This is a genomic window from Reichenbachiella sp. MSK19-1 (genome assembly GCF_003590315.1).
Taxonomy (GTDB): domain Bacteria; phylum Bacteroidota; class Bacteroidia; order Cytophagales; family Cyclobacteriaceae; genus Reichenbachiella; species Reichenbachiella agariperforans.
Map to the genome: position 1 here is coordinate 1,268,772 of NZ_MIER01000002.1, position 230,686 is coordinate 1,499,457.

A 230,686-nucleotide genomic window follows, 5' to 3' on the forward strand; every position below is an offset into this window, starting at 1 on the left:
CTCAACTTTAAGGTACTGCCTTGTGCCGTAGGAATGTAACTTTCATTTGGATCATAAATTATCCATCTGAACCTAACCCTTTCATTATAAGTACCTGCTGGACTATTATAAGTCCCATCAATGAAGTAGTTCAAGTTGGGAGAATAACTACTAGTATTTGGTCCATTAAAATAAGTGTACGTAGACCATGAATTACCTCCATCTTTAGAATACTGGAAAGCCATTCTTTCGTTACTTGAACTACTTGCTGCAGTTACAGGATCAAATTCATAGTTCCAAGAAAATGTTCTATTAGTGTTATACGAGAAGTTAGACTCATAGAAATCTCTTGTTTCTATGACTGTTTGAAAGTTTCCACTATTATAATAGTCTCCACCAATAGACATAGGGTCAGCTGCGTCATCAAAATTAGCTAAGTCCCCTGCTTCTCCAAATGAAGCACCCTCAGTGAGCATAACTTGAAATTCATAGTTGCCACCACGTAAGTAAGGAGGGAGGTCAACAGTAATGTTATCTACCCCTTCTTGAGTGGCTAATAATAGATCATCATTTCCATCATAATCAATAACCAATAGGTTGGCGAATAATCCGTCTATGCCTGCAGTATTACTTTCATCGTTTTCGATTTCAATGCTGAATGTCGCAGAGTTACCTGCATAGAATACGTCGTTTTCGTCAAAAACAAAAGTAGTTCTAACAGCTCTTAAGAAGACTTCAAGGCTTCCTACAGTTTCGTCTTCGTAGAGGTAATAGTCTACTCCATCCACTGTAACCATCGCAGACATGTATACATCATAGTTGCCATTTTCAACATAACTAGGCACTGTTCCTGAGGAAGTTCCTAATGAGGTAGTAGAGCCTAAGACTATGTTTTCGTTCGTTTCTGGGTCTGTTTCATCCATGGTGAAGATGAAGGTCGTACCACTTGGGAACAATTCTGGCTCAGTGATGTTCTCATTGGTGTCCCAGTTATAATCAAAATCCTCTCCATTAAAAACCGCATCATCTAAGTCTGTCAACGACCAAGTGTATTGCGTCAAATTAGGTCCATCCAGATCAATATCGATAGGATTGTTTACCGTAGTGTAGAGGTAGTCATCAAGTGCATTGCCTAAATCTAGTTTAATAGCTAGGTTTGAAATTTCCCATCCATTCTGATTAGTACCTAGATTCAAGGGTTGCACAAATCGGAAGCTCGTAGAAGTTGTTAAAAATGCTGAAGGAATTTCCACAGCATAACCTTGTGACAAGTACAGTAAACCGTCATCATAGATTTGATCTTCTCCGTCTTCTAGTTCATAGACAGGGATCACTTGGAAAGTAGATCCATCAGTAGATGCTTCTAGCCTTGGTACTACGTTTTTGTTTGTATGAATATCTAGACCTGTATAGCTACTAAAGTTAAATGATAAGGTAGCCGATTCTCCTCCTGATAGATCGAATGCTTCAGTGACGACAAAACGCTCACCAGAGCTAGTGAATTCTATATCTTGATAATCTACAGTACCATTTACTCCCATTACCGATACGAACTGATTCATTTCTTCCAAAGTGATTGTTTCTCCTTTTAAGAAGTCTCCTCCAGCAGTAGTAGGGGAGTATGGGTAAACCACAATGTCATAATCAGGTGTTGCTTCTTCTGGGTCTAATGGAATCAGACTAGGCATGACAGCATTAATGCTTGAAGCATTTTGTCCATTGCTAGTTCCGAGTACATAGTATGCATCTCCTTGTTCTAAAACTGCAGCATACTCAGTTCCTGTTGGGAAATTCTGTGCGTTGTAGTTGATTGTTATTGTTTCCCCTAAAGAGAACGAGGAGTGGTCCAACTCTTCCACATCCAGTGATGGTCTTAGTAGGTTGAATACAGAAGTAGTATTAGAAGTTTCCATAAAGGTTGCCGAGTATACAAGCGCATAGTAAACTTCAACTATGTTCTCCTGATATCCAGACTCTCCATTCTTGTTGTACACAAACCTTAAGGAAGTAGTCTCTGACCAAAGGTGATTTGGTAAGGTGATCAAGCCAGTATTGTCGTAACCACTAGCGCTAATCGCTTTAGATTCAATTTCTTCCCAGTTGCTTCCATCGGTAGAGGCTTCTATCATTACATCAAAAGGGGATGTAAATACAGAATTTGTAAAATAGAATTGAAGCGAACCTCCATACCTCATATCAAAAGCTTCGGTAGTTATACTTCTTTGGCTACTTGATACCATGGATGTTTCGGCATTATTATACGTTTCGATACCCTCGAATGTTAAACTTGAAGGACCTTCACTGCCAGACCAGCTTTCATTTAGCAGTGTTTGGCTTGTAGAAGAGTTATTGAAAACCCCTGTAGTAATACTGATTTCAAGTGACGGTGTAGTGCCATAGTCAAAATCTTGAGGTAGGGTTGCGGTAATAGTTCCTGCACCTTCTACCACGGTAGAGTTAGCACCTATCATGTAATACTCCATCTCATCATTGTCATAGACGCTTAGCATGAGCTCTGCACCTGCACCCGGTACACCTGATACAGTGAAATCTACCGTTACACTACTTCCAGGAAAACCATAATCAGCACCTGCTATCGTAATCGGGTCAGTAAAGTTGATGTCATCTATCGTAAGTCCTAAACCGTCCATAGTGAGCGAAGAATTGTACTTTTCACCATTTACAGCAATGTAGGTACCATAAAAGCCTGCTTGCAGTATCGGTGCTTCGAAGGTCACAGTGCCAGAAGTAATATCTGTAATGTCTGCTAGGACTAAATCATATTCCTCATCTCCGGTTCTTGAAAGCATTAATTTTGCTTCTGTAGCTGCTGGGAATGCTCCATTATCAATAGTCCAAGTCTGAGTCAGTTCAGTCATCGGATAGATTGGTGTAGTAGCTATAGCATCAATCGTGATGTTAGGTCTTGGTATATTTAAAGTCTGAGGATCGAGATTAAATCTACTCTGGCTAATTATATTAGACTCAATTGAGATATTCATGTCTACTAAGTACCATGTATCAAGGTTGAGACCATTGTTGCCCTCTTGTCTGACTCTAAACTGTGTAGTGTTGCTAGCAATCCCAGCTGGCAAAGAAGTTAATTCTACTGTCGTATGACCACTACCGATAGCTGTCAACTCGTTCATCGTGATACTAGAAAGCTCACTATAGGTTGATCCATTGGTACTATACTCGATCACCAAATCGGTCCCTGCTGGACTGATAAGGTTTTGACCTCTAGCTAAACTCAACGTAATAGTGCCGTTTTCGGAATCTATATACATAGCTTCTGATGTGATGCTTCTTTCTTCGTCTTTATCAAAAAGAACTCCTGTAGCGACATCTTCTTCCCCACCTTCTACATCAAAATCATCAGTAGATCCAGAAAGTGAAAAATCGTTAGATAGATTCAAGCCTAACAGTGGTGCGGTAGCACTCTTTTCATAAGCATAGAGCGTTACTTCATCTAAATCATATTCAATACCTGTAGGGATATTGCCTGTGACTTCAAAAGTTTTGACTCCAGCGGTATTGTCAATGTCGTCAGTGTTTAGGTTTTCGAGCAAATACTCGTTGGTACCATCACCTACTGATACCGCATAGTTGTAGTTACTAAGGTCAATATTCAATAGTGTGCCATTTACCTTGATTTCGTCCCCAGGATATGCAGTAGATATTGACCCTCCGAGATCGTCTTCTACATCTGTTATATCGAGTGTTGACTTGTCAATATCGAACAATGACGATGACCCTGCTACGATTTCAGTATATGGATCCGCATCAAAGTCACTACCAGAGAATGCGCCGATTGACACGTTGATATTCATGTCACCATCAGGCCAGTTAAACACTATGTCAGTATCAGCGTCTTGCGTTGTACTGGTACCCAAGACAGTGTTTTCACTAAGCGTTCCATGATATACTATAAATGTAGTACCTGGATCAAAGCCAGTTCCTTGATAGGTATAGGTGTCGGATTCTCCGGCATATTTCACTTCCACTGTGGGAGGCGTATCTGTCGTAAAAGTCTGGGCTATTGTTGCATTGATACTGAGCATAGTTATGCCAAAGACCAACAACCTAAGCCCGAACTCTCTAAGCTTAAAGTTTAATTTTTTCATCGATTAGGAATTTTAGGTTATAATAGAATAAAGCCAAATCGCAGTGAGTTGCTAATGAGCAAATCTCCGCTGTTGTAGGTGATGCCGTCTTGGTAGGGCGCTCCATCTACTTGAATCTCGTCATACATGGTAGTCTTGACCGTAAATCCAGCCTCCATACCTACATAAAAACGAGAACCAAAATGGTAGTCAGCACCTACAGATAAAGCAGCACCTGCTTCGAAGTAGCCACGCGAACCTTGACTGAAAGAGTAGTTGTTACCGTTAGGGATTTGCGTTGTGCCTGTTACAGAGGAGCCAGTCGTTGTTTTTACATTGGCAAATTTTTGCCCAACGATAGCATCTATTGCAACATAAGAACGAAACCCACCAGTGCTACTGAGCTGAATCTCCACACCAGGTGTAACCCTGTAGGTGCTGTAGTCAGTGACATAGTCGGGTTTTGTCTGATTGTTGTTCAGATCCATATACATGCCCACTCGGACAATGATTTGATCTGAGACAACATACTTGGCTCTGAATTCGCCAAAACTCAATAAGGAACTGCTAGCGAATGGCGTTCCTGTGATTTCTATCAATAGATTTCCTGAGCTAATACCAGATGACTCACTACTACCCAGATCTAATTCTTGAGCATAGCCAACCTGCTTGGTCAGAAAACATACCAATAGAACCATGAAAAGTTGCTTCATAGTTAAAAGGGGTTAGGTTAAAAAAATAGGTTAAATGATCTCCCTTCTGGAAATCGAAATTAAAGTTATTCACTTTCTTTTACTCTGAAAAAAAGTTCAATCCAAAAATCGTAAAGTGATACTTCAAATCTCTGTCAAATTACTTAATTATTAAGCCATTATATTTTAACAGTAAGATTGTTAGATGTTTATGATAATTGACTTGTGAAAGCGTGTAAGATATATATAGTCAACGTACGAGTTGCTTTTTTATGAGGTGATGAGGTGAAAAAAGTCTATAAACTTCAGAAATGGTAGAGGATAGGGCTTAGAAATGGGGAGAGATTAAATAATAGTTAAAAAACTTAAGGTTTATAAAATCCAATGAGGTTGGTGGGTTCGTAAATGGTAAAAGTATGAATAAATAGAGTCGTACTATTACCTTGAACTTTTCCATGCGATGAAACAAATGAAACTTCCGATCCTCTTGATGCTAGCCAATATAATGATATGTCTTTCTGCTATTTTTTTGTTAGAAGACGATAACGATAAGTCTGCAGATTTGGCTCCTTCAAAGGTTAATATCTCTCTTCCTAAAACAGATGTTATTCTGAATATTGGTGGGATTTAAGCCTGTTTATAGACTTGATTGGAGCTCTGAAAAATAGGCTTAAATCGTTTTGCGCTCAATTTCTTTTAGGTTTTCGATTTTCTTGTTTCTCAAAAAGCCATTGATGTCTTCGAAGTGTTCTTTGACTCTCTGATTTCCAAATTCAAAAACCTTGGATGCGAGACCGTCTAAGAAATCTCTGTCGTGAGATACTAAAATAATAGTTCCTTCAAAGGCCTTGAGCGCATCTTTGAGAATATCCTTGGTTTTGATATCGAGGTGGTTGGTCGGCTCATCAAGTATGAGGAGATTGACGGGTTGGAGGAGTAGTTTGATCATGGCCAGTCGTGTACGTTCTCCTCCAGAGAGTACTTTGACTTTTTTGTCTATGGCTTCACCACTGAACATAAAAGCGCCTAGGATGTCTTTGATCTTGGAACGTACATCACCTTTCGCGATTTCATCTATGGTCTCGAATATCGATAGTTTCTCATCCAGTAGTGCGGCCTGATTCTGTGCAAAGTAGCCTACGAGGCTGTTGTGCCCAAGTTGGAGGTCTCCCTCATGTTTGATTTCGCCCATGATGGCTTTGATCAGTGTAGATTTACCTTGTCCGTTTTTTCCAACGAAGGCTACTTTTTCGCCTCGGGCTATGGTCAGAGACACATCTTTGAATACCGTATGGGCTCCGTAGCTTTTGCTAAGTTCATCGACTATGACTGGATAGTTACCTGATCTAGGCGCAGGAGGGAACTTAAGGTTGAGTGCTGAGGTGTCTACTTCATCTACTTCTACGATCTCCATCTTTTCGAGCATCTTGACGCGTGACTGGACAGACAGTGTCTTAGAATATGTGCCTTTGAATCGGTCTATAAATTGCTGGATGTCGGCAATTTGTTTCGCCTGATCATCGAATTGCTTTTGCTGTTGTTCGCGGCGTTCTTGGCGTAGTTCTAGATAGTGGGAGTAATTGGTTTTGTAGTCATAGATACGCCCACCCGTTAGCTCTATAGTGCGGTTGGTCAGATTGTCCACGAAGGTCTTGTCGTGACTGATCACCATGACAGCATTTGACCCGTTTTTGAGGAAGTCTTCGAGCCATTGTACAGATTCAATATCGAGGTGATTGGTCGGCTCATCGAGTAAGATGAGGTCTGGTTTTTTGAGGAGTATCTTGGCGAGTTCAATACGCATACGCCACCCTCCACTAAACTCGCTGGCTGGTCGGGTAAAATCTGCTCTTTCGAACCCTAGTCCGAGTAGGGTTAGTTCTACTTCAGCATCTACATTGACTTCTTCTATGCTGTAGTATTTTTCACTGAGCTCGGAGACTTTTTCTATGATTTTGCTGTATGCTTCTGATTCATAATCAGTACGTGTCTCCAGTTGTAGCGAGTAGTCGTCGAGTTGTTTTTTCATCTCCACGATCTCAGAGAATGCTTTGGTTGCCTCTTCGAATACCGTACAGTCATCTTCTATCAATAGGTGCTGTGGGAGGTAGGCTATGATGGCTTCTTTGGGGGCAGAGATTTTGCCATGGGTGGGTTTGTCTTTGCCAGCAATAATTTTGAGAAGGGTAGACTTGCCTGCTCCATTTTTGCCCATGAGGGCAATGCGGTCGTCGGGGTTGATGTTGAAATTGATGTTGTTAAATAGGGTGGTGCCACTGAACTCAACCCCAACTGCGTCTACTGAAATCATATCGTGTATTAACTAAGTCGCGAAGGTAGGAAACCCTGAAAGGAAAATCTATGGAAGTGGTGTAATACGACTCTGTTTTTTTGACTAGGGCAAAGTTGTATTCCTAAATCGAAAATATAGTAGTTGTTTGACTTCTAAGTATCTGTATTGTATTTGTGTTATTGTATGATTAGCTATCAATATATGATGATAATTCACTGAGTTAACATTATATCCTAGGGTATGGCTTGTCCTACGGTTGATTAGGAGTAGCTTGCCGTGCTACGTATGTAGTAACCTTCCTATAAAGTAGTTAATATTTAATCATGATGGCATCTTTAAAAGCACGCTAATGAGCGGTAGATATCGTCCTAAATAACAAGTATATCAAGCATCTTAAGTTTTCCAAAACCACCTCGCACGCTGACTTCTCTAATGAGCTCAGAAGTAAAATCAGGGAATATTTCTCAGATCAAGATACTAGTAGATATGCCAATCGCAAGATGGTATTCAAGACGGTATTTATGATTTCTTTATTCTTTATCCCATTAATCATCATGAACGTAGGTTTGGTCACTACTCCATGGATGCTATTCGGGATGTATATGATTAGTGGACTCGGGATGACCGGTATAGGTATGGGGGTCATGCACGATGCGCTCCATGGTTCATACTCTAACAAAAACAGTATCAATAAGTGGATCGGATATTCTATCAATCTCATAGGAGCCAATGCGGCCGTATGGAAGATTCAGCACAATGTGCTTCACCACACTTATACGAATATAGAAGGCGCAGATGACGACATCAACATGCCTTTCTTTCTAAGGTTTTCACCTAATACAAAATATCATTCCGTTCATAAGTTCCAGCATATTTATGTTTGGTTTTTTTATGGATTTTTGACTTTGATCTGGGTGACGGTTAAGGATTTTGTTCGTATCCCTCGTTATAAGAAAATGGGCTTTTTTACTGAAAAACACGAGGCTAAAAAGCAGTTGTTTAAAACAGTATTACTTAAGGTGATGTATTATTCCTATTCATTGATTATTCCATTGATTGTAGTGCCATTGGCACCATGGTTGATTATCGTAGCATTTTTAGCGATGCACTTTATGACGGGGTTGTTTATTTCTATCGTGTTTCAGACTGCTCATGTGATGCCGAGTTCGGATTTTCCTATGCCTGACGAAGAGGGAATGATTCATGATGACTGGTCTGTACATCAGTTGGCAACTACTAGTAACTATGCACCGAATAGCCGATTGTTTTCATGGTTTATTGGTGGGTTAAACTATCAAGTCGAGCACCATCTGTTGCCTAATGTCTGCCATATACACTATAAGAAGCTGTCAGTCATCGTCTCAGATACAGCCGAAAAATATGGTATTCCATATCATACTAAGAGGACTTTCGTAGCTGCGATCTTAGATCATTTTAGGATGATGCGATCGCTGGGCGTAAAGACCGTTACTGCCTAGACTATTTATCTAAGCTTATGTTGGTGGCATGGGGGAGTAGCTCCTCGATGCACAGCGTGAGCTGAACTGATTCGTTACATACGCAGATCACTTTCGTCGCAGACGTACTGAATTCGTGGATGACCTGACGACAGTTTCCGCATGGTGAAGTGATCGAAGCGGTCGGCGTATAGATCACTAGTGTGTCTATTTTCATTGCTGATCCAGTACTCGATACGGCCTGAGCGATAGCACTCGTCTCTGCACAAACTCCACAGGGGAATGAAACATTCTCGACATTGCACCCACTGTATATATTGCCGTACTGGTCCATCAACGCCGCGCCCACTTTGAAGCGGCTATAAGGAGAGTAGGCGTGACGAGCCACTTGCTTGGCTTGCTCTATCAGTTGCTCTGTTTTTTTGTCGGACATGGATTGCATATTTATATCCCAATATATAGGGTATTTTTAAATAATGGAGTGAGGCTTACAACAATATCGAAAGACAAGGTGTTCTTTTCAGGTCTGAAATATGATTTTTTTAAAGATTGAGAAGGTGCTTTTAATTTGAACGTAACTAGTAGGCCTGTTAAATTTACTTATTGTAGTAGTTGTGATCTGGAAGATATCTTAGATGGTATCTCTATCGATGTGTCTTATGAGCAGACCGTAGCTTTTGAGTTTGATCAAGATAACGAAGCAGTACTGGAGAAGATCTGGATGAATAGATCACTGATAACAGTTTTGGAGACCTGAAGTATTATATATAGAGTGATGAGCTGGGTCTTGCCTCTTCTTCCGAACTAAAAGATGAGTTGGACGACAAAGAAGTAGAAGATGTGACACTGACCTAATACTACTTACTATCTGAGCTTATTCTTCTCGTAGTGCAGCGATGAGCTGCTGTTTGTTCATTTTGGATCGTCCCTCGATTCCTATTTTCTTGGCTTGGTCGTAGAGTTCTTTCTTTGTTCGTTTTTCGTATTTGGAGGCATGTCCTCCTTTTGTACCGCTGTCGGGTGTGTTGGCGATGCGAGCTGCCTTTTCTTTACTCATTCCTTTGTCTCGGAGTGCCTCATACTGTTCGTTGTTCATGATAGATGATCCGTGATGCTTAGCCATGGTTGTATTGTTTAGATGAAACATAAAAGTCATGGTAGAGCGTCAAATAATCATGCCGCTTTGGTTAGTCTATGGTTTGTCTGTCTCAGTCTTTGTTTGGTCATTGTTTTTGGGGAGATTGAAAAAGGAGGTGTGAATAAATGTCTACAATTAGAGGTGCGAATTGTGGAGAATCTGACTCGGTATGCTACGCATAGATGGTTAGAAGTAGCCAGAGGAGCTCATGTTGGCATAGGCATGCTTATTGGCATACAGACTAGTAGGTGCAACGAGCACCTTTATTTGTATCACCAAAAGATTATTCATATATGAAAGCGCTAACACCTGAATTGCAAAACTTGATCGATAAACTCTTGCTTGCCAAGGAGATTTATGAAAAGGCTTCTTCACGCATACACAATGAGCCGATGACCAACCAAATGAAAGTATTGGCTGAGCGTAAGTCCAAGTTCCTAACGGATATTGGCAAGCTCGTAGATGTAGATTTTGAGGAGCATACCATGGGTGTCAAAGATAGATTGAAGGCTGCTTGGGAGAAAATAGCGATAGAAGTTGAACATATCTTTTTGCAACGAGACGAGGGTGAAATTCTTGGTTTTTGTATCCAAAGAGAAGATGAACTCATCGAGATGTATCAGGAAGTCTTACAGTCCAAAGATAACGAGTTAGATGTGTTTATCAAGTTTCTGTTCGAGAGTCAGCTGGCTGAGTCGCGCATACTGATCAACGAACTGCAAGAGACGCGAGAGGCTTACAATTTTCTGGAGAAGTAACCTTCACCAATGTCATTTCACTAATCCTATCACTACATAACACACAAAAGCATGAACATATTAGTTCCGATTGATTTTACACCTGAGTCCAAAGCTGGCCTGTTGGTAGCTCTGGATATAGCGAGCCGCACTGGAGCACACATTAGTCTTTTGCATGTCATCCATGAACCCGCCCCGGTAGGGGTGTTGCCCAAGGCAGACTTAGTTGCCAAACAACAAGAGATTAATGAAGAAGAGCACTTCATGTCTGAGTTGATCCGGAAAATGAAAGGAGAGCTCAAGCTGTTGACCGAGCAGCTTGATACAGCATCAGTAGAGGTGAAATCTTTTCTCGCTTTTGGAAGCTATAATGAAGGGCTAGAGGAACATCTCGAAGAACACCCAGCTGATTTGATCGTCATGGGGAGTAGTGGAGAAACCTCCATAGCGGAGTGGTTCAAAGGAAACCATGCTACCCGAACTATGCGGATTGCAGATATTCCCACTTTGGTCATCAAAGACAATCAGAAGATTTCGCTTGGCGGTGAATTGCTGGTCTTGGTAGGGATCAGAGATTATCGTACAGAGAGTATTGCGCGCATTCGGGAGTTTGCAGAGGCCATGCGTATGAATGTGCACATCGCGCATGTCACTGAACCGCATGACTTGCTTCATAAAAGTATCTCGGATAGATTAGAGGATTTTGCACGGGCTCATGGCTTTACAGACTACAAAGTTCATGTAATAGAAAGTGGCCAGAAAGTAGAGCAAGTTCAGGCTTTTGTCGAAGCGTGGCATATCGATGTGGTGGCTAGTATTTCTGAAGGAGATTCGGGAATTGCTCGGTTGATATACGGTAGTGATACTGAAGATTTTATCAATCACGTAGATAAACCTGTATTAGCTGTGACGATGTAATGAACTGCTACTTTCAATCCAGCCATGTTGATAAATCCATGAACTAACTGTACGAACGATGTCTCTAATAGGTACCCTAATCAAGAATGGAATAGAACTGAATCAGAAGTTGACTTTTCAGACTGGAAAGTCAGCCGCTGAACTGCAGGAAGAAGAACTGCGAAAACTCATGCACAAGGCTAAGGATACGGCTTTTGGTAAGTATTATGGATTCACCACCTTGCTAGAAGCGGAAGATCTCATAGCAGTCTATCAGCAGACTGTACCTATCTACGACTATCATCAGATGCACGAGGACTGGTGGGGCCAGCAGCAGAAGTACCCAGATATCACCTGGCCGGGAAAACCAGACTTCTTTGCACTAAGTAGCGGTACGACAGGCAAGTCCAGCAAACGTATCCCGATTACATCTGATTTTATACAGAGTATGAGAGATGTAGGTACGAGCATGGTCAAAGCGATTCCTAATTTTGATTTTCCAGAACATCTCTTTGAGAGTGAAATACTGATGCTGAGTAGTAGTGCGGATTTAAAACGGCACGAAGAAGGGTATCTGGAAGGTGAAATCAGCGGAATCAATGTGAGCAATTTTCCAGATTGGTATGGGATGTTTTACCGTCCAGGCAAAGAGATCGCAGCGATCAGTGACTGGGATGAGCGCATCGGGCGCATCGCCGAAGAGGCGCCCAATTGGAATATCGGCGTGATCGCAGGTATCCCGTCATGGGTGCTTCTCATGTTGCAAACCGTGATCCGAAAGCATGGACTGAAGAATATCCACGAGATATGGCCCAACTTGACGGTGTATGCAAGTGGTGGTGTGGCTTTTGAGACCTACAGAAAGGATTTCGAAGCAATATCTGGCCAGCCGATAACTATCATGGATACCTATTTGGCTTCTGAGGGTTTTTTCTCCTATACTGCCAGACCTGGTGCGATGGATATGGAGTTAGCACTATCACACGGCTACTTCTATGAGTTCGTACCTTTCGGTACAGGTGGTGTCGATGAGTATGGTGAACTACTAGAAAAACCTGTGTCTCACACCTTAGATGAGGTAGAGCTAGATCAAGACTATGTATTGATCGTGAGTAGCTGTGCAGGTGCATGGCGCTATGTGATAGGAGACACGATTAAATTTACCAGCTTAGACCCCATAGAAATCAAGATTACGGGGCGTACCAAGTTCTTTCTCAATGTCGTAGGTTCTCAGCTCTCGGAGGAGAAAATGGACGAAGCGATTCTTTCTGTTTCTTCCTCAATGAACGTCCGCGTCAACGAGTATGCTGTAGGAGCCATCAAGAATGAAAGTGGAGATTATATTCATCAGTGGGTGATCGTCACAGATCAAAACGTAGAGGCGCTTCAATTTGCTAATCAGTTAGATGAGAAACTAAAAGATGCCAACAAGAATTATGCTGTCGCTCGATCCAAAGCCCTCTCAGGGATCAATGTGAAAGTAATCAATAAAGAGTTGTATTACGATTACTTAGAAATCACCAAGCAAAAAGGAGGGCAACTGAAGACACCAAAAGTAATGTCTGAGGAAAAAATGCAGTCTATGATTCAGTTCGTCGAGTCAAAACTGACTGTGCCCTCATTATAACTCTACCGTTGGTTCGATCGGTGTTTTGTTCTCTACACACATTCTGACCTCCTCGATGGACATGTAGTAGGTACTGATTTTGTCCTTGTAGTCGTCTTCCAACATGTCATTGTTTAGAATGAAACGCTTGGACGCTACGATCTCTTTGTGAAAACCATAATCGATCGCGATGTAGTCTGCTTTGTATTCTACCTGCTTTCTGAATTTTTTAGAGAAGACGTACTTAAATCCATACCCAATCATCTGCCAGTTGGAGTAGGGGGCATAGTCCATGACGTGACCTAGCTCATGGGCAAACCAGCCTGTAAGAACATCATCGGGCAATTCGGATACTTTGATGTTTTCGCTATCACGTACATAGTAGGCCAGTTTGATGCGGTAGCGCTTCACTCCCGTGAACAACCCTCCAAAAGTAATGACTGGCTGAGCCTGCATCGTAGAGGTTTTGATGGGCTTTTGCTTTAGCGTGACCTCATAGGTGTGTAATGGAAAGTATTTTTCCATTACCTTCATGAAACTGTCTTTGATACGGGGATCGCTAATGTTCTCTAGGTTTACTTTCATAGGACGGGGAGTCTGTGCATAGCTTGCCTGAGTGAAGCATATGCAGCAAACAAGGGGAATAATGAGGGTGGAGATTACGTGTTTGAATCTTCTAATCATTGGGACACTTTTCTATTCAACGCAAAAATGCTGGGTTTAATCTGTATTGCCTCCTGATTATTAGAAACTTAAATGATGATAGCTGACTAAAGGTCAAATAGTTAATCTGTGTCGGATTTTTTAAACTGCTCGTTGATGATGTAGTCTATGTCTTTTCGGGTAAGGTTGCTGCCGTCTTCGAGGGTTGCACTGATTTTTCGAACGATCTCATCCAAGTTTTTTGTAGATTGATAGAGGGCATGTATAAGCTCAGGGTCTTTAGAAAAGGCGGGGTTTAATTTGATGAGATTAGATAGACCCAGTATGTTGGACAGTGGAGCGCGGAGCATATGAGAGTTGACAAAGGCATACTCTTTTAGTTGATTATTTTGAGTAATTAATTCTTGTGTTCTTTGTGTGACGGTAGACTCTAAGGAACCATTCGTTTCGATTAGTTTTTGGTTCAGGGTGTGTAGCTCTTTGTTCATACTAGAGATTTCATCCCGTTGCTCATGTAATGCTATGTTTTGTGTTTTGAGCTGATTCATGAGTTGAAGTATTTGCTCGTTTTTGTATTGAGTTGATAAATAATCCCCGAGTGATTGTACGATCAGGGCATCTTCTGCACTCCAATTTCTTACATACTTTTTGTTTTCACAGCAGATCACACCTATGACCGATCTGTCCTCATAGATCGGGCAGTCTAGCATGGATTTTATATTGTGAGGTTTGAGGTACCCTTTGGTTAACTCAGATGTGTCTTCATGGGTTTGTGCTAGTGGGGCTGTGATGAATGGCTTATGCTCTAGTGCATAAAAGTATTTTGGAGAGTCAATGACAGCTAAACTGACTTCTTCTCGATACACTTTTCCATTGTCTAATAGAAACTGCCTCTGAAGCTTTGTTTTGTCTAGATTGTAGAACCAAATACTTACTCGACTCAAATTCAATAATCGGTTAAGCACTTGACAAACTTCTTCGATCATAACGGTGTTGCCCTTTTTTTCTAAGTTTTTTCTTGTCAAATCCATCATCGCTGCGTGATAGTCCTCCAAAATAGTAGTCTTAGCTTGAAGATTATTTTTGAGAGCTATGAGCTCTTCATTTTTTTCGACGGAGGATTTATACGCATAACCTAACAAATTGTATAGCACATATATGGAGATTAATAGTCCAGAGAAAAATATGATTCCTCCAATAGCAGTGGGTATGATATACACCTCTATCGCATAAGCCTCACCTGCGATCCAATGGATGTAAAATGAGTTACCCACATAACTCAAGAATACGATAACAACCCATAATTGTGAGGCACGAATACCTTGTGCAATAAGCGCTACCAAAGGAACAAAACACATCCAAAAGACGATTGTGTTATAAGAAGCAGGATAATTAAAAAATGTAAGTTCGATCATCACCAGTATAAGAAATGGCGTCAAGGCTCTAGTTGACTTGATTTGCTCATCACTACGATAGCCATGTATTGTAGCGCTACAGCATAGGACAAAGTAACCTGAGTAGAGCCATAGTGGCCCTGATTTAAGATCGACGAAAATATCTGTGAGCAACAATAAAAATGCAATGGCTGTATGACCAAGTAGGAGGGAACGGTATACCGCTTTTGACTGTATTTTATAGTCGGTTAAATGTAACCCTCTCATTTCCATCTGGTTTTGTTTTTTCTCGAATCAACAACAATACTGAACGTTTAATCTACCAAAAAAACACGAAACAAAATCAGAGTGAAACTAATTATGTGATAAATATCGGTGTTCTATAAATAATAGGTTATCAATAAAATAACTTGCCTCTATTGAAGTTTTTTATCGTTGATTTATTCCACTTTTGGGATGCTCATAGAATACCCTCTTCTTATTCGAAGAGCTGTACAGGTTCATGAGATTTTATGAATGGGGTTCAGTGACAGAGAGTTGTATATAACTAGCAGATAGTTAGATTACTAGCGCTATATTTTGTACCTTTGCGCCTCATTTAACAAATACATATTGAATACTTTCAAGGAATTAGGTCTTGATGAAAAAATTCTTCAAGCACTAACTGAATTAGGAATTAGCACTCCTACCGAGATTCAGCAAGAAGCCATCCCATTTTTACTTTCATCACAGGCGGATTTTATAGGTCTGGCACAGACAGGTACAGGTAAAACTGCTGCCTTTGGACTGCCATTATTAGAATTGACAGAGGAGGATACCAACGTTTGTCAGGGTATCGTTTTGTCTCCAACAAGAGAACTAGCACAGCAAATCGCAGAAGGACTCAAGTCTTTCGCAAAATATAGCAAGAAACTGAAGGTAGCGTGTGTCTATGGTGGCGCACCTATCATGAATCAAATCAAGGAACTTAAGAGCAAACCACAGATTGTGGTAGCGACTCCAGGTCGCTTGGTAGACTTGATCAATAGAAAAGTACTGGACGTAAAGCACCTCCGCTACCTCGTTTTGGATGAGGCAGATGAGATGCTCAACATGGGGTTCAAAGAGGAACTTGATGTGATCCTCAAATCAACGCCAGACGAGAAGACGACTTGGTTGTTTTCGGCTACTATGCCCAAAGCCATTCGCACGATGGTCAAAAACTACATGCACGAGCCACATGAGATATCAGTAAAGAGTGGTGTAGAGGTAAATAAAAATATCGAGCACCAGTATATGGTGGTAAGACAGTCGGATAAAGTCGAGGCAATCAAAAGATTGGTAGACATGGAACCGGATATCTTTGGTGTATTGTTTTGTAGGACTAAAATTGATACCCAAAAAATGGCTGATGAACTGAGTAGAGTGGGCTATAGGGCAGAAGCATTGCACGGAGATCTAAGTCAGAACCAGCGCGACATGGTGATGAAGAAGTTCAAAGAGCGCAGAGTAAAACTTTTGATCGCAACAGATGTAGCGGCGAGAGGGATAGATGTGAATGATGTCACGCACGTGATTCATCACAAACTACCAGACGAAACAGAGTTTTATACACACAGGAGTGGTCGTACAGCGAGAGCAGGCAAGAAGGGGATATCTATTGCCATCGTATCTAAAGGAGAAAAGCGCAGACTTGATCAGATTCAGAAATCCCTAGGTATTGAATTCGAAAGAGTTATGGTGCCTTCAGGTAGTGAAATCGCTAACATGCGCGTAGATTTATGGGCGCAAAAGCTCGTGGAACAAAATGTAGACCATACGGTCACCGAAGAACTCAAGGCAATTGTAAACAAGAATTTAGAGGGACTATCTAAAGAGGACTTGATCGACAAATTGTTGACGATGGAGTTGAAAAACATGCATCTCAACGACAACAGTGATCTCAATGACATGAGTGTTTCTAAGTCGGACGATAGAGGAGAAAGCACGGGTGGTAGAGCTAGATCAGGTTTCAACAACTTTACGATTAACATTGGTAAGATTGACAATATCGGTAAAATGGATATCATGAACATCATCATCGAGGTGACGGGCATGCAAAAAGGTGAGGTTGGAAACATCGATCTTCAGAAGAAAAAGACAATCGTAGAAATTGGAAAATCAGAGTCTTCTAGCTTTACAGATAAGTTTAAGGGTTTTGAGTTTGACGACAGAGCCATTAGTGTGACTGAAGGAGGAGTCGCTGAGTCTAGCGGTCAACGCAGACGTCCAGGAGGTGGTAGACGTGACTTCCGTGGTGGCGGAGGTGGATTCAAAGGCGGTGGAGGCCATTCTCGTGGTGGGCACGGTGGTGGAGGATCCCGTGGTAGAGGCAGTAGAGAACGCCGTAAATAAGGTTCTAAGATTGATGAAATTGAAAAGCTTGAGTAACACTCAAGCTTTTTTTATGTCTCTTGAGTGTTGAAATCTACTATATGTTCAATTTCAGGTTGTTAAGCGTATTACTGTGCTATTACTAGGTACAAAATACTTGTCTTAGAGAGATTGCCGGATGCAAAATGTATGGGATGTCCCTTTCTTGATTTTAGTAATATTGAATAGTGCCTTTGTTTCTTACTCTGAATCAATTTAAGTTTATCCTAAAATAGAAACAAACAAACCTGATAAGAAGCTAACATGCATTAAATCAATGAGTTTTGTTGAAGAGACCATTGCGTAGATTTTAACTTACTACTATAACTAATATGAAGAAAACCATACTAACTCTACTTGCTATTACACTTTGGACGGGCCTAGTACAGGCACAAAACAATATCGTTGCTACAGTCGATAGCCTCACCATCATTTGGGACAAGGAAGCCATTGTTTTAGAAACTTATGAAGGCATGCGTGAATACTGTCACAATGGTCAGCACCGTCGCAACACCATCAAACTAGTCAAAACCATACATCACTACGATTCGGTATTACACAAGACCGTTCGTGACAAATATGATGCTAACCAAGATGATGAAGCGAAAGCGACATTGTCAGATATCGAAAAACTGGAAAAAGACTACACAACGAAGGAGTTTTTGGCTTTCATCCATGAAGAGTGTGCAGAGTTCAATGAGATAGAAAAGAACTACGGAAGTGCCAAAGGAAAGACTTACAAAAAGGAAGTTGAAAAAATGGAGAAACAATTGGTGAAGTACGTGGAACAAATCACTTATCAGATCGACATCATCGACGAACATATACATCACCTCAAAGCACTAGAGGAGGTTACACTCGATTAGTGAGTGGTATATATCTAATATTAGCTTTGGGGTATTTTCGGAGTTATTTAATGCCCTTTTGGGAGTAAAGTCTAGCAGCACATCATGAGTGATATATTTATCAGCCATTCGCGTGAAGATAAGTTACTGGCACGCCGACTAGGGCAGGCGATTCGTTCTGTGGGGTGGTCAGTGTGGTATGAGCAAGTCATGGATGGTGAGAGTCGAGACGAAGCACGAAAGTACGCCAAAGCGCAAATAGTGATCTGGTCGGAAGCCTCTGTGTCTGATGACGTTGTTCATCGAGAGGTGCAAGAAGCCTATGATCGTAAGCAACTGCTAGCCGTGGCATTTGATGCTGCAACACCGCCTGATTCCTTGATTACAAGGCATTTGTTTCATTTAGGTGACTGGACAGATGACAATGATAAGGCATTTCAAATACTCGTTCGTGAATTAGAGGAATTGGCAGGACCACCGCATAAAACCATTCGGTGGAAACCTTATTTGATAGCTGCTGCGAGTATCATTGGTTTGGCTCTACTGATCACAGGCGTGGTTCTTGTCAAACGAATGAATGACGAAAACATGGCTGATCATTTGGCTTGGCAGCAGGCATACCGTAAGCACAGCTACGAGTATTTTCTTCAATATAAAAAAGACTACCCACAGGGACTACACAAAATAGAAGCGGCACACTTTATCGATAGTCTCAGTGATCAGCTGATGTGGGATAGTGTACGTGTGCAACGTGATGCCGCTATGGTCATGATCTATCTAAATGCGCACCCAACTGGGCAATATGTCAAACAGGCTCAGCAGATTCAAGATAGTGTCAAAGATGAGCAAGCTTGGAAGAAAGCGACTACAGACGGCTCTTTGGTGGGTTACAAAGTGTATTACGAACTGTATCCTAATGGACTTTACCAGTCTGAAGTCCTACAACGTATCGACGCAATCGAGAACCCCAAAGTCGCACCTACGGTTAGACGAAAGACACCACATCTAGTACACAAATACAGTACACCTAAGGAGGTCGAATGTGTGGCAGTATCACCTGATGGACGAAAAATAATGACTCGTGCTTGGCAAACAAGTGCTTGGCTATGGGATATAAATGGAGAGGTGATCCATGAGTTCAAAGGGCACGACGACTGGATTACCTGCGTGGCGATAGCTCCCAACAACCGCCATTTTCTCACTGGATCGTGGGACAAGACTGCCAAACTTTGGGATCTGAATGGCAAAGTACTCAGTGAATTCAAAGGGCATACCGATCATGTGAGTACCGCAGCCTTTTCCCCAGACGGTACGATGATTGCTACAGGGTCATTCGATCATAAAATCCGATTATTTGATATCAAAGGGAAATTGCTGCAAGTATTTGAGGGGCATAGGGGGGTAATTACCTCACTGGCTTTTTCACCCAAAGGAGATCGTATCATCTCCGGATCAGCGGATCAGTCTGCTAAGCTCTGGGACTTGACAGGGCATGAAAAACTATCTTTGGATTCGCATATCAACTGGGTTACGGATGTGGCGTTCTCACCGAATGGTAAATTCGTTGCGACAAGCTCCAGAGACAAAACAGTGCGTGTATGGAGGCTGTCTGATCAAAAACATGTAAAATACAAGGGACACGAATCAGCAGTGAATACGGTTTCATTTTCCCCGGATGGGAAACACATCATCACAGGTTCATCTGATCAGACTGTCAGGATATGGTCTCTTGAAGGACAGCAAGAACATATCGTCAAGGAACTCGGTAATATTAACGATGTGAGTTTCGTAAACAACAGTGACCACTTTATTGTAGGGTCTAGTGCCAACAATGCCAGTCTGTGGGAGATTAGCTATTGATGATGGTTATTACCTCCTTGGCTCAGCCTATCTACCAGATCATGAATCGTAGATTGCTTGCTTTTAGACTGTACGTTTCGGATCAAGGATTTCTTTTCCTTTTCGGTCAGGTGCCAGTTGAGTGAGGGACGTTTGGCTTTGGTCGAGTCCTTTGTAGACACGCCTTTGTGATCATTTTCTTCTCTATAGTCCTCGTACATATCATACTCTAGTACGAATTGATGAATGCTGTCAGGATACCATGATTTCATGTATTCTAGTTTGTAGGCATTGTTGACGTCCTGAAAGTTCGCCAAGTTGTTGTAGACACTGCTGATGGGGTTACTGACCTTATCAAAGATGGATTGATGAGGCTGTGGTTCGATGACTTGTACACGCTTGGTATCCCTGATGGTAATCAATACCACGGATGAAGTGTTCTCCGCCAACCAATCTTTGAAGGCATAGATGAAACGCACTGCATCCGTCACGCCAAAGTTGTCCGTGACACCCGCATCCATGACTTTGATAGTAGGATCGGAGGGGAGAGAGATGCTGGGGGTGATGTAAGGGAACGATGCATTCATGCGCAGTGCACTCGTATATCGGATGTCTTTAGCACCCTGATTCTGGAAGAAGCGCTGAAAATCTATCACATCTATGATCGGTTCGTTGATGCCTGTTTTGCGCCTCGGGCTGGTGTTCATAAAGGCGGTGTTGAAATCTGAGATGTATAGTTTTCGCCCATCGTTCATGACCGTAGAACCGAATAGTATCATGGGGATTTTGGCTTGAGCTTCTAGTGCGCCATAGTCGCTAAGTTTTTTATCCATCACGAAATTCGTATTGGTATGGAGCTGTTGCTCAAAAGCGAAACCTCTGTCCTTAGAATATGTGTGTCTAGCATACTCAAATCGAGGATTGTGGAGAAAAAGGTCATTGACGACCAAGTTGAAAATCATAGGGTTGAGGTTGTCACGGGCGATCTGATCCAGATAGATGTCGCTGTTGGGATCTGAGATGAGACCTAGTTGACGCTGATAGGAGAGCTCTCGGTAGAAAGATGCACCCACCATACCGCCTGATGCACCCGTGATCAGTACGGTCTGATCCATGAGGGGTTCTTTCATCCGCTGGTCGATCTGCCCTAGTACTGCATGTGCCCATAGTGCAGACCGCGAACCGCCACCGCTCACGCATACGAACACCGCTACCGGGTCGTCTGTTTTTTGTTTCTGCTTCCATTGATTCAATACCTGAATCATTTTACGCTTGTCGTGCGCGATGATGCTGTCGGTAGATTGTTGGTAAAGCTTAGAGATGGTGTAGTTCGCAGGCACCGTGTCATAGTTGAGCCCAAACGCTTCATGATAGTCTAGAATGATCCCTGTAGTAAAGAGAATATTAAATATGATATATACCCCGAAAAATGCAGCTACGAGCCACTCCTTAGTCCAGTAGGCGAGTGCCCCCACTGCCATGGTGATCATCCCGAAGAGTACCATCAGACTAGCTGCAGCTGGCAACTGAAAAATACTATAATCTATACCACGTCCCATCAGAAGAATAAGGCCCGTCAGGATGACTACCAATATAACTGAGTTGAGGTGGTTTTGATCAAATACCCGAGTGATGATCTTTTTGTTGGGGAATTGATACAGCTCCTTGGTATCGTGTATCCTGAGGTTTAGCCCGATGAAGGAGGTGACTTTGCGCTTTTTTCGGTTGGATAGTCGGTCGAGTATATTGATACGGCTCAGCTTGATTAGCTTCAGCCTTGCATTTAGCTTTCGAGTGATGTAGGCGTAGATGTTCTTATTGGTCAGCCTAAAGTACCCATAGAGTAGCGCAGTGATGAGAATCAACCCTAGATAGAATCCCGCCAAAAAGGTGAAAATGGTAAACCCTGTATTGTGTTCGTCTTTTGACTGAAAAATACAGATCGCAACCGTGTACAGTATCAAAATACAGAGTGGAATGACACTGTTGTTGACTGAAAAATTGCTAAAGGGTTTTTTGAGCAAACCGACAAAACGGTACTTGTTGGCATGAAGAATATAGCCTGTAATGTGAAAAGAAACTGTCAATATGCCAAACCCAATACCAACGATGAAGAAACTCCAAAAACTGACTTCATGGAGGTATTCAGGGTCTAAAAAAACATAGGGAATGCCCATGACATTGCCAGAGGAGCCTGTGATAAATAGAAATAACAGTACCCATGCAATGAGGAGAATTTGATGCGATTTGAAATATTGGGCAAATAGTTGGACGGGAAATGAAAAAATGAAATTGTCAAGCATGCTCCGTTTCATAGAATTTCCCCTCTGTTTATTAGGTTAATTTGGATGATGGTAATCCTTATTTAATTTAGAAATACCTGTTTGATATTTGGTCACGATACCACATTTTTTTCATCAAGTGGGAATAGAAATAACACTCACGTCACATACATACTTTAATAGCCTCTTCAGTTGTACAGTTTTTAAGGCTTTATCTACTTTTCGTTCTAACTCAGGGTATTTTGTAATCTTCCCTAACAACATGAACAATGCTTTCTTCATCCCGAATGATGCATAGCTTCATCGGAGTTAATAGCCAGTCTGATTCGGTAGATCGGAAAAAAGAAGAATAGTTAGTAGGCTTGGGTTTTCTTTGGAACTGAGCGTCAGATACTATTTACCTATTAACTATCCTTCTTTTAACATTTAACTACTGAATTGCATAATTCAGGTTAATGGTGATGTCCAGACTCAGTATTTTTCGATTTGGCCAGTAAGGTGAAGGCTCCCTGCTTAACTAGCGTTAGCGCACTGATCTCTTGGGTATCATCTATCAGTGTCACATGGCTATAGCCATCTTCTGTTTCGCCTTTTTCGACCTCTAGCATCTCATACTGGTGGACTGTTTGCCCATTCTCTTGCTTTTCGCCGAGTGCTGCAAAGACGAAGTGTTGGCCACCAAAGCGTACAATCGCTTCTTCAGGCAAAGCCCACACTTCATGCATAGCCGTCTCGATACGCGCGGAGATATACATGCCAGGCACGAGACCTGCCTGATCCACAGTGTCGGTATCGTGGTATTGGAGGTGCCCATGTACGGTGACGGAGCGATTTTCTCGGACACTCGTCCCCACGAGGAAGACCTCTGCTTCGCGCCAATTGGTGGGGTCATTACTGAGTGCAAAACGGATACGCTGTCCTGTTTTGATTTTGGGAATGTCATTTTCGTAGACGGTGAGCTCGACGTGCAGATCGTCAGAGTTGGTGATGTCCATGATTACGTCCTGCGGACCGATGTATTTGCCTATATTGGTGTAGACCTCTCGTATAGATCCACTGACTGGTGCATAGAGATTAACGGCCTCAGAGATTTTACCGCCTTCTACTTTTTTAGGGTTGATGCCTATCATTTTCAATCTAGCTTCCATGGTTTTAAGCTTTGCCTCGTTGGCGAGGTATAGGCTTTTGGCTTGCTGATAGCTTTTGGCGGATGCCACTTTCTCGTTGTAGAGCTGCTCTTGGCGTTTGTATTCTTCGTCGAGGTACGCACGATTGGCCAGGCTTTCCAGATATTCCTGCTGAAACTGGATGAACTCTGGGTTCTCTATGGATACCAAAAACTGTCCTTTCTTGACGGCAGTACCCGGTAGCATGTCGGTGTATTTGACGAAACCGCCATAGGGCATATTGATCGAGATATTGGACTGTGGGGGTACATCGATGATTCCATTGACTTTTAGTTCCGAACCGATGTTGCGCTTTTCGATTTTTCCCGTGACGATATGGGCACGTTCGAACTGCGCTGTGGTGAGCTCTATGGCTTCTTCGTGTTCATCATGTCCATGTTCTTCTTCCTGAGAATTCGGTACAGTGCAGCCATATTGTAGGGCTGATAGGAGGAAGAGTATGGCGGATATTGTTTTTATGAATGTGTTTTTCATGATCTGTATGTTATTGTACGCCTGAGATCCATTCGATTTGAATCAAGGTCTGGTTGTATAGATTCAGCGTTTCTAGATAATTAAACTTGATATTGAGGGCGGTATTGAGGCCCTGTATGTACTCGATGTAGCCTATGCTGCCACTCTCGAATCCTTTTTGGGCTTGCGCCAAAATAAGATCAGACTGCGGTAGTGCGTTCTGGCCATAGTAGTCGAGACTAGCGCGGTACTTTTGGTACTGCTGTAGGAGTGCTTCCAGCCGCCCTTGCAGCGCATGGGTCTGTGCCTCTAGCTGGGCAGCAGTAGTCTGTTGCTTCATTTCGGCTGCTTTGACCTGCGCGATTTGGGATTTGGAACTGAATATAGGGATGGCCAAACCTACACTGAACCCATCGAAGCGATCACTTGCTGTATAGTTGGTCTGACCACCCTGCAACGTGCGCCCCGTACCTATCAGTGACTGATTGAAATAGCCCAGTGTGATATCAGGCAGCAGTTGTGCTTTCTGCACGGACTTCTCACGGGCAGCGATTTGCATCTGCTGCTTGAACCAGGCGAGGGTAGGGTTCTGTGTGATGTCGCTGGACTCGGGTGTGATCTTGTTTGCGCGACGTTCTAACTTGCCCAGCGGCCGTATAGTAGCATCCTGTATATTGAGCAGTGTCCGGAGTTGGGTCTGCAAAATCGAAATGTCCGATTGGTTCTGGTCTATCATGACATGGATCTCCGCTACTTGGGATTCGGCGGTAGCTTGTTCGAGCAGGTTGCTTTCTCCCGTTTCGTATCGCAGTGTAGCAGCGTGTACATAGCGCTGATAGATGCTGTCCTGCTGATGCAGTAGTTCCGCTTTGCTCATCGCCAGCCACAGTGCATACCAATTGGACTTGACCTGCTGTATCAGCTCGTTTTGCGTAGCGATTCGCATCTGTTCGCGTCCCTCTACCTGCGCCATGGCCAGCTTATTTTGGTGCGCATATACACTCGGGAATTCTATCCGCTGACTCACGTTGAACTGATTGTCATCGCTTTGGATGCTGTTGTACTGTCCATGGGTCCACGATACCTCCGTTTTGGGTATATCCCAACTGCTATTTTGTAAAGCCCGCTGTTGTTCGATCTGTAGATCAGCCGCTTTGAGCGTAGGGTTGTTGGCTATGGCGGTTTGTACCGCTTCGTCCAACTGGTGGTAGGTATTCGCCTCCGTTGTCTGCGCCCAAGTCACGGTTTGGCTCATCCATAACGTAATGACAATCAGCACAGTATGTGCGCTAGGGATAAGAATCCATTTTATATCTTTTTCTTTATGCATCATGCTCAGATTTAGAATTCAAAGTTTTGCGTTCGAAGTAGTAGTAGAGTATCGGCAGCACCACGAGTGTCAATAGTGTAGCAGTGATGAGACCACCGATAACTACCGTAGCGAGAGGCTTTTGCACCTCAGCCCCTGAGGACTGGGATAGTGCCATCGGCAGGAAGCCGAGTGACGCCACTGCTGCGGTCAGTAGGACTGGTCTTAGACGGACTTTTGTCCCTCGATACACCCGCTCAAAGAGGTCTATAACTCCCCTGTTTTTCAATTGATTAAACTCAGCGATGAGAACAATCCCATTGAGTACTGCCACACCGAATAGTGCAATAAAACCCACGCCGGCAGAGATACTGAAAGGCATATCGCGCAGATAGAGAGCGAATATCCCTCCAATAGCCGATAGTGGAATGGCTGTGAAAATCAACAAGCCTTGTTTGACCGATCGGAAGGTGAAGTATAACAGGACAAAAATGAGCAGTAGTGCAAGAGGTACAGCTACGAGAAGTCGCTGGCGTGCCTCTACCAAGTTCTCGAACTGTCCCCCATAGGTGACAGTATAACCTGGCGCAAGGACGACCTGTTCTTCGATCTTTTGTTTGATCTCTGTCACGATACTTTCCACGTCACGATTTCGGACGTTGAATGCGACGATGATCCTCCGTCGGGTGTTGTCTCGCTGTATTTGGTAGGGGCCATCTTGGATCGATACGTTGGCGACTTGCCGCAGTGGGATTTGATGCCCATCGTTGCGAGAGATGTAGAGGTTTTGGACATCTTGCAAATCCTCACGGTTGGTTTTGTCTAGTCGTACTACCAGCTCGAACCGTTTCTCTCCCTCATACACCATACCTGCCCCTGCACCTGCAAAAGCCGCCTGCACGGTTCGGTTGACCTCCTGAATGCTCATGCCATATTTGGCCAGCTGATCTCGTTTGTAATCAATGACGATTTGAGGAACACCTGTGACTTCTTCTATGTACAAATCTACCGCACCTTCTACCTCTGTAGCCAGCTGACCGATCTGGTTAGCATAGTCAGAGAGGTCATCGAGATTTTCGCCGTAGATTTTGATCGCGACATCTTGACGTACACCTGTCATTAGTTCATTGAACCGCATCTGTATGGGTTGCTGAAAACCAAAGTTGACACCCGGGATCACCTCTAGCGCTTCAGACATGAGGTTGGCGAGCTCTTCGCGGTTGTCCGCTGAGACCCATTCACTTTTGTCCTTGAGTATGATCATCAGATCGGCAGCTTCTACAGGCATAGGGTCTGTAGGGATTTCTCCTGCGCCGATTTTAGCGACCACTTGTTCTACTTCGGGGAACTGATCTAATAGGATCGTCTCGGCCTGAGTCGTGGCATCTATGGTGTTCTGTAGCGAACTTCCCGTGACGACCCGAGTCTCGACTGCAAAATCCCCTTCTTCTAGGGTAGGGATGAATTCTCCTCCCATTCGGGAAAAAGTAAATAAAGCAACCAGAAATAGCACCAGTGTCATACTGAGGATAATGATTCGATGCGTCATGCACCATCGAATCATGGGATCGTAGAGGTTTTGAATCTTCTCAATGATCTTATCGGATATGTTGCGTTTGTGACGGGTGTCTTTGTTGAGGAAGAGGGCAGACGCCATCGGTACATAGGTGAGCGAAAGGATGAAGGCACCTAAGATGGCAAAACTGACTGTCTGTGCCATGGGACCAAACATTTTCCCTTCTGTACCGACTAGTGCGAGTATAGGTAGATATACGATCAGAATGATGATCTCACCGAAAGCGGCCGAACTTCTGATTTTGCTGGCGGACTGGTAGACCTCTTCGTCCATTTCCTTTTGCGTCAAGCGGCGAGACCATTTGAGGAGACCCAAATGATGCAGTGTTGCCTCTATGATGATGACTGCTCCATCTACGATCAGCCCAAAATCTATCGCACCCAGACTCATCAGGTTTCCCGATACGCCAAAGACATGCATCATGCTAAAAGCGAATAGCAAAGCGAGCGGTATGACCGATGCGACTATGAGTCCCGCACGTAGGTTTCCGAGTAAAAGTAGTAATACGAAAATGACAATGAGGGCACCCTCTGTCAAGTTTTTGGTGACGGTACCGATGGCATTTTCTACTAGTTTGGTTCGATCCAAGAAAGGTTCGATGGTGACGCCTTCGGGTAGTGATTTTCGGATTTGATTGATCTTTGTTTTGACGTTCTTGATCACCTCTGCTGAGTTTTCGCCTTTGAGCATCATGACGATGGCACTGACGACTTCTCCTTTACCGTTTCGGGTGGTAGCGCCGTAGCGTACGGCACTGCCTAACTGTGCCGTACCGACATCCCTGATCAGTACAGGGATGCCGTCAGCATTGTTCTTGATGAGGATGTTGTTGATGTCTTCTAAGTTACCGACGAGCCCTTCGCTTCGGATAAAAAGTGCTTTATTGTTCTTCTCGATATATGCCCCGCCTGTATTTTCGTTGTTGGCAGATAGTGCCTCGAATATTTCTGCCACTGATACCTTCATGGCATGAAGGCGGTCCGGGTCTATGGCGATTTCATATTGTTTGAGGTAGCCACCGAAACTGCTGACATCTGCCACACCTGGGGTGCCCAACAACTGCCGGCGTATAATCCAGTCTTGGATACTGCGAAGTTCGCGTGCATCATATTGGTTTTCATAGCCTGGTGCTGTACCTACGACATATTGGTAGATTTCGCCTAGTCCCGTGGTGATAGGGCCGAGGTGCGGCCTGCCGACCCCTGGCGGGATTTGCGACTCCACTTCGGACATGCGTTCGCTGACCTGTTGTCTTGCCCAGTAGACGTCTATGTCTTCTTTGAACACGATGGTCACTACAGACAGTCCAAAACGTGAGAAAGAGCGTATCTCCTCGATCTCGGGAATAGTCGCCATGGTAATTTCAATCGGAAAGGTGATCAAACGCTCCACTTCCTCTGCGGCGAGGGAAGGGGACGCGGTGATGACCTGTACTTGGTTATTGGTGATGTCGGGGACTGCGTCTATCGGTAACTGGCTGAGCGAGTAGCCCCCCCAGATGACCAGGCCTAGCGTCAGTAGCCCTATGATCAGCTTGTTGTCGATCGAAAATCGAATGATTTTATCAAGCATATTGATTCATGTTTATTCCGAGATGAATGTGAATCCACCCGGATTTTTTTAAGAAATATGTTATGGAGTAATAGTCCAGTGACCGGTGGAATACAATATGCATATATGTATGGCCAAAAGGTCAAATATAACTATTGATGATTGAGGTGATAGAGTTTCTCTATTCAGCTCAAGGTGTGATGCTGTGGATAAAGTAGAAGGAGACTAACAGGTACGTGATAGCACCATGGAAAAAGCCATAGTCTTGTCCCATGAGCTGCACGCTGACTTTATGTCAAAATCAAATCACACAGCGCTTGCTTAGCCGAGCTTAGGCGGTTGAAAGGGTGCTTCGCTGTATTCAGAAGCGATATTTTGATCGTAGGAAGTGTATTGTGTGCGTTCAAAAGCACTCAGCTCGCTCATGCTAAACTGCTGCTCGATGGTGCAGAACAGTGGAGCGTGTTGACATTGGTGCTGCCCATGAAAGGGAAGGTCATTGTCCTGTGCTTCATCGTGATGTCCTTCTTCCTCGTCGCTGAGGTAGTCTTCGATCAGAAATGCTACAAAGGAATCTCCGTCATAGGCTTTGTGTTCTTGATAGTGACTGATGAGTGCTGGTAATTTTTCCAACTCACAGCATATATCCATATTGGGCACGAGTGCCTGTGTAATGAATATGAAGGTGAGTAGTATACCAATCGGGTTTCTCATAAGTAGCACAAAGCTAGTTAAAATTCTGGATGGACCTTTTGCTATGCCAAGATTCATTGTCAATTGATAGGTTACTCTCCATCCTCTAGTAGTTTTCGGATGTCGGACATATTGCCATATAGTACGAGTATGTCATGTTTGTTTAGGATGGTATTGGCGTTAGCGACCTTGTTGATCTCTCCAGTTTTTTTAATACTTCCTAAGTCATTTTTCTCTTCTGTCACACGCATAGTGGTCAGTACGACCACATTGTACTTTTCTTGTAGGTTGAGTTCTTGAAGGCTTTTGCTAACATACTGAGTAGGTACAGTTGCCTCAATGATGTTGTGATCCCCTGTGAGCTGAAACGAATCTACAACTCCCGTAATGTTCAGTTTTTTGGACCACCGGTTGGCTGTTTCTTCTTCAGGGTGTACAATCTCATCCACCCCCATGGCTTCTAGTACTGTCTCGTGTAGCAGAGAGACCGCACGGCTAATGAGGCGTTTGGCTTTCATTTTCTTCATCAGTGCAGTCGTCATGATGTTGGCCCCTTCGTTTTCTCCGATGCATACGATGACGACATCAGTGTCTGCGAGCGGTAGATTGGTGACGGCTTGTGGGTCAGTACTATCCAGGCAGATGGTGTGGGTGATCGCTTCGCGCAGTGCATCGACCTTGCTCATGACATTGTCCACACCGATGACTTCATTGCCTGATTCGGTGAGTTTTTTGGCTAGGGATGCCCCAAATACGCCTAAACCGATAATTACATATTTCATAATTGGTGTTGATTAGTTGATCAGAATTTCCTCTGTAGGATAGCGGTAGTTCAAATGTTTGATTTTTCTCATGATAGCGATGAGTAGCGTCAGCATACTGACTCTGCCGATGAACATCGTCGCGATCAGCACAAATTTACTTGCCGTAGACAAACTCGCCGTGATCCCAAGACTAAGGCCGACTGTACTATAGGCTGAGAAACACTCAAACCCGAGCCCTAGCAAATGCTGGTCGGGATCAAAAGCAGCCATCAGTACGATGGCTGTACCTATTACGACTAGTGAGAGAGAGATCAGGGCAAATGCTCTACGTACCGAAATCTCCGCGATCTCTCGGTTGAATAGTTCAATTCTGTTTTTTCCTTTGGCTATACTAAGGTAGTTGAGTGTAGCGATGGCGATGGTACTGGTTTTGATGCCGCCACCCGTAGAGCCAGGTGATGCACCTATCCACATCAGCATGAAGGTAAATAAGATCGTAGAGAAGTGCATGGCCGTCATGTCTACGGAGTTGAAACCTGCCGTTCGTGGTGTCACTGCGCCAAAGAAAGCAGTGACTAATTTTCCCAGCCCTTGGTGTTCCTTCAGCGTGTTGTTGTATTCAAATCCATAGAAAACAATCGTACCCGTCACGATTAGCAATAAGGTCGTGATGACAACTATTCGTGTATTGAGATTGATCATCCATGGATTAAAGATCATTTTTTCTTTATCTCCTAGATGCATTAGGCGATGGATGACTAGATGCTTGAGGTATTTATACAGGTTGAATATAATAGGAAAACCAATTCCACCTAGAATGAACAACATGGCAATAGACAGATGCATGGGGTAGTTGTATCGATAGTCTATGTCGTAGAGGCTACTGGCTAGTGTAGAGAACCCCGCATTGCAGAAGGCTGATATAGAGTGAAAAACCGAGAAGAAAATCTGCTGTGATAGTGAAGGGATCACTGTACTATCCAAACTGATGAATATAAACACTGCTCCAAGTAGTTCGATAAGGACGGTGATGAGAATAATTTTTTTCAAGGTGTTAAATACCTCAGCGATTTTCTCCGAATTGGTCATGTCTCGAAGCAGGAGTTGGGTTTCGTAACTAGAGCTGCCCCTAAAGAAGTAACTGAAGTAACTCGTGAATGTCATGATACCCAGCCCGCCGATCTGTATCAGACCGATGATGACGAACTGTCCAAAATGCGTGAAATAGCTTCCCGTATCTACAACAATCAGGCCTGTCACACAGACTGCACTGGTCGCAGTGAACAGTGCATCGATAACGGATATGCCATTATGGGTAGCGTTGGGCAACAAGAGCATAACCACTCCCAGCAGTACAATTACCACGAAACTGATGATAAATAACTGCGCTGGGTTGAAGTGTTGTACCTTGAAATCAATTCTCAGGGCGGAAAACTCTCGAACTAGGGACACCAAAATAGAGAGTACAAACCATTCTACGGTATTGAGACCTATCATGTGTAAACCCAAAAGAAAGTTGGCTAAGATGGTAAGCAAGAAGGCTATGAGAACTCCGTCATAAGGCCATACTTTGGCTGGAGGTCGATCAGTAGCTGAGATATAGCGATAGACCATAGATGCTACTGTTATTATTAGTGTAAAGGTATAGAACCACAATAAATCCGCAGCGATCTCGGAGGATTGGTCAAACCCAAAATCAAATATCAAAAGGACTGTGGCAATCAGGGATAGGATGAATGGAACTCGCTTCACTAAGCGAGAACGAGTTGCCCGTGGTGAACCAAAATTTTGATTGTTGAACTTCAATAGGGGGAGTTAAAATGTCTGGAATAAATATCCAACAAAAACCCCAGTACTAAAAGGGATACGCAAAAAATGCTAGTGTATTTTCTGAATGAAAAGAGTTTGCCCCGGTTTCGTTTGAAGTCTCTATTGGGAGTGAAGCTGTGTTTATACCTGATCAAGGATTTAGTATAAGTATTGGAGGAAAACTAAAATAACTAAGAAACAGAGGGGGATAAACTTGTATCTCAAAACCATTCGAGATTATATTCACGGGTTGGGAGTTAGACTAATATGAATGATATGGCATTTGACTTGTCGTGTTTGGACACGGATAGCTTAGAGGGATTTAGGTCTCATACGGATCCTCTAGCAGACAATACGGTACGAGAGATTATAGATTCTGGGTATGAAGCTCAGATCAATCAGATATTTGCGTTGCTTGTGCAGAATGACAGTTTTGATGCGCATACCTTTTGTGATTTGGATGGGGATCTGGCAGATACTTTGACTCGTTATTTTGAAAAGAGTAGTGTTTTGCCCGAATGGGCAGATATGCAACAGGTCCTGATCGGAGAGGAGCTATTCGCTACTTACGGCCCGGAGGTGTTCATGTTGCTCAATGTGAGCTCTCTGCCGATGTGCTATACCTGTGCCAATGGTGCGCAAGTACTCTTCGATACGGGGAGACTGCTCACGCACAACGGAGATGTAGATCCGCTAGCCAGACGGCTGATGGAGACGGCTCAGATGGTGGTCAATGTGCTTTCGCCTGGAGGGCTGTTGCCTGATGGCAAAGGACTAGTGACCATACAAAAGGTAAGACTGATTCATGCAGCGATTCGCTATTTCATTAAGAGACGCGGTTGGGATACAGAAACTTTGGGCGAGCCTATCAATCAAGAAGATCTAGCAGGAACGCTCATGTCCTTTGGACCTGTGATATTGTCTGGACTCAAACACCTCAATGCAGACCTAACACCCGTCCAGTGTAATGCCTATATGCATACTTGGAAGGTCGTAGGATACCTGATGGGTATAGACGAGCAGTTACTGCCCGATACCTACGAACAGGGATTTGGGTTGGCGACTAAGATACTTGAACATCAGGCCTGTGAGTCCGAAGCGGGCAAGGCTCTTAACAATGCCTGCACCTTGTTCATGCACGAAATGATCCCGATGAAACTCTTCGATGATGTACCTGCGTATCTGACCGAATATTTTCTGGCAGATTTCTCCAAAGCATCGGGGATTGATCTAGGAGAGTGTATCGGAGTAAAAAATGAAATTGATCTCCGTGACAAACTGGTACTCAGACTGACGCAGTTCATTGTAGGGCATTTGAGCAATGTCGCTAACATAGAGGTCGTCCAACGTATATCTGCTCCTTTTAATAGGTTACTATTGGAGGGGATTATCAAGTATTATAACAAGGGGAAGAAGGTTCATTTTTTCATCCCTCCGAGTCTTAAGAAAAACTGGAAACTTGAAGACTAAAATAGACCTAACCAAAACACTAATTAATTTAACTGACTAAGAATGAGTATTAACATGAAAGCAAACAACTATCCGGGCTTAGATGCTAAGACTACTTTTTTGATTATTTCATCCTCGATCATTTTACTTGTATGGTCTTATGGGAGTTCGTGGGTGGATTTGGGGCCTGTGACGGCTAGTATTATCACCTATGGTCTATACATGTTCTACTGGGGCTATGCCTTGCTCACCAAAAACTACCTCATCAAGCGGTTGATTATACTAGGAACCATCGCTGGGGTATTGGAACTGGTGACGGATGATTATTTGGTACATACGATTCACAGTTTGGTGTATCCTAAGGGAGAGTGGATGATATGGAGTTCGCCGGCCTACATGCCTTTTGCTTGGGCTAATGTATTGGTACAACTGAGTTTTATTGGTGTGTTACTCACACAGAAATATAATATATGGATAGCGTCTATTGTACTCTGTATCGCTGGAGGAATGTACATTCCGCTATATGAGCACCTCGCTAGCGGCGCAGGATGGTGGTGGTATAATAACAATACGGCCATGATTCTTAATGCTCCGATCTATGTGATTGTTTGCGAGGCACTGATTTCACTTTCACTTCCCTTGATCGTCTGGTATGCAGAGCAGCACATATTGAGAAGGACGGTATATCTGGGGATAGGATTGGGTGTTTGGATATACGTGAGTGCTATTGTTTCTTACATGATAGCGAGGTAGTTAGCTAGTTTGTCCTTGGATTGTATTTCAAAAGTGACTTTTAGGTTAATAATTATGGATATATTCGGGACGAGAAAACTAAATAAAGTAATGAAGATCGAATCAGCAATTGATTTCTTCATCCACCCTGTACATTTTGAGAATCCTAACGTTTTGCGAAGAGCTCGCCTGTTTGTGCGCGCCTGTTTGTTGACGAGTTTTTTTTCGTCTTCGTATATCTGGATGAGTGTCATCTTTGGTTATGAGCGTGGTGTCTACTTGATGTTGTTCAATGTCATTGGTTTTTTGTTACTGCCGTTGTACGCTAAAACCAAGGTGTCTATCGTATTATTAGGTAATGTTTATGTACTTATTGGTGCAGTAGCTATTGTGATTCTAACCTACTATTCTGGTGGTGTTTGGTCAGCGATATATCCATGGATCATATCCATACCTGTATTGGCTCTTTTAGTAGTCAACAAGTCCTCAGGGATTATATGGGGTGCAATATCGTTTCTAGCCATGCTTTGGTTTGGCTATAAGGCTTATATAGGAGTGGAACTGCCTGTAGAATACAATCCAGAACTCCGTGTAGTGTGGTATATCTCTGTTCTTCCAGGTTTATTATTGATCGTACTATTCATTGCATTTGTGTTTGAATCTATCCAAGCCAAGGCGCTGGGAGTACTAGAACGAAACAATAAGGAGCTTAAAGAACAGAAGGAAACTATTTTGCTACAATCGATTGAATTGGAAAAAGTGGTCGGAGAGAAGGATAATATCATTCGTGTACTAGCGCATGATCTAAAAAGTCCATTGTCAAACATTCAGAGTCTGGCCAAGTTTATCAATCAAGACATAGATCTTGAACAGAAAAAGCTGTTTGTACAGCTTATAGAGCGGTCATCTGTCAACGCACAAAACCTTGTAAACCGTGTCTTAGAGATGGACGCAGCGGGTCAAAGTGATTTGAATATTCAATTGGTACCTGTCAATACAGTATCGATTATCCGTAATATTATTCAACCAATCAAGGAAGGGGCTAAGGCCAAGAACATCGTGTTGTTATTTGAAGACCATACGGAGAACGCTTTATGTGATTTGGATGAAATTTATTTGACGCTAATATTGGAGAATTTGATTTCTAATGCGATTAAGTTCTCTCCTGAGAACAAGAAAATACAAGTGGTATCTACCAACGAAGACAATATGTTGGTAATCAGTGTGATCGATGAAGGGCCAGGGATTGTTGAAGAGGATGTGAATATGCTTTTTAAAAAATTCACCAAGCTAAGGTCAAGACCTACGGCTGGAGAGAGTTCGGCTGGTCTAGGTCTGTCACTGGTGAAACGCTACGTAGAGATGATGGGCGGACGTGTGTGGTATGAAGATGCCAAGACAGGCGGGGCTAACTTTAGAGTTGCTTTTCAGTTGTCACCATCAAAGGTGATAGATTAGATTTTAGGCTACATGTTTTTTACTGACTGATCAGTTTTAGGACTTTTTTTCCTCTCGACTGAATGGCTGCCGAGCCGAACCGCATCAAATCCTCAACAACCAAACGCAATTCGTTTTTGAGATCAGGATATATCACACACAGATTAGCCAAGACCGTCATTGCAAAAGCATGTACGGCGATGGCTTGTTTTTGATCCGTGAGGTAGTGAAAACAGTGATCGACAAGTTTTCCTTGATACTCCTCTGGGATGTCTTGAAACTGTAAAACCCGGAGTGTGTTTCGTTTGACTGCATCTATAGGAGACGTATCTAGGTGATCGATAAAGGTACCCAGATAGGGAAGTGTCAGGTTAGAATCCATATCGTTGAGAGTAGATAGTACCCAGGCTGCATTTTGACATGCTCTAGCATTCTTGCCCAGAAAATGCTTAGTCAACGTAGACATTTGATCTGGATGAGCCAAGATGTACTGTGCGATCTCCTTACCTGTAGATTTATTAAAGCGAGCTTGAAATAACTGATCTATATCCATGGACATATCATTTAGATATTGAATACGGTCAAGAGTAGCTCCGTTAGACTCGCGAACACCAGAATGAATAAGTATATGAGTCCAATTGATAGATACTTGATCAGTGTACGTATCCATCCTTCTGCATAGACTTTCCTAAAAGATAGTGTAGCATAGATTGTCACCAGAATGAAACATATTGGCCATATTTTAGCATAGGAGAACTGCAAAGTGTCATGGTTTAGTACCAAAATAGCTCCAATGCCAAAGACGAAATAGGTAAAGCTATGTAAGTGAATCAAATGAATCAAATGTGAAAAATAGTAGATGTCTTTTTTGAGGTAAAACAACTTTAGTATTAAGGCCAATAGGGGAAGTAAGACCATCATCATGATGGGGAGGTTTTGCAAGATTTGACTCATGAGCATGTCCTTAGGCATCTGATCCGTTTTGATAGCCTGTAGTACAAGTTTTCTCTCAAATGCTGATAACCCATGGGTATCTAGCGAGTCCATGATTTGTAAGGCAGAGAGGTTGCGATCTTTTCGTAGCGAAATGTAGATTTGTCCATTGGAGGCGGAGAGAAAGTCGTCTGGTACACTGATATCTTTTGGGTTCAGAGTGGTGTCTTGCGCCATCATGTGTGCAATAGAATCTTTTCTGGCATGCTCTATCGAATCCCATTTGATACTAATGATCTGACTAAGATCCATCGATACTGAGTCTATCGTGGTTTGATTGGTTTCGTCTAGTCGTTTTTGTGCCTTGGAGATGAATCCACGTCCCATCATGCTAAACACAAAGAAAAACAACAAACTCACGATCAGGTAAAGCCGAATCGGATTGATGTAGGCTGCTCGTTTGCCTTCTGTATAGTAGTTGGTAAGTGCGCCAGGGTTGAAGAAAAAGGGAAGTAGACTATGGCCAAATCGAGAATCAAACGAAAAATAATTGTGTAGGAAGTCTGTGATGATCCTCCAAAACGAGAGTTTGCTATGGTTGTTTTCCTGACCACAGCGAGGGCAGTAGTTGGTCTCAATATCAAATGCCAACTGGCAGTTGAGACACTGAGTGGCGGGGTGTCTTTTGCGCTTGAGTGATGGCAAGGACACGTTTAGTTTTTGCACCTCTTGAAAAGCAGATTTGGATCTGCCGATGAGGTGTTTGATGTGCTTGTTCTTGCCTGCCACAGTTTATATTGTTAATCTTCGATTTCCAATACCTCCAAAATATCCGCTAGTTCATCATAGTCTTTGAAACCTGGCTTTTCTTCATGGCTTCCAGAGAGAGCTATGCCATGATAGAATGCCGGTTTGGCCAAAACATTGTCTGCTGTGACGTCAAAGGCTTTGAGGGTAGGGATGGTCAGCTCTAGTTCTGATATGGCTTGATCGATATCCAAGTATAAAGACTCATCTTGACAATCGATGAGTAAGTAGGCAATGTCCTCAGGAAGACCGTCTGCTTCGGAAGTAAAGGCTGTTAGATCATTAGCATCGTCGATATGAATTTTTAGGATGACTTTGGTGTCCGTGGCGAGCGCTTGTGCGACTTCTACCGAGTTGACCTGTAGGTAGCCTGTGCCTATATTTTGATGTGTTTCACGAATCTGAGCCAAAGGTAGGTTGCCATATTCCATCACTAAATCTACACCCGCGACCCAGCCCATGATTTCTTGTGCGGTCTCTAATGCTACAGGGTTATCATTTTGAGGATCCAAATTGAAACCGATCATGTCCACACCAAAACCCGCACAGTAGCGTGCATCACTGAGATTAGATATATTTCCTACCTTAACAAAGCTTTTCAAATTCATATCAATACTGTCAATTGGACAATCAAATTATTTTATGCAAATCAAAACCATTCGCTGGAACATTGCCGTAAAATTGCAATGAAATTAATAATTGAAATACGAAACAATAATAGACATGGAAGTAATAGAAGTAACAGATCAGGAATTAGCACAACAACTCGCATCGAATCCTAAAGTTGTGATCAAGTACTATGCGGATTGGTGTGGCTCTTGTAAGCTTTTCAACCCAAAGTACAAAAGATTAGCCAAAGACGAGAGGTTCCAAGATGTGACATTCTTGAATATCAATGCAGAGAACAATCCTGACGCAAGAGCAAAAGGAAGTGTAGCCAACCTACCGTCTTTCGCGATCGTAGAGAACGGTGAGTTCAAAGAGACCGTAGCGACTAGCAAAGAGGATGCAGTAGTTGCTTTGATAGAAAAATTGAAATAAGTATGCAGCTTTTAGTAAGTAAACAGTCAGTTGGGCAATATGATATCGCTCAACTGACTGATGCAGAGGTGATATTGCTATGAAAGACAGGACATAGCCTGTTGGATTTACATTGCTGCGAAGATCATTTATAGGTTTGACGAATAGGTTCAAACCTTTGGACTTTTAGCGCAGAAATTTAGTGTTAAGAAAAATCTATTGGTTCTACTCATTGACTGTCATAGAATCCATTTCGGTTTGCATCTCCATGTCCGATTCTTCATTGATGTCTGGCATGTTTTCTACCATAGTTTTGAGATCTTGTAGTCCTTGCTCATAGTATGGACCGAGCATGCCATCCATCATTAGAGTCATGTAGTGGTAGAAAGGGTTTACTCCAACATCTCCTTCGTAGTTCCATTCTACCTGGCTTTGTCCGCCTGATTCTACTATGATAAATGAGGCATAGCTTGGTTTTTCAAATCCTTCAAATGTCATTTCATATTTAACAAGCGTAGGTTTGTTGCTTTCTATGATTTTTTGTGAGCCATTACCTATTTCTGGGTTGTTGCTGGTCCAACTCATTTTTGCTCCGATACCACTTTCAGGACCTTCGAAAATATAAACGGTACTGTCTGGATCGATTTTGTACCATGGAGACCATTCCTGAGAGACTTTTAGATTGTTGACGACTTCATATATTTGTGAGGCAGGGGCATCTATGTTGGTTTTTCTAGAGATGGCCATTTCGCTAGGGAGTAGCCAACCGACAAGAGCTACAAGTAGCAATAGTATCACTACCGTTTGAATGAGGATTTTTACGATTTTCATGCTTTGTTCAGTTTGTTTATAGGAAAGATAGAGAATAAGCAGACTCTATTCAAGTAAATTTGTCTCTCTAGTATGGGGTTAAACCTTGTTTTTGAATCTCTAATTAATTCTATGCCAAACCTTTCAGCTAATTTTTCTCAGAGACTATTTGCCTATAATATTGATCTTACCGTGTTAGTGTTGCTACTATGGCCGATGTCTTTGTGGATCGCTAATAATACTATTTTCTATTGGAGTTCTTTTGGGGTGATATGTCTATACCATGCGGTCATGGAGAGCAGTGTATGGCAAGGGACGTTAGGCAAACGCTACAGTAAACTAATTGTAGAGACTGATTCTGAGGAAAGGTTAAATCTTTTTCAAGCGATTTATAGGGTATTGATGAAGTTCCTGTCACTTGCTTTGTTATTTGGGGGTTTCTTTATGATCTATTTCCGAAAGGATAAAAAAGGATTACATGATTTGATTGTCGGGACAAAAGTGGTTTGTAGAGACTAGTATTTTGTTCTGGGATGGGGAATTGAAATCTAAGATAAATTAAGTCCGTCTTTTGTTGAAAAAGGGAAATTAGTCTTTATTTTAGCCTTATATTGAAAACAGATAATCAACAATAAGAAACTATGGCACGAAAGATTAAAGCTTTTGGTTGGTTCGAAAACACATTTGAAGGGATTATATTTTGGAGTAGATGGGTGCAAGCCCCGCTTTATGGTGGTCTGATCATCGGTGCAGTACTTTACCTTTTTACTTTTTTTACAGAACTCGCTCACTTGTATCATCAGGTATTAGGAGGGGAAACAGAGACTAAAGTAATGCTGAGCGTATTAAGTTTGGTAGATATCTCAATGGTGATGAATTTGGTTATCATGGTTTCAATTGGTGGATACTCGATCTTTACAAGTAAGATCGATGTGGAAATGCATGAGGATAAACCGCTCTGGCTGGAAGGTCTCGATGCAGGTATGTTGAAGATTAAATTAGCTACTTCGTTGGCTTCTATTTCTGGAGTTCAGCTTTTGAAGAAGTTTGTGGATTATAGGGATATTGCAGCAGTAGAAGGTAATGAAGGTATATATGTGGAGATTGTGATTCACATGGTTTTTATCGCTTCAGCCTTATTGCTTTCTGTGACAGAAAAGACCATCCACTCTTATGCACACCCAGCGGCTGGAGATGCTCACGGAGATACGGAACAACACTGATAGTAAAAATATTTTAATTCAAAAGGCGCTTAAAAGGCGCCTTTTTTTATGACTATGAAAAATCCCTGGACAACATTAAGTGAAAAGGAGGTCTATAACAATCCTTGGATCACTGTAGAAGAGCATCAAGTTTTGAACCCCAATGGTGGAGAAGGAATTTATGGTAAAGTACATTTTAAAAATCGTGCCATAGCCATCGTGCCAATTGATGATGAGGGGAATACATGGCTGGTAGGACAGTATAGATATACATTGGGTGAATACTCTTGGGAGATCCCAATGGGGGGAGGGCATTTGGATGAGGGTATTTTAGATAGTGCCAAGCGTGAGCTTAAGGAAGAAACAGGTTTGACAGCTAGTGATTGGCAGAGCATATCTCGAATTCATACCTCCAATTCTGTGACAGACGAGGAGGGGTTTATATTTCTTGCCAGAGGGTTGGAGTTAGGCGAAACAGCTTTTGATGATACGGAAGACTTAGCGATTAAGAAGGTGTCATTGGCTGAGGCAGTCGGTATGGTGATGTCAGGTGAGATTACGGACAGCCTCAGTATGGCAGGGTTACTGAAAGTCCACATGATATTAAACTCATGATGAGAAGCCAATGACCCTAAAAGAACACTATCAGAAGAATTTTTCTCTAGCATACCCCGTAGTACTAAGTCAGCTCGGACACATCATGGTCTCCGTAGCGGATAGTGTGATGGTGGGGCAGCTGGGAGCTGTACCCTTGGCGTCAGTGTCGTTGGCAATTAGTGTCTTTACGTTATTCATGCTTTTCGGGATAGGTGCATCTTACGGTATGACTCCTTTGGTGGCGACAGCAGATGGAGCGAATGACAAGCGAGCTGCGAGTGGCTATTTGAAAAACGGCTTGGTCGTGAGTGTGTTCATAGGAGTGGTTTTGGTACTACTCTGTTTAGGAGCTGTGATCATTTTTCCCTATCTGGGGCAAGAAGAGGGGGTACTGGAAGGGGCTATTCCATTTTTTAAAGTACTTGCATTGGGGCTATTGCCTTTGATGCTCTTTCAAGCATTTCGACAATTCGCAGAGGGACTTTCCATGACCAAGCAAGCGATGTATATCTCTGTCGCCAGTAACGTACTCAACGTACTGCTCAACTGGGTATTGATTTTCGGACACTGGGGCTTTGAACCTATGGGGATGCTGGGAGCGGCTGTGTCCACATTGATTTCACGCGTGATCATGGTGTTTGCGATGGGAGGTTTTGTGCTGTTGTATCCAAAGTTCGTTCGTTATAGAGCGGTGTATGGTCAGGTGACTATAGCGTGGGGTACTATCAAGAAAATTCTAAAGATAGGCGTGCCAACAGGTCTGCAATTTGTGTTTGAGATCGGGGCATTTAGCGCCTCGGCGATTATGATTGGGTGGTTAGGGGCGATTCCCTTGGCGGCTCATCAGATAGCGATGAATTTGTCAGCGATCACCTATATGACTGCTACAGGTATAGCAGCAGCAGCCTCTATTCGTGTAGGGAATCAGTTGGGAAGAAAGGATTATCTTAACCTTCGTACTGCTGGTGTGACGTGTTTTGTGATGACGATAGTACTGATGGCTGTCTATTCGTTCACTTTCGTGGTGGGTAGATTTGCATTGCCGGAGTTGTATGTTGATAATGAAGAAGTAATCGCTTTGGCTTCTGGGTTACTCGTGGTGGTAGCGTTCTATCAGATATCAGACGGGATACAAACAGTGGGCTTGGGAGTGCTTCGTGGTTTAGGAGATGTGAAAATACCCACTATTGTTACGCTGATTGCTTACTGGGGGATTGCCATTCCGTTTGGATATGTATGTGCTTTTGTCCTGGGGATGAAAAGTACTGGAGTGTGGGTCGGGTTATCCGTAGGGTTGACTTTGGCGGCAGTGGCACATGTGATGCGCTTTAGAAAGTTGACCAAAAGACTAACGGACCAGACTCAGTAAATCCTAGCGAGATATTGATCATTTTCGTCTGTCAATAGTATTTCTATTTCCATCCCGAGAGAAGCTACCACCTCTTTGAGTTTCTCTTGATCTACATATACCCAATCAAACCAATCGCCTAATTTTCCATCGTACTCATATTGGTAGCGGATATTACCATAGTACCCTTCAGGTTTAGGCAAGCCATCTTCATATAGATAGGAAATGTCTGACGAGTCTATAAGAATCTGTCCATTCTCATTTAATAGTGATTTGCAGTGGAGTAGAAATGCATCCAAGCCTTCTAAAGTTCCTGCCAAACCTAGCCCGTTCATGAGGATGAACAATGTGTCGTACTTTTGTTTATGTTTCCAGAAGTCTTCTTTGATGAGTTTTTTCATCCCCGACATGTGCATGGTGTCTATGCAACCGGGAGAGTTGTCAATCGCTGTGACATCTATGTCGAGTGCTTGCATGAATAGCGCATGCGCACCAGCTGCAGCTCCTACGTCGAGAATACTACCTCGGCAGTGTGTGATAGCAAGGTTTTCTAATTCACTAAAGTCTTCGTTCTCTCTGAAGAACACCTCTACAGGCATTTCTTCTGGTTCTCCGTAGGAATTGTGTAGCATTAGAGGCTTTTCAGGAGCTTTTTTGTAAAAGTCCAATATCGCCTGTCCGTGGAGGTCTTTCACTTATTTTCCGAACATATTCATTCCAGACATCATACGCTTGGCTCCACCCATTTTGTTCATGGTCTTCATCATTTTACGCATCTGGTCAAACTGCTTTAGGAGTTGGTTGACCTCTTGGATGGAGGTCCCACTACCGTTAGCAATTCGCTTTTTACGGCTACCATTGATCACGTCTGGGTTTTCTCTTTCGTTGATAGTCATTGATTTGATGATTGCTTCTATAGGTTTGAGCGAATCGTCATCAATGTCTACATCTTTGATGGCTTTGCCTACTCCAGGGATCATACCCATAAGGTCTTTGAGGTTACCCATCTTTTTGATTTGCTCTAGTTGAGAGAGGAAATCATCAAACCCGAAGTTGTTTTTTCGGATCTTCTTTTGAATTCTTTTGGCCTCCTCTTCGTCGAAATTTTGCTGTGCCTTTTCTACCAAGGACACAACATCACCCATACCGAGGATTCTACTTGCCATACGTTCTGGATGGAATATGTCAAGTGCTTCCATCTTTTCACCATGAGAGATGAACTTGATAGGCTTATCTACCACAGTACGGATCGACAGGGCTGCCCCCCCACGTGTGTCACCATCCATTTTGGTAAGGACAACTCCATCGAAATTCAATCTTTCGTTGAAGGTCTTAGCGGTATTAACGGCATCCTGACCTGTCATGGCATCCACGACGAAAAGTGTTTCTGCAGGGTTGAGGTTCTTTTTGAGAGACTCGATTTCTTGCATCATCTGCTCATCTACTGCTAGGCGACCAGCGGTATCGACGATGATGGTTTTTTTGTTGTTTTCTTTGGCGTACTTGATCGCATTTTTAGCGATTTTGAGTGCGTCTTTATTTTCAGGTTCTGCGTAGACATCTACACCGATTTGTTCACCGAGTACTTTGAGCTGATCGATTGCCGCGGGGCGATAGATGTCACAGGCGACTAGAAGTATGTTGCGTTGGCTTTTGAGGTGGTTGGCGAGCTTTCCAGTAAAAGTAGTTTTACCAGATCCCTGTAGACCAGAAATGAGTATGATGTTTGGCTCACCTTTGAGATTGATGTCCTCTTTAGATCCTCCCATGAGGAGTGTGAGTTCGTCAGATACGATCTTGGTGAGTAACTGGCCAGGAGAAACTGCAGTGAGAACGTCTTGTCCTAAAGCTTTTTCTTTGATCGTGTCAGTTACATTTTTAGCTACCTTAAAATTAACATCGGCATCTATAAGTGCACGTCTAATTTCTTTGACGGTAGTTGCAACGTTGATCTCAGAGATCTGTCCTTGTCCTTTGAGGTTTTTGAATGCTTTATCTAACTTCCCGCTTAAATTATCAAACATAGTCTTGTGCGCTTTTGAATTTCGGCAAAGCTAATCATTCGCTAACCAAAAGTCTAGTGTTGAGATTTGGAAATAGCCTAAAATGTAAATGGAGGATAAGGAATTATTCTTGACTCATAGGGATTTGCTTGATCAGTTCTTCGTTTTGATCACTTTCTGCACTATAGCTCAGTGTGAGCGTACCTTTGGACTGATCGTCGGCAATGATCGCATATAGATTGGCTTGATCCGATGGGTTGGTCATACCTTCAAACCGGAAGGATTTGATGATCTTGAGTTGTGAAGGGTGATATTCATTTTTAGAGTATAATCCTACTATATGTTCTTTGCCAGCTTTGAAGTCTTCGGTGAACCCATCTTTTGTCAATGCATTCATGGCTTCTGATAGTGTATCGAAATTATTCGTTTCCATAGGGGATTGATTTAATTAAAGTATGCTTAGCCATACTTACGTGATGACAAGCATCAAGTTGTGACGGGGTGGAATGAAAAAGGAAATAACTATTTAAAGACAGTAGGTGTTTTTACTACTTATCTAAGGATATACATTTTGCCAAAACCATTCTTGAAGCCTTTGTCTCCTGCGGTATCACGGTGTTTGAACTCTTCTCCAGGGTTTTTGATCATGACGCGATAGAGATAGACTCCATTGGCAAGTTGGTCGCCATAGTTATCTCTACCATCCCATGCATACTCAGACAAGTTGTTGCCTATTCTAATACTACCGAGTTCGTCCATAAAGATTTCCCTGACTATACGTCCACTTACGGTCATGATTTGAATTTTGAGATCCTCAGGTATTTTAGACCCAGTTAGTGTAAAGACAAATCGGGTCTGGGTAGAGAATGGGTTTGGATAGGGGTAGAAGTTGGTGATGCTTGATTCGTTAATAACCTCAAAATTGATTTCATAGGGTGCTACACCTGATTCGTTACCTGATGCATCGGTGACTTGTACGCGGAGACTGTGCATGCCATCTTCTAACGTGTTTGGGCTGTAGTCTATGGAGAAGTCTGTGTCTTCTGAGGCCGCCTGCCAGGTGACCTGTGGGTTGCTAAAGGGGATGCGTACATAGTCACAGTCCTCGCAGGGTTGTTTGAGGTAGAAGTTCATCCCTAGCGTGTCTTCCTTGAGTAAGTATTCGTTTTCGTCAGTCATCGTGATATTGATTCTGGCTGTGGGAGAAACTATGTCTCCATCCATTATTTTGATGCCATCAAAAAGAACGTTTAAGATAGGGTTGTATTCATCTCCACTTACTGCCATGAACTCGGCGATTCTCAAACTATTGTTAGTAGTGTATTGCTCGTATTGATCTGCTTTGTTGACTTCTAATACTAGGTCACTGGTTCCGGTATTGTCTAGTGTTTTGAGCGGAATATCGAACTGTACTGAGTCGCCAGTATTAAGAGCTGCGATACGTATTGTGTCTTCAAAAGCCCTATTAAGTGTGCTGTTCAAAAATTTATAATTGACCAGTAGGGAGTCTATATAGTTCTTGGAAGAGATGTTCCAAAAAGTGTAGGAAGAGGTTTGTTCCTGCCCCTCTTGTAACTCTATTTCTTGATTGATAGGGTTGTGGGTTAGGAGTACGCCTTCTGGCACGCTTTCGTAGTTTACTTGCCAGGCTTGTAGTTGGGCAGGAGAGAACATGACAGGGTCAGATAATGCTAACGAAAGTCGAATGTAAGGGTAGGTAGACGCATCTATGAAACTTAAATCATAGGTCATATCTGTTTGGTTTCCCCCCAGTCGAACTTCATTACCTATAGCATCTATTCCAATGATATTGACCTGGGTGATGTCGTCACTTGGGTTGCTCGAAGGGGCAACTTGTAGTGAAGCATTTTGCCAAGTACGTGCTGGACCGATTTTATTGGTAGAGATTTCTCCTGAGTCATAGCTGCCGATTACATCCTCGTTTAAGAACAGAGTTGTTTCGTTCGTCGGGGTAGAACTAGCAACTACTTCAGTCGCTGGTGTACCTGTGTTTTTACTTCCGAGAAAGATAAATGGATCACCCATGACGAGGTTGTCCATCGTGGCACGCTGGATGCCGAATGCTTCCAAAGCAGTTTTGAATTCGTCTGTCCAGATCGAGTAGTCAAAATCTCCCAATGAGAAGATCAAAATTTTATCTCCCGTACTGAGTTCGTTGAGATAATCGATGGGTGTGATTGAGCCACTACTAAAATTGCCTGCATTGAAATTAAAAATATACTGGGGTAATAGTCCACAGATCAGAGGGTTTAGCTCAGCGGGGGTCGTGAAGGTGTATGGACTAAAAGGTGCACTAGACTGACGCTGAAAAGCTAGAAAGTTGATCGTGTTGTTTTGGCAATGTCCGTTGGTTAAGGTAGAGTTGGATACAAAATAGTTTCGCCCAGAAAGCAGGACTTTGGTGTCAGAGTAGGTCTCCGTGGGATGGTTGGAGCCGTAGGTCTGCACATCTAAGTCTAGGGAGGTCGTGATAAAATCCCAGATGCCATTGCTGGTGTCCAGCGTAAGCCCAGTGCTGTTTGATTCTTCCAGTTGGTCATGGCTATGTTGTGCCCAGCCTTCTTGTGTGGATGATGCATCGTAGCTAAATGAGGATACGACCCACTCATCGTTTTCGTCTGGCAATGGGTCTGTATAGCGTGTTCGCCAATAGAATACCGTTTTGTCTGGAATGACTCCTTTGCTGTTCAGGTCAAAGTTAAGTTGTGCGATGACTTTAGCATTTAGCGACTGACTACTTAGATATGGGCTATTGAACGTTTTGACAGTATCGATCTGAAAGTCATAAGAGCGCGCTGTAGAAAAGAGGTTGCTTGACTGGAAGAAAAAATGAGTGTTTGCTTCTGATTGTATGCTGTAATCTGAGGGTAGTAGGTTGAGTGTGCTGCCATTGGTGAGAAATAGATCTACGGTAGCGGAATTGTTGGTTTCATCGAGTTCTGCTACTGCATTGAATGGGTCTACTACCACACGCAAAGAGTTTTGTCCCGAAGCATTGGTGATCTGATTATCTATCACAAAAGAAATCACTTCCTCTCTTAAGACAGGATCGAAAACGAGCGGTCCATAGGTGATCGTGGAACCGTCTGCTAATGTACGGACGACTTGTATAGCCATGGGGGTGTTGTCATAGATACCGAAATTCTTGATGTTGATATCCATTTTAAATGAGTCTACTGTAGCGATCAGTTGTTCGTTGTTAAATGAACTGATTTCGATCAGATCTTCGGATACTGAATAGTCAGCTTTGTCTGCGCCAAAAACCTTTACAGCTGGATCGCCTTGTAGGTTTTCTAATTGCACCTGAGCAATGTTGCTATTGGAATTGCCGTATTGGCTGATGAAAGCTTTGGCAGCTGCTTGTTTGATTTGCCCTACGCCGAGACTATTAGTCGTCTCATCGTTGAATGCATAGGTGTAGAATAGCTCAGTAAAGCGTTTAAGGTCTGAGGGGAATGCGTTGTAACTATGAGCAATGAAGGCTGTCGCGCCTAGATCAGGTGTGAGTATCCAGTCTACACCGAAAGATTCACTTTGCCCCAAAAAATCTCCTGCAAGACAACCATTGACTAGCATGGTAGGGTATTTCCCCTTATTGGCATAGCCAAATGATGGGTCAGAGACTAGCCCAATCTCTATATCGGTGATGGTGCCACTGGAGTGACCAAAGAAAGTAATCATCGATACGCCATCGTTGACTTCATCGGAGATATTAATGAGTTCGACGCTGGTGTTGCTGTTTTTGGAAATCTGAGAAGACTCTCCACCTAGGATGACGTCTGCTGCTTGACTGGCAAAGCCATCAATGTAGTTCTTGAAGGTGTTTAGCTCTTGCTCCGAGTTGCCACCACTGAGATGAACCAAATTTTTCAGTCTCAGCGTGTTGAAAGGTGTCGCATCTTTTTCGATGACTTTGTTGAGGTAGTCTCGAATGTGGTCTGGTTCGGTCGCATTGATACGGCCAGTCGCTAGTGTAGAGTACCCTGTCCCTCCATCAAAGCCAGAAGAAAATTCATCATCTCCTCCTGGATAGCCGAAGGTGGGAACGAAATGTTTAATAGTCGTTGTATTTGGGTTTTGTCGGTAGTATTTGGATGTGATACTAGTACTTTTTCCGATTAGGAAGAGGAATTCTGGCGAGCCATTGTCATACATGTATTGGCAGAAACGTTTGATACCTAGTGGAGAAGGGTTGCCATAGTTGAATTGGTTGTATACTTGATCGATATCAATAGTCAAGACTGTGTGCCCTCCGCCAGCTGTAGACGAGCGGTAGTTGGCGTATGCTTCGACTTGATCTCCAGCATTGTCGGAGGTGTTGGCACGTAGGTCTGGGTGACTCACGATGAGATAGTTGTAGCTGGACGGTGTGATCTGCTGAAAATTCACCGTTTTGATTTCGGAGATGGATTTGTATCCAGACTGTGTGTAGAGTGTGCGGCTTGTATTGGTATTGTCTACGATCGCGTTGAACTCTGATACGAATTCATTGATACCAATGCGGGTTGGCGTAGCGGTGTCAGTGATGTCATACAGTAGGTTGTTGCTAGGGGTGTTTTGTAGGCTGATGTAGGACTTTTCACCTGTACTGGTTTTTAGATTCAAGTAGTGGTCTGAGCTGCCACCTAAGTTAAATGCTTTGCTATATTTTACTTTGATGTAAGCGATAGAGACTCGGTCACTATTGCCATTGACTCCACGGGGTATGGCCTGTACCATGAGTTCGCCGGTAGAGGATATATCTGTCCATTGGAGGTCTTCTTGGATAGTGAAATTTTCGTCATGGTTGAACACTGCTGTTTCGATGAGACGAAGTGAGCTGGCACTTGAGCCTACATAGATTTCTACACTGTGTGAGTTGTTGTTGCCAGCGGTGAGTTGTAGCTCGATGTTAGGAGTGTAGTCGGATTGTACTGTGTTGGTCAGACCTGTGAGTGTACGACTGGTTGTTTGGTTGGTAGAGACAAATGGCCCTGTCCAACCTTCATAATAGTCATAACTTCCTCGCAATGTTTTGTTTGAAAAACCGTAACTGATGCCTTCAAAGTAATTGCTACCGTACACTTCGAGTAGTTCTGCTACGTAGTAGTTTTCGGCGGTGAGTCCATCGATGTTGTTTTCGGAGAAAGAGGTCATTCGTTTTCCAAAATTGAGATCCAAACGGTAGGTGAGGAAATAGGCAGAACTATCACTATACAGGTTATAGTACGTGTGTGGTTGAGCATCTGGAGCTACGTATAGTGGTGTGTCTGTAGTGCCATCATTTTTTTCTGCATAGAATGCCACGAAATCGTTGGAGTTCAGTACGCCATCATTTTCTCCCGAGACATAGATGGCGATTTCCTGTCCTTGGTGAAAAATCTGAAGTTTTCTAGGGTCGAGGCTTCCTACTGGAACCCCCGCAGCAGATAATTCGGTTCTTGTGATTTGATAGATGCCATTTTCGGCGATGGGTATCCTAAAATAGCTCTGGTTAAAATTGATCCATTCATTGCCATAGGGCTGTGCCAGTGCCGTAATAGAACAGATCCAAAGGAGAAGAGAGGGTATGGCGTGTTTACTTCTTATCATTGAAACTCGCTTTTAGGGATAATACATGGGAATAGGGGGACTCTGCCTGATCTCCAATGTCTGTCAGTGCATAGTCGATACTGAACTGGCTGAGCTTGACTCCCACACCGAAGTTGGGCTGGAAGACGGTCTGATAGCTACGGTCAAAATCCTGTATTTCCTGAAATTGCCCAGCACCTACGCGTAGGAAGAACTTATCGACATACCCGATTTCTAGTCCAGCCCGAGGGTCAAGTGAAACCTGGTCTGATTTGATGAGTGTGTTTCGCTTGCCATCGAGTGTGGCTTCTACATCTATAGACATCAAAATACTGAAGCGCTCAATAATACTCACGTGATAACTGCCACCGAGGATCATGCGGGGTAGTGTGATCTCAATAGAGTTTTCTGGGATAGCATTGCCTGTTTGGGTGTAGATATCGGCGATTAGAGAGGTGTTGTGACTCCAAGTATTATAAGTGCCTGTGATGTCACGGAGCATCAGACCGATTTTGAGCTTGTTGATTGTTTTTTGGAATCCAATATCAAGGCCATAGCCCCACGCTGTAGCAAAGCTCCCTGCACTGCGGTAGATGATTTTGGCATTAATCCCGCTCTCTAGCCCGCCGAGGATTTTTAGTTTTCTCGCATAGGAGAACAAAAATGCATAGTCGGCAGAGGAAAAGAATTTGATGTTGTCATAGTTGAGAGCACCATTGGCATCATAGAGGTAGCGCGTGTCAGGGATGTCATCTATTCCGAGGCGGATGGCAGAGATACCGAGGACACTGACATCATCTATGCGCGTCGAAAAGGCCGCATAGTCATAGTTAGCGATCCCAGCGAAATATTGGGCATGCATCAGTGATGCGCTGTATTTGTCCACTTGGTGGTTGAGCCCTGATGGGTTCCAGTAGCCTGATGATACATCGTCGGTTACACTGGTGAAAGCACCACTCATCGCTAAGGCACGAGCATCTACACCAATCGCCAAAAACTCATTACTGTATTTGGGCGTGTTGGTCTGAGCACAGACGCTGAAGTAAAAGAGCCAAAACGTAATGGCGAGTATTAAATATTTCAAATTCGGACTTTAAGAAATAACCTTACAAAGGTAAAAACATTGCCTTGATCCGTGATACGATTGGTCATTTGAAATTCTATTTTGGAAAGAAAAAGTTAATAATCTGACCGAACACTTTTGATTTTTCTTTAGATAACGTGGGATTATTTGTAGAAAAGTGAATAAAAATAGAAAATTACCACCTAGTACTTGGCTATGCAAGGTACTTTTCCGTAACCATTAACTAACTAAACTAAATCTGCCATCTCGTAGGGCGGAGTTGAAAAGTAGAAATTATGATTTCATTGGTAATTGTTCTGTTCATGATCGTCGCTTTTGTGGTGATGGATTTACTCGGATAGAAGTTAACTATAGGCATATGAAAATTGAAAATACACAAGTCCAAATGAGAAAGGGTATCCTCGAGTATTGCGTGCTGAAGATTATTTCGCGCGGAGAGGTATACGCTTCGGATATGTTGGAAGAATTGACTTCTGCTAAGATCATGGTGGTGGAAGGGACTTTGTACCCGTTGCTGACACGGCTCAGAAAGGCGGGATTGGTTGAGTACAAATGGGTGGAGTCCAAGTCAGGGCCGCCTCGGAAATATTATACGATTACCACGGTAGGAGAGGATTTTGCAAAAACTCTCGACGCTACCTGGAAGCAGCTCGTGGCTTCTACCAAGAAGATTTCCAGTCAAGCATCATGAGCATATCTATCAAACATAACCTGAATATCATGACTGTCGGTCGGATAAAATAATATGGCAATGAAAAAAAATATCAGTATAAACATCAGTGGAATTATATTTCACATCGAAGAGGATGGCTACCTCAACCTGAAAACCTATTTGGAATCAATCAATCGGTACTTTTCTACCTACGATGATAGTTCGGAGATCATCTCTGATATCGAGAGTCGTATTGCGGAGATATTTTTGAGCAAACTCAGTGATGGCAAACAGGTCATCACACTGGAAGATGTCAGTGGTTTGATACAGACCATGGGTACAATTGCAGATTTCGATGCGGTTGAGTACGGAGATGAGGAAGCTACTGACAAGCAAGAGGCAGCAGAAGAAACTGAATCTGCATCAAAGACTGGCTCTAAGGAAAAAACTGACGATTTTGGGAAGAAAACGCTCTACCGTGATGACAGACGCAAAGTACTCGGCGGTGTAGCAGCAGGAATTGCTTATTATTTCTCGATTGACCCTTTATGGATTCGTTTAGTGATGCTTGCCATGCTACTTAATGTCTTCATTTTAGGATTTAGTGGAGCAGTGTTTTTGGCTTACATCGTCCTATGGATGGTGATACCTGTCTCTACTGATTTAGGCGACCAAGAGAGTGTCAAGAAGATGTTTAGGGATCCAGAAAACCAAGTTTTGGGAGGGATCGCATCGGGTATAGCGGCTTACTTTGGGATAGATGTGACAGTGGTTCGTCTGTTATTTGTCGTTTCAATATTTCTCGGAGGGTCAGGCTTAGTGCTTTATATCATTCTGTGGATGATCACGCCAGTCGCTAAGACGATCACCGAAAAGATGCAAATGCAAGGAGAGCCAGTCACTTTGTCGAATATTCAGCAAAGTGTAACGAGAGGTTTGAAAACCAAAGAGGGCGAAGAAAGTACAGTTGCCAAGATACTGCTTTTTCCGTTTCGTGTTATCGCAGAGGTTTTTAGGATGCTAGGTAAGTTGATAGGGCCTATTTCAAAGTTGCTTGTTGATATCGTACGAATCGCTGTAGGTATACTGATCACACTTGTAGGTATGGTGACGATCATAGCTTTGTTCGCTACCATCGGGATAGCTTTAGGTTTGATTAGTTCTCAGGTAGAGTTCTTGTCATTGGGGGCTATTCCTGTCGAGATTATACCTCAGAGCTTTTCTCTGTGGGCTTTTGTATCAATGTTTATTCTGGCTATAGTTCCCGTGCTAATGATTACGCTTTTGGGCATATCTCTGATTGTGAAACGCCTCGTGATTAGTTCAGCGATTGGGTGGTCTGCGTTGGGCGTGTGGTTCATAGGCTTGATAGTGGCTATTGTGACTGTGCCTAATGTCATTGCTAGTTTCCATAGCGAAGGACAGTACAAAGAGACACGTGAATATAAGTTGACTGATGATGAGCCTTTGATCTTAAAGTTAGGACTCGATGATATGAAGGAGATGAAAAAACCTGATCTCGTATTGAGAGGAGGAGAAGATTCGCTAGTGCAGCTTATTGTAATCAAAGAGTCTCGTGGAAGCAGCAGAAGCAATGCGATCGAAAATGCACAAATGGTAGCTTACGAGGTAAGTCAGTTTGGGAACAACCTGATTTTTGATGCAAATTTTCAATTCAAAGAGGGAGCTAAATTTAGAGGGCAGACCGTGGACTTGATTCTTTACATTCCAGAAGGGAAAGCTTTCGTGATGGAGCGTTATATGAGGGAAATTCTCCCATTTCGTCTGGGTAGATCGGATTACAACCGGTACCATATCGACGATGATACTCAGTGGATGTTTACCGATGAGGGACTAACCTGTATCACTTGTGAAAAAGAGAAAGTAGAGGAGGAAGAAATGGATGAAAGCGACTCTTCGGAGGAGAGACTAGAATCTGTAACTCCAATCGGCGAGGATGAAGAATCCTTGGTGTTTGATCTTAAAGATTTTAATGAAATAGAGATCGATGGGATTTACAGGGTGTTTATCGAAGAGAATGATACCTACAAAGTCGTAATCAAAGGATCAGATCAGTTGAAAAAGCAGGTGCAGGTCAAGCAGTTTGATCAAGTACTGGAAGTGGGGTTGGATAACAAGGATTGGAGCTTGATGCAGGACTTGAAAGATGATGATAGACTGGAATTGTACATCACCATGCCGAACATAAACAGACTCGAGGTTGGTGGACTGTGTAAAGTTCAGGTAGATAATTTTGAACTGAACGAATTTGAAGTAGATGTGTCGGGAGCTTCTAGTTGTGATCTTCGGGTGCAGGTTAAAGAATTGGAAGCGGATATGTCTGGTGCAGCTGTATTGGAGCTGTCAGGCACTGCAGATTATTTGGGAGTAGATTTGTCGGGAGCGTCTAACCTGAGGGCGTATAATTTCCGAGCCAAAGAGGTAAATGTTGAAGCAGGAGGTGCTTCATCGGCCAAAGTTTATGCACGCGAAAGCATCGAAGCAAGTGCGTCGGGGATTAGTAATATTCGCTACAAAGGTTCACCTGAGTCAATCGATATTCACGAAAGTGGAGTGAGTAAAATCCGTGATGCAGATGACGACTAATCTAGGATAACAAAAGGTAGACAACCCGAATCATATATGGTTCGGGTTTTTTATTGATTAATTTTCAAGCTCAATGCAACCCTTTTTTATAGATCTCCATCTTGTATATGATTGATAAGATCATGAGAAGCGAAACCAAATCAACATATAGTGACTTAGAGCTAGTAAAACGGTGTAAAAGACGTGATGCCAAAGCGCAACGGTATCTCTATGAGAAAGAGTCGAGTGTAATGCTGACCGTCTGTAGAAGGTATCTCGCGGATGATAGCACAGCAGAAGAGCTCATGTTGATCGGGTTTATGAAGGTGTTTGAGAAAATAGATCAGTTCAAGTTGTCGGGTAGTTTGCAGGGCTGGATACGTCGAATCATGGTCAACACTTGCCTAGAATGGATTCGCAAAAATAAGGCACTCTATATGGAGGTAGATATAGTAGATGCCGAGCATGAGATAGATCATCTGACTGTCTCAGATGCTCTGGAGTCAGATGACCTACTTGCGATGGTTCAGGAGTTGCCTCAGGGGTATAGAACGGTGTTCAACATGTATGCCATCGAGGGCTATACGCATCAAGATATATCAGCTCTACTTGGGATATCAGTCAATACCTCTAAGTCTCAACTGAGCCGCGCCAGAAAATGGCTTCAGGCTAAGATAGAAGACCATGAGAAGTATGTAGCATTTAAACGACAAGACAATGGGAGTTAACAAGATAGATGATATATTCAAGTCGAGATTGTCTACCAAAGCGTCATTGCCAAGTGACGATAATTGGTCCAAACTGGAAATGATGTTAGACCACCCGTCTGCCACACCAAAACGAGGGATAGTGATATGGCGCGTGGCAGTAGCAGTATTGGTGATCGGTAGCTTATGGGGTTATGGTGTTTGGGAATCCCAAAACTATATTGCTTTTGAGCATAATCTGGAGCAGGTGACGCCAAAGAAAGTATCCATGACTCAGTATATACCGCAGCCCACCACGATCCAACCTAGATTAGTAAAAATAAGAAGATGGGCTGCTCAAATAACGACCCCTGCTATGGCGGCCAAGGGGGCAACAGCAGCATCGCCAGAAGCCTTGCTAGCGGAAGAGGCTTTAGAAATTCCGGTAGTACTACCAGCATTAGATATAGAAGAGAAAGAGCCAGTCGCAGTGAAGGTAGTCTATAAGAGAGGACCAGCGACTCAAACACTGGTAGCTCATGTGGTAGATACTACACATACACCCAAGATCAAAAAAATATTGGATCAAGCCAGAACATTTGATCCATCGGATGTCTGGGCAGATATCCGAGATGCTAAGGATCGTGTTCTCAACGACCCCTTCGCTTCACAACGAGAACAACGTCAAAAACTTAAATAGTTAGAAGTATGAAAACAATTACAAACATAATCGTCATGGGATTGCTATGTCTTGTGCAGACAGTTTATGCGACGGATAGTAGCACGTCAAAGGATACGGTGGTAGTGGAGTTCGGTAAGAACAGCAGGATGATTATAATCGCGCAGAGTCAGGAGGATTTGAAACGCTTGGAGAAACTTGATATCAATCAGATTATCCGTGACTTGAACCTAAATTTAGATAGTACTGCCACGGGAGTGGAAGAGATTGTTATGATAGATTCTGTAGGCACACACTACACACAAGACACTGTTTCGACGAATAGTGATGGTGGATTGGTCTACTACGGAGAGGGTAGTTCGTCCGACTCAGATGAAGACTGGCAGGAAACCGAATGGGACGATGACGATGACGATGACAATGATTTTGATTTCGACTTTTGGAATGGTGAAAAGGATGACCGACGAACCAAAGGAAGTTTTGAGATCGAGTTCGGGATGAACAACTGGATCGAAAAAGGGAAGTTTCCAGATGCCAATGGTGCTTTGTACACCGTCAAGCCTTGGGGCTCGTGGTATGTGGCTTTGGGACATACTAACACCACGCATATTAGTGGGCCACTGATGCTTAATTGGGGAGGGAATATCTCGTGGTACAACTGGAAGTTGGACAATACCAACGTTCGAATTTCTAAGGGACCTGAAGAAACGATGTTCGTGGAAGATAATACCGTGGTTGGCCGAAAGAGTAAGTTAGCAGCGACCTTTATCAATCTAAATCTCGTGCCAATGTTGGATTTCGGACATGAAGACAACAGTCTAAACACCGGCCCGTTTAAACGCTACGGGCAAAGCGGTTTTAGAATAGGAGCAGGGGGCTATGTAGGATATCGCATCGATAGCTGGACGAAGTTCATTTATGAAGAGAACGGAGACAAGCAAAAGGATAAGCAAAAGAGTAATTACTACCTCAACAACTTCCGCTATGGTGTTCGCGTACGCGCTGGGTTCAGAGGGATGGACGTGTTTATGAACTATGACTTGAACAATGTCTTTGCAGAGAATAGAGGACCCGAACTGAATGGTTTTAGCTTTGGTATCATCCTGTAGTGATAATAAGCCAAGACTGTGGGAGAGAACTCTCCCACAGTCTTGGCTTATTCAATTCAAAATTTTAGAGGCACTTCGATCAGTAAAATTCGAGCGTCAGTTTTGGCTGTTACTTCAAAATCAGCTGCTTCCCAAATTCCAATAGCATCTTTAGTACCTAGCTTTTGATCATTGATCTCCACTTCACCTTCTAGGATCATTGTATATACGCCATTATTTTGGCTGTCTTTCAATGAATAGTCTACGCTGTGTCCTTGATCTATTCGACCGAGATGAAACCACGCATTTTGATGAATCCATACCCCATCGTCATCTGAGCTAGGAGATAGAATCTGGTGTAGTTCGTTGTGTGTTTGCTTACCCAATGTAATCTGCTGATACCGAGGTGTGACATTCTTTTTATTAGGGAAGACCCAAATTTGGAGCAAATTGACTTCATCTGCTTCACTAGGGTTGTATTCGCTATGGTACACACCTGTACCTGCACTCATGACTTGCACGTCTCCCGATTTGATGACAGACTGGTTTCCCATGTTGTCTTTATGTTCTAACTCTCCCGTGAGCGGTATCGTGATGATTTCCATGTTGTCGTGCGGGTGAGAGCCAAATCCCTTACTTGCTGCCACTATATCATCATTGAGCACCCGCAGTGCGCCGAAGTTGGTGCGCTCAGGGTTGTAGAATCCTGCAAAACTAAATGAATGATGCGCATCCAACCATCCATGATTAGCATGTCCTCTGTCATCTGCTGCGTGAAATATCGTTTTCATAATTTTTCTGTTTTAGTTCGGCCTATCTTTTTGATTACCTGATTAAGTATACCGTTTAATAACTTTATTTGTTACAACAAATAAAGTTATTTTTTATTTCAATTAATTTCACGAGCTGTTAACAGGAAAATATATATCACTAGCATAATATTGCATCTACTAACTATCAATCCAAAATGAGTAAAGTTCAATGGGTACGAGCTGAGTCAGTAGATGCGCTACAAGGTGTAGTGGATTTGGCAGCTGAGATATGGAACGAGTACTTTCCAGCTATCATAGGTCAGTCGCAAGTGGATTATATGTTGGGGAAGTTTTCGAGTTTGGAGGCGATGTTAGCGCAGCAGTCGGAGGGGTATCAATACTATCTGATTCAGGACAGTGAGGAGTTATTAGGCTATTTTACATTTAAGACAGATAGAACAAAACTTTTTCTAAGTAAACTCTATATCTACGCTGATCATAGAGGTAAAGGTTTAGCTAGAGAAGTGTTGGCTTTTTTGAAAGAACAGGCTCGTGAAGGCTCTGTATCAATTATCCGTCTGACTGTGAACAAAGACAATATTGCGTCAATCAGTGCTTATGAGAAATTAGGCTTTGTGATCATAGAAGAAGTAGTCGTAGATATTGGTGGAGGTTATGTGATGGACGATTATGTAATGGAATACCAAATCAATGGATTCAAAGTTGTGAATATGGAGGCTAGCCATTAGATTATCATGAAATTTATAGAAGTGATCATGAATATTAAACCAATCCTACTTGTACTTACCTCATTGGTATGCCTTAGCCTTTTTATGTTTGATGTGCAGGCACAGTCTATTACGGCAGATTCTACTAAATACCCATACGTGCTCCCGATCTGGGGTCAAAAGGCACAGGATAGAGGTTTTGCAGATCAGTTGCAGTTGCCATTTGGACTCAATGTCAATTATGTCAATGCCTACATGGATTTAGCGATCACGGAGTTTGGTTTGACAATAGGTGGACAGGACTTAAGCGGAATTGTAAACACAGAAACACTCAATTTTACCAGTGTAAACGCCACTACAAATGGACTGAACTATAGAGCGGATGCTTGGATACTTCCATTTGTAAATGTGTACGCTTTGCTGTCAACTGTTACAGGTGGTACCGATGTGAGCTTGCAGCCAACATGGAAAAATTCAGTCGGTGAAACCATTTTGCAGTTGCCTGAGTTTTCTTCAAGTGTAGAATTCGATGCATTGGCATACGGTATAGGTACTACTTTTATATTTGGCTGGGAAGGTTATTTCTTGAGTACAGATGTCAATATCTCCCGAACAGATACTGAATTGCTTGAAAATCAAGTCGGATACTTGACGCTCTCTGCGCGTGCAGGACATCGTTTTTTCCTCAATAAAAATAACCGTGATTTGTTTGTCGCTCCTTATGCAGGTATCATGTACCGCAATTTTATTGGTTCTAAAGGGAATAATGGTTCTATCAATTTTGATGAAGTGTTTCCTGGTTTGCAAGAGAGTTTTGATACCCGTGTTGAGGACAAAATAGAAACCAATCAAGATGAAATTGATGTGTTGAGTGCCAATCCGATTGCCAATGCCGATGAGATTGCCAAGCTCAAGGCAGAAAATCTGGCTTTAAATACTATTAAAACGACCGTAGACGATAGTGGACTTTTTTCTACAGAAATTGACTATTTCATTCGAAAAGATTTGATTCAGACCATTACATTTCAGTTTGGCTTTAATCTACAGATCAATAAGCATTGGATGCTGCGTGGAGAATATGGTGTGTCAGATTCACAGCGATTTTTGATGACGGGTATTCAGTATCGATTTGGTGTACGGAAGAGAGGAATGTAAACTATTCGTCCTCTTTTATCTCCAAGATATCGTCTGTAAAAAAACGTAGGTCTTCGCGAATGTGACTCGATAGTATGACGTGTTTGTTTTTTAGGATAAAATAATTTTTCAAGAAGGAACTGATTTTTTGTTTGACGCTGATGTCCAGTGCAGAGAAAGGCTCGTCGAGTAAGAGTATGTCAGGGTTGTAGGCAAGTGCTCGGCCGATGGCAACACGTTGCTTTTGTCCGCCGGATAGATGGTTTGTAGATTTACCCAGTAGAGAATGGATCTCTAACATGTCGATGATTTCTTTCAATTCTACTTGATCTATACCTTGAGCATAACGCAGGTTTTGTTCCACAGTCATATTAGGGAAGAGAGCATAGTCTTGAAATACCAGTCCGATGCTTCTGATCTGAGGAGCGAGATGTTTATTGTTTTGATCCCATATCATGTCGTTGAAGCTGATTTTTCCCTCAAATCTATGATTGAGACCAGCGATGGCATGTAGTAGCGAACTTTTGCCTACACCTGATTTACCAAACAGTCCGAGTGTGTTGCCGGGTTTTAGTGTGAACGAAATAGGAGTTGAGAACTGCTCGAACTGGAGACTGATTTCGGTGATTAACATAGAATGGGACGTGTAGGGTTCTTTTGTAATAACTGGAGTCCCAAGAGTACCACAAATGAAAAAATGACTAAGATGATCGCATATTGATTTGCGATATCATAGTTCATCATTTCTAATTGGTGGTAGATAGCCATGGAGGCGACTCGGGTTTCTTTGGGGATGTTGCCACCGATCATTAGGATCACACCAAACTCACCTATTGTATGTGCAAAAGTCAAAACACATGCTGACAGAATAGATGGTTTGACGTTGGGCAGGAGTACTCGGACGAATGTATGCCAACGGGATTTTCCTAGTGAGTATGAGGCTTGGGTCAGAGTGATGGGGAGCCCTTCTATGGCGGAAAGAATCGGGTTGATCATAAAAGGGAAACTAAAAATAACCGAGGCGATGAGGATACCCTGAAAACTGAATGCAAGTCGTGTATTGAATACTTGATTCCAAGCTTGTCCTAGGATTCCTGATGGACTAAATGCTAGTAAAAGGTAAAAGCCTAGGACAGAAGGAGGAAGTATTAGCGGTAGTGCCACGATGGCTTTGATGAGTTTTTTTCCTATAAAATGATACATCGAGAGGACGTATAGTATGGGGGCGATGACGAGGAAAAGAATAGCAGTGGTGTAGATCGCCAGTTTGCCACTGAGAAGTAGGGGATGCCAAAATTCTTCCATGAGATGGCGAAGATAGAAAAGTTGATTTAAATAAGCCTGTCTGGATCAGTGCAAAAAAAAGGCGGCCTTTTCATAAGACCGCCTTTTTGATTATTTAACGATGAGTTTTTTCATCACCTGTTGATTTCCTTGTTGGACTCTGACATGATATAGTCCTGTTTCGAGATGACCATGAGGTTTGATTTCGATGTTTTGTTGTCCAAGTTGCGCGTCATATATCTGCTGGTATACCATGTGCCCTGTTGTGTTGAAAATGGTAATAGCAATTTTGCTGTTTTCATCTCCAGAGTTCAATCTAATATTGATCTGATCAGAAGGAGTAGGGTTAGGATATAACACTACGTCTATGCCTTGTTTGAACTGATCATTATCGATTTTGACTGGGCCATAGATTGTTTCAGTTCCGTCATAGTCAATTTGTATCAGTCTATAATAAGCTACACCGAAATAAGGCTGCTCGTCTATATAACTGTACTGGATTTCTTCATTGATGGTTCCGTTACCTGCTACTTGACCAATGTATTCAAATGACTCGCCGTCTGCTGACCGTTCGATTTCGAATCTGTCGTTGTTCAATTCAGAGGCTGTAGTCCAGTTGATTTTAACACTTTTAGTAATTAATTCAGCATCAAAACTAATCAGTTCAACAGGTAGTGCATCTGCAGTTTGTCCTCCTAGAGTGTAAAAGCTTAAGGATGTGTTGTTCTTCGTATTGGCCGTGATTGTCCCAGCACTCGTACTTGCTCCTGAGGATAGTCCTCCACGTCCCATGTCAGCCCAAGTGTCGTCATTATCCACGCCATTGCCTCCTCCGATATTGTCCAAAATGGATACTACCGTAGTTTCTGTCGGGATCAATACGTCGGACTGAGGTCCATATGTCATACCTATAGTAGCGCTTTGGACTGCTGAAGAGTGTACTACCCAAAACTCATTTATAGATACTTCGGTCGTTCCGATGTTGGATACGTTGTTGCTCAAGAATCCTGTGGGGTCGATGTTGACATAGCGTGCGGTCCAGTCCGACCCACCTGTAGCGTCTTCGTTGACAACTGTTGGAGCAAAAATTCCATTGTCTCCTGTTGGGAAGGTGAAGCTAGAGTTGGCCAGTAGGTTTATTTTTTTGACCACTCCATCTACGTGACTGATGGCACTTCCTCCTGTATATGTCGCTGAAGTACTAAAGGAAAGGATGTTGTCAATGCTAAATACTCCTGACTTGAATACGGTGTTGTCTGTGACTATGATTCCATCTACGAGACTCAAGTTTCCGTTGATTTGCAGTGTCGTTCCACCTGTTAGCACAATTGCATTTCCAGCTGCGGAATTGTTGATGACTACATTGAATATGCTAAAGTCTCCAGTGATGGTTTGAGTAGTAGATCCCAAGAAAGAAACAGTAGATGTCCCCCCAGTACTCGTGGTGATGTTGGTAGTACTTTGGCTTAAATCTCCATAAAGATCAAAGTAGCTGTCATTAGCGGTGGTTAGGGTACCTGCGACTAAATTTACATCACCATTCACTTCGAATACCGCATCAGAGGCCATGTTGACCGTACCATCGTTGAGAATGAAATCTTCTCCTACAGTGAATTCTTTGTCGTCTGCAAGGTTGAGTATTCCTTCGTTTACAATGAGGTTTTCACAGATGTTGATATCACTGTTGGATACGAAAGTTTTGGTTCCTGACCCATTCAACGTCAGTTGTCTTACTTCATTGGTTTCTACCATAATGGTGTAGTCTCCGGATCCACCATACTCCAAGGCACCACCTGTGCAGTCAAAGAAGTTGAGGTAGTCACCTGCAGGAAGAGCCGCGGTGGTACCGTCACTATTAATACGTATGGTTCCAGAACCACTGACTTGACCAAGAATGTGTCCATTAGTTCCATCGATTTCTAGTATTCCATCAACAGGAAGGATCAATCTACTGAAACTGATGTTGTTGGTGTTTAGCACCAATGTTTTGCCTGAAGCGATTTCTATGGCTCCACCTATCACCGCATTCAAGTCGGATTGTCTGACGTCTGTGCCGTTGTATATGCCGTCGCTGTTCTGGTCATAAAAGTAGTTTTCAGCGACGTTGTGGTTGCCTGAGGTAGCACCGTTGGCATCAAAGATCAAAGCTTCGAATGCGTCTGGTATCGTGGCAGGGTCTCCCGCAAAGTACTCGCCAGAGAAGTCTGTTTCAGTAGCAATCGGGAAAGTGATCGTATTCAAGGCATCATCCACATTGTCATCTGGATCTGGGTCTGATTCGATCATGCCGTCTCCATCTGAGTCAGGGAAAGGGTTCTGTACCGCCAAGTTGGGATCTGTGAATATAGCTCTAGCACCTCTGTATGTGTCCTCGGAATCTGTACCGATCACGTCATCGTCGTAGCTGGCGATGATGTTGGCATTGAAGTCGGTCAAGTCTGTTGCATTGATCAACCAGTGGTACTGCAAGATGGCGTCTTGTATCGATTGTTCTTCGCTGAGCATGATAGGTGCCACTGCATTTCTTGGTCGAATTCTAAGTTTGCCTGGCGTAGATCCAGAATTCCCTCCAGCAAAATCCACTAATACAGGTGTGTATCGATTGCCTTCACCGACTGGGAATACGAAGTTGGTGGTCGAATTGGCTGCAAATTCTTTTTCCATACCAAAGTCAATGATAGAACTGTTGGTCTGAATTTGATTCTGTTCGCCAAAATCCAAAAGACTAGCGCCATTGCCTTCGCCATTGGTGATCGTACCCGTCGAGGTAAATAGCAAGAGGGCAGGGCCAATGTCAAAAATTCCTTCATCCAACGTCAAGTTGTTGTTGATTTGGAAATCTTGATTCGCATCGGGCAAGGCGACTCCATTTTCATTGCTGATGGTCAGGTTTCCAAAAACACCCTCACCTGAGGTGGATAGCGTCTGCTCACTATTCGTGCGTTTGAACCGTATGCCTGAGTCCACTAAGTTACTGTTCGAGGTATGTATGCCATTGTTTACCATACTTTGTCCTATGAAATCAATGGTGTTGTCATTGTCCGCCAGAGTGCCTTCTGAGAGATCAAAGGTTGCTCCAGAGATTTCAATACTTGTCTCCAAGGATAGTGTACCTGTACCTGTCTTCTCAAAATCATAAAATTCAATGGTACTTGAATTAGTTCCTCCGAGGGTCACAGTTGCGTCTACGTCAAAGGTCGTTTTGTTGATTCCCGCGGTATACACTGCATTGTCATTGATCGTCATGTTACTGTACAGTGTCAAGTCTAAGTTGTTACTTCTGAACTCGACATCAGAAGAAAGAGTCAGATCCCCTTCGATAGTCAAATCTCTTGTTTTCAATTGTATGACTTCACTCTCAGAACCGATGGTGCTTTGTAGGGTAAGATTATACAAAGGAATATTACTGTTGATGCTGAAGTTGCTGTTGGTGTTTTCGAGCAAATCAATCAAAATAGTAGAACCAGTCAAGTCGTAGGTGTCAGGCTCCAGAAGCAAAGAGGCTTTGAGTGCACTGTTGGCTGTCGCGCCGTTTTGGTTGACAAAAATCAATTGTCCCCCCGTGAAGGTTAAGTTACTACCAGTATTTATTACTTCGAGCATTCCTCTTCGGTAGTCACCTTTTGTTCCTGCCCCTATACTTACGGTACCATCTGTAATGGTCAGGTCTAGAATACCTGCCTCTGAGAAGAACCCACGTCGAATTTGTGAACCTACTTGTAGTGTAGATGCTGCATTGTTGACTTCTATTGATGCATTATTACTTGCAGAGTACTCTATGTAGTTGTTGCCATTGCCTACTCCAGTATTCATGTCTAAACTACCACCGCTGAGTATCAAACTTCCGTCAAGGATGAGCCCAGTATCGTCTCCTTCTATTTTTAGTAGACCATTTTTGATTTCTAATCCACCCGATCCTGAGGATGCGTCTGGGTTTGATAGGTTGGGGAGGTTGAAATCTCCGGTAGAGGCATCTGTCAGTGTGATGTCGATACCCGAATCGTCTAAGATGAGCGTTCCATTCACTATTTCAATTGGTTGTTCACCGATTTCAGAGGGAAGTGGGAAGGTTACCGTATTGTTTACAGCGAAGCTGGACGTATTATCTGTGCCTTTGTTCATCACCATACGGTACAAATTAGGAGTGACAGATGCTGATGAATTGTTAATTAAGGTTTTAGACTCACTGCCAGTAAACTCAAGTATAGCGTTGTTGTTTGTGCCCGTTCCATTGTATAGGTTCAAGGAAGAACTACCTGTTAACCCTGTTTCAATTTCAACATTTCCTGCTAGTAATATGGTGTGTCGATAGCTATTGAGGTTGTTGTTTTCTACAGTAAAGCTGGCTGCACCTGATCCATTTCCATTTTCAAGTTTCAAATCACTATCTAAAGTGATTGTAACCTCTCTGTCGTCACCGATTTCGACAGAACAGCCACTGTTGTCTTGCCATGAGATTCTTAAATCTCCTTGAATATGCGTGTCATGATTTAGCCTCCAATTTGAGCCACGGTCTATTCTTACATCTTGCTTGATGATGATGGGGATGGACGTTTGAAGTACACGGTTCGTACCTCCTTCAGCTTCTATTCTTAGTCTTGGATACACTTCCACATTACTCATCATGTTTACGGTGTTGTTGTTACTAGTTACTTGGTAAGTGAAACTACTATTTGGTTCATCAGACCAAGTCCCTAGATCGGTTTCTCCAGTAAACTGTGGAGAGTTAGCTGCTGTTACTTCAAGGTACAAGTCGCCTTCACCGGATACAAGTCCTAGGTTAAGGTCAGCATCATTTTTTGTGACCCAGAGTCTAGGAGGATAACCACCTGCAGAGGCATCGTATCTCAATTCGGCGATCTCTATGTCTACATTTGCATTGACCCAGTGGTTCTGGTTGGCATTGCCATAGCTTTGGATGACAGCTATGTCACCCGCCTGTGGGTAACCGTTATTACCGCCACCTGATCCATCCGCATTGTGTGTCCATTTGGTTTGGTCGTTCCAGTTTCTACGTGAATTAAGTTTTGTGTAGAAGATGTCTGGAGAGCCAATGAAACGAGCGGCATCACCTGCTGTGAAATTGGTGTTTGTCAAAGTGAATCCAGATCCATCACCATCGAATAAGATGGAATAGTCTGTATTTTCAAAAGCTGGGTTAGAGGGAGTTACTACAGTATGAGTTTCAGAACTTCTTGTATAATCTCCTCCGTCTTCTACTTTACCAGATACGTAGCTAGCTAAGTTTGCTCCAGCAGAAGGGTCGTCATTATTGTTTCCAAAAAATTGAACATAATCCAATGTTGGTGCTGCATCAAAACCTTCGGTGCGTATTCTCCAGTAGTAGGTTAAACCTTCTCCAGTAGAGATGTCTGTTGTTTTGAGTTCTCCTTGTACAGGGTTGATGGTAATGTACGCCTCACCATCTTCGCCTAGGTCTCCAATAGAGGATAGGCTGAGTAGGACAGGGGTGTATTTGGAAGAAGCATCGCCACTTGTCCCAATACCAAGGGGAAACAAGAAATCATCATCATCTAGAGCGTCTAAGGTTGCATTTCCATTGATGTTGTTTCCTACCGCACCGGCTGGATTTGCCACCTCAGTGATTCTTAAGGATAAACCTCCATCGGACGCTTTTCCATTGGTGATGATCATGTCTTCTACAGATAAACATCCAGCACAACTACTATAGTCGGCTTGGTTGGTACTAACTGCTAAATCTAATTCTTCAACGATCAGTTTATTAGAGCCAATGTTTAACCTACCGTATTGGTATTGAAGACGTTTGATGGTTACATCATTGTCTAAGGTGACTATGCCTGTTCCAGAATTTAATCGGAAGTTTCCGAAAACGGCTCCTGGCTCTGTATTGATAGTGAAGTCATTCGCTCTGAATTTAAGAAGAGCGTTGTTTGGTGTTACTCCTGATTCGAACACTCCCAAAGTACTGGCATTATATACATCACCATAAAAACGCATACTTTGTATCCCTTGACTAAATGTCCCAGATTCAACTCTTATTGATCCTAGTTCGGGTATTCTGAAAGCATTTAAATTTCCGCTTACTTTATTTGGGGCAACCAGAGTAAGAACGGCATCCTCCTCTTTGTTGATCACTACATTATGAAACAACTGCTCATTATTAGGTTCTCCATCATCTATTAGATTACTAACTACGAGCGAGCCACTGATACTAGAGTTGAAGGTTGTAGTATTCTGATGACTTGCTGGTACAGAAGCGTTACCTCCAGGTAAATCAATAGGCAATAGTCCAACCCCAAAATAGTATTCTGCATTTTCACTTATGGTAAAATTCCTACCTATGGTGACGTCTTGTCCCAAGTGATCAAATCTCACTGGATTAGTGCCATCTCCAATGATGAGGTCGTTGAGCACGACAAGTGGCTGAGCTTGCATGATGACATCTGCTCCTGAGCCGTCCCCTGATTGTCCTCCAGCTAGGAAAACGATATTGTCGTCGGTAGTTTTGACGTTGACGGTGGTGTTGCCGTCGGCATCATTGATGGCACCACCTCCTGAGTTGGTCATGATGACATCATAGAATGGGGCCTTGGATACTACCTTGAAAGGAACGGTATTGTCCATATTCATGATGACCGTACCACCAGTTACTTCGATGTTTTGGGGCGCTGAGTTGATGAATATACCGCCTCCGAGATCGTCAGTTGCATCCTCGTCATTGGCTGTGCCTGTAGAGCTGGTGGTATTGTAGTTGGATCTTTGGATTTCGAGTGTACCTCCCGACATTCTGAATACATTGGCTGCTTCGGGTAGACAGAAGACGAAATAGTCAGGTTGTGTGCCACCTCCGAATGTACCACTCGGGCCTGTGCCACTTCCTCCATTGACATATACATGTCCGCCACTTTGCGTATAGCTACCTATGTCGTCTGAGGCTTGTATAGATGTCCGGATTTGATTGGCATACAATGTTCCCCCAGTGACTTCTATGCCACCAGCATCACGGATGGTAATCCCACTCTGTACCAAAAATTCTGCTATCCCTGCCGAAATCTTGAACTGGCCGTAGGGCACGAGTGCCGAACCACTTGTTTTGATGATTTCTGCACCATCTACCCATAGTTGAGCGGAAGAAGAGATGGAGTAGTTGCCTCCTTGATTTAGCGTGAAGTTCACATTCGATCCCAATTTGGCCGTCCCTGTGACCAAGGCAAAGGCATTGTTGTTGGTGCCTCCATAGCTGAGGTCACTGTCAACGCTGTAGTTTGCTCTACCGTAGAGGTTGAAGTTGCCGTCTGCACTGGCTGTTATACTCAAGGTATGTGCAGCCGATTCCTTGTCAATTTTGATTCGGTAGAAATTCGCGATAGCGTTGCAAGTCAGCAACTGATCTTTCTCCGTGTTGAGAAAGTTGAGGTCTACAATCCCATCAGTAGCGGTAGTCGTCAAGTTGGCAGAGGTACGTTGGGTGAAGTTTGCAGAGCCGCTGATAGAAAAGTCGCCGTAGTTATTGAATTGGTGACGCTGATTGGCATCTCCTGTAGTCAAAGATGCATTTGCTGCGATGGAGACGTTGTTGACTACATCGATGTTGAGATCTGCATCCATGAAGGTGACTCCAGTATATCCTTCACCACTATTTCTGTGAATTTGAAGCTCTCCTTGAGTGAGGTTTAGGTTTCGTGTGAGATAGAGGTCTCTTTGCAAGATGACTAAATCTGTACTGTTGTCCATGTTAATAGTCAAGCTTCTAGAAACAGCACCATTTGGGTCTGTGATGATTCCTGTACTGAGATCTTGGTTTAGTAGGAGAGGTATACCCGTCGACGCTGTCTTAAGGGTGATCGTTCCTCCGAGTAGTTGATCAGCGAATGCTGAGTAATCACCTTCAGGTAGGTTCTCCAAAAAAGCACTGTTGTCTACATTAGGAGACCCTTGTAGAGATAAAGTCCCTGCGCCAGAGATTGTTGTGAAATTATTACCTGTGGAAGTTAAGAGGTTTAGTCTACCTGACGAGCGCAAAGCGAGCGATTGTACGCTTACATTGTCTAAGATTGTGGAGCCATCTACTTGGTACATGGAGATCGTACGACCTGCTGTGATGATGACCTTGTCTGCAGACCCAGGCACTTCATTGTTAGGGTTGTCAAATAAGGGAGTAGTCGCTCCGTCTAGAGTCCAAGAGTTTGGGTCACCCCAAGACCCTGTTTGAAAGGAATACCAGGTTTGTTGGACATCACCCAAGGGGCTCAATGTATTGTCTTCTGTTGCTACGGTATAGAAGTCGTCTGTCAGCGTAACTCCTGAGAAGGAAATAGTATTATTGATATCATCGATAGATACGGTACCGCCTGCATCTGACCAGTTCCCCGAGTTGGCAGTAGATCGAGAGATGAGTTTATAGTTGGAGGCATTTGCTAACGCGACATCAGGTATCCCTGCTTCATCCAAGTTAAAAGTAATGTCTACTGTGAGCGGAGTACCTGTGTCAGTTTGGTCGATGTACCATACACGCTGCATTCTAGCAGGAGAGGCTCCTGCTATTCCAGCGATATCCGACTCTAAGAGAGTATTGTTAATGATTTTGTGTCCTGCAAATACATAGTCATCATCGTCTAACCCTGTGTTTACACTGAGTACGAGCCCTTCGCTAGCAGAGGTCGAATGAGCTATTGCTCCTGTTGCTTTCCCAATACCGAAAACGCCATAGATGTGCTCGGAATTGGCTTCTAGATCACCTGCATAGAAATCGTTGGCAGTGGCTAATCCATACCTGGCGTTGAGATAGTTTTGGATGATGATGTATCGTGTGTCATCTAGTTTTTCACTGAAGAAAAACATCTCTGCAATCTCGCCATCATACTCACTACCAGATCCTGAGCTACCTAATCTTAGAGGGCCGTTTCCTGTCTCTCCATTGTAACTGATATCATTAATAGTGGTTTCTGAGGTGATGAGTTCATCATTGTTGTAGAGCCAAAAATCATTGGTTGATGGGTCAAAGCCCATTCTAGCTAGGTGAAAGTTGTTGACAGTAAAGATATTGTCTTGGGTAGGATCATTGTGAGAAGACTGTACATCAAATCCTCCTGCGCTATTTCGAACAAATACTTGTACATCATTTAGTTTGTTGTTGTCAGCAGGGGTACCGTCTCCACCGTTGGAAAGGAGTGTGAAAAAGGACGCATTTCCTGTTGTTCTAGGAAATTGCATGACATAGCCAGAGTTGGTAGAAGGTTGTTTGAAAATCACAAACACATCTCCAGTCTGGGTAGGGTCATCACCAGATAGTCCGAAGAATTCTTGGGTGTTTGAGCCTACTAAGTAGCTGCTAGATGACGAGACAAAATCAACAGTAGGTTGTTCGTTGAGGTCTGCAGCAGCGATATTGAATGAAGGCCTGCGAGTCGCATTGGTCTGGAGCATGTCTCTACTGTTACCACTGAGATCTGACCATGTTTGAACTTTGTTATCAATCGTTGAGATTCCTTGATCCGCTCTGAGCCATAGCTCGAGTGACGAACTACCATCGGTCAATCCTAGTCCAGCAGGCCCCTGCTGAGCCATAAGAGAGGAGGTCGTAATGCACAAGATGGATGCGAGTAGAAACTGTTTCATATGGTGTGCTAAATGTGTTGGGGTCATATTCTTTTTGACAAACTGTAATGCCTTGACAGGGTTGTTTTTATATTTTGGTTTCATCTAGTACTAGATAACTACGACTAGCAGCAACTACTACGTCTATAGAAACAAATATTATACAGGAGAAATTCAAATGTGTGTGTCTGTGATTCATTTTTTAATCTAGGATTAAAGAATGAAATGATACAGGTAGGATGGGGTTGGTTTTAGGTATGTAGATTTGATACTTACCTTTGTGAAGGCAAGTGTAGATCGACATATTTTTAGATCGTAAGGATGTATCCATTCGGTCTTTTGTTTGTTGTCTAAAGTTAGGAGTAAAGTGAGTCTAATCACTTTTAACCGCAAGTTTATTGAAAATACAATATATACTGCTGTATTATATAAGATAATTACGTACATACTGCTGATATATTTCACAGTGTCACTATTTTTTTGTTTTAAATTTCATGTACGTTTAGTTATTTAAATAGCCATATTTTTGAATGATAGACTTGGCATTATTATCGTTTCGCAAGTAGTCAAGAAAATCACGCGTGCTGTCATTGAGAATCAAGGCAGACTGAGGGAGAGCTGGGGCAGTCTCAGAGGATAGCTCAATCCAACAACAGGCCACTTTGGATGACAGTTTGTTTTTAGATGATAGAGAAGTGAACGCAGCGTCTACTGAGTGGGTGTAGATATACTGGTTGACTATAGATATGTTTTGACCGTATATCAGTTTGTTTGATATATCATCTAGTACTTTTATTTGTGTTAGATATTTCCTTGCCGCATTACCAAAAGGAGCTAGGTCAGGTTGCGCTATACCAATATTTGTACATTCTGTACCAGCCAAATAATCATGTACTTGATCTGCGGCAATGTCCTTTTTAGTGTATAAGATTAATTTATTGTAAGCAAATGTTACAGGTGCGGATACACCAAAACCTTCTTGATGTAATAGGGTGGTGTACTTTTGGTCGGCCGATAGAAAAATATCAAAAGGAGCCCCGTTTTTTATCTGGTTGGCGAGTGTGCCCGAACTGTTTGTGATGATTTCAAGGCTTTGTGGATGGGTAGCTTCAAACTTGGGTTTGATTTCTTCTAAGAAGTCTACCATGCTTGATGCAGCAGCGATTCGCAAGGATTGAGCGAAAGAACCTAAGCTCAGAATACTTAATAATATAGCCGCTACAATCTGTTTCAAATACATAGATAGTTATGATAATCTGATGTTCAAAGGTCACATGAATCGAGGTATTATCCTATAAGCCATATACTTAAATCTGAATTTGGGTTATTTCACTTAGTCATAAGTGTAAGGTCTAGGTAGTACCTTCCTTTTTAGCCTAAAATTAAAGTACTAACATTGTGGCGAATTAATCGCTTGAAAAATGGATACTAAAATAATACGAAGTGGGGCTATCATGGCTCTTTTGACGGTGGCTATAGGGGCATTCGGGGCGCATGGACTGAAGGGAGTATTGATGCAATATGATACCGTCGAAATATTCGAGACTGCGGTTCGCTATCAGGGGATGCATGCGATTGCCTTACTTGTTCTAGGGGTACTCACCATGCAGTATGAGACCAAGTGGCTGGTGCGATCGGCGTGGCTATTCGTGTTAGGGGTAGTGTTTTTTAGCGGATCGCTGTATGTGCTTAGTGTGACGGGGATTAAGTTCTTAGGAGCTGTAACGCCTATTGGAGGGGTGCTTATGATATTGGGCTGGCTAAGTTTGATTTTTAGCCTCAAAAGAAAAGAGGTATCTTAAATAATAAGATACCTCTTTTGAAATGATGCGATGAGCTCTATTACACGTCTACATTCGCATATTTAGCATTTTTCTCGATGAAGTCACGACGTGGTGCTACTTCATCCCCCATCAGTACAGAGAAGAGGTGATCTGCCTCTGCTGCCGAATCTACAGTTACTTGCTTCAAACTCCTGAATTCAGGATTCATAGTAGTCGTCCATAGTTGCTCTGGGTTCATCTCACCGAGACCTTTGTATCGTTGTACACCTACTGAATCTTCTTTGCCATCTCCAGCCATTTCCATGGTTACTCTCGCACGGTCTTCTTCAGACCAGGCGTAGCGCTCTTTCTTTCCTTTTTTCAACAAGTAAAGAGGAGGGAGGGCGATATAGAGGTACCCATTGTCGATCAATGACCTCATGTACCTAAAGAAGAAGGTCAAGATCAAAGTACGAATGTGACTACCATCGATATCCGCATCCGTCATGATGATGATTTTGTGGTATCTGAGTTTTTCCATGTTCAGTGCCTTTGGGTCATCATCGGTACCGAATTTGACACCTAGTGCGGTGATCATGTTTTTGATCTCTTCATTGTCGTAGATTCTGTGCTCTTGGGCTTTTTCTACGTTGAGGATTTTACCTCTTAGCGGTAGGATCGCTTGGAATTTTCTATCACGCCCTTGTTTGGCTGATCCACCTGCAGAGTCTCCCTCTACGAGGTATAACTCACATTTGCTAGGGTCTCTTTCCGAACAATCGGCTAGTTTCCCAGGAAGTCCTGTGCCTGATAGTACGTTTTTACGCTGTACCATTTCACGTGCTTTTCTAGCGGCGTTTCTAGCTTGTGCGGCTAGGATTACCTTTTGCACGATCATTTTGGCTTCTTTCGGGTTTTCTTCTAGGAAGTTGTTGAGGATTTCGCTGACACTGGTGTCTACTGCGCCTACTGCGTCCGAGTTACCTAGTTTTGTTTTGGTCTGTCCTTCGAACTGAGGCTCAGCTACTTTGATCGAGATGATAGCGGTTAGCCCTTCTCTAAAGTCATCGCCAGTGATGTCGACTTTCACTTTGTCTAGCATGCCAGACTTGTCCGCGTAGGCTTTCAAAGTACGGGTCAGTGCTCGTCTAAAACCTGCGACGTGGGTACCTCCTTCGATGGTGTTGATGTTGTTGACGTAGGAGACTACATTTTCCGTATAGGAGGTGTTGTAGGTCAGGGCTACTTGCACTGGGATGTCTCCTTTTTCTCCCTCCATATAGATAGGTGTAGGGATTAGTTTTTCTCTAGAGCTATCTAGGTACTCGACGAACTCTACCAGCCCACCTTCTGAGTGAAATACTTCGCTTTTGAAGTTCCCATCCTCTTCGATTTCTCTTTCGTCCGTTAGGTTGACGGTGATTCCTGCATTGAGGAAGGACAACTCTCTGAGTCGTGTAGCGACTGTTTCGTATTTGTACTCACTGACGGTGAAAATACTTGTGTCAGGCCAGAACTGTACGTGCGTACCTGTGATGTCTGTCGTCCCGATTTCTTTTACGTCGTATTTTGGGATACCGATACCATATTCTTGTTGGTAGATTTTTCCCTTGCGGTGTACGGTCACTTCTAGTTTGGTAGAGAGTGCGTTGACACAGGATACACCGACACCATGCAGACCGCCTGATACTTTATAGGTGTCCTTGTCGAACTTACCTCCTGCGTGAAGGACAGTCATGACGACCTCTAGGGCTGATTTCTTTTCTTTTTCGTGGTAGTCGGTAGGGATACCACGTCCATTGTCAGTGACGAGGATAGAGTTGTCTGGTTTGATGGTGACGTTGATGGTGTCACAGTGTCCTGCGAGTGCTTCATCGATAGAGTTGTCTACTACCTCCCAGATCATGTGGTGAAGCCCTTTGATTCCGACATCACCGATGTACATGGCAGGTCGTTTTCTTACTGCTTCTAGTCCTTCGAGGACGGTAATATTACTTGCCGAGTAGTCTCCTTTAGGTGTTTTGTTTTCTTCGCTCATTTCCACTTTTTAAAATCCTACAAATCTACTAAAACTAAGTGCTTTGGTGGTCGGTTTTGAGGAGTTTTTTGGATCAAAATAAAGGGATATCATCAGGGCTTTGATAAATTGCAGCCTTTACTCCAAGTTCCAATCATAATTCGATTCTATGTCATTGATTCAAACCGATGTTTCTCTCAAACCTTACAATACTTTTGGGCTAGATGTGGTGGCGCAGTACTTCGTCGAGGTGACTACTGAGTCCGAACTAAAAGAAGCACTGGAATGGGCTAGGGAGACAGGAGTAGAGCCTTATGTCCTTGGCGGTGGCTCGAATATCTTGTTGACACAGGATGTGAAAACACTCGTGATCAAGAATGCCCTCAAGGGCGTGACTGTGCTGGAAGAAAGCGATACGGAGGTTCGAGTACAAGTCGCCAGTGGAGAGGTGTGGCACGCGTTTGTGCTGCACAGTATCGCACAAGGCTGGGGAGGGATAGAGAACCTGTCGCTGATCCCTGGGACTGTAGGTGCTGCGCCGATGCAGAATATCGGCGCGTATGGCGTAGAGATCAAAGACGTGTTCGGCTCACTGACCGCACTGGATAGAGCGCACTTAGAGACCAGAACCTTTGCCGCTGACGAATGTCAGTTCGGGTACCGTGAGAGTGTGTTCAAGAAGGAGTTGAAAGGCAAATACATCATCACCTCGGTGACTTTGGTGCTTTCCCGAAATGCACAACTCAATACGAGCTATGGCGCCATCAATGAGACCCTGACCGAGCGTGGGATTGCCAACCCGACGATACGTGACGTGAGTGATGCGGTCATAGCGATCCGTCAGTCCAAACTACCCGACCCAAAAGTGATCGGCAACTCAGGGAGCTTTTTTAAGAACCCGGTGATCGCTAGTGCGCAATATGAGCAACTCAAAGACCACTACGAAATCCCTGGCTATCCTCAGTCTGATGGGCAAGTGAAAGTCCCCGCAGGATGGCTCATCGAGCAAGCAGGCTGGAAGGGCAAGCGAATCGGTGCGATCGGTGTACATGACAAACAAGCCCTCGTACTCGTCAACCACGGAGGAGGTAGTGGGCAAGCCCTCTATGATCTAGCGATGGAGATCCAAGCCTCCGTCCAGTCCAAATTCGGGATCGAGATCCTACCTGAGGTCAACGTGCTGTAGGTTTTTCTTACAGCTTTTTTAGTACAAGCAAGGATTGCTTTGAGACAGGTCAAGGGGTACCAGCTTTTTGATGATCAGTCTTATCCCAACCAACCATTCTCCTTTTTTTACCCGAATTATGCTATTGTTTCATGCGGGTAAAATGCCTTAAATTCAAACACGTGTCTTTGACGCTCCAAACACGTGTCTTTGACGCTCCGAACACACGTGTTTGATGCTCCGAACACACGTGTTTGCGAGCCGGAACACACGTGTTTGCGAGCCGGAACACACGTGTTTGATTTACCCCCTTCTAAATGCGTTTAAACGCACTTTTTTGATGTGCAGAAGGGGGGAAGCCAGATGTTTTTCTTATTTTGTATCTGAAAATGAAATCGATACTCACCCAAACCACCTAGTGATGAAATCATACCTGTATTGTGCCGTGCTTGCTGTTGTACTCGCGTCCTGTATCGACACAGAAAGTCGGCTCCCTGAAGAAGAGAGAGCGAATGTTTTGATAGAAGAGCAGCTCCTGCAAAACAGCCAAAAAATGATAGAAGCCGCCAAGACCAAATCATTTGCAAAGATCAGTAGTCTCTATGACAAAGAGGCCATGCTCATGGCAGAGTACAACCCGTTGATTACAACTAGGGACAATATAAAAGTATACTACGAAGAGATATTTGGTCGAGAAGATGTCAAAACATACACGAGAGCGCTGATCGATACGCTCGTTTTCGAGGACAGGGTCATCGAGATAGGTTTGTTTACCAAGGTATTGGACAGTTCGGATGTGTATAGAGGCAAGTACTTCAACGTATGGAAACGAGACAGTGCCCAGCATTTGACCCTGCTGGCGGAGGCTTTTGGGTACCTGCATCAGGTAGAGGCCCCATCCCCATTAGTGGTGCATAGTGTCGCAAAAACCGAGGTGGAAGCCATCACCATCCCATGGGAACTGGAAGCATACAACGCACTGAATGAAACCAATGTAATAGACCGAATCCCCGAAAAATCTGCGAACGCCTACTCGGTAGATGCCATGTATTTGCCCTTCGCAGATACTATACAGTCGGGCAGATCGGTTCTGGTGCAGCACTACCAAGACTACTATAGGCATCCTGCCAAAATAGACTCTATACAAGTGATTCCCTTTGCGGTCGATACGGTAGATGATGGGTATATCAGGTATGCAGGATTCTATGTGGACTGGTCTGTGCCGGGATTTTCGGGGAGTACTGCAGGGACTGGGATCTCATACTGGCGTAGGGAAGAAGATCGTTCCCTGCGTATCCATCGACAGATCGGCTTGCACATCCACCGAGAATAACCAGATTGCTCGGATTTGCTTTTGAGAGGCAAACCTGAGTCGATTATGAGGATGTAAAAAAATAATTAGTTCCCTAAACCTAGGGATCATATCCTAAAATCAACCATTTTTAGGTGAAGTAAAGCGCAGGGTGTGCTTTATGTGTATGATAGCGGTAATCCTAACATGGATCTTCATTTCACAGAACATAATAACAGTACTCTACTTTCAATCACCAACACATTGGTGAAAACTCTAGATTTAATCGGGAATAAGGCCGTTGCTAGGCCCTTTTCTGAGAAGAAACTACTTAAGCATGCTTTGCTTGATCTTTGCAAACAGATATATGCAAACCTTTATGCCATAAAAACTCTGTTGGCAGAGTTTCATGATGAACGCAACAATTTAAAGAGAGTCCCTATTGCACTTATCACTCGAGGTGCAATTGCAGATTGCTTAACAGGTGTTTATCTAATTACATTTAGAAATAGTGATGAATCTCTCAAGAACGAAATAGATGTGATGAGTCGAGAATATGCAAAATTCCTTCGATTCTTTGAAGATGAAAAGATCAGGTATCTACAAAAATTTGAAACCCTTGAAGCTGAAGAAGAATTAAAAAAATGGGAAAGCAACTTTAAGAATTCCCACCCTCAATTATTCGTTAATAAAGAAGATACTGAATGGCGATTAAAATCTGCAAAGTCATTAAGAAGCACATCAGAAATTAAACTATCTAAGGAACTTGACGGAAACCTAACTGAAGAAAAAAAAGCCAAACGAATAAAAAGAAATGATAAAAACGAAGATTATGGACTTCTTTACGTTGGTTTTAAATACTTTTCACAGTATCAGCATTATAGCTTTTCAAACAGAAAAATGATTGAGGATTTAAGAGAAGAGTTTTTTGGCATTTTACTTATGTCAATTGCTTCTATAGCAACTACAACAAGTTTGTTTTCCTCTATTCTTGGTGGAGAAGGCAATGAAGATGAAATAAAAAGAAATTACGAATCAATTAATTTACTATTTGAAACTTTAGAATAAAAGCTGCTAACATGCTGTGATCAAATCATGGCGGGTCAGCTGTAAACAAAAGTTCTCTGCTCACTTCTGGTCTTAGGTTAAGCGTTAGCGATTCTAAGACCCAAAATATAGAAGTGCGTCTGCCCGTTGTTGGTGTTTTGCAGGATGAGTAACTACTGCACTGCTCGTAGTGGGGGATTGCGCCGATCTGCGTCCTCGTACCTCGTCCTTGTCGGGCAATGACGGTGCTTTTGGTTTGGTAGGCTTGGCTCAAATGTAAAGGGCTTCTTTCACACCACTCTATTCTACCCGTCATAGCCTGGCGATAGACCAGGCTATCCCCACCGGAGAGCGGAGAAGTAGGCTAATCAATCATTGAGCAGAGACAGATACCTTTTGGCAATTGCTCAGAGAGAAGGGTGTCCGCCCGTTGTTGGTGTTTTGCAGGGGGTGTAACTGCTGCTCTGCTCGTAGTGGGGGGATTGCACCGGTCTGCGTCCTCGTACCTCGTCCTTGTCGGGCAATGACGGTGCTTTTGGTTTGGTAGGCTTGGCTCAAATGCAAAGGGCTTCTTTCACACCACTCTATTCTACCCGTCATAGCCTGGCGATAGACCAGGCTATCCCCATCGGCGAGCGGAGAAGTAGGCTAATCAGTCATTGAGCGGAGGCAGATGCCTTTTGGCACTTGATCAGATAGAAGGGTTGGTTTTCGGAAATCTCTGTGATCTCAAATAGTCCCACTTTGTCAAATTCTCTATGGATTGATTCTTTGTCATAGAAGTATATCTTAGCCCCTTGGTGTAGTTCATATCTATCCTGACCAATGCGTGTGCCTTTGCCGTAGGTCGGGGCTTCTTTTGAAATCACCGTGAAAACCATATAGCCACCCTCTGATAGCTGGTGGTAGCAGTTTTGCACTAGCTTTTCTCTGTCCTTGCTGTCCAATAGATGGATCAAGGCATAGCAAAAGATTCCATCATATTGGGTGTTGTCAAAAGGCATGTCGGACACACTGCCGTGATAGATGTTCATGGATGAGCCATAGTGCTTTTTAGCCATTTCGATGGCGGTTTTGGAGACTTCTATGCCCGTGACGTCTATCCCGCTGTTTTTGAATACTTGAGCATTTCGCCCATAGCCTATCCCTGGGATAAGGATGTTCTTAATGGCTTTGTTAATAAAAAAGTCTTTGGTTAATACTGCCGAATAGGAAGGCTCAAAGCCCCACATTTCCTGCTTTTCGATAAAATTCTCTTCCCAAAACTCAGTCATGGCTTTTGTCTTATTGGATCTGTTTAACAGCCTTATACATGAAATTCTCTAATAAGGTTGACCCAAATGGTTCATAAACTAATTCGTTTTCTTCAGCCTTTGTTTGAGTTTTTCCTCTGCACGGAGTTTGATCTGTAGGCCATTGAGGAAGTTGCGCAGGAACTGATCCTGACACGAGCGGTACTGGGGTTGTTTGGGATTGCGAAAGAATGCACTGAGTTCGTGCCTGCTGATGGGCATATCCGCTAGTTCGTACAGCGCTAGGGTGGCCGCTTCGTCGAGGTTCATGGCGATGCGGAGCTTCCTAAAGATGATGTTGTTGTTGAGGCGAGTGGTGGTGATCGGTTTTGCACCTTCTTTTTTGCCTCTCTTGTCTGTGATCAAGCCATCTAGGAAGTTGGACAAGTCACGGTCGGGTAGTTCTACGAACCCGGGTTCTTCATTCTTGGTGAGCCAGGCTTTTACCTGCGCTTTGGTCACTACCTGCTCGTTTAGTCCAAAAATGGCGACCATTTGCGCATCATTGAGGTCTAGGGCATAGCGTACTCTACGCAGGATATCGTTATTTGTCATGTTTTACTTTATATCTATCGATCAAAACTGGATACTCAAACCAAAGTAGGGAGAAATATACTGTGTGGTCTCGTACCCATTCTCTGTAGGTGTAAAGGTATAGAAGTAATCGACACCCGCCACGATAAAGCGGTTGAGATGATAGACGAACCGTACTTTGGCCAGTGACCTTTCGTCTAAGGTAAAGGCGTCATTTAGTTCTGTCAATCCTCCTTTGAAGTACTTGGCATGAATAGAGACCTTGTCAAACAAGCGGTCTACATCAGCGGTCAAAGTGACGACAGCTGGGGCCGCTTCGCCGATATGATCTGGGAGCAAAAGGCTCCCGCCAATGTTTACTTTCTGAAGGATATGGCCTGTGATGCTGCCATAGATGCCTTGCATTTTTTCGACTGAGGCGAGGGAGAGTAGTTTACCATCCTTGTCTATCTCATAGGAGGTATCAAAGAACTGTGGAAGGTAGTAGTCCGAGTAGGAGAGTCGCTCGATTCGGAGGTCGGTACTCAACAAGTCCGCGATGAAGTGAAACCGGAAGTTGAAACCAGCACTGATACCCGATCCATCTGTGAACTCGTCTGAAGGCATGGTGAGCTCACCAGCAGCCTGTTGTGCATCGATCGAATCTAACAACGCCGGGGTGCTGACGTTGAGCTTCGAGTAGTTGGCAAATAGGTCGATCTGGATGAAAGGGACACGGAGGAGTGTCAGTCCTGCGTCTACATTGAATGCGCTGATACCATCCTTGGTGAAAGCATAGGTCGCGTTGGTGTCTCCAGTACCTAGCAGATGAGTCTGGTCATGATCGGATAGGTAGGTAGCTCCTATCTCCAAACTGCGAACTATAGGCACGAAAGTCCAACTGAGTGGTCTCACATAGGGTCTGACGGCAAAAAGGTTGAAAGAGCTAGGGTCAAAATCGCTATACATGCCTTCTATGCCGGCGAGCCCTTTGACGTTGATGTCATAGTGAAGTCCGATTTTACGCTTTTCGTAACTGATGCTGTTGGAGTAGTTGTTGACCAACCCCCCATATCCGATCATCGTGCCGGGGAGAGAGCCGACTTTGACGTAGACAGGGTCTACTTTTTGTTGTCCGTATCGGACGTAACTCAGGAGTCTGAGTGCCCCGACACCATCTTCGTACATCTCCGTACGGATGCTCTGGTCATCAATCCCATAGAGAATAGGTATATCGAGACCCACGCCGACTTTGCCGAGGCTAAGCTCTGGAGCTAATACTAGCCCTGCATAGGATTTTCCATCGATGACGGTGTAGGTGAAGCCTCCGTTGATGGCAGAGCCATTGTTGACAGGAGGAAGCCCCGCACGGAAGTCCTCGGCAGGTTCTTTGTCCTTGTCTTTGTCCTTTCTTTCTTCGCGTTTGGCTGCTTTTTGCGCTTGTTTTGTAGAGTCTTGCGCTGCTTGCTGTGCTTCTAGTACTGCGAGTTCTTCAGTAGTAGGGCCTTCTTCTAAAGTCGTGGAGTCTACAAATATGTAGCTGTCCTGCACTACAGTGTCTGTAGGGATGATGAGCTCTTCTGAGGCCAGGCTGTCCGCTACCGCTGTTTGAGAAAGGGAGTCTACGGTGATAGTTTCAGGTTTGACTTTGGTGGTGTCAGCTACCACAGCCGCTGCAGGTGCAACTTGCTCGGTAGTATTTGTTTCCTTGTTTTTTTTCTTCTTTTTCTTTTTGTCCTTTTTGGTATCCTCCCATAGATAGGAGTAGTCTGCGAATGGATCTTCTTCGGGAGTCTCTTGTGCGAAGGATAGAGTAGATAAGCTGATCAATACGATCAGTAGGGGTAATACTTTTCTCATAGCGACTGTTTAAATCAAAGTGGCTACTGCAGCTAGGCAATAAGCACCGACAATATTAACGAGAATGGGGCTGATTATTGTAGGCTTGCTTAGGAAATTGGGCTTAGTGTTCAGTATTCAATTATTAATCGACCTCAGGTTATTTGTCTAGTGGTAGTAGGATATACCGGAGAGGGATCATAGCCGCATAGAGCGGATATTATAGACCAACCCTATAGCCCAAGGTTACAGTTCCGTGACCAGTAGTTCGGTTCGCCGGTTCAGCTGATGGTCGTCTTCGCTACAGTCGTCTTGGCAATCCACGATGGGTTCTGATTCGCCCATACCTACAGGTACGAGTCTGTCCTCACGGATACCAGCATTGACCATGTAGTCGACTACTGATTTGGCTCGACGTTTGGAGAGGCGCATGTTGTAGTTTTCATTGCCTCGGGTATCGGTATGGGAGTGGAGTTCCGCTTTCATCGTAGGGTTGTCTTGCAACATCACGATGAGGTAGTTGAGCTGAAACTTAGAGGAGTCTCTTAATGTTGCCTTGTCAAAATCGTAGAGAATGTCTTTTAGTACCATGGATTTGCCGACCTGCATCGAGTCCAGTGGAACAGGCCAAAAGAGTTCGCCGTTCAGTTCGTTACCAGACAGGTAGGTGACTTGGTTGGTGAAGTAGTTTTGTTTGGCGGCTAGTACGGAGTATTCTACACCCGTATCTAATACATAGACGAAGGAGTCGTTTCGAACCTCTATCGGTGCTAGGTATTGGTTGTTTCGTGTGTCTACGACATTGATGGATGCATTGGATAGAACTTTATAGTTGGTAGAATCTGCCAAACTTGTAGAGTCATTTACTTGAGTGGTATCCACTGCGTAGACGTATGCGATCAGTTTGTCGTCATTCTTTTTGGTGTATTCGTAGCTATAGATGACATCATTGAGTTCGTTGCGCCGGTTGGACACGAAGTAGCCTTCTTTGCCTGTACGGGTGATCATCCCAAAATCATCTTTATTGGAATTGACGGGTGCGCCTACATTTTTGATGGGGCCAGGCGTATCTCCGTTGAGTATGGTTTTGTAGATATCCAATCCACCCAGTCCAGGTCTGCCATTGGAGGCGAAATAAAGAACGTTTCCATTGAGAGATGGAAATACATCACGCTCAGTCGTGTTGATCTGAGGTCCCATGTTTTTGGGTTCTGACCATCCGTTAGCCGTTTTGTAGGTGATGTATAGGTCTGCGTGTCCATAGCCGTCGGGCTGATCTGAGGAGTATATCATGAAGGAACCGTCTTCTGCTACAGCAGGGTGAGCACTGTTGTAGTCGGGACTATTGTATGGAAAGGGCCTGATGTTTTGAATCTTGTCGTCCTCGATTTCTGCAAAGTAGATATTAAGAGACTCTACTTCACTTTTGCCTCTTACTGCTTTGTTTTTCTTCTCGACGGCATTTCTCGTCAGTGCAATCATAGACCCATTTTCAAAGGTACTGACAGGTCCTTCGTGGTATTTGCTGCTTGTCTTTTTGCTGAACAATACTGCTTTTTCAAACCCACCGTCAGGTCTCTTTTGTGTGAAGTAGATGTCAAAGTAGTTGGATCGGTTTTTCTTGGTTTTACTCCGAATGACGACTTTTTCATTCATGTCAGAGATGAACAGGAAGCCTTCCTTGTAGTATGCTGGTCCGAAATCGTTTCGATTGTTGTTTTTGGTCAGGTTGGCGATTTGATAATACTTCTGATCCTTGCTGAAATCATGTACATCTGCATAGGCACTGAGTCGAGCGAATTGTTCTGGGTTGGCATGATCTAATCCTTGATAGACTTCATACCAGTAGGATGCTTCGTCGTATTTTTTATTACTGGCCAGTGCCTCGATGTAGGCATAGAGTACTGCTGCTTTGAGTGAATCCGAGATCACCAGCTTAGATGAATCCATGGCACTCGCTACTTTGTTTAAATCCACATGAGACAGGTATTGACTAAACACAGGTTCTGCTGAGATATTATCGTTGATTTTGCGATAACTACGTGCCAACTTCAACATGGCCGACGTATTCGTGGAATCTTCCTCTAGCGCATATTTGTAATATTTGATGGCAGCAATGTAAGAGCCATTGGCCATTTCTACATCTCCTTTTTTCTCACTTTTCATCCCCGTATAGGTGATTTTGGCGTACTGAGCTTGCGTGACAAATACACTAAAGATTGAAAGAAATAGAACCAGACTATATTTAATCAATGGATTCATAGTTTAGAAATATCTAGGAGAGGTGACGTTGTTTTTCTTAAATTCTACGCGGTAGTTGAGCATGATCTCGTGTGTGCCCGAACTGACATTGCTGAGGTCGTTGAGGGTGTAGTCATAGGCATATCCGAACCTCAGGTCATCTGTCAGGTTTAGTTCTAGTAGAAATGCGATGCTTTCGTTAATGCGGTAGGATGCTCCGACCCAAATTACCTCGTCGATCAGCAAGTTGGCATTGATATCAAACTGCATGGGGGCACCTGATACATACTTGATTAATGCACTGGGTTTGATTTTGAAATGTGTTCCTAGGTCAAACAAGTAACCTCCTGTCAAGAACATGTGACGTTTGGCTTCTCCGCTTTTGTAGGTCAAGTTCGAGTCATCTATCTCGAAGGTATTGATGGTCGAGTTGAGAAGCGTCGGGAGGGAAAAACCTATGTAGTATCGATCCGAATAATAGTAAGCCCCTGTACCAATATTGGGTTTGAAAGGTTCTCTGACATTTTCACTCAGCGCCACATCATTGAGGTCAAAGACTGGGTTGAGTGAGGTGACATCTGATTTGAAACTCGAAAACCCAAGTTGTAGCCCCAGTGAGAGCGTGGCTTTTTCAAAATTGATTCGGTACGCCGCTGACACGAATGTTGAGAAGGTCTGTGATACGCCGATGTTGTCATTGTACACTTGCAGTCCCATGGCGATTTGATCTTTTTTGAGAGGTGCGTGCGCGGAGAACGTCTGCGTATTTGGTGCGCCATCTAGTCCCACCCATTGGTGGCGGGTGAGTGCTGTTAGGCTGAGTGTTTCATGACTCCCTGCATAGGCAGGGTTGAGCGCTAGGCCATTGAACATATACTGCGTGTACATGCCTTGCTGCTGCGCAAAGACAGCTCCAGACGCCATGATCATCAACAGGAATAAGGCTACTCGTAAAACGATATTTGATGGTTGCTTTCTCATTATCTTTTAATCACTACATAGCCCGACAATTGTTCATCTTCACCCTCGATCGTGAGGTAATAGAAATAGGTACCGTCAGGCAACTCCTTTCCATAAGGTACTAAACCAGTATTGGCAGTACCATTCCACACCACATTGACATTGTCATAGTCGGTGCCTTCATATACTTTCGTTCCCCACCTGTTGAATACCTGCACTTTGTTTCGAGCATAGAGTGGGTCATCGATGAGTGGTATTCTCCAGGTATCATTCGATCCATCGCCATTCGGGGTAAATACGTTTGGTATTACCAAAAGAGGTCCATCACAGTCGTCATACGCATCGAGGAAGTTAGGTATACCATCTCCATCACAGTCGCAGGTGAGTCCTGCTCCTGCATCACCTGTTTGGTCACACTCTTCGATATCAGGCGTGCCATCACCATCTTCATCATTAGATGAATCGAGGTAGTTAGGTTTGGTATCCTTATCTTCATCATCATCCTGAGGGTTTTGGTTGCCATTGACATCTTCCTCTCTAGTGGATAGCCCGTCACCATCATCGTCACTATCGAGATAGTTAGGGATGCCGTCAGCATCTGTGTCATCATTGGTAGGGTCACCATCAGCCTGTAACCATGTGACTCCATCGGTATCGAACCATTCGTAGCTGGCTAATTCTAGCCTACCAGTCGTGTTGATGTCTTCGTTGATGGTTAGTACCCAGTCACCATCATCGTCATTGTCGAGGTAGTTGACTAGTCCGTCTTGATCTGTGTCATCGTCTGTAGGGTTGCCATCTCCGTCTACATCTTCGATCATGGTCGGTACATTGTCTCCGTCATCGTCATTGTCTAGATAGTTGGGTATGCCATTTCCATCTGTATCATCATTGGTCGCGTTACCGTCTCCATCAGGGTCTTCAAGTAGGGTAGGGATGGTGTCGTTATCATCATCAGTATCTACATAGTCACGGACACCGTCTCCATCGGTATCTCGAGGATCACGAGACAGCGAGTTGGTGAATGTACCATCAGGCGTGTCATATACATCATCAATGCCATTGCCATCCAAATCCTGTCCGGAGGGAAGGATGTTGCCACTTTCGATCATATCGAGTACGCCATCATTGTCCGAATCGGTATCTAAATAGTCTGGCTGTCCATCTCCATCGCTATCGAGAGGGATCAAGACATTGTTGGTAGCATGTACACGACCACTGATGCCAAAATCCGTGTTTTTGTATTCGAAGAAATCAGCAATGCCATCATTGTCAGCGTCTTTGTCGAGGTAGTCTGGAGATCCGTCACCGTCTGTATCTATTGGGTTGGAGGGGTCTGAGCCTACTTCGATGATATCCAATATACCGTCATCATCAGAGTCGAGTAGTACTGCGGTGACTGAGATCGTAACCGTCGCATCATCACAAAGTGAGATCAGTGGTTTGGCTGGTGTGTCACAGACTTGGTATGTAAAGGTGTCGATACCATTGAAACCAGAGTTAGGCTGGTAGGTAAAGGAGCCATCTGTATTGAAAATCAACACACCGTCGGTTGGTTGTGAGGTAGCGGTATAGCTCATAGGGTCACCTTCTGGATCAGTGTCGTTGACAGAGACTCTACCTGCTACGAGGTTGGTACCGTTGGTATTGAAGGCATCATCCTGCGCGATAGGTGCATCGTTGATCGGGTTGACCGTGATGTTGATATCAGCAGCACTCGTTGCGAATAAGTCTCCATCAGAGCCATTCCATTCGAAACTCAAATCCCCACTGAAATTGGTAGCAGGAACGAATGTGAGGTTGGCTGCTTCGGCTATAGCATACTCTTGATCCACGAGTACAGTATCTGTATTCCATAATAGGAAGCCTTCTGTAGCGAGAGGAAGAGATTCGAAGCGTATAGTTTGCAGGGGTTCGTTTTCTTGATCAAAGAAACTATCTAGGAAATTGCTCTCTGCGAAAGTCAGTGTTACTTCTTCATCGGTAGATAAATCAATGTCTTCCACTTCAGGCGCATCTTCTACTTTGAGGATGTCGATTTTCATGGTATAGTTGTCGATACTCAGTTCGGTGTCTGTATCTCCAGAGTTGTCTTTAACCTTGAAGGTAAAGAAGTCAAATGGCTGACCGTTACCATCAAAGCTAGGTAGATATCTGAATAGGTTTCTATTTGGATAAGCTGTGTTAGTCACTACGTCTGATTGTGTGACGGGATTGGCCGAATAGAAAAGAGCACCCTTTACAGGTAGGCTCGTGATGACGACTCCTTGGAATGCATCGTTGTCTGGGTCTTCGAAGTAGAAATCGTTTTCGGTGAATACTGTTAAATTATCTTCTAGACCTGACACAGTAGCGTCTTGACTGATCGGATTACATCCTACATCTGCTAACACAGGTGTCATATTTACATCCGAAGCACAGTTGGTGTCATCATCTTTGTATGCAACTGATAGTACTTCGTAGTTGCCATCCTGCGTTAGGCTATTGGTAGTTAGTGCTGCTGTTCCAGTTGAACTAGTAGTGACTTCCTGTGTAGCCGTCGTACCATTGTTGTCATAGCTGATGGTATACTGCGTACTGGCTTCCAGTCCTGTGATTGTGAGTATCGGTGCATTGGCTCTACATATAGGACTTTCTATGTCTAGAGCGACATTGGAGACATCAGGTAGATTATTCACGGAGAAAGAGGTAGAAGTGGATACTTGATCCTCGGTACAGCTTAGATCAGTGCTGTAGGTGATTTCAGTCAAGTTTACAGCGTAACTCCCAGTAGCCGTTAGCAAGGTTTGATCAATATCAAAAGTAGTCGTACCGCTGCTTACCGTGATAGCCTGTGACTGAGAGGATGTACCATCAGATCCTACAAGATTGTATTGGATCAAATAGCTGCCATCTGCTAGAGTTGTCGATGTACCAGTGACGGTTGCATCGACTCCTTCACACACATTGTCAATAGATATTTGGAAATCTTGAGGATGTGGTTTTTCTAAGACTTCCAAAGTCGCCTGAACATCCAGAGGTAGTCCACATTGTTGTCCGTCCGTGAACTTCAGGTTAGATAAAGAAATGGTTGTCAACCCTGGGTTTTGCACAAAGGTCTCTGGGAGGGTGACTTGCACATTGCCTGTGCCAGAGGTGACTTGACCCACGATCGCGCTTTCAGCTTTTGTATTGGCGCCATATAGCTCGTAAGTCAATTCGTAAGTGCCATCGACTAAGTTGCTCGTGAAGATTAGGTCTACAGGCTCGCCTTCACAAGTGTTTTGAGTGATCATTGCTAGGTTCGTGATGTTAGGTAGGTCTTCGATGATGAATTTATCAGCTATGCTGAGGTTACTCATATTACAAGCGTTTCCTGTGTTATTGGCAACAGCTGTTATGGCGAAAGTCATTGCACCAGGTACAGGGATGTCATCAGTTGCTACCGTGAAGCTACCTGACCCGTCCGAAGCAATGGTCACGAGTTGTGTTCCTGCAGCGGCATTTGCTCCGTAAGTGACATAGGTAAAATTGTAGTTTCCTGCTGGTAGTGTGCTTGTGATATTGATTAAAGCATCTTGCCCTTCACAGATATTAGCCACTTGAATGACCATTTGGGAGATTATAGGGTTGGCTTCAACATCGAAAGAGGTTTGTGCCAGATTTGTACCTGTTGCTTCACAAGACTGCCCTGATTCGAATCGAATGGCAGTGACGGTGACGGTTGTAGTGCCCGCATTGGTGAGTTGACTGGCAGGGATGTCAACATCCCCCGAACCATCTCCGCTGTTGATCGTGACTTCTCCTGAGTAGCTGCCAGTATTGGCACCAGTGAGCGTGTAATCAAAGAAGTAGTCTGCATCTACGAGAGAACTGGTGATGTCTACTTGCCCATTTTCTTCCAAACAGATGTTGTCTACGGTTAGATTTAGTCCTGTTTCGTTAGGTAGGTCTTCAATGATAAATGCGGAGGTGGCTGATAGTCCTGAAACTGAGCAGCCCATACCTAAGGTGAAGTCTATTTCCGTAACTGTAATACTGGTGTTACCAGAGCTGGTGAGTTTTCCGCTGAGGACATATAGATTTCCTTTGCCCTGCCCATTGATGATGATATTTTCTGTATTACCAGTGCTAACGTTGGCACCACTGATGTTGTAGGTGAATTCATAAACGCCAGCGGAGAGGTCACTTGACACCTGTACTGTTTCTCTTGAACCTAGACATATATTGCTAGTCGATAGGTTCAGATTAGAGGTTATAGGTGCATTGCGTGCATATAACGTAATTTCGTCCGAGTCCAAATCACATCCTGTAGTCGTAGATAGGTTCACATGGAAGTTTTGTTCATTCCATGCTGATGCATCACTAATTACCAAATCAGCAGTGTTAGCCCCCGTGAAATCCACACCGTCGCTCAGAGCCGTACTGCCTCTATACCATTGGTAGTCTATGCTGGTAGTTCCTTCATTGGTCGCTACGACGGATAGGGTAGCACCTGCATTACATGTGTACTGATCTTGCGGTTGTGTGGTGATTTCTAATTTGTCGACTTGTACAGTGGCCATGTCAGTCAGGGTCGTTTCACCACAACTAGTATTGTTACTATCTAGTATGTTTGGTGTGGCTTTGACGACATAAGTGATGGTAGCGTCTGGTCGATTGGTAAAGGTTTTGCTTGTCCCGTCACCAATAAAGATTTGACCGGCAATAGGAGTGCCGCTGTTATCATAGAGTTCATAGCGGACATCTGTTTCCGTATTAGCAACGGTGATGGTGACGAGATCCCCTGCGCATACATCCGTTGCATCAGCGGTCACCGTCAAGGCATCACTTGGGTTAGCAATCACCGTGGCATTAGAGAGGTCTGATATTTCCAAAGCATTGCCACAATAGGTAGGTGTAGTATCCAATATTGGTGTAGCGAGTATATTGAAAGCAACATCTGTAGTACCTACTGCAATACTGTTGAAGTTAAGTTTACCTCCATTACCTGTTTGTGCAGAACCTGTTGGGGTGTCAGTAGTGTTGTCTCTCAATTGATAACTCACATTGTTTTGTGAGTTGGTCATCGTGATATTGACTGTATTGTCATCCTCGCAGAATAGCGGATCAGAGAGGATCTGACTAGATATGCTAGGGTCTGGTACGATTAAGAAGGATGCAGATACAGTACCAACTGCTGTGTTGCAAGCTAGTGCATTATCGACAGCTACGTCAGTTATTGTGACGACTGTTGTTCCATTGGTGCCTAAGTTGGCACTGAGTATATCAAATGACCCATCACCTGACCCGTCTATCGTCGCTATGGAAGATAGTGATGCCGTGTTGGCACTTGTCAAATCATAGGAAACGGTATATGTACCAGCGGCTAAACTGCTACCTGAAATATTCACTTCTGCATCTGAACCTGGACAGATGTTATCTATGGTAATGTCGAATATCGTTAGGTCAGGATTAGCGGATACATTGAAGGTGGATTGTACGCCAGGATCATCGGCACATGTACCCCCTAAGCTGATTTCGGTGAAATCAATAGTGTATTCGTCTACATCTGCTATCAATGATGCATCTACAATGAAGTCTCCCGTTCCAGCATCGCCAGAAGCAAGTGTAACAGTTGTGTTATAAGTGGCAGGTGTGCCTGATGAAGTAGGCGTGATGGTGTATTCTAAGCTGTACGTTCCATCCAATAGATTACTGGCCGTTAGAGATACAGTGGCATCTTGTCCTTGACAAACATCATCACTAGACAGAGTGATGCCTGATACATCTGGTGTAGACATTACAGTGAGTGTCACTTCATTCGAGTAGCTCTCACATTCAGCAGTAGTTACTTTTAACCTATATTGATTAGTAGTCAAACCAGTTACATTCGTGATGGTTAGTACCTGTGATGTCACATTTTGATAGACACCTGCCTCAGAGAGATCCGCATAGCCACCTCCGTTGTCTTCTTGCCACTGGTAGGTCGTTGTACCACTAGGGTTTGTGACTTGAGTCGTGAATTGAACTGGAGATCCATCACAGATCGTTGCGTCCATAGGTTGTACGTCAAATGTGATAGGCCCTTCTACGACTACAGCTGTACTGCTAGTGAGTAGTTCGGTATCACAAGTGGTTGATCCACCTACATAAGGTGTAGCAGTGACACGGTAATTTGTCGTACTCGTAGGTGATTGTATAGGGAAGTTCTGCGATCCTGATACTCCTTGAATGACTGCTCCTGCTATATTGACTGCATTGGCTTGGAGCTGATAGGATACTGAAGCATCGGCATTGTCTAAGTTGACCGTTACATCTTCACCTGCACATATTTGAGCATCAGAAGTACTCACAGTGATGGTATTGGTCACTGGTACAGGTACTATGGTTATGTTCGTGCTAGAAAGCTCGACGCTGGTACAGGCTTGATTTGCTCCCAAGGCATAAGCTATAAGGTTATAAGTACCGGTAACCATGGGAGTAGGGGATAAGTCAAATATCAGTTCGCTCGCTATAGCATCTGTACTAGATAGCGAATCACTTACGCTGACTCCATCCGCATCGCGTTGGATATAGTAATTAAAGCCTGTTTGATAGTTGGTCAAAGTGATGCTGACGGATTCACCGATACATACTTGAGGTGAAGTTAGCGTTTCGCCAGATAATACTGGGTTTTCTAAGACGATAAAGTCTGTTTCATCTTCCGCTGTGACATTACATTGTTTGCCGGAGGCATAGCGTATGTTGGTTAATTCGAAATCGGTACTACCACTATTGGTTAATTGATTTGCTGGGATGTAAGCCGTACCTGTTCTGCTACTCATCGTGAGAGTAGTAGTTTGATCGCTTACCGTATTAGCCCCTGAGAGGTTATAAATGACTTGGTAATTGCCGTCTGCCAAACGACCATTGAACACGATTTCTCCATCCGAACCATAACAAATATCGGTACCGTCAATAGATAGGTTTTGCGTATTTGGATTTGCTTCTATTTCAAATGTAGAGGCGGCAGAGAGCCCGAATACACTACAAGCTTGGCCGGATTCATAATCTACTTTTGTGACTGTGACGACTGTAGTGCCTATGTCACTGATTTGCTCGCTAGGAACTGTGAAAGAACCTGACCCATTGCCGCTAGTTACCGAAACGATGGTTTCAGTAGGTCCAAAATAGTTGCTGCCAGTGATTGTGTAAGTGAATTGATAAGATTGGTCGGCGAGTTGGTTGCTCGTGAAATCTACCACCAAATCTTCTCCAGCACACACATCAGTGGTAGTGAGTGCTAGATCATCTGTGTCTGGCAATGCAGTAATACTTAACAGCGCTGCATCAGTATATAACTCACACTGCGCAGTGGTTATTTTAAGTCTGTAGTATCTCTGGTCAAGCCCTGTATTGTTGAGCACTTGCAGGGTTTGGGTATTTACACCAGCGTATACCGCACCATTTGATATATTGTTGAATGTCGTATTGTTAGCACTGGATTGCCATTGGTAATTTGGAGTTCCTCCATCACCCTGATTGTCTATATCTGTAGTGAAGGCTACTTTTTGACTCGAAGAGCAAATTGTTACATCGTCGGGCTGAGCATTGATGACGATAGGGCCATCGACTTGGATAGTCACCAAATCCAATAATTGGATACTGTTACAATTGTTGGCATCACTGTCTTGAGTGGTTGGAGTCGCTAGTACGGAGTAAACGGCTGATTTGGAAGGTACGCCTGCATAAGACTGATCTGTGCCATCACCGACCAATACAAATCCATCGACAGCTATGCCATTGGCACGGAGCTGATAACTCACGCCGACTTCTGTATCCTTGATTGTGATCGAAGCTTCATCTCCGAAGCATGCGATCGGCGTATCGCCTACTACTTCTAAGTCTGCGGTAGGTGTTGAGATTACCGTGACAGTAGCTAGATCCGCCAGTACTACGCCAGTACAGTTAGTAACCACAGATGAACTAGCGAACACACTGTAGTTGCTATTGCTCGTAGGAGTGATGGTAAAGAATATATCACCACCGTTACCTTGAAGGGGCAAGCCTACATCGTCACCATCAGAATCTCTTAGTTGATAGCTGACATTGGTTTGTGAATTGTGCAAGGTTAGTTGTCCACTGTTTCCCTCACATACAGTTAAGTCATCGAGCGTCGGGGTAGCTCCATCAGGTGCACTGATTACGGTCAGTTGAGTATTGGCATTAACTGCTGTGGTCGCACATTGCTCATCAGTAACGTATTGTACTTTGGTGATAGAAATCACGGTTGCACCACTGCTACTCAAGCTGGTACTCGGGATGGTAAAAGTGTCTTCTCCACCAATCGTAGCTACATCTGCCGTAAGTCCAGTAGCGGTGTTAGCACCCGATAAATCGTAAGTGAAGGTGTAAGAGCCGTCCACGAGATTGCCAAATACATCCACTACTGCGTCATTACCAGCGCAGATATCATCTGCTACGACACTGAGCCCAGTCACATCTGGGAGTGGGAAGACAATGAAGTTATCTTCTGCGGTAGCTACCGAACCACAACCTTGCCCAGTACTGTAGTCAACTTGGGTGATAAAGAAGGAGTTGTTTCCATCGTTGGTGATCAAGTCGGCTGATACATTGAAATTCGCAGTTCCTCCTGTCACAGTTATATTTTCTACTGTTTCATCACTTACGGTGTTAGAGATTGTGATGTCATAGGTGAAGTCATAGATTCCGTCCGAAAGCCCAGTGACAGTTACTTCTGCTTCTTCTCCCAAACACAAGTCGTCGACCGATAAGGCAAACCCCGCCAAATCCGGTATCGTACCTAGATTGAGTTGGGCTGGGTCAGAATTTTCCTCACACGAACCGATACTGGCAATGAGTTGGTAGTAGTTGCCATCTAGTCCTGTCGTGTTTAGTATCGATAGGTTTTCTGTTTGTGTCCCAGTATATACCGCACCATCACTAAGGTCTGTATAAGTGACGTTGTCTGTACTGACTTGCCATTGTAATTCGGGTGCGCCACCGTCTCCGTTGTTAGAGACTTGGGATACAAAGGAAGTAGCTGTGCCAGAGCATAGGGTCTGGTCAGTAGGTTGCTGATCAAATGCGATCGGTCCTACTACTATAATTCCAATGGATTGGGACAACTGGATAGTCGCACAATCAGCCGAGAGTGAGTTTTGCGTACTAGGTGTAGCTTCTACTGTATAGACTGCGGAGGCTGCTGGTGTGTCTGTGAAAGTCAGCGGTGTGCCATCTCCAGAGATAGGTGTTCCTAGTGCTACACCATTCTTTTTGGCTTGATAGGTGACTTCATCTTCTGTAGCTATCGTGAAGGTGATTTCTTGCCCTTCGCATACCTCAGCGTCTGAAGCTGTAAAATCTACGCTGGCATCAGGGATAGGGATGACCACTGCATCTGCATTGTCGGACATGATCACAGTTTCACAACCTAAAACTAGGGTGGAGGTTGCAGCGACATAGAAGGTTGTATTGTTTACGATGGATATCGAAAAAGTAATATCCGAGCCCGTACCTGCTACAGGTAGTCCGACCAAAGAACCATCAGCTAAAGCCAATTGATAGGATACATTTAGCTCAGAATTACTGAGGATGATCTCTCCAGCATCACCAATACATATTACTGGATCGCTGACTGTTTTTTGGCTAGGGATAGGTGCGACAGTTGCTACGCCAGTATCTTCTAAGAGGTAATAGGGACAAAGCCCACTATCGGCCGCATCATTGTCACGCGCGTATACTTCATATATAGTTGTCGTACTAGGAGCAGGAATGCCCGAAAAGGTAAGAATTCCTCCATTACCAGGAACATCTGCTTCAATGTAGCTAGCGGATCCTTGTTCTTTGATGCTATAGTTGACGTTGAGTTCTGAATCCGTAACGGTAAATATTAGGTCTGGAACAGATGCTGCTACAGTTACTTCTTCTTCGCAATACTCGAAATCATTGACGACTAGGGTGGCGTCAGTCTCGGGCGTAGGACGTACCGTCACAGTGGCTTGATCTGTGAGGACAAATTCCGCACATAAACCAGCATCACCAGTTAGGGTAGATTGTGCGACTACTTCGTAGACTTGGTCTGTAGTGGTACTGACAGTGAAACTGACCGTACCTCCTGTACCATTGACTTGCGTGGTAGTACCTGTAGCATCCGTGTCATCTTCTAGTCTGATGGTGTATAGTACATCTACCTCAGAGTTGTCCAAGTTGACAGTGGCATCATCTCCTTCGCAGATAGTAGGGTCACTTACGGTCAGGTCGATCGCTGGCGTTGGGATGATGGTGACTTTGGATTTATTGGTGAGTTCGATACCGTCGCATAGGGCGGGAGTTCCATCTGTGGAGGTCGAGGTAGCGAGTACGTTGTAAAGAGTCGTTACACTTGGTGCTGTGATGTTAAATGTCAAGTCTCCGTCAGTGCCTTCTTGTGCTGCACCTACATTAATATCTCCTAAGTCTTCACGAAGCTGGTAGCTTACGCCACTTACCGCATTAGAGACAATGATGTCGACTGTAGTAGGGAGTGTTTCTTCACAGATCGTAGGGTCGGATACTGCTAGACTATTGTCAGGAGTAGGGATGATGTCAAATGACCCAGTGGTGTTTAGAACTTTTCCACAAGCGCCATTTTGTACGGTAACTTGGTAGTTGAATGTGCCAGAACTAGGTAGTTCGCTAGATGGGATGGTGAGTAAGAGGTCAGTGCCGTCACCAGTGCCAGTAGCTACTACCTTGTTGCTCTGATCTGTGTTTTGGATTTCATAGGTATAGCCGTCTTCTGCTGATGCGATAGTGACTTGACCGTCGTTACCGTTACAGACATCTCCGAATTGTGTCACTATTAGATCTAAATCAGGTACAGCATTGATGTCTAGTGTATTGCTCGGGAAGTCGCGAACACATATCCCATTGGTGACTTGGATCACAAAATCAAATTGGGTCTCCCCATCAGGTAAGTCAGCTTCTGCGACTGTGATGTTGAGGTCACTGCCATTTCCAGTACCCGTACCGACGACTGCATCGCTCGTGTTGAGTACTTCATAGGTATAGCTAGATTCTGAATTTTGAATGGTAATTACAGCGTCTTCATCGTCACATACCGCTGGGGCAAGTACTGTGAGGTCAGTTTTGGGTGCTTGGGTGATGTTGATTTCTAAACTTTCACTAGTTACACTACATGTGCTCGTGCCTGTAGAGGTAGCTATTCGTCTAAAGTAGGTGGTACTAGTGAGAATACCGGGTGCATAATTCTCACTGGTCGCTCCACTTATATCAGAGAAATTGCTGTCATCCGAACTGCTTTGCCATTGGTAGGAGTAAGTGCCAGATCCTGCTCCACCTGCTACAGCAGTAGCGGTGAGTGTGCCTGGATCTGTGTCCGAGCATTCAGCAATATCTGGGTCAATTACATTTCCTGTAATTTCATCTTGGACGGTGATAGTAGCAGTGTTGGAGTATTCTTGTTCGCAAACCCCACTTTGAACGGATACACGGAAATAAGTAGTGCCAGTTAGGTCACTGTAAGTGTAACTGTCTGAAGTGATACCAAGGGAAGTAGCCGTACTAAAGTCTGCATTGGTATCCGACTCCCAATCCAAAATCTCTCCTCTGTAGGCTTCTAAGACCAGTCGGAAAGTATTGTTGCCATAACATTCGTTTTGATCCGAAGACAATATTCCAGATAAAGTGCTCGGATCAGTAACCACTGTGAACATGCCTGATACAGCTGTACAATTGAGAGACGTAGTGATGCGCTGATAGTATTTGGTCGTGGTAGCAGTAGGATTGCTAGCGGTGATCGTGTAGTCTTCTCCATCATTGATGCCAGGAGCATCAGACCAAGTACTTTGATTGGAACTGACTTGCCAGAGGTATTGATAAGCTATGCTTGTTTCACCTCCTGTTGGGGTATTAGCATCAAGTGTAGGCGTTTCTCCTGCGCATATCTCTGTACTAGTCCCAGGCGTGTCGTCACTCAGTGCACCGACGATCTCGATAGATTGAGTGGTCGTGCCATCACAACCGAGTTCGGTAGTGAGCGTCAAAGAGACTTGATAAGTACCAGTAGAGGCGTAGCTGTGACTAGGGTTTTTATCGGTAGAGGTTGTCCCATCACCAAAATCCCATAACCAGTCTGTAATCGCATAGCGATCATCGATTAATCCACCGTCCGTTTGCGTTTTGTCTTGAAATTGAATTGCTACATTTTGGCATGTTTCGTTTTGTACGGAGTTGGAGGTGAAAACAGGTTCTGTATCATGACTGATGATGAGCTCCGGTACTTCAGGTACGTATACGAAAGCACCACATGCATCTGGACTTGCTGGATCATCTGCGATGGTTAGCTTTGGTTTGAAAGTTCCAAAGGTCTCATATTGATGTGTGACGACTACTGGATTGCCACTATTTGGATTCATTGCATCTGTAAACTCTTCTTCATAAACAACTGTCCCGTCCCCGAAATCCAAACGCAGAGACTTGGTGTCGCTAAGGCCAGTTATGGTAAATGTCGCTTCGGGATATTGATTGTCATCCTCATTGATACACACTTGATCTAGTATATAGCTAAAATCGTCATACTGAGGGCCATCTACTGTCACTACTGCCGTTTCAGTGACGGTAATTTGGCAACCACCAGCACTGACAGTCGTCAGTGTGACGTCATAGGTGCCAGGATAGATGTAGATAAAGGTAGGATTTTGCTCTGTGGAGGTAGAATTGAATTGATCTCCGAAATCCCACAGCCAAGAAACAGCGTCTACGGACGTGTCTTCAAAAGTAACTTCTAATGGAGCACAGCCCGTCTCTGTGACAGCAGGAAAAGAAGCATTAGCCTCATAGATTTCAAGATCTTGTGTGGATATATCCATACATCCGTCCTCATTGGTGATGGTGAGGGTTATGGTTTTTGTACCGATTGTAGCATAGACCACTGATCCAGGGTTTTGACCAGAGAAAGTCGCTGGCGTAGCACCATCTCCGAAATCCCATTCCCAGTCGCTTATATTACTTAGTCCACTGGTGTTGGATTGATCAGTGATGGTAATGCTCTCAGTGATACATTTGTTTTCACTCCCTATACCGAAGTTTGCATTAGGGTTTGGAATGGCTATTTCATCTGTTTTAATCTCTGTATCTACACAGCCAGCATCATCGGTGACGGTCAAAGAGATCGTTTTTAATCCTGTAGTAGAGTAACTAACCTCTATCGGGTCTTGGTTGTCAGTACTGACTGTTGGAGGATTGGCTCCTTCATCAAAATCCCACTCCCAGCTTATATTTGTATTGCCATTGGCAGTACTGTTGCTGGTGAACGTGAGGCTTTCTTCTGGGTCTAAGCACTGAACATTGGGGTCGGCATTGTCCGAAACAATTGAGAAGTCCGTGATCGGACCACGGACATCAATATAGTCTGTTTGGGTAGCTACTTTTACAGGGCACCCATTGTTTTCATTCATGGATAATGTCACGGTCTTTAGTCCAGGAGAGGAATAAATAACAACAGGTGGGGTAGCGCCATCGTAAGTGGCCGGAGTAGCGTCAGCCCCAAAGTCCCAGCTATAACTAGGCGTCGCAGCTATGGAGACGGATCGGTTGACAAACTGCACTTCATCAGCGTCATAGCATACGATCAAGTCTGATGTAGTGAAGTTAGGGATCGCAAAAGTTACGGGTATGACAGATGAATAAGTGTCTATGCATCCACTGGTATTGTTTTTGACATAAAGGACAACGGTGTAGTTGCCTCTTTTGGTGAATTGGTGTGTCGTACTAGGGTCACTTCCAACGGTAAAGGCTGTGTTGTCTGGTCCAGGTTCTAGACTGCCATCTCCAAAATCCCAACGGTATTCATCTACTCCTTCACTCAAATTAGCACCATCTAGTGCTGTGAATACAATATCACTGGCAGCAAAGCATTGACCTAAATCTGGATACTCAAATCGTGCAACAGGATAAGTGATATTGATGACATCTGTAGCGATATTAGAAGGGCAACCATCACTAAAGACAGTAAGTGATACTGTGTAACCTCCAGATGGTGATCCATCTTCCGTATCATCTGAGTAGGCATGAGAGGGGTTGTTAAGGCTGGGGTCTTCTAGCGGATTTCCACTGACGATAGTGCCGTCCCCAAAATCCCAAATTACACTATCAATAGGTTGTGTACCGATATCGTTGCGTGAGGAGGTACTGTTAAAGCTGATACCTGTGTCTACACATTCTGTATTCGTGGAAGAAGTGAAAGTAGCAGTCGGAACATAGCCCCGTTCTACTGCATCTTGGTATACGATGGTGTTAGTACATCCATCGGAGGTTTCTATAGTTAGTGCTACGTCGAATTTACCTTCCTCATTAAAAGGGATGTCTTCTGCTAGAGGACTAGAACCTGTTTGGTCTATCATTCCATCGTTCTGAAAGTCCCAACTATAACTCACTATAGCGTTACTGCCAGTAGGAAGTGTGTTCGTTGAGCCGCTTGCGTCGAAACTAGCAAGATCACCGACACAGCCATAGTGGCCTTCGGAGACTTCTATGGCAGGTTTAGGGAACTCTACTAGAATTGAGGAGAATATTCCTTGGTTTTGACATCCCTCAGCAGTTTGCACTTGTACTAGGATATCATATAGTCCTTCCGAAAGGTAAGAGTGTGTGACAGTACCTGTCGATGTACCTGTGTCAAAATCAGGTGTAGTGCCATCATAGTCAAAATCCCAGTAGTATTTAGTGCCAATGGTGTTAGTTGAGATAGTAATCTCTTCTCGATCACAGAGTTCCTCTTTGCTGACACTCACTACAGGCTCACCTATGTTATTTACTATGATTAGGTCTTCTTGTGCAGTTGTTTCTTGACAGCCATTGCTAAATGTGACAGTTAGAGCAACGGTGTATGGACTGCCTGTGTCGTCGCTGTAGGCGTATGTAGGGTTGGGTTCTGATGCGGTATTGCCATCTCCGAAATCCCAATGATAGATACCAGGAGTGCCTCCTAGTCCATCTGTAACAGTGCTGGTGAACTGAATGTCTTCTCCAACACATACTTCAGATTTGTCTGAGACGAAAACAGCAACATTGTTTTCAAAACTGAGTGTTTGATTACTTTCATTGCTACATGAACCAGGGCTATTTGTGACTTCTAGGCTAATGTCATAATCTTTTGCAGTGGGAAGAGTGATGATAGGGTTTTCATCTGTGCTTGTTTCTATTACAGTTGAGTTACTAAGGTCAGTGACAGTCCAGAGGAATAAGTTGATGCTGGAGGTGGGGTCTGTGGAGGAGTTGGTGAGCTGTACGTCCAACGGAAAGCTGCATCCTTCGTCATAACTATAGGTGAAATCTGATGTTGGTTCTGGATAAATACTAACTGCGTTGGGTAGTACGTAGGATGCTGTACACCCATTTGCATCACGTACACCGACTACCACGTTGAAAGAACCATACCCACTATAAGTATAAGTAATGTCTCCATTGTTGCCCTCACTAGCATATAGCCTAATGGGATCTTTTGCATCCCCAAATGACCAGTCCCAAGCTACAATTTCTCCTCCATTTACTGGAGGAACTACACCTGTGTAGTCGAACGAAACATCTAAAGTTGAACTGATACACCCTGAATCATCACCTCCATCAACTATGAATTCAGGTTCTGGCTTGGCATAGATAATAATTTCTTGTTGGCTTGATTCAGCCCCTCCATTGATCGTTAAGGTTACTGTGTAGTTTCCTGGTTCTAGATAGGTAGTTCCTGCGGTAGCACTAGTAGAGACTGGTTCTCCATTTCCGAAATCCCAGCTGTAATCAGTGATGTCTGTGTCGTCATCAACTGAGAAGTTGACTGATGTAGCCCCACAGCTTTCGTTATTTGATAAATCGGTTGTGAAATTTGCTGATTGTGCAAAAGAGGCTAGGCTGGTAAACAGAGCCAGAGTGCTGATGGTAAGGCGCTTTAACATCTAGGGTTAGGTGATCAGTTTGGTTTGGAATACAGTAATTAATTTAAAAGTAGTATGAATATTTATAAAATGGTATTTATCAAATCTCTTTTATCAAAGGAAAGGAGGTGCTTTAACTCGAGTCTTTTTTATGTATACATTTTCAGTTAGTTATGTATTGTTGGGGTGGTTAAATCTTTACGTTATAAAAAGGGCTTATGTCGTTTGATTGAAGAGTAATTAGCCATGAAGCTCTTCACATGAAACGAATCTCACAAAGTGGAATGAGTAAGTTGATTAATCAGTGCGATAGGGAATAATTTGATGAGTCTACCGTATGGTATAAAACGGTTGTCTATAATCTAGAAAAAACAACAGTGACACACTCGGTTCAAAGTCTCCTATATTTAGAGCCAAAATACTCAGTTCTTCGGTTAAATTGCAACTATGAATATGGAGCAGAAAACAATCGATATCCCTAAGGTCTTTCACTGTGATTATACTGGAGGTCCATTTCATAAGTGTATTCAGTGTGAGATGAAACTGTATGAAGGGGATGTTCCTTATTTGATCGAAAAGGCATTGAAGCCCTATGGGAGCTATGAAGCCTATTCTACGATATTTGAGTACGCTGTGTGTTTGGGCTGTGCAGACAGTATGAAGTCGATGTTGTCCAAGTCATCTTTGGCTAATCTGATGAACTATTTTCAACAGCACGTGGATCTCTATGCACATAGAGCGCATTTGGTGGCGCAGGAGGAATATGATCCTATGAAATGGATAGAAAAGTGTCTGGTGAGTAGAAGAGACGTTAATGAATTGGCTGAGTGTCAGATTTATGCTAGTTGCCAAGGTGACCAGTTGGTGTTTTCGGAGTTTCCATATATGATTTCTGGACCTGTACTTGATGAAGTAGTAGATCTATTATCAGCTGAAACGAAGGATGAGTTGGATAATTATAGAAAGGAAATAGTCGACGGCCCATCTGAGTTTCAAGATTTGCTAAAGTCTGGTCCTAAAGTTTTTGTTTGATCGTATGATAATAACCTGTTGGTTCTCTTGTCTTTGGATTGAGTTGAACTAGCTGCCATTTTGATATACTGATGACTCTGCCTTGGGGTAGTTTATTCACATCAGCATACTGAGTGATATGGATTTCAGATATTTTTCGTCTTCTTTTAGATTTTCTATTTCATCGTTTTTTAATAGCTCTTCAATTTTCTGGATAGACTTGCTTAGTTCTTTGTTGAGTGATTTTAGAATATTCAAATCTCGCTGGAGATCATTTTTCTTATCTAGGTTGATTCCAATCTCAAAAACCATACTGTACATGTTGGCGATGGGTCTACGTAGAAAGTGTGAGATGTTGAATTCTATTTGTTGTCGAGGGAAGCTTTTGTGAATAGGATGGATGAGATTAAACAAGGTTTTAATGGGAGTGCCAGTAGTGAATAAGTTTTTGATGGGGCTGTTTTCATGGTGTTTCATCTCAGTAAGTGTTTAGCATTGTGAGTATTGGAGACTCCTGTTTGGGTCATGTTGTTGCTGAGATTATTACAAGCATGATGCCAGTTTTAATTAGCTTTTGTTTCATTCGATCAATGAGGGGTGAACTTCGATGAATGATGATAAAATAGAGTTCAAGTCAGATAACCTTCTTTTTTACATCAAATCTTCTAACTTTAACTTGAATTAACACAATTAGAATGAAACAAACAATCAGTTACTATCTATTCATATTTAGCTTTCTATTGGTGTCGGGTGCTATGGCACAGACTACCAGTCTGGACGAAGCGTTTAAATCTGCCTATAAAAATGGCGTGAAAGCGTATAAAGCAGGAGACTACAAAGGTGCAGTCGATCAGTTTCAGGAAGCACTGAAGTATAGAAGCAGTCATGAGAACTCATGGTACTATGCGGGGATGGCTTTTGTCAATGATGGCAACCCAGAGCGTGCGATCTACTGTCTCAAGCGACTGGAAAATATCAACCCTGACTACAACCCGTGGGTCTATAGCTACATAGGTAATGCCTATTTAGATTTGGATGACTTGCGTAAAGCAGAGGATTATTATCAGAAATTTTATGATAACCTACCTAAAGATCCTAAGGGCGTTGCTACGCTACATTTAGCAAGGAATAGGATAGAGTATGCCAAAAGAAGTCCTGAGATTCGTGCGTCTAAAAATAGCGATGATCAGCCGCTTCCATTGGCGAATGTCAATAGTAGCCTGCACGATTATACACCACAGGTCAACCCAACAGGAACGCGACTGTATTTCACGAGTGTTCGTCAGGGGGGATTTGATTATATCAAGGACAGTGCTAGGTTGACGAACTATGGCGAAGATGTATACTATTCTAGCTATGAGAATGATGTATGGCAGAAGCCAGTGCTTATGCCAGAGCCTATCAATTCTATGTCAGATGATTTTGGGTCTTCATTTACAGGTGATGGACAAACCATGGTGTATGTACGATGTGGTACGGATGAGAGTATCGGAGGGTGCGACCTCTACATTGCGTATTTAGAGTCAGGTCAATGGTCAGAACCTAAAAACATGGGTAACGTCGTGAATAGCGGCGCGTGGGATTCTCAACCGACTATTAGTTCGGATGGTACACGAATCATATTCTCTTCTACCCGAGATGGTGGATATGGTGAGTCAGACTTGTATGTCACTTCTCTCAATCAGTACGGAGAGTGGGGGATTCCATCCAACCTAGGAAGTACGGTCAATACGCCGTTGAGTGACAAGAGTCCATATTTGGCCTCTGACGGTAAGTCACTTTACTATGCGACAGAGGGACACCCTGGATATGGAGAATCAGATATTTTTTATAGCTTATTTGACAATGGTAAGTGGGGGATTCCTATCAATGTAGGTGCACCTATTAATTCATCAGGTGATGATACCAACTTTAGTATCTCTGCATCTGGTATGGGGTACTTTGCTTCGTCTCGTCTAGATGCGGCCAACTATGATATATTTGAGATGGAGTTGCCAGATCACCTGAAACCAAAACCGTCTGTGGTAGTTCAGGGTATCGTGTCTAACGCGAACACGTCCGCTCCAATAGGCGCAGTGGTACTAGTGGAGGATATGGTCACAGGAGAGCTGATTGCGCTAAATAAGAGTAATGATGAAACAGGTGAATACTTGATCGTATTGCCAGCAGGTCGTAGCTATAGTGTATCGGCTACCAAGGATGGCTACTTCTTTTATTCTCAGAGTTTTGACCTACCAGATGACGCGAGTTATGCTGAGATCACCAAGGATATCTTGCTCGAACCTATTGAGAAAGGGACGAAAGTGGTCTTGAATAATATTTTCTTTGAGTCAGGTAGAGCAGAATTGAAACCGATCTCTTATGTCGAACTCAACAAGGCAGTACAGTTGCTCAAAGACAATGGCACTATGGTCATCGAGGTAGGTGGGTACACTGATAATGTCGGGTCTGATGAGCTGAACCTCAAACTGTCCCAAGCCAGAGCAGATGCAGTGGTAGCTTATATGGTGCTGGCAGGTGTAGAACAGGAGAGACTAAGATCCAAAGGATATGGTGAGTCCTCGCCGATAGAGGACAATGCTACAGAAGAGGGTAGAAAAGCCAATCGTCGGACAGAGTTTGTGATCGTAGAATTCTAAACGATAAAAAAGTCTAAACTTAAGGACTGCCAATGACTTAACATTGGCAGTCCTTTTTGTTTCTGCGCTTTCTAAAGTGGATACTAAAGAGACTGGTTAGGTTATTAAAAGTTAAGCGAAATTACGTATTGTCAATGTGGTGAATGTTTGACTACATTTGATGGTGTAACCTAATGCAGTTGTTTAGAGTTACAAAAAAGTAACTATTGGATCATTTTCTATTTGTGAGTAAAAATTCTATTTCATATCAAGTACAAATCATACTCATTGGGTTTTGTTGCCTTTTTATGGTCAAAACCGTCGTGCCGTATTTGACTACTAACGATGATCGTGTGGTGATTGAGAGTTCAGATTTAGAAGAAAAGGAAAGTGAAGAGAAAAGTGAGGAAGAAGTAAAAGAAAAGATTAAGCTGGATAAGTTACTCAACTGTAGCTTTATCCTACCTAATCAATATTTAAGCATTGATCAAGCGGAAGGTAGATATCTATTCTATCTATCACAGCACTTTCATACCGTGATCAGCCCACCTCCAGACGCCCAGTCTATAGGCTGATGTAGTCATATAAGCACCTGTTTATATTGATCAATTGATTTTTAACTTGCTTTGGATAGCAAAACAACCTTTTACTTTAATGAACCATTCAAAAAAGTCAGGATTTCTGGCGCATATTGGTAGTGATTTACCTGCCAGCTTAGTTGTATTTTTAGTCGCAGTACCTTTATGTCTTGGTATAGCTTTGGCCTCTGGAGCTCCTTTGTTTGCGGGAGTCATAGCGGGTATCGTCGGCGGGATCGTCGTAGGGACGATCAGTGGATCGAGTCTGGGTGTCAGTGGTCCAGCTGCAGGTCTGGCTGTAATCGTACTCAACGCCATTACAGATCTAGGTAGTTTCGAAAATTTCCTCTTAGCAGTAGTGATTGCAGGTGTCATGCAAGTACTCTTAGGTATAGCCAAAGCTGGGGTGATTGGTTATTACTTACCATCCTCAGTCATCAAAGGGATGCTGTCGGGGATAGGTGTGATTATCATCCTAAAACAAATTCCCCATCTTGTAGGGTATGATATGGATCCAGAAGGTGATTTGGACTTTTTTCAACCCGATGGTCACAACACCTTTAGTGAGATTCTTTATGCCCTAAATAACTTAACACCAGGCGCAGTTGTTATTGGTTTTTTAGGTTTAGCTATTTTGATACTCTGGGATAGACCTTTCATGAAGAACCTGAGTTTTACCAAATTCGTGAATGGACCATTAGTAGTAGTAGCGACGGGTATTGCGCTTAATGTTGTATTTGATGGAATCCCTTTCTTTTCGTTACACGGAGAACATGTCGTCAATATACCTGAGTCAAAGTCTTTTGATGAGTTTCTAGGTTTATTCACCACGCCAAATTGGAGTATGATAGGCGAAAAGAAAATATATATTGTGGCTTTGACTATTGCGATTGTAGCGAGTTTGGAGACATTATTAAGTGTAGAGGCAGCGGATAAGATAGATCCAGATCGTCGAGTTACCCCTACCAACCGCGAGTTAATAGCACAAGGTATCGGTAATTCTATTTCTGGTTTGATTGGTGGGTTGCCAGTTACGCAAGTGATCGTAAGGAGTTCTGCTAATGTGCAGTCTGGTGGTAAAACCAAGCTGTCTGCGATTATGCATGGATTTTTTCTATTGATATGTGTCGTGGGGATACCGCATGTGTTGAACCTGATTCCGTTAGCGAGTTTGGCTGCAGTACTGTTGATCGTAGGGTATAAGCTTGTCAAGCCAGCGATGTTCAAGCAAATGTACAAGACGGGCAATGCGCAATTCTATTCCTATATAGTTACGATTCTAGGCTTGGTGTTTACGGATCTTTTGATTGGAATAGGACTAGGGCTAGCGGTTGCGATTATGTTTATTCTTTGGAATAATTTCAAAACGCCTTATCATTTCAACCCGAATCAAGTGAAGCCTGGTGAGCCTATTAAGATCGTGCTTTCTGACAATGTGACTTTCCTCAACAAAGCGAGTTTTATCAAGACGTTTGGTATGATTCCTAACGATAGTGAATTGATCATAGACGCTACTAGAACGCAGGATATACATTGGGATGTCATGGAGGTGATCGATGATTTTAAGATTAGTAGCAAGACCAGAGGTATAGACTTGAAATTGGTAGGGTTCGAGACAGTGAACCTGACTGATGTCGAAGGAGAGCTGCAAGAGCGCCTAGAAGACGAGAAGTAAAATAGGAATGGCATCACATCGTTGCTTACAAAAAAGGTCTACTGAGATATCAGTAGACCTTTTTTGTGTTATGAGATGTAGCCAGCTTAGTAGTAGTGATTCTCATCTTCTGGGTCATACTCTTTACCTCTGAGAATATTGATTTCTTGGTTTTTACTCTGGGTTATCTTAACGGCTCCTATGAATAGCCCTACACCATTTTCTACATTGGTGACGGTGATAGGGAGAATCTCAGTGCTGTATAGCTGATAATAGTCAGCATAAATAGGTTCTGGGATGATGATTTCATAGTTGATTTCAACTGACATATGCCCATTCTCGAAATCCTCTTCACTTTGAGCAATGACAAAATTTGTATTGTTGATAACGAGCTGATCAAACCCATAATAATTTTCTCCCAAATAGTACTTGTCATAGTTATTATAGGTGAATAAGTCGCTTTGAAACCAAGATGGGATATGAACATTCCAGTCGCTATCAAACAAGGTAAGTTCCCGTGTAGAATATGAGGCAGCATAAGTGAAATCTGGCACTTGTGGTAGTGTCGATTGTACTCTTGCAGATCCTGCCCAAATCGTACTATCTATGCGGGTATATCCGTCAGATGCAGTATCGGAAGGGATGGTTTTGGTTAGCCTACTTTCGTCTAAGGTCACCGTGTCCGTTATGCTAGAGGTAATATTTTTCTCGTCAATAGTGGGTACGATGGCCGTAGCTTGAGCCGTTCGATTGTCATGTGTGACTATAATATTGAATACATCCCCTTGTGAAACAATTGCTTCTGAAACACCTTGATACAGCCCTTGGCCAATTTGTCGGGTAGGGATTGGCTTGCCGTTCCATGTTAACCTTACCTCTGCATTATCTAGCATAAAATCCGAACTATCCAGTAGAATCATGTCTTGACCTGGTAGGTTGACGCTTTGCCCAACTGTGATGGTTGGCAGTGATTCGCTAGCAAAAAATACAGCTTCAATATGCAACACTGAGGGCTGTTTAGAGTCGATGATTGCCTCGGACTGACAGCTCCATATAGTCCCTGCGAGAATGAATAGTGGAGCTATGGTTTTTCTTAGTCTTTCCATTTTTGATCTTTTCCTAATCCGATTCTTAAACTAATGACTGGCATGATAGGCATCTGACTGATGTATTTGTTCTTGGGGAAAGCCCTAAATTTACCGTTTGGTAGGGCTTCTAAAGATGTGCTCGGCATGATTGTCAGTACATTGAATTGATTGTATGCGTTGATGATGTTGAGGGAAACTTCTGTACGGTGTTTGAAGAATCTTCGATTTTTCCAAGTCAAATTGAGGTCGAGTCGATGATAGGCGGGTAACCTAAAGTTATTGTATGAGGTCGTGACTTGAATATCACCTGCTTGATCTCCGATTCCCAGCGGATCGGGGTTGTTTAGATAGTTTTGCGTCGAGAAGGTGAGGGGCTGCCCTGTTTTGTAATTGAATAATGCACCGAGACTCCAGTTTTTAGCAAAGTCCCAATTGACGAAGGCCTGTATGTCGTGCCGCTTGTCCACTCTCGACGGGAACGGGTTTCCGTGATTGATTTCCTCGAAGGTATTGTAGGCCCATGAGAGTGTGTAACCTAGCCATCCAGTGATGTCTCCTTTGGTTTTGTTGAGCATGAACTCTACGCCGTAGGCTTCTCCCGTTCCGCTAATCGTCTCTCTCGTGAACTCAGGGATCAAACCATTGGTGTCAAGCGCCTTTGACTGCTGCTCAATGCTAAAATTGAGTAGTCCTGTTTGTGTTTTGTAGTACCCTTCTATACTGAATAATCCCACTTTTGGGATTTGATAGCCAACGCCTACCGTGAAAGTCTTACCAAGGGCGGGAGGACGGTTGTCGTTACTCCAAAACCATCGGTCCGCGGGGATACGCATAAAGTCCAGACTCAAACTCTGTAGGTATTGGGAGAAGTGCCCATAGCCAGCGCTAAACATGAGCGACTGGGTGATCTGATAGTTGATGTTGAGACGTGGGAGTAAATGGCTGTAATGCCCATCTGAAAAATACTGATAGCGCAGGCCAGGATAGATGGATAGCTTTCCAATAGCGTAGGTAGCACTCAAATAGGTGCTGATTTCGTGGCTATTGGTGACCGCAGTATCACCGCTGATATTGTTCAGAATTAATTCAATGGTAGGATTTCCGTCTTTGTAGTCAGATTGGTTTCCATTGAAGCCATATTGTTGTTCCTTGTTGATCTTACTCTCGGTAAAGGAGTGGTAGAGCCATTGTGCGCCCGTTGAGATCGATAGCTGATCGGATAGAAAAAAGGTCAAGTCTTGTTGGGTGCCATAGTCTGTGAAATCCTGCGTGAAATGCTGGTCAAACAATTCTCGTGTCACTATTTGGTTGCTTTCAGTCCTGTAGATGAAATTTTCATCATTATAGTAGTATTGATTGTCCGCTAGGTACCAACTGGTAAAGAAGTGAGAAGTAGATTTGATGTGTTCGTTCTCCTTTACTAGTTTGACAGATCCAGTGACGTTTCTCCAGCCATATTTGATATTGTTGTCAGAGGAGGTTGTTGCCCCATCTGGTAATTGGCTTTGTGAGTAGGGGTTATCATCAGGGGTGTAATAGTTGTTCGCTACCAGTTGATCATTGCCATAGAAGACCCCGGTTTCGATTCTAGTCTCTGGAGTGAATTTGTGAACTACCTTTAGATTAAAATCGAAAAAATTGTAGCGGTTTTTGTATTGGTCTGTAGGCGTTGATAAGATTGGGTCGGATATCCAAAATATAGGGTCAAGATAAGTGCGTCTACCGCTAACCAAGACCGAGGTTTTTTGATTGATGGGTTTGCCATAGGAGAAAGAGGCACTAATCGGGCTGATGGTGAGGTAGCCCGCGCCGTTTCTCGTATCTCCTTTTTGCAGTTCGATATCCAGAACACTGCTGAGGCGGCTACCATATTGCGCAGGGAAGATGCCTTTGGTCAATTCGACCCGATCGATCGCTTCGGTATTAAATGCACTAAACAAGCCAAACAAGTGCCAAGGGTTGTAGACGGGGACACCATCCAGCAGAATCAGGTTTTGATCATTGCGACCACCTCTGACAAAGAAACCACCTGTGAAATCCGTTTCTGTTTTGACTCCTGGTAGGTTTTGAATCATACGGATTAGATCAGGCTCTCCCAGCATTCTGGGGACATTGATCAGGTTCATCTCCGAGATATTGATGGTGCTGAGTTTGGCTTGTTGCATCTGCACGGATGTGATGGCGGATTCTTCTACTATTACGTCTTGTAGTTCCTGAGTGTCTGGAGTCATGACGAGGGTTAGGTCTTCACCAAGCGGAAATGCGATCTCTTGCTCCAGCGTGACATAGCCTAGGAAACTAACCCGACAGTGGTAGCTGCCGTCAGGGATGTCCTTGGTAGAGATGTGCCCAGAGATATTGCTAACACCTCCTTTCTCTAACTCTTTCAGATAGAGGGTTGCACCATAGAGCGGTGTTTGGTACGCATCGTTTTCGACGATATGTACACTGTGCTTTTTCTGTGCATGGGCAAATGTGCTTAGGCAGGAAAACAGTATTAGGGATAAAGTGGTTTTTAAATTCAATTTTCGATCAGTTAGGCGCTGAGACATTTCCAATATTGAGTGAGTAGAACCAGGTGTATCCTTCTTGAAAAGTCAATTCAATATTAATGCCTTGATAAATTTCTGTAGTAGGGTCATTGGTGAAGGAACTATTTATCGGTAGTTCTATGACAGTGGTATCAGACATTAGTGTGTTATCTAGATTGTTTTCATAATGTAAAGTGTCATAGTAGCGATCTTCGTCATGATAAAATTCATTGTTAGAATAATGGCTATAGTCATGATTAAAGACGATTACATTTTTTTCAACGATAACCCCATTTTGGACAACAAGCAGCGCCTTTAGTGTCTCCCCGAACTCTAGGTTATTATAGTAGTTGACAGGGCTTATATTCGACCAGGAAACCATAGGGACTTCAGACTTGTTTCTGATCTTTCCTAAGTTGATAATCTCACCCGAGGAACTGGAATGTCCACTAACGATATCAACATTTATTACATCGTATTGTTTCATTTGGGTTAGTGGGATATCCGCAGGTATGGGGAAAAGAAGTTGGTAGGTGTCACCTCTCTTTTTGCCTACAGGGTAGTAGGATTCAAAGTGCATAAGTTCACCGCGTTGTTGAGTGTATTGGTTCGTGTTATTCTCGTTTCTGATCAGGCTCATGTCAATATATTTGACTGAGGATACTTTTTGCTCTACCTCAAAAACAATAGTGTCTCCTGGGCTGTGTTTATAATAAAATCCATTGTAGGTATCTCCTAAGAAAAAGACTATGCTATCCTGAAAATAGTCGTCTGATTCGGTATTACATGAGACTAGGGTTGTAAATAAAGTTATGGCTGTAGCGAGCCTACAAATGCCTTGCAAAAGCAGAGGTTGGTTGGGGTTTTTCATTAAATATATATATTGAAAATTTAAAGTTACAGGTTTAGCTTTCTCAGGGCTGCTTTAAATCTCGAATGCTTCTGTAAGGATATATCAGGATTTTTAATATGTCATAAATATGACATATTAAAAAATAGGTAGAGGCTGAATTTTACAAAAAAAGTAGAAAGGTGGTTTGTTTTTTGTGAATTTTTGAAGGTATGCGTACAGCACTTTGTATAATTCTACAAAAGGGTTGTTTTGAGTAGTGATTTCTGAAAGTTGATCTTTTTTGAAAGAGTAATCTTGGTTGTGTCTGTATGGTTATCAGATGGGGCTGTGGTTAATTCTGATCTCGGAGCTTGAACTGTTCTATGGTTGTTTTGAGTTCTCCTGCTTTATCTCTACAGAATTGTGTTTTGCTCATGAATGTCTCCATGCCTGCAGAGAGTTGGGCGGCAGAACTAGCGATTTGTTCGGATCCTGCAGCACTTTCCTCAGCGATGATGATGACGTTCTCATTGCTGCTGACCATGAAGTTGATGTTGTGGCTTTGGTTCTGAGCTGTATCTAGGATCTCCTTGGAATTGATGGATGTCTCCTTGGATGCATCGGATAGTGTCTCAAAAGCCTTTGCTACTTCTACCGAAGCTTTGACCCCTGTCTTTACATTCTTGTTCATCATGACCATCAGGTCTTGCGCAGCAGTGGTGTCATTTTGTACCGCAGAGACTAGGTCTGATATCTCGTTGACTGATTTTCGGGCTCCTTCTGCTAGTTTTCGAATTTCTTCGGCGACTACTGCAAAGCCTCTGCCTGATTCACCAGCTTGTGCAGCTTCTATTGCAGCGTTCAATGCGAGGAGATTGGTCTGAGAAGCGATTTCTGTGATGATACCCAGTACTCGTTCGATCTCTTTGGACTGGTTGCTTAGTACGTCCATAGAGTCTTTGGCCTGTGTGGCAGACTGTGCCGCAGTGTCTATGATTTTGATCAGTTCGTCTACTTTTTGTCTTCCTTTTGCACTGCTTTCTACGCCATTGGTCGCGGATAGATCGATTGCATGTGAGAGTTTTCCCATGTGGTCGATAGACCGTTTGATGTTTTCTATGGTACTGGATGATTCTTCGATTTTTAGGAGCTGGTTTTGAGCCCCTTGATTCATCTCTCTGATAGCAGAGGATATTTCCCCATAAGACATGTTCATTTCACTACCATGGCCTAGGATGTCTGTGGTATAGTCATTGACTACTTTGCTGGTGCCTCGTACCTCTGTCATCATGAGATGCAGATTCGTGATGGCGTGGTTTAGGCTGTTTACCAGTGCTTTGAGGTCTCCTTTGGCTTCTCCGTTGTATTCGAACCTGAGATTCCCAGAGGCGAGTGCGTCTACGATGCTTTTGATGTCCTTGATAGGGGTTTGGATACTTTGGAGGAGTTGGTTGATGGAGGCACTGATGTTTTTCCATGCGCCTTGCTTTTCGTTAATTTCTATGCGGTTGTTGAGGTCTCCTTCTAGTCCTGCACGGTTGACGACATGCTCGAATTCATCAACTGTTCTTTTTAGCTTAGACTGTAAGGTGATGAGTGACTTGCCTAATTCATCTTCGCTGCTGAGTATGGAGTATTCTGTGTCCAAATTACCTTCTTCGAGCGACTTGGCAAACGAGGAGGCTTTGTGGAGATTTTGGTCGAGCACGTGTAGATTGTATAAGGCCAGAGAGAGTTCGTCTTTGCCCGAATGGGGAGTTGTATGGTTGAGTTCGCCTCTTGATAGTGTCTGTACAATATCTAATATTCGCTTCAGAGGGTTGGATACCTTGCGGTCGTTGAAATAGACTGCCAAACCGATAATTACCAAGTTGATAGCAATTAACAGATATTGAATCAAATCAAGTGTGCTCTGTTTGTCTCGGCTTTCCGCAACGTAAGCTTGTACCAAAAGGTTGAATTGCTTGAGCATCGGGGTGGCATCATTAGCGATGGCATGGGCGGCACTACTGGTTTCGTTATTGTTAATATTGGTTTTTAACAGTTTGCTTGCATGTGTGTGGTAGCTCTTCCATAGTTTTTCGGTACGCTCCCAGCTCTCCATAGACTGGCGTGTGGTAGGAGGTAGGGTGTTGCCTTTTGGGTGACCAGGGGCTTGACCGCCTTCTTTGAGAATCGTTAGAGATTGATCACAGAGGGTCAGGCTACTGCGTAGGTTTTCAATAGCGCTGCGATCACCTTGCGCTACCAGCTGGCTATAAAATGCGATGCGCTGAGATAGCATACGTTGTCTGCCTGCTACATCGACAACTATCGTGTCATCAACTTGTAGCCCTCTAAAGTACGATATGGTAGCGTAGTTGATGAGAGATAAAAGTAAAAATAGGATAGGAATTAAACTGAGCTTTAACCCAATAGTAGGCCTTTTTAATATAGCTGAAATCGTTGAAAACATAGCGTTTACCCGTAATGTGCGTTGCGTCATTAGGTTTTATCAAAGAGCAACCTAATCGTCTTTTGTTTGAATGAAAGTAATCAGTCTTTGGGCAAAGCTGGTTAATGAGCACGCAAGATAGTACTGGGTAGTGTTTCAAAAAAGATTTTGAATAAATGTATTTTCATGTTTGCAACATCATTGCAGTTATTGTAGTTTTGCCACCATGCTAAAGTATTCAGCGCTTAAGAAACTACTAAAGGATCACCAATTGCGGGTGACGGACTGCCGGCTAGATGTGCTCCAATTGTTTAAATCTAGAGGACATGCCTTGACTTCTCGATATCTCGAGGATGAGTTGACAAGCTATGATCGTGTGACGCTCTTTCGCACTTTGAATTCTTTCATAGAGAAGGGTGTCGTACATAAAATTCCAGATGACTCAGGGATTGCACGCTATGGCATCTGTGGTCATTCATGTGCGCCTGCTGCACACCATCATGATCATGTGCATTTCAAATGTAGCAGTTGTGGTCATGTAGATTGCCTGTCGGATTACACCGTGCCTACGGTGACTATACCTGGTTATTTGATTCAGGAGTCAAATATGATCTTGAATGGTGTTTGTAAATCCTGCAATCAATAAATCTGTCTACATGAAATACATTTTTTGGCTCGCTTTAGGTTTGACCTTTACGCAAACCGTGTGGGCGCAAGGTGATTTTAGGGGACGAGTTGTGGATGCTAAAAGTGGAGAAGGACTGCCTGGTGCTACAGTACAAATCCATGAACTGGAAGTAGGCATGATTACCGATGTGGATGGGAACTTTGCGTTTGCTCAAGTGCGGCGTGCCAATTATCATGTACATTTTAGCTACGTAGGTTACAAGGCAGTTTCGTTGTTGGTACGAGCAGATGAACTACCTAAACTGCTGGTAGTGAAACTGGAAGAGACGTCTTTGGAACTCAGTGAATTGGTCGTGGAGTCTAATTATTACAAGACTGGCCCTAAAGAGCAGACACTATCTATGGAAATACTGGATACAGAATATCTATTAAAAAACAGAGAAGGTTCTTTCGTCAATTCACTAGAAAACCTACCAGGAGTGAGTACGATCAATACTGGGGTAGGGATAGCCAAACCGGTCATTCGAGGCATGAGTTTTAATCGCGTCATTGTCAATGATCATGGAATCAAACAAGAAGGGCAACAATGGGGCGGTGATCATGGGTTGGAGATAGATATGTTTGCGCCAGGTCGCGTAGAAGTGATCAAAGGGCCTAGTTCATTGATGTATGGTTCTGATGGGCTAGGCGGTGTGATCAATATTTTGCCACCACCTATTCCTCAGCAGGAAGGGGCAGAAGGTGCTTTTCAGATGATGTACAAGACCAACAATCACCTGGTCGGTACGTCGACTAATGTCAAAGGAAAGCACCGTGACTGGGTATATGGTTTACGATTTAGTACACAAGATTTTGGAGACTATCGTGTACCTGCAGAGTCTTTCAATTATAACGGTACGATTTACCCGATCTATGACGAGCATCTCAAGAATACCGCTGGAAGAGAACGTGACTTTAGTCTCATGACAGGTGTCAAAAAGAGCTGGGGGTATTCTACGCTTACAATCAGTAATTTCAATCAGGAAGTCGGACTGTTTGCCGGAGCAGTGGGTATACCCAATGCTACATTGCTAGAGCCAGATGGTGACCGTCGTGATAGGGACAAACCACGGCAGGAGACCAACCACTTCAAGGTAATATCCAATACTAACGTGCTGTTGGGACAGAATTGGTTAGAGTTGGATCTGGGTTATCAGTACAACTTAAGGAAAGAGATTTCCAATCCTCATACGGGGCAAGTTGTGATAGGGGATGATGATTTGGCGCTGCGTTTGGCACTACAGACCTTTACGCTCAACGGACGATATTTTTTGCACAAGCGTCCTAATCATAGTAGAATATTCGGTGTGCAGGGACAATACCAAATCAATCGAAAAGGTGGTTTTGAGCATTTGATTCCTGATTTTAAGTCTTCGTCTCTGGGAGCATATATCTATGAGGAGCATAGTTGGTATGATCAGTTGACCCTGACGGGAGGCCTGCGCCTAGACTATGCCAATCGTAACATTGACAGCTACCGACAGCCCATCTATGACACGAACCAAGATGTCGATCGATACTATGAGAGGAACGCTGCGATAGACAAGTCGTTTCTAAATTATTCGGCTTCTTTGGGGGTGTCCTACTATCCTACGATGCAGTTCAATGCGAAACTGAATGTAGGGACGAGTTACAAGGTGCCCACCGCCACAGAGATGAGTATCAACGGGATACATCATGGTACTTTTAGACATGAAATTGGAGATGAAAATTTAAGCTCTGAGAGAGGAATTCAAACAGATGTTAGTTTGAGCTATTTGCGATCTAATTTCAGCCTGGTTGTGACACCCTATGTGTCGTACTTCTTGGACTACATTTATTTAGCACCTTCTGCATTGTTCTCCAATAATTTGGATCCAGATGCATTTTATGAGAGTACACAAGTGTACCAGTATAAACAGCATGATACTTTTTTTGCAGGAACGGAGCTGGCGGTAGAGTACCATCCGATCGATGCGTTGCATTGGAAGCTGGCTGCAGAATATATCTACAATTATAATCTGGATACCTACCTGCCACTGCCGCTGACGCCTCCACCGTCTTTGTATTCGGATATAGATTATGAGTGGGAGCTAGGTCAGTATATACTGAGTAGCATGAGTTTTGGACTTAATGGAAAATGGGTTTCTGATCAAAAGCGTGTAGATCGAAACGAGAGAAGTACAGAAGGGTACTTTACTATGGGGGCAAACTTAGGAGCGACTATTTCTTTGGGTTTTACAGAAGCAAACCTCTTTGTGAGCGCGAATAACCTATTGGATCAGAAATATTGGAATCATCTGAGTAGATATCGACTGTTGAATCTACCAGAGCAGGGACGAAATTTTACCGTTTCACTCCATGTCCCTATTGGAAGTAAATAATCACTAAACAAACATAAAAGAATGAACAAGAAGCTATTATTTTCAATAATTGTATCAGCTGCATTAGTAGCCTGTGAGTCTGATGACAACACACCAGATGTGACTGCACCGGTGATAGAAGTAGAGGAGCCTGAGTCGGGTGAGCAATTTGCAGCTGGCGGTGAAATTCATGCGCACGGAGAGGTCTCAGATAATGAAGGTCTGGCAAGTTATAATATTACCATTCACGATGATTTTGATGATCATACGCATGGAAGAACATTGTCAGCATTTGCTTTTGACCAAAGTTATGTAGTAGAAGGAGCTACGGCAGAGATTGATGTAGAGATTGATATTGATGCTGATGCCACTGCAGGCCCATATCACTTCATAGTGCAAGCTATCGATGCGACGGGCAATTCCACTAGTTTTGCAGATGGGTCAGCGATAGAACGTCAGATTTGGATTACGAATGATCAGATGCCATTGGTGCATTTTCAGGATGCTACAGGAGAAGAAGTAGAGGAGTACGAGGCTGTTGTAGGCGAGACAATTCAGTTTTATGGATTGATCGAAGATCAGTCTGGGACTTTAGATCATGTAGATATCGAAGTAGGTCATGCGGAAGAGATCGAGGAACATGATCACGAACATGCCAGGGTTTTGGATGAAGCTATTTTTGATCAGGAGTTCGAAGTGGAAGGAGCGACTAGTGTTACGATACAGTCTTTATTAGCTGATGCTAATATAGTGGTAACACAATCGGATCTGGATGAGTTGGAGGAGGGAGAGCATCTCTACCTAATGATAACGGCACTAGACGAGGATGGCAACAGTTCTTACCATCAGATTGCCATTCATTTCGATTGATTCGAAAGCAGCTGATTAGTGGCTTGTTGATACAAGCTAAAAACGCCTCATGTAAAGTTTCACTTTGACATGAGGCGTTTTATCTTAATAGACAGTATTCAATACTATTTTACTGGAGGCTGACTTGGTCTCACTTCTATTTTGGAAGGGAGAGTTCTAGGGTCTAATTTTAGCATATCAACTACCATTTGTCCAAGGTCTTCGATCTGTATTTTCCAATGATCCTCTTCGTTAGGCGTGTGGTTGTTGAAGTAGGTAGCCACAGAGCCGGGCATGATCGTTGATACATTGATGCCTTCGTGACGGAGGTCTAGCATCATGGCTTGGGTGAAGCCTACCAGCCCAAACTTGCTCGCGTTGTAAGCAGAGCCTTTGGCGAAGAAGTTGGCGCCAGCCAAACTCGCAATGGTGAAGATGTATCCCTTCGTTTCTTTGAGTGCTGGAATAGACGCCCTGACCGTATTGAATACTCCCGTTAAATTAATATCCAACGTTTCGTTCCACTGCTCATCTGTCAATTCGGTGATCGACCCGAAGTGTCCTACACCTGCATTGGCGATGACTACATCGAGTTGAGCCATTTGGTTGGTCACCTGATCGGCTGCTGCACGCATGGCAGAGGCGTCACGTACATCTGCGACGATCCCTACTACATCGCCATATTCAGCCAATTTAGAGATTGCGTTGGTGATTCCTTCCTGCGTTCTGCCCGTGATGGCGACTTTCATGTTTGCTTTCAGCATCGCTTCGGCGATACCGTATCCTATTCCTTTGGTGCCTCCTGTGATGAGGGCTACTTTGTTTTCTATTGATCTCATAGAATGCTTTTAGATTGTAATACGTGTTAGTTCCTCGAAAGAGAAATGAGCGAAGGTTTACTTCTCGATCAGAAGTTGAGTCTAAGCCCACCTTTACAGACTTATATTTTTGTACAAGGTTGTCCTTAGCCTATAAAAATCTTCTCCAGTTATGATTTAGATCATTTTTTCTGGGCATCTACTGATCTATATTTGTTTCATGTCAAAACAAGATATTTCCACTCGATCCGACCTAGAGTTACTGGTCAATACATTCTATGGAAAAGTAAGGCAACACGAGATGTTGGGGCCGATATTTAATGGAGTGATTCAGGATTGGCCAGAGCATTTAGCCAAGCTGGCTGATTTTTGGGAAACCAACTTGTTTTATGTGCAGAAGTTCAAGGGGAATCCTATGCGTGCTCATCTTGATGTAGATCAACAGTTTGATCACAGTATCTCGCAGGAGCATTTTGGCAATTGGCTACAGCTGTGGTTCGAGACCGTAGAGGAGCTTTTTGAAGGAGAGAAGGCGATTCTTGCCAAAGAACGAGCACGAAACGTGGCACACATTACATTCATGCGCTTGTTTCAGGCGAGGCAAGCCAAATCCCCACAATAACTATGAAAACAGCTGTCAATCAAGCCATCTGGACAGAATTGTTAGAATCTGACAAACCAGTGGTCAAAGTCATTGAGAAAAGTGAAAACCTCAGAATATTGGGGATAGGACTCAAGCAAGGAGTAATACTCACCGAGCATCAAACTCCCTACGTGACCAAGTTGGTCTTAGTCGAAGGGGAGGTAGAGTACGAGCAGGGAGAGACCAAATACTTGCTGCGTAAGTTTGATGAGTTAGATATTCCTGTCAATATCAAGCATCAAGTAACGAGCCTTTCGAATAGTTTGTTTGTTCTGATCCAAGAATTAAATGCAGGCGAGTAGCATAGCAAAAATTATAGAATTAGGGTTTTGAGGTTTTTAGTATGCTTTTGCTCTGTAACGAATCAATAGAGAACCTCGTTTGTCAAATTCATTAAATCGAGAAGATTATTTTGTCAAAATTTCAATTATCACTTTAATCACCGCCATTATTCGAACTAAACCCCTAAAATAACAGACAATACCTTACCTTTGCGCTTCGATTTTGGGTAGTTATTATGACCATCCGATCGAATGACTTGATTTAATATTTTAAAAATTCATAATTATGGGCAAGACGTTGTTTGACAAAGTGTGGGATTCGCACGTAGTTAAAAAGATTGAAGGAGGACCAGACGTTGTGTTTATCGATAGACACATGGTACACGAAGTGACTAGTCCAGTTGCTTTTCTAGGGTTGAAAAATAGAGGTTTGAAGGTTTTACACCCTGAGAAAACTTTTGCAACAGCCGATCACAATACACCAACGATCAACCAACATCTGCCTGTAGAGGATCCTTTGTCAGCGAGCCAACTGCAAGCTTTGGAAACCAACGCCAAGGAGCACGGGATCTCTCACTGGGGTCTGGGACATGAGAAAAACGGTATTGTACATGTGGTAGGGCCTGAGTATGGTATCACTCAGCCTGGTGCTACGATCGTATGTGGAGACTCGCATACTTCTACGCACGGTGCATTCGGTGCGATCGCTTTCGGTATCGGTACATCGGAGGTGGAGATGGTGCTCTCGTCGCAGTGTATCATGCAGCCTAAACCAAAGAAAATGAGAATCAACGTCAACGGTACGCTACAAAAAGGAGTGTCACCAAAAGACGTTGCCCTTTATATCATCTCTAAACTGACGACTTCTGGTGCTACAGGGTACTTCGTAGAATATGCTGGGGATGTGTTTGAAAACATGACCATGGAAGGTCGTATGACTGTATGTAACCTATCGATTGAGATGGGAGCACGTGGAGGTATGATTGCACCAGACGAAACCACCTTCGAATACGTCAAAGGCCGAGAGTTTACCCCATCAGGAGCTTCGTGGGACAAAGCTATGGCTTATTGGGAGACCTTGAAGACAGATGCAGACGCGTCGTTTGATCAAGAATATACCTACGATGCGAGTGATATAGAGCCGATGATTACCTACGGGACCAATCCAGGTATGGGTATGGGTATCAGCAAGAATATACCGAATGCAGCGGACTTGGATGGTGGTGTGTCTACTTACGAAAAGTCACTGGGATACATGAATTTCAACCAAGGAGATTCGATGATCGGTAAGAAAATCGACTATGTATTCCTCGGTAGCTGTACCAACGGCAGAATCGAAGATTTTCGTGCATTTGCCGAACTCGTCAAAGGAAAGAAAAAGGCTGATCACGTAACGGCATGGTTGGTGCCAGGTTCACACAAGGTAGAGGCTGCCATCAAAGAAGAAGGGCTTTTGGATATCTTGACTGAAGCAGGTTTCGAATTGAGAGAGCCAGGCTGTTCGGCATGTCTCGCGATGAACGATGACAAAGTGCCAGCGGGTAAACTCGCCGTGAGTACGTCCAACCGTAACTTCGAAGGAAGACAAGGCCCAGGCTCTAGAACACTATTGGCGAGCCCATTAGTTGCCGCTGCTTCTGCTGTAAACGGCGTAGTGAGCGACCCGAGAGAGTTGATTGCTTAATTAGCTTTAAGCTTAGCGCTATTCGCTTTACGCTTAGCGCTATTCGCTTTACGCTGCAACTACAGTGAGAGATTATAGAAAGTATAAGGTATGGGAATTGGGTCATGAGTTGACTCTTGAAATTTACCGAGTTACTTTGGAGTTTCCTGCAGCTGAAAAGTTCGGAATAGTTAGTCAGATGCAAAGAGCGGCTTATTCAATTCCCATCCAACATAAGTGAAGGCTGTGGAAGAGATAGTGATAAAGAGCTCGCTCGTTATTTGGTAATAGCCAAAGGGTCGGCATCTGAATTAGAATATTTTTTACTCTTGAGTAAAGATTTGAAATATTTGAATGAAAAAGGTTATGATTCTCTTTTTTATATGGTCAATCAGGTCAAAAGGAGTTTGTATAACTTGATTAATAAGATAAAATAGGCGTTTAGCGATTTGCGTACAGCGAATAGCCCGACACCCAAAGTAAATAAATATGGCATACGATAAATTCGAAATATTGACAAGTAGTGCAGTTCCATTGCCAATCGAAAATGTGGATACTGACCAAATTATTCCAGCGAGATTCTTGAAAGCGACCGAGCGTGTAGGATTCGGTGACAACTTGTTCAGAGACTGGAGATACAATACAGACGGTAGTCCTAAGCAGGATTTCGTTCTCAACAACCCGACTTATTCAGGACAGATCCTAGTAGGTGGCAAGAACTTCGGTTCAGGGTCGTCGAGAGAGCACGCGGCATGGTCGGTGTACGATTATGGATTCAGATGTGTGATCTCAAGTTTCTTTGCAGATATTTTCAAGGGCAACTGTTTGAATATCGGCGTGTTGCCTGTACAGGTGAGCGCGGAGTTTTTGGACAAAATATTCAAGGCCATCGAAGCAGATCCTAAAGCTGAGATCAAAGTGGACCTTCCTGCTCAAACAGTCACACTTGTGTCTACTGGCGAGTCAGAAAGCTTTGATATCAATAGTTACAAGAAGGGCAACATGCTCAATGGTTTTGATGATATCGATTACCTACAAAACATCAAAGGTGAGATCGTAGAGTTCGCCAAAGAACTGCCTTTATAATATTTTTGTCATTTCGACGAAGGAGAAATCTAAAGCAATAGGTGTTTTGGATTTCTCCTTTTGTCAAATGAGTCGCTGCACTGGCGTATTGTTAGGTGCTTAATTTGTATCCATGTCTAGAAAAGTAGAAATTCTCGATACCACCCTACGTGATGGGGAGCAGACTTCTGGGGTGTCTTTCACCGAAGGGGAAAAGTTGCGCGTTGCACAAATGCTACTGGCCGAACTCAAGGTTGATAGGATAGAGGTGGCTTCTGCGCGGGTATCAGATGGGGAGTTTCGCTCGGCAAAGATGATCCTCGATTGGGCCAATGCCCATGGTTACGGCGAAGCAGTAGAAATATTAGGATTTGTAGACGGAGATATCTCGCTACAGTGGATCAAGGACGTAGGGGGGCATGTGATTAATTTGCTATGCAAAGGCTCTCGAAAGCATTGCGAAAAGCAACTCAAGAAAACCCTAGAGGAGCATCTAGCAGATATCGCTAAGACCGTCTCTATCGCACAAGAGATGGGGATCAAAGTCAATGTCTACTTGGAGGATTGGTCCAATGGTATGAAAGACTCTCCAGACTATGTACTCGAAATGGTACAGGGACTAGAGAAGATGGCGGTCAACCGTATCATGCTCCCAGATACTTTGGGGATGCTCAATCATATCCAGACAAGCGAGTACTGTGGCATCATGACCAAGAATTTTCCTGATATGAAGTTCGATTTTCATGCACACAACGATTATGACCTGTCGGTAGCCAATGTGTATTCTGCTTTAGAGTGTGGATTTACTGGTGTGCACACGACGCTCAATGGGCTCGGGGAGCGTGCTGGCAATGTGCCGCTATCGAGTGTGATCGGTATCGTCAAAGATCATCTCGGTTATGAGATGAAGGTGGATGAGTCTAAATTGTATCAGACCTGTAAGCTCGTAGAATCTTTTTCGGGTATACGAATTCCAGCCAACAAGCCCTTGATCGGTGAGTTTGTGTTTACACAGACGAGTGGCATTCATGCCGATGGAGACAACAAGGACAACCTGTACCAAAACAGTATTAATCCTGAGCGGTTTGGACGGACATACTCATATGCCTTGGGCAAAATGTCTGGGAAAGCCAGCATCAAAAAGAACTTGGACGAACTCGGGATTCAATTGAGTCCAGAGGAAACCAAAAAAGTGACCGCTAAGATCATCGAACTGGGTGATAAGAAGGAATCGATCTCCAAAGAAGATTTACCTTTCATCATCAAGGATGTACTGGGTACGCAGGTGGTAGATCCATCGATCCGTATCATGAACTACTCACTTTCCGTAGCGCAGGGTTTGAAATCCATGGCAACCCTGAGTATAGAGGTCAACGGCAAAGTGTATGAGAAGACAGCGGGTGGGGATGGACAGTATGATGCGTTCATGAATTCGCTGAACCTGATCTATCAGGAACTGAACAAAGAATTGCCCAAGTTGGTGGATTATGAAGTGCAGATTCCTCCAGGAGGTGAGACCGATGCTTTGGTGATCACCACGATCACTTGGCAGGGAGGCAAGCGATTCAAAACCAAAGGCTTGGATTCGGATCAGACGGTCGCGGCGATCAAAGCGACCATCAAGATGTTGAACATCATAGAGAATAACATATAGTCGAGGGCAGATTTGCAACCTTGACCTTTACATATTGAATTTTAAACTAAGAATAAATGGAATTTAAAATTGGCGTATTGGCCGGTGACGGTATCGGACCAGAGATCGTAGAGCAAGCGATCAAAGTAATGGATGCAGTAGCAACCAAGTTTGGTCATCAGTTCAACTATACAAAAGCACTCGTCGGTGCAATCGCGATTGATGAGACGGGCAACCCATACCCAGATGAGACGCACCAGGTATGTTTGGATTCTGACGCAGTGCTGTTCGGCGCGATCGGTGATCCTAAGTACGACAACAACCCTGCAGCGAAGGTGAGACCTGAGCAAGGATTGTTGGGGATGAGACAAAAGCTAGGACTATATGCCAATATCAGACCTGTAGCTACTTTCCCATCATTGATCGACAAGTCTCCGTTGAAAAGAGACATCGTGCAAGATGTAGATTTGGTCGTGATCAGAGAATTGACTGGGGGTATCTATTTCGGTGCTCGTGGTAGATCTGAGGATTTGACTTCAGCTTTTGATACATGTGTGTACACGGTAGAGGAAGTGGAGCGTATCTTGAAATTGGCCTATAGCTATGCTGGCAAGCGTAGCAAGAGGGTGACTGTAGTGGACAAGGCCAATGTATTGAGCTCGTCTAGACTTTGGAGAGAGGTCGCTCAGAGAGTTGAGAAAGAATATACAGATATCGAGACGGACTACATGCTCGTCGACAATGCGGCGATGCAGCTGATCCAGTGGCCAAAGAAGTTTGATGTCATGGTGACCGAAAATATGTTCGGAGACATCCTGTCGGACGAAGCATCAGTGATCACAGGTTCTATGGGTCTATTGCCCTCTGCATCTGTCGGTAGAGAGACTTCTGTTTTTGAGCCGATCCACGGGTCTTATCCTCAGGCTGCGGGCAAAGATATCGCTAACCCACTAGCGACTGTGCTTTCAGCGGCGATGTTGTTGGAGTCTTTGGATTTGCTAGAAGAAGCCCAAGCCGTAAGAGATGTAGTCAACAAATCACTCAATGAAGGTGTTGTCACTGAGGACATTTCTGGTGAAGGAAAAGCATACAAGACCTCAGAAGTAGGGGCTTGGTTGGCTGAGAATATTTAATATCCTGTTGACACAAAATTAAAGCCTTGGTTTTCAATGAAAGCCAAGGCTTTTTTTGTCTTGTACTGGGTTGGTTCTAAGTATTTATCTGGAATAGTTGATCCAACCCATGGTTATACCAATAATAGAACTACCTTTGTGTCAGAAATTAGTAATACCACTTCTAGTACAAGTAATTCTCGATACATTCCAGACATTTTCTTAGAAGCATTTGTTTTTTTCTTGCAGGGTCTAAATGTAGGCCATGTAGTAATTAGTATTCAACTAAAAATATTCTATGAGTAGATCTCAAAATAGCTTTATCAAGTTCCAAAAAGAAAAGAAGAAAAGGATTAAGAAGAAGGAAAAAGAGGAACGAAAGCTTGAGAGAAAGGAGAACAGCAAAGGAGGAAATTTAGACGAAATGTTGGCTTATGTAGATGAGTTTGGTAACATTTTGGAAGAACCGCCCGTAGAAGCTGTTGCTACTAAAGAAGAAGTACAAAAGTAAGTGCTAATGCACTTTTAGATTAGAATTAATAACAAATATAATAATGCAACAAGGAGTAATTAAATTTTTCAATGATTCCAAAGGATTTGGTTTCATTAAGTCTGACGAAGGTGGGAATGATATTTTTGTTCACACTTCAGGATTAGTTGACGAAGTAAGAGAAAACGACAAAGTAGAATTTGACGTAGAAGAAGGAAGAAGAGGATTGAACGCCGTTAACGTAAAAGTGATCGGTTAATCATACATGATATTTCGATTAAGTTGAAAGCGGGCTATATGTCCGCTTTTTTTTTGACAGTACTACCTGTATAACTGATCGTAAGCTGCTTAACATGGATCACTCCATATTTCTGGGGGAGCGATCGCGGATTACTTCGTGATTCAAGATTCATTGTTCGAAATTCATTATTGTTTTTCGAACCATCTCTTATAAGTCCTTGAGGTTAATTTGAATGATTGGGATAAAAATATCGAATCTGTCTACCGAGTTTATCCCCCAACTTTACAGACTGATCCTTTTTAGTTACTTAGTATTATAGTCGCGCTGGCCAAAGATTGTTGAGCCTACTCTGATTAAAGTACTGCCTTGGCTGACTGCCAGAGGGTAATCTCCACTCATTCCCATGGAGAGTTCTTTCAGCTCTAAGCGGTCGTGCGAGTAGTTTTGTTGGAGTTGATCTCGTAGAGATTTTAATCCTGAAAATTCTTTTATGATCTGTGCCTGATCTTCTGTGTGGGTTGCCATCCCCATGAGTCCGCAAATCTTGATATGCTGAAGTTCGTCCATGATGCCCGCGTCTAGCATGGTGGTTATTTCATCTGCGTCAAACCCAAACTTTGTGTCTTCCTCAGCGATGTGTACTTGAAGAAGGCAAGATAGAGTTCGGTCATTTTTTTTGCCTTGTTTATTGATTTCTTTTAGGAGTTTTTCTGTATCTACACCGTGTATAAGATGAACAAAAGGAGCAATGTACTTGACTTTGTTTCGCTGAAGATGGCCGATCATATGCCATTCTATATCTTTTGGTAGCGCTTCGTGTTTGTCTACTAACTCCTGTACTTTGTTCTCTCCAAAAGCTCTTTGACCCATCGCGTAAGCTTCTTCGATCGCTTCATTAGGCTTGGTTTTACTGACAGCAATGAGCCTTGCTGTACTGTCTGATAATTCTTCGTTTATTTCCCTAATTCTCTCTGCTATTTCAGATTTCATCCCTGCGTTGTTTCATGATTTCGTAATGGTGAATTAACAAAATAACCATTAACTTATGAAGACCAACGAATATAAATAGTTCTATGTTTGGAAAACTAATTATAGCATGATGCGGTTTTTTAACTATGGCATTTTTAGGTAAACTACTCAAGAAAGGAATTAAGCTCAGGGAGACTTTGGAGCAGGATTATACTTCTCCTTTGGATCTCCAAAAAAATGAGTTGCGTAAGCTGCTCATAACAGCAAAGGATACTTATTTTGGTCAGTATCATTATTTTAAAACTATCCTGAATGGATTTAAAGATCAGGATGAGCACCTGTTCTATCAATATTATAAGAGCAATGTGCCAATCTACTCTTATGAGACGATCAATGACGAGTGGTGGTCCAAAGGTAGACAAGGAATAAAGGGTGTGACTTGGCCAGGTAAGGTCAAGTATTATGCACTGAGTTCAGGGACTTCCTCCGCTTCCTCTAAATATATCCCAGTAACAACGGATATGATCAAGTCCATTCGTAAGACGAGTGTGCGTCAGCTCTTGTCTATTTCTAAGTATGATTTGGAACCAGAGTTCTTCGAGAAGGGGATTTTGATGGTAGGCGGCAGTACCGATCTCAAATTTAATGGACGCTATTTTGAAGGTGATTTGAGTGGAATTACTACTTCTCAGGTTCCGTTTTGGTTTCAGCATTTTTACAAACCAGGTAAGAAAATATCAGCAGCCCCTGATTGGAATCAGAAGCTGAATGAAATGGTGGAAAAAGCTGCGTCATGGGATATTGGAGTGGTGGTAGGTGTGCCTGCTTGGATACAGATTTTGATCGAAAAAATCATCGCTCACTACCAACTCGATAATATCCATGACATCTGGCCTAATTTGAAAATATTTGTACATGGTGGTGTTTCCTTCAAACCCTACAAAAAGGGGTTTGAAAAACTACTCGGCAAACCACTGATGTATTTGGAAACCTATTTGGCTTCTGAGGGTTTTGTGGCTTTTCAGGATGATCTGGCGCATGAGTCTATGAAGCTCGTGATGAACAATGGAATTTTTTACGAGTTCGTACCTTTTACTTCTGAGAATTTTGATGAGGATGGTCAGGTGAAGGCTGACGCATCTACCTACAAAATTGATGAGGTGGAATTGGATAAGGAGTATGCGCTCTTGATGAGTACCAATGCGGGTGCATGGCGTTACTTGATTGGTGACGTAGTGAAATTCACCAATTTAGCCGAAACCGAACTGATTATTACGGGTAGAACCAAGCATTTTTTGAGCCTTTGTGGCGAACACCTTTCTATGGACAATATGAATCGTGCGATGGAAATGACGGCTCAGCAGCTCAATATTGATGTTAAGGAATTTACAGTAGCGGGGGAGTCTCATGGGGGGTTATTTGCACATCATTGGTATGTGGGAACGGATCAGTCTATAGACGAAAGTCAACTCAAATCGGTGCTAGACCACCACCTAAAGGAACTCAACGATGACTATAAGGTGGAGAGAAGTGCTGCCCTCAAAGATATCTTTGTGACGGTGGTTTCTCCTCAGCAATTTTACCAATGGATGAAACAGAACGGCAAGGAAGGAGGGCAAAGTAAATTTCCACGTGTACTGAAATCCGAAAGATTAGAATCATGGCAGACGTTGTTAGAAAACGACGTAATTTAGCTCAAATTTAAAAAAAGACGATTTGCCTCCATATCTTATAGGACTATCTACAGGACTGATTTTGGCTGTTTCTACTGGCCCAGTTTTCCTTACTTTAATCCAAAAATCTATTGATCATGGTTACAAAAAAGCACTTTTTTTTGTGCTAGGTGTAGGCATAGCCGATACAGGGATTATAGCAGTGACTTGGTTTGGGATGACTAAGGTGACTGGTGATACTGCGAATCCATGGATGGTACTAGCAGGAGGTTTGCTGTTGATTAGTTTTGGTTTAGTGTTTCTGATCAAAAAGGAAAATTCCGAAGAGTTAGAGATAGAAACCCCCATCAAAAAGAAGAACTTTGCACATGTAGGTTTGTTAGGTCAGGGCTTTATGCTCGGCGCTATTAATCCAATTGTATGGGCGTTTTGGGCAGCTATGTCTAACTATGCGATTGTTACATTTACCAGTCCACGAGGAGAGTTGTTTTATTTTTTTGGGATATTAAGTACCGTATGGCTTACTGATTCTCTCAAGGCATACTATGCGGAAAAACTGAAAAAGTACCTGAGCCCTAAAGTGAAACGTTATCTTAGGATGACAATAGGGATTGTTTTGATTGCTTTTGGGTTGAAGTTGTTAATACAGGAAGGTATAGCCTATCTATAAATTGCTGTTTTTTTAAGCCCTATTTTTTTGTCTCTTTTAGTTTCTGTAAATCCTGCATTTCATCTCGGAGGCGAGCGGCTTCCATGAAGTCTAAATCTTTGGCGGCCTTCTCCATGAGTTTTTTTGTACGTTCTATCATTTTTTCCAGACCTTTAGCATCCATGTATGCTACCACTGGGTCAGCCGCTATATCTGGAGATTCGTTCCCCGCATAGTATTTTCCTTTGGTATCTTTTTTAGAGTCTGCCACGGAGGTTTGTCCCATGATTGCTTCTTTGGACTTTTTCACAGTCGTTGGCGTAATGCCGTGTTCTGTGTTGTAGGCCACTTGGATTGCTCTTCTACGATTGGTTTCGTCTATGGCTACTTGCATAGAACCTGTGATTTTGTCTGCGTACATGATGACCATACCGTTTTCGTTACGTGCTGCTCTTCCTATGGTCTGTACCAGTGATCTTACATTTCGGAGAAATCCTTCTTTATCTGCATCAATAATAGCAACTAAAGATACCTCAGGGAGATCTAGCCCTTCTCTGAGTAAGTTGACGCCTACCAATACATCGAAAACACCTAGTCTCAGCTCGCGCAAAATCTCTACTCGGTCAAGTGTGTCTACTTCGGAGTGGATATAGCGTGTTTTAATATTTAAATCTTGAAAATATTTGGTCAGCTCTTCTGCCATGCGTTTGGTCAGCGTGGTGATTAGAATTCGCTCATCCTTTTTGATTCTTTCATCAATCTCTTCCAGCAAGTCATCGACTTGATTGGTACTAGGTCGTACCTCTATAATAGGATCCAATAGTCCTGTTGGGCGGATGACTTGTTCTACAACGACTCCTTCTGATTTGCGTAGTTCATAGTCACTAGGGGTGGCGCTGACATAGATGGTTTGATTGACCAAGCCTTCGAATTCATCGAAAGTCAGTGGTCTATTGTCCATCGCCGATGGAAGTCTGAATCCATGATCGACGAGATTGACTTTGCGAGAACGGTCACCACCCCACATGGCGCGAATCTGTGGTAGTGTAACGTGGCTTTCGTCTATGATCATCAAGAAGTCATCTGGGAAATAATCGAGCAGGCAGAAGGGGCGAGAACCTTTGGATCGTCTGTCGAAATAGCGAGAGTAATTTTCTACTCCAGAGCAGTAGCCGAGCTCACGCATCATCTCCATATCAAATTCAGTTCTTTCTTTGAGGCGTTTGGCTTCTAGAAAGCGGCCTTCTTCTTCGAAGTACTGCACCTGCGCCATCATGTCATCTTGAATTTCATTGATGGCTTGAAATAGCGTGTCTTTGCCTGTAACGAAGAGGTTCGCAGGGAAAATACTCACGATGGATTCTTCTGATAGTTTTTTTCCTGAATAGGGGTCTATCCTCTGAATCGCTTCTATTTCATCTCCCCAAAATATGATGCGATAGGCAAAATCACCGTAGGCAATGAATATGTCTACGGTATCGCCTTTGACTCGGAAATTACCACGTTTGAAGTCTGCTTCTGATCTGCTATATAGAATGTCGACAAATGCGAATAATAATTGATTTCTACTGATCTGCTGGCCAACTTCTAGCTTGATGACGTTTTTTCCAAACTCTTCAGGGTTTCCGATACCGTAGATACAGGATACCGAGGCTACTACGATCACATCCCTGCGACCTGTTAGTAGGGAAGATGTAGCGGCTAGGCGTAGTTTTTCGATTTCCTCGTTAATACTAAGGTCTTTTTCTATGTATAGGCCAGTTGTTGGGAGAAATGCCTCGGGCTGGTAGTAATCATAGTAACTGATGAAGTATTCTACGGCATTTTCGGGAAAGAACTGTTTTAGCTCTCCATATAGCTGGGCAGCTAGGGTTTTGTTGTGGCAGAGGACTAGGGCGGGTCTATTGGTCTGTTCGATGACGTTGGCCATGGTAAAGGTCTTTCCAGATCCTGTTACTCCTAATAGAACTTGGGATTGATCGCCTTTGTCAAGTCCTTCTTTGAGTTGTGCGATAGCTTTGGGTTGATCGCCAGTGGGAACGTATTCTGAGGTGATTTTGAAATCCATAGGATGCAATAATAATCATGTCCTGTGAGAAGACGAATAAAATGTAAACTCTGTGTTGTATTAGTTTGGATCTAAAAACCTATTGTCTACATTATTGACAAATCTGTTGGAGGGATGGGGAATAGTTGGAGTGTGTGATTTAATAGGATTTGTAACGCACAGTTTTGGTACGCTTACGGTTGGCGTGTTTTTGATGATTGTAACGTGAGAATATTCTGTTTTTTGGCTTAACTACTCTTATCGTCCTAGAAAATGGCTTGGGTGAGCAGGAGGGGAGTGCCAGGCATATCGTGATACAGATAGCGATAATTAATATTTTCTCAGGTTTATTTTTCATGGTTATAAAAAAAGCTTCGAAGAGAAGCTAATTAAATAGAGGAGTGGATACACTATTGTATTTTGTCCATGACTTCTTTTGGGAAGCTGATGTTGTACAAAGTATCAAGTGCATCAGTGAATAGTTTGAACTCTTCTTCTTGAAATAGCCGGTCATTGTTTGGATCTTCTAATTCATCTAATTCAAACCCTTTCTCTCGCAGTTGGGGCAAGACTTTGATAATGATCCTTTGCCATGCCAATGGGGTAATGTTTTTGTTACACCAGTTTTTTAATGTTATCACCTTTATCTTCATACACTCCTCCTCGTTTATGCGCTTACTCTGAATTAAACTTGGACTCCCATGATCATAATGTCATCGGTTTGTTTTTCATTACCAATCCAATCGTTTAATGTCTGTTCTAGGATGGCTTTTTGTTCATCCATAGGTTTATCTATATTTTTCTCCAATGCTTCGGTCAGTCTCGCTGCACTGAATTTTTTGTTGCTAGGGCCACCAAACTGATCGGGAAAACCATCCGAAAACATATAGAAAGAAGTATCTCCTTCTATATAATCTATTACATGCTTGGTGTGTTTTTTGTTAGGATCCGTATCACCTCCTAGTGATATTCTGTCACCTTTGACTGTTTCTATTTTTCCGTCTTTGGTGTAGAGTAGGTTTTGTTTAGCACCAGCGAAAAGAACCTGAGATTTGGCTCTATCTATTACTAGGATACTGGCGTCCATACCGTGATGGTTTTCTGTCTCTGCTTGGTTTAGTATCTCTACGATACCAATATTTAGGTTTTCTAGAATTTCATCTACGTCAGTAATTTCATGCTCGTGTACGATTTGGTTGAGTAGTGACTCTCCAATCATACTCATCAGCGCACCTGCTACTCCATGTCCTGTACAGTCTACTGCTGCGATACATGTTAATGCATTGCCATCTTCGCCTTCTATTTCTGCTATCCAGTAGAAGTCACCACTTACAATATCCAGCGGTCTGAAGATGAGGAAGAAGTCAGATAATGCTTCTTTGATGAGTTCTGGAGATACTAGCATAGCATTCTGTATCGTCATGGCATATTTGATGCTATCCATGAGTCTTTTGTTGACCTCTGCTAGTTCTTTGGTTCTTTGATCTACTTTTTCTTCGAGACTTGAGTTGGCTTTTTCGAGTTCACGGATCAGGTTGATTTTGTCACTTTTTAGTTCGTAGGCTTCTAGGGCTTTATCGATGGTTAGTTTCATCTCGCCTTTATCCCATGGTTTGGTGATATATTTATATATACCGCATTTGTTGACTGCTTTGACGATGGCCTCAATGTCTGCAAAACCTGTCAAAATCATTCGGATAACATCTGGAAACTCAGGAAGTACGCGCTCTAGGAGTTCTGTCCCCGTCATTTCAGGCATTTTTTGATCGGTAATCAAGCACTGGATATCATTGGTGCGTAGCATTTCTATTGCTTCGTTCCCACCCAGAGCAGTGAGTACATTGTATTCCCTTTTGAATGCCATGCGGAAAATACGAAGATTACTTTCTTCGTCATCCACATAGAGAATCGTGTACTTGTCTCTATTTTTTGGGGCTTTTTGCTCTGCTACTAATTCTTGATTTGATTCCATTATTATTTCCTAATCAATTATGCTTGTTGAGATTGTGAGACTTTGTTTTGGCCTTTCTTTTCAGCCAGATGCTTTGGTAATAGGATGGAGAATTCTGTTCCTTTGCCCTCCTCACTATTGACATAGATGTTGCCTCCATGCTTTTCTATGATTCCAAAGGTAATAGACATTCCTAGTCCCGTCCCAATACCCACTGCTTTAGTCGTAAAGAAAGGTTCAAATATTCTTCTTTTGACTTGTTCTGACATACCAGCGCCATTGTCTTTGATCTTGATCATGATGTGCTGATCTTGGTTCTCAGTATATATCTGAATCTCCCCGTCTTTTCTTTCTTCTGGGATGGCCTGAATCGCATTACTGATGATATTCATAAACACTTGATTGAGCTGACCAGGGAAACAGTTGATTTCCTCTATATCGTCATCATAGTATTTCTTTAGATCAATGATGTTCTTGGTTTTATTTCGGAGTAGGGTGAGGGTGGCGTCCAGAGCGTCATTGACATTGGCTGGTTTCATCTCCTCTTCATCTAGTCTCGAGAAGACTCTTAGCCCTTTTACGATTTCTATAGTACGTACAGCTCCTTTTTTGATATCTGATACCAGTTCTTTAAGGTCTTCTAACAGGTCGTCATAAGAGTACTCTTCTTTGAGATCTTTGAGCTCTTCTAGTGTTTGTTTGTAGTCTGTTGTTTCTTCTAATTCTTCGTATTTATTTACGATAATCATGAGGTCATCCAGAGAGACTTTTAGGGTGTCAATACCATTGTATACAAAGTTGATCGGGTTGTTGATCTCATGGGCGATACCTGCGGTCAACTGACCTAGGGATGCCATTTTTTCAGACTGGACGAGTTGAGACTGAGTACTCTTTAGGTTGTTTAGGGTGTTTTTTAACTCCGTACTACTATCTTTCTCATGTTCTAGGGCTTGTTTGAGTTGGTTCTCCGTGATCATGAGTTTTTCGGTCGCTTCTAGTTGTTCTTCAGCGATATTTCTCATGCGTTCTTCAGAGTATTTCACTCTATCATACGCCTTTCTTAGTTCATCCTGTACGCGGATTAGTTTCTCATTGACCTCTATTTGTTTTCGTGAACTTTTGAGGATTTCTTGCTCTGAGAGTTTTAATTTTTTGTTGCGCTGCTCTAGGGCACGCTGTGAGAGAATTAGCTTTTCATTGGCTTCTAGTTGTTTCTCAGCACTGCGTCTGATTTGCTCTTCTGATTTTTGGAGTTTGGTGAAAGCCTGGTTTGCTGTCATGAAGTTTTTATAGGCAAGATTGACGGCAGGTCTGAATACGAAAGAGGCTTGCAACAATATCACCCCAATAATAATAGCCGTAATAATGTAGCCCATGGAAGATGAACCTGCTTTGTTGATATTGGCTTCTATTTCGTAGACATCAGCGATTTCATTGGCTTTTTCTGTGTATTTTTTTTGTTGGTCAATAATGTTATTTAAGGCTCGGTCGATGATTAAGTTTTTGTCTTGTGGGTCATCATCAAAACTAATGTTGGCGATTTCTTTGGCTGCATCTCTCACTTCTATAAAGGAAACGTCTGATTCCTCTAATAGTGAAATGACTTGGTCTGAGTTTTCTATTCTACTGATACCTAGCTCTGGATCACCTTGTTTTAGTGCTTTTTGTGTTTTTTCGAATTGTTCGATAGAGGCATTTAGTCTACGTCTAGCGATGATAAAATTTCGCTCGCTTTTAAGTACTTTGTCTGTACTCATTAAGATCGAGTTTTTGGCAATATCTTCACTATAGGTGGCTTGGCGCTGAGCTAGCTTGACTAGTCGTGCATCATTTTTATTAACACGGATTGTGTTCTGAACTAAAAATTGACCAAAGAATAGCCCTATGATTATAAGTATTATGGTCAGTACATAAGATCTAATCAGATTGTCCTTTTTCATTTTGGTGTATTTAGATTAGGGTGAATCATAGTAGTATTATTTTTCTGAGTAGGATAGACTACTATTCTCTCCTAAGTTGGTGTTGTCTTTGTTCAACGAACTTTTGCTTAAGATTTTCTTTTTAGTTTGCTTTAGAAAATAACTTTCCAGCATTCCTTCAAAGAATTTCAAAAACATTGCAATAATCAAAAGTATTAACAATCCCAAATATGGGATATCAATAGCGTCTTCAATAATAGGTCCGAGAAACTGCTCTTCTGAAACGAACAAAATAATAGCTAGTGCAAACATGATTCTGGAGGCTTTTTTACCTACAGTCATTTTGTCAAGCTCGTTGATGGTGTCTTCTAATTCTACGTTCTTCTTCTGAATCTCCGAGTTTTGGCTTTTAATTTTTTGGTTGGCGTGATCGAGTTTTTTCTGTAGTCTATCACTGATTCGTGTGATGACTTTGCTTTGATCTAATAAGTCTTTATAGTGCACAGCAATACCCACAGCATCGTCCATGCTTAAATCCTTCTGCTTTACCTTGCCGACATAATCCGACAAAATCTTCTGCTCCTCGTGGTAAAGTTCTTTCATATTATTCTTATTCGAAAGCGCTTATGCTTCTGTCAATTCTTCTTTTTTTACTCTAGACACTCTAATCTGAAAGGTGAAATAAGAGTAATCTTCATTTACTGTATGAAATTCATAGGATAGTTTTTGTCCAGTTTTTCTAGCGATCTCAACAAAACCAAGACCTGCGGTACCTCTATCCGAAAATTCTCCGTTGTAGAGTATTTCCTTATACAGCTTTTTGAGTTCATCCTTATCCAGTGAGTTGATGTTGTCCAGTTTTCCTTTGATGGTATTGATTTTGTCATTGGGGATGAAATTTCCCGTCATGATGTTGAAAAACTTCTTACGAGAGGTCACCATCAGCAGTCCAGCCTTAGAATCATAGGTGTCTATGGTTTCATCCGATACTTCGTCCATATGATGGTAGAGGTTTTGGATGCATTCTGTAGCCGCACCATAAAATTTCTTTTTGATCAATCGATCACTTTCAATTTCCCCGATACGACCATCCAGAGTCTCGATGATAGAGGTAACCAAGTCAAAAGTAACCTCACCTTTGTACATCAGTAAGATGTTGGTGTCGTATATGTTTTTATATCTTTTTAAGAGATCCATTTTTTATCAAAAGCCTTGATTCTATAATAATCGGTGAATTTGAACTAATCATTTACTTATAATAATGTTTTTTTTAGCTCGAATTCAATTAGTGAATCAAAATACATGCATTGTTTGCACTATTCAAAGAAAAAGTAAAAGCTTTTTTTGTCTCCCGCGAAGATGGAGCCTTACATGTGATATTTCAGCTTTGTCACTGAATAAAACAAGGTTTCTTTTTCTCAATTAAACACAGGTTGAATTGTATCAACTTTGAATGTTACCAAGAATAAAGACAACTTCCAAGCCTTGTTATTTTTTTCGACATCATTTAAGTGTAAACCTAAGAGCTTAGGGGATTTACCTAGTGTAGGGCATTTTTGATGATTGAAAATGACCTAGGTTTAGGTTCAAGAGGCCTGTTTGAAAAAAATGCGATCACCTGTTTTTATCTTACTTTCTCTTTCACTGTTTTCGCCATTTTTTCTACATAATTTTGAATAATGAATAGTAAGTCTTTGACAATACTCTTTTGGGCAGTGATATCCTTGTGTATGGATACCTCTTGTGTGAAGAGATACGGAAAGTATGAAATGTACAATCAATTGTCTATCGGACAATTGGAATTGTCGGGGTTGTCGTTGGATCTTGACGAGCCATTGCATGCAGAATTTGTGATTCAGTATCTATTGCAAGAGAAGCGTAAGCATTGGGATGGAGTCTCGCCGAGAGTGGCTCGTAAACTCACTGAGCAGTTGGGGACTGAACCATATATTTGTTTTTTATTGGCTGAGTATTACTTTGATCAGCGAGAATATGATCTAGCCCTTCAGCACTTGAATACGCCAGTAGAAGGCATGCCTGAATTAGAGGTGTATGACCTTAAATCCAAAATCTACAATAGACTGGGAGCTTATGACTTGGCGATTGATCAGATCAATAATGCAATCTTGATCAATAGTAGTAACTCTACATTGTTTGATCAAAAGGCCAACATCTATCTGCATATGAAAGATAGTCTGTCTGCACTTACTTATTATAAGCAGGCTTGGTCGTTGGATCAAAGCAAATTGGATATTCCTGTCAAAGTAGCTCGTTTGTATGCTGACCAGGGTGAGTTAGAGGAAGCCATCTCTTGGTTGGATCGTGTCGATTTAGATCAGAGTTCTCCCGAGGTTCGTGCGGTCAAAATCAAAATTTATCGCTCTCAAGGTATGGACTTGGAGGCGAACGCTATTCTAAAGGGGCAGCTTGATAAAGGAGACCTTAGTTCTGGTAAAGAATTAGTGAACTTCTTCAAAGCGCGTCATAAAGCAGATTCAGTGTTACATTATGCCTCTGTGATTTTGGAGCAGGATAGTGTGAATAGGGATGCCATGATGGACAAAGCGGAGATGTATGATCTAAAGGGGTATTTCTCTAGTTCGATTCAGTATTATGAGCAGGTTTTAGAAATTGATTCCCTCGACCAAGAAGCCATCGAAGGAGTAAGAAAAGTAAATGGAAAAATTGCATATTTGCGCAAAATAAGGGAACGCAAGGAGTCGATACCGACTTTTGATATTGCCTCCCCAGAATTAAAGAAAACATTGGATTGATGAGTGACAGTAAAATTAAGATCACTTTGCCAGACGGCAGTATCAAAGAGCTTAATAAAGGTTCTAACGGTTTGGATGTAGCATTGAGTATCAGCGAAGGCTTGGCAAGAAATGTTTTGGCAGCTGAAGTAAATGGAGAGGTGTGGGATGCTACCCGTCCTATTACCACTGATTCGGAGGTGAACCTGCTAACCTGGCAAAATGATAAAGGTAAGTCTACGTTTTGGCACTCATCTGCTCATTTGATGGCAGAGGCTCTCGAAGCGCTCTACCCGGGCGTGAAACTCGGAATAGGTCCTGCTATTGAAGGAGGCTTTTACTATGATGTTGATTTTGGAGATCAGGAGTTTGACTCAGAAAACCTCAAAGTACTCGAAGACAAGATGCTCGAACTTGCTCGAAACAAGAGTGAGTACGTCAGAGAAGAAGTATCTAAAGCTGATGCAGTAGCCTACTTTACAGAAAAGGGAGACCAATACAAGCTCGAATTGATCGAGGGATTGCAAGACGGAGATATTACATTCTACAAGCAAGGCAATTTCACGGATCTATGTAAAGGGCCACACATCCCGAATACGGGCTTTATCAAAGCGGCTAAGATTCTAAATATAGCAGGTGCGTACTGGAGAGGAGATGAAAAGAACAAGCAACTAACCCGTCTCTATGCGGTGACCTTTCCCAAACAAAAGGAGCTCAAAGAACATCTTGAGTTGTTAGAAGAGGCCAAAAAACGGGATCATAGAAAATTGGGCAAGGAGCTAGAGCTGTTTACTTTCTCTCAGAAGGTAGGGCAAGGCTTGCCGCTATGGTTGCCCAAGGGAGCGATGCTTCGTGAGAGACTGGAGTCGTTTCTAAAGAGGGCGCAGACCAAGGCAGGGTATCAGCCGGTGGTCACCCCGCATATCGGAAACAAAGAATTGTATGTGACATCTGGTCACTATGAAAAATACGGGGAAGATTCGTTTCAGCCGATCAAGACCCCTAATGAAGGCGAAGAATTTTTCCTCAAACCGATGAACTGTCCTCACCACTGTGAGATATACAAATCTAAGCCAAGGTCATACAAAGATCTACCTGTACGCTTTGCGGAGTTTGGTACGGTGTATCGCTACGAGCAGAGTGGAGAGTTACACGGTTTGACGAGAGTCAGAGGTTTTACGCAGGATGATGCGCACATATTCTGTACACCAGATCAGGTCAAAGAAGAGTTCTTGAAAGTGATAGACTTGGTGCTTTATGTGTTCAATGCCCTAGGGTTTGAGGAGTATACGGCACAGATTTCGCTCCGTGATCCAGAGAACAAGGCCAAGTACATCGGGTCAGACGAGAATTGGGAGAAGGCAGAGTCAGCGATCCAAGAAGCTGCTGCTGAAAAAGGCCTGAAAACGGTGACCGAATACGGTGAGGCGGCATTCTATGGTCCAAAGCTAGACTTTATGGTCAAAGATGCACTGAAGAGAAGCTGGCAGCTGGGTACGATCCAGGTGGATTACAACTTGCCAGAACGATTCGAACTAGAGTATACTGGCTCTGATAACCAGAAATACCGCCCAGTGATGCTTCATAGAGCACCATTTGGTTCGCTAGAGCGATTCGTAGCGGTGTTGACAGAGCACTGTGGTGGTAACTACCCACTGTGGTTGACGCCAGATCAGATTGCGGTATTGCCGATCTCGGAGAAATGTGCCAAGTATGCCGAGGAAGTGTACGCATACATGGAAGAAAACGATATCCGTGGATTCATCGATCATAGAGATGAAAAGATTGGTCGAAAAATCCGTGATGCGGAAACCAAAAAAATCCCATTCATGCTGATCGTAGGAGAGAAGGAACAAGAAGAAGGCAAAGTCTCTGCGCGGAGACACGGAGAAGGTGATCTCGGTAGTTTTACCAAAGAAGAATTTTCCCAGCTATTTAGAGAAGCGGCGAAGGTGTAATTGTATCAGCGTTAAGAAAAAAGAGCCAAGAATCAAGACACACAGTCTTGATTCTTGGCTCTTTGTCTATAGCATAGACAGGTCTAATGTCTAGCAACTAGATTCTACTTGATCTCCAAGAGCTCGACCTCATACGTCACTGGTGCGTAGGGTTTGACGTTGGTAGTGATGTGGCCGTATTCGAATAACTCTTCTCTTAGATTGCTTGGCATGATCTGGACACTGCTACCGAAGGCTAGGTTAGATGGCATGATCAACAGTGCCTTTTCTCCTTTTTTCATCTGTAGGACACCTTGTTCAAATCCTTTTACCAGCTGGTTTGTATTCATTTGGACTGTGAGTGGTTTGTCTGCTTCTGTTTCTTGTATTACTGTACCATCTAGATAGCTGCGTTTGTAGTGTAGCTTCACTTGATTGTAACTTTTCGGACTTTCTCCTTCTCCTGGGGTAAGGGTCTTGTAGTATAGACCAGACGATGATGGTATTACATCTTCGAACCCTTCTGATGCGATGTAGTCCTCGATCGTATCTATCTCTGCATTTTGAACATCCGTCTCATCCATGGTCGCTACGAGTTCCATCTCTACGATGAAGTTGGTGTAGGCTCTGAACGAATTGTCAGATGGTGAGTAGCTGTTGTAACTCGTATAGGATGGGAGATAGAAGCGTGCTTTCTCGCCTGTTTTTAGGATGTCTATACCATAGTTCATTCCTTGTGGTAATACACTGTTCCAGTTGAATTTGAACGGTACAGCTTCGTCTTGTACGGATTCTAAAGTATCTCCGTCTAGCGTTACGATCATGTATTTCACATACATAACGTCTCCTGATGCGGGGGCTTCTCCGTTGGGTTCAGAGACTAATTTTTCGTAGTGGATACCAAAAGAGGATGTTTCAGTATTGATGTTGTTTTCCTTCAAGTAGTTGCTGATTTCTTTGTCGCTTTGTTTTTGTTGTTTTTCAAAGTCAGATTCCTCCAGACATCCTGTGACAAGTGTTGTGAGTATGACGATTACCCCAACCCATATTTTTCCTTTCTGCATAGTAATTTTCATTTTGATTCTAAATCTGTTTGTACCCTATAGACACAAATTGTAGCCAATCAGTTGGAATGGGGGGATGGTATTTTGAAGGAATTTAAGTTTGCTTGAAAAGTCATATGTGGATGAAGTGAATGGACCAGCCAAGAACTAGATGCCAAAAGCAGGTCAGAGGGAAGAGTTGTATGATTTTTAAGTTCCTCGTTATGATCTAGACAGCCCCTAACCAAACGATATTAAATTTCAGGTTAGCTCTATACATTTTTGGTTGGAAGGGTGGACAGAGACTTGGGGCGATTATCTTTGCGGTCATGCACATGAACGATACCATAGTAGCCCTCGCTACACCTCCAGGAGTAGGTGCCATCGCAGTGATTCGCCTGTCTGGTGCGGAGAGCATTGCCCTGACGGCCTCTTGTTTTGATGGCAAGGATTTGCTGACGCAAAAATCTCACACCATCCACTTTGGCAACATCCTCGATGGCGAGGAGATCGTCGACGAGGTGTTGGTGTCGCTATTCCTCAATCAGCGGTCCTTTACCAAGGAAGAAAGCGTGGAAATCTCCTGTCACGGGTCGCAGTACATCATCAACCGCATCATTCAACTTCTGATCCGTAAGGGCGCGCGTCTGGCCAATCCGGGGGAGTTTACCCAACGGGCGTATCTTAATGGTCGCTTTGATTTGGCGCAAGCCGAAGCAGTAGCCGACCTCATAGCCTCCGAAAACGAATCATCACATGCCGCAGCACTCAACCAGATGCGTGGCGGGATATCCAAAGAAATCAAAGCCCTGCGCGAGAAACTCGTGCACTTCGCCTCGATGATCGAGCTCGAACTGGATTTTTCTGAAGAGGATGTGGAGTTTGCCAGCCGTGACGAACTCAAAGAACTGATCAAAGGCATAGACAAGGTACTGGTCAAGCTGATCGATAGTTTCCAACTCGGCAATGTGATCAAAAACGGGGTGCCCGTCGTGATCGTCGGAAAACCCAATGCGGGCAAATCAACACTGCTCAATGCCCTGCTCGAAGAGGAGAAAGCCATCGTGTCGGATATCGCAGGGACAACCCGCGATACGATAGAGGACGAGATCAACATCGGTGGGGTGAAGTTCCGCTTCATCGATACAGCGGGTCTACGAGAGACGACCGATCAGATCGAAGCGATCGGAGTGGAGCGTGCCAATCAAAAGATGAAAGAGTCTTCGCTAATCATGTATCTGTTTGACCTCTCGACCGAAGGGCTCGATGTGATCCTCGCACAGGAGCAGCAGCTTATCGAGATGGACAAGCCCTACATCCTTGTCGGCAACAAGCGGGACAAGGTAGAATCAGAGCCTGCTGCACTGCTGGAGAACGAACACTACATCTCCATAGCAGCCAAGCAGGAAACAGGAGTGGCTGCACTCAAGGATATGATCTTCGCCAAGAGCCAGATGGACAACTTCAAGACCGGCAATGTCGTCGTGACCAATGCCCGCCATCACCAGTCGCTAGTCAATACCCAAAACGCACTGCACGATGTAGTACGCGGGATCGACAACCAGATCACCAACGACTTCCTCGCCCAAGACATCCGTCACTCACTCTACTACCTCGGTGAGATCACGGGAGAGATATCGACTGATGATTTGCTAGATAATATATTTTCTAAGTTCTGTATTGGGAAGTAGATACTCACTTGAACTATTGCCCCTTTTTGTACAATTTACAGACATTGTATTGTTGTCCAAGCTTGCAGTCTTTTGATGAGTCTCAAGCACCAACCTGAATGAGGCCATGTTAGACAAGAAGAAGCTGTCTGAAAGAGACATTTGCACCAAGTATATTAATCCTGCCATCCAAAAGGCTGGATGGGATATGAAACGTCAAGTGCGTGAAGAGGTGTCCTTTACCGATGGGCGAATCATTGTTCAAGGTAAAATCCATACGCGAGGCAAGCAGAAGAGAGCCGATTATATTCTCTATGCCAAAGATGCTGAACCCATAGCGGTCATAGAGGCAAAGGATAACAACAAACCAATAGGTTCTGGAATGCAACAGGCATTGGAGTATGCCGAGATACTACAAATTCCCTTTGTGTTTACTTCCAATGGAGATTCATTTGTGTTTCATGACAAGACGCTATCAGAAGGTCAGTTGGAATCTGAAATAACATTGGAGGAGTTTCCATCCCCTTCAGCACTTTGGGAGAAGTATTTGGCCTATAAGGGTATAGTGACACCTGAGGCAAGAAAGATAGTTGAACAAGAATACTATCCTGATGACAGTGGTATGAAACCACGCTATTATCAGCAAAACGCCATCAATAGAACAGTGGAGGCTGTAGCCAAAGGCCAAGACAGGGTTATCCTGGTGATGGCCACTGGGACAGGCAAGACCTATACGGCATTCAATATCATCTGGAGACTTTGGAAAGCGGGTGTCAAGAAAAGAATTCTATTTCTGGCGGATAGAAATGCATTGTTGACGCAAACCAAGAACGGGGACTTTTCACCCTTTGGGAACGATATCATGCATATCATTAAGAATCGCAAAATCGATAAGTCCTATCAGATCTATTTTGCTTTGTATCAGGGGTTGACAGGAAATGAAGAAACTAAGAATGCATACAAAGAATTTAGCAAAGACTTTTTTGATCTGATCGTCATAGATGAGTGTCACAGAGGCAGTGCTTCTGAAGCCTCTGCATGGCGTGAAATCTTAGATCATTTTGAGTCTGCTACTCAGATAGGATTGACTGCTACTCCCAAGGAAACCAAGGATGTATCTAACATGGAGTACTTTGGTGAACCTGTCTATACTTATTCACTCAAGCAAGGTATCGAGGATGGTTTTCTAGCACCATACAAAGTGGTAAGAATCACAACAACAATCGATGAAGGTTGGAGGCCAACGGCTGGATTGAGGGATAAATATGGCAATGAGATACAGGACAGAATTTACAACCTCAAAGACTATGATAGGAAACTAGCAGTCGATGAGCGCACCCAATTGGTCGCTCAGAAAATCACGGCGTATCTAAAAGCTACAGATCGATTTGCCAAAACCATTGTTTTCTGCATAGACATAGATCACGCCAACCGCATGAGGCAAGCTCTCATCAATGAGAATGCCGACATGGTAGCTAAGCATCCCAACTTCGTAGTGAAGATCACAGGTGACGATGAAGTAGGCAAACGAGAGCTGGACAATTTTACAGATGTGGAAGAGCGGTTTCCAGTGATTGCCACCACCTCCAAGATGCTTACTACGGGTATTGATACCAAAATGGTCAAACTGGTCGTACTGGAAGCCAATATTGGCTCTATGACCGAGTTCAAGCAAATCATCGGTAGGGGAACAAGAATCAGAGAAGCAGATGGCAAAGTGTACTTTACCATTATGGATTTTAGGAAAGCAACCAATCTGTTTGCTGATCCAGATTTTGACGGTGATCCTGTTCAAATCTATGAACCGTCACCAACAGAACCTGTGGTGCCTCCAGAGGAAGAGACAGATATAGAAAATGAAGTAGGTGACACGACTGCACACCCACCTCCTGGTGGTATAGGTATTGATATAGTGGGTGGGGATGAATCTGAACCGAAGAAGTATTACGTCAATCAAATTCCTGTTTCGATTGCACACGAAAGGGTTCAGTACTATGGTTCGGATGGGAAATTAATCACTGAATCGCTCAAGGACTACACCAAGAAGAACGTAAACAATGAATTTGCTTCGTTGGATGATTTTATACAGCGGTGGAATAGTTCTGAGAAAAAGGAAGAATTGATCAAAGAACTAGCCGAACAAGGCGTTTTGATAGAGGCATTGAGAGAAGAGGTGGGGCAAGACATGGATGCGTTTGATCTCATCTGCCATGTGGCCTTTGATCAACCAGCACTCACACGTAAGGAAAGAGCCAATGCGGTCAGGAAAAGGAATTACTTTACCAAGTATGGAGCGGTGGCCCAAAAGGTCTTAGAAAGTCTCTTAGCCAAGTATGAAGATGAGGGCATCACGTCCATCGAACAAGGGACAATCCTGAAAGTCAAACCCTTAAACAAATTGGGCTCTCCGGTAGAATTGGTCAGGGCTTTTGGTAAGAAGAAGGATTTTGAAAGGGCTATTGTTGAGTTGGAGCAACAGATCTATAATAATATTGCTTAGCATGGAAAAAAGAGAAATTGAAAGCAACTATGCACAATTGTTGAAAGATGATGTGTTTGATCAGCTGTCACTTGAAATGGGTCAACCAAATTTTTTTAGAATTCTAGGAATTGAGCATAGAGAAAATAGACATTCCAACTTTTTGGCTTGGCTATTAAACCCGAATGAATCACATGGTTTAAAAGATGAGTTTTTGAGACGGGTATTACAAGATATACTCATAGATGAAAGAGCAACAGATATTTCAATTATTGAAGTTGGAAATTTAGATTTCAAAAAAGTTGAAATACGGCGTGAATGGAATCACATTGATTTATTGATTGTTACTGAAAAAATTGTTGTTTGTATAGAGAATAAGATTTGGTCTGGAGAGCATAGTGATCAGTTAAAGAGATATAAAAACGATGTAGAAAGGAATTTTAAAGGGTACAAATTATCATATGTATTTTTAACTCCTTCTGGTAATGAATCTTCTGAAAAGGAACATTATATAAATTATTCATATGGTCAGATACTGATTATTTTGAATAAGATATTAGAAGGAAAGGGGAACTCAATAAATTCTTCAACAAGGACATATTTAATTGATTATTCAAAGACATTAAGTCAGCATATTATGAATGATGATTCAACCAATATTTTAGCTAAGCAGCTATATAAAAACCATAAAGAGTTATTCGATTTTGTATGGCAAAACAAGCCTGATGCATGGGATGATTTTGCTCAAATACTACAAAAAAAAGTAAATGATCAAGGCTGGAAATTAGGGTCAAAAAACAAAGGTTGGGTAAGGTTTACAACTCATAAAATTGACCATTTAATTCTAAGATATAAGACTGCTAATGGATGGCCTGATAAGGAGGCATTCTTATTTGAGTTTGATTTTTATCAAGGCAAATATTTAAGTTTTAAAGCAATGATATCCCCTGGTACTGATAGACTCGATTACAATGAAAGATTAGTTGAGATATTAAATGAGATAGAAGGTGCGGAAAAAAGTCAAGGAGAAAAATGGAAAGCAATCTTGTATTTCAATCAGCCGTGGGAACTCGTTCGAATTATGGAAGAATGGGATGATACTGATAAGTACGATAAAAAAATAGATGCTTTTATTACAGAGATACAGCCATTAATTAAGAAAATTGAAGACCAATTTCTTAAATATGAAGAGGAGTTAAAAGCATTAAAGGTAAGCGAAGAAGAATAAATGAGCACAATCACAACGAACATAAAAGGCATCCGTGACATCATGCGGAAGGATACAGGAGTGGATGGAGATGCACAGCGCATCTCTCAAATGGTCTGGATGCTATTCATGAAGATATTTGCTGACAAGGAGGAGGAGTGGGAGATCACGATTGACAACTATGAAAGCCCCTTGCCCGAATCGCTCAAGTGGTCTAGCTGGGCAGCGGATGAAGAGGGACTCACAGGCGAAGAACTCATGACCTTCATCAACAATGAACTGTTCCCAACGCTGAAGGAATTGGATATTGTTTCCAATCCGCAAGCCAAAATCATCCGATCTGTATTTGAGGATACCTACAACTACATGAAGAACGGAACACTGTTTCGTCAAGTGATCAATGAGATCAACAAGATTGATTTCAACAGTACCAATGAGCGGCATTTGTTCAATGATCTGTACGAGACCATTCTGAAAGAACTGCAAAGTGCGGGCTCATCGGGCGAATACTACACGCCTAGGGCTGTCACGCAGTTTATGGTGGATACCATTGATCCACAATTGAAAGAAACTGTACTTGATCCCGCTTGTGGTACTGGAGGCTTTTTGACTTGTGCCATCGATCACAAGAAGTCTCTGGTAAAGAACCAAAAGGATGAAGCAGCCCTACAAGCAACCATCCGAGGGATAGAAAAGAAGCCCTTGCCTCACTTGCTTTGCACGACCAATTTGATGCTGCATGGCTTTGATGTACCTGCGGTACGTAGGGACAATTTGCTCAGCAAACCCTATGCGGATTGGGGCAGCAAAGACAAGGTAGATATCATCTTGACGAACCCTCCATTTGGTGGCGTGGAAGAAGACGGTACAGAGACCAACTTTCCGCAGAAGTTCAGAACCAAAGAAACGGCCGATCTTTTCCTGGCCTTGATCATTCGCTTGCTCAAAGACGGGGGACGCTGTGCAGTGGTCTTGCCAGACGGTACTTTGTTTGGTGAGGGGGTCAAGACACGGATCAAGGAAGAGCTGATGGAGCGATGCAACCTCCATACCATCGTGCGCTTGCCCAATGGCGTGTTCAATCCTTATACCAGTATCAAGACCAACGTGCTGTTCTTCGAGAAGGGAACACCCACCAAAGACGTGTGGTACTTCGAGCACCCATACCCAACAGGTGTCAAGAGCTACAACAAAGGAAAACCGATTCATATCAAAGAGTTTGATCTGGAAAAAGCATGGTGGACAGATCGTGAAAACGAAAAGTACAGCCAATATGCATGGAAGGTCTCCGCACAAGAGATCAAAGACCGAGGCTACAACCTAGACATCAAAAACCCACACCAAGAGAGTGACGACCTGGACAAACCTGAAGTGATCTTGGAAAAATACAGCGCGACTACTGAGAAGGTAAACAGCATACAAGAGGAGATCATCCGAGTACTAACCGAGGCTTTGAAATAAATGCAACTACTCAAACACTTCAAAGAACTCACAGTTCATCCCAAAAATGCCCAAGAGCTCAAAGGCTTGATTCTACAACTGGCCATACAAGGGAAACTCACTAGAAAATGGCGTGAGCAGAACCCTGATGTAGAGCCTGCTTCTGTCTTATTGGAAAAAATACTGGAGGAGAAAGTGCAGTTGATCAACGATAAAAAGATCAAGAAAGAGAAAGTATTAGACGATGTTTTACCCGATCAGATTTCTGATCTGCCAAATGGTTGGATAAAAACTAGATTAGGTGAGGTTATACAGATTGTTAGAGGTATTACTTTTCCAAGTTCAGAAAAATCGAAAGAGGATTATGAAGGGAAAATTCCTTGTCTAAGGACTGCTAATGTACAAGATGAAATCGATTGGGATGATCTCCTTTACATTGATAGGAAGTATGTAAAACGAGAGGATCAAATATTGCAAGCTGGAGATGTTATTATGTCTATGGCAAATAGTAGAGAGCTTGTTGGTAAAGTCGCATTGCTTAAAAAGGAAATGTCTAGAGAGTTTACTTTGGGCGGTTTTATTTCAGCATTAAGGACTTACGTATTTGATCCTGAATATTTGATGGTATTGTTGAGAAACCCTAAAACAAAAAATGAATTAATTGCTAGTTCCAGTCAAACTACAAACATTGCAAATGTTTCAATAGCGAAACTTAGACCATTAATTATTTCATTTCCCCCCCTAGAAGAACAAAAGGCCATTGTAGCCACCGTCAATCAGTTGTTTGAGGAAGTAGAGGCACTGGAAAAGCAAACCCAAGCAAGGGTACAGCTCAAAGAAGACTTTGTGACCTCAGCTTTGCAACAATTGGCTACAGGAGATACGGTCAAGGAGTGGTCGTTTTTGCAGGCGCATTTCAAGACCTTCTTCACCGAAAAGACAGCCGTCAAAAAACTAAGAGAAACCATCCTCCAACTAGCCGTCCAAGGCAAACTCACCCACCACTGGCGCCTTCAAAATTCCCCTCCCTTGGAGGAGGTGTTCAATTCCCCTCCCTTGGAGGGGTGCCCGCAGGGCGGGGTGTTCAATTCCCCTCCCTTGGAGGGGTGCCCGCAGGGCGGGGTGTTCAATTCCCCTCCCTTGGAGGGGTGCCCGCAGGGCGGGGTGGTCCATACAGCACCAGATAAGTCCTCGCAGGACAAGGTGGTCAAACGAAACGCCAAAAACTACTTTAGCCTTCCATACAACCCCGCACTAAAGGAAAGAGCCAAAGCACTCAGAAAAGCAGGAAACTTATCTGAAGTGCTGTTTTGGAATGAAGTCAAACGCAAGCAGTTCAAAGGACTGGACTTTGATAGACAAAAGATCATCGGCAACTATATAGTGGATTTCTACTGTCCCAACTGCCAAGTGGTCATAGAGATAGATGGTAGCAGTCATGATCACAAGCAAGCCTACGATGCTAAGCGTGACGCTTATTTGGAGGGGTTGGGGCTGACGGTGATTCACATCCCTGATATAGACATCAAGAAGAAACTGGCCTATACCATGAATGCGTTGATGGAGCATCCTGCCTTGGTGGTGGGTGAGGCTGATGCAGTGGTATCGCCACATGCTGCAGAGACGGTCCGTGCTGCAGAACCACCCCGCGCTGGTGAGTCGGTCCGCACTGCAGAACCACCCCGCCCTGCGGGCACCCCTCCGGAGGAGGGGAATTGGGAGCCGGCGTCTGTTCTACTCGAAAGGATCAAAACTGAGAAAGAGCAACTCATCAGGGATAAGAAGATCAAGAAGGAGAAGCCCTTGCCTCCAATCACCGATGAGGAGATTCCTTATCCATTGCCTAAAGGGTGGGTTTGGTGTAGGTTGGAAGATTTGATGAGTATTACAGGGGGAGTTGCGAAAGGAAAAAATGTTAAGGGAGAAATAATTGTAAGCCCATATTTAAGAGTCGCCAATGTGCAAAGAGGCTTCTTGAATTTAGACCTTGTTAAGGAGATAGCTGTCTCATCAATAGACTATAAGAAATATCAAATAGAGATTGGTGACTTACTAATGATTGAGGGTGGAGATCCCGACAAAGTTGGAAGATGTGCAATTTGGAACGATGAAATACAAGGTTGTATACATCAAAACCATGTTTTTAGAGTAAGAGGGTATCTTAAAGGCGTTTTATTCAACAGGTTCTTAATGGAGTTTATCAATTCACCTAATACGCGCAGATACTATGAGGACTGCGCAAAGCGAACCACCAATTTAGCTTCTATTAATAAGACACAAATGAGAAGTACTCCAATTGCATTACCACCAAAAGAAGAACAAAAAGCCATTTTAGAGAAGGTGAATGCCATGATGGGGTTGTGTGATGCGTTAGAGCAAGAAATCGAGCAGAGTACGACCCAAGTGGAGCAGCTCATGCAGAGCTGTTTGCGGGAGGTTTTTGAGGGATGAGTTTTGAGTCTGCATTATGCAATAGAAAATCTATTCCGGTTTTAACTCGTTTCAATCCAGTCGCTTTGTTATGCTTGTCACCGTAGCGGTGCTACGCTTTCGAACCCTGTTACATTATGCAGGTTGGATCAATAGAGGCATGCCGACAAGGAGGACAAGCCTCTGCCTAGTGTCCACCTTTTTTTATCAAAAAAATACCCTCTAAAAAGTGCGTTTGGGGCCATTTGAGCGGGATTTTTTGATCACGTGTGTTTGCGGCTTCAAAGACACGTGTTCGGTCGATCAATCACGTGTGTTCGGACGGTCAAACACACGTGATTGGAGCGTCAAACACACGTGTTTGTTTTTAACTTTTATTAACGTCTCGTGTGGTGCTTTTGGATCGGAAATTGTTATAGAAATATTGTCTAATAGATACATCGAAAAGGCCATTCGATACCCGCGCTTTTCACAGCCCATGCCCAGCCAAGTCGAGCACTACACTGTCGCGACCCAGCCAAGCAACACCCCTTTTGCAAGTACCCACTTAGCAAAGCTCCAGACAAGCATTGTCGGCTTTTGCCTAGGTCTCCCTCAGTGAAGGACTCTGTCCAAACTGCGCTAGGGTTAGTTAAGCGATTCTCAATTTTTTTTTTAACATCTAAATAGTAAAGTTATGACTGTAAAGTTCAAAATAGTCCCCAAAGGCCATCCAGGAGTAGTTGGCGGGGGAGTCGTCAAGTATTATGCTGCCATCGATAGAGGTGACAAAGTAGATTTTCGTGACCTCTTGACAGAGATCGAAGAGTTGAATGTTGTACATCCCGGTGTTTTTATCGCCGTATTGGAAGCGTTTCTTCGTAAAGCAAACCATCATCTGATCAATGGTCGTGCAGTAGATTTGGGTCAGTTGGGTACGCTCTATCCTTCCATCAGCAGCTCGCCTGCCGATAGTGCGGATGAAGTTACGAGAAACAACATCCGTAGATTCAAGATCGTCTATCGTCCAAGCGCACTGCTACAACAGGGGCTGGACCATGTGAAATTTGAAAAATCGTCTAATGGAAAACATGAGGAACCCGCTGCATAAGCACCCGCAATACACCAATGACAAGAGACCATGAATGACACTTTGAAAGTGTAGGTTCATGGTCTTTTTTTTGTACATTGATGACTCACATGAGAAATATACTGATCCTTGTATTTTTATTGGGTTGCTTTCAAATAGGCACGGCACAGGATGCTATGTCAGTACTCATAGCGCAAAACCTGACTGATTCGGTTGTCCTTGGCAGGATCGATCAGTTTAGAAAAGGTGGATATGAGAAGCCGTTTGACTGTGGGACGCATACCCGAGAGGAGTTCATCGCGACGGCCAAAAACTACCTAGGGACTCCCTATCAGTACGGGGGAACTACTGCCGATGGCATGGATTGCTCTGGTTTGATCTTCAGGACGTTTAGGGACTTGGGACTAAGTGCCCCACATGGTGCACAGGCTCTTGCCCGCTTTGGAGAGATCATACTGGACAAGAGCGAATTGCTACCGGGTGATGTGATTTTCTTTACCCAAACCTACAGCACCCGCAAACTGGTGACACATGCGGCATTCGTCTTAGCGGATGGTCAGATGATTCATGCTTCCACGTCCAAGGGCGTACAGATGATCCCGATCGACGATCCCTATTACTGGAACGCGCACTACCTCTTTGGAACACGGATATTTGGTGTAGTGCCAGACCTCTCCGAAGAGTAAAGAGGTTAGACATTGTTTGGTTTAGTCGCATATCTACTGACATACAGTAATCCCACCATCCAAAGGGTAGAGAAACCCTATGACAGGGCTAAGGTAGGGTACGCTGAGTTCCATGCCTCTGAGGATGAGGATACATCCGAGGAGCATGACAAAACCTGCTGAGAGTTTGTGAATCTGAGGAGTGATGCGATGTGCAATCAGTTGACCCGTCAGGGATACGATGAGCATCGCTGGGAAGGTGCCTAACCCGAAGATCATCATGTACCATGCGCCTTTGGTGAGTGCGCCTGTCGCCAGCGCTCCGACGAGGGCTGCATAGACCAGTCCACAGGGCAAGAAGCCGTTGATCAACCCTGTGAGGTAGCTGCTGAGCAACTGATGACCTTTCATGGCTTGTCCAAATATTCGTCTAAACCACTGCGTCAGCCGACTGAGTGGTCGTCCTAGTCCTGTTGCATCTATTCGTTTGTACAGCGCAATGGCTAGCAGTAGCATCATCGCACCGAGAAGGATGGAGATGAACTGTTGGTAAGTAGCGAGTACGAGCCCCTGTCCGAGTAGCCCAAAGACCACACCGAGTAGGCTGTAAGTAGAGATACGCCCTAGGTTGTAGAGCAATCGAGAGGTGACGAAGCGATTGAGCGAGTTTTGGCTTTTGAGTGTCAGCGCGATGGGGCCACACATGATGACGCAATGCATACTGCCCAAAAAACCCAATATCAATGCGCTCCAGTACATATCAAAGAATGATGGTGTTCTCTACAAAATAATCGTGCGTTTGATCTTTCCAACTTAGTTTGGTCTTCCATAGCCCTTTTTGAAAATCCGCTTGCGTAAAATACTGTCGTGCACTGTCATCCAGTTTCAAGGTGAATTTTTGATCCATCCCTGAGTGAGAGGGGCGAAAGAAGAGTACTTCGCCACTAATGATCTCGATGGTGTCAGGAAAGGATAAGATGATTTTACCATCCTGCTTAGAAAATATCGGCTTGGTCATCAGTGCATTGTAATTGTTCATTTTGTCAATCTGATCTTGATAGGCGAGTTCTTCCTCATAGTAATCTGGCGCGACCAGATGTACATCCTGTTTCATAGCGATGGTGACCATCGTGATGATGAGGATTGCAAATAAGATGAATGTAATGGTGATTTTGTGTCCCCAGTTCATGGTGTTTATTTCTTTAGTACTACAGGTCCTAGAAAGCTGACTTTGAAATCAGAGATTAGTTCATCGTCTGCATAGACACCTATGTCTATTTTAGACTTGGTGCTTGCTAGGTCTGCTTTAGGTATTTTAATAAAGAAGGTTCCGGAGAACTTCTCGTTTGAGTTGAGCAAAATCTGGGAGCTCCCGACTTGTTCTATACTCGCGTGTTCAAAATTGAGTACGCTCAGGCGTAGTTCTTTGGGATCAAATGTCTTGTTGATCAGCTGTATGTTGTACAAGTTGCTGATGGTGTCACCAGCTAGTTTTTCATATAGTGTGCCAGGTACTTTCAACGCATTGATGTCCACATCAGATCGTGAGATCAGCATGAACGACAAGAAGCCGATCAGTGCGACCAAGATCACAGCGTATCCAGCTACTCGTGCGTTAAATAGCTTCGTTTGTCCCGTTTCGATGGCAGTATGTGAGCTGTAGCGAATGAGCCCTTCGGGTCGGTCGACCTTATGCATGACTTCATCGCAGGCATCCATACAGGCTGTGCAGTTGACACACTCTAACTGCGTACCATTGCGAATGTCTATTCCAGTAGGGCAGGCGTGTACACATAGTTTGCAATCAATGCAGTCGCCAGCTTCGGAGGTCTGTTCTGCTTTTTTCTTGATTTTGTCTCTAGGTTCCCCTCTGATCCAGTCATACATCACGACGATGGATTCCTTGACTAAGAGGACACTTTGTAGTCTTCCATAAGGACATACAGCCACACAGGCCTGCTCTCTAAAAAAGGCGAATACCCAATAGAATATCCCTGTAAAAGCTAGGAGACCCAAAAAACCAGAAAGGTTCTCGAGGGGTGGTTGAGAGACAATCTCTATGACTTGATCCACACCGATCAAATAGGCCATGACGGTGTGCGAGATCAGTAGCGAGATGAGTAGAAAGATCAGTTGCTTCGATCCTTTTTTAAAGATTTTTGTACTGTTCCAAGGTGCTTGGTTGAGTTTGCGTTGCTTGTTGGCATCTCCTTCGATGAGGTATTCGATCTTGCGAAACACCATTTCTAAGAATAGTGTCTGGGGACAAGCCCAGCCACACCACACACGCCCAAAAGCCACGGTAAATAGGATGATAAACACAAAGAAGGTGACGAGCAATACAGCCAGTAGGAAAAAATCCTGAGGCCAAAATGCCTGCCCGAAAATGATAAACTTGCGTTCGAATATATTGAGCAATAGCAGTGGCTGCCCGTCTATTGTTATAAATGGTCCACTAAAAAGCAGGGACAAGAGAATCACCGTAACGATGATTCTCTTGTTGTGATACTTGCCCTTCGGCTTTTTTGGATAGACCCAAATACGTTTACCAGATTCATCGACAGTAGCGATGGTGTTTCGGTATTCTTCTTCGTATTCGTAGTGATTTTCCATCGTGCTATTCTGCTACCGCTGTACTGTCTGTTGCTGCAGACGTAGTTGTTTCCTCTTGATATAGTTCACCCTGTGGTGCTTTGGCATTGGCAGGATTGGTTCCTCTGAGGGTGTAGATGTAGGAGTTGACGGCATTCATGTTGGCAGGGGATAGTACTTCCTTCCATGCGATCATTCCTTTCTCCACCACACCATTGGATATCGTGTGATACGTGTCCTGTGCTGAGCCACCATGTAGCCAGTAGTCATCGGTGAGGTTAGGGCCGATTCCTCCTTCTCCACCTGCTTTGTGACAGGCCACACAGTTGCGTTCGTAGATGGTTTTTCCTTTGGTGAGTAGCGCGGCATCATCGGAGAAGCTAATGTTAGACTCGTCGATGGCTTGCTCTTCACTGCCTTGGCTACTTGACTTTGCCGCCTCTGCTTTGGCTACTTGCTGTGCATATTCTTCATCTTGCAGCGGTGTGAGTTTAAGGACGTGATAGTTGACCATGTATGCGATGGCAAATACAATGGTGATGTAAAACAGCCATTTCCACCAAGGAGGGAGGTGATTGTCGAGTTCTTTGATTCCGTCATAGTCATGATCGAGTTCTATGGCCTCTTCCTCTTCTAGTGGTACAGCTCCTGTGAGTTTGTCATTAAGTCGTTTCCATAGGCTTGGTTCGTCTATGGTTATACCTTTTTTCTCTAGGTCTGTATTCAGCATCATCTTGATTATGTTGAGTAAGACGATTGCCACCAGTAGCACGAGCAGTACGACCAGTAGTACTAGGCTCATCATGATCAGCATCATATCGTTTGAACTGATACCCATCGTGTCGCTTTGTGCATTTGCACTCAGTGACCCACATAGTACGAGCACCGCGCATAGTAAAAGTGTAACCGCAGGGCGGTAGCTTGCAGGACTTAAATTCCTGACCTTCGAGCCGAACGGAACTAGAAGCCATCTTAATATCCCTAGGGCTCTGCCTTGGGGTAGTTTTTTATAGGTATGATTGAATATTTTCATCTCTGTAGGTTTTTTCAGTGTTCGTCAAAAGGTAAATTTTTCATTTCATCTATGTAGGAGCGATCCACTCTGAACACCCACCATAAGAGGCCTATGAAGAATACGAAAAAGATTGAAAGGGAAATTATGGGCCAAATTTCCACATTATGTATTTGTTCGAAATAATATTTAAACATGGCTTTTCCTTTATTGTTTTACAGTGATGTCTTTACCTAATCTTTGCAAGTACGCAATCAGAGCGATGATTTCTTCTTCGCCTGTCGCGTCGATTCCATCTGCTTTTAGATTTGCTACGATGGTTTTGGCTTGCATTTCCAGTTCTATATTGGCAGTCTCTTCGAAACCCTCAGGATAGGGAACGCCTACCGTTCTGAGTGCAGAGATCTTTGCAGCGGTGCTCTCCTTGTCTATGGCTTGCTCGAATAACCAAGGGTACGCTGGCATAATAGATCCAGCAGAGACTGCATCGGGAGCGAGTAGGTGGTTGTAGTGCCAAGTGTCTGATTTTTTCAGCTTTCCGACACCTTCGCGTGCAAGGTCTGGGCCAGTACGTTTGGACCCCCATAGGAATGGGTGATCGTAGACGAATTCTCCCGCTTTGGAGTATTCTCCATATCGCTCGGTATCAAATCGCAGCGGTCTGACCATCTGCGAGTGACAGTTGTTGCAGCCCTCACGGATGTAGATGTCACGTCCTTGCAGCTCCAGTGGCGTGTAAGGTTTGACCGATGATATTGTAGGGATGTTGGACTTGATTAAGAAAGTCGGTACCATTTCAATTACACCACCGATTAAAATCGCGACCAATGTTAGTACGGTGAAGAAAACTGGTTTTCTCTCCCACACAGAGTGCCAGTGACCTCCAGTGATTTTTTTCTTTTCTAAAGCAGGCGCTTCTGCTTCTTCTTCAGCGATGAATTGTCCTGCACCTGTTGTTTTGATCAGGTTGAAAATCATCACAAAGACACCTGAGAGATAGAGTACTCCACCGACGGCTCTAAGTGCGTAGAGAGGGACGATTTGGATCACAGTTTCTAGGAAGTTTTTGTAAACCAAGAAACCGTCCGCATCGAACTGTTGCCACATGAGGCTCTGCACGATACCTGCGACATACATCGGTAGGGCATAGAAGATGATTCCTAATGTGCCTAACCAAAAATGAATGTTGGCTAATTTGATGGAGTGAAGTTTGGTGCCCCACATTCTAGGAACTAGCCAGTAGAACATACCGAAGATCAAGAAACCGTTCCAGCCTAGTGCGCCGACATGGACATGTGCGACGATCCAATCCGTAAAGTGCGCGATGGCACTGACTTCCTTGAGAGAAAGCATAGGTCCCTCGAAAGTGGCCATACCGTAGCAAGTGATCGCTACTACCATGAATTTCAAAATAGGATCCTCGCGAACTCTGTCCCAAGCACCTCTCAAGGTCAATAGACCATTGAGCATACCACCCCAAGAGGGAGCAATCAGCATGATCGAAAAGGCCGTACCGAGTGACTGAACCCAGTCAGGTAGCGAGGTGTAAAGCAGATGATGAGGTCCCGCCCAGATGTAGATAAAGATCAGCGACCAGAAGTGAATGATCGATAGCTTATAGGAATACACTGGTCGTTTGGCTGCTTTGGGTAGGTAGTAGTACATTAGACCCAAGAAAGGAGTCGTGAGGAAAAACGCTACGGCGTTATGCCCATACCACCACTGTACGAGTGCATCCTGCACTCCAGCATACCAAGAGTAACTTTTGAATAAACCGACGGGCATAGCCACCGAATTTACAATGTGCAATACCGCGACTGTGACGAATGTGGCGATATAGAACCAGATAGCGACATACATGTGTCGTTCACGGCGTTTGATGATCGTACCGATCAAGTTAATACCGAACACAACCCAGATCAGCGTGATAGCAATATCTATGGGCCATTCTAGCTCAGCATATTCTTTGCTACTCGTCATCCCTAACGGGAGTGTGATGGCTGCCGTCAGTAGAATAGCTTGCCAGCCCCAGAAGTTGATCCACGACAAGGTATCGTTAAACATCCGGGCTTTGAGGAGTCGCTGTAGGGAGTAGTAGATCCCTGCAAACATGGCATTGCCGATGAAGCCGAATATGACTGCATTGGTATGTAGGGGGCGCACACGACCGAAGGTCGTGTATTGCAAGTCAAAATTGAATGCAGGATAAAATAGTTGAATCGCTGCAGTCAGTCCTGCGAGCATGGCGATGACACCAAAGATGACAGAGGCGATGGTGAAATACTTTACGATCTTATTGTCGTAACTGAATTTTTCAAGTTCCATGTGATAGCGTTGAGTTTATTGATCGGTGGCTAAATTAGTTTGGTTTCTTTAGGCGCTTAATGACACAGATTCAGGGTTTTGTATGATTAGAATCATATTGTTTTTTTTGTTATTTTATCACTACAACTAGTTATGGAATTAGTCATTTTCTGGTAGGTGTGAAAAATGTAAGACCAAAAAAAAAGGATGACCATTTTACTGATCATCCTTTTTAAAGTGACTTTTTTCTGTCTTATTTTTGACTCATCGTCCAGACAGGCATCTTGCTATGGTTGACGATGTCTTCCGCCACACTACCTAGGAAGAGATGCAGTAGACCTCTGTGACTATGTGTCGCCAGCGCGATCATATCTGCGTTCATCTCCTGCGCAAAATTCATGACAGCTTGATCCGTTTCTATCCCTCTGGTCACGTGGATTTCAAAATTGGTTAGTTTGTGATCGTTAGCTAGCTTTTCTAATGCTTCTCTGGCCATGTCATCACTGACTGGATCGTGAAGTGTTTCTACATGTAGCAAATGGATTTTTGCTCCCACTAAGTGTTGGAAATCTTTGAACTTCTCTAGTACTGATCCTGCTTCAACATCCAAATCCGTAGGGAAAACTATGTTGTTGATCGCTTTTACCTGATGTTTCTGATGCACAGTGACAACTGGACATTTAGCCGTTCGAACTACTTTTTCAGCATTGGATCCTACCAGGATCTCAGCGAGTCCTGTAGCTCCTTTGGTTCCCATCACGATGAGGTCGGGGCTATAAGCTTCGATTTGGCTTGCGATTCCTTTGAAGGCATTTCCCATCAAAACCTCATAGGTCACATTCTGTTCGCTGTGTTTATTGAGGATTCCTTGTAAATCATTTTTTGCTTTCTTGATAAGCTGAAGCGTGAATAGCTGATCCATAGAATCATCCAAAGTCACTTCCCCCGTCACATGAAAGGTGTCACCCATCGGGTATTCTATGATGTGAACGAGTGTGATTTCCCCATTTGACTGTTCATTGATTTCAAGGGCTAACTCCAAAGCTGATTCTGCAAATGGACTAAAGTCGTAGGGTACTAATATCTTTTTCATTTTATTTAGGATTTGAGATTTAAAGTTTGACCAACCTCTTTGGTGGTCTTTAAAGATCATATTAAGTCGGCAGAATAGAAAATTAATCGTCCGATAATTCTATGATGTCTGTTTCTATTAAACGGTTTGACTGAAGACAAGTTCAACAGAGTTGTTCTGCCAGTAGTGTTTGTCAAACGCCATGCAGACATTTCGAACAAAGGGGCGACCCGCTGGCATGATGTACAGCTGCCCATTTTTGATTTCTATCAGTTGATCAGCGACGAGTTCAGACAGACGGCTTTCTGCATAGTGAAAGAGTGATGCACGTAATGGGTCGTCGGTATCGGCACTGGTTTGGAACTGACACATGAGTCGCGAGATATGCTGCTTGATACTTATCTCTTCGTCCGTCAGGAAATGTCCTCTATATACAGGGAGTTTGTCAGCATATACGAGTGCCTTATAGTCTTCTACTTTTTTAACGTTTTGCGCATAGGCTGAGCCTGTGTCACCAATAGAGGAGGCTCCTAAGCCTATCACTAGGTCGCTACTATGGATAGTGTAGCCCATGAAGTTGCGATGTAGTGTCCCGCTCCCTGCTGCGAGGTATAGCTCGTCTGTAGCGAGTGCAAAGTGATCCATACCTATCTCGTAGTATTGCATAGCAGCCAAGATTCGTTTGCCTAATTCATACAGTTCGCGCTTCTCTGTTGCGGAGGGTAGGTCTTTGTCTGAGAAACTGCGTTGTCCGGGCTTGACCCATGGTACATGGGCATAGCTGTAGTAGGCGATGCGATCGGGATGTAGCTGGGCTACCTTATCAAAGGTGTCGGAGATGGTGTTTTTGTTTTGTAGAGGTAGACCGTAGATCAGGTCAAAATTGATGGATGTGTAGCCTATCTCACGGGCAGTGTCTACTACAGACGCTACGGTTTCGTAGGATTGTATACGGTGTACGATCTTTTGCACCGCGAGATCAAAGTCTTGAATCCCCAAGCTCATCCGCCGAAAACCAAGGTCATAGAGTGCCTGCATGTGTGCGCGGGTAGTATTGTTGGGGTGAGCTTCGAAACTCATACATGTTTCTGAAGTGGTGATGGCTTTTTGGGTGATTCCCTCTATAAGTAAGGTCAAGTGTTCGGGACTGAAAAACGTAGGTGTGCCACCACCCAGATGGATTTCAGCGATCTGAGGCGTGTCATCGAAGATTTCCAGATAAAGGGACCACTCGCGTAAGAGTGTGTCGATGTAGGGTCGCTCCACGCTATGATTGACAGTGATGCGGGTATTGCAGCCGCAGTACGTGCATAAGCTTTCGCAGTAGGGTAGGTGGATGTATAGACTGATGCCTTTCTCACTATTATTGGTTTCAAACGCTGATCGAACATGCGCTTTCCATAGGTCTGTGTCTATAGGATCTTCTTTCCATGCAGGAACTGTGGGGTAACTGGTGTATCGCGGACCTGGGATGTCGTATTTTTGTATGAGATTATTGGCTGTGTTCATGAGACAAAATAAATAGGAGCCTATCTACTTTGCACAGGCATAGCTCATCGATCGTAATGATCTGTATCAGTCTTTCTTTGGTTTTTTGTCATCCATGAGCATTCTTACTGCTGGAGAGTCTGTATCGTCGTACTGTCCTGATTTGACTGACCAGACGAACAGCCATAGGAATATAAGGGCGACTACTAAACTGATCAATATAAGTGCGATGATGATTTTCATGAGATGCGACGGCTGAGCCATCGGATGGTTAAGGTGGTGAAAGCCACGACAGAAATACTACTAATCGGCATGAGTAATGCAGCAAATACAGGCGTGATCATTCCTGCAACTGCAAAACTAAGTCCTACGATATTGTAAGCAAACGAAATCACAAACCCTATGATGATGACCATTCTTGACTGAGTGATTAGCCGCAGAAAAGAATCCAGATCGACAAGCCTTTTGCCTAAGAGTATGCCGTCGCTGGCCGGGCTAAAAGAGGACATATTGTCGGAGACGGAGAGACCAACACTACTGGCTTTGAGTGCACCCGCGTCGTTGAGTCCATCACCGATCATGATGGTGCTTTGTGTAGCTTCTAGGTTTTTGATTTTCTCTAGTTTGTCTACGGGGGAGTGACTGAAGTAGAAGGCAGTATCTAGAGGAAAAATTTCCCTCAGTTTGGTTCGTTCCGCATCATTGTCACCAGAGAGGATACTGAATTGGTAGTGCGCTTTGAGCTGATTTATCAGGTTTTTGAGCCCTTTGCGGTATTGGTTTTCGAAAGAAAAGAAGCCTCTATAGACTCCATCTATGTTGATATGCACTTGTGTTTGTTGTATGGTGGTATGAGGTGCTAGGGTCAAAGAAGCCGAACCGATCTGTAGTAGGTGCCCATCAAGCTGTCCTTTGAGTCCCTGACCTTTGACTTCCTCAAACTGCGTGACTGGAACGGCTGTGACAGTGGAGTACATCGCACAGATCGCCTGACTGAGTGGGTGGGTTGAGTGTTTGGTGAGCGAAGCGATTAGCTGCTCGTCATACGCAGTGAGTGCCATACCATGGTAGTTGATGGTGTGATCTTGGTGGTTGGTAATGGTGCCAGTTTTGTCAAATATGATGTGTTTGGTTTGCCAGATACGCTCGATGACTTCTGTGCCTTTGAGGTAGAACTGGTGACGGGCGAGGACGTTGAGTACACTGCCTAGTGTGAAAGGAGTCGCTAGTGCCAGCGCGCAGGGACAAGCGATAATCAATACCGAAGAAAAGACATTCATAGCCTGACTACTATCAATCACGAGCCAGACCAGTCCAGCTAGGGTTGCTAGTCCGAGGATGGTAGGCGTAAAGTAGCGACTCACACGGTTGATGATCAGGTGCTCCTCGTCGGGGTTTTCTTTGGCAAAGACCTCATTGTTCCATAGCTGAGTCAGGTAGCTCTGGGATACGGGATGGAGGACATTCATTTTGACAGCTACGCCTTTGATGCGTCCGCCTGCATAGATTTTTTCTCCTTCACGAATGGCAATTGATTTAGTCTCTCCTGTGACGAAACTGTAGTCTATTTGAGCTGATGGACTGACTAGAATGGCATCACAGGGGATGATTTCTTCATTTCGAATTTCAATTTTGTCTCCGGCTTGTAATGTTTCTACTAGGACACTCTTTTTTTCTTGCTGATTGATCAGCGTCACTGCGAGTGGGAAGTAAGACTTGTAGTTGCGATCAAAGGATAGGTTGCGGTAGGTCTGTCCCTGAAACCATCTGCCAATCAATAATAGGAATACCAAAGCAGCCATGGAGTCAAAGTATCCTGCCCCCGTCTGGCTTAGGATCTCGTAGCTGCTGCGGATAAATATCGCTAGAATCCCCATGGCGATGGGTAGGTCGATGTTGAGGACTTTTTTGGCTACCCCACGAAATGCAGAGCTAAAGAACTCCTGTGCACAGTATACCAAGACGGGAATGGATAGCAGTAGATTGAGATACCCAAAATACTGCACGAATTCCGAAGAGATATGAAGTCCAAAGTACTCCGGAAAGGAGAAGAGCATGATATTGCCAAAGGTAAATCCTGAGATGCCTAGTTTGACAAAGGTGTCTTTGTTGCTACTCGTCTCTGTACCCTGCTGCTGTGTATCTAGTGTAATCTCAGGTTCATAGCCCAGCTGGCATAGACGCTCGATGATAATGGGGAGCTGGGTCTTATGAGGCGTGTAATCTATGGTGAGTTTTTTCTGGCTAAAGTTGATTCGTGACTGGATGATGCCTGCATCGAATCGAGTCAGGTTTTCGAGGAGCCAGATGCATGAGCTGCAGTGTATGGAGGGAATATTTAGTGTGATTTTGTGATAGTCCTCGGATTTGAAATCCAACAGACGATCCGCGATCTCCTGATTGTCTAAGTAGCCGTATTTGTTGGCATAGAAGCTTTTGAGCTGATTGCCCGGAGCACGTTCGAGATCATAATAGGTACAGAGATCGTTTTCTTCTAAGAGCTGGTACACAGTCTGGCAACCCAGACAGCAGAAATGCTTGTCTTCTAGCTCGTAGGAAGCATTGTCACAGTCTTCTCCACAGTGGTAGCAGGTTTGCTCTACGGTTAATTGCATAGACGAGGGGATTCCATCAGTTAAAATTAGCGATTCTTACAGTGTTTGGACTAAATAAGGAGATGAATTGTTGGCTGTCAGTATGATTCGATTTGATCAGAACCAAGCTGTCAGGGGTACTGGCTATTAGTGGAAGGAAGGTATGCGCTTTTTTAGCAAAGACCTCTCTTGTGAATACAGACAAAGGAGTGTTTACCTCACTATCAGGTGGGGAATTGTATCGTTCAGGAATCAAGAGGATAGGGGTATTAGTGGCTTGAACCATTGAGGTGATTTCTTCATATTGATGTGATGACAGGTGAGTTGGTACAGCATTTAGGATAATATGGCCTGTGTCTGACAGTGTCAGTTTATCTAATATATGGTAAGTAAACCCAGGCTCTAGCATGAATTGCCAGTCTTTTGGGATGGCGAAATCTAGTTTGGCTTGTAAGGCTAGGTACTTGTCCTGACAGTCGGATGTGATTTGGCGCTTGAGCTCTACCGCGCTGAGCCGGCGTGTGTCCTCGGTCTCTGAGATCATGCGGTAGGCATGTACCAGAGTTACATGAGCATCTAGACTTTTGGACCATCGGTGAGCCAACTGAATGGCTGTCAGCGATGTGTCCGAAAAATCTATCGGGACAAGAATATGTAATGGGTTGAAATCCATGTTAGTTGATTTGTCTTGTCTCCAAAATTACTAGCGCTTTATTTTCTGCATAAGGACTGCTATCAGTAGAAAATATGATTCATGTCACTTTGTTGGGAGAGTCATTTAAGTAGATTTGTCGAGACAAAACTCAAATTAATGTGAACAACTCAGACGCCTATCGCGAAATATACTACTCCTGTGTCGAAGGAATACTGGTCGTAAGTGAGGGTAAAATTATTTTGGCCAATCCACAGTGTGAATCTCTTTTTGGTTACGATCATGATGAGATGTTGGGGATGGTTATCGAGGATTTTGTTCCGATGGAGATCAGGAAACAGCATCGCGAGCATTACAAGGGTTTTGTTTCGGCACCTGTAACCAAACAAATGGGAGTAGGAAGAGATCTAACAGCACTGCGAAAGGATGGCTCTACATTCCCCGTAGAGATTAGTCTTAATCCGGCCACTATAGACGGTAAGAATGCCGTGATTGCTCATATCATTGACATCACGGTACGAAAGCAATTTGAACTGACGCTCAAACGGAGCGAAGAGCAGCTCATCGAGTATGCAGCAGAATTAGAAAAACGGGTACAAGAGCGAACCCAAGAGCTAGCGGATGTTGTCACTGATCTTAAAAAGACTAATGAACACCTAGAGGAGGAAGTTAAAGAAAGGATCAAAGCAGAAAAGGAAGCCAATAAGGCTTTGTCGAAGGAAAAAGAGTTGAACGAACTGAAGAGCCGCTTTGTGTCTATGGCTTCTCATGAGTTCAGAACTCCACTGAGCACGATATTGTCTTCGGCTTCTTTGATCGGCAAGTATACGACTACCGAAACCCAACCCAACCGAGACAAACATATCGGTCGTATTAAGTCCAATGTAACGGAGCTGACTAGTATTCTTAATGAATTTCTCTCCCTAGAAAAGATAGATGCCGGCAAAATGCGCGTAGAACTCGCTCAGCTGGAAATGGTCGCTTTCTTAGACGAACTCAGCGATGAACTAGCAACAGTGGCAAAGGACGGGCAAGACATAGTTTTAGAAACCATAGAGACCGACTGCATCATGAATACAGACCCCTTGATGTTGCGACAGGTGATGACCAATCTCATCTCTAATGCCATCAAGTATTCGAGCAGTCAGATTCGGGTGGTGCTGACAGATCTCGATAAAACAGTAGAACTGTCTGTGATCGATCAGGGGATAGGGATACCTGAAAATGATCAAAAGCACTTGTTTGATAAGTTTTTTAGAGCGCACAATTCACACCATATACAAGGGACTGGACTTGGGCTGAATATCGTCCGGAAATACCTGGACTTACTAGAAGCCGATATTCGCTTTGAGAGCGAAGAAGGAACAGGATCGACGTTTACCATTATTTTGAATAAATAACACTATGCAAAGAATTTTACTCATCGAAGACAATGACAGTGTACGGGAAAACACCGCAGAGATTCTAGAACTCGCAGGATATGAAGTTCTCACGGCAGCTGATGGTAAACAGGGGGTCACCATGCTCAGAGAAAACAATACCGTTGATCTGATCATCTGTGATATCATGATGCCAGGATTAGATGGATATGGTGTGCTACACATTGTGATGAGAAATCCTGAGACCTCACACATTCCGTTTATCTTTTTAACAGCCAAAGCTGAGAAGTCTGATATGCGCAAGGGAATGAACCTAGGCGCGGACGACTATCTGACTAAACCCTATGACGATGTGGAGCTGCTCGATGCGGTAGAGGCACGGATCAATCGTACCCGCCAGATGCAAAAGGACTATGAAACCAGTGTGTCGGGTTTAGACGACTTCTTCCATGATGCCAAAGAAATCAGCAGCCTCAAAGCACTCTCACACGAGAAAAAACTACGAGAGTATAAGAAAAAAATGAACCTCTATCATCAAGGGGATTATCCAAATTATCTGATCTATATCAAGTCAGGTAAAGTTAAAACCTACAAGACCAACTCTGATGGTAAGGAATTAATCACAGGGTTATATGGTGCAGAGGAGTTCTTGGGTTTTAACGACCTCATCACCCAGTCTGATCACAGCGAAGGAGCTATGGCTACTGAGACCGTCGAAGCATATTTTATTCCTAAGGACGACTTTTTGCAGCTCATCTACAAAGACAGAGCAGTAGCCAGTAGTTTTATCAAAATCCTCTCTAGGAACATTCTAGAGATGGAGGAAAAGATGCTTCATCTAGCCTACAATTCTGTTCGTCAGCGCGTCGCAGAGGCACTCCTGTCGGTTAAGAAAAAGTATGGCAATGAAACCGAATCTTTTGCGATCTCCCGTGAGGATTTATCTAATATTGTGGGAACGTCCCCCGAGTCTGTGATCCGTACTTTGTCGGATTTCAAAACTGAGGGGCTCATTGATATCCAGTCCAACAAGATCAAACTGGTGGATGCGGATGAGTTAGCAGTGATTATATCAAGAGGATACTAATATGACAGAATTGAAAGTAGGAGACGCTGCGCCGGCGTTCGAAGGAGTAAATCAAAAAGGCGAAACGATTAAGTTGTCAGACTATGCAGGCAAAAAGTTAGTACTCTATTTCTATCCCAAAGACAATACACCAGGATGTACCACGCAATCTTGTAACCTCCGGGACAATTACCAAGACCTTATCGCCAAAGGATACGAAGTATTAGGCGTGAGCTCGGATAGCGAAAAGTCTCATCAGAAATTCATCGACAAGCATGAGTTGCCTTTCGATCTATTGGCAGATACGGACAAGGTGGTTCATGATTTATTTGGTACTTGGGGCGAGAAGCAGATGTACGGTCGCAAATACATGGGGACATTTCGTACGACTTTCGTCATCGACGAGCAAGGTGTCATCTCCGAGATCATCGGAAAAGTCAAAACCAAAGAACACACAGCTCAGATTCTGGGGTAGTAATCTTTAGTGCCCTTATAGATCGAGTAGTTCTGGAGGCATCATACTTGCATTTCGTTGATTCTTTGCTCAATTTCGAGCCTCAGTTTATCACACATTATCAGACCACACATGAAAGATGTCATCGTCATCGGCGGAGGAATCGTAGGATTGGCTAGCGCTTGGAAGATCCTCGAAAAGGCTCCCAATACCTCTATTGCTATTTTGGAAAAGGAGTCAGGCCCAGCCAAGCACCAGACGGGCAACAACAGTGGTGTGATCCATTCGGGCTTGTACTACAAGCCAGGGAGCTTGAAAGCTACCAATTGTATCAAGGGCTACCATTTGCTTTTGGACTTTTGTCAAAAAGAAGAAATTAAGTACGATCTGTGTGGCAAGATTGTCGTGGCTACCGACGAGGCTGAGGTGCCGTACCTGACTACACTACACGAGCGTGGCGAACAAAACGGCCTGACGAACATGCTGTGGTTGGACCAGGATCAACTCAAAGAATACGAGCCGCACGTCAATGGTGTCAAAGGGATCTACGTCCCTCAGACTGGGATCATCGATTATACGGCTGTATGTAAGAAGCTGGAAGAAAAACTACTCACAGCAGGCGCAGAAATACACTACAACCACAAGGTAGTCAAAATCAATGCTGCACGACAGGTGCAAACCATCGTGACAGACAAGGGAGATTTCGAAGGCAAGTTGGTCGTGAACTGCGCCGGCTTGTACTCGGACAAGGTAGCCAAGATGACGCCTCTCAAGCCCGATCTAAAGATCGTGCCTTTTCGGGGCGAGTACTACCAACTCAAAAAGGAAAGTCAGCATCTGGTCAAGAATTTGATTTATCCGGTACCTGACCCGAACTTCCCGTTCCTAGGTGTGCACTTTACGCGAATGATCAACGGAGGGGTAGAGGCAGGTCCCAATGCCGTTTTGGCTTTTCAGAGGGAGGGCTACAAGAAGTCGGATATCAATCTAGCCGAACTGGCAGAGACACTCGCATGGCCAGGTTTTCAAAAAGTAGCCGCCAAGTATTGGCGGACAGGGTTTGGTGAGATGTATCGTTCGTTCTCCAAGGCGGCTTTTACCAAGGCGCTACAAAAGCTCATCCCAGAGATCCAAGAGTCTGATCTGGAAGTAGGCGGGGCAGGTGTCCGTGCGCAAGCCTGCGATCGAAACGGAGGGCTGTTGGATGATTTTCAGATTCTCGAAGACGAGCACTTCGTCAATGTCTGCAATGCACCATCACCCGCAGCTACTTCGTCGCTGGCGATCGGCGATGAGATTTCTAGTCGCGTATTAGCGAGAGCTTAGAGAGGAAAATTAAAAGTGAGAAAGTTTACCGCTCTGTTTCGTGTCCTCACGAAACGATTGTGCGCTAAGTGATTCTCCATTCTTGACTCTAACTCTTGATTCTTAGTTCTTGATTCTCGACCAAAATTTCTAACGAAAAAACTAGCAATTTTTGATCGAATAGCGGAACATTGCGTTGAACCCTTTTTAATACAAAAGAAAGTGAATAAAATCAGTACCATGGACACATTCAAGAAAGCGATGAGGATGGCAGATTGCTGTTGTTGCGTTTCATAATGTGATTTGTGGGAAAGTATAGATTTAAATAAACGCTCGTCAGAGATCAAAATATTTAAAAGCCTTTCCCTTTCGAGGAAAGGCTTTTTTTTTGAAATAAACTAAAACAATGGTGATCAATCAAGAATCAGAAGTATTTAAAAGTATCACAACGCTGGGCAAGTATGTCGGCAATACACCCCTGTACGAAATTCAGCATTTGTCTCCTAAGCCAAAGGTGAAGATCTATGCCAAAATGGAATGGATGCAGTTTGGCGGGAGTGTCAAGACCAGACCCGCTTACCAAATCATCAAAGCGGCGCTGGAGAGTGGTGAACTCGGTACAGGCAAAACGCTACTAGATGCTTCCAGTGGCAACACGGGCTTGGCATATGCAACGATATGTGCACGGCTGGGGATTCCTGTGACGATTTGCCTCCCTGAGAATGCATCATGGGAACGCAAGAAGTTGCTCAAAGGCTTGGGTGTCAACATCGTCTATACGTCGAAGTTTGGTTCGTCCGATGAGTCGGAGGCCAAGGCGCACGAGATGTACAATAATGAGCCGGACAAGTACTTTCTCGCCAATCAATACAACAACGAGAATAACTGGAAAGCCCACTACGAAGGGACAGGACCTGAGATATTTGAGGAGTTGGGAGATAGCATCACGCACTTCATGACAGGACTCGGTACTACGGGCTCGTTTACTGGGATCAGCAAGTACCTCAAGGAACGCGACCCTAGCATCCAAACGATCGGATTGCAACCGGATGGTGCATTGCACGGATTGGAGGGATGGAAGGACATGGAGACGGCCAAGGTGCCGGGTATTTATGATACTTCACTGGTCGATGCAATCAAGCACGTGGATACCTATGATGCTTATGATATGCTCAAAGAGACGGCTAAAAAGGAGGGGATTCTACTGAGTCCATCTTCTGCAGCGAACCTCAAAGGGGCGATCGATCTAGCCAATGAGATCGAGGAGGGAGTCATCGTGACACTTTTCCCTGACAATGCGGAGAAATACAGCGAAATCATCAAATCACTATTCTGATGAGTAAAAAAGTCATAGTCGATCACGAAATATTGGCTTCTATGCACAGGCATGCCCTGGCAGATTTTCCCAACGAATGCGTAGGCTTTTTCTTTGGAGAGTCGGCTGGTGAAGCCAAAAAAGTGACAGAATACACCCCATTGGAAAATTCCAAAGTGGGGGATCAACGAAGAAGGTTTGAAGTAGACCCAAAGGACTACATGGCTGCCGAAAAATATGCTATCGAAAGCAAACAGGAATTGCTGGGAGTGTATCACTCACACCCCAAGCACCCTGCTGAGCCTTCGGTGCATGATCTGGCGCAGGCTTTGCCTTTCTTTTCATACATCATCGCCTCTGTCTCGGAGACCGCGGTTCAAAACACACGGTCTTGGCAGCTCAATGAGCAAAACGAGTTTGAGGAGGAAATCATTACGAACGAATAACAACATGGCAGAAATAATCATACCGACACCCCTAAGGAAATTTGCAGACAATCAGGCGACTATCGCCGTGGCAGGAGACAACATCCTGTCTGCGATTGAGGATCTGGTGACACAGTTTCCGGATTTGAAGAAGCAAATATTTGATGCACAGGGACAAATCAAGCGTTTCATCAGAATCTACAAAGGAGAAGACGATATCAAGTCGCTGGACAATGAAAAGACGGCCATCGAGGCAGATACGGTAATCAGCATCATTCCAGCCATAGCAGGAGGAGCAAACTAGATATGTCGACTACATTTTCGAAAGCGGAACTAGAGCGATACAGTCGCCATCTCATCATCCCTGAGTTCAACATCGAGGGACAGCGCAAACTCAAAGAGGCTAAGGTGCTCGTCGTGGGCAGTGGTGGCTTGGGTAGTCCAGTGTTGTTGTATCTAGCTGCTGCGGGAGTAGGGCACATCGGGATCGTGGACTTTGATGTGGTGGATGATTCGAATCTACAACGTCAGGTGTTGTTTACGGTCGAGGATGTAGGGCAGTCCAAAGCTGCCACTGCTAAGACACGGCTTGAGAAACTCAATCCCTTCATCGAATTTACAGTACATGATACGGCATTGACCTCTGACAATGCACTGGAGATATTCAAGGATTATGATGTGATCGCAGACGGTACGGACAATTTTGCGACGAGGTATTTGGTCAACGACGCTTGCGTGATTCTTGACAAAGTGAACGTTTATGCTTCGATCTTTCGCTTCGAAGGACAACTGTCAGTGTTCAACTATGTAGACAAAACCGGTGTGCGGGGACCACACTACCGAGACCTCTTTCCTTCACCTCCTCCTCCGGGGCTCGTGCCGAGCTGTGCCGAAGGCGGTGTGATGGGTGTCTTGCCAGGGATGATTGGTACCATGCAGGCCAATGAAGTAATCAAAGTGATCACGGGAATAGGGGAACCGCTTAGCGGGCGTTTGTTTTTGTTCGACACGTTGTCTTTTGAGACGCGGACGATGAAGATCCGGAAAAACCCGAATACCACTCCCGTGACGGAACTGATCGACTATGAATTCTTCTGTGGTTCAGGACACGAGGAGCAAGAAGAACCCGTGCGTGAGATTACAGCAGTACAGCTCAAGGAATGGAAAGACACGAACAAAGCATTTCAACTCATCGATGTGCGTGAGCCGTATGAGTTTGATATCGCCAATATCGGCGGCACGTTGATCCCACAAAACCAGATCGAGGCTCAACTGGATCAAATCCAAAAGGACCAGGACGTAGTGCTCTACTGTCGTAGTGGCAATCGCAGTGCGGATGTCTTGCGCACACTCAAGGCCAAAGGCTATGGTAATCTCTACAACCTACGGGGAGGTATCCTGTCATGGGCTGAGCAGATTGATCCTGAGATGGCGAAGTACTAGATCAAAGAAAAGGGAGGCTTTATAAAGTCTCCCTTTTCTTTGATGTTGTAGTTAGCTTGTTAACTATTCTTGGATTTTTTCAATCGTTTTTCGGCCTTCTTTTCTTTTGGTGTTTTAGTGGCCTCTTTTTTTACGCTCTTTTTGGCGTCTTGTGATTTTCCCATTGTTTGATTTGGTTTAGATACAGGCGTTTCTGCATCCAGATACAACTGTATCTCGAGGTAATATTAACGTAATAATCCGAAATAAGTCTTTGCTATTTCCTTCTTTATAATCCATCGATAAATACTGTCATCAGTTGAAAGTAATCCTCGAAAGCTGTCATAGGTAACGTTTCAGATCGATCATAGATGTCATGATATGCTTGTATGCCACCAAGCGTATAGATAAAAAAACTGGGCACGTTTTGTTGATGAAAGAAGCAGTGGTCACTGTTACAGGCTTCTCCGCGAATTTTGACTTGGTGGAGCAAGGCTTCTTTTTCGTTGATGTCTCGCAATCGATCAAATTCATCTGGGTAGATAGACCCATTGACCACTTGTATACCATCATCGCCAGTGCCTGAGATGTCAAAATTGACTAGGAATTTGATCTGGGAGAGTTCGAACATTGGATGCTCTACAAAGTGTTTTGATCCTAATAATCCTAATTCCTCTCCACCAAAAGCGATGAAAACAGTCGTGTATTTGGGAATATTTTCTTTGTAGTGTTTAGCAAGGCTTAGGAGCATTGCGATACCGCTCGCATTGTCATTTGCTCCGGGGAAGATCGTTTCACTGCCCATCATACCGAGGTGGTCATAATGCGCAGTGAGTAGGACGAGCGAATCGGGATGCTGTCCTTTGATATGACCTACTACATTTTGGGTTGGGTAGCGGGAGATGAACTTGTTTTTGATGTTTATTTTGACAGTATGGATGTTGCTAGTGGTACTGTCTATTTTCAATATTAGTGATGGTTTTGCGTAGACAGCAGTGGAAGCACTCCATGTGAGTTTGTTAGTCGTGAGGCTGATAGACCCTGAGGCAGGGTTTTCTGGGTGGTACTTGATGAAATCGATGACTTCACGAATGGATTTTTGCTCCTCAGGGTTGTAGTCTTTAGGGTTGTAATCTGGGATGATAAGGAATTTTCCTGTGGAATTATTGAGTATAGTAGAGAGTTTTTCTCGATGGATGAAGTCATCGATCTCCATAGATACGGTCTCAAAAGCTCCTTTTATGCCCGGAGAGCCAGCATCAATGAGGAAGTCTATACCAGGTTGCTTTGCTTCACCATTGATCGAGAGGGACATGGCTGAAGGAAAGGTGTTGACGGGAGTAGTGAAGGGTTGACTGTAGCTTTTCCCAAAAGGAACTAGACCTATGGATTGAAACTGTGACTGGATATAGTCAGCAGCATTTTGGTCTCCATGATCTACATAGCCGCGTCCTTTAAACTCTTCAGAGGCTAGTGTTTGTATGATGTTTTTGGCATACGGTAGCTTTTGGGTTGTCCCATTGTGAGATAATATCAATCCAATAATGCACAATAGATATTTCATACTGGGTGACTGTGGTTTATGTGAGATAGTGTTAGCCAAAAAAAGCTTTCATGTCAGCCCATATAGGTTAACTGACACGAAAGCCTTTTTTGGTTACTCGATACCTTATTCTACTTCTTTCAGTTTGTACCGTTCACTATCGTCTAGTTTCATCATGATCAACAACACTACAGCGATAGCAATAGCAAATGCGTAGGTCATGATGTTGAGGTAGCTTTCTCTAAAGAAAGCCACATCTACAGGTATCTCAAGAATTTGATTGAGGTAGCCTTGGCTCAATAGTAGACCGTAGCATATCGTTAGCGAGATGATTAACATTACTTTTTCTTCCATTCCATACAGCACCCACGGGATAAGGGTCATCGCGAGCATCGAGCAAAAGAATGGAATCAAAAATGAATCGCTACTTTGTATGATTGATGCATGAAACAAAGAGGCCATGATTAGCATTTGAAAAGAGGCCAAAAACCGTGAGGTTTGAACCATACCAAAATGATTTAAGGCCAATAAAGAGATGGAAATAACGAACAGCATAGCAGGGTAAATGACCAGTGCTTCATAGTGTGCATAAATAAAGAAGGCATAGAAGAAGCCTATGAATGCACACATAATAGATACTTGATTGGATAACTTGACTTTCCCTTTCATATAGGGAGTGATGTCATCCTTGATTCCTAGGTGAAAAAAGTTCATGGTTGAAGTTTAGATTTGATTAATAAGTTCAAGTTACCAAAAAAATCTATTTACAGAAATAATATTACATACAACGTTGCACCTGTTTTGCTCTCTGTCTGATTGATATAGGGTATGACCGAACTTAATCTACATACTTTAGGGTATGCAGATTTGCCCAAGAGATATGGGTGAGTAGTGCGGTTTGCTCATAAAATAGGGAATGACTCATAGGGGCATGAGTGGGCTGCTTGGCCCTATGAATCAATAGAATTTTAAAACAACTTCCAATCGATGTTGGTGAGTTTGGCGTTGATTTCTATTTGCTTGTTGGTAGTCTCGATGAGCTCTTCGTTTCTTTGGTTTAGCTCTTCATTGCTGATATTGAGTTCCTCGTTTTTTTCTTTGAGTTCAGCACGGGCTCTACCCAGTGCCTTGTTCATTTCAGCCATTTTTTTGTTGGATGCACGCAGTTGAAGTTTAGTGATCGCGTCATTTAAGGTGTTGACTCTAAACGAATGACTCCATTTTCCGCAAATCGTAACGACTGTAGCTGCTAGTAGTATATGGAATATAAATGTCTGTAAATCCATGTACTGTAATTGTGTAAAATATACGTCTGGTACACCAGAAAACTGTGCATAGGCAAAAGATCCATGGTGCAAAGCGATAAAGCCAATCAACGGAATTTGCACTTTCCAATCTTGATAAATGATCAAGATAGCGGCACTGATAAAAGCAAAAAAGTGCATTTCAAATAACCCATGCATTTGGTATATAAATAACGCTACATATACACCCAGAATGGAACTGGCCAAATAACGGTTGGTACTGCTCTCAGGTAGCAATGCTCGTGTACCAAACCATGCAGCTGTTACTAGACCGCTCACAGCGATAGCTAATATCCAAGTGTCATAGAATGGAGCTATTACCAGCGCAAAAGCTGCGTGACCAAGTAATACACGAGTCATGTATTTGTCAGCTTTGATATGATAAGGCTGTAGGATTTGATTTGCCTGATTCTTGGTTAGTTGTTTTGATTTATTCATAAGAGGTTAAAGTGAAAGTTTCCATAATTTAAAGTTGTCATCCGACAGCCCACATCCATAGGATACCGTGGACAATAGTCCGAATTCTGGAGGGTGTCGGTTAGAAAGTAGTGAGTCTAGTGCCATCTGAGCAAAGTTGCTCCCTGGATCAGTACAGTATCTGGCTTTGTTGTAGTTGCCACGGTAGTATAGTTTTTGATCTGTAGAGACGATCACAGCTTGGGGTGTAGCATATACACCGAACTCATGAGCGAGTAGTAGTCCTTTGTCTTCTGTGATTTGTAGCCCTTCGTCAAAATATTCTATTGAGGAGAAGTAGTCACTTCCCTCAGGAACTACCACAATGAAATCAATTTGATCCTGATAGGTTTTTCTTAGAGAGTTGAAATGTTTGACATTGAAGCGAGAACAAGGGCATCCTGGTTTGAAAAAATGATAGAGCCGAGGTTTGCTCTGAGGAGCGATATTTTGGTCGGTTATATCCAGTAGTTGATTGACAGGCACCACAGTATAGTCAGTAGGGATAGGGGTAGGGAGTACATACTGCAACTCCTGTTGCCAGAATAAAAATATGATTGACCCAAATACGACAGAAATTAACCCTGCGGCTAGTATTTTCCTTAACATACAAATATGCTTAAATATGGATGTATAACTGGGTGTTACAGATGGGGAAACAAATGTAGGTGTTTATTTGTTATCACAATATTAAATTTTGAACTGAATGAACTGTTTTATCGCATAAATGACAAATCAACCTTGGGTTATGCAAAATAAGCCCTACCAGTATGACGCTGGCAGGGCTCGGGCAGGTGAATTAATGTTTATTTTTGTTTAGTTGATTATGATGCCAAATACATATCCGAAAATGTATTGACTTCACGCGGGTTGTTTTGCTTATAGTGATCGAATACGAGTACCAGTTTATAATTAATCTCTCCTTCTGAATCGGTATAGAGTTGTAGTTTGATTCGTGCTTCATTACCATGCACAGTTTCTAATGGGATGACCTGATCATCTAACAGTAATGTGTTTTCATGGCCTAATATTAGTTTAATGTGTTTTGGTTTTTTATGGAGAATTACAATTTCTCCAGAGAGTGATTCTACTCCTTTTTCTAGTTTTATTGCTGTATAGTGACCAGGGGAAGATTGTGAGATGGGGTGCCACGTTTGGTCGTCCATCGATTTGACTAATAGCGCTGAGGGGTCGATCTGTACAGCTTCATAATGAGGGCTTGTTTTGTTGGGCTGAAACTGAATTTCTACCGTGGTAGTGGGAACGTCTTGACAGGATGAAAGTATAATGATGGCTAATAGGCAGCCTAAGATGGTTTGAATTAATTGGGGTTTTGACATGCGGATTTATAATCTATTCTTTCTAATGATTTATGGTGTTTAGTAAAGGTCTGTATCGTTGTGAGCCAATTTTATACCATGCTTGCTCTTGCAGGAACCTCCGATAAACCTAGTTTTATATCTCATGTGTTTGAGTGGTAGTATTTTATTGATTATTAGATTGTTTCGTTTCGAATGTTTGCGGCTTTTCTAGCTTAGATAGGTTGATGATTTTTAATCAATTACTTCTTTGTCGTCTGAGTAGTAGTTTGTTTTTTCTCGTATTGAGAAAGTCGACACTGAATTGAGAATAGAAGGGGTGTTTTTAGTAAACCTAAATAGCTAACCATCGTTGGTAGAAGTAACAAAAGAAAATACAGATGAAGATGACTTATTTCTTTTCCTATCTATACTCTACAGCATCGCGAAATGGTTGCTGTCTGAGTGGTTGTTGATTCTATCGTAGAATCTTCTTAGTACCCTGAAACTTTTGATGAAATACGATTTCAGTTAAATGGAATCCGATCAGAAATTCAATAACATTGTTTAAACCATTTTAATCATAATATATCATGAGCACAATAAGACTTGGAGATGAAGCTCCAAATTTCACGGCACAATCTTCGGAAGGAGAAATCAATTTTCATGAATGGCTCGGCGATAGCTGGGGCGTACTATTCTCTCACCCTGCTGACTACACACCTGTATGTACGACCGAACTCGGTGCAGTAGCCAATTACAAGGCTGAATTTGATAAAAGGAATGTCAAAGTAGTTGCTTTAAGTGTAGACGGAGTGGAGTCTCATCATGGATGGATCAAGGATATCAATGAGACGCAAAACACGACAGTGAACTTTCCTATTATCGCGGATGAGGATAGAAAGGTGTCCGAACTGTACGACATGATTCACCCGAATGCAAATGATAAATTGACCGTGAGATCGGTGTTTATCATCGACCCGAGCAAGAAAGTGAAGCTGATGATCACCTACCCAGCTTCTACGGGTAGAAACTTCGAAGAACTCCTGAGAGTTATCGACTCGTTGCAGTTGACTGCCTATCATAAAGTGGCCACTCCAGCCAACTGGAAGGCTGGTGGTGACTGTGTCGTAGTACCAGCAGTGAAGACAGAGGATATTCCTGCTTTGTTTCCTAAAGGATATAAAGAAGTAAAACCGTATTTGAGAATGACTCCTCAGCCAGATTTGAAATAGCTGTTGATTGAATAGAAATTGAAAAGGGCTGTCATTTACATGACAGCCCTTTTTTAGTTACAAGAAGGAGTACTTCTTGGCGTAGTAGAGCATCTGCTCTGTAAAGTCTTCTGGATATTCGATTGTGATATCTGTGATGTTGCCATCCGAATCGACGTTGGGTACGAGCAACGGATTGATAAACCCACCGTAGGGTGCTATGTCTAATTTTTCGGTTCGAGCTAGTATTTCTGAGTGTATCACAGGGTCTACTTTTACCCCGTAGTTTTCCACCAAGTCTTTAGCGGCTTGGTAATCTCCTTCGGATTTGATGCGCTGTGTCTCGCGGAGTAGTTGCCCAAATATCTCTCTGAGCTTTTCATAATCATGGATAACATAATAGGTTTTGTTATCACGCATTACTTTTTCAATGACATTGTCTGTTAGACCTTGTTCGTAAGACCAGTTTGATACCCAGGCGCGGTTTCTCATATGGGCTTCTTCGATGGACTCACCTGGTTCAATTCTTCTCAGTTGGGCAAGCATACCATTTCGAATGTAGCTGTCGTATTCTTCCATACCTACTTCTTGGCTAGGGATTAGCCCTAGCTCTACGAGTTTTGGATCCATGATGAAATACAAGCCGACCAAATCTGCTCTTCCTTCTTCTAGGGTAGAAGCATAGTTTTTGAGTGTCTCTTTAGGCGTACCTACACCTGGGTTGATTTGACCTGATGCGTGTCCGATCACTTCATGAAGGGCGGTATGCATTTTGTCTCCTAATACGCCATACTTTTCTGCTCTTGCCGCTTCTTCTTTGGAGAAGGTGAATTCCTCGGTCATGCCACCGCTGCTGCCTTTTTTGTAGGCATCTATGATATTGCCAAGACTAACGGATTTAGAGCCGTGTTGGCTTCTAATCCAGTTGGCATTGGGTAGGTTTACACCGATGGGAGTAGAAGGCGAAGCATCACCAGATTCGCTGGCAACATTGACGACCTTGTAACTGACTCCTACGACATTGCTTTTTTTATGCTCATCCATGATGGGAGAGTTGTCTTCGAACCATTGCGCATTGTCGGAGAGTACTTGCATGCGGTCCGACGCTTCGAAATCTTTGATTTGCACGATAGACTCGAAAGAACCTCTGTATCCTAGTGGATCATTGTATACTTCTATGAAACTGTTGATGTAGTCAATGTCTCCCTCCGTCGCGCTAGTCCATGCGACATTATAGTCGTCCCATATTTTGAGATCCCCCGTTTGGTAGTAGCTGATGAGGAGTTCTAATGCTTTTTTCTGCGCATCGTTTTCTGCTACAGTGGTGGCTTTGTCTAGCCAGTATATGATTTGATCGATGGCGGTACCGTAGAGACCGTTAGATTTCCATACTATTTCTTCTAACTGTCCGTCTTCGTTTTTGACGAGCTTAGTGTTTAGTCCATAGGAGAGAGGCTGGTCTGTGTTTTTGTTGATGATCTGGCTGTAGTATTGTTCTACTTCATCGGCTGTCACATCAGGATCATAAAAGTTAGTGGCAGAGCCTAATAGCAGTCCTTTGCTTTCATCTAGATTTACTTTTTTGTTGTCCACCGAAGGATCAAAAATAGCATCAAGAACCTCATCAGATAGTTCTTGGTTGGTAGCATGTAACAACGTATCGAAATATTCGGGAGAGAATTCAGGAATAATCTTCGCCATCGAATAATGGTGATGTATCCCATTAGAGAACCAAACACGCTTGGTGTACTCCATTAGTTGAGCCCAATTCGCATCACTACGGTCTCCAGTGTAGTTGGATACTATATTTTCAAGGGCTTTCCTGATGGTGAGATTATGACGATAGTTTTGGTCGTAGATAATGTCACGACCACTCAGTCCAGCTTGTGCCAGATAGTAGACGAGTTTTTTCTGGTTTAACTTCAGTTCATCAAAGTTTGGGATGCGGTAGCGGTAGATTTTAAGGTCTGCAAATTGCTCCGTGCTATATTCAAAATCGTCTTCGGAGGTGGACTGTGGAACGTCTTGTTGCTGGCATGCTAGCGTACTCACTAGTAATACCAGCCAGATAAATAGGGTTTTCATTGATTTGGTCATGTTATGTGTTAATGTAATTTACATATAGTAGGGAGACTTTACATAATCTCTATTTAGACTCATTGATTAGCTAAATAAGCCAAATAGTTCACGATCTATCTTGGATACGATAGATGAGAAGTCTTCGGGATTTTTTACGAAATTGATCGTATTGACATCTATGATGAGCAGTTTGCCTTTGTCATAGTTTTGTATCCATGTATCATAGTGGGTTTTGAGCTCTTGTAGGTAGTCGATTCGGATTGTTTTTTCATAGTCTCTGCCTCGGTTTTCTATGTTTCTTACCAGATTATCCAGGTCAGATTTGAGATAGATCAGGAGGTCAGGAGCCTCTACATATTGGATCATGGATTCAAAAATGGAAAGGTAGTTGTCATAGTCGCGTTGCACAAAGTAGCCTTGGTCATAGAGGCTTTTTGCAAAAATATAGGCGTCTTCGTAGATCGTGCGGTCTTGGATGACGGGCGCTTGGATTTGTGCAATCTCTTGTACCTGTTTGAACCGACTATTCAGGAAGAATATCTGGAGATGAAATGCCCAACGGGACATGTCTTTGTAAAAATCTGCTAGATAGGGGTTGTTGTCGACTTCTTCGAGTTGGATTTCCCATCCATAATGTTTGGCAAGCATTTTGGTCAGCGTAGTTTTGCCTGCTCCTATATTCCCTGCAATGGCGATGTGTTTGATCATGGGGTTGTTGTGCTGTTTGCGCAAAAATAAGCCTTTATTCTATTTTAAAAAGCTTGATTTTGCTTCATGTGAATCATGAAAAGTAAGTTGCTAATTGGCGGGATATGGACTAGAATTGTCACAATTTATTGATCGAAACCATTTGGATTTTTTAGCAAACGAAATACAGCGATACGCAGAGCAACATAGTCAAGCTGCTAGTTCACTTCTAGAGAAGATAGACCGAGAAACACATCTCTATGTAATGCGACCTAGAATGCTCTCTGGGCACATGCAAGGCAGGGTACTGTCTATGTTTTCGCACATGATACGACCAAAAGTAGTATTAGAGATAGGCACATACACTGGATACTCAGCGCTATGTTTGGCTGAGGGGTTGGCTCCCGACGGTCGGTTGATTACGCTGGATGTGAATGAAGAACTAGAGGAGCGTGTACGTGGCTACTTGTCCGAGTCGAGCTATGATGATCAGATTGATTTTCATGTAGGCAATGCACTGGAAATAATCCCGACGATTGACGAGGTGTTTGATCTGGTTTTTATAGATGCCGACAAGTCTAACTACCAAGCTTATTTTGACCTAGTGCTGCCAAAGATGCGACAGGGAGGGTTTATCATCGCAGACAATGTCCTCTGGAGTGGCAAAGTAGTGGACGAGAAATCAACGGACAAAGACACCAAAGCCCTATTGGCTTTCAATCAAAATGTACATCAAGACGATCGGGTCGAAAATGTACTTATGCCAGTCCGAGATGGACTAATGATCCTACGAGTTTTATGAGATACTTTTTCACCTGTTTAGTCCTCTTTTTGTGTTCCGGTCTCCGAGCCGAAGAGCCATATCAGCCCAAAGTCCCCACGACGATGGAGTTTGCCGGAATGAAACTCAAGATCACCGAAGGTGCACGAAAGGAAATTCAAGAAGACGTAGATATGCTCACTCGGAGTGAAAAATATTTTGAATTGAAGGCAGATCGTGCTCGGCTATACTTTCCTGTGATAGAGAAGACGCTTAAAGAGCAGAACGTGCCAGATGATTTTAAATTTCTCTCCGTACAGGAAAGTGCATTGATTTCAGATGCAGTGTCCTCTGCCAACGCAGTGGGGTTCTGGCAGTTTAAGGATTTTACGGGTAGAGAGGTAGGGTTGCGCATTGATAGGAATGTTGACGAGCGATTGAATATTGTTTCTTCTACTATTGGTGCAGCCAAGTATTTCAAACGTCACAATTTCTATTTCAACAATTGGATATATACACTGCTGGCCCACATGACTGGGCGTGGTGGTGCGGCGAAGTATGTCGATGAGAAACAGTTCGGAGCGACCCGAATGACAATAGATCGAAAGACACATTGGTACGTGAAGCGTTGTTTGGCGCACAAAATCGCTTTTGAGGAAGCGATGAAGAGAGGGCATAGTCAGGGGATGAAACTACTCGTCTATGAGCGAGGTGGTGGGAAAACGTTGAGTAAGATTGCTGACGAACTCAAAGTCAGCGAGACGGAACTTAAACAGTATAACAAATGGTTGAAAACCAGTAAAATTCCAGATGATAAAACTTATACCGTAGTTGTACCAGTGACGGGTAAGTTAAAGTCTATTGATAAAATCAATGGTGGGGTAGAAAAACATCATGTACAGAAAAGCGAAAAATCAGATGCAGGGGGCACAGCTGCACCCGTAGTGATCCCATCACTCAGTGCAGGTCTGAATACGCAAAAAAATATCTTCATTAAGATCAATGGGCTGCCGACTATATTGGCACAGCCAGGAGATGATGTACAGTCTTTGTCAGAAAAGGCAGCTTTACACCCTGAGCGTTTGGCCAAGTACAATGATATCACTGTTGGGGAGGCGATACAAGAAGGAGAAGTGTACTACCTGAGAGCAAAGCGTAATCGAGGGCGGACCTATTACTATACTGCACTGCCAGGTGAGACGATGTGGGAGATTTCACAAAAGTTCGGGATCAAAGAAAAGCGACTGGCTCGTATGAATCGAATGATGACCATAGACCCTATCAAAGCAGGTCGTGTGATGTGGCTGAGGAATAGAAGGCCAAAGGATCAACCTGTAGAGATTCGTGAACTGTCTACTGCACCAGTAGATGAGACGATTCCAGTAAAGGAACTGATCCGTGAGGAGAAAAAGGCTGAAAAACTAGCAGAGAAGAAGGAACAAGAAATCATAGAGAAAGCGATCCAGGAAGAAGAGGTAGACGAGCAAGAGTCGACACCTCTAGAAGAAGATGCCGTGGATGAGGTAAAGGACGAAAAAGTAGAAGCTCCTGAAGAGTTGCCGACTTTTATGGAAGTAGGAGAGCCTGAGTCAGACAAAGAACCAACCCCAGTTGATGAAGCTCCTAGAAAAGAGAAAAAAACCGAGGATAGAAATTATTTCACTCATGAGGTCACCAAGGGAGAAACCTTGTACTCACTCTCCAAGAAGTATGGGGTGTCGGTAGAGGATATCAAAGAATGGAATGATCTCTATGATGTCGGCCTGAGTCTAGGGCAAACACTGATCATACACGGAGAGGGGCGCGCATTTGAGATGAAACCTAAGGAGGTGGATTTTCATGTCGTTGAACCAGGCGAAACGCTCTATGGGATATCCAAAAAATATAACATTCCGATTCAGGACTTGTTGAGGATCAATCAAAAGGATAATTTTGCACTTTCTGTAGGGGAGAGAATTAGAGTCAAAGAATAGTAGATGAGAGAATATAGATGCAAGAATGCACTGTTGATAGATAACAATGCAACTGACAATTATGCGCATAAGCTGGCGATTATTGAGTCTCAGTTGGCAGAGAATGTAGCAGTAGTGACGAGTGGAAAGGCAGCTATTGATTATTTGAAGAGTTCAGGTTGTACACTTCCAAAACTCATCCTATTCGATGTTCATATTCCAGTGATCGAAGGGCAAGTGTTTTTGCATGAATATGCCATGCTCAATCATTTTGATAAAGAGGACGTTAAGATTGTTGTTTTGACTTATGAAGACCAGATTGCTAGATTAGAAAAGTTACTGATCAACGAGGAGATTCATAGCATAGCGCGAAAGCCGCTGAGTTTGGAAGACTGTGAACGACTCGGCGATTTGGTAGTGTAAAGAGTACGCTCTACCATTAGATAGTTAGTCATTGACTCCATTAACTTTCTTATTAGTACTGCACTTTATTAAACGGTTCTTTTTAGTTAGGATCAGAAGGGGGGATAGTCTTGTCTATGACGATAGATTAGTCATCAATCTATCAGGTTTTGTTTACTTCACCTCTACCAGTGGGTACTATTGTTGTATAATATGTAAACGAGATTAGCCTTGCATGGGCATACATATAGATTAGTTCGCTTATAATTTGTGGTGTAGGACATATATTCTAACTTCGTATTGTCATTAAATATCTTAGAAGATGAGTTGATCATAGGGTTGCTGTTGGTTCAGAGCCTATGGGGACACCACATATTTATCGAAGGTTTTAAAGTACATATCTCCGTCATCGACAGTGTCGAGCTACATGAATGCACCAGATCATATCTGGTCATGAACCGACTGGGGCTGCCAGTGTGTGAGTCATTTGACGGATACCTTTCATCTAATTTTCAATTTCTTTTTAACAAAAACTTGCTGAGGATAGTGGGTTCACTTTTTCTGTTTCAGAAAAAGGAGGATTTGCTATGCCCATTCTATGCTTTAGAAAAGGAATTGGTGTTTTAATTCAATCGCTAAGATGTCTGACCCTATCGTGCGTAGAATCGTTTCCTGCGCGGGATATGCCAGTAGAGAATGGAAGCGAAATACATGGACTAAAACAGGAGAGAGATGGGAAAGAAGAACTTTAATGCATTTGTCAAAAGACAGAAAGCGGAGAAAAAGAGAAAGAAGAAGGAAGAGAAAAGGCTGAAACTAGAGGAAAGAGAAAATGGAGGGGGTACGCTCAACGAAATGATTGCCTATGTAGATGAGTTTGGCAACATAGTGGATGAACCTCCTGAGGAAACACCCGAAGTAAAAAAAGAAGAGGACAAAGAAATTGAATAATAATGGTCTCAAAATTATCCCTTGCCCTAGGAATCTATTGTTGGGCGATGAGTGTGGTCCAAGCGCAAGAAGTAGAGTTTGTAGGGGAATCCCTACAGGTAGCACCGAGTGGGTACATACAACTTGATTGGTCAGGTGAGGCAGAGTTCTTTTGGCTGGAACAGGCCGAAGACTCTCTGTTTGAGGAAACCAAAGTCATCTACCGTGGACCTGACAAGGCGAGTTTTGTTTCTGGTCTCTTGGACGGGCAGTATTACTACCGAGTCAAAGCCAATGAGGGCGAGTGGTCGAATGTGTTGCAAGTACAAGTGCAACATCAGTCGCTAAATCTAGCGTTGACTTTGTCAGGCTTGGGCTTGCTTGTATTTAGCCTGACGTCAGTTGTTATCATCAAAGGTTCACGCTCAACACCCTCTACGTCATGAATCATCAATCTTTTATTATTTCGCCTGAGACGGGATGGATACTACTGGCCGTACTCAGTGCACTGTGGATATTTTTAGGTGTCTACTGGGGCAAGAAGGCCAAAAACATGGATGGGTTCATGCTCGCTGGACGCAATGTGGGGTTGGCTTTTGGTGCTGCCACGGCCATGGCGACATGGGTCACATCCAATACCACGATGCTCGCGCCACAGTTTGCGCTGCAGCTTGGGATATGGGGTATGATTGCCTATTCCACTGCTTCCTTTGGGTTATTTCTTTTTGCGCCTTTAGCGAATCGAATCAAAGCACTGATGCCGACGGGCTACACGAGTGGGGATTTTATCCGTCTACGATATGACAAGCTTACCTGGTATGTCTTTCTAGTTATCAGTATCTTTTATGGTTTTACATGGCTGGTGAGTATGGGCATGGCGGGAGGGATCCTGATGAATGCCATCGCAGGTATTCCGTACGAACTGGGAATGACAGTGATCCTTGGTGTATGCGTTGTTTATACCTTGTTTGGTGGTTTGTATGCTGTGATCGGGACGGATTTTATTCAATCTCTGATTATTTTGATTGGTATAGTGGTCGTGGGTGTTGGTGTATTGACACAGGTTGATTTTGGTCACATATATACCAATGTATTGGATGAAAAGCCCATGCTATTGAATGCACTCATGCCTGCAGCGATCATGTCCGTATTTAACAACCTGCTTTTTGGGCTGGGGGAAGTGTTTCACAGCAACGTGTGGTGGAGTCGAGCCTTTGCTATGCGCGAAAAAATTGGAAAAAAGGCTTATTTGTTATCGGGTCTGTTTTGGTTTCCTGTGCCGATTGCGGCAGGATTTATCGCTTTGACGAGTGGTTCGCTGGGTGTCAATATCACTAGTCCGGATATGGTGGGGCCGTTGGTGGCGTCTCATGTGCTGGGGCAAGCAGGTGCGGTGATTGTATTTGCTGTATTCTTTTGTTCGCTCGCATCCAGTATTGACAGTTTATTGGCGGCTACCTCTGATCTTATTACCGAAGATATTTACCGCAAGATGATTAATCCGAAAGCTGGTGAAAAGCTGCTGAGAAAAGTTTCGGCAGGAATCATTATTGGCTTGGGGGTTCTGGCATGGGCGTTTTGTATGCCACGCATTGGTACGCTTGCTACGGTGTTGTTTTTTGCAGGGCCTATGGTGGGGAGTACGATTTGGCCCATCGTGACAGGTCTATTTTGGCGCAAAGCCAGCGCCAAAGGAGCGATGCTCGGAATGATACTGGGTAGTAGTAGCGGCCTAGTGGCTTATTTTCAATTGGGCTGGTACACCGCCTCATTGATTGGAGCAGCTGTGTCTATGGTGACGGTATTGGTCTGTACCTATTTGTTTCCAGACGATTTCGAATGGAACACACTCAACGAATCTAAATCTCAAGAATAAAGCCTATACCATGAACTTTTCTGAACTATTTTTAAGTGTATTGATTGGGACTTCTTTGCTAGGAATCACCGTGACAGTGATAGCCTTAGTATGGCTATTGATTAGAGACATTAAAACCAAACAACTATGGTAAGTGATAAGTTTGATCCAGGAAAAAATGCACTGGACAAAAACCCCTTAGCGTCGGACGGTCTCAATCCCGATCCCGAAAAATTACTCCAAGAAGATCCGATCAATATAGAGGTATTGAAGCGGCTCACTGGACAGAGTATCCTATCTGTAGATCAGTTTGACAAAGAACTGGTCTTGGAGATCTGCAAGTTTGCTGCACTACTTGAGAGCACGGAAATTGCAAAATCTCACCCCCTTGATGGGAAAATTATCGTGACTGCCTTTTTCGAAGCAAGTACACGGACGAGGCTGTCTTTTGAGAGTGCAGTATTGAGATTGGATGGCAAGATCATCAGTATCTCGGATGGCAAGAGTACAGGTCAGGCCAAGGGCGAGTCATTGCTCGATATCGGAGAGATGTTCAATGCATATGGGGATTGTGTGGTCATGCGACATACCGAGACCTCAGCGATCGAAGAGATTTTGCCTAACCTACGTGTCCCACTCATCAATGCTGGCAATGGTTCGGGAGAGCATCCCACACAGTCGCTGGCCGATTGGTTTGCGATCCTCAAGTGGAAACCTCAACTCAAGGGCGTTCTGAAACCGGAAGAGAAAATCCACCTGGGGATTCTAGGTACGCCAGGGAGTATGCGTGCAGTCAATAGCTTTTTGCGCATGTCGCTCCTTTTCAAAGACGATATCAAACAGATCTCTATCATCTCAGAGATGGCTGATCCTCTCGGCGAAGAACTGAATGTCAAAGCAGAAGCCTCGGGGATCAAAATTCACATTACCAATGATATCAACGAAGTAGTCGAGGATCTCGATGTGATCTATATGAATTCTATTGCCTTTTTGGGGGATAGCTACAAGTCACTGGATAGTCGATTCAAACTAGACGAAAACACGAAATTGAAAGAAGATGCGGTGGTACTTCATCCTTTGGCACGGCTCGACGAGTTGGACCCGATATTGGACGATACCCATCACAACCTATACTTTACTCAGGCACACGGAGCGGTCTTTATCAGGCAGGCCTTGTTTATCTCCGTACTCAATCGATTTAATAAACTCCCAAAAGACAAAATACCTACAGCGTAATATGTGTGGAATAACAGGATATTGGAAAGCCGGTGCTTTAGAATCATCTGCCCAGCAGAATTTAGAAAAAATGACCCAAATGCTCTATCACAGAGGTCCAGATGGCTATGGCTATCACCTTGATGAGCCAAAGGGCTTGGCAATGGGGCACGCACGCCTGTCCATCATTGACTTGGAGACAGGGCGACAGCCTTTGTTTGCCAACGAAAACAAGCACGTCTTGACCGTCAATGGGGAGTTCTACGACTACAAACGTATTCGTACCAACTTGAGGCTCGAAGGTTTTGACTTCACGACCAAGAGTGACAGTGAGATAGCTTTGCCGCTGTACAAGAAATATGGATTAGATTTTGTAAGTCACTTGCGCGGTGAGTTTGCCATTGCGATGTACGATGAGGACGAAGAGCGCCTTGTCTTGGTGCGTGATCGTTTTGGGGTCAAGCCACTTTTCTATCACATTCAAAACAACAATGTGTTTTGGGGTTCGGAGATCAAATCACTGATGGTGCACCCAGAGGTGCCACGTGCCTTTGACAGTGAAGCAGTATTGCATCAATTGATGCAGACCATGGTGCCGGGTACTACGGCTTACAAAGATATCCAGGCGCTGCGTCCGGGGCATATGCTGATCATCGAGCGCAAAGGAGGTAACTTAGAAGTCAAAGATCACAAATACTGGGATATGGACTTCCCAGAAGAACAAGATCGTGACATGGGTAAGTCAGCGGAGTACCACATCCAGCGTGTACAAGAAGAACTCGTCGAGGCAGTAGAGCATAGGTTGGAGGCAGATGTGCCCGTGGGGTGTTATTTGTCCGGAGGGATAGACAGTTGTTCGATGCTCGGTTTGGCGTCATCGATGCAGCAGTCTCCTGTGCAGGCATTTACGATTAGTTTTGACAACAAAGACTATGACGAAGCACACATCGCCAAAGAAATGGCAGATCGTGTCGGAGCAGATCAGGAACAGATCAATCTCTCAGCGGCTGATCTATACGGGGAGAATTACCTCAAGACGGCGTACCACTCCGAACGTACGTTCTACAATACCCTAGGAGTGGCCAAATGGCAGATGAGTAAAAAGGTCAACGAGTGTGGCTACCGTGTGGTCGTGACGGGCGAGGGGTCTGATGAATTGTTTGGTGGATACCCACAGCTCAAGCGGGACATGCTCAAGTATGGCTATCAAAACATCGAAGGGTCAGGGCATACGCAGGACGAGGTAGATAGCTACCGCGAACTGATGGAGAAAACCAATTCGCTGTTCAAAGGGGCGATACTCTCCGAGGAGCATGTTTCACACCCTGTGATGGAAGAGATTTGTGGATTTACACCTTCATGGATTCAGCCATGGATGAATACCTTGGAGATTGCACGTCCGCTCTTGCACAATGATTTGATTGAGGAGCTCAAGGATTATGATCCGGTAGCGACCATTGCACAGAGTTTTGATACCAATCAGCTCAACAACCGACATGTATTGGACAAGGCACAATACACTTGGAGCAAAACCATGCTCGAATGTCAGATTCTAAACTGGGGAGGTGACAGGGTAGATATGGCCAATTCTATGGAGTCACGTCCAGCTTTTTTAGATCATCATGTGGCTGAGATGGCGCGTGAGATACCACCACACTATCGCATCAAGGGAAATACAGAGAAGTGGGTACTGCGTGAAGCCATGAAGGATATTTTGCCGACTGTGTTGTACGAGCGAGAAAAATTTGCCTTCATGTCACCACCTGCACATACCGAAGAAAAGAAAAAGAATGCGCTCAATGAGTTAATCGAGGAATACTTGAATGAAGATGCTTTGCGTCATGCAGGGATCTTTGATACAGGGCGTCTCAAACGGTTCATTACCGAGTATCAAAACGACAAAGACCCTGTTTCGCTTGTGCGGAAGGACGCTTTGGTCAATCATATCCTCGGACTTCAAATTTTGCAAAACCAGTTCATCGATGGGAAGATGTTGAATTTGTAAACGAGCAAAGATTTTATTTTTTGTGTATAAGAGAACTCCTTCCATTCATTTGGGAGGGGTTTCTTGATTTAAAGACATAGACTTATGGTATTGACAATCAATTTTGAGCGGTTCAAGGCAAATTTCAACGAGCTAGCAGCCATCGGAAAGAAGGACGATGGAGGGATCTATCGCATGGCTTTCAATGCCGACGAACTTTTGGCGAGGGATTGGTTGGAGGCAAAGCTAGAGGCGTATGGCATCCCTACACGTCGAGATGCCGCACTCAATATCATTGGGCGCTACGAAAATGAAGCAAATCAAGATAAACCCGCAGTGGTCATCGGTTCGCACATCGATACTGTACCGAATGCAGGTGCATTGGATGGAGCGCTAGGGGTACTGGTAGGGCTGGAGTGTTTGCTGTGTATCAAAGAACAGAGTATCCAAACAGCCTATCCATTAGAAGTGATTGCATTTAGTGACGAGGAGGGGAGGTTTGGCGGTATGTTCGGTTCGCGAGCTTTTGCAGGGCAACTCAACCCTAGGATCATAGAAGAGTCTCAGGATCTGGATGGCTTCATGCTATCGGATGTGCTCCAGCAATTGGGAGTCGATCCGTACCAGGCCTTGTCTGCTTCTCGTCCCAAAAAGGAGATCAAAAGCTATCTTGAACTCCATATCGAGCAAGGACCCGTGCTTGATGCAGAGAATGTCTCCGTAGGAATCGTCTCAGACATCACGGGGCTGTTCAAGTGGCAGGTACGTCTGCTTGGTGCAGCCAACCATGCAGGGACTACCCCGATGGAGATGCGCAAAGATGCCTTTATGGGTTTGGCGGATTTTGCACATGAGATACCGCGGATTATCGATGAAAATGGTGGGGAAGCGTCCCGGATTACTATAGGGAACGTAGCGCTTTATCCAGGTTCGGCCAATACGGTGCCTGGGGAAGTGGATTTTAGTATCGATGCACGTGACGTGAGCCTAGAGGTGATGAACGAGCTCAAAGACGCTTGTCGCAAAGCGCTTTCGGCGATTGCGAGACGGCGGCAGTTGAGTTTTGATTTTACAGAAGCCAGTATGATCTATCCTGTGGCTTGTGACAACCAGATGCAGTCGCATCTCGAAGAGGCAGCACAGCAGCTAGAGATGTCTTACAAAGTGATGCCGAGTGGAGCGGCTCATGATGCGCAGATGGTCGCCAAGATTGCACCCATCGCCATGATTTTCGTACCGAGCAAAAATGGCATCAGCCACTCGCCACACGAATGGACCGATTGGCATCATCTCGAAAGTGGTGCTAACTTAGCGCTGAATGCACTCGTAAGAATTGCGGGAGATCGTTAATTAGCTAAAATTATTTTCCTCTTTTAAACTTTCTACCTTTTAACTTTTTCTAAAATGAAAGAATTCGACAGAGACTTACGTCCCGAAGATTCCCTTGACCCCCTGAAGCAGTACTACCATGAACTTGTAGATGATAGTTCGGTACAGCGTAAAAATGATCTCGAACATCTAGAAGTTGCTTTGCTGATTATCGATATCCAGTATTTGGATGCAGCACGTGGTTATGGTGTTTTTAAAGATGTGGCAACTTCGGGGATACCAGTAGAGCAACAGGAATATTATTTTGATACACTCAATAGCTATGTGCTACCCAATGTCCAGCGGCTACTCAAGACATTCAGAGATAAAAAGATAGAAGTGATCCATACCCGTATACAAGCGATGACCCAAGATGGGAGGGACCGTAGCAATGGACACAAAAGGCTAGGGCTTTTGGCGGCACCAGGTTCTAAAGAAGCTGATTTTTTGCCTGAAGTAGCCCCACAAGGAGACGAGATCGTGGTAAACAAAACAGCCAGTGGTGTTTTCTCATCTACCAATCTCAACTATATCTTGCAAAATCTACGTGTCAACGAGCTCATCGTAGCGGGGGTGTATACCAATGAGTGTGTGGAGACGACTATTCGGGATGCTTGTGATCTCGGCTATCTCGTCACGATGGTAGAGGATGCCTGTACGACTGTGACGCCAGAGCTCCAGCAGGGCACGATCAACAGTTTGAAAAATCGCTATGCTTCGGTGCTCACCACTGACGAAATAGTAAATAGATTTAAAGGAGTAGAGAAACAAGATGTGAATCCAGATGCATTGTCACTGAATAAAGGTATAATCCTTTGATATTAAGTGCTATGCACATGTGAATTTAGAGGAATTGTCTAGAAAGTGAAGCTATATGTGATAGCTTGTGAAAATGTTCGTTGAGCAAGCCTTTAAAGAGTGAAATTTATTTAACACATTGATCTCTAGTGTTTAATGCGCTATTAGATAGATATTCATAGAATTAATGATTTAGTAAAGCGCTGATACTGAGATTCGCAGTATATTTATCAACATTTTAATGTGGACAAATTTCTGAGGTCATATATCGTAAATGATTAAACGAAACATATATTTGCCCCGTTCAGTAGTTTGCCTCATGGTGACTACACTACTTAAATAAACAGAAACCAAGCTTTATGGGTAAGATCATTTCAATTGCAAACCAAAAAGGGGGAGTAGGAAAGACCACTTCGTCAATCAACCTAGCAGCAAGTTTAGCGGCATTAGAGTTCAAGACTTTGATTGTGGATGCCGATCCACAGGCGAATGCTACTTCGGGGATTGGTGAAGACCCTAAGAACATAGAGGCGGGTATCTATGAGTGCATGGTGGACGGAGTAGATCCGTACGATTGTATTATTCAGTCGGATTTGGACTACTTGGATTTACTACCTTCTCATATCAATTTGGTAGGAGCGGAAGTAGAATTAGTAGATTATGATGAGCGTGAACAGAAGATGAAACAGGCCTTGGAGCCTATCAAGGATGATTATGACTTTATCATTATTGACTGTTCACCTTCTTTAGGTTTGATTACTATCAATGCCTTGACAGCATCAGATTCGGTGATCATCCCTGTACAGTGTGAATATTTCGCTTTGGAAGGTCTCGGGAAATTATTGAATACCATCAAAATTATTCAGTCAAGACTGAATCCAGAATTGGAAATTGAAGGGATTCTATTGACGATGTACGACATGCGATTAAGATTGTCTAACCAAGTGGTAGAAGAAGTGACCACCCATTTTAAATCTATGGTGTTTGACACCTTGATTCCTAGGAATATCAAGCTCAGTGAGTCACCTAGTTTTGGATTGCCAGCCATAGCTCATGACGCGGAGAGTAAAGGTGCTATTAGCTACTTGAACTTGGCGCATGAGATCGTCGCTAATAACCAAGTGGCAGTAGAAGAAGTGAATTAATATATTTAGATAGGAAGTAGATGGCTGGTAAGAAACCAACAAGAAGAAATGCGTTAGGGAGAGGTTTAGGAGCATTGCTTGATGATTCTTCTAATAGCAAAGAAGCAGGGATCGTAGAGGAGCCAAGAGAACGTAAGCCATTGCGAGAGAGAAGTGCTGCTGTAGGTAGTATCTCCGAAGTACAGCTCGATCAAATCGAGGTGAACCCTTATCAGCCAAGAACAGATTTTGACAAAGAGGCTTTAGAAGAACTGGCCGAGTCCATCAAGGTTCAAGGGATTATCCAGCCTATTACTTTGAGAAAGCTGAACAACAATTCTTTTCAGTTGATCTCAGGTGAGCGAAGATTCCAAGCGAGTAAGTTAGTGGGGTTGAAAAAAGTTCCCGCATACATTCGTACTGCGGATGATCAGCAGATGCTAGAGATGGCGTTGATTGAGAACATTCAGCGCCAAGATCTAAATGCGATGGAGGTTGCTCTCAGTTATCAGCGATTATTGACAGATTGTAGTCTTAAGCAAGAGGAGTTGGGAGATCGTGTGGGTAAGAAAAGGTCTACAGTTAATAACTACCTGAGATTACTTAAACTTCCACCAGACATTCAGGCGGCAGTTAGGGATGGTAAAATCTCAATGGGACACGCACGAGCGTTGATCAGCGTAGAGGATTCTGTTTTTCAGTTGGATTTACTCAAAAAGATACTAGCGGAAGACCTCTCAGTGAGGAAAGTAGAAGCATTGGTCAAGCAAGCGTCTTTTCCTGATGAACCTGAGGAAAAAATTGAGAACAAAGAGCCTAGTAAAGAAATAATTAAAGTACAAGATCAACTATCTTCGCATTTCGGGACGAAAATTAAAATTTCGGCCAACGATAAAAATAAAGGTGAAATCAAGATTCCATTTACTTCAGTGACTGAACTGAATAGGATCTTGGAGATTATCGATGCTTGATACTTTGGTTAAAAAATCGCTTTATTCAATTTTATTCATCTTGTGTGTACATACCCTGAACGCACAAGATCAACAGATTATTCACGAAGATTCTTTATTCTTGGAAACAGCAGGGATAGAGAGTTTTCGTAGCAAATCCACATTAGACCCAAACAAAGCAGCTATGTATGCTGCGGTTTTACCTGGACTGGGTCAAGTCTATAACAAACAATATTGGAAATTGCCGATTCTGTACGGAGGAGCGATCATGATAGGGCATTTTATCAAGTATAACAATGATTACTACAATGCCTTTCGCAATGCATGGATCGCAGAGACAGATGGTGATGAGAGTACGGTGAATCCGTTCCCCGCTTTTAGTGCGAACTCACTACAGCGGAATGCTGAGAAGTTTCAACGGGACCGTGATTTTATGATCATCATTGGTGTAGCATATTACCTTTTGACAATAGTAGACGCACATGTGGCAGCTCACTTGATAGAATTTGATATCAATGATGAACTGTCTTTTTTGCCATCATACCAACACCAAACACAATACACGGTAAGAAACGTCGGCATGTCTTTGGTTATAAATTTGAATAAATGAAGATAGGATTAGTAGGATACGGAAAGATGGGGAAAGCCATCGAACAGATACTGATAGAGCGAGGACACGAAGTGTCTAAGATCGTTAACATCGATTCACCATCAGTGCTACAAGAGATCTCTCCTGAGAATACGGATGTGGTGATTGAATTCACCGCGCCAGAGTCAGCGTTTAACAATATATCTACTTGCCTGACCAACAGTGTCCCTGTAGTGTCAGGAAGTACAGGTTGGTTGGATCAGTTTCCGGAGGTTGAGCGTATAGTAGAGGAGAATAAAGTGGGCTTTTTTTATGCATCTAACTATAGTTTAGGTGTGAATATCTTCTTTAAGCTCAACGAGTATTTAGCAAAACTCATGAAGGGGCACGATTACAATGCGTCGATGGTGGAAATTCACCACACGCAAAAACTTGATGCACCTAGTGGTACAGCAATCAGTTTGGCAGAGGGAATGATGAGTCAAATGACCGAGAAGACTGGCTGGGTAAACGAAGAAACGTCCGATGTAAGTAAAATTGGCATTGTCTCAGAGAGAATAGAAAATGTACCAGGTACACATGACGTGACCTATGAATCAGAAGTGGATACAATTAAAATTAGTCATGTAGCGCACAGCCGAAAGGGATTTGCCATGGGCGCAGTATTAGCAGCGGAATGGTTGCATGGTAAGGAGGGAGTATTCTCTATGAATGACCTATTAGAATTATAAGATTTCAATCAGATCAAGTGATGAATATAAAGGACTTATTTAAAAAGAAGGAAAAGAAAAAGAAAGGACCAGTCAGAGAGTGGGTGGATGCCATTGTCTTTGCAGTAGTAGCAGCTACTTTGATTCGCTGGGCGTTTATGGAAGCTTATACGATACCGACTCCATCGATGGAAAACTCATTGTTGGTAGGTGACTTCTTGTTCGTGAGCAAAATCAACTATGGACCTAGAACGCCTAAAACGCCACTACAGGTACCACTAACACATGCGAAACTATGGGGGCCCTTGAGTGGTATTTCTTCTTACTCTGACGCAATACAGTTACCACAGTTTAGATTACCTGGGTTTGGTGATGTAGAGAGAAATGACGTAGTAGTGTTTAACTATCCACCAGAGTTTGAGCATCCAGTAGATCTCAAAACACACTATATCAAGAGATGTGTAGCCATAGGTGGAGATACTTTGCAGATTAAAGACACACAGGTCTATATCAATGGTGAGAAAGGAGAGAATCCTCAGGAAATGCAGTTTTTGTATTTCATTACGACAGAAAAGACTATTAACGAGCGAGTATTCAAACAGAATGGTGTTTGGGATAGAACTCCTGTTAACGGAGGGTATTATATTCAGGCCAAGCCATCTGATGCTAAGAAGTTTGAGACTTTGCCTTTCGTTACGAAAGTACAACCTGTAAAACGTGGATCTGATGATGTAGAGCCACGTATTTTCCCAGATGCAAGTAGATTTCCGTGGAATGCAGATTTCTTTGGGCCGTTGGTTATCCCCGAAGAAGGAATGACTGTTCAGTTAGATGCTGACGGAGTTGCTACATATGGGTCGACTATTCGTGACTATGAAGGCCTAGATGATGTGAAGGTTCAGGAGAACAAACTCATCATAGACGGTCAAGTAGCCAAGGAATATACGTTTCAACAGAACTATTATTTCATGATGGGAGACAATCGTCATAACTCTGAAGATTCCCGTTTCTGGGGTTTTGTGCCGGAGGATCACGTGGTGGGCGAGGCTTCATTTATTTGGATGTCTATTGATCCAAATGAAGACCTGTTGGGAATGATCCGTTGGTCAAGATTGTTTAGTGGAATTAATTAGTTTCGAGTTATCAAGAAATATGAAAGGCTTACCAGTAGATTTCTGGTAAGCCTTTTTCTTTTAGATACTGATTGGTTTTGCTAAAGTGTCGATTACCGAAAAATCCCCTATGTGCAGCAAATGGGGAAGGGTGTGCTGACTCTAGAACGAGATGTTTAGAGGTATCGACAATGGACCCTTTCTTTTGTGCATAAGCTCCCCATAGTAGGAATACTAAATTCTCCTTTTGATCTGATAGGGTTTGGATCACAGCATCAGTGAATGTTTCCCACCCTTTGTTTTGATGTGATCCTGGTGTGTGTGCTCGAACAGTCAGTGTGGCATTCAGCATGAGTACGCCTTGTTTGGCCCAATGCTCGAGATTGCCGTGAGTGGGTATTGTTGTCCCCACATCATCATGGATTTCTTTATATATATTTCTTAATGAAGGAGGAATTTTCACATCTCTGTTGACGGAAAAGCATAAGCCGTGAGCTTGCCCGTCACCATGGTAAGGGTCTTGCCCGATGATAATAACTTTGGTTGTATCAAAAGGAGAAAATTCAAACGCATTGAGAATATATGCAGGTCGTGGATAGACTTTATGGTTCTTATATTCACTCTTGACAAACTTTGTAAGTTCTTGAAAATAAGTCTTTTGAAACTCTTTTTGCAGTTGTTCTTTCCAGCTTTCGTGAATATTTACATTCATTCTTTTTGGAAGTAAAAATAAATTCATTTACTTGTAATCTCAACAAAAGACCATTTTCATTATTGAGTTCATTATTTCATATGATGGTATCCCAAAAAACAAAAGGAATCAAAGTGAGTGTCGAGACTGAGTACCAACCAAAGTATTCTAGTCCTCGTCAGTTTCATTATGTCTTTACGTATAAGGTGATCATCAAAAACGAAAGTGATAACACGATTCAACTCAAAAGACGACACTGGCATATCAAAGATGCTTCTTATACTGATCGTGAAGTAGAAGGTGAGGGTGTAGTAGGACAACAGCCTACAATCGAACCAGGGCAAGAGCACATTTATGTGTCGGGTTGCAACCTTCGTAGTGGTGTTGGTAAGATGTATGGTACCTATTTGATGGAGCGCATTATCGATGGTAAAATGCTAGAGGTTCTAATTCCTGAGTTTACCATGATCGTACCTGAGCGTAACAATTAATCTTTTTTATCATTTGTGGATTTAAGTACAGCACTATTTCGTGTCAAACGATACGTTATCTATTGGTTGCAGTGTGTTGACCAGCATTCTCTCCAAGCCCCTTATGTTTTTGAGCTATATAATGAAGTGTTCAGAGGAGTTCAGAAAGCCGACAGCTCTGAGATTGCTACAGCCCTACATCAGCTTCAGTCTGATCATCGTGAAGTCCCTACTCAGTCAGGTGCGGGTTCGAGTTTGACGACTAAAAAATACACAGTGTCTCAAATAGCCAAGCATGGGATTACTGATCTCAGGCATGCCCAGTTGATCCAGCGCATCATTGATTACCATGCGTTTAGTACTGTACTAGAGCTAGGAGCTTCTATTGGAGTTAATACTATTCGCCTTTGTAATTCCTCATTACACTCCATCGTTACAGTCGAGCGCAATGATGTTTTGATCGACGTAGCTAGCGAGTTATTCAAAAAGTTAGGACTCACGGATAGAATAGAGCTAGTTCATGCGGATGTAGAAGTTGTCCTTAGAGATTTTGTAAAACAAAAACGCCGCTTTGGATTGATCTTTTTAGATGCGAATCACACTTATGAAGGGACGTTGGCTTACAGTGAGTTAATGTTTCGGTTGGTAGATCAAAATCATGGTGTAGTGGTGTTCGATGACATCAATTGGTCTTCTGGTATGCGACGAGCCTGGGACGAGTTGTCAAAGAAATTTGACAAAGGAGTAGTACTAGAGACTTATCAAATGGGTTTTTTGTTTTTCAACCCTAGGTTACAACGAGGTAAATACATTGTGGATTTTTAAAGGTGAATTGGTCTGGTATTTGAGTAGTCTGGGAGGATTACCTCTAAACATGTCTTGGTTAAGAATGATATTGGTATAATTTTACAAATAGGAATTTTAGGTAATATGGAAATAAATCAAAAGCAGCAGCCTCAGAAGCAAGAAGTGCAGAGTAGAAAGAGAATCTTGGTTGTACTTAGTATTATTGTGTTTGCAGCACTAGTTATCGGTTTGGTCTATCAAATGATAGAATCGCTGGAGTTAGAGAAACAAAATGAGTTGACTCAACAGCAATTAGATACAGCCTACAATGAGCTCGACTCTATGAGCAATGAACTAGATACGCGTATCCTAAAAATAGCCCAATTGGGGGGAGAGATCGATACTTTACTACAGATAAAGAACCAGTTAGAAGAAGAGAAGAAAGCTTTTAGAACCAAGGCATACCGACAGATCAATGATCTGCAGGGGAAAGTAAGTGGTTACAAAGAAATGCTATTGGCTCAGGATAAGGAAATCGTTAGATTGAAGGCAGTAAATGAGAAATTGCTGGTGGAAAACAGTGAGTTGAAAGATGAAGCCAATGAGCTGAATGAGTCCTTACGTGACCTCAACACTACTCGAAGTGCGCTTGAAGAAAAAGTAGCAAAGGCATCTCAGTTGAAGATAGATGGGATGAAAATCTTAGCTATAAATAGTAGTGGTAAGGAACGTGAAGGAGAGTTCAAAAACCGTCATATTACCCATTTGAAGATTGAGTTTGATGTGTTGGAAAACAGTGTCGCTGCAATAGAAGGAAAGAGTATTCTAGTGAAAATTACTGGGCCAGATAAGAAAGTTATTTTTGATGTAGCGACTGGTTCAGGGACTTTTGTGTTCGAGGGAAGAGAGAATTTTTATACAGTGAAAAAGGATATTCTCTATGATAGAAATGCGCAGTCTTTGACTTTTTTGTATGACAAAGGTTCTGAATATGATCTAGGGAAATATTTGGTAGAAGTCTATACCGAAGATTACAAAATGGGAGCAGGTAGTTTTGTAGTTAAATAAACCTTTTTAGTACTGTATTGTTTTGCTCATTAAAAGCAACCTTAACGCAGCAGATAAGAACGATCACGGCCATCACCATGAGTTGTCCGTGATCTCCATTGATAGAGATGCCGATTAGAAGTAAGTGGGAGAGTATTGCACCGAGCATAATAACCACACCCAATAGCGCTCCATACCCAGCATACCTTGTGAATAGAGCTATCGAGACTAGTAACTCTGCCATACCGGTACCTAATCTAAACAAGCCCTCGTACTGGCCAGTGTCTAATAGACTTTGAGATAAGTGGACGAATATTATTTTTGATTCTCTTAATGCGGCGTTTCCACCTATCCCAAATTTGAACCATAGTGTCTGTAACAAAATGAAGGCTGCAACTACTCTTGGGGTATATTTAAAAAGGCTCTTTCGTGTAATCATCTTGTTTTTTAGCTTGGGTATCAATTTAATCAACACCTCCTTTATATACTTTAGTTCATATCATATATATTTAGTGTCTATACATTAAATATGAATCGTTATGGGGCTAGGAGCCGATATAAAGCAGGAGGGGTTTAAGTCAGAATTTGATAAGGTAGTTGTCAATTTGATGTTTACTAGCAACTGGTTAAATCAAGAGGAATTTTATATGTTTAAGCCATATGGACTGACTACTCAACAGTACAATACGCTTAGAATATTAAGAGGGCAGTACCCGAATGCAGCAACTATCAATCTTATCATAGAAAGATTGCTTGATAGGATGTCTAATGCTTCGAGAATAGTAGATAAACTGGTAGGGAAGGGGCTCGTAACGCGAGAGGTAAACAAGAAAGACAAGAGAGCCGTAGATGTAAAAATTAACGATGAGGGGCTAAAGCTCTTAGAAGAGATCGATGAAAAACTGTATGCGTTTACAGCCCGAATCAATACTTTTACGGATGATGAATGTCGGGCTATAAATGCATTTCTGGATCGTTTCCGAGGTACAGAACCAGACTAATTAAAGTTTTAGTAAGTACTCAATGATATTCTTCTGTTTCCCTTTAGCTCGCATGACGAAGAGAGGGATTTCAGAGTCCAGTTGAATAAGTTTTTCAGCACTACTACCCAAAAACAGAGCAGAAGTACTTGTTACCCCTTTAGCTCCGATGACTATTGCGTTGGCTCTAATTTTCTTTGCAGTTGCATATATAGTAGAGATGATGTCCTCATCTCTATCTAGAGTGAAGATAGGTTTGATTTCCATCCCTTGTTTTACAATCTTAGCATCAAAAGCAGCGTACTCTTTTTGACTGTTTTCTTCCATGATTTTTGCAAAGTCCCCGAAAGTCTTGCCAGCATAATGATACCCAGATGGTACTTGGTAGACGTTTTGAGGAATCATTTTTACTTTTGGCATCTTATCCTTTGATAGATCAATCAACTGATTGAGAGAGTCTAACGAGTGATCAGAATAGTCTATTGGAACAAGGATTTTGTTGACCTTCTTATCAAAGCCCTTAGGTATAATGAGTAGAGAGCAACCCGCTCGACGTGCAATACGATGAATTAAAACGCCCCCCCCTTTGTGTTCGTTTTTTCGGCCAATGATAATTAAATCTATCTTTTTGGTTGCGCTATATTTTAGAATGGATTTTGTTGGTTGACCTGATTTGATCTCTATTCTAACCTTTGTGTTATTGTTTTCAAAGTATTGATCCACTTTGAGTTTAATAGCTGCTTGGCGTTCCTTCAATGCATCTTCCATCAGGTTAGGAAATTCCTTCTTGATCTGATCTGGGATATTTGTGCTTTTAATCACATTGATGAAGAGAACCTCTTCACTCTTAGCTAATGTCGATAGAAATGAAGCTGCTTTGATCAATTGCTTGTCTATATCGGTGTGATCGAGTGCTACTAAAATTTTTTTGAAACTATCCATGTGTATGATGTACAGGTGAATTAATTGTTACGGTCGGCTTATCAAATATGATGCTAAAAATCAATCCCATTGATTGAATCGACTAGCATTTCCATTTGTTCCTTAGAATGAGTAGGGAAGTTGGCTATTCGGATATGCTTACCTTTGAACTGGCTATAGCCACTACCCACGTTCATTCCTTTGTCAGAGAGTGCGGACATCAGCTTCTCAGCGCCTCCGGTTACTTCGGCTACACCTATCGTTACGGATCTGAATTTCTTTTCAGTGACAAATGGAGTGAGCTTTTCGTGTGTATCGAACAGGTTATAAATCAAAGCACTTTTATAGGCTGCCTCTTGTCTGATTTGATCAATGCCTTTGTTGAGCATGTCCTTGACAACTTGCCCTAGCAAGTAAATATTTAGAACATTAGGCGTGCAACTTGTTTGATGCTTTTGAGCAAATTTATCAATACTAAGTAGGCTATTGTAGGTGTTGTGATATTTCCCCGCTTCTTTCAGCTTTTGAGCCTTTTCCAAACACTTGTCATTGTATATCCATACCCCTAGACCAGAAGGAAGACCGAAGCATTTTTGTACAGAAAAATACAAGGTGTCTAGCATACTGAAGTCATATTTGGTAATCGGGAGAGAACTTACAGAATCCACAGCCAATAGTTTGTTTGGGTTGTTTCTCTTTAGCGCCTCTATATCAGCCACAGGTAACATAGCTCCTGTACTGGTTTCATTTTGTGCTAACCCGATCAATTCTACATTGTCTGGAATGACTGCCGCGGTCAGGTCATGATTGGAGCCAGGCTCTACTTGATCCAAGATGGCATTTTTTCCAAGGTCTTGAGCTGCCTGATGGAATTTCTCTGAAAATGAACCGTTTACGAAATGGTATGAGTTTTGATCAATCAAATTCTCGGATATCCTTTCCCATACTTCTGTAGCAGAAGAGGTGAATCCGATGTGATATCCATCGGGTAAGTTGAGGAGTTTTTTGAGAGATTCGACCGTTTCTTGGTGAATACTCACATATTGTTTGCTTCTATGGCTAATGGAAAGAATATCGTTTTTGATGGCATTCTTTATGTGTTGTTCTGCTGTGAAATACAAGGCAGATGGGCCGGGAGTGAAGAAAATTTTATTCATCTATAAAGTTGAGACATATGCGTTATAAACAACGCAAAATTATTACAAAAGAACGGAAACTAGATATATTTGCACCTCTTTGGATCATAAGTTTATTAAACTATAGATCATAACAGTACCGGGTGACTCTGGTGGCTAAATCAGGCCTCATTTCGACTTGTCGGAACTCTTTGGAGATAACAGTGGACGATTGAATCATTTGGATAGCTCAAATCTTTACTTATAGAGGTTTAACTAAACCACACGATCCTTAGAAAAAAATCCCGTCCATTTGGACGGGATTTTTCATTTTTAGTATAGCACTCTGAATCGGATTGTCCCTTCGATCTTTTTCATGATCTTAATGACATCCTTGTCATACTTTTTATCAATGTCTGTAATCACATATCCCATGATTTCGTTGGTTTTGAGGTATTGTCCCATGACGTTGATGTCATGCTTGGCTAAGATGTTGTTAATCTCAGCGATGATACCTGGTTTGTTGTGATGAACGTGAATGAAGCGGTGTGCATTCTCTAGCTTAGGTAGTGTCAAGTTAGGGAAGTTAACACTATTAGTAGTGGATCCAGAGTTGATATAGCTAATAATCTTATTAGGCACGAACTCAGCGATATTTTCTTGAGCTTCTAATGTACTACCACCGATATGTGGAGTCAAAATCACGTTTGGTAATCCTCTCAATTCTGACACGAACTCATGGTTGTTACTCAAAGGCTCTTCGGGGAACACATCTATGGCAGTACCTGCTATTTTACCTGACTCTATGGCTTTTTTCAATTCAGGGATATCGACCACATGTCCACGAGATAGATTCATGAAGATGATCCCATCTTTCATTGCGTCAAATTGCTCTTTGCCGATGATGTTTTTATTACTTTTTCTGCCATCCACATGTAGAGACACGATATCTACTTGTGATAGCATTTCATTGAGAGAATTGCACTTAGTCACGTTACCAATTGGGAGACGCTCGTCTATGTCGTAATAATAGACCTGTAGTCCCATCGCTTCAGCCAATACGGAAAGCTGTTTTCCGATATTACCATATCCTACAATTCCGAGTTTTTTGTTTCGGACTTCAAAACTATTGCTTGCTGATTTGTCCCATTTTCCGACATGCATTTTAGCAATTTTGTCTGGTAGGTTTCTAATCAACATGATCATCTCTCCAATCGCAAGTTCTACTACAGATCTCGTGTTGCTGTATGGCGCATTGAACACCGTAATACCTCTCTTAGTACACTCAGTTAGATCGATCTGATTGGTTCCGATACAAAACGCACCAATCGACATGAGACGCTTTGCATTGTCCAAAACTCTTTTGGTGACAATCGTCTTAGACCTGATCCCGAGTATCGATACGTCTTTGATTTTTTCTACGAGTTCGTCCTCAGTCAAACCTGCTGGGTGAACTTCTACCTGATATCCCTCTTCTTCTACTATTTTGACACCTTTACTGTGGATGTTTTCTAGTAGTAGAATCTTAATTCTGTTTTTAGGGTATGAGAGTGCTCCTTCCATATTATTATGATATAGTATTTCGTCGAGTGATGGGGCTATGTGGTCAGCATAGTCCATTACGTTTTGTCTTTTTACGTTTTCGGTGAAGGCATAGAACCTATTGGCTTTTCCTTCTTTTCTGATTTCATAGTCATTGTATCCATCACCAATGACGTAGATGTCACCTTCAAGGTTAAGCGAATCTATCAACGCTGGTTTCCCTTTGCTACGTGATAGGATGTTGTCTTTGTCAAAACCAGTGATCGTCCCGTTTTCGTCAAACTCAAAAGTGTTCGCATAGACATGATCTTCCTTGATGCCATATTCTTTGACGATAGGGGAGATGAACTCCTTGAATCCGTTCGAAAGAATGTAAACACGATCGGCATTACTTTCTAAAAATGCTTTGTTTCGAATGAATGATTTGGAAACGAGGGCTTTTAATTTGTCTATTAATAACGGAATATGATTTTTATTAGCCCTCAGTATTTTCAACCTGCTTTCTAGGGATTCCCTGAAAGACAAATCACCACCCATGGCAAGATTAGTTATTCGCTCAATTTCTGCCAATGCTACTTTTTTTTCTGCTTCATTTTCAAAAGCCAGTGTGCAAAGTACATCTAGCGCTTCTACTCTTGTGAAAGTGCTGTCAAAATCAATTACGAAATTTTTGACTTTAGATTCTGTCATTCAATTAGTTACTTTGTTTTGAGTGGATTTTAGAGTCCCAAAATCACCTATTCATCTTGGCGCAAAATTATTCTTATTACAACAAAAGTGAGATATTATTAATCGAATTAATCTGACTCACTTACATTTTTGCAAAAATGATAATCTTTGAATCGATAATTGTTATTTGCATAACATTTATCTGTAGGATTGGGTATTTCTTTGGTTTTGAAACATGATCCAACTTACTTTTTATACAGTGTCTAATCGGTATAAATACGGATAATACGGCTTTTTGGAGGGGAAATTCTCATCTGGATTTAATGTTGTTTATTTCAAAATACGCTTGAAATCTTCGTATCTTGGCGCTCTAGTTGCGGTTTTTGATTGTTGTATTATTAGAAGATTGCAAAGAGAAAAGCTTTAACACTTACTTTAATTTTATTAAAATGGGGATACTTGATCTGATCACCTTGCTGATTTTTTTAGCAGCAGTTTTTACACTCGTTAATATTACTTTACTCAAGCTACCGTCAACCATTGGGTTGATGGCAATAGCCTTGGCTTCTTCTGTAGGTATTGTCATACTGGGGTATGTGATGCCATCGATACTTAGTGGTGCAGAACATATTGTACATGAGTTTGATTTTAAAGAGGTACTTCTTAATGTCATGCTGAACTTCCTGCTTTTTGCGGGAGCACTGTCTGTGGATTTGAGTCGATTGTTAAATGAAAAGTGGTCAGTTATCATACTAGCGACTTTTGGTACGCTGATGTCTACATTTATTGTAGGGTATTTGATGTACTTCGCTTTTCCATTGATGGGGACAGAAGTAGAGTTAATCTATTGTTTGCTTTTTGGTGCATTGATATCGCCTACTGATCCAATTGCGGTATTGTCACTTGTGAAAAAAGTGGGTTTGGCTAAGCGCCTAGAGATTAAGATTGCTGGTGAATCCCTCTTCAATGATGGAGTTGGTGTGGTTATCTTTTTGACGATACTAGGGATTGCTCAAGGTGGTGGAGAACATGGTGGTGAAGTGAGTGTTGCCAGTGTTGCTGGACTGTTTGCTACTGAGGTTTTTGGAGGACTACTGTTAGGAGCCTTGTTTGGTTATATGGGCTTTAGGTTGCTCAACTACATAGATAACGATCATGTGGAATTAGAAGTATTGGTAACGCTGACACTTGTAATGGTAGGTGGTCGTTTGGCTGAACTGATCCATGTGTCTGCTCCATTGGGTATGGTAGTGATGGGATTGTTTATCGGTAATGAGGGTAGGAGTGAGCATTTGGCGAATGCCACCGGAGAATATGTCTACAAGTTTTGGCATTTGCTAGATGAAGCATTGAATGCAATTTTGTTCATCTTGATCGGTCTAGAGTTTATCGTAATTACGCAGACATTTCAAAATCATTACCTTCTGATTATGCCTGTAGCCATTGTTGTGGTGTTATTTGCACGTTTCTTGGGCGTTTCTATTCCAATTACTATACTTAAATCTTTCGGTAAAAAGTTTGAGAGAAAAACAATAATGATATTAACTTGGGGAGGATTAAGAGGTGGTATATCGGTAGCCTTGGCATTATCACTCTCCGACAGCATACCGGCTAAGGATGTGATTGTCACGGCAACATACGCTGTAGTGGTGTTCTCGATTCTATTTCAAGGATTGACTATTGAGAAAATTATGAAATAGTAAAAAGGTTTTATCATATTTGCACCTTAGTATTGGATTAAACAGAAATTAAATGAAATTAAGCTTAGCAGAAGGATTGATGCTAATTGCCTTAGATGATGAGGAAGGTAGACTATTAGCAGCGGCAGAGCATTCCATTGATCATGGTATATTGGCTATTGTTATCTTAGAGCTGTCTTTAATCAAAAGAGTCTCGTTTGACGGAGGTAAAGTTGTAATAAAAGACACTACGGGAACAGGAAATAAGGTACTAGATAACGTACTGAAGGCCTTAGGTGGTGGTGGTTCTACTTTGCCTGATACTATCAAAAAATTGGTTGGCTCCTTTGAGCATATTCAGGATGATGTGATAGAGTTGTTGGTTCAGAGAGGTATTTTGAAGGTAGAGTCTACCAAATTGCTATGGATTCCAGTGTCTGAAAGAATGGATAATGCTAACTATGCGTTTGAACAAGAAATCAGAGATACGTTAAAGGCAGTCGTGCAGAGTGGTAAAAAACCAACTCCAGCGATTGTAATTCTGATGAGTGTGATTCATAACTGTGGAATCCTTGAAGAAGTTTTCAAAGAAAAAGATCAGCTGATAGACGCAGTAAAGGTTGCTAAGGATGTCGCTGCAAGTGGATATGTAGATGATAATACGAAAGTAGCATTAGAGAGTCTAAAAGGACACTTTAGTTCGCTGTAAAGTCTGTACAAATAATTTTAAACGAGAAAAGGCAGTTGATTATTCAGCTGCCTTTTCTCGTTTAATGTCTAATGGGGTTTTTGATGACTTCATGTAGAACTTGAATAGTTCGTCTGCATGTGACTCCATTTCTTTAGTGGTGGTATTCTGTCTTTTAGCAGCAGCGATAATCTGAAGTTCTAGTAACGTCTTTAGGTAGGCTTTGATCGAGTCCTGATTGTCACGAATCTTTTTGCCATTGAGTGCCATAAAGCCAAAGCCTTCGTGGGGATTATTTCTGTCACGTTCGAGTATATGGTATTCTACTCCATCAATGACTGTGTGATCAAAATGATAATTGATGTTCTCGTGAATCTCACTGAAATTAGGTCCGTCTCCAGCATTGACGTCACGATTTTCACAAGCAGTCCCTATCAGTAGGAACCCTATTATAGTGAAGGAGTGTTTGAATTTTGTCATATTAAGTTTCTTTGAAGTAACCTTCTTGAACATTGAATGCTTTTTGGATAAGTTCGAACGAACTACCGTTCACTATGATAATCAAATAATCTCCTAATTCGATTTTATATTCTTTCTGTGGGTTCTTGATTAAAAGTCTTTTTCCTCCTGACCTTTTAACCATTCCGATCAGTACACCATTGAAATCTAATTTAATCCCGTCAAATGCCTGCTGATACTTTTTGTTTAGATAAGGATTGTCATAGGTAACCAAGAACTGCTTGATATCATAGTCTGTAGGCGTGTGTGCAAAGGACATGATATCCTCCGTGTAGGCCGCTACATCTGGTTCGAACATATAACTAGCCAGGATTTTGGATGAAATCTCATGAGGAGAGATGGCATTCGTTACCCCAGCATTGATAAATGTGTTTTTGAGATTGGCATTTTCTAAAGTTACTACGAATTCAATATTGTCATAGATTTTTTTGATATTCAAAATGAATACTAGCTTTTCCGTATCGTCATTTAAATTAACGAATGTTACCGATGACTTTTCGATGTTGACTTTCTTGAGCGCATCAAAGTTTTCGAAATCGGCATAGAGTGTAAAAACATTCTTTTTCTCATATTTTTCATGAATCAAATCAATATCAGTCCGTTGGTTTGTGACTATAGCCACTTGTTTGTTTGCACCAATAAGTTGTTCGGTGACCAATTGGCCAAAGTCGCTCCAGCCGATAATTACAACATGGTTTTCAAATACAGTTCCATTGTAGCCTAGCATTTTATTTTGTTTAATTGTGGACACAAGATTAGTGATTTCTCCAATGAGTAAACCATAAATACCTACACTAAGTAGTACGAATATGTAACCGATGACTCGTCCATAAATAGTGTTGGGGTAGATATCGCCATAGCCTACTGTGGTGAGCGTGACGACAGTATACCACACTGCCTGGTGATAATTGGTGATCGATGACTGAGAACTGTCTTGTTCGAATCGTATGAGTAGTGTGATAAGTATAAAATAGACTACAATACCTATCAATATTGCAAATATGAATCTATTGATCTTCCGTCTTTCAGAGGAATTGAGCATATATTTTGACGCTTATGTTAGGTTGATATTGTGATTTCAAGATATCAAAGTTGAAGTTAATTAAAAATTAACTTGAGCAAAATAAAGCACTCATACTTCGACTGAAATAGTAAAGTTTGTTTCTGTTTTTAGGTCTTTTGTAAAAGATCAGTAGGTTTTTTTCCAAACCTTTTTTTGAATTGGGTATTGAAGTGGCTGACATTGTTCATGCCTATCATTCGAGCTAGTTCTGAGGAGTTGCTTAATTTTTTTTCTCTAATGATTCGGTTGGCGTATTGCAACCTCACTTCCTTGATGTATTCGTATGGAGTAGCGTTCGTTAATTTTTTTATAAATCTATAAAATTTTCTTTCACTGACGCATATTTCTTTCGCTAAGAAAGTAATGCTGAGATTGGAATCATCAATTCTTTCCAAGATTAAATTTTCTACTTTTTTGAGTAGCGAAGCTTCCACTTCATCAATGGTTTCTTGACTATTGATGAACAAAGCGTTTTCGTTGGCATTATTCCATTCTTTTTGGTTTAAAAGATTTTCTACTCTTAGTAAAAGTTCTTTGGGTTGAAATGGCTTTGATAGGAAGTCATTGACTCCTTTCATTAAGACTTTTTCTTTGTCTTCTTCTGAAGTCCTAGCTGAGAGAACTAATGCAGGGATCTTTTTTAATTTTTCGTCCTGTCGAAGTTGCTCCAATAATTCGAATCCATCGAACCATGGCATCATGAGATCTGTGATGATAAGGTCTACAGGTTCCTTAGCGAGGATCTTAAGCGCACGTTGACCATTTGAAGCAGTCAATACCGTATAGTGCTCCGAGATGATATCATAGATGTAATCCCTTACTTCTGGATGATCTTCTACGATCAAGATAGTTTTGTTTTTGACATCTTTGCTTTTGTTTCGTATGCTGTCAATATGAACAGTAGGTTTTGCTTCTACAGTATCCTCAATGTCTCTGAATAAATCTCTTTTTTGGTCACTGTATAGTAACTGAGATAGGTTAGTAACTTGATCAATACCTACACGTTCCTGTTTTAGGTATATGATAAATTCGGTCCCAATACCAACTCTACTTTTGACCTCAATTTTTGCATGGTGTTTGTCTATAATTTCTTTGACTAGCGCTAGCCCAATACCAAAACCTTCTTGGGTTTTGAAGGTTGTCTCTGGTGCCTGATAATATCTGTCGAATATATATGGGATGTTTTCTTCGGGGATACCTTCGCCTGTGTCAAGAATAGATACACAAAGCGAAGTATCTATTTTTTTCAGGCTAACGGTCAATGATCCTTTTTCTTGGGTGTGTTTTAGACCGTTGGTAATCAAATTGAACAGGACTTTTTCAAAATGAAAAGGGTCTACATGAACAATACTACCACCTTCTATGATCGTGCTAGAATAGGCGAGGTGTACTCCTCGCATTTCTGCCATAGAACTAAACATTTGTACAAATAGGTTAAGTACCTCATTTATGTCAATATACTTCGGCTTGATAGCGAGTTTATTGTCCTCTAGTTTGATCAGTTCGTTGATTTCATTGGTCAAATGAAGTATTCTTTCTCCATTTTTTAGACCAATCATTAGTTGCTTTTCCGCTCGGGAGTTTAGGTATACGTCTTTATTTTCGAGGACTTGCTGTATACCGCCCATAATCAGAGTCATCGGGGTACGAAGGTCATGAGAGATGTTGGCAAAAAAACGAGATTTGGCAGCATCTAACTGAATCAAACGATCCGCTTGAGCCTTATTTTTCTTGGAAAGTCGCTTGTTGATGACTGCTGCTCGATAAACGATGATCGCTATTGCTACGACAAGTATCAATACAATAACAGACGAAATCAACATTGTATTTTGTGTTTTGATCGTTTGTTGATTTAGTTCGTCTTTCTTTTTGAGCAGTTCGTTCTCAGCAGATTGGTTTGCTGCATGGGCACGAATTTCTGCCTGTTGCACCTGATTGACCATATCAAGCTTTTGAATAGAGTCTGCCAAATATTCAAAATCACTCACTAAGTTTATCGCCTTTTTGTACTTGCCTAAATCAGTGTATGCCATGTACAATTCTTCTTTGAGCGTCTTTAAGCGGGTTTGGTACGTGTTTTTACTAAGTTGTTCTTTGAGGTAAGGTTCTAACAGCTCGATTGTCTTGATTTGATTACTTGTCCTATTATAAATGTTAGCCAGAGCGATCATGTTTTCAATGTTACTGGTTTCGCTTCTTTGCTCTTTACCGTATTTAATGGCAAGATTAAGTGACTGAATAGCTTGGTTTACATTTCCTTCGGCGTAATGTACTTTACCATAGTACCGATGTATGCTAGATAAAAAATCGGTGTTTTCATGTTTTTTACTCGCTGTGAGCGCACTGTCAAGATAATTTTTTGCTGCCCCTGTATTTTTATTAGATAACTGAACACTCGCCATATACGAGTACCAGCCGCTAAGTCGATCCATATGTTTTTGATCTTTTTTTAGACCCTGAATAGCTAGATTAATATACTGAGTACTTTTGTCAAAGTTTCCCAAGTCGTCGTAGCTTTTGCCAATGTTATAATAACATAGAATAACTCCGAATTCGTCATGACGCTCTTTATATGCCTTCATTGCATTGAAGTGAGCATCTATTGATAGTCCTAACTGGTCTAAAAAATAATATGCTAAACCTAAATACACGTAAACTTGAGCTTCAGCATGATGAGGTTCATTTTTGATCTCTAGTAGTTGGGTGTATGCATTAGAAAAATGAACACAGCTCATATAGTTGCCTTTATGATGGTTCATTCTCGCCTGATGATAGAATTGTGTGAGTTTATCTACCACTAAAAGTTTACCTTCATCAAAACGGGAATCAAGTATATTGAAATAAAATTGGGCAGAGTCGTAATCTTGATCATCGATAAGTTTGTCAACATGATCAAGGAGAACTTTGTTATCAAGTGTAAGTAATTCAATTCCACTTCCATCATTGATTGGGAAGATGGAAGAGGAATAAAAAAAACTGAATAGAATTAAAACTGCTGATTTTAATGATTTATTCAATGCAATGGGTTCTAATAATTAATTTCTCAAATGCTGCTATAGTAATTATGAGCGCTTTTCGGGAAGACCAGTTTCGTTTTTGTCCTTGTCAGTGTCATCATCATCGGGCATTCTTGTTACTAGAGTCTTGTTTACTATTAAATTTTTCATGGTTTGTTTATTTTTATGTTTTAATGAATTTTGATCCAAAATACGCAAGTATTGCTGAAAATCATAATACTGAAAGGGTTCTGAGTAAGAAATGGATCAAAAATAGCAACCTCAAAAAGAAAGTGGCTTCTCGTTCAGAATATCATATCAAAATTAGTTCTTTTGCATTCATTCAGAACATAAATTATTGACTTATGTGGATTAAAAAGTGCTTGTTTTTTTCGTTTGTATTAATAAGCTTAAATGGATTTGGGCAGACAGAAGGGTATAGGATAGAAGTTGTGATGGAAGGCCTAGAAGATACGGTTGTCTATTTGGGCAATCACTTTGGTCCCAAAAAGTACCTCCAAGATACTGCGAAGTTAGAAGCTGGTGGACGGCTTGTTTTTGAAGGGGATAGACGGCTGAAAACAGGCATGTATTTTCTGTATGGAGGAGCGTTGTATATGGATTTGATTATTGACGAGCAGCAGTTTAAATTATCTACTAAGCGTACTGATTTATACGGTAGTATGATCGTAGAGGACTCTCCGTCGAATGTTCAGTTTAGAGATTTTCAGGAGTTGATGATAGCTCATCAGCAGAATGTTCGTGATCTTACGCAACGCTTGGATTCAACCTCTACCAAGAAAGACTCTGTTACCATATTTGACCAGGTGCAAGAGCTAAATGATCTGAACTTGGCAGCAAGAGACAGTCTCCAAGAACAGTGTGGAGATAGTTTTGTAGCAGAACTGATCGAATTAATGGGATTGCGAACTGACTTTGCTTTTGAAGGAGACTCACTGACCGTAGAAGAAAAGCAGGAGCAGTACAATGCATTCAAAAATGACTATTTCAAAAACATTGATTTCAACTCTGAAGGACTCGTTCGTACACCGATATTTGAGTCCAAAATCAATGAGTATCTAGACAAAGTCACGATACAAAATCCTGATTCGGTTATTCATTCAGTAGATTTTCTATTGAGTAGTAGCCAAGACAATGAGGAACTGTATCGCTATCTGCTGGTGACCTTGTTTCAGAAATACCAAAACCATAAGATCATGGGAATGGACAAAGTATTCGTCTATCTGTCAGATGAGTATTACCTAAAAGGTAAAGCTCCATGGGCTGATGAGGCAATGATTACAGAACTCAAAAAGGAAATGGTATTTCATCGTGACAATCAAATCGGGAATATAGCTCCACAGATTTATTTTCAGGACACGTCTGGTGTAGCCAGTAGTTTATACAGTATCAAGGATGATTACATTATCTTATATTTCTATTCGCCTACTTGCGGTCATTGCAAAAAGAAAACGCCTGTACTCAAAGAGGTTTATGACCGGTTGGATGGTAAGGCAGAGGTCGTGGCAGTCTGTACTGATACCGATGCAGAGAAGTGGAAGGAGTTTATCCAAGAATTAGACCTCAATTGGTTGAATTATGCAGATATGGGGTACAAAAGCAATTTTAGGGTAGAGTATAATGTACGCAGTACACCTATGCTGTACATTCTGGACAAAGACAAACGAATCATTGCGAAGAAGCTGGATGTAGAACAGGTCAAAGGCTTTGTGGAAGAACAGGTTAGAAGAGCATTACAGTAATATTTTTGAGGGAATAATTATTATTTTGTTTTCGCTTTGGACTAATTCTCTTATTTTCGGAGCAGAATTTTTGAAGATTAAATAAAACCAAATGGTTGAAGAATTTAAAACACTGAGAGACGATGAAATTGAGGTATTATTAAATGCCCCAGTTCTTGTATCTGTAATGATAGCTGGTGCTGATGACAAGATCGATAAGACAGAAATCACGCAAGCAGTAGAGATTGCTAATAGCAAGCAAGCGCGCGCGCGCGAGCAGCTGATCGAGTATTACAGAGAAGTAGGCAAGGATTTTCAGGCAAAGTTTGAGAAGTATGTGGCAGAGTTGCCGGACAATGCAAGTGCTAGAACAGATTTGATCAGTACTGAATTGAGGAAACTCAACCATATCCTGCCAAAACTTGAGCATAACTTTGCTGTGAAGCTTTATGCAAGCCTCAAAGAAATGGCAAAAAAAGTAGCTGAGGCTTCTGGTGGTGTGTTAGGCTATATGTCTGTGAGCTACGAAGAGGCCAAATTGATGGAGCTTGGAATGATTGAAGATCCAGATACTTTTGAGCAGTAATATCGACCTATTGAAAAATTTGATAAACGCTATCCTCTAAAGGGTAGCGTTTTTTGTTATGAAGAAGATAAGTACTTATAGACGTAGTTCGGTTATCCCACTACGCATGGCATTTGTCATGTGGCTTTTGTTTACGTACCAATTCTACTCGGGACACGACTTAGGATTTTTGGGTATTTATCCGAGGCACCTACTTGGTCTGATAGGAGTATTAGTGAGCCCTTTGGTTCATGGGGATGTGAACCATATTATGTCCAATACTGTACCACTGATATTACTAGGGGCTGTGCTCTTTCACTTCTACCCTCTAATAGCGCGTGTGGTGTTTGTTAACTCTTATTTGGTGACAGGGCTTTTAGTTTGGCTCTTTGGACGAGAGTTCTTTCACATTGGAGCCAGTGGGGTGATCTACAGTTTAGCGTTTTTTCTTATGCTGTTTGGTCTTTTTCGTAAGGATAAAAAATCACTCCTCATTTCTATCATCGTCGTGGTAGTGTATGGAGGTTTAGTCTATGGTCTGATGCCAAACGATCCACAGACATCGTGGGAATCACACGTTTTCGGAGCAGGAGTAGGGACGTCTCTGGCGTTCGTGTTTAGAAATCGCGCACGTGTAGATTAATCAAGTCAGAAATTCATGACAAATCCATAAATTATCCGTGCGTAGGTAGATTCATTGACCGTGAAATTATCCATGTGTCCTGACTTTTCGAATACATGCAGTTGTTTGAATTCAAAATCAGTTTGATCATAGAGCCGTTGCATATCCTCTTCCTTGAATACATAATTTTCATTACCATGGAAATACAAAATTCCTCTCAGGTCTTTGCCGGCTGGTTGTGAGACTACTGTTATTGTATTGAACTCTGGTATCATCACACTGCTCGGGATTTTCATAGGCGAGTGTATCGCTTTGAACCTTGATCCGAGCGCAGCAAAATCCACATAAGGGTTGTCTGCTATAATCCCTGTGATCTGGTGTCTGTTGTAGCCATGGTTGAGCCCAATACCCGCGCCGATTCCCCAGCCATAGACGATGATTTCATGATCAAAGCGCTCACTAACATAAGCGATGACTGCATCAAAGTCTGTAAAAAATTCTTTGTAGATATAATTGAGTGGGTCGATTTGGAAGTCACTACTGCCACCAAATCCACGATAGTCATAGGTAACGACATTGAACCCATAATTGACAAAAATCCTCACACGTTCTAAATAAGCAGCCATATTTTCTACCCCATCATGGCTTATCACCATCAGTTGATTGCCTCTACTAGAAGGGAAGTACCATGCTTGTAATATAGCTCCATCAGGAGTAGGGATTTTGATGGATTCGTATTTCATCCTATGATCCTGCGGCAAAGTTTTGTATGTGCGAGAAGGGGAGAGAGCCAAGCACGCTTTACCAAACAATAGGAACACAAATAGTAAGATGAGACGGGTGATTGGCATGTGGGATTGAAATGGTTTTAGTTTTTGGAATACTAGAATAACAACTTCAGATCAAAGAAAGTCAATTTGCCAGCAACGAGGAAAGAAATATTGATCTAATAGCAGCCTCAATTCTTTGATGTCTCATACAGCTGTCTACGTCTTTTTGCGATCAGTCCATCCACAGGAGAGAAGATAAATGCTAGCGCAAAAAATAACCCTGCCATCGTAGACATGGCACCTGCTATAGAGCCGTCTAAGTATACAGCGAGATAGTAGCCTGTTGCTGATGTCAATATGCTCAGTGCTACAGTGATCCATAACATTTTCTTGAAATTGGCAGTGAGTAGATAGGCAGTAGCAGGTGGTGCAATTAATAACGCTACGACCAGAATAGCCCCGACAGATTCGAATGATGAGACTGTAGTAAGTGACACTGCACTCATCAGCAGGTAGTGCCATAGGCTAGTTGAGATACCAATTGCTGATGCAAAGGCAGGGTCAAAGGTGGTGAGATGTAACTCTTTGTATCCTAGTGTGATGAATAAAATAATAACGACAAGGACTACTCCAGAGATATACAATGATCTTGGTCCATAAATTATACCGTTTGATCCTATCCATAGGTCAAGAGGTACATAAGCGATTTCGCCATAGAGCACACAGTCTTGATCCAAATCTACTTCTCCAGCATAGACAGAGATCAGAATAACTCCGAGCGCAAACAGCCAAGTAAAGGTCACGCCAATGGAAGCATCTGACTGCAAACCTCCTTTTTTATGGAAAAATTCGATGAGGAAAGTTGTGAGTACACCAATAGCCCCTGCACCCAATAGCATGGTGAAAGAATCCCTGCTGCCGCTGATCAGGAAGGCCAGAACGATTCCAGGCAGTACGGCATGAGAGATGGCATCACCTACCATGGCCATTTTCCTAAGAATGAGAAAGCAGCCAAGCAAACCGCATGCGATGGCTACCAATGATCCGGTCGTTATGATGTATATCGCATCCATTATTTATTCATCAGGTTAGGGTCGTAGGGTATAGCAGAACTGTGAGGGTCGTTTTCTGGGTATTCTAGTAGGGATTCTAATCTTCGTTCTAACTCAGGCGTCAGAATATGCTCAATATTATCCGCATCTTCATGTACATGATCTGGCGCGATACGCAGATATTTTGTCAGGTAGACTTCCCATAGTCGGTGTAGTTTGACAACACGACGGCCTTTGATTTTACCCTGTTCGGTCAAGCTCCATTTGTCATCCCTATTGGATAAATACCCTTGGATATGTAAACGTCTGAGTCCTTTCTTTAGGGATTTCATACGGATTGGTCTTTTGTTTTGAAGTTCAGTGAGGGTTCTAGCACGCTGATGATCAGCATCTATCTCAGAGAGTTGGTAGAATAGTTTAAGAATGTTTTCGTTGAGGATTCTACGCTTGATACGGTATTGTCTCAGTAGTTTGTAGAAAATGCCCTTATTGGGCGCGATAAAAAATGAAACCAGAGCCAGCATTGAGACGATCAGAACTATCCATGGACCAGTAGGCATAGCAGGCGCAGTGTAAGAGATGAAGGCACCGCTGATCCCAGATACAGCTCCGAAAACCGCTGCAATGACAAGCATTACGCTCAGTTTGTCCGTCCAGAATCTTGCCGCAGCGGCTGGCGTGATGAGCATGGCAGCCATCAGTACCACGCCGACAGCTTGGATACCAGTGACCACTGCTAGTACCGTCAGTGTAGTGAGTACGAGTTCTAGCCTCCTAACGGGAAAACCAATGGACTTGGCAAAATCCTCGTCGAAGGAAATCAGTGCAAATTCTTTGTAGAAGAGGAGCACAACTACTACCAATACTAGGCTGATACTACTAAATACCACCAAGTCAGTACCTACTAAGGCAGCAGCTTTTCCAAATAGGAAAGAGTCCAGGCCTGTCTGAGCGGCATTGCCTGAGTGCTGTATCATCGTGAGTAGGAGGATGCCTATGCCGAAGAATACAGATAGAATGAGACCGATGGAAGTATCTTCTTTGATTTTGCTGGATCGCGTGATGAAATCAATGAGTACGAGTGCTAGCCACCCTGTGATGAATGCTCCGATGATGAGTACGACGGGATTCTTATTGCCAGAGAGTAAAAATGCTAAACAAATGCCAGGTAACACAGAGTGCGCCACGGCGTCTCCTACAAGTGCTTTTTTCTTGAGAAAGGTAAAGCAACCGACCAGTGCCGAACTGATAGCTAACAATACAGAACCTGCCGCGACATAACGAATGTTAGGATCCTGAAACGAAAAGAAGTAGATCAGATCTTCCATTAGGTGACGTCTCGGGTTGGGAATCCTTGCTTTCTTAGGAGGTTGCCTACATCGGATAGGATCGTGAGTTTACCTCCGTAGGTTTCTTGTAGCAGCTCTTGAGTGAATACTTCTTCAACAGGGCCAGAGGCCACCAGTCGAGTGTTTAATTGTACAACCCAGTCAAAGTACTTGGTAACGGTCTGGAGGTCGTGGTGTACGACTATCACTGTTTTGCCTTGTGCAGACATTTGTTTGAGGATGCCGATGATGGCTTTTTCTGTGGCAGCATCCACGCCTGCGAAAGGCTCATCCATAAAGTATAGATCGGCATTTTGAGCTAAGGCACGTGCCAAGAATACGCGCTGCTGTTGACCTCCAGATAACTGGCTGATTTGTCGGTTGGCGAACTCGGTCATCTTGACCTGAGCGATGGCATAGTCTGCCGCTTCATAGTCTGCTTTGCGAGGACGTTTGAATAGTCCCACTTTGGCATAGCGTCCCATTACCACCACATCTCGTACTGATGCAGGGAAGTCCCAATCCACAGATTCTTTCTGTGGGACGTAGCTGACTTTCTTTCGGACATCATCTAGTGGACTACCGAATAGTTCTACCCAACCGCTACTAAGAGGAACCAAACCCATTATGGCTTTTATAAGTGTTGATTTTCCGGCACCATTGGGTCCTATCACACCGACGAGTGAGCCTTTGGGTAGCGTCATGTCTACGCCCCAAAGTACAGGCTTTCGGCTGTAGGTGACCGTGAGATCATGCACTTCCAGTATAGGGTTTTCTACGTTTACTATCATTATTTCAGTGCGTTTACGATGGTTTGTACGTTGGTATGTACCATGCCGATGTAGGTGCCTTCAAATTCGCAAAACGAGCCCATGGCATCCGAGTATAGGCTACCACCAATTTTGACGTCATGTCCACTTTCTTTACAACCTTGTACAACAGCATTGATCGCTTTTTTGGAGACGGATGTTTCGATGAACACTGCTTTAATTTTTCGATCTATGATCAGATTTACCAACTGTGAAATATCCTTAAGACCTGGTTCTGATAGAGTAGAGAGTCCTTGTAATCCTTTGACTTCTATATCATAGGCATCCCCGAAGTACCCAAATGCATCGTGTGCTGTGATTAGCAGACGTTGAGAAGGAGGAATGGTCGCAATTTCGGATTTGACGGCAGTATCTAAGGAATCGAGCTGCTGTAGATAGTTGTTTGCATTTTGAGTATAATAGTCGATATGAGCACTGTCATAGCGGATCAGTTGGTCACGAATGTTTTGTATAGCATCAGCCCACAGCGCTACATCGAACCAAATGTGAGGGTCGTAAGTGCCTGGGTAGGTTTCGCTTTCGCGCAAAAGGCTATCGGAGAGATCTGCACTGATGGCTGCCACGTTCTTGATGCGTGCCAGCTTCTCGAATACTTCCCCCATTTTACCTTCTAGGTGTAGTCCATTATAAAACACGATATCCGCTTGTTGGAGTTTTTGGAGATCTCCTTGTGTCGCTTTATAAAGGTGAGGGTCTACACCGGGTCCCATGAGTGCTTGTGCTTCGACTTGATCTCCACCGATGTGAATGACCGCATCGTAGATCATACCTGTCGTGGTGACTATTTGTACTTTTCCCTTCTTTTCTTTCTGTTTTGGAGTACAGGATAGAATGCAGAATAGTGATAGAATGAGGGTGATATGGTAGAGGTGTTTGTTCATGTTATTCGGTAACGAGCAGGTTGTCTGCTACTTGTTTAGAGATGAAAATGGTGGGATAGCCTATAATGTCTATCTGCATAGAACCATCAAAGGTGTTGATGTCTTTGATGGTGATTTTAGATCCGAGTGAAATATTGATTTTGTCTAAATGAGCCAAAAAGTCAGATTCTGAATTTTCTACACCTGTAACGATGACTTGTTTGCCCATTTTGACCTCTGTCAGCGGGACTTTCTTGCCGATGACGATTTCTCCGTTTTCGTCAGGAATTGGATCTCCATGAGGGTCTACACGTGGATAACCTAGGAATTTATCCAGTTTGGTAACAAGTACCGGTGATTTGATATGTTCTAGTTGCTCAGCGATCTCATGGACTTCATCCCATTTGAAATCCAACTTGTCTACCAAGAATACTTCCCAGAGGCGGTGTTTTCTGATCACCAATAACGCCGCCTTTGCACCTTTGATCGATACATTGGCACCTTTGTACTTTTTGTAAGAGACATAGCCTTTGTCACTCAGCTTTTTGATCATGTCACTGACCGAGGCGGGTTTCGTCTTGAGTACATCCGCTATCGCGTTGGTCGTGACCGCATGCTGACCAGAGTCAGACAAGTGGTAGACGGCTTTCAAATAATTTTCTTCTGCGTAACTAAGCATTCATCCTGTTGTTCAGGCAAATGTAAGATTATTTTAGATTCATCTAAAAATATTTTCAGTTCATTATTTTCGGTTAGGGCCAGTTTCTACTTTGCACTGTGGTTAAAAATCTGCTTTAAGAAATCACCAATCGAAAAAAGAATGATACAAAACCTATCCGTATTTTAGAATCCTTCGTATTGCTATCACTTTGCGTCTGATCGTAATTTTATTCCTTGATTCGTTTTTTGAGAAAGCAAGGGATTGGATTACTTTACAACATGAGTGCTCCTAAAAGTAGGAGCTAACTTTTAACCAATATAATGAGCCTGACGAACGAAGAAATATATGAGCATGTAGAGACGCTATACCAAGCGCATTATCTGGGGCTAGTGGAAGACCAGATGAGTCAAGAGTGTGACCACATGTTAGCTATTATTGCTGCTGCTGAAATCCAAGAGGTTGAAGGAGCTACTGATGATCATCGGCGTATCGCTGCTCGCAATGAGAAGCTGCATCAACTCATCAATCAGTCTTGGGACTTGCCCGAGAAAAAACCATTGGCAGAAATCTATCCTAAGCTATTTGAGGCTTGGGAGATTGAAATGGAGAGTTGTCCTCTACAGCAGGTGGATGAACAGTCTAGAGATCGATTTTATCCGTTGGTCGGGGATTCTATCTTTTTGAGATTACTAAAGATGAGTAAGCGCAGCTTGTTGATTTTGGGTCAGCTGCCTCGACGCTTTGTTAATTTGTTTCGAAAGGAGAAACGAGCGCTTCATTATTGGTCTCATACTATACCAATGCGTAATTTGGTGCAGAGACACTATGGGGCACGTCTGATAGAGGATCTAGAAGGGCTAACTGATCATTTCTTCGGCGGAATGGTCAAGGAATACCTTACCGTCAAAGCTTGGCAAGAGACCATGGCATTGGATGCGACACATGCAGCAGTTAGCTCCGTACATATGACAGATCATGTGTTGGCATTCAAGAAGAAATGGAGTGAATCGACCCCAGCTATTATAGCAGAGATATTTGCAGCACGACGAAAAGCCTTCGAGCAGGAGTACGAGCGTGCAGGCACGTGGGAGTACGCCAAATGGAAACTGTCGGACACCAAAGTAGCAGGGTGGTTGACGGATGCTCACGAAAGTTGGTCTAGACATCAGTACGAGTGGAAGAATACGATCTATGCAGTGTTCGAGGATTGGAGGTCCGATCTTGATATTTATATCCTACAACAGAAAACTCTCGCAGAACTATCACAGTACCAGGAGGCACAGCGTCAGAAATTGACCAAATATATCGATCCTGATATAGATAAGATACAGCAATTCATTACAGATTCACTGGATGGATTAGGTCAGCCACAGGAGTCTATCCTCAAGGAACTGAAGCGTCTGCATTATCAGACTGTGAAGCAGCTGGATCAGAGTTTGGTACCGCAGCTCAGTGAGAAGCTTTCCAGTCAAAACATAGTAGGCCATATCAATAAACTGGAAGTCACTGTGTCTCAGCTCGTGTCTGAGCTGTCCGAAGAGCATATCATCCTGAAGTCTGGAGACTATGATAGACCGCTCAAGCATGATGATTTTCATCAGATATCCATTGACGAACTGATCACTTTTGAGACACTCGTGGTGTTTCAAAACGAACTGGCACGATTCAAAACACAGATGTTCAGTGTCTTGGAATCAGCTGCAGATGAGACCAAAGATCTTGATCACATCATTACGTTTAGTCTATCGTCGGCGATTGCATCTTTGGATGATGAAAAGTCAGATCAGGAAGTGATTCTTATTGCCGAGGAAGGTTTTCAGCGGGCATCTTCACGTCTATCAGAGATCAGGGAGAAACTACAACTATCACTATCAGAAACGAGCGATGGTTTGGAGGCAGCTGTTCAGCAGTTTTGTGATAGTCTCACCGCACTGACACACAATGAAAATACCAGAGAGCTCAAAATGCGAATCACCAAGGCCAAGGCAGCACGCCAAGCGGTACAGGTTCGCGAAGAGCTTCAGGACAGAATCAAGGGAGTGGCTTTGCAGCTATGGGAGAAATCCAAAGTGAATTATACGGTATTTAGAGCTGAATTGAGCAAATGGAGTGGTCGTTTTATCCTCACTGCCAATAAGCCAGAGTTGACCAAGCAGGTTTCGGATTTCTTATACGAGTCGCAGCAGGCATTGGATAAACTGCCATTGATCTATCAGCGACTATACCAGATAGAGCCACTCGAAGATCTCGAACTCTTCGAAGGACGTGCCATGGAGTATGAAGCACTCCAGAGTGCTTTTAAAAACTGGAAACTAGGCAGGTATGGTGCAACTGTGGTTTTGGGAGAGAAATGGGGCGGCTTGACTTCCTTTATGAACTATGCTGTCAAAGAGGTAGGTTTTACACACTCGGTCTCACGACATGCACTAGAAGGGAATCTGTATAGTCACAACGATTTCATCACGATGATGTGTCGCTTGTTCCAGTTGGAAAATATCCAGAACATGGACGAACTGGTTAGTCATTTTCATCAAGGACCTAAACGTGTCATCGTGTTGGAGGATATTCAGAAAATGTATTTGAGGAAGGTGGATGGGTTTCAGGCCTTGATCGGACTCAATCAGTTGATTAGCCGAACAGGGCAGCACATCTTTTGGGTGGTGACTAGTACGATCTATACTTGGAACTACCTGAGTCAGACGATACAGATTAATCAATATTTTTCTTATATCATCGAGCTAAAGGAGCTGACCAATGATCAGATTATCAATATCGTCTGGAAGAGAAATAAAATCAGTGGCTACAACATCCAATTCGAAGTAGAGGAGGAGAGGTCCAATGATAAGAAGTTCATGAAGTTGACATCTGCTCAGCAGCAGGATAAGTTGAAGCAGGAGTTCTTTTCTTCGCTCAATTCATTTGCGAAAAGCAACGTAAGTATGGCGCTGATTTTCTGGTTGTTGTCTACGAGAAAAATCGAAGATAACAGGATTACCATAGGGACTTTTAAAAACCCTAATTTGGGGTTTCTAAAGGCATTGTCTATGGAAAAGGTTTACATTCTCCATGTCTTGATTCTGCATGACGGCTTGAACGTAGCACAGATCAGTGAAGTACTGAATATACCACAGACGCACTGTCAGCTCATGCTATTGGCACTGCTAGAAGATGGAGTAGTATTCGAAGAAAAGTCCACTTATATGATTAATCCGATCGTCTACCGAGGCATGATCAATTTGCTAAAATCCAAGAATTTAATTCACTGATGATGAAACGATTGTTGATACTAGTATGGCTCCTGTGTCTCATGGCACCAGTAGCTCATGCGCAAGATACTACCCGGTTGGACTCTGCGTTTATGCAGCTGGACAGTGCGATCTATCCAGATGAGGCTAAGAAAGATACGATCGCTGAGAACAAATCGGATAGTACAAAAACACCTACACAGACCGTCAAAGAAAAGACTAAACAACTCGTAGATAACCCTCCCGATATCAGTGAATTGATTTCGTTCTCTGAGATTTTTTGGGCAGTCGTGATTATGGTCGTGGGCTACTTTGTGATCAAGTTTACCTCGCGGATTCTAGAGTTGTTCGCAGAGAAGAGTACACAGTACCGTATCACGATCAAGAGTTTGATTCCAGTGGTCAAAATCGCTGGCTGGGTCATTATTTTGATTATCATTATCATGGGGGTGTTTCAGCCACCAGCTGCTACGATATTGGCTTTTTCTGCTTCGATTGGTGTGGCAGTAGGATTTGCCTCTCAGGATATCTTGAAGAATATATTTGGAGGGATTATGATTCTCTTCGATAGACCCTTCAACTCTGGGGACAAGATCGAAGTAGGAGAGCACTATGGCGAGGTAGTAGAGATTGGACTCAGATCTACTCGTATACTGACGCCTGATGATAGTTTGGTATCTATCCCCAATAGCGAAATTATGAACAAGGCTGTCTCCAATGCCAACACTGGAGAACCCAACTGTCAGGTGGTCGCAGAGATCTATCTACCTATCCACGTAGATACTGTCAAGGTGCGCGAGATTGCTACACAGTCAGCACAGGTCTCCAAGTATGTCTACATGAACAAACCGATTGCAGTCATTTTTATCAATGAGATCAAGCATGAGAAACCGATTTTTCGCGTTCGACTAAAAGCTTATGTGTTAGATATCAGAGACGAGTTCAAATTTAAAAGTGAGATGACCGAGATCGTCATCAAGAAGCTAGTAGAAGAAGGTATGATTGGTTGATGAATTCTAATGATACTCTCTTTTCTATCTGTTGAGATTGTGTAGGTTCTTCTTCGATGGTTTCCTAAAGTCGTATCGGGATTTTTTTATCATTTGTATAGTGATGTTGATCAGTAAGGCAACTCCTGTTCTGTCGGAGATGATATTTTCTCTTGCCAGATCAGCAGGCGTTTTTATAGGAAAGAAACCAGCTGTTTCGCTGGGAGCTGGGGATTATGGCTAGAATCATCAGCACTACACCTGCTGAATATATCCGGAATAGCCACAATACCTCCCATACTCATCAATCCCTTTTTTATAAGTTCTTTTCCTTTCATTAGTTTTTTGTCAGAGTAAAATCACTCTGAAGTTTGGAAGTAATACCTAAGCTACATTTTGCGGAGCTTTTGATGACTAATGTGAAATGGGAGGAAATGGTTGCTAATTGAATAGCCTTAATACCTACAGGTATCTAATTTAGTTGGATAGTTTAGAATTAAATCTGATCAAAAGAAGATAGTTATTGATATGGTAGGCAAGATGAAAAAGAGCATGCTCGTGGTAGTAATAATGATGGTGCTATCAGCTGGTGGAATGAAAAAAAAGGTGACAACTGTTTACCTGATAGGTGACTCGACAATGGCTGATTATAACCTCTATGAAGGAGATTATATAACGACACGGTACCCTCTGACTGGCTGGGGTCAGGTGTTTCAACCTTTTTTTGCAGCAGATAGCTTGCCCTTGGTGAAAGGTCTGATCAGTACAGATAGTGTGATTGTCGATGATCGAGCACGTGGAGGTAGGAGTACGCGAACCTTCTTTCAAGAAGGCAGGTGGCGTAGTATATATGATGGTCTAAAAAAGGGGGATTTAGTACTGATGCAGTTTGGTCACAACGATGCTGCAGAACAAAAGACTGAACGCTATGTTGATGTAGAGGGCTACAAAGAGTTTCTCAGGCTATACATCAGTCAGAGTCTGCAAAAGGGAGCCATTCCTATCGTTCTTACCCCAGTAGCGCGGAATTATCCTTGGGAGGAAGGACGCCTTAGTAATGTACATGGAGACTATCCTACTGCTGCTATAGAGGTTGCTCAGGAATACGGAGTTTTGATCATAGATCTTAATCAACGCTCCATGTCTGCATTTAGTGATAAGGGTATGGAGTATGTGACTGATCACTATTTTATGAATCTACAGGAGGGGCAATTTGCTAATTACCCAGAAGGAAAAAATGACAACACCCATTTCCAACCAGAGGGAGCCAAAGCAGTGGCTCAGTTGGTCTTTGATGCATTGCAAGAGCTAGAGTAGTTTTACTTTATATCTAGAAAACAAATGGCTTGTTACATTTTGATGTTTTTTTAAGGAAAGAGTAGCTCTATAAACCGTTACTGACAATTGTATGCTTTTGGTAATGCTTTCGGCTTAATGAATTGATTATCAGTTAGTAAATAGATTAGTGATATAGTTTGTCATAAATAGGGTAGTTTTTAAGGGGGATTAATTCTTAAAAAGTGTTAATACTCTGTCGTAAGTCACTATTTTGCGATGTTATTTATTAATACGTTAAAGGGAAAAAAGTCTGTCACGTCTTTCCAACCAATTTTTATGAGAAAATATTTACTGGCCATCGTATGTATGGCATTTTACTTTGTTGTTACAGGACAAAGTTCATCTGCGGATCTAATCAATAAAGTCGTCCGTGTTAAGTTTCAAAAAAATCATCAACTACAGCTGAACAATCAGCAAAACAGTTTTCAAGCAACAGGTACATACTTGTCGGTAGGAAATGTGGGTTTAGATCAAGTCAACCAACGCTTTTCTGCCCAGCAAATGCGACGCGTATTCCCGTATGCTGGAAAATTTGAGTCCAAACATCAAGCTTATGGTTTAGATCTCTGGTATGATATCAGAGTTGATGCAGAGACTTCTATAGAAGAACTCATGGCGGCATATGGGGCGATAGAAGTCGTAGCTGCTGTCGAGCCGATTCAGGTGTACAGTACTGGTGCAGAAGACGCAGTTCAGTCTACCAATGATCCTCGTCTCGATGAGCAGTGGCACTATGAGAATACTGGACAAACTGGCGGATTGATTTCGGCAGATATTTCACTTTTCGATGCATGGCAGACGGAGGCAGGAGATGCTCGTGTCATCGTATCGGTGCATGATTCGGGGATAGATCTGTACCATCCAGATTTACAGAATAGGATTTGGACTAACAATGGAGAGATACCAGGTGACAATATCGATAATGACAACAATGGATATGTAGATGACTACTATGGGTACAATTTTGCGGCAGCAGTGGCAGGAGGAGATCCGAGTAGCGTGATGGATTATAACGGACATGGTACGCATACATCTGGTACTATCGCCGCAGAGAACAACAATGGTATTGGGGTGTCAGGTGTAGCAGGGGGTACTAGTGCGAGTGATGGTGTACGTATCATGATGATGCGACTAGGAGATGACTATGGATCCAATTCTATCTATAACCCTGCACCTTCTTACATTTATGCAGCAGACATGGGGTCGGTGATTTCATCCAACAGCTGGGGAGGTGGTAGTTATGACGGTTCTGTCTATGACGCCATTCAATATTATATTTCAGAGGCTGGTGGTAGAGATAGTGGCTTGGAGGGTGGTCTAGTTATTTTCTCATCTGGTAACTCCTCTAGTACTAGTTTTGATTATAAGGCTGATATAGATGGAGTAATTATGGTGTCTGCTACGAACCATCTAGATCGAAAATCTTGGTACTCTAACTATGGTAGTTGGGTGGATATATCAGCGCCCGGTGGGGAGACGGATATTAGCAATCAAGGTGTCTTGAGTACCCTGCCTGGGAATAGCTACGGTTTTTTTCAAGGGACGTCTATGGCTTGCCCTCATGTGAGTGGTGTAGCAGCACTATTGGTTTCAAAGGCTTTTGGGTCAGGACTTACGAGACAAGGGCTGGCTGAAGCACTGTTGTCTACGACGGACGATATTTATGATTTGAACCTTGGCTATACGGGGCTACTCGGGACAGGACGACTCAACGCCTCGCGTGCGCTTGATGCCGTGGGGACAGGAAGTGCAGGCCCTGGAAGTGTGCAGATCGATCCAGTTTCTGTCAGTAGGGAATTGACTATAGGGGAAACTAGTGAAGTCGTAGTGCGCTTGGTCAACACAAGTGAGTTTGACCTCACTGTCAAGATCGCTACGCCAGAAGTCTCATGGATCAGTGTAGATAGACCCAGTGTGACAATAGCTGCTAACACGACCGCAAAAGTTCCTGTTACCTTAAGTGCAGCTGATGTGGGGGGAGGCAATAGTAGTTTCTTAACGTTTAGCTACCCTTCGGTATCTAGTCTGCAGACTTACCGACTGCCTATATCGGTTTATACCTTGGACCAACCCGAGTTGACTTCTGTAGATACAGTCTTCTTCAGTGATCTGTACCCTGGACAGCAGGAGTTATTGAGCTTCTCCATACAAAACTCGGGGACTGGATACATTGAACTGCTCGAAGCGAATATGGCGAGTGATCAGTTTAGTTTTACTTTTGATCCCTTGACTTTAGCTCCTGGGGCATTTCAGAGTTTTGAGGTAGCTTTCTCCCCACAAACCTCAGGTTCGTGGGTGGATTCTATTCTGTTTCAAACAGACCATGAAGCGATCACGCACCACAAGGTAGTCTTGGTAGGTAAAGGGAAATCGACACTGCCCCCGGTACTGAATGTGAATACTACCACGATTGATATTGATGAAGACGACCCTCTATCTGGACAGGTCTTCTTTACCATTACAAATGACGGTGAAGACCTTTTAAATTATTTAGTCAGTGCGGAAAGCGCTCAAGTTTTTGACCCATTGGAAGACCAGTCGGTAGACGCAAAGTCAGAAAGTGAAAAGGATGAAGTGTCATCTATCGGGAGCTACAAAACCAGTGTAGATAGCCCTGTAGAAGAGGTGATGGATTTGGCATGGGACGGCAGCCATCTATGGGTAGCGGATCAAAATTCTAATTTGATACTGAAGTACGATCTGAGTAGTGAAACAGTTTTGGATACCATAGAATCCGTTGCGATACAGTCGGTAGCGATTGCCGCAGATGAAGCGTTCTTGTATGAACAAGATGCGTATGAGGGTCGAATTGTTAAGTACAATCTGACAACTGGGGGGATTGATTATCTGAATTTACAGAGTAGGTATTATGATAATAACATTGGAGTAGATCAGTCAGGCCTTTGGATCCAGTCAAATTATACGATGTATCAGTTTGATAAAGATTCGGGAGAAGAGTTGTTAAGTTATTCGATAAGTAGGAGTAGTAGTGATCCAGCCTTTTCGATAGTAGCCAATTCCTTATATATTAAGCAATCAAGCTATTTATATGTATATGAAAAGGAATCTTATTCGCACAAAAACCGCCTGTATCAGGTAGCAGGGCAGGAGGTATCGAATACCGATGGGTTGTCATTCGATGGTGAGAAAATGTGGACGGCTATGAATCAATATGGCAAATTGGTAGCCTTTGATATCTATGAAGACTTTACCTATATGTACAATTATCCAATTGGCTATTTAGCTGCTGGTGAAACGGCAACTATCCCGATATTTTATGATTTGTATGGATTAGACCAAGGCAATCGCTATACTGATACATGGATGATTAGTTCTAATGCTATAACGGATAGTAACGCCACAGTTGAAATCAATGCGACTATAGCTGGTGAGTCTCGTATGGAACTATCTAATACTATCACCATAGATGCCTATGTGGATCATCTCTATGAAGACTCTTTACAAATTTCTAATACTGGATCGGGTATACTAGAGATTGACATGATCAATGCGTTCGACGATCGATTTGAGATTGAAAATAAAGCATATTCTGTAGCAGCATATAGTTCTATCAAAGTGCCATTTAGTCTTTTGTTAACTGAGGAAGGTTCATTTAGAACTTCGTTGGCAATAGGTACTAATGATCCTGTCGAACCTTCATTATTAGTAGAGGTGTATGTGACAGGTCTATTGGCTCCAGAAATTTCTGTGGATTTGGATCAGATCGTCATGACCCTATATGAGTCTCAAGTAGACTCTGTAGCGATCAATGTAGAGAATAGCGGTCTGGGTTCACTGTTTTATTCATTTCTTAATGATCCACATAGCACTGAGGTAGTTGTAGAATCGACCTCTGAGACTTACATAGGAACTGCGCAAACGACTAAGTCGAAGGAGGAATTAGACTTGTTGGAGATCAAAGGGCTGCCATACAGCTCACAAGCCATTGATCGATTGATGGCAGCTGGTACTCGAAACACGGATTTGGAAGACGTTTTCTCTGCATTAGATGAATCATATACGGAGATCAATTCTTTGATTCCTAATCGATATGATTTCACGAATGGAGAAACAGGGAGTTCCATTAGTGATGGGGGTGGAGACATGTATGATACGGGTAATAGGCTTTATACTTCCATAGGAGGGCCTATTAGTTATACTAATGGTGAGATTCTAACTAGCTATTATCTCCAAGATGAAAATTACTTTACCGCAAAATACCCAGGTTTATTTGTATTCGCGGCAGATTATAGCGACTTAGAAACTTTTGGTATAAATGGAGGGCTCGGAGCAGATGGTTCGGGCAGTGTAGATGGTGCAGTTTTATCCTACAGAGTTGGGAGCAAGGAGTATCTCGGCTTTGTTAAGCGAGTGTATAGCACCTCTGATCCATCAGTGAACCATCTCATTATCGTAGAAAATAATGGTTCTGTATACCACAGCTTTGATACATATAGTGATAGTGATGAACACACCGTGTATGAATTGTCAGGTACAAGTAGACTCTATTATCTATTGTTTGCCAGTGCTAATGGTGGATATGTGGACAATGATGATATGTCATCTATCATGGAGAGGTTCATTGAAACAGTAGAATCTGATGGAAGTTATGAATTAGAACCTTCGCTTAGTGAAGTGAATACTATTCCGTTTGATACCTATGGGTTAGATTTCGGGGAGTACGACTACAACGTACAGGTGCTCAGCAATGATCCTGATCTACCTGTGATTAATATACCTACTAATCTTACCGTGCTGCCTAGTGCGAGATTTGAATCGAACAATGATACTTTGAGCTTCGAAAATGTGGCAGTAGGGAGTACGGGTCATGCTTATTTGTTCTTCACTAATATTGGTAGTGAGGATTTGATACTAGATGAGGTGACAGTTTCAAGTAGTGCAGGTTTTGAGGTTGTGAGCTTTACTGATACGGTAGGCTTTCAACAGTATGGAGTAATAGAGGTAGTTTACACACCTACTGAAATCGAAGAATTAGAGGCAATGTTGTCTATATCTACTAATGATAAGACCCATGCAGTATATGAAATTGCAGTCAAAGCATCTGGGGTTGCTTCAGCAATTTTAGAATTTGAAGAGACCTACGTGATCGATACGATAGCTGTGGGAGAAAAGAAGGATAGATCAGTGACATTGTCCAATCTCGGTACTGATGCGCTGTCTTATCGTCTAGTGGTAGAGGAGGCTGTTCCGTACCGCTATCTTGCGGCGGGTATTGAGTCTTATAGAATTCAAAGTGGCGTATATGAGGGAGGATTGAAAGCTCCAGCTCAAACGACAAATAACGGCAAGACCATAGCTGCACACACAGTTACTCCAGAGGAACTAGCTGGAGGGTTTCAATCCTTGGGCGGAAAGAGTGTTTTGGTTATCTCATCTGATTATAGTTCCGCAGTGGAGAGTGTAGTAGATTATTTGATCGCCTCTGAGTCTTTTGGCTATGTAGGTTATGTCAATTCTAATTATGGTTTTTACTTCGATATAGATGATATGAAACAGTATGACGCTGTTTTGTTATATGACAACAATGGTCATCAGAACGCAGATGTACTTGGTGATGTTTTGGCTGACTATGTTGATTTAGGAGGAGGGGTGGTTTCGGCGCTGTACGAATCCTCTAACCGTTCGATGGGGGGGCGCTGGAGAGATGAGATCGAAACCTATTCGGTCTATTCCAATCAAAATCTGCAAGTGTTATGGAATTATGACAACATCTCCATGGGGACTGTACACTTACCAGATCATTTGCTAATGAATGGCGTCAATACTTTCAATGGAGGAATATCTTCAATTAGGTACAATGCTACGGTAGATGATCTCCAACCAGATGTTGATTTGGTTGCATCATGGTCGGATGGTACACCACTCATAGTAGCCAAAGAGTTGCCGCATGCGAGGTTGGTTGATCTAGGGTTTTACCCTGTTTCAGATAGTTATGATGGCTACAACTGGGACAGCTCTACTGATGGGGTACAAATAGTGGTCAATGCGCTCAACTATGTCGCTGGTGGTATTGCGCACTCCAATGTCGACTGGTTGGAATTATCTAGCTACTCCATGGAGAACCTTGAAGGAGGTGCGACTAACGAGATTACTGCCACGATCTCTTCGGACGAGACAGAAGAATCGCTGAAGTCTGCGAGAATCACTGCCTATAGTGGAGATTCAAGAGTTGTCACAAGAACTATGCAGCTGGATGTTTTCAGCGATGGCGTGTCAGACCTTGTAGCAGTCGATACCTTAGATTTTGGTAGTGTGACTATAGGATATACTGCAGATGCTACGTTACGAATCCTCAATCAAGGGAGTGGAGCGACGTATTACTATCTCGCTGGTGACAGTTTGGGGAACTTTGAAACCACGTACTATGATAGCCTTTTGACAGGTGGTTTTGAGACGACAGGAAGATCGATTCGGTTTACAGGAGATGAAATAGGTCACTACTTCGAAACCATTACAATTAAAAATGTCACTGATGTGCAGAGCCGGGAGGTTGTACTATCCGCCGAGGTAGTTCCACCAGGTGTTATTCGACTAAACCCAGATAGTGTTTCGTTGTTTGCAAACTATCAAGGGCAGGTCGCTTCGTCATTTTATATTCATAATGAGGGTGAGGCAGACTTGGCGTTCCAATTTGGAACGTTTCATACACAGCACCTGACGCAAAACTTCAAAGCAGAAGAGCATACTCCTTTATCTTTTTCGGCCATCCCTACCAAAGGACAGGTTGATAGTCGAGTAGGCTACCCTGTATCCCAGGGGATTGGGGTCGATATTTTTGGGTATGCTTTTATGGATAGTGATGAAGACGAAGGGCCTGATTACCTGTGGCAAGACATTACTACTACAGGTGTAGAGGTTGATTTAGAAGATGATGCTTCGGTCATGATTGATTTGCCATTTGAGTTTCCTTTCTACGGATTGCGAAAATCAAATATATCGATTGGTGCGAACGGAGTGTTGTCTTTTGATGATCACGTAAACAACCCAGTCAATGCGCAGATACCAAGCGGTGCATCACCCAATGGATTAATTGCTGCTTTTTGGAAAGATTTATCTCCTAATCTAGGAGGGAGCATCTATTATGTACTGACCGACGATCATTTGACAGTTCAGTTCGATACAGTACCTGATTATGAGCAGACAGGAGTTTTTACTTTTCAGATACAATTGTTCGCGTCGGGAGAGATTGTCTTCTACTACGAGGAGATGCAAGGCACTACGGAAAATGTAACAGTGGGTATCGAGGATGAGTCAGGAGCGCGGGGGCTACAGGTGGCATTCAATACCGATTATGTCAGAGATGGGTTGGCCGTACGGTTTGTTCACCCGCAGCAGCGAATCGATCCAGCGCTAACGAGTGGATTGGTTCAACCAGGAGATTCCTTAGAAATACCTTTCGTGTATCATGTGATGGATGACTTGGGTGGGTATTATACAGATTATCTGACGGTATCTAGCAATGATACGATTAACCCAGTTAGCCAGTTGAAGATATCCTATTTTGTGGATGCTCCATCTAGTATAGCGGTATATAGTGACACCTTGATGATGGATACCACTTTTCTTACACAAGTCAATCAAAGAAGCGTCTGGTTTGAAAACGACAGCTTAGGTATCCTAACGGTAGACTCGATACGTTCGGCTAGTACACAGTTTGAACTGTTGTTTCCATACTATGAGGCTACTAGTTTGGCATTGAACAATGAAGTTTCTTATCGAAGCAGTACGAAACGCCTCACGGTCAACATCACAGACATAGAGGAGGTATTGCGTGCTAAACTGGTTAGAAAGAAAGAC

General features: G+C 43.0%; 173 protein-coding genes and 1 pseudogene (2 of these 174 only partly in view). 94 read left to right on the forward strand and 80 right to left on the reverse strand.

Annotated elements, in window-relative coordinates:
- Both BGP76_RS05205 and BGP76_RS05210 read right to left on the reverse strand, forming a co-directional pair.
- Window positions 1-4,103, reverse strand: the 5' portion of a protein-coding gene (locus BGP76_RS05205) for a T9SS type A sorting domain-containing protein (protein WP_119843864.1). 3,022 nt of this gene lie to the left of the window's left edge; 4,103 of the gene's 7,125 nt are visible here — the first part of the coding sequence; it begins with the start codon at window positions 4,101-4,103; its stop codon lies off the left edge, out of view.
- 17 nt (window positions 4,104-4,120) lie between these two features.
- Window positions 4,121-4,795, reverse strand: a complete 675-nt coding sequence (locus BGP76_RS05210; protein ID WP_073118647.1) for a hypothetical protein — start codon at window positions 4,793-4,795, stop codon at window positions 4,121-4,123.
- Window positions 4,796-5,234: 439 nt separating this feature from the next.
- Between BGP76_RS05210 and BGP76_RS20230 the strand changes: the two genes are divergently transcribed.
- Window positions 5,235-5,405 (forward strand): hypothetical protein, encoded by a 171-nt coding sequence (locus BGP76_RS20230; RefSeq protein WP_158584068.1) that lies wholly within the window; start codon window positions 5,235-5,237, stop codon window positions 5,403-5,405.
- Window positions 5,406-5,444: 39 nt separating this feature from the next.
- On the opposite strand, the gene BGP76_RS05215 is transcribed toward BGP76_RS20230, so the two are convergent.
- Window positions 5,445-7,085 (reverse strand): ABC-F family ATP-binding cassette domain-containing protein, encoded by a 1,641-nt coding sequence (locus BGP76_RS05215; protein ID WP_119843865.1) that lies wholly within the window; start codon window positions 7,083-7,085, stop codon window positions 5,445-5,447.
- A gap of 503 nt (window positions 7,086-7,588) precedes the next feature.
- Between BGP76_RS05215 and BGP76_RS05220 the strand changes: the two genes are divergently transcribed.
- Complete coding sequence (locus BGP76_RS05220) at window positions 7,589-8,545, forward strand: acyl-CoA desaturase (RefSeq protein ID WP_084190388.1); 957 nt, start codon at window positions 7,589-7,591, stop codon at window positions 8,543-8,545.
- A gap of 1 nt (window position 8,546) precedes the next feature.
- On the opposite strand, the gene cdd is transcribed toward BGP76_RS05220, so the two are convergent.
- Window positions 8,547-8,957, reverse strand: coding sequence for a cytidine deaminase (cdd, locus tag BGP76_RS05225; protein ID WP_119844328.1), 411 nt, complete (start codon window positions 8,955-8,957; stop codon window positions 8,547-8,549).
- A gap of 135 nt (window positions 8,958-9,092) precedes the next feature.
- Here cdd and BGP76_RS05230 point away from each other — a divergent pair, with 135 nt between their 5' ends.
- Window positions 9,093-9,281 (forward strand): hypothetical protein, encoded by a 189-nt coding sequence (locus BGP76_RS05230; RefSeq protein ID WP_119843866.1) that lies wholly within the window; start codon window positions 9,093-9,095, stop codon window positions 9,279-9,281.
- Between the two features lie 117 nt (window positions 9,282-9,398).
- Here BGP76_RS05230 and BGP76_RS05235 read toward each other — a convergent pair whose 3' ends face one another.
- Window positions 9,399-9,647: a Rho termination factor N-terminal domain-containing protein gene (locus BGP76_RS05235; protein ID WP_073120501.1), complete on the reverse strand. Its 249-nt coding sequence runs from the start codon at window positions 9,645-9,647 to the stop codon at window positions 9,399-9,401.
- 308 nt (window positions 9,648-9,955) lie between these two features.
- Here BGP76_RS05235 and BGP76_RS05245 point away from each other — a divergent pair, with 308 nt between their 5' ends.
- From BGP76_RS05245 to BGP76_RS05255, 3 genes are read left to right on the forward strand one after another with little or no spacing between them, the layout of a single operon-like run.
- Window positions 9,956-10,420, forward strand: coding sequence for a DUF2383 domain-containing protein (locus tag BGP76_RS05245; RefSeq protein ID WP_119843867.1), 465 nt, complete (start codon window positions 9,956-9,958; stop codon window positions 10,418-10,420).
- Between the two features lie 51 nt (window positions 10,421-10,471).
- Window positions 10,472-11,317, forward strand: a complete 846-nt coding sequence (locus tag BGP76_RS05250; RefSeq protein ID WP_119843868.1) for a universal stress protein — start codon at window positions 10,472-10,474, stop codon at window positions 11,315-11,317.
- Window positions 11,318-11,375: 58 nt separating this feature from the next.
- On the forward strand, window positions 11,376-12,923 hold the full coding sequence (locus BGP76_RS05255; protein WP_119843869.1) for a GH3 auxin-responsive promoter family protein: 1,548 nt from the start codon (window positions 11,376-11,378) through the stop codon (window positions 12,921-12,923).
- Here the strand turns inward: BGP76_RS05255 and BGP76_RS05260 are convergent.
- Together BGP76_RS05260 and BGP76_RS05265 are read right to left on the reverse strand one after the other, a co-directional pair.
- The gene (locus BGP76_RS05260; protein WP_073118631.1) at window positions 12,918-13,487 is read right to left on the reverse strand and encodes a hypothetical protein; all 570 of its coding nucleotides are present in this window, start codon (window positions 13,485-13,487) and stop codon (window positions 12,918-12,920) included. The genes BGP76_RS05255 and BGP76_RS05260 overlap by 6 nt on opposite strands.
- A gap of 200 nt (window positions 13,488-13,687) precedes the next feature.
- Window positions 13,688-15,226: a GAF domain-containing protein gene (locus tag BGP76_RS05265; protein WP_158584069.1), complete on the reverse strand. Its 1,539-nt coding sequence runs from the start codon at window positions 15,224-15,226 to the stop codon at window positions 13,688-13,690.
- Between the two features lie 345 nt (window positions 15,227-15,571).
- Here BGP76_RS05265 and BGP76_RS05270 point away from each other — a divergent pair, with 345 nt between their 5' ends.
- The 3 genes from BGP76_RS05270 to BGP76_RS05280 all read left to right on the forward strand — a co-directional run bounded on the left by BGP76_RS05270 (window position 15,572) and on the right by BGP76_RS05280 (window position 20,055).
- Window positions 15,572-17,332: a DEAD/DEAH box helicase gene (locus BGP76_RS05270; protein ID WP_073118629.1), complete on the forward strand. Its 1,761-nt coding sequence runs from the start codon at window positions 15,572-15,574 to the stop codon at window positions 17,330-17,332.
- Window positions 17,333-17,682: 350 nt separating this feature from the next.
- On the forward strand, window positions 17,683-18,216 hold the full coding sequence (locus BGP76_RS05275) for a hypothetical protein (protein WP_119843871.1): 534 nt from the start codon (window positions 17,683-17,685) through the stop codon (window positions 18,214-18,216).
- Window positions 18,217-18,300: 84 nt separating this feature from the next.
- The gene (locus BGP76_RS05280) at window positions 18,301-20,055 is read left to right on the forward strand and encodes a TIR domain-containing protein (protein ID WP_119843872.1); all 1,755 of its coding nucleotides are present in this window, start codon (window positions 18,301-18,303) and stop codon (window positions 20,053-20,055) included.
- Here the strand turns inward: BGP76_RS05280 and BGP76_RS05285 are convergent.
- From BGP76_RS05285 to BGP76_RS05310, 6 genes and pseudogenes are all read right to left on the reverse strand, one after another.
- Window positions 20,049-22,349: a patatin-like phospholipase family protein gene (locus BGP76_RS05285; protein ID WP_119843873.1), complete on the reverse strand. Its 2,301-nt coding sequence runs from the start codon at window positions 22,347-22,349 to the stop codon at window positions 20,049-20,051. The genes BGP76_RS05280 and BGP76_RS05285 overlap by 7 nt on opposite strands.
- Window positions 22,350-22,768: 419 nt before the next feature.
- Window positions 22,769-23,977: an efflux RND transporter periplasmic adaptor subunit gene (locus BGP76_RS05290; RefSeq protein WP_119843874.1), complete on the reverse strand. Its 1,209-nt coding sequence runs from the start codon at window positions 23,975-23,977 to the stop codon at window positions 22,769-22,771.
- A gap of 10 nt (window positions 23,978-23,987) precedes the next feature.
- Window positions 23,988-28,413, reverse strand: a pseudogene (locus BGP76_RS05295) (CusA/CzcA family heavy metal efflux RND transporter).
- Between the two features lie 300 nt (window positions 28,414-28,713).
- The gene (locus tag BGP76_RS05300) at window positions 28,714-29,106 is read right to left on the reverse strand and encodes a hypothetical protein (protein ID WP_119843875.1); all 393 of its coding nucleotides are present in this window, start codon (window positions 29,104-29,106) and stop codon (window positions 28,714-28,716) included.
- 71 nt (window positions 29,107-29,177) lie between these two features.
- The gene (locus tag BGP76_RS05305; protein WP_119843876.1) at window positions 29,178-29,867 is read right to left on the reverse strand and encodes a TrkA family potassium uptake protein; all 690 of its coding nucleotides are present in this window, start codon (window positions 29,865-29,867) and stop codon (window positions 29,178-29,180) included.
- A 12-nt stretch (window positions 29,868-29,879) separates the two neighbouring features.
- The gene (locus BGP76_RS05310) at window positions 29,880-31,655 is read right to left on the reverse strand and encodes a TrkH family potassium uptake protein (RefSeq protein ID WP_119843877.1); all 1,776 of its coding nucleotides are present in this window, start codon (window positions 31,653-31,655) and stop codon (window positions 29,880-29,882) included.
- 279 nt (window positions 31,656-31,934) lie between these two features.
- Between BGP76_RS05310 and BGP76_RS05315 the strand changes: the two genes are divergently transcribed.
- From BGP76_RS05315 to BGP76_RS05325, 3 genes are all read left to right on the forward strand, one after another.
- Entirely contained in the window at window positions 31,935-33,128 is a 1,194-nt protein-coding gene (locus tag BGP76_RS05315) for an oxygenase MpaB family protein (RefSeq protein ID WP_158584071.1), read from the forward strand.
- A gap of 42 nt (window positions 33,129-33,170) precedes the next feature.
- Window positions 33,171-33,860: a hypothetical protein gene (locus BGP76_RS05320; RefSeq protein WP_147407378.1), complete on the forward strand. Its 690-nt coding sequence runs from the start codon at window positions 33,171-33,173 to the stop codon at window positions 33,858-33,860.
- Window positions 33,861-33,950: 90 nt separating this feature from the next.
- Window positions 33,951-35,297: a sensor histidine kinase KdpD gene (locus BGP76_RS05325; RefSeq protein WP_119844329.1), complete on the forward strand. Its 1,347-nt coding sequence runs from the start codon at window positions 33,951-33,953 to the stop codon at window positions 35,295-35,297.
- 19 nt (window positions 35,298-35,316) lie between these two features.
- Here the strand turns inward: BGP76_RS05325 and BGP76_RS05330 are convergent, their stop codons facing one another.
- From BGP76_RS05330 to BGP76_RS05340, 3 genes are read right to left on the reverse strand one after another with little or no spacing between them, the layout of a single operon-like run.
- Window positions 35,317-35,829, reverse strand: coding sequence for a hypothetical protein (locus BGP76_RS05330; protein ID WP_119843880.1), 513 nt, complete (start codon window positions 35,827-35,829; stop codon window positions 35,317-35,319).
- A gap of 11 nt (window positions 35,830-35,840) precedes the next feature.
- The gene (locus BGP76_RS05335) at window positions 35,841-36,998 is read right to left on the reverse strand and encodes a DUF3667 domain-containing protein (RefSeq protein WP_119843881.1); all 1,158 of its coding nucleotides are present in this window, start codon (window positions 36,996-36,998) and stop codon (window positions 35,841-35,843) included.
- Between the two features lie 11 nt (window positions 36,999-37,009).
- The gene (locus BGP76_RS05340; RefSeq protein WP_119843882.1) at window positions 37,010-37,624 is read right to left on the reverse strand and encodes a hypothetical protein; all 615 of its coding nucleotides are present in this window, start codon (window positions 37,622-37,624) and stop codon (window positions 37,010-37,012) included.
- 115 nt (window positions 37,625-37,739) lie between these two features.
- Between BGP76_RS05340 and BGP76_RS05345 the strand changes: the two genes are divergently transcribed.
- Window positions 37,740-38,057, forward strand: a complete 318-nt coding sequence (locus BGP76_RS05345) for a thioredoxin family protein (protein ID WP_073118612.1) — start codon at window positions 37,740-37,742, stop codon at window positions 38,055-38,057.
- 204 nt (window positions 38,058-38,261) lie between these two features.
- Here BGP76_RS05345 and BGP76_RS05350 read toward each other — a convergent pair whose 3' ends face one another.
- Window positions 38,262-38,867 carry an SRPBCC family protein gene (locus BGP76_RS05350; protein ID WP_119843883.1) on the reverse strand — a complete coding sequence of 202 codons (606 nt, stop codon included), beginning with the start codon at window positions 38,865-38,867 and terminating at the stop codon, window positions 38,262-38,264.
- 111 nt (window positions 38,868-38,978) lie between these two features.
- Here BGP76_RS05350 and BGP76_RS20595 point away from each other — a divergent pair, with 111 nt between their 5' ends.
- The 4 genes from BGP76_RS20595 to BGP76_RS05370 all read left to right on the forward strand — a co-directional run bounded on the left by BGP76_RS20595 (window position 38,979) and on the right by BGP76_RS05370 (window position 42,014).
- Window positions 38,979-39,365, forward strand: coding sequence for an RDD family protein (locus BGP76_RS20595; RefSeq protein ID WP_073118609.1), 387 nt, complete (start codon window positions 38,979-38,981; stop codon window positions 39,363-39,365).
- Between the two features lie 122 nt (window positions 39,366-39,487).
- On the forward strand, window positions 39,488-40,069 hold the full coding sequence (locus tag BGP76_RS05360) for a YqhA family protein (RefSeq protein WP_119843885.1): 582 nt from the start codon (window positions 39,488-39,490) through the stop codon (window positions 40,067-40,069).
- A gap of 54 nt (window positions 40,070-40,123) precedes the next feature.
- Window positions 40,124-40,663 (forward strand): NUDIX hydrolase, encoded by a 540-nt coding sequence (locus BGP76_RS05365; protein ID WP_119844330.1) that lies wholly within the window; start codon window positions 40,124-40,126, stop codon window positions 40,661-40,663.
- Between the two features lie 10 nt (window positions 40,664-40,673).
- A complete protein-coding gene (locus tag BGP76_RS05370) occupies window positions 40,674-42,014 on the forward strand; it encodes an MATE family efflux transporter (protein WP_119843886.1) in 1,341 nt (446 codons plus the stop codon).
- Here the strand turns inward: BGP76_RS05370 and BGP76_RS05375 are convergent.
- From BGP76_RS05375 to BGP76_RS05395, 5 genes are all read right to left on the reverse strand, one after another.
- Window positions 42,008-42,625: a methyltransferase gene (locus tag BGP76_RS05375; protein ID WP_255416064.1), complete on the reverse strand. Its 618-nt coding sequence runs from the start codon at window positions 42,623-42,625 to the stop codon at window positions 42,008-42,010. The two genes, BGP76_RS05370 and BGP76_RS05375, sit on opposite strands and share 7 nt — an antisense overlap.
- Window positions 42,626-42,688: 63 nt before the next feature.
- Complete coding sequence (gene ffh / locus BGP76_RS05380) at window positions 42,689-44,017, reverse strand: signal recognition particle protein (protein ID WP_073118601.1); 1,329 nt, start codon at window positions 44,015-44,017, stop codon at window positions 42,689-42,691.
- A 103-nt stretch (window positions 44,018-44,120) separates the two neighbouring features.
- A complete protein-coding gene (locus tag BGP76_RS05385; protein ID WP_073118599.1) occupies window positions 44,121-44,429 on the reverse strand; it encodes a phosphoribosylpyrophosphate synthetase in 309 nt (102 codons plus the stop codon).
- 119 nt (window positions 44,430-44,548) lie between these two features.
- On the reverse strand, window positions 44,549-49,588 hold the full coding sequence (locus BGP76_RS05390) for a C25 family cysteine peptidase (RefSeq protein WP_119843888.1): 5,040 nt from the start codon (window positions 49,586-49,588) through the stop codon (window positions 44,549-44,551).
- Window positions 49,575-50,651: a PorV/PorQ family protein gene (locus BGP76_RS05395; protein WP_073118595.1), complete on the reverse strand. Its 1,077-nt coding sequence runs from the start codon at window positions 50,649-50,651 to the stop codon at window positions 49,575-49,577. Before BGP76_RS05395 ends, BGP76_RS05390 begins: the two co-directional genes overlap by 14 nt.
- A gap of 358 nt (window positions 50,652-51,009) precedes the next feature.
- Between BGP76_RS05395 and BGP76_RS05400 the strand changes: the two genes are divergently transcribed.
- From BGP76_RS05400 to BGP76_RS05420, 5 genes are all read left to right on the forward strand, one after another.
- Entirely contained in the window at window positions 51,010-51,342 is a 333-nt protein-coding gene (locus tag BGP76_RS05400; RefSeq protein ID WP_073118593.1) for a PadR family transcriptional regulator, read from the forward strand.
- 60 nt (window positions 51,343-51,402) lie between these two features.
- Window positions 51,403-53,910 carry a GIN domain-containing protein gene (locus BGP76_RS05405; protein WP_158584073.1) on the forward strand — a complete coding sequence of 836 codons (2,508 nt, stop codon included), beginning with the start codon at window positions 51,403-51,405 and terminating at the stop codon, window positions 53,908-53,910.
- Between the two features lie 122 nt (window positions 53,911-54,032).
- Window positions 54,033-54,617, forward strand: a complete 585-nt coding sequence (locus tag BGP76_RS05410; protein ID WP_073120489.1) for an RNA polymerase sigma factor — start codon at window positions 54,033-54,035, stop codon at window positions 54,615-54,617.
- Complete coding sequence (locus BGP76_RS05415; RefSeq protein WP_073118589.1) at window positions 54,607-55,275, forward strand: hypothetical protein; 669 nt, start codon at window positions 54,607-54,609, stop codon at window positions 55,273-55,275. Before BGP76_RS05410 ends, BGP76_RS05415 begins: the two co-directional genes overlap by 11 nt.
- 8 nt (window positions 55,276-55,283) lie before the next feature.
- On the forward strand, window positions 55,284-56,363 hold the full coding sequence (locus BGP76_RS05420) for a hypothetical protein (protein WP_147407379.1): 1,080 nt from the start codon (window positions 55,284-55,286) through the stop codon (window positions 56,361-56,363).
- 56 nt (window positions 56,364-56,419) lie between these two features.
- Here the strand turns inward: BGP76_RS05420 and BGP76_RS05425 are convergent, their stop codons facing one another.
- Window positions 56,420-57,133, reverse strand: a complete 714-nt coding sequence (locus BGP76_RS05425; RefSeq protein WP_221409846.1) for a pirin family protein — start codon at window positions 57,131-57,133, stop codon at window positions 56,420-56,422.
- 176 nt (window positions 57,134-57,309) lie between these two features.
- Here BGP76_RS05425 and BGP76_RS05430 point away from each other — a divergent pair, with 176 nt between their 5' ends.
- Window positions 57,310-57,843, forward strand: a complete 534-nt coding sequence (locus BGP76_RS05430; protein ID WP_119843892.1) for a GNAT family N-acetyltransferase — start codon at window positions 57,310-57,312, stop codon at window positions 57,841-57,843.
- A 6-nt stretch (window positions 57,844-57,849) separates the two neighbouring features.
- Window positions 57,850-58,977, forward strand: coding sequence for a hypothetical protein (locus BGP76_RS05435; RefSeq protein ID WP_139280836.1), 1,128 nt, complete (start codon window positions 57,850-57,852; stop codon window positions 58,975-58,977).
- A gap of 1 nt (window position 58,978) precedes the next feature.
- Here the strand turns inward: BGP76_RS05435 and BGP76_RS05440 are convergent, their stop codons facing one another.
- The 4 genes from BGP76_RS05440 to modA all read right to left on the reverse strand — a co-directional run bounded on the left by BGP76_RS05440 (window position 58,979) and on the right by modA (window position 71,053).
- On the reverse strand, window positions 58,979-59,590 hold the full coding sequence (locus BGP76_RS05440) for an ATP-binding cassette domain-containing protein (protein WP_119843893.1): 612 nt from the start codon (window positions 59,588-59,590) through the stop codon (window positions 58,979-58,981).
- Complete coding sequence (gene modB / locus BGP76_RS05445) at window positions 59,584-60,261, reverse strand: molybdate ABC transporter permease subunit (protein ID WP_119843894.1); 678 nt, start codon at window positions 60,259-60,261, stop codon at window positions 59,584-59,586. Before modB ends, BGP76_RS05440 begins: the two co-directional genes overlap by 7 nt.
- A 90-nt stretch (window positions 60,262-60,351) precedes the next feature.
- A complete protein-coding gene (locus BGP76_RS05450) occupies window positions 60,352-69,924 on the reverse strand; it encodes a T9SS type A sorting domain-containing protein (RefSeq protein ID WP_147407380.1) in 9,573 nt (3,190 codons plus the stop codon).
- A 397-nt stretch (window positions 69,925-70,321) separates the two neighbouring features.
- Complete coding sequence (gene modA, locus BGP76_RS05455; RefSeq protein WP_158584075.1) at window positions 70,322-71,053, reverse strand: molybdate ABC transporter substrate-binding protein; 732 nt, start codon at window positions 71,051-71,053, stop codon at window positions 70,322-70,324.
- Window positions 71,054-71,240: 187 nt separating this feature from the next.
- On the opposite strand from modA, the gene BGP76_RS05460 reads away from it, so the two are divergent.
- Window positions 71,241-71,621, forward strand: coding sequence for a DUF423 domain-containing protein (locus BGP76_RS05460; RefSeq protein ID WP_073118573.1), 381 nt, complete (start codon window positions 71,241-71,243; stop codon window positions 71,619-71,621).
- Window positions 71,622-71,661: 40 nt separating this feature from the next.
- Here the strand turns inward: BGP76_RS05460 and gyrB are convergent, their stop codons facing one another.
- Window positions 71,662-73,620: a DNA topoisomerase (ATP-hydrolyzing) subunit B gene (gene gyrB / locus BGP76_RS05465; RefSeq protein ID WP_119843897.1), complete on the reverse strand. Its 1,959-nt coding sequence runs from the start codon at window positions 73,618-73,620 to the stop codon at window positions 71,662-71,664.
- A gap of 148 nt (window positions 73,621-73,768) precedes the next feature.
- Here gyrB and murB point away from each other — a divergent pair, with 148 nt between their 5' ends.
- From murB to BGP76_RS05480, 3 genes are all read left to right on the forward strand, one after another.
- Entirely contained in the window at window positions 73,769-74,785 is a 1,017-nt protein-coding gene (gene murB / locus BGP76_RS05470; RefSeq protein WP_119843898.1) for a UDP-N-acetylmuramate dehydrogenase, read from the forward strand.
- Between the two features lie 400 nt (window positions 74,786-75,185).
- On the forward strand, window positions 75,186-76,097 hold the full coding sequence (locus tag BGP76_RS05475; RefSeq protein WP_147407381.1) for a hypothetical protein: 912 nt from the start codon (window positions 75,186-75,188) through the stop codon (window positions 76,095-76,097).
- A gap of 225 nt (window positions 76,098-76,322) precedes the next feature.
- Window positions 76,323-77,123 (forward strand): hypothetical protein, encoded by an 801-nt coding sequence (locus BGP76_RS05480; RefSeq protein ID WP_147407382.1) that lies wholly within the window; start codon window positions 76,323-76,325, stop codon window positions 77,121-77,123.
- A 351-nt stretch (window positions 77,124-77,474) separates the two neighbouring features.
- Here BGP76_RS05480 and BGP76_RS20150 read toward each other — a convergent pair whose 3' ends face one another.
- The 7 genes from BGP76_RS20150 to BGP76_RS05510 all read right to left on the reverse strand — a co-directional run bounded on the left by BGP76_RS20150 (window position 77,475) and on the right by BGP76_RS05510 (window position 99,861).
- On the reverse strand, window positions 77,475-77,702 hold the full coding sequence (locus BGP76_RS20150) for a hypothetical protein (RefSeq protein ID WP_147407383.1): 228 nt from the start codon (window positions 77,700-77,702) through the stop codon (window positions 77,475-77,477).
- Window positions 77,703-77,758: 56 nt separating this feature from the next.
- A complete protein-coding gene (locus BGP76_RS05485; protein ID WP_119843901.1) occupies window positions 77,759-78,376 on the reverse strand; it encodes a bifunctional 2-polyprenyl-6-hydroxyphenol methylase/3-demethylubiquinol 3-O-methyltransferase UbiG in 618 nt (205 codons plus the stop codon).
- 78 nt (window positions 78,377-78,454) lie between these two features.
- Window positions 78,455-78,949: a DUF1456 family protein gene (locus BGP76_RS05490; RefSeq protein WP_119843902.1), complete on the reverse strand. Its 495-nt coding sequence runs from the start codon at window positions 78,947-78,949 to the stop codon at window positions 78,455-78,457.
- 21 nt (window positions 78,950-78,970) lie between these two features.
- Window positions 78,971-80,767: a hypothetical protein gene (locus BGP76_RS05495; RefSeq protein WP_119843903.1), complete on the reverse strand. Its 1,797-nt coding sequence runs from the start codon at window positions 80,765-80,767 to the stop codon at window positions 78,971-78,973.
- 225 nt (window positions 80,768-80,992) lie between these two features.
- Complete coding sequence (locus tag BGP76_RS05500; protein ID WP_119843904.1) at window positions 80,993-83,008, reverse strand: OmpA family protein; 2,016 nt, start codon at window positions 83,006-83,008, stop codon at window positions 80,993-80,995.
- Between the two features lie 3 nt (window positions 83,009-83,011).
- Entirely contained in the window at window positions 83,012-83,968 is a 957-nt protein-coding gene (locus tag BGP76_RS05505) for a type IX secretion system membrane protein PorP/SprF (RefSeq protein ID WP_073118557.1), read from the reverse strand.
- Window positions 83,968-99,861 (reverse strand): PKD domain-containing protein, encoded by a 15,894-nt coding sequence (locus tag BGP76_RS05510; protein ID WP_119843905.1) that lies wholly within the window; start codon window positions 99,859-99,861, stop codon window positions 83,968-83,970. The genes BGP76_RS05505 and BGP76_RS05510 overlap by 1 nt, the downstream gene beginning before the upstream one ends.
- Before the next feature lie 432 nt (window positions 99,862-100,293).
- Here BGP76_RS05510 and BGP76_RS05515 point away from each other — a divergent pair, with 432 nt between their 5' ends.
- On the forward strand, window positions 100,294-100,872 hold the full coding sequence (locus BGP76_RS05515; RefSeq protein WP_147407384.1) for a hypothetical protein: 579 nt from the start codon (window positions 100,294-100,296) through the stop codon (window positions 100,870-100,872).
- Window positions 100,873-100,968: 96 nt separating this feature from the next.
- Here the strand turns inward: BGP76_RS05515 and BGP76_RS05520 are convergent, their stop codons facing one another.
- Complete coding sequence (locus tag BGP76_RS05520) at window positions 100,969-101,328, reverse strand: hypothetical protein (protein ID WP_073118551.1); 360 nt, start codon at window positions 101,326-101,328, stop codon at window positions 100,969-100,971.
- Window positions 101,329-101,546: 218 nt separating this feature from the next.
- Between BGP76_RS05520 and BGP76_RS05525 the strand changes: the two genes are divergently transcribed.
- From BGP76_RS05525 to BGP76_RS05535, 3 genes are all read left to right on the forward strand, one after another.
- Window positions 101,547-103,490 carry an OmpA family protein gene (locus BGP76_RS05525; protein WP_119843907.1) on the forward strand — a complete coding sequence of 648 codons (1,944 nt, stop codon included), beginning with the start codon at window positions 101,547-101,549 and terminating at the stop codon, window positions 103,488-103,490.
- A 287-nt stretch (window positions 103,491-103,777) separates the two neighbouring features.
- Window positions 103,778-104,044, forward strand: coding sequence for a hypothetical protein (locus BGP76_RS05530; protein WP_073118547.1), 267 nt, complete (start codon window positions 103,778-103,780; stop codon window positions 104,042-104,044).
- Window positions 104,045-104,123: 79 nt separating this feature from the next.
- Window positions 104,124-105,722 (forward strand): SulP family inorganic anion transporter, encoded by a 1,599-nt coding sequence (locus BGP76_RS05535; RefSeq protein WP_119843908.1) that lies wholly within the window; start codon window positions 104,124-104,126, stop codon window positions 105,720-105,722.
- 86 nt (window positions 105,723-105,808) lie between these two features.
- Here the strand turns inward: BGP76_RS05535 and BGP76_RS05540 are convergent, their stop codons facing one another.
- The 4 genes from BGP76_RS05540 to BGP76_RS05555 all read right to left on the reverse strand — a co-directional run bounded on the left by BGP76_RS05540 (window position 105,809) and on the right by BGP76_RS05555 (window position 112,607).
- Entirely contained in the window at window positions 105,809-106,807 is a 999-nt protein-coding gene (locus tag BGP76_RS05540; RefSeq protein ID WP_119843909.1) for a hypothetical protein, read from the reverse strand.
- Window positions 106,795-109,314, reverse strand: a complete 2,520-nt coding sequence (locus BGP76_RS05545; RefSeq protein ID WP_158584077.1) for a TonB-dependent receptor — start codon at window positions 109,312-109,314, stop codon at window positions 106,795-106,797. Before BGP76_RS05545 ends, BGP76_RS05540 begins: the two co-directional genes overlap by 13 nt.
- A gap of 7 nt (window positions 109,315-109,321) precedes the next feature.
- Complete coding sequence (locus BGP76_RS05550; protein WP_073118535.1) at window positions 109,322-110,191, reverse strand: hypothetical protein; 870 nt, start codon at window positions 110,189-110,191, stop codon at window positions 109,322-109,324.
- Window positions 110,192-110,504: 313 nt separating this feature from the next.
- The gene (locus BGP76_RS05555) at window positions 110,505-112,607 is read right to left on the reverse strand and encodes a methyl-accepting chemotaxis protein (protein WP_158584079.1); all 2,103 of its coding nucleotides are present in this window, start codon (window positions 112,605-112,607) and stop codon (window positions 110,505-110,507) included.
- 205 nt (window positions 112,608-112,812) lie between these two features.
- On the opposite strand from BGP76_RS05555, the gene BGP76_RS05560 reads away from it, so the two are divergent.
- From BGP76_RS05560 to BGP76_RS05570, 3 genes are read left to right on the forward strand one after another with little or no spacing between them, the layout of a single operon-like run.
- A complete protein-coding gene (locus BGP76_RS05560) occupies window positions 112,813-113,232 on the forward strand; it encodes a Fur family transcriptional regulator (RefSeq protein ID WP_073118529.1) in 420 nt (139 codons plus the stop codon).
- Window positions 113,233-113,242: 10 nt separating this feature from the next.
- Entirely contained in the window at window positions 113,243-115,615 is a 2,373-nt protein-coding gene (locus BGP76_RS05565; protein ID WP_158584081.1) for a TonB-dependent receptor, read from the forward strand.
- Between the two features lie 21 nt (window positions 115,616-115,636).
- Entirely contained in the window at window positions 115,637-116,464 is an 828-nt protein-coding gene (locus BGP76_RS05570; RefSeq protein ID WP_119843913.1) for a DUF4625 domain-containing protein, read from the forward strand.
- Window positions 116,465-116,568: 104 nt separating this feature from the next.
- On the opposite strand, the gene BGP76_RS05575 is transcribed toward BGP76_RS05570, so the two are convergent.
- Window positions 116,569-117,282, reverse strand: a complete 714-nt coding sequence (locus BGP76_RS05575) for an SDR family oxidoreductase (protein WP_073118522.1) — start codon at window positions 117,280-117,282, stop codon at window positions 116,569-116,571.
- A gap of 199 nt (window positions 117,283-117,481) precedes the next feature.
- Between BGP76_RS05575 and BGP76_RS05580 the strand changes: the two genes are divergently transcribed.
- The 10 genes from BGP76_RS05580 to BGP76_RS05620 all read left to right on the forward strand — a co-directional run bounded on the left by BGP76_RS05580 (window position 117,482) and on the right by BGP76_RS05620 (window position 124,407).
- Window positions 117,482-117,883, forward strand: coding sequence for a group III truncated hemoglobin (locus BGP76_RS05580; protein WP_119843914.1), 402 nt, complete (start codon window positions 117,482-117,484; stop codon window positions 117,881-117,883).
- A 2-nt stretch (window positions 117,884-117,885) separates the two neighbouring features.
- The gene (locus BGP76_RS05585; RefSeq protein WP_119843915.1) at window positions 117,886-118,206 is read left to right on the forward strand and encodes a hypothetical protein; all 321 of its coding nucleotides are present in this window, start codon (window positions 117,886-117,888) and stop codon (window positions 118,204-118,206) included.
- A gap of 265 nt (window positions 118,207-118,471) precedes the next feature.
- Window positions 118,472-119,869: a 3-isopropylmalate dehydratase large subunit gene (gene leuC / locus BGP76_RS05590; protein ID WP_119843916.1), complete on the forward strand. Its 1,398-nt coding sequence runs from the start codon at window positions 118,472-118,474 to the stop codon at window positions 119,867-119,869.
- A 64-nt stretch (window positions 119,870-119,933) separates the two neighbouring features.
- On the forward strand, window positions 119,934-120,089 hold the full coding sequence (locus BGP76_RS20500; protein WP_245816769.1) for a four helix bundle protein: 156 nt from the start codon (window positions 119,934-119,936) through the stop codon (window positions 120,087-120,089).
- 40 nt (window positions 120,090-120,129) lie between these two features.
- On the forward strand, window positions 120,130-120,285 hold the full coding sequence (locus BGP76_RS20505) for a four helix bundle protein (RefSeq protein WP_255416066.1): 156 nt from the start codon (window positions 120,130-120,132) through the stop codon (window positions 120,283-120,285).
- Between the two features lie 52 nt (window positions 120,286-120,337).
- A complete protein-coding gene (gene leuD, locus BGP76_RS05600; RefSeq protein WP_073118511.1) occupies window positions 120,338-120,934 on the forward strand; it encodes a 3-isopropylmalate dehydratase small subunit in 597 nt (198 codons plus the stop codon).
- A 112-nt stretch (window positions 120,935-121,046) separates the two neighbouring features.
- Complete coding sequence (locus tag BGP76_RS05605; RefSeq protein ID WP_119843917.1) at window positions 121,047-122,567, forward strand: alpha-isopropylmalate synthase regulatory domain-containing protein; 1,521 nt, start codon at window positions 121,047-121,049, stop codon at window positions 122,565-122,567.
- 56 nt (window positions 122,568-122,623) lie between these two features.
- A complete protein-coding gene (gene leuB / locus BGP76_RS05610) occupies window positions 122,624-123,679 on the forward strand; it encodes a 3-isopropylmalate dehydrogenase (RefSeq protein ID WP_073118504.1) in 1,056 nt (351 codons plus the stop codon).
- Window positions 123,680-123,956: 277 nt separating this feature from the next.
- Complete coding sequence (locus tag BGP76_RS05615; protein WP_073118502.1) at window positions 123,957-124,169, forward strand: cold-shock protein; 213 nt, start codon at window positions 123,957-123,959, stop codon at window positions 124,167-124,169.
- Window positions 124,170-124,212: 43 nt separating this feature from the next.
- Window positions 124,213-124,407, forward strand: coding sequence for a cold-shock protein (locus BGP76_RS05620; RefSeq protein ID WP_073118500.1), 195 nt, complete (start codon window positions 124,213-124,215; stop codon window positions 124,405-124,407).
- Window positions 124,408-124,692: 285 nt separating this feature from the next.
- Here the strand turns inward: BGP76_RS05620 and BGP76_RS05625 are convergent, their stop codons facing one another.
- The gene (locus tag BGP76_RS05625; RefSeq protein ID WP_073118498.1) at window positions 124,693-125,379 is read right to left on the reverse strand and encodes a YggS family pyridoxal phosphate-dependent enzyme; all 687 of its coding nucleotides are present in this window, start codon (window positions 125,377-125,379) and stop codon (window positions 124,693-124,695) included.
- A 125-nt stretch (window positions 125,380-125,504) separates the two neighbouring features.
- On the opposite strand from BGP76_RS05625, the gene BGP76_RS05630 reads away from it, so the two are divergent.
- Both BGP76_RS05630 and BGP76_RS05635 read left to right on the forward strand, forming a co-directional pair.
- Window positions 125,505-127,052: a GH3 auxin-responsive promoter family protein gene (locus tag BGP76_RS05630; protein ID WP_073118496.1), complete on the forward strand. Its 1,548-nt coding sequence runs from the start codon at window positions 125,505-125,507 to the stop codon at window positions 127,050-127,052.
- Between the two features lie 22 nt (window positions 127,053-127,074).
- Entirely contained in the window at window positions 127,075-127,701 is a 627-nt protein-coding gene (locus tag BGP76_RS05635) for a LysE family translocator (RefSeq protein ID WP_073118494.1), read from the forward strand.
- Window positions 127,702-127,720: 19 nt separating this feature from the next.
- On the opposite strand, the gene uvrB is transcribed toward BGP76_RS05635, so the two are convergent.
- The 6 genes from uvrB to BGP76_RS05665 form a co-directional block, all read right to left on the reverse strand.
- Window positions 127,721-129,748 carry an excinuclease ABC subunit UvrB gene (gene uvrB, locus BGP76_RS05640; protein WP_119843918.1) on the reverse strand — a complete coding sequence of 676 codons (2,028 nt, stop codon included), beginning with the start codon at window positions 129,746-129,748 and terminating at the stop codon, window positions 127,721-127,723.
- 389 nt (window positions 129,749-130,137) lie between these two features.
- Entirely contained in the window at window positions 130,138-130,380 is a 243-nt protein-coding gene (locus BGP76_RS05645; protein WP_073118490.1) for a hypothetical protein, read from the reverse strand.
- A 32-nt stretch (window positions 130,381-130,412) separates the two neighbouring features.
- Entirely contained in the window at window positions 130,413-131,699 is a 1,287-nt protein-coding gene (locus BGP76_RS05650) for a response regulator (protein ID WP_073118488.1), read from the reverse strand.
- 17 nt (window positions 131,700-131,716) lie between these two features.
- Window positions 131,717-133,618 carry an ATP-binding protein gene (locus BGP76_RS05655; protein ID WP_073118486.1) on the reverse strand — a complete coding sequence of 634 codons (1,902 nt, stop codon included), beginning with the start codon at window positions 133,616-133,618 and terminating at the stop codon, window positions 131,717-131,719.
- Window positions 133,619-133,654: 36 nt separating this feature from the next.
- Window positions 133,655-134,200 carry a hypothetical protein gene (locus BGP76_RS05660; protein ID WP_073118484.1) on the reverse strand — a complete coding sequence of 182 codons (546 nt, stop codon included), beginning with the start codon at window positions 134,198-134,200 and terminating at the stop codon, window positions 133,655-133,657.
- Window positions 134,201-134,221: 21 nt separating this feature from the next.
- The gene (locus BGP76_RS05665; RefSeq protein ID WP_073118482.1) at window positions 134,222-134,794 is read right to left on the reverse strand and encodes a SiaB family protein kinase; all 573 of its coding nucleotides are present in this window, start codon (window positions 134,792-134,794) and stop codon (window positions 134,222-134,224) included.
- A 482-nt stretch (window positions 134,795-135,276) separates the two neighbouring features.
- On the opposite strand from BGP76_RS05665, the gene BGP76_RS05670 reads away from it, so the two are divergent.
- Window positions 135,277-136,371 carry a lipopolysaccharide assembly protein LapB gene (locus BGP76_RS05670; RefSeq protein WP_119843919.1) on the forward strand — a complete coding sequence of 365 codons (1,095 nt, stop codon included), beginning with the start codon at window positions 135,277-135,279 and terminating at the stop codon, window positions 136,369-136,371.
- Window positions 136,371-138,308: a threonine--tRNA ligase gene (gene thrS, locus BGP76_RS05675; RefSeq protein ID WP_119843920.1), complete on the forward strand. Its 1,938-nt coding sequence runs from the start codon at window positions 136,371-136,373 to the stop codon at window positions 138,306-138,308. The genes BGP76_RS05670 and thrS overlap by 1 nt, the downstream gene beginning before the upstream one ends.
- 104 nt (window positions 138,309-138,412) lie before the next feature.
- On the opposite strand, the gene BGP76_RS05680 is transcribed toward thrS, so the two are convergent.
- A complete protein-coding gene (locus BGP76_RS05680; protein WP_158584083.1) occupies window positions 138,413-139,351 on the reverse strand; it encodes an FKBP-type peptidyl-prolyl cis-trans isomerase in 939 nt (312 codons plus the stop codon).
- Window positions 139,352-139,665: 314 nt separating this feature from the next.
- Between BGP76_RS05680 and mnmE the strand changes: the two genes are divergently transcribed.
- The 7 genes from mnmE to BGP76_RS05715 all read left to right on the forward strand — a co-directional run bounded on the left by mnmE (window position 139,666) and on the right by BGP76_RS05715 (window position 150,311).
- On the forward strand, window positions 139,666-141,021 hold the full coding sequence (gene mnmE, locus BGP76_RS05685; protein ID WP_245816767.1) for a tRNA uridine-5-carboxymethylaminomethyl(34) synthesis GTPase MnmE: 1,356 nt from the start codon (window positions 139,666-139,668) through the stop codon (window positions 141,019-141,021).
- Window positions 141,022-141,127: 106 nt separating this feature from the next.
- On the forward strand, window positions 141,128-143,500 hold the full coding sequence (gene hsdR, locus BGP76_RS05690) for an EcoAI/FtnUII family type I restriction enzme subunit R (RefSeq protein WP_119843922.1): 2,373 nt from the start codon (window positions 141,128-141,130) through the stop codon (window positions 143,498-143,500).
- A 1-nt stretch (window position 143,501) separates the two neighbouring features.
- Complete coding sequence (locus BGP76_RS05695) at window positions 143,502-144,707, forward strand: PD-(D/E)XK nuclease family protein (RefSeq protein WP_119843923.1); 1,206 nt, start codon at window positions 143,502-143,504, stop codon at window positions 144,705-144,707.
- The gene (locus BGP76_RS05700) at window positions 144,708-146,147 is read left to right on the forward strand and encodes a class I SAM-dependent DNA methyltransferase (RefSeq protein WP_119843924.1); all 1,440 of its coding nucleotides are present in this window, start codon (window positions 144,708-144,710) and stop codon (window positions 146,145-146,147) included.
- Window positions 146,148-148,577 carry a DUF559 domain-containing protein gene (locus BGP76_RS05705; protein WP_119843925.1) on the forward strand — a complete coding sequence of 810 codons (2,430 nt, stop codon included), beginning with the start codon at window positions 146,148-146,150 and terminating at the stop codon, window positions 148,575-148,577.
- A 655-nt stretch (window positions 148,578-149,232) separates the two neighbouring features.
- A complete protein-coding gene (locus BGP76_RS05710) occupies window positions 149,233-149,646 on the forward strand; it encodes a hypothetical protein (protein ID WP_073118457.1) in 414 nt (137 codons plus the stop codon).
- Window positions 149,647-149,735: 89 nt separating this feature from the next.
- A complete protein-coding gene (locus tag BGP76_RS05715; protein ID WP_158584085.1) occupies window positions 149,736-150,311 on the forward strand; it encodes a C40 family peptidase in 576 nt (191 codons plus the stop codon).
- Between the two features lie 33 nt (window positions 150,312-150,344).
- Here the strand turns inward: BGP76_RS05715 and BGP76_RS05720 are convergent, their stop codons facing one another.
- From BGP76_RS05720 to BGP76_RS05770, 10 genes are all read right to left on the reverse strand, one after another.
- Complete coding sequence (locus tag BGP76_RS05720) at window positions 150,345-151,049, reverse strand: sulfite exporter TauE/SafE family protein (RefSeq protein WP_119843927.1); 705 nt, start codon at window positions 151,047-151,049, stop codon at window positions 150,345-150,347.
- A gap of 1 nt (window position 151,050) precedes the next feature.
- Window positions 151,051-151,479 carry a FixH family protein gene (locus BGP76_RS05725; RefSeq protein ID WP_119843928.1) on the reverse strand — a complete coding sequence of 143 codons (429 nt, stop codon included), beginning with the start codon at window positions 151,477-151,479 and terminating at the stop codon, window positions 151,051-151,053.
- 5 nt (window positions 151,480-151,484) lie between these two features.
- Window positions 151,485-152,903 carry a cytochrome c oxidase accessory protein CcoG gene (gene ccoG / locus BGP76_RS05730; RefSeq protein ID WP_119843929.1) on the reverse strand — a complete coding sequence of 473 codons (1,419 nt, stop codon included), beginning with the start codon at window positions 152,901-152,903 and terminating at the stop codon, window positions 151,485-151,487.
- Window positions 152,904-152,907: 4 nt separating this feature from the next.
- Window positions 152,908-153,915, reverse strand: a complete 1,008-nt coding sequence (locus BGP76_RS05735; RefSeq protein ID WP_119843930.1) for a cbb3-type cytochrome c oxidase N-terminal domain-containing protein — start codon at window positions 153,913-153,915, stop codon at window positions 152,908-152,910.
- 186 nt (window positions 153,916-154,101) lie between these two features.
- A complete protein-coding gene (ccoN, locus tag BGP76_RS05745; RefSeq protein WP_073118447.1) occupies window positions 154,102-156,219 on the reverse strand; it encodes a cytochrome-c oxidase, cbb3-type subunit I in 2,118 nt (705 codons plus the stop codon).
- Window positions 156,220-156,451: 232 nt separating this feature from the next.
- Window positions 156,452-157,291: a universal stress protein gene (locus tag BGP76_RS05750; protein ID WP_158584087.1), complete on the reverse strand. Its 840-nt coding sequence runs from the start codon at window positions 157,289-157,291 to the stop codon at window positions 156,452-156,454.
- Window positions 157,292-157,408: 117 nt separating this feature from the next.
- On the reverse strand, window positions 157,409-158,779 hold the full coding sequence (hemN, locus tag BGP76_RS05755) for an oxygen-independent coproporphyrinogen III oxidase (RefSeq protein ID WP_119843932.1): 1,371 nt from the start codon (window positions 158,777-158,779) through the stop codon (window positions 157,409-157,411).
- Between the two features lie 66 nt (window positions 158,780-158,845).
- Window positions 158,846-159,001 carry a cbb3-type cytochrome oxidase assembly protein CcoS gene (gene ccoS / locus BGP76_RS05760; protein WP_073118443.1) on the reverse strand — a complete coding sequence of 52 codons (156 nt, stop codon included), beginning with the start codon at window positions 158,999-159,001 and terminating at the stop codon, window positions 158,846-158,848.
- Window positions 158,998-161,373 (reverse strand): heavy metal translocating P-type ATPase metal-binding domain-containing protein, encoded by a 2,376-nt coding sequence (locus tag BGP76_RS05765; RefSeq protein WP_119843933.1) that lies wholly within the window; start codon window positions 161,371-161,373, stop codon window positions 158,998-159,000. The genes ccoS and BGP76_RS05765 overlap by 4 nt, the downstream gene beginning before the upstream one ends.
- A 16-nt stretch (window positions 161,374-161,389) precedes the next feature.
- Window positions 161,390-162,025, reverse strand: coding sequence for a universal stress protein (locus tag BGP76_RS05770; protein ID WP_073118439.1), 636 nt, complete (start codon window positions 162,023-162,025; stop codon window positions 161,390-161,392).
- A gap of 140 nt (window positions 162,026-162,165) precedes the next feature.
- Between BGP76_RS05770 and BGP76_RS05775 the strand changes: the two genes are divergently transcribed.
- The 8 genes from BGP76_RS05775 (at window position 162,166) to moeB (ending at window position 169,391) form a co-directional block, all read left to right on the forward strand.
- Window positions 162,166-163,404 carry a PAS domain-containing sensor histidine kinase gene (locus BGP76_RS05775; protein WP_119843934.1) on the forward strand — a complete coding sequence of 413 codons (1,239 nt, stop codon included), beginning with the start codon at window positions 162,166-162,168 and terminating at the stop codon, window positions 163,402-163,404.
- Window positions 163,405-163,408: 4 nt separating this feature from the next.
- Window positions 163,409-164,470 carry a response regulator gene (locus BGP76_RS05780; protein ID WP_119843935.1) on the forward strand — a complete coding sequence of 354 codons (1,062 nt, stop codon included), beginning with the start codon at window positions 163,409-163,411 and terminating at the stop codon, window positions 164,468-164,470.
- A gap of 1 nt (window position 164,471) precedes the next feature.
- A complete protein-coding gene (gene bcp, locus BGP76_RS05785) occupies window positions 164,472-164,924 on the forward strand; it encodes a thioredoxin-dependent thiol peroxidase (protein WP_119843936.1) in 453 nt (150 codons plus the stop codon).
- Between the two features lie 111 nt (window positions 164,925-165,035).
- Window positions 165,036-166,229 carry an L-2-hydroxyglutarate oxidase gene (gene lhgO, locus BGP76_RS05790; protein ID WP_119843937.1) on the forward strand — a complete coding sequence of 398 codons (1,194 nt, stop codon included), beginning with the start codon at window positions 165,036-165,038 and terminating at the stop codon, window positions 166,227-166,229.
- Window positions 166,230-166,614: 385 nt separating this feature from the next.
- Window positions 166,615-167,544, forward strand: coding sequence for a PLP-dependent cysteine synthase family protein (locus tag BGP76_RS05795; RefSeq protein ID WP_073118430.1), 930 nt, complete (start codon window positions 166,615-166,617; stop codon window positions 167,542-167,544).
- Complete coding sequence (locus BGP76_RS05800) at window positions 167,544-167,969, forward strand: M67 family metallopeptidase (protein ID WP_119843938.1); 426 nt, start codon at window positions 167,544-167,546, stop codon at window positions 167,967-167,969. The genes BGP76_RS05795 and BGP76_RS05800 overlap by 1 nt, the downstream gene beginning before the upstream one ends.
- Before the next feature lie 4 nt (window positions 167,970-167,973).
- On the forward strand, window positions 167,974-168,252 hold the full coding sequence (locus BGP76_RS05805) for a MoaD/ThiS family protein (RefSeq protein ID WP_119843939.1): 279 nt from the start codon (window positions 167,974-167,976) through the stop codon (window positions 168,250-168,252).
- A 2-nt stretch (window positions 168,253-168,254) separates the two neighbouring features.
- Window positions 168,255-169,391 (forward strand): molybdopterin-synthase adenylyltransferase MoeB, encoded by a 1,137-nt coding sequence (gene moeB, locus BGP76_RS05810; protein ID WP_119843940.1) that lies wholly within the window; start codon window positions 168,255-168,257, stop codon window positions 169,389-169,391.
- A gap of 268 nt (window positions 169,392-169,659) precedes the next feature.
- Here the strand turns inward: moeB and BGP76_RS05815 are convergent, their stop codons facing one another.
- The 5 genes from BGP76_RS05815 to BGP76_RS05835 all read right to left on the reverse strand — a co-directional run bounded on the left by BGP76_RS05815 (window position 169,660) and on the right by BGP76_RS05835 (window position 174,013).
- Window positions 169,660-170,934: a M28 family metallopeptidase gene (locus tag BGP76_RS05815; RefSeq protein ID WP_119843941.1), complete on the reverse strand. Its 1,275-nt coding sequence runs from the start codon at window positions 170,932-170,934 to the stop codon at window positions 169,660-169,662.
- Window positions 170,935-171,039: 105 nt separating this feature from the next.
- Window positions 171,040-171,627 (reverse strand): hypothetical protein, encoded by a 588-nt coding sequence (locus BGP76_RS05820; RefSeq protein WP_073118420.1) that lies wholly within the window; start codon window positions 171,625-171,627, stop codon window positions 171,040-171,042.
- A gap of 254 nt (window positions 171,628-171,881) precedes the next feature.
- Entirely contained in the window at window positions 171,882-172,655 is a 774-nt protein-coding gene (locus BGP76_RS05825; RefSeq protein WP_119843942.1) for a hypothetical protein, read from the reverse strand.
- A gap of 6 nt (window positions 172,656-172,661) precedes the next feature.
- Complete coding sequence (locus BGP76_RS05830) at window positions 172,662-173,282, reverse strand: AhpC/TSA family protein (protein WP_119843943.1); 621 nt, start codon at window positions 173,280-173,282, stop codon at window positions 172,662-172,664.
- A 215-nt stretch (window positions 173,283-173,497) separates the two neighbouring features.
- Window positions 173,498-174,013: a hypothetical protein gene (locus tag BGP76_RS05835; RefSeq protein ID WP_119843944.1), complete on the reverse strand. Its 516-nt coding sequence runs from the start codon at window positions 174,011-174,013 to the stop codon at window positions 173,498-173,500.
- A gap of 551 nt (window positions 174,014-174,564) precedes the next feature.
- On the opposite strand from BGP76_RS05835, the gene BGP76_RS05840 reads away from it, so the two are divergent.
- On the forward strand, window positions 174,565-175,206 hold the full coding sequence (locus BGP76_RS05840; protein WP_119843945.1) for a peroxiredoxin: 642 nt from the start codon (window positions 174,565-174,567) through the stop codon (window positions 175,204-175,206).
- Between the two features lie 57 nt (window positions 175,207-175,263).
- On the opposite strand, the gene BGP76_RS05845 is transcribed toward BGP76_RS05840, so the two are convergent.
- Window positions 175,264-177,270: a dihydrofolate reductase gene (locus BGP76_RS05845; protein ID WP_119843946.1), complete on the reverse strand. Its 2,007-nt coding sequence runs from the start codon at window positions 177,268-177,270 to the stop codon at window positions 175,264-175,266.
- A 78-nt stretch (window positions 177,271-177,348) separates the two neighbouring features.
- Window positions 177,349-177,972: a deoxynucleoside kinase gene (locus BGP76_RS05850; RefSeq protein ID WP_073118410.1), complete on the reverse strand. Its 624-nt coding sequence runs from the start codon at window positions 177,970-177,972 to the stop codon at window positions 177,349-177,351.
- A 142-nt stretch (window positions 177,973-178,114) separates the two neighbouring features.
- Here BGP76_RS05850 and BGP76_RS05855 point away from each other — a divergent pair, with 142 nt between their 5' ends.
- The 16 genes from BGP76_RS05855 (at window position 178,115) to lepB (ending at window position 193,721) form a co-directional block, all read left to right on the forward strand.
- The gene (locus tag BGP76_RS05855) at window positions 178,115-178,753 is read left to right on the forward strand and encodes an O-methyltransferase (RefSeq protein WP_119844331.1); all 639 of its coding nucleotides are present in this window, start codon (window positions 178,115-178,117) and stop codon (window positions 178,751-178,753) included.
- Window positions 178,754-178,836: 83 nt separating this feature from the next.
- Window positions 178,837-180,684 carry a LysM peptidoglycan-binding domain-containing protein gene (locus BGP76_RS05860; protein ID WP_221409847.1) on the forward strand — a complete coding sequence of 616 codons (1,848 nt, stop codon included), beginning with the start codon at window positions 178,837-178,839 and terminating at the stop codon, window positions 180,682-180,684.
- Between the two features lie 3 nt (window positions 180,685-180,687).
- Complete coding sequence (locus BGP76_RS05865; RefSeq protein WP_073118406.1) at window positions 180,688-181,086, forward strand: response regulator; 399 nt, start codon at window positions 180,688-180,690, stop codon at window positions 181,084-181,086.
- Between the two features lie 279 nt (window positions 181,087-181,365).
- Window positions 181,366-181,692: a hypothetical protein gene (locus BGP76_RS05870; RefSeq protein WP_119843948.1), complete on the forward strand. Its 327-nt coding sequence runs from the start codon at window positions 181,366-181,368 to the stop codon at window positions 181,690-181,692.
- Window positions 181,693-181,797: 105 nt separating this feature from the next.
- Window positions 181,798-182,016: a cold-shock protein gene (locus BGP76_RS05875; RefSeq protein ID WP_119843949.1), complete on the forward strand. Its 219-nt coding sequence runs from the start codon at window positions 181,798-181,800 to the stop codon at window positions 182,014-182,016.
- A gap of 2 nt (window positions 182,017-182,018) precedes the next feature.
- Window positions 182,019-182,441 carry a hypothetical protein gene (locus tag BGP76_RS05880; protein WP_143520003.1) on the forward strand — a complete coding sequence of 141 codons (423 nt, stop codon included), beginning with the start codon at window positions 182,019-182,021 and terminating at the stop codon, window positions 182,439-182,441.
- Complete coding sequence (locus tag BGP76_RS05885) at window positions 182,438-183,871, forward strand: sodium:solute symporter family protein (RefSeq protein WP_119843950.1); 1,434 nt, start codon at window positions 182,438-182,440, stop codon at window positions 183,869-183,871. Before BGP76_RS05880 ends, BGP76_RS05885 begins: the two co-directional genes overlap by 4 nt.
- Window positions 183,872-183,997: 126 nt before the next feature.
- Complete coding sequence (locus BGP76_RS05890) at window positions 183,998-185,086, forward strand: aspartate carbamoyltransferase (protein WP_099598813.1); 1,089 nt, start codon at window positions 183,998-184,000, stop codon at window positions 185,084-185,086.
- A gap of 1 nt (window position 185,087) precedes the next feature.
- Window positions 185,088-187,070: an asparagine synthase (glutamine-hydrolyzing) gene (gene asnB, locus BGP76_RS05895; protein WP_099598812.1), complete on the forward strand. Its 1,983-nt coding sequence runs from the start codon at window positions 185,088-185,090 to the stop codon at window positions 187,068-187,070.
- A gap of 84 nt (window positions 187,071-187,154) precedes the next feature.
- A complete protein-coding gene (locus BGP76_RS05900) occupies window positions 187,155-188,399 on the forward strand; it encodes a Zn-dependent hydrolase (protein WP_221409848.1) in 1,245 nt (414 codons plus the stop codon).
- A gap of 54 nt (window positions 188,400-188,453) precedes the next feature.
- A complete protein-coding gene (locus BGP76_RS05905; protein ID WP_119843951.1) occupies window positions 188,454-189,236 on the forward strand; it encodes a cysteine hydrolase family protein in 783 nt (260 codons plus the stop codon).
- Window positions 189,237-189,574: 338 nt separating this feature from the next.
- Entirely contained in the window at window positions 189,575-190,360 is a 786-nt protein-coding gene (locus BGP76_RS05910; RefSeq protein ID WP_073118391.1) for a ParA family protein, read from the forward strand.
- A gap of 20 nt (window positions 190,361-190,380) precedes the next feature.
- The gene (locus BGP76_RS05915) at window positions 190,381-191,310 is read left to right on the forward strand and encodes a ParB/RepB/Spo0J family partition protein (RefSeq protein WP_073118389.1); all 930 of its coding nucleotides are present in this window, start codon (window positions 190,381-190,383) and stop codon (window positions 191,308-191,310) included.
- 40 nt (window positions 191,311-191,350) lie between these two features.
- Entirely contained in the window at window positions 191,351-191,899 is a 549-nt protein-coding gene (locus BGP76_RS05920) for a DUF5683 domain-containing protein (RefSeq protein WP_084190254.1), read from the forward strand.
- Window positions 191,896-192,609, forward strand: coding sequence for a 4-hydroxy-tetrahydrodipicolinate reductase (gene dapB / locus BGP76_RS05925; RefSeq protein ID WP_119843952.1), 714 nt, complete (start codon window positions 191,896-191,898; stop codon window positions 192,607-192,609). The genes BGP76_RS05920 and dapB overlap by 4 nt, the downstream gene beginning before the upstream one ends.
- Window positions 192,610-192,629: 20 nt before the next feature.
- The gene (gene lepB, locus BGP76_RS05930; RefSeq protein WP_119843953.1) at window positions 192,630-193,721 is read left to right on the forward strand and encodes a signal peptidase I; all 1,092 of its coding nucleotides are present in this window, start codon (window positions 192,630-192,632) and stop codon (window positions 193,719-193,721) included.
- Window positions 193,722-193,749: 28 nt separating this feature from the next.
- On the opposite strand, the gene ung is transcribed toward lepB, so the two are convergent.
- On the reverse strand, window positions 193,750-194,412 hold the full coding sequence (gene ung / locus BGP76_RS05935; protein ID WP_119843954.1) for a uracil-DNA glycosylase: 663 nt from the start codon (window positions 194,410-194,412) through the stop codon (window positions 193,750-193,752).
- Window positions 194,413-194,495: 83 nt separating this feature from the next.
- On the opposite strand from ung, the gene apaG reads away from it, so the two are divergent.
- The 3 genes from apaG (at window position 194,496) to BGP76_RS05950 (ending at window position 196,715) form a co-directional block, all read left to right on the forward strand.
- Window positions 194,496-194,882, forward strand: coding sequence for a Co2+/Mg2+ efflux protein ApaG (apaG, locus tag BGP76_RS05940; RefSeq protein WP_073120474.1), 387 nt, complete (start codon window positions 194,496-194,498; stop codon window positions 194,880-194,882).
- 15 nt (window positions 194,883-194,897) lie between these two features.
- Window positions 194,898-195,686 (forward strand): O-methyltransferase, encoded by a 789-nt coding sequence (locus BGP76_RS05945; RefSeq protein WP_119843955.1) that lies wholly within the window; start codon window positions 194,898-194,900, stop codon window positions 195,684-195,686.
- A 105-nt stretch (window positions 195,687-195,791) separates the two neighbouring features.
- On the forward strand, window positions 195,792-196,715 hold the full coding sequence (locus tag BGP76_RS05950) for a chromosome segregation protein SMC (protein ID WP_119843956.1): 924 nt from the start codon (window positions 195,792-195,794) through the stop codon (window positions 196,713-196,715).
- On the opposite strand, the gene BGP76_RS05955 is transcribed toward BGP76_RS05950, so the two are convergent.
- Window positions 196,708-197,133, reverse strand: coding sequence for a DoxX family protein (locus BGP76_RS05955; protein WP_119843957.1), 426 nt, complete (start codon window positions 197,131-197,133; stop codon window positions 196,708-196,710). The two genes, BGP76_RS05950 and BGP76_RS05955, sit on opposite strands and share 8 nt — an antisense overlap.
- Window positions 197,134-197,233: 100 nt before the next feature.
- On the opposite strand from BGP76_RS05955, the gene BGP76_RS05960 reads away from it, so the two are divergent.
- On the forward strand, window positions 197,234-197,695 hold the full coding sequence (locus BGP76_RS05960; RefSeq protein WP_073118376.1) for a MarR family winged helix-turn-helix transcriptional regulator: 462 nt from the start codon (window positions 197,234-197,236) through the stop codon (window positions 197,693-197,695).
- On the opposite strand, the gene BGP76_RS05965 is transcribed toward BGP76_RS05960, so the two are convergent.
- From BGP76_RS05965 to serA, 3 genes are all read right to left on the reverse strand, one after another.
- Window positions 197,696-198,616: a universal stress protein gene (locus BGP76_RS05965; protein WP_073118374.1), complete on the reverse strand. Its 921-nt coding sequence runs from the start codon at window positions 198,614-198,616 to the stop codon at window positions 197,696-197,698.
- 53 nt (window positions 198,617-198,669) lie between these two features.
- Window positions 198,670-199,752, reverse strand: coding sequence for an aminotransferase class V-fold PLP-dependent enzyme (locus BGP76_RS05970; RefSeq protein WP_119843958.1), 1,083 nt, complete (start codon window positions 199,750-199,752; stop codon window positions 198,670-198,672).
- Between the two features lie 291 nt (window positions 199,753-200,043).
- Window positions 200,044-201,942, reverse strand: coding sequence for a phosphoglycerate dehydrogenase (gene serA, locus BGP76_RS05975; protein ID WP_073118370.1), 1,899 nt, complete (start codon window positions 201,940-201,942; stop codon window positions 200,044-200,046).
- Window positions 201,943-202,304: 362 nt separating this feature from the next.
- On the opposite strand from serA, the gene BGP76_RS05980 reads away from it, so the two are divergent.
- Both BGP76_RS05980 and BGP76_RS05985 read left to right on the forward strand, forming a co-directional pair.
- Complete coding sequence (locus BGP76_RS05980) at window positions 202,305-203,621, forward strand: sodium:proton antiporter (protein ID WP_252737081.1); 1,317 nt, start codon at window positions 202,305-202,307, stop codon at window positions 203,619-203,621.
- A 52-nt stretch (window positions 203,622-203,673) separates the two neighbouring features.
- Window positions 203,674-204,309 carry a GPP34 family phosphoprotein gene (locus BGP76_RS05985; protein WP_073118367.1) on the forward strand — a complete coding sequence of 212 codons (636 nt, stop codon included), beginning with the start codon at window positions 203,674-203,676 and terminating at the stop codon, window positions 204,307-204,309.
- A gap of 39 nt (window positions 204,310-204,348) precedes the next feature.
- Here BGP76_RS05985 and BGP76_RS05990 read toward each other — a convergent pair whose 3' ends face one another.
- From BGP76_RS05990 to BGP76_RS06000, 3 genes are all read right to left on the reverse strand, one after another.
- On the reverse strand, window positions 204,349-204,768 hold the full coding sequence (locus tag BGP76_RS05990) for a hypothetical protein (RefSeq protein WP_073118366.1): 420 nt from the start codon (window positions 204,766-204,768) through the stop codon (window positions 204,349-204,351).
- A 1-nt stretch (window position 204,769) separates the two neighbouring features.
- A complete protein-coding gene (locus BGP76_RS05995; protein WP_119843960.1) occupies window positions 204,770-205,849 on the reverse strand; it encodes a TrkA family potassium uptake protein in 1,080 nt (359 codons plus the stop codon).
- A 128-nt stretch (window positions 205,850-205,977) separates the two neighbouring features.
- Window positions 205,978-208,629, reverse strand: coding sequence for a response regulator (locus BGP76_RS06000; protein WP_147407385.1), 2,652 nt, complete (start codon window positions 208,627-208,629; stop codon window positions 205,978-205,980).
- 602 nt (window positions 208,630-209,231) lie between these two features.
- On the opposite strand from BGP76_RS06000, the gene BGP76_RS06010 reads away from it, so the two are divergent.
- The 3 genes from BGP76_RS06010 (at window position 209,232) to BGP76_RS06020 (ending at window position 211,816) form a co-directional block, all read left to right on the forward strand.
- Window positions 209,232-210,629: a thioredoxin-like domain-containing protein gene (locus BGP76_RS06010; protein WP_119843963.1), complete on the forward strand. Its 1,398-nt coding sequence runs from the start codon at window positions 209,232-209,234 to the stop codon at window positions 210,627-210,629.
- 91 nt (window positions 210,630-210,720) lie between these two features.
- Window positions 210,721-211,194 carry a hypothetical protein gene (locus BGP76_RS06015; RefSeq protein WP_073118359.1) on the forward strand — a complete coding sequence of 158 codons (474 nt, stop codon included), beginning with the start codon at window positions 210,721-210,723 and terminating at the stop codon, window positions 211,192-211,194.
- A gap of 58 nt (window positions 211,195-211,252) precedes the next feature.
- The gene (locus BGP76_RS06020) at window positions 211,253-211,816 is read left to right on the forward strand and encodes a rhomboid family intramembrane serine protease (protein WP_255416067.1); all 564 of its coding nucleotides are present in this window, start codon (window positions 211,253-211,255) and stop codon (window positions 211,814-211,816) included.
- Between the two features lie 5 nt (window positions 211,817-211,821).
- On the opposite strand, the gene BGP76_RS06025 is transcribed toward BGP76_RS06020, so the two are convergent.
- From BGP76_RS06025 to BGP76_RS06050, 6 genes are all read right to left on the reverse strand, one after another.
- Entirely contained in the window at window positions 211,822-212,538 is a 717-nt protein-coding gene (locus BGP76_RS06025; protein ID WP_073118356.1) for an alpha/beta hydrolase, read from the reverse strand.
- Between the two features lie 215 nt (window positions 212,539-212,753).
- A complete protein-coding gene (locus tag BGP76_RS06030) occupies window positions 212,754-213,638 on the reverse strand; it encodes a metal ABC transporter permease (protein ID WP_073118354.1) in 885 nt (294 codons plus the stop codon).
- A complete protein-coding gene (locus BGP76_RS06035; protein WP_073118352.1) occupies window positions 213,638-214,945 on the reverse strand; it encodes an iron chelate uptake ABC transporter family permease subunit in 1,308 nt (435 codons plus the stop codon). The genes BGP76_RS06030 and BGP76_RS06035 overlap by 1 nt, the downstream gene beginning before the upstream one ends.
- Window positions 214,945-215,736, reverse strand: a complete 792-nt coding sequence (locus tag BGP76_RS06040; RefSeq protein WP_119843965.1) for a metal ABC transporter ATP-binding protein — start codon at window positions 215,734-215,736, stop codon at window positions 214,945-214,947. The genes BGP76_RS06035 and BGP76_RS06040 overlap by 1 nt, the downstream gene beginning before the upstream one ends.
- Window positions 215,736-216,656 carry a metal ABC transporter solute-binding protein, Zn/Mn family gene (locus BGP76_RS06045; protein ID WP_119843966.1) on the reverse strand — a complete coding sequence of 307 codons (921 nt, stop codon included), beginning with the start codon at window positions 216,654-216,656 and terminating at the stop codon, window positions 215,736-215,738. The genes BGP76_RS06040 and BGP76_RS06045 overlap by 1 nt, the downstream gene beginning before the upstream one ends.
- 1 nt (window position 216,657) lies before the next feature.
- The gene (locus tag BGP76_RS06050) at window positions 216,658-217,314 is read right to left on the reverse strand and encodes a metal-dependent transcriptional regulator (RefSeq protein WP_073118346.1); all 657 of its coding nucleotides are present in this window, start codon (window positions 217,312-217,314) and stop codon (window positions 216,658-216,660) included.
- A gap of 302 nt (window positions 217,315-217,616) precedes the next feature.
- Here BGP76_RS06050 and BGP76_RS06055 point away from each other — a divergent pair, with 302 nt between their 5' ends.
- The 4 genes from BGP76_RS06055 to BGP76_RS06070 form a co-directional block, all read left to right on the forward strand.
- On the forward strand, window positions 217,617-220,562 hold the full coding sequence (locus BGP76_RS06055) for a hypothetical protein (protein WP_119843967.1): 2,946 nt from the start codon (window positions 217,617-217,619) through the stop codon (window positions 220,560-220,562).
- Window positions 220,562-221,551, forward strand: coding sequence for a mechanosensitive ion channel family protein (locus BGP76_RS06060; protein WP_255416068.1), 990 nt, complete (start codon window positions 220,562-220,564; stop codon window positions 221,549-221,551). Before BGP76_RS06055 ends, BGP76_RS06060 begins: the two co-directional genes overlap by 1 nt.
- A 519-nt stretch (window positions 221,552-222,070) precedes the next feature.
- On the forward strand, window positions 222,071-222,847 hold the full coding sequence (locus BGP76_RS06065; RefSeq protein WP_221409849.1) for a rhamnogalacturonan acetylesterase: 777 nt from the start codon (window positions 222,071-222,073) through the stop codon (window positions 222,845-222,847).
- Between the two features lie 297 nt (window positions 222,848-223,144).
- A protein-coding gene (locus tag BGP76_RS06070) for a S8 family serine peptidase (RefSeq protein ID WP_158584091.1) crosses the window boundary here: on the forward strand, window positions 223,145-230,686 show its 5' portion. Its footprint extends 2,910 nt past the window's final position; the window shows 7,542 of its 10,452 coding nt (coding positions 1-7,542); it begins with the start codon at window positions 223,145-223,147; its stop codon lies beyond the right edge, outside the window.

Bases quoted from the DNA above. Each gene is read 5' to 3' on its own strand.
- BGP76_RS20230 (WP_158584068.1), top strand. From the start codon at position 5,235: ATGAAACAAATGAAACTTCCGATCCTCTTGATGCTAGCCAATATAATG.
- leuD (WP_073118511.1), top strand. From the start codon at position 120,338: ATGGCATACGATAAATTCGAAATATTGACAAGTAGTGCAGTTCCATTG.
- BGP76_RS05680 (WP_158584083.1), bottom strand. From the start codon at position 139,351: ATGCAGAAAGGAAAAATATGGGTTGGGGTAATCGTCATACTCACAACA.
- BGP76_RS05255 (WP_119843869.1), top strand. From the start codon at position 11,376: ATGTCTCTAATAGGTACCCTAATCAAGAATGGAATAGAACTGAATCAG.
- BGP76_RS06060 (WP_255416068.1), top strand. From the start codon at position 220,562: ATGATGAAACGATTGTTGATACTAGTATGGCTCCTGTGTCTCATGGCA.
- BGP76_RS05985 (WP_073118367.1), top strand. From the start codon at position 203,674: ATGAAATTAAGCTTAGCAGAAGGATTGATGCTAATTGCCTTAGATGAT.
- BGP76_RS05955 (WP_119843957.1), bottom strand. From the start codon at position 197,133: ATGATTACACGAAAGAGCCTTTTTAAATATACCCCAAGAGTAGTTGCA.
- BGP76_RS05215 (WP_119843865.1), bottom strand. From the start codon at position 7,085: ATGATTTCAGTAGACGCAGTTGGGGTTGAGTTCAGTGGCACCACCCTA.
- BGP76_RS05515 (WP_147407384.1), top strand. From the start codon at position 100,294: ATGGAGCAGAAAACAATCGATATCCCTAAGGTCTTTCACTGTGATTAT.
- BGP76_RS05500 (WP_119843904.1), bottom strand. From the start codon at position 83,008: ATGAATCCATTGATTAAATATAGTCTGGTTCTATTTCTTTCAATCTTT.
- BGP76_RS05715 (WP_158584085.1), top strand. From the start codon at position 149,736: ATGAGAAATATACTGATCCTTGTATTTTTATTGGGTTGCTTTCAAATA.
- BGP76_RS05390 (WP_119843888.1), bottom strand. From the start codon at position 49,588: ATGATAAGAAGTAAACACGCCATACCCTCTCTTCTCCTTTGGATCTGT.
- BGP76_RS05720 (WP_119843927.1), bottom strand. From the start codon at position 151,049: ATGTACTGGAGCGCATTGATATTGGGTTTTTTGGGCAGTATGCATTGC.
- BGP76_RS05645 (WP_073118490.1), bottom strand. From the start codon at position 130,380: ATGAAGATAAAGGTGATAACATTAAAAAACTGGTGTAACAAAAACATT.
- BGP76_RS05880 (WP_143520003.1), top strand. From the start codon at position 182,019: ATGGTCTCAAAATTATCCCTTGCCCTAGGAATCTATTGTTGGGCGATG.
- BGP76_RS05385 (WP_073118599.1), bottom strand. From the start codon at position 44,429: ATGGAAACGAATAATTTCGATACACTATCAGAAGCCATGAATGCATTG.
- BGP76_RS05540 (WP_119843909.1), bottom strand. From the start codon at position 106,807: ATGGAAAGACTAAGAAAAACCATAGCTCCACTATTCATTCTCGCAGGG.
- BGP76_RS05970 (WP_119843958.1), bottom strand. From the start codon at position 199,752: ATGAATAAAATTTTCTTCACTCCCGGCCCATCTGCCTTGTATTTCACA.
- BGP76_RS06045 (WP_119843966.1), bottom strand. From the start codon at position 216,656: ATGAACAAACACCTCTACCATATCACCCTCATTCTATCACTATTCTGC.
- BGP76_RS05705 (WP_119843925.1), top strand. From the start codon at position 146,148: ATGCAACTACTCAAACACTTCAAAGAACTCACAGTTCATCCCAAAAAT.
- BGP76_RS05450 (WP_147407380.1), bottom strand. From the start codon at position 69,924: ATGAAACCAAAATATAAAAACAACCCTGTCAAGGCATTACAGTTTGTC.
- BGP76_RS05620 (WP_073118500.1), top strand. From the start codon at position 124,213: ATGCAACAAGGAGTAATTAAATTTTTCAATGATTCCAAAGGATTTGGT.
- dapB (WP_119843952.1), top strand. From the start codon at position 191,896: ATGAAGATAGGATTAGTAGGATACGGAAAGATGGGGAAAGCCATCGAA.
- bcp (WP_119843936.1), top strand. From the start codon at position 164,472: ATGACAGAATTGAAAGTAGGAGACGCTGCGCCGGCGTTCGAAGGAGTA.
- BGP76_RS05835 (WP_119843944.1), bottom strand. From the start codon at position 174,013: ATGTCAAAACCCCAATTAATTCAAACCATCTTAGGCTGCCTATTAGCC.
- BGP76_RS05315 (WP_158584071.1), top strand. From the start codon at position 31,935: ATGGCATTTGACTTGTCGTGTTTGGACACGGATAGCTTAGAGGGATTT.
- BGP76_RS05875 (WP_119843949.1), top strand. From the start codon at position 181,798: ATGGGAAAGAAGAACTTTAATGCATTTGTCAAAAGACAGAAAGCGGAG.
- BGP76_RS05990 (WP_073118366.1), bottom strand. From the start codon at position 204,768: ATGACAAAATTCAAACACTCCTTCACTATAATAGGGTTCCTACTGATA.
- BGP76_RS05260 (WP_073118631.1), bottom strand. From the start codon at position 13,487: ATGAAAGTAAACCTAGAGAACATTAGCGATCCCCGTATCAAAGACAGT.
- BGP76_RS05735 (WP_119843930.1), bottom strand. From the start codon at position 153,915: ATGAAAATATTCAATCATACCTATAAAAAACTACCCCAAGGCAGAGCC.
- BGP76_RS06000 (WP_147407385.1), bottom strand. From the start codon at position 208,629: ATGAACCATCATAAAGGCAACTATATGAGCTGTGTTCATTTTTCTAAT.
- BGP76_RS05805 (WP_119843939.1), top strand. From the start codon at position 167,974: ATGGCAGAAATAATCATACCGACACCCCTAAGGAAATTTGCAGACAAT.
- BGP76_RS05695 (WP_119843923.1), top strand. From the start codon at position 143,502: ATGGAAAAAAGAGAAATTGAAAGCAACTATGCACAATTGTTGAAAGAT.
- BGP76_RS05710 (WP_073118457.1), top strand. From the start codon at position 149,233: ATGACTGTAAAGTTCAAAATAGTCCCCAAAGGCCATCCAGGAGTAGTT.
- BGP76_RS05845 (WP_119843946.1), bottom strand. From the start codon at position 177,270: ATGAAAACCCTATTTATCTGGCTGGTATTACTAGTGAGTACGCTAGCA.
- BGP76_RS05375 (WP_255416064.1), bottom strand. From the start codon at position 42,625: ATGCTACACAATTCCTACGGAGAACCAGAAGAAATGCCTGTAGAGGTG.
- leuC (WP_119843916.1), top strand. From the start codon at position 118,472: ATGGGCAAGACGTTGTTTGACAAAGTGTGGGATTCGCACGTAGTTAAA.
- asnB (WP_099598812.1), top strand. From the start codon at position 185,088: ATGTGTGGAATAACAGGATATTGGAAAGCCGGTGCTTTAGAATCATCT.
- BGP76_RS05285 (WP_119843873.1), bottom strand. From the start codon at position 22,349: ATGAAACGGAGCATGCTTGACAATTTCATTTTTTCATTTCCCGTCCAA.
- BGP76_RS05650 (WP_073118488.1), bottom strand. From the start codon at position 131,699: ATGGAATCAAATCAAGAATTAGTAGCAGAGCAAAAAGCCCCAAAAAAT.
- BGP76_RS05780 (WP_119843935.1), top strand. From the start codon at position 163,409: ATGCAAAGAATTTTACTCATCGAAGACAATGACAGTGTACGGGAAAAC.
- BGP76_RS05275 (WP_119843871.1), top strand. From the start codon at position 17,683: ATGAAGAAAACCATACTAACTCTACTTGCTATTACACTTTGGACGGGC.
- thrS (WP_119843920.1), top strand. From the start codon at position 136,371: ATGAGTGACAGTAAAATTAAGATCACTTTGCCAGACGGCAGTATCAAA.
- BGP76_RS05535 (WP_119843908.1), top strand. From the start codon at position 104,124: ATGAACCATTCAAAAAAGTCAGGATTTCTGGCGCATATTGGTAGTGAT.
- BGP76_RS05605 (WP_119843917.1), top strand. From the start codon at position 121,047: ATGTCTAGAAAAGTAGAAATTCTCGATACCACCCTACGTGATGGGGAG.
- BGP76_RS05305 (WP_119843876.1), bottom strand. From the start codon at position 29,867: ATGAAATATGTAATTATCGGTTTAGGCGTATTTGGGGCATCCCTAGCC.
- BGP76_RS06050 (WP_073118346.1), bottom strand. From the start codon at position 217,314: ATGCTTAGTTACGCAGAAGAAAATTATTTGAAAGCCGTCTACCACTTG.
- BGP76_RS06030 (WP_073118354.1), bottom strand. From the start codon at position 213,638: ATGGATGCGATATACATCATAACGACCGGATCATTGGTAGCCATCGCA.
- BGP76_RS05525 (WP_119843907.1), top strand. From the start codon at position 101,547: ATGAAACAAACAATCAGTTACTATCTATTCATATTTAGCTTTCTATTG.
- BGP76_RS05585 (WP_119843915.1), top strand. From the start codon at position 117,886: ATGAAAACAGCTGTCAATCAAGCCATCTGGACAGAATTGTTAGAATCT.
- BGP76_RS05370 (WP_119843886.1), top strand. From the start codon at position 40,674: ATGACCCTAAAAGAACACTATCAGAAGAATTTTTCTCTAGCATACCCC.
- BGP76_RS05555 (WP_158584079.1), bottom strand. From the start codon at position 112,607: ATGTTTTCAACGATTTCAGCTATATTAAAAAGGCCTACTATTGGGTTA.
- BGP76_RS05765 (WP_119843933.1), bottom strand. From the start codon at position 161,373: ATGCAATTAACCGTAGAGCAAACCTGCTACCACTGTGGAGAAGACTGT.
- BGP76_RS20150 (WP_147407383.1), bottom strand. From the start codon at position 77,702: ATGACGGGTAGAATAGAGTGGTGTGAAAGAAGCCCTTTGCATTTGAGC.
- BGP76_RS05365 (WP_119844330.1), top strand. From the start codon at position 40,124: ATGAAAAATCCCTGGACAACATTAAGTGAAAAGGAGGTCTATAACAAT.
- BGP76_RS05405 (WP_158584073.1), top strand. From the start codon at position 51,403: ATGAAAAAAAATATCAGTATAAACATCAGTGGAATTATATTTCACATC.
- ccoG (WP_119843929.1), bottom strand. From the start codon at position 152,903: ATGGAAAATCACTACGAATACGAAGAAGAATACCGAAACACCATCGCT.
- BGP76_RS05815 (WP_119843941.1), bottom strand. From the start codon at position 170,934: ATGAAATATCTATTGTGCATTATTGGATTGATATTATCTCACAATGGG.
- BGP76_RS05825 (WP_119843942.1), bottom strand. From the start codon at position 172,655: ATGAATAAATCAAAACAACTAACCAAGAATCAGGCAAATCAAATCCTA.
- BGP76_RS05495 (WP_119843903.1), bottom strand. From the start codon at position 80,767: ATGAGAAAAGTATTACCCCTACTGATCGTATTGATCAGCTTATCTACT.
- BGP76_RS05950 (WP_119843956.1), top strand. From the start codon at position 195,792: ATGGAAATAAATCAAAAGCAGCAGCCTCAGAAGCAAGAAGTGCAGAGT.
- BGP76_RS05420 (WP_147407379.1), top strand. From the start codon at position 55,284: ATGAAAACAATTACAAACATAATCGTCATGGGATTGCTATGTCTTGTG.
- mnmE (WP_245816767.1), top strand. From the start codon at position 139,666: ATGAACGATACCATAGTAGCCCTCGCTACACCTCCAGGAGTAGGTGCC.
- BGP76_RS05280 (WP_119843872.1), top strand. From the start codon at position 18,301: ATGAGTGATATATTTATCAGCCATTCGCGTGAAGATAAGTTACTGGCA.
- BGP76_RS05900 (WP_221409848.1), top strand. From the start codon at position 187,155: ATGGTATTGACAATCAATTTTGAGCGGTTCAAGGCAAATTTCAACGAG.
- BGP76_RS05660 (WP_073118484.1), bottom strand. From the start codon at position 134,200: ATGAAAGAACTTTACCACGAGGAGCAGAAGATTTTGTCGGATTATGTC.
- BGP76_RS05910 (WP_073118391.1), top strand. From the start codon at position 189,575: ATGGGTAAGATCATTTCAATTGCAAACCAAAAAGGGGGAGTAGGAAAG.
- BGP76_RS05795 (WP_073118430.1), top strand. From the start codon at position 166,615: ATGGTGATCAATCAAGAATCAGAAGTATTTAAAAGTATCACAACGCTG.
- BGP76_RS06040 (WP_119843965.1), bottom strand. From the start codon at position 215,736: ATGATAGTAAACGTAGAAAACCCTATACTGGAAGTGCATGATCTCACG.
- ung (WP_119843954.1), bottom strand. From the start codon at position 194,412: ATGAATGTAAATATTCACGAAAGCTGGAAAGAACAACTGCAAAAAGAG.
- BGP76_RS05415 (WP_073118589.1), top strand. From the start codon at position 54,607: ATGGGAGTTAACAAGATAGATGATATATTCAAGTCGAGATTGTCTACC.
- BGP76_RS05265 (WP_158584069.1), bottom strand. From the start codon at position 15,226: ATGAGAGGGTTACATTTAACCGACTATAAAATACAGTCAAAAGCGGTA.
- BGP76_RS05245 (WP_119843867.1), top strand. From the start codon at position 9,956: ATGAAAGCGCTAACACCTGAATTGCAAAACTTGATCGATAAACTCTTG.
- BGP76_RS05320 (WP_147407378.1), top strand. From the start codon at position 33,171: ATGAGTATTAACATGAAAGCAAACAACTATCCGGGCTTAGATGCTAAG.
- BGP76_RS05520 (WP_073118551.1), bottom strand. From the start codon at position 101,328: ATGAAACACCATGAAAACAGCCCCATCAAAAACTTATTCACTACTGGC.
- BGP76_RS05300 (WP_119843875.1), bottom strand. From the start codon at position 29,106: ATGAGAAACCCGATTGGTATACTACTCACCTTCATATTCATTACACAG.
- BGP76_RS05340 (WP_119843882.1), bottom strand. From the start codon at position 37,624: ATGAATTTGAAAAGCTTTGTTAAGGTAGGAAATATATCTAATCTCAGT.
- BGP76_RS20595 (WP_073118609.1), top strand. From the start codon at position 38,979: ATGCCAAACCTTTCAGCTAATTTTTCTCAGAGACTATTTGCCTATAAT.
- BGP76_RS05885 (WP_119843950.1), top strand. From the start codon at position 182,438: ATGAATCATCAATCTTTTATTATTTCGCCTGAGACGGGATGGATACTA.
- gyrB (WP_119843897.1), bottom strand. From the start codon at position 73,620: ATGAGCGAAGAAAACAAAACACCTAAAGGAGACTACTCGGCAAGTAAT.
- BGP76_RS05550 (WP_073118535.1), bottom strand. From the start codon at position 110,191: ATGAAAAACCCCAACCAACCTCTGCTTTTGCAAGGCATTTGTAGGCTC.
- BGP76_RS05665 (WP_073118482.1), bottom strand. From the start codon at position 134,794: ATGGATCTCTTAAAAAGATATAAAAACATATACGACACCAACATCTTA.
- BGP76_RS05235 (WP_073120501.1), bottom strand. From the start codon at position 9,647: ATGGCTAAGCATCACGGATCATCTATCATGAACAACGAACAGTATGAG.
- BGP76_RS05655 (WP_073118486.1), bottom strand. From the start codon at position 133,618: ATGAAAAAGGACAATCTGATTAGATCTTATGTACTGACCATAATACTT.
- uvrB (WP_119843918.1), bottom strand. From the start codon at position 129,748: ATGGATTTCAAAATCACCTCAGAATACGTTCCCACTGGCGATCAACCC.
- BGP76_RS06035 (WP_073118352.1), bottom strand. From the start codon at position 214,945: ATGGAAGATCTGATCTACTTCTTTTCGTTTCAGGATCCTAACATTCGT.
- BGP76_RS05630 (WP_073118496.1), top strand. From the start codon at position 125,505: ATGGCATTTTTAGGTAAACTACTCAAGAAAGGAATTAAGCTCAGGGAG.
- BGP76_RS05440 (WP_119843893.1), bottom strand. From the start codon at position 59,590: ATGTTAATCACCGAAATCAGTCTCCAGTTCGAGCAGTTCTCAACTCCT.
- lhgO (WP_119843937.1), top strand. From the start codon at position 165,036: ATGAAAGATGTCATCGTCATCGGCGGAGGAATCGTAGGATTGGCTAGC.
- BGP76_RS05530 (WP_073118547.1), top strand. From the start codon at position 103,778: ATGGTCAAAACCGTCGTGCCGTATTTGACTACTAACGATGATCGTGTG.
- BGP76_RS05565 (WP_158584081.1), top strand. From the start codon at position 113,243: ATGAAATACATTTTTTGGCTCGCTTTAGGTTTGACCTTTACGCAAACC.
- BGP76_RS05890 (WP_099598813.1), top strand. From the start codon at position 183,998: ATGGTAAGTGATAAGTTTGATCCAGGAAAAAATGCACTGGACAAAAAC.
- BGP76_RS05360 (WP_119843885.1), top strand. From the start codon at position 39,488: ATGGCACGAAAGATTAAAGCTTTTGGTTGGTTCGAAAACACATTTGAA.
- modB (WP_119843894.1), bottom strand. From the start codon at position 60,261: ATGGAAGAATTTTGGCATCCCCTACTTCTCAGTGGCAAACTGGCGATC.
- BGP76_RS05505 (WP_073118557.1), bottom strand. From the start codon at position 83,968: ATGAGAAAGCAACCATCAAATATCGTTTTACGAGTAGCCTTATTCCTG.
- BGP76_RS06020 (WP_255416067.1), top strand. From the start codon at position 211,253: ATGAAGAAGATAAGTACTTATAGACGTAGTTCGGTTATCCCACTACGC.
- cdd (WP_119844328.1), bottom strand. From the start codon at position 8,957: ATGTCCGACAAAAAAACAGAGCAACTGATAGAGCAAGCCAAGCAAGTG.
- BGP76_RS05490 (WP_119843902.1), bottom strand. From the start codon at position 78,949: ATGACAAATAACGATATCCTGCGTAGAGTACGCTATGCCCTAGACCTC.
- BGP76_RS06015 (WP_073118359.1), top strand. From the start codon at position 210,721: ATGGTTGAAGAATTTAAAACACTGAGAGACGATGAAATTGAGGTATTA.
- BGP76_RS06025 (WP_073118356.1), bottom strand. From the start codon at position 212,538: ATGAAATACGAATCCATCAAAATCCCTACTCCTGATGGAGCTATATTA.
- BGP76_RS05750 (WP_158584087.1), bottom strand. From the start codon at position 157,291: ATGAAAAAGATATTAGTACCCTACGACTTTAGTCCATTTGCAGAATCA.
- BGP76_RS05400 (WP_073118593.1), top strand. From the start codon at position 51,010: ATGAAAATTGAAAATACACAAGTCCAAATGAGAAAGGGTATCCTCGAG.
- BGP76_RS05325 (WP_119844329.1), top strand. From the start codon at position 33,951: ATGAAGATCGAATCAGCAATTGATTTCTTCATCCACCCTGTACATTTT.
- BGP76_RS05330 (WP_119843880.1), bottom strand. From the start codon at position 35,829: ATGGATATAGATCAGTTATTTCAAGCTCGCTTTAATAAATCTACAGGT.
- BGP76_RS05560 (WP_073118529.1), top strand. From the start codon at position 112,813: ATGCTAAAGTATTCAGCGCTTAAGAAACTACTAAAGGATCACCAATTG.
- apaG (WP_073120474.1), top strand. From the start codon at position 194,496: ATGGTATCCCAAAAAACAAAAGGAATCAAAGTGAGTGTCGAGACTGAG.
- BGP76_RS05865 (WP_073118406.1), top strand. From the start codon at position 180,688: ATGAGAGAATATAGATGCAAGAATGCACTGTTGATAGATAACAATGCA.
- ccoS (WP_073118443.1), bottom strand. From the start codon at position 159,001: ATGAAAATCATCATCGCACTTATATTGATCAGTTTAGTAGTCGCCCTT.
- BGP76_RS05430 (WP_119843892.1), top strand. From the start codon at position 57,310: ATGAGTAAAGTTCAATGGGTACGAGCTGAGTCAGTAGATGCGCTACAA.
- BGP76_RS05210 (WP_073118647.1), bottom strand. From the start codon at position 4,795: ATGAAGCAACTTTTCATGGTTCTATTGGTATGTTTTCTGACCAAGCAG.
- BGP76_RS05850 (WP_073118410.1), bottom strand. From the start codon at position 177,972: ATGATCAAACACATCGCCATTGCAGGGAATATAGGAGCAGGCAAAACT.
- BGP76_RS05995 (WP_119843960.1), bottom strand. From the start codon at position 205,849: ATGCTCAATTCCTCTGAAAGACGGAAGATCAATAGATTCATATTTGCA.
- serA (WP_073118370.1), bottom strand. From the start codon at position 201,942: ATGACAGAATCTAAAGTCAAAAATTTCGTAATTGATTTTGACAGCACT.
- BGP76_RS05965 (WP_073118374.1), bottom strand. From the start codon at position 198,616: ATGGATAGTTTCAAAAAAATTTTAGTAGCACTCGATCACACCGATATA.
- BGP76_RS05510 (WP_119843905.1), bottom strand. From the start codon at position 99,861: ATGTTAAAGCGCCTTACCATCAGCACTCTGGCTCTGTTTACCAGCCTA.
- BGP76_RS05580 (WP_119843914.1), top strand. From the start codon at position 117,482: ATGTCAAAACAAGATATTTCCACTCGATCCGACCTAGAGTTACTGGTC.
- lepB (WP_119843953.1), top strand. From the start codon at position 192,630: ATGAATATAAAGGACTTATTTAAAAAGAAGGAAAAGAAAAAGAAAGGA.
- hsdR (WP_119843922.1), top strand. From the start codon at position 141,128: ATGTTAGACAAGAAGAAGCTGTCTGAAAGAGACATTTGCACCAAGTAT.
- BGP76_RS05670 (WP_119843919.1), top strand. From the start codon at position 135,277: ATGAATAGTAAGTCTTTGACAATACTCTTTTGGGCAGTGATATCCTTG.
- BGP76_RS06055 (WP_119843967.1), top strand. From the start codon at position 217,617: ATGAGCCTGACGAACGAAGAAATATATGAGCATGTAGAGACGCTATAC.
- ccoN (WP_073118447.1), bottom strand. From the start codon at position 156,219: ATGGAACTTGAAAAATTCAGTTACGACAATAAGATCGTAAAGTATTTC.
- BGP76_RS05350 (WP_119843883.1), bottom strand. From the start codon at position 38,867: ATGAAAATCGTAAAAATCCTCATTCAAACGGTAGTGATACTATTGCTA.
- BGP76_RS05475 (WP_147407381.1), top strand. From the start codon at position 75,186: ATGAAATCATACCTGTATTGTGCCGTGCTTGCTGTTGTACTCGCGTCC.
- BGP76_RS05905 (WP_119843951.1), top strand. From the start codon at position 188,454: ATGAAAGAATTCGACAGAGACTTACGTCCCGAAGATTCCCTTGACCCC.
- BGP76_RS05700 (WP_119843924.1), top strand. From the start codon at position 144,708: ATGAGCACAATCACAACGAACATAAAAGGCATCCGTGACATCATGCGG.
- BGP76_RS05575 (WP_073118522.1), bottom strand. From the start codon at position 117,282: ATGAGATCAATAGAAAACAAAGTAGCCCTCATCACAGGAGGCACCAAA.
- hemN (WP_119843932.1), bottom strand. From the start codon at position 158,779: ATGAACACAGCCAATAATCTCATACAAAAATACGACATCCCAGGTCCG.
- BGP76_RS05625 (WP_073118498.1), bottom strand. From the start codon at position 125,379: ATGAAATCTGAAATAGCAGAGAGAATTAGGGAAATAAACGAAGAATTA.
- BGP76_RS06010 (WP_119843963.1), top strand. From the start codon at position 209,232: ATGTGGATTAAAAAGTGCTTGTTTTTTTCGTTTGTATTAATAAGCTTA.
- murB (WP_119843898.1), top strand. From the start codon at position 73,769: ATGTCATTGATTCAAACCGATGTTTCTCTCAAACCTTACAATACTTTT.
- BGP76_RS05860 (WP_221409847.1), top strand. From the start codon at position 178,837: ATGGAGTTTGCCGGAATGAAACTCAAGATCACCGAAGGTGCACGAAAG.
- BGP76_RS05820 (WP_073118420.1), bottom strand. From the start codon at position 171,627: ATGAACTTTTTTCACCTAGGAATCAAGGATGACATCACTCCCTATATG.
- moeB (WP_119843940.1), top strand. From the start codon at position 168,255: ATGTCGACTACATTTTCGAAAGCGGAACTAGAGCGATACAGTCGCCAT.
- BGP76_RS05250 (WP_119843868.1), top strand. From the start codon at position 10,472: ATGAACATATTAGTTCCGATTGATTTTACACCTGAGTCCAAAGCTGGC.
- BGP76_RS05425 (WP_221409846.1), bottom strand. From the start codon at position 57,133: ATGAAAACGATATTTCACGCAGCAGATGACAGAGGACATGCTAATCAT.
- ffh (WP_073118601.1), bottom strand. From the start codon at position 44,017: ATGTTTGATAATTTAAGCGGGAAGTTAGATAAAGCATTCAAAAACCTC.
- BGP76_RS05840 (WP_119843945.1), top strand. From the start codon at position 174,565: ATGAGCACAATAAGACTTGGAGATGAAGCTCCAAATTTCACGGCACAA.
- leuB (WP_073118504.1), top strand. From the start codon at position 122,624: ATGGAATTTAAAATTGGCGTATTGGCCGGTGACGGTATCGGACCAGAG.
- BGP76_RS05570 (WP_119843913.1), top strand. From the start codon at position 115,637: ATGAACAAGAAGCTATTATTTTCAATAATTGTATCAGCTGCATTAGTA.
- BGP76_RS05725 (WP_119843928.1), bottom strand. From the start codon at position 151,479: ATGAACTGGGGACACAAAATCACCATTACATTCATCTTATTTGCAATC.
- BGP76_RS05220 (WP_084190388.1), top strand. From the start codon at position 7,589: ATGATTTCTTTATTCTTTATCCCATTAATCATCATGAACGTAGGTTTG.
- BGP76_RS05485 (WP_119843901.1), bottom strand. From the start codon at position 78,376: ATGACTGAGTTTTGGGAAGAGAATTTTATCGAAAAGCAGGAAATGTGG.
- BGP76_RS06065 (WP_221409849.1), top strand. From the start codon at position 222,071: ATGAAAAAGAGCATGCTCGTGGTAGTAATAATGATGGTGCTATCAGCT.
- BGP76_RS05915 (WP_073118389.1), top strand. From the start codon at position 190,381: ATGGCTGGTAAGAAACCAACAAGAAGAAATGCGTTAGGGAGAGGTTTA.
- BGP76_RS05830 (WP_119843943.1), bottom strand. From the start codon at position 173,282: ATGTTAAGGAAAATACTAGCCGCAGGGTTAATTTCTGTCGTATTTGGG.
- BGP76_RS05800 (WP_119843938.1), top strand. From the start codon at position 167,544: ATGAGTAAAAAAGTCATAGTCGATCACGAAATATTGGCTTCTATGCAC.
- BGP76_RS05960 (WP_073118376.1), top strand. From the start codon at position 197,234: ATGGGGCTAGGAGCCGATATAAAGCAGGAGGGGTTTAAGTCAGAATTT.
- BGP76_RS05435 (WP_139280836.1), top strand. From the start codon at position 57,850: ATGAAATTTATAGAAGTGATCATGAATATTAAACCAATCCTACTTGTA.
- BGP76_RS05345 (WP_073118612.1), top strand. From the start codon at position 37,740: ATGGAAGTAATAGAAGTAACAGATCAGGAATTAGCACAACAACTCGCA.
- BGP76_RS05410 (WP_073120489.1), top strand. From the start codon at position 54,033: ATGAGAAGCGAAACCAAATCAACATATAGTGACTTAGAGCTAGTAAAA.
- BGP76_RS05460 (WP_073118573.1), top strand. From the start codon at position 71,241: ATGGATACTAAAATAATACGAAGTGGGGCTATCATGGCTCTTTTGACG.
- BGP76_RS05770 (WP_073118439.1), bottom strand. From the start codon at position 162,025: ATGGATTTCAACCCATTACATATTCTTGTCCCGATAGATTTTTCGGAC.
- BGP76_RS05615 (WP_073118502.1), top strand. From the start codon at position 123,957: ATGAGTAGATCTCAAAATAGCTTTATCAAGTTCCAAAAAGAAAAGAAG.
- BGP76_RS05290 (WP_119843874.1), bottom strand. From the start codon at position 23,977: ATGAAAAACACATTCATAAAAACAATATCCGCCATACTCTTCCTCCTA.